Origin of the sequence: Nonlabens sp. Asnod2-A12 (assembly GCF_045063745.1) — a bacterium.
GTDB lineage: Bacteria > Bacteroidota > Bacteroidia > Flavobacteriales > Flavobacteriaceae > Nonlabens > Nonlabens xylanidelens.
On sequence record NZ_JBEFOB010000003.1, the window covers coordinates 1,038,089 to 1,268,774 of the forward strand.

General features: G+C 34.3%; 215 protein-coding genes, 1 other RNA gene and 1 pseudogene (2 of these 217 cut by a window edge). 90 read left to right on the forward strand and 127 right to left on the reverse strand.

The genetic code is table 11. The features are described from left to right. Positions 1 to 547, forward strand: partial view of a LytR/AlgR family response regulator transcription factor gene (locus ACJJVJ_RS04740; protein ID WP_405369343.1) — the 3' portion only. 191 nt of this gene lie to the left of the window's left edge; 547 of the gene's 738 nt are visible here — the last part of the coding sequence; its start codon lies beyond the left edge, outside the window; the stop codon is at positions 545 to 547. A gap of 102 nt (positions 548 to 649) precedes the next feature. Here the strand turns inward: ACJJVJ_RS04740 and ACJJVJ_RS04745 are convergent, their stop codons facing one another. From ACJJVJ_RS04745 to ACJJVJ_RS04760, 4 genes are all read right to left on the reverse strand, one after another. Further along, positions 650 to 1,600, reverse strand: a complete 951-nt coding sequence (locus ACJJVJ_RS04745; RefSeq protein ID WP_405369344.1) for a T9SS type A sorting domain-containing protein — start codon at positions 1,598 to 1,600, stop codon at positions 650 to 652. Between the two features lie 190 nt (positions 1,601 to 1,790). Further along, positions 1,791 to 2,471, reverse strand: coding sequence for a hypothetical protein (locus tag ACJJVJ_RS04750; RefSeq protein ID WP_405369345.1), 681 nt, complete (start codon positions 2,469 to 2,471; stop codon positions 1,791 to 1,793). Positions 2,472 to 2,686: 215 nt separating this feature from the next. Continuing rightward, positions 2,687 to 3,445, reverse strand: coding sequence for a LytR/AlgR family response regulator transcription factor (locus ACJJVJ_RS04755; RefSeq protein ID WP_405369346.1), 759 nt, complete (start codon positions 3,443 to 3,445; stop codon positions 2,687 to 2,689). Between the two features lie 3 nt (positions 3,446 to 3,448). After that, a complete protein-coding gene (locus ACJJVJ_RS04760; RefSeq protein WP_405369347.1) occupies positions 3,449 to 5,197 on the reverse strand; it encodes a histidine kinase in 1,749 nt (582 codons plus the stop codon). Positions 5,198 to 5,412: 215 nt separating this feature from the next. Between ACJJVJ_RS04760 and ACJJVJ_RS04765 the strand changes: the two genes are divergently transcribed. Together ACJJVJ_RS04765 and ACJJVJ_RS04770 are read left to right on the forward strand one after the other, a co-directional pair. Next, complete coding sequence (locus ACJJVJ_RS04765; RefSeq protein ID WP_405369348.1) at positions 5,413 to 6,813, forward strand: exonuclease domain-containing protein; 1,401 nt, start codon at positions 5,413 to 5,415, stop codon at positions 6,811 to 6,813. 142 nt (positions 6,814 to 6,955) lie between these two features. Further along, the gene (locus ACJJVJ_RS04770; protein WP_405369349.1) at positions 6,956 to 7,081 is read left to right on the forward strand and encodes a hypothetical protein; all 126 of its coding nucleotides are present in this window, start codon (positions 6,956 to 6,958) and stop codon (positions 7,079 to 7,081) included. A 48-nt stretch (positions 7,082 to 7,129) separates the two neighbouring features. On the opposite strand, the gene ACJJVJ_RS04775 is transcribed toward ACJJVJ_RS04770, so the two are convergent. The 5 genes from ACJJVJ_RS04775 to ACJJVJ_RS04795 all read right to left on the reverse strand — a co-directional run bounded on the left by ACJJVJ_RS04775 (position 7,130) and on the right by ACJJVJ_RS04795 (position 12,265). Next, a complete protein-coding gene (locus ACJJVJ_RS04775) occupies positions 7,130 to 7,564 on the reverse strand; it encodes a hemerythrin domain-containing protein (RefSeq protein WP_405369350.1) in 435 nt (144 codons plus the stop codon). A 3-nt stretch (positions 7,565 to 7,567) separates the two neighbouring features. Beyond that, complete coding sequence (locus tag ACJJVJ_RS04780; RefSeq protein ID WP_405369351.1) at positions 7,568 to 8,068, reverse strand: pyridoxamine 5'-phosphate oxidase family protein; 501 nt, start codon at positions 8,066 to 8,068, stop codon at positions 7,568 to 7,570. Between the two features lie 130 nt (positions 8,069 to 8,198). After that, entirely contained in the window at positions 8,199 to 9,197 is a 999-nt protein-coding gene (locus tag ACJJVJ_RS04785; protein ID WP_405369352.1) for a YihY/virulence factor BrkB family protein, read from the reverse strand. Positions 9,198 to 9,281: 84 nt separating this feature from the next. Next, positions 9,282 to 10,412: a DUF2891 domain-containing protein gene (locus ACJJVJ_RS04790; RefSeq protein ID WP_405369353.1), complete on the reverse strand. Its 1,131-nt coding sequence runs from the start codon at positions 10,410 to 10,412 to the stop codon at positions 9,282 to 9,284. A 188-nt stretch (positions 10,413 to 10,600) separates the two neighbouring features. Further along, positions 10,601 to 12,265 carry an alpha-amylase family glycosyl hydrolase gene (locus ACJJVJ_RS04795; RefSeq protein ID WP_405369354.1) on the reverse strand — a complete coding sequence of 555 codons (1,665 nt, stop codon included), beginning with the start codon at positions 12,263 to 12,265 and terminating at the stop codon, positions 10,601 to 10,603. A gap of 133 nt (positions 12,266 to 12,398) precedes the next feature. On the opposite strand from ACJJVJ_RS04795, the gene ACJJVJ_RS04800 reads away from it, so the two are divergent. Next, positions 12,399 to 13,274 carry a sterol desaturase family protein gene (locus tag ACJJVJ_RS04800; protein WP_405369355.1) on the forward strand — a complete coding sequence of 292 codons (876 nt, stop codon included), beginning with the start codon at positions 12,399 to 12,401 and terminating at the stop codon, positions 13,272 to 13,274. A 27-nt stretch (positions 13,275 to 13,301) separates the two neighbouring features. On the opposite strand, the gene ACJJVJ_RS04805 is transcribed toward ACJJVJ_RS04800, so the two are convergent. From ACJJVJ_RS04805 to ffs, 5 genes are all read right to left on the reverse strand, one after another. Then, positions 13,302 to 14,588 (reverse strand): hypothetical protein, encoded by a 1,287-nt coding sequence (locus tag ACJJVJ_RS04805; protein ID WP_405369356.1) that lies wholly within the window; start codon positions 14,586 to 14,588, stop codon positions 13,302 to 13,304. A 4-nt stretch (positions 14,589 to 14,592) separates the two neighbouring features. Next, complete coding sequence (locus ACJJVJ_RS04810; RefSeq protein ID WP_405369357.1) at positions 14,593 to 15,897, reverse strand: hypothetical protein; 1,305 nt, start codon at positions 15,895 to 15,897, stop codon at positions 14,593 to 14,595. 349 nt (positions 15,898 to 16,246) lie between these two features. Beyond that, positions 16,247 to 16,723 carry a hypothetical protein gene (locus tag ACJJVJ_RS04815; protein ID WP_405369358.1) on the reverse strand — a complete coding sequence of 159 codons (477 nt, stop codon included), beginning with the start codon at positions 16,721 to 16,723 and terminating at the stop codon, positions 16,247 to 16,249. Further along, positions 16,713 to 17,516, reverse strand: a complete 804-nt coding sequence (locus tag ACJJVJ_RS04820) for an SDR family oxidoreductase (protein ID WP_405369359.1) — start codon at positions 17,514 to 17,516, stop codon at positions 16,713 to 16,715. The genes ACJJVJ_RS04815 and ACJJVJ_RS04820 overlap by 11 nt, the downstream gene beginning before the upstream one ends. 50 nt (positions 17,517 to 17,566) lie before the next feature. After that, positions 17,567 to 17,666, reverse strand: an RNA gene (gene ffs, locus ACJJVJ_RS04825) — signal recognition particle sRNA small type. Positions 17,667 to 17,753: 87 nt separating this feature from the next. On the opposite strand from ffs, the gene ACJJVJ_RS04830 reads away from it, so the two are divergent. The 3 genes from ACJJVJ_RS04830 to ACJJVJ_RS04840 are packed head-to-tail and all read left to right on the forward strand — an operon-like array spanning position 17,754 to position 20,745. Then, positions 17,754 to 18,803 (forward strand): glutaminyl-peptide cyclotransferase, encoded by a 1,050-nt coding sequence (locus ACJJVJ_RS04830; RefSeq protein WP_405369360.1) that lies wholly within the window; start codon positions 17,754 to 17,756, stop codon positions 18,801 to 18,803. Further along, positions 18,803 to 19,210: a thioesterase family protein gene (locus ACJJVJ_RS04835; protein WP_104515263.1), complete on the forward strand. Its 408-nt coding sequence runs from the start codon at positions 18,803 to 18,805 to the stop codon at positions 19,208 to 19,210. Before ACJJVJ_RS04830 ends, ACJJVJ_RS04835 begins: the two co-directional genes overlap by 1 nt. Beyond that, a complete protein-coding gene (locus ACJJVJ_RS04840) occupies positions 19,207 to 20,745 on the forward strand; it encodes a hypothetical protein (RefSeq protein WP_405369361.1) in 1,539 nt (512 codons plus the stop codon). The genes ACJJVJ_RS04835 and ACJJVJ_RS04840 overlap by 4 nt, the downstream gene beginning before the upstream one ends. 490 nt (positions 20,746 to 21,235) lie before the next feature. On the opposite strand, the gene ACJJVJ_RS04845 is transcribed toward ACJJVJ_RS04840, so the two are convergent. The 8 genes from ACJJVJ_RS04845 to htpG form a co-directional block, all read right to left on the reverse strand. Then, on the reverse strand, positions 21,236 to 22,699 hold the full coding sequence (locus tag ACJJVJ_RS04845) for a hypothetical protein (RefSeq protein WP_146105211.1): 1,464 nt from the start codon (positions 22,697 to 22,699) through the stop codon (positions 21,236 to 21,238). Positions 22,700 to 22,702: 3 nt separating this feature from the next. Further along, positions 22,703 to 24,232 (reverse strand): CsgG/HfaB family protein, encoded by a 1,530-nt coding sequence (locus ACJJVJ_RS04850; RefSeq protein WP_405369362.1) that lies wholly within the window; start codon positions 24,230 to 24,232, stop codon positions 22,703 to 22,705. A 22-nt stretch (positions 24,233 to 24,254) separates the two neighbouring features. Beyond that, the gene (locus tag ACJJVJ_RS04855; protein ID WP_104515267.1) at positions 24,255 to 24,683 is read right to left on the reverse strand and encodes a curli production assembly/transport component CsgF; all 429 of its coding nucleotides are present in this window, start codon (positions 24,681 to 24,683) and stop codon (positions 24,255 to 24,257) included. A gap of 15 nt (positions 24,684 to 24,698) precedes the next feature. Next, positions 24,699 to 25,412: a CsgE family curli-type amyloid fiber assembly protein gene (locus ACJJVJ_RS04860; protein WP_104515268.1), complete on the reverse strand. Its 714-nt coding sequence runs from the start codon at positions 25,410 to 25,412 to the stop codon at positions 24,699 to 24,701. Positions 25,413 to 25,415: 3 nt separating this feature from the next. Further along, positions 25,416 to 25,910, reverse strand: coding sequence for a hypothetical protein (locus tag ACJJVJ_RS04865; protein WP_104515269.1), 495 nt, complete (start codon positions 25,908 to 25,910; stop codon positions 25,416 to 25,418). 68 nt (positions 25,911 to 25,978) lie between these two features. After that, complete coding sequence (locus ACJJVJ_RS04870; protein WP_405369363.1) at positions 25,979 to 27,259, reverse strand: hypothetical protein; 1,281 nt, start codon at positions 27,257 to 27,259, stop codon at positions 25,979 to 25,981. Between the two features lie 77 nt (positions 27,260 to 27,336). Beyond that, positions 27,337 to 28,620, reverse strand: a complete 1,284-nt coding sequence (locus ACJJVJ_RS04875; protein WP_405369364.1) for a hypothetical protein — start codon at positions 28,618 to 28,620, stop codon at positions 27,337 to 27,339. Between the two features lie 555 nt (positions 28,621 to 29,175). Then, positions 29,176 to 31,065: a molecular chaperone HtpG gene (htpG, locus tag ACJJVJ_RS04880; RefSeq protein WP_405369365.1), complete on the reverse strand. Its 1,890-nt coding sequence runs from the start codon at positions 31,063 to 31,065 to the stop codon at positions 29,176 to 29,178. A 532-nt stretch (positions 31,066 to 31,597) separates the two neighbouring features. On the opposite strand from htpG, the gene ACJJVJ_RS04885 reads away from it, so the two are divergent. The 7 genes from ACJJVJ_RS04885 to ACJJVJ_RS04915 all read left to right on the forward strand — a co-directional run bounded on the left by ACJJVJ_RS04885 (position 31,598) and on the right by ACJJVJ_RS04915 (position 36,767). Beyond that, positions 31,598 to 32,143 (forward strand): hypothetical protein, encoded by a 546-nt coding sequence (locus ACJJVJ_RS04885; protein ID WP_405369366.1) that lies wholly within the window; start codon positions 31,598 to 31,600, stop codon positions 32,141 to 32,143. A gap of 4 nt (positions 32,144 to 32,147) precedes the next feature. Continuing rightward, complete coding sequence (locus ACJJVJ_RS04890) at positions 32,148 to 32,792, forward strand: hypothetical protein (RefSeq protein ID WP_405369367.1); 645 nt, start codon at positions 32,148 to 32,150, stop codon at positions 32,790 to 32,792. Further along, positions 32,785 to 33,582 carry a sensor histidine kinase gene (locus tag ACJJVJ_RS04895; protein WP_405369368.1) on the forward strand — a complete coding sequence of 266 codons (798 nt, stop codon included), beginning with the start codon at positions 32,785 to 32,787 and terminating at the stop codon, positions 33,580 to 33,582. The genes ACJJVJ_RS04890 and ACJJVJ_RS04895 overlap by 8 nt, the downstream gene beginning before the upstream one ends. Beyond that, a complete protein-coding gene (locus tag ACJJVJ_RS04900) occupies positions 33,579 to 34,322 on the forward strand; it encodes a LytR/AlgR family response regulator transcription factor (RefSeq protein WP_405369369.1) in 744 nt (247 codons plus the stop codon). The genes ACJJVJ_RS04895 and ACJJVJ_RS04900 overlap by 4 nt, the downstream gene beginning before the upstream one ends. A 74-nt stretch (positions 34,323 to 34,396) precedes the next feature. Next, positions 34,397 to 35,119, forward strand: coding sequence for a class I SAM-dependent methyltransferase (locus tag ACJJVJ_RS04905; protein WP_405369370.1), 723 nt, complete (start codon positions 34,397 to 34,399; stop codon positions 35,117 to 35,119). A gap of 87 nt (positions 35,120 to 35,206) precedes the next feature. Next, on the forward strand, positions 35,207 to 35,986 hold the full coding sequence (locus ACJJVJ_RS04910) for an SDR family NAD(P)-dependent oxidoreductase (protein WP_405369371.1): 780 nt from the start codon (positions 35,207 to 35,209) through the stop codon (positions 35,984 to 35,986). A gap of 70 nt (positions 35,987 to 36,056) precedes the next feature. Beyond that, positions 36,057 to 36,767, forward strand: coding sequence for a flavodoxin family protein (locus tag ACJJVJ_RS04915; RefSeq protein ID WP_104515282.1), 711 nt, complete (start codon positions 36,057 to 36,059; stop codon positions 36,765 to 36,767). Between the two features lies 1 nt (position 36,768). Here ACJJVJ_RS04915 and ACJJVJ_RS04920 read toward each other — a convergent pair whose 3' ends face one another. Further along, the gene (locus tag ACJJVJ_RS04920) at positions 36,769 to 37,797 is read right to left on the reverse strand and encodes a hypothetical protein (protein WP_405369372.1); all 1,029 of its coding nucleotides are present in this window, start codon (positions 37,795 to 37,797) and stop codon (positions 36,769 to 36,771) included. 9 nt (positions 37,798 to 37,806) lie between these two features. Beyond that, the gene (locus tag ACJJVJ_RS04925; protein WP_405369373.1) at positions 37,807 to 38,424 is read right to left on the reverse strand and encodes a DNA-3-methyladenine glycosylase; all 618 of its coding nucleotides are present in this window, start codon (positions 38,422 to 38,424) and stop codon (positions 37,807 to 37,809) included. A gap of 32 nt (positions 38,425 to 38,456) precedes the next feature. Between ACJJVJ_RS04925 and ACJJVJ_RS04930 the strand changes: the two genes are divergently transcribed. Together ACJJVJ_RS04930 and ACJJVJ_RS04935 are read left to right on the forward strand one after the other, a co-directional pair. After that, on the forward strand, positions 38,457 to 39,371 hold the full coding sequence (locus tag ACJJVJ_RS04930; protein ID WP_405369374.1) for an OmpA family protein: 915 nt from the start codon (positions 38,457 to 38,459) through the stop codon (positions 39,369 to 39,371). A gap of 47 nt (positions 39,372 to 39,418) precedes the next feature. Continuing rightward, complete coding sequence (locus ACJJVJ_RS04935; protein WP_104515286.1) at positions 39,419 to 40,558, forward strand: DEAD/DEAH box helicase; 1,140 nt, start codon at positions 39,419 to 39,421, stop codon at positions 40,556 to 40,558. 81 nt (positions 40,559 to 40,639) lie between these two features. On the opposite strand, the gene ACJJVJ_RS04940 is transcribed toward ACJJVJ_RS04935, so the two are convergent. Continuing rightward, positions 40,640 to 41,350: a DM13 domain-containing protein gene (locus ACJJVJ_RS04940; protein ID WP_405369375.1), complete on the reverse strand. Its 711-nt coding sequence runs from the start codon at positions 41,348 to 41,350 to the stop codon at positions 40,640 to 40,642. Positions 41,351 to 41,553: 203 nt separating this feature from the next. Between ACJJVJ_RS04940 and ACJJVJ_RS04945 the strand changes: the two genes are divergently transcribed. Both ACJJVJ_RS04945 and ACJJVJ_RS04950 read left to right on the forward strand, forming a co-directional pair. Beyond that, positions 41,554 to 42,192 carry a hypothetical protein gene (locus tag ACJJVJ_RS04945; RefSeq protein WP_405369376.1) on the forward strand — a complete coding sequence of 213 codons (639 nt, stop codon included), beginning with the start codon at positions 41,554 to 41,556 and terminating at the stop codon, positions 42,190 to 42,192. After that, entirely contained in the window at positions 42,192 to 42,875 is a 684-nt protein-coding gene (locus tag ACJJVJ_RS04950; protein WP_405369377.1) for a hypothetical protein, read from the forward strand. Before ACJJVJ_RS04945 ends, ACJJVJ_RS04950 begins: the two co-directional genes overlap by 1 nt. A gap of 127 nt (positions 42,876 to 43,002) precedes the next feature. On the opposite strand, the gene msrB (ACJJVJ_RS04955) is transcribed toward ACJJVJ_RS04950, so the two are convergent. Both msrB (ACJJVJ_RS04955) and msrB (ACJJVJ_RS04960) read right to left on the reverse strand, forming a co-directional pair. Then, positions 43,003 to 43,377, reverse strand: a complete 375-nt coding sequence (gene msrB / locus ACJJVJ_RS04955; RefSeq protein WP_104515290.1) for a peptide-methionine (R)-S-oxide reductase MsrB — start codon at positions 43,375 to 43,377, stop codon at positions 43,003 to 43,005. A gap of 105 nt (positions 43,378 to 43,482) precedes the next feature. After that, positions 43,483 to 44,016: a peptide-methionine (R)-S-oxide reductase MsrB gene (gene msrB / locus ACJJVJ_RS04960; protein WP_405369378.1), complete on the reverse strand. Its 534-nt coding sequence runs from the start codon at positions 44,014 to 44,016 to the stop codon at positions 43,483 to 43,485. Positions 44,017 to 44,148: 132 nt separating this feature from the next. On the opposite strand from msrB (ACJJVJ_RS04960), the gene purE reads away from it, so the two are divergent. The 5 genes from purE (at position 44,149) to ACJJVJ_RS04985 (ending at position 47,850) form a co-directional block, all read left to right on the forward strand. Then, positions 44,149 to 44,643 carry a 5-(carboxyamino)imidazole ribonucleotide mutase gene (gene purE / locus ACJJVJ_RS04965; RefSeq protein ID WP_405369379.1) on the forward strand — a complete coding sequence of 165 codons (495 nt, stop codon included), beginning with the start codon at positions 44,149 to 44,151 and terminating at the stop codon, positions 44,641 to 44,643. After that, positions 44,636 to 44,875 carry a hypothetical protein gene (locus ACJJVJ_RS04970; protein ID WP_146080391.1) on the forward strand — a complete coding sequence of 80 codons (240 nt, stop codon included), beginning with the start codon at positions 44,636 to 44,638 and terminating at the stop codon, positions 44,873 to 44,875. Before purE ends, ACJJVJ_RS04970 begins: the two co-directional genes overlap by 8 nt. A gap of 82 nt (positions 44,876 to 44,957) precedes the next feature. Further along, positions 44,958 to 47,021 carry a M3 family metallopeptidase gene (locus ACJJVJ_RS04975; RefSeq protein ID WP_405369380.1) on the forward strand — a complete coding sequence of 688 codons (2,064 nt, stop codon included), beginning with the start codon at positions 44,958 to 44,960 and terminating at the stop codon, positions 47,019 to 47,021. 15 nt (positions 47,022 to 47,036) lie between these two features. Beyond that, entirely contained in the window at positions 47,037 to 47,600 is a 564-nt protein-coding gene (locus tag ACJJVJ_RS04980) for a sigma-70 family RNA polymerase sigma factor (protein ID WP_104515294.1), read from the forward strand. A gap of 4 nt (positions 47,601 to 47,604) precedes the next feature. Continuing rightward, a complete protein-coding gene (locus tag ACJJVJ_RS04985) occupies positions 47,605 to 47,850 on the forward strand; it encodes a hypothetical protein (RefSeq protein ID WP_405369381.1) in 246 nt (81 codons plus the stop codon). 46 nt (positions 47,851 to 47,896) lie between these two features. Here the strand turns inward: ACJJVJ_RS04985 and ACJJVJ_RS04990 are convergent, their stop codons facing one another. Next, positions 47,897 to 48,748, reverse strand: coding sequence for a hypothetical protein (locus ACJJVJ_RS04990; protein WP_405369382.1), 852 nt, complete (start codon positions 48,746 to 48,748; stop codon positions 47,897 to 47,899). A gap of 137 nt (positions 48,749 to 48,885) precedes the next feature. Between ACJJVJ_RS04990 and gcvP the strand changes: the two genes are divergently transcribed. The 3 genes from gcvP to ACJJVJ_RS05005 all read left to right on the forward strand — a co-directional run bounded on the left by gcvP (position 48,886) and on the right by ACJJVJ_RS05005 (position 53,019). Beyond that, a complete protein-coding gene (gene gcvP, locus ACJJVJ_RS04995) occupies positions 48,886 to 51,729 on the forward strand; it encodes an aminomethyl-transferring glycine dehydrogenase (protein WP_405369383.1) in 2,844 nt (947 codons plus the stop codon). 317 nt (positions 51,730 to 52,046) lie between these two features. Next, complete coding sequence (locus tag ACJJVJ_RS05000) at positions 52,047 to 52,469, forward strand: hypothetical protein (RefSeq protein ID WP_405369384.1); 423 nt, start codon at positions 52,047 to 52,049, stop codon at positions 52,467 to 52,469. Positions 52,470 to 52,644: 175 nt separating this feature from the next. Continuing rightward, positions 52,645 to 53,019: an ester cyclase gene (locus ACJJVJ_RS05005; protein WP_405371231.1), complete on the forward strand. Its 375-nt coding sequence runs from the start codon at positions 52,645 to 52,647 to the stop codon at positions 53,017 to 53,019. Between the two features lie 131 nt (positions 53,020 to 53,150). Here the strand turns inward: ACJJVJ_RS05005 and ACJJVJ_RS05010 are convergent, their stop codons facing one another. The 4 genes from ACJJVJ_RS05010 to ACJJVJ_RS05025 form a co-directional block, all read right to left on the reverse strand. Continuing rightward, on the reverse strand, positions 53,151 to 54,128 hold the full coding sequence (locus ACJJVJ_RS05010) for a hypothetical protein (protein ID WP_405369385.1): 978 nt from the start codon (positions 54,126 to 54,128) through the stop codon (positions 53,151 to 53,153). Beyond that, complete coding sequence (locus ACJJVJ_RS05015; protein WP_405369386.1) at positions 54,103 to 55,143, reverse strand: cytochrome-c peroxidase; 1,041 nt, start codon at positions 55,141 to 55,143, stop codon at positions 54,103 to 54,105. Before ACJJVJ_RS05015 ends, ACJJVJ_RS05010 begins: the two co-directional genes overlap by 26 nt. A gap of 72 nt (positions 55,144 to 55,215) precedes the next feature. Next, positions 55,216 to 56,010 carry an MbnP family protein gene (locus ACJJVJ_RS05020; RefSeq protein WP_405369387.1) on the reverse strand — a complete coding sequence of 265 codons (795 nt, stop codon included), beginning with the start codon at positions 56,008 to 56,010 and terminating at the stop codon, positions 55,216 to 55,218. Positions 56,011 to 56,081: 71 nt separating this feature from the next. Beyond that, complete coding sequence (locus ACJJVJ_RS05025) at positions 56,082 to 56,432, reverse strand: hypothetical protein (RefSeq protein WP_405369388.1); 351 nt, start codon at positions 56,430 to 56,432, stop codon at positions 56,082 to 56,084. A 357-nt stretch (positions 56,433 to 56,789) separates the two neighbouring features. Between ACJJVJ_RS05025 and ACJJVJ_RS05030 the strand changes: the two genes are divergently transcribed. Further along, a complete protein-coding gene (locus ACJJVJ_RS05030; protein ID WP_405369389.1) occupies positions 56,790 to 57,848 on the forward strand; it encodes a 3-oxoacyl-ACP synthase III family protein in 1,059 nt (352 codons plus the stop codon). Between the two features lie 85 nt (positions 57,849 to 57,933). On the opposite strand, the gene ACJJVJ_RS05035 is transcribed toward ACJJVJ_RS05030, so the two are convergent. Beyond that, positions 57,934 to 58,659: a peptidylprolyl isomerase gene (locus ACJJVJ_RS05035; protein ID WP_104515305.1), complete on the reverse strand. Its 726-nt coding sequence runs from the start codon at positions 58,657 to 58,659 to the stop codon at positions 57,934 to 57,936. Between ACJJVJ_RS05035 and ACJJVJ_RS05040 the strand changes: the two genes are divergently transcribed. Together ACJJVJ_RS05040 and ACJJVJ_RS05045 are read left to right on the forward strand one after the other, a co-directional pair. Then, the gene (locus ACJJVJ_RS05040) at positions 58,650 to 59,297 is read left to right on the forward strand and encodes an NUDIX hydrolase (RefSeq protein WP_405369390.1); all 648 of its coding nucleotides are present in this window, start codon (positions 58,650 to 58,652) and stop codon (positions 59,295 to 59,297) included. The two genes, ACJJVJ_RS05035 and ACJJVJ_RS05040, sit on opposite strands and share 10 nt — an antisense overlap. 61 nt (positions 59,298 to 59,358) lie before the next feature. Continuing rightward, positions 59,359 to 60,162 carry a 1-acyl-sn-glycerol-3-phosphate acyltransferase gene (locus tag ACJJVJ_RS05045; protein WP_104515307.1) on the forward strand — a complete coding sequence of 268 codons (804 nt, stop codon included), beginning with the start codon at positions 59,359 to 59,361 and terminating at the stop codon, positions 60,160 to 60,162. Between the two features lie 341 nt (positions 60,163 to 60,503). On the opposite strand, the pseudogene ACJJVJ_RS05050 reads toward ACJJVJ_RS05045, so the two are convergent. The 4 genes and pseudogenes from ACJJVJ_RS05050 to ACJJVJ_RS05065 all read right to left on the reverse strand — a co-directional run. After that, positions 60,504 to 61,862, reverse strand: a pseudogene (locus ACJJVJ_RS05050) (ABC-F family ATP-binding cassette domain-containing protein); the annotation flags it as partial. A gap of 425 nt (positions 61,863 to 62,287) precedes the next feature. Beyond that, entirely contained in the window at positions 62,288 to 63,460 is a 1,173-nt protein-coding gene (locus tag ACJJVJ_RS05055; protein WP_405369391.1) for a THUMP-like domain-containing protein, read from the reverse strand. Next, positions 63,461 to 64,561, reverse strand: coding sequence for an AI-2E family transporter (locus ACJJVJ_RS05060; protein WP_405369392.1), 1,101 nt, complete (start codon positions 64,559 to 64,561; stop codon positions 63,461 to 63,463). A 3-nt stretch (positions 64,562 to 64,564) separates the two neighbouring features. Further along, positions 64,565 to 65,206 carry a DUF4159 domain-containing protein gene (locus ACJJVJ_RS05065; protein WP_405369393.1) on the reverse strand — a complete coding sequence of 214 codons (642 nt, stop codon included), beginning with the start codon at positions 65,204 to 65,206 and terminating at the stop codon, positions 64,565 to 64,567. Between the two features lie 130 nt (positions 65,207 to 65,336). Here ACJJVJ_RS05065 and ACJJVJ_RS05070 point away from each other — a divergent pair, with 130 nt between their 5' ends. Then, positions 65,337 to 66,098 carry a DUF1223 domain-containing protein gene (locus ACJJVJ_RS05070; protein ID WP_405369394.1) on the forward strand — a complete coding sequence of 254 codons (762 nt, stop codon included), beginning with the start codon at positions 65,337 to 65,339 and terminating at the stop codon, positions 66,096 to 66,098. Here ACJJVJ_RS05070 and ACJJVJ_RS05075 read toward each other — a convergent pair. Next, a complete protein-coding gene (locus ACJJVJ_RS05075) occupies positions 66,085 to 66,792 on the reverse strand; it encodes a 16S rRNA (uracil(1498)-N(3))-methyltransferase (protein WP_405369395.1) in 708 nt (235 codons plus the stop codon). The genes ACJJVJ_RS05070 and ACJJVJ_RS05075 overlap by 14 nt on opposite strands. After that, positions 66,792 to 67,808 (reverse strand): tRNA (adenosine(37)-N6)-threonylcarbamoyltransferase complex transferase subunit TsaD, encoded by a 1,017-nt coding sequence (gene tsaD, locus ACJJVJ_RS05080; protein ID WP_405369396.1) that lies wholly within the window; start codon positions 67,806 to 67,808, stop codon positions 66,792 to 66,794. The genes ACJJVJ_RS05075 and tsaD overlap by 1 nt, the downstream gene beginning before the upstream one ends. Positions 67,809 to 67,951: 143 nt before the next feature. Between tsaD and ACJJVJ_RS05085 the strand changes: the two genes are divergently transcribed. Continuing rightward, positions 67,952 to 72,310, forward strand: coding sequence for a translocation/assembly module TamB domain-containing protein (locus ACJJVJ_RS05085; protein ID WP_405369397.1), 4,359 nt, complete (start codon positions 67,952 to 67,954; stop codon positions 72,308 to 72,310). 7 nt (positions 72,311 to 72,317) lie between these two features. Here the strand turns inward: ACJJVJ_RS05085 and ACJJVJ_RS05090 are convergent, their stop codons facing one another. From ACJJVJ_RS05090 to recF, 3 genes are read right to left on the reverse strand one after another with little or no spacing between them, the layout of a single operon-like run. Next, the gene (locus ACJJVJ_RS05090; protein ID WP_104515316.1) at positions 72,318 to 72,617 is read right to left on the reverse strand and encodes a DUF721 domain-containing protein; all 300 of its coding nucleotides are present in this window, start codon (positions 72,615 to 72,617) and stop codon (positions 72,318 to 72,320) included. Next, positions 72,604 to 73,014: a lipocalin family protein gene (locus ACJJVJ_RS05095; RefSeq protein ID WP_405369398.1), complete on the reverse strand. Its 411-nt coding sequence runs from the start codon at positions 73,012 to 73,014 to the stop codon at positions 72,604 to 72,606. Before ACJJVJ_RS05095 ends, ACJJVJ_RS05090 begins: the two co-directional genes overlap by 14 nt. Further along, entirely contained in the window at positions 73,011 to 74,090 is a 1,080-nt protein-coding gene (gene recF / locus ACJJVJ_RS05100) for a DNA replication/repair protein RecF (protein ID WP_405369399.1), read from the reverse strand. Before recF ends, ACJJVJ_RS05095 begins: the two co-directional genes overlap by 4 nt. A 162-nt stretch (positions 74,091 to 74,252) precedes the next feature. On the opposite strand from recF, the gene ACJJVJ_RS05105 reads away from it, so the two are divergent. Both ACJJVJ_RS05105 and ribH read left to right on the forward strand, forming a co-directional pair. Beyond that, positions 74,253 to 75,068 carry a tol-pal system YbgF family protein gene (locus ACJJVJ_RS05105; protein WP_245890656.1) on the forward strand — a complete coding sequence of 272 codons (816 nt, stop codon included), beginning with the start codon at positions 74,253 to 74,255 and terminating at the stop codon, positions 75,066 to 75,068. Positions 75,069 to 75,074: 6 nt separating this feature from the next. Continuing rightward, the gene (gene ribH / locus ACJJVJ_RS05110; RefSeq protein WP_104515319.1) at positions 75,075 to 75,596 is read left to right on the forward strand and encodes a 6,7-dimethyl-8-ribityllumazine synthase; all 522 of its coding nucleotides are present in this window, start codon (positions 75,075 to 75,077) and stop codon (positions 75,594 to 75,596) included. Positions 75,597 to 75,684: 88 nt separating this feature from the next. Here ribH and ACJJVJ_RS05115 read toward each other — a convergent pair whose 3' ends face one another. The 6 genes from ACJJVJ_RS05115 to pheT all read right to left on the reverse strand — a co-directional run bounded on the left by ACJJVJ_RS05115 (position 75,685) and on the right by pheT (position 80,413). Then, a complete protein-coding gene (locus tag ACJJVJ_RS05115) occupies positions 75,685 to 75,873 on the reverse strand; it encodes a hypothetical protein (RefSeq protein WP_405369400.1) in 189 nt (62 codons plus the stop codon). Beyond that, positions 75,866 to 76,060, reverse strand: coding sequence for a hypothetical protein (locus ACJJVJ_RS05120; RefSeq protein ID WP_104515321.1), 195 nt, complete (start codon positions 76,058 to 76,060; stop codon positions 75,866 to 75,868). The genes ACJJVJ_RS05115 and ACJJVJ_RS05120 overlap by 8 nt, the downstream gene beginning before the upstream one ends. Before the next feature lie 111 nt (positions 76,061 to 76,171). Beyond that, a complete protein-coding gene (locus ACJJVJ_RS05125) occupies positions 76,172 to 76,891 on the reverse strand; it encodes a hypothetical protein (RefSeq protein ID WP_405369401.1) in 720 nt (239 codons plus the stop codon). A 151-nt stretch (positions 76,892 to 77,042) separates the two neighbouring features. Beyond that, complete coding sequence (locus ACJJVJ_RS05130; protein WP_405369402.1) at positions 77,043 to 77,510, reverse strand: hypothetical protein; 468 nt, start codon at positions 77,508 to 77,510, stop codon at positions 77,043 to 77,045. Further along, positions 77,507 to 77,977 (reverse strand): hypothetical protein, encoded by a 471-nt coding sequence (locus tag ACJJVJ_RS05135; protein ID WP_405369403.1) that lies wholly within the window; start codon positions 77,975 to 77,977, stop codon positions 77,507 to 77,509. The genes ACJJVJ_RS05130 and ACJJVJ_RS05135 overlap by 4 nt, the downstream gene beginning before the upstream one ends. 12 nt (positions 77,978 to 77,989) lie before the next feature. Further along, complete coding sequence (gene pheT / locus ACJJVJ_RS05140) at positions 77,990 to 80,413, reverse strand: phenylalanine--tRNA ligase subunit beta (protein ID WP_405369404.1); 2,424 nt, start codon at positions 80,411 to 80,413, stop codon at positions 77,990 to 77,992. A 239-nt stretch (positions 80,414 to 80,652) separates the two neighbouring features. On the opposite strand from pheT, the gene ACJJVJ_RS05145 reads away from it, so the two are divergent. From ACJJVJ_RS05145 to ACJJVJ_RS05170, 6 genes are all read left to right on the forward strand, one after another. Next, positions 80,653 to 81,336, forward strand: coding sequence for an SIR2 family NAD-dependent protein deacylase (locus ACJJVJ_RS05145; protein WP_405369405.1), 684 nt, complete (start codon positions 80,653 to 80,655; stop codon positions 81,334 to 81,336). Next, a complete protein-coding gene (locus ACJJVJ_RS05150; RefSeq protein ID WP_405369406.1) occupies positions 81,336 to 81,953 on the forward strand; it encodes a hypothetical protein in 618 nt (205 codons plus the stop codon). The genes ACJJVJ_RS05145 and ACJJVJ_RS05150 overlap by 1 nt, the downstream gene beginning before the upstream one ends. Positions 81,954 to 81,968: 15 nt before the next feature. Further along, entirely contained in the window at positions 81,969 to 82,532 is a 564-nt protein-coding gene (locus ACJJVJ_RS05155) for an adenylosuccinate lyase (RefSeq protein WP_405369407.1), read from the forward strand. A gap of 52 nt (positions 82,533 to 82,584) precedes the next feature. Continuing rightward, positions 82,585 to 83,925: an adenylosuccinate lyase gene (gene purB, locus ACJJVJ_RS05160; RefSeq protein WP_405369408.1), complete on the forward strand. Its 1,341-nt coding sequence runs from the start codon at positions 82,585 to 82,587 to the stop codon at positions 83,923 to 83,925. A 142-nt stretch (positions 83,926 to 84,067) separates the two neighbouring features. Beyond that, complete coding sequence (locus ACJJVJ_RS05165; RefSeq protein ID WP_405369409.1) at positions 84,068 to 84,226, forward strand: YqaE/Pmp3 family membrane protein; 159 nt, start codon at positions 84,068 to 84,070, stop codon at positions 84,224 to 84,226. A 93-nt stretch (positions 84,227 to 84,319) separates the two neighbouring features. Continuing rightward, positions 84,320 to 84,475, forward strand: coding sequence for a YqaE/Pmp3 family membrane protein (locus tag ACJJVJ_RS05170; RefSeq protein WP_104515330.1), 156 nt, complete (start codon positions 84,320 to 84,322; stop codon positions 84,473 to 84,475). Positions 84,476 to 84,569: 94 nt separating this feature from the next. Here ACJJVJ_RS05170 and ACJJVJ_RS05175 read toward each other — a convergent pair whose 3' ends face one another. Genes ACJJVJ_RS05175 through mazG form a run of 3 tightly spaced genes read right to left on the reverse strand, consistent with a single transcriptional unit; the run spans position 84,570 to position 86,835 of the window. Continuing rightward, complete coding sequence (locus ACJJVJ_RS05175) at positions 84,570 to 85,232, reverse strand: hypothetical protein (RefSeq protein WP_405369410.1); 663 nt, start codon at positions 85,230 to 85,232, stop codon at positions 84,570 to 84,572. A 1-nt stretch (position 85,233) separates the two neighbouring features. Beyond that, positions 85,234 to 86,010 (reverse strand): hypothetical protein, encoded by a 777-nt coding sequence (locus ACJJVJ_RS05180; RefSeq protein ID WP_405369411.1) that lies wholly within the window; start codon positions 86,008 to 86,010, stop codon positions 85,234 to 85,236. A gap of 51 nt (positions 86,011 to 86,061) precedes the next feature. After that, positions 86,062 to 86,835 carry a nucleoside triphosphate pyrophosphohydrolase gene (gene mazG / locus ACJJVJ_RS05185; RefSeq protein ID WP_104515334.1) on the reverse strand — a complete coding sequence of 258 codons (774 nt, stop codon included), beginning with the start codon at positions 86,833 to 86,835 and terminating at the stop codon, positions 86,062 to 86,064. A gap of 139 nt (positions 86,836 to 86,974) precedes the next feature. Here mazG and ACJJVJ_RS05190 point away from each other — a divergent pair, with 139 nt between their 5' ends. The 4 genes from ACJJVJ_RS05190 to ACJJVJ_RS05205 all read left to right on the forward strand — a co-directional run bounded on the left by ACJJVJ_RS05190 (position 86,975) and on the right by ACJJVJ_RS05205 (position 89,455). After that, positions 86,975 to 87,727, forward strand: coding sequence for a thioredoxin family protein (locus tag ACJJVJ_RS05190; RefSeq protein WP_405369412.1), 753 nt, complete (start codon positions 86,975 to 86,977; stop codon positions 87,725 to 87,727). A gap of 113 nt (positions 87,728 to 87,840) precedes the next feature. After that, positions 87,841 to 88,545: an O-methyltransferase gene (locus ACJJVJ_RS05195; protein ID WP_405369413.1), complete on the forward strand. Its 705-nt coding sequence runs from the start codon at positions 87,841 to 87,843 to the stop codon at positions 88,543 to 88,545. A gap of 56 nt (positions 88,546 to 88,601) precedes the next feature. Then, the gene (locus ACJJVJ_RS05200; RefSeq protein ID WP_104515337.1) at positions 88,602 to 89,303 is read left to right on the forward strand and encodes an ABC transporter ATP-binding protein; all 702 of its coding nucleotides are present in this window, start codon (positions 88,602 to 88,604) and stop codon (positions 89,301 to 89,303) included. After that, positions 89,291 to 89,455, forward strand: coding sequence for a hypothetical protein (locus ACJJVJ_RS05205; protein WP_170034568.1), 165 nt, complete (start codon positions 89,291 to 89,293; stop codon positions 89,453 to 89,455). Before ACJJVJ_RS05200 ends, ACJJVJ_RS05205 begins: the two co-directional genes overlap by 13 nt. Positions 89,456 to 89,468: 13 nt before the next feature. Here ACJJVJ_RS05205 and ACJJVJ_RS05210 read toward each other — a convergent pair whose 3' ends face one another. Continuing rightward, complete coding sequence (locus ACJJVJ_RS05210) at positions 89,469 to 90,146, reverse strand: TlpA family protein disulfide reductase (RefSeq protein ID WP_405369414.1); 678 nt, start codon at positions 90,144 to 90,146, stop codon at positions 89,469 to 89,471. Between the two features lie 117 nt (positions 90,147 to 90,263). Continuing rightward, positions 90,264 to 92,249 carry a DUF3352 domain-containing protein gene (locus ACJJVJ_RS05215; protein WP_405369415.1) on the reverse strand — a complete coding sequence of 662 codons (1,986 nt, stop codon included), beginning with the start codon at positions 92,247 to 92,249 and terminating at the stop codon, positions 90,264 to 90,266. Between the two features lie 80 nt (positions 92,250 to 92,329). On the opposite strand from ACJJVJ_RS05215, the gene ACJJVJ_RS05220 reads away from it, so the two are divergent. Continuing rightward, positions 92,330 to 93,100 (forward strand): alpha/beta fold hydrolase, encoded by a 771-nt coding sequence (locus tag ACJJVJ_RS05220; protein WP_405369416.1) that lies wholly within the window; start codon positions 92,330 to 92,332, stop codon positions 93,098 to 93,100. A gap of 4 nt (positions 93,101 to 93,104) precedes the next feature. Continuing rightward, positions 93,105 to 93,797, forward strand: a complete 693-nt coding sequence (locus tag ACJJVJ_RS05225) for a response regulator transcription factor (protein ID WP_405369417.1) — start codon at positions 93,105 to 93,107, stop codon at positions 93,795 to 93,797. Between the two features lie 6 nt (positions 93,798 to 93,803). On the opposite strand, the gene ACJJVJ_RS05230 is transcribed toward ACJJVJ_RS05225, so the two are convergent. The 4 genes from ACJJVJ_RS05230 to ACJJVJ_RS05245 are packed head-to-tail and all read right to left on the reverse strand — an operon-like array spanning position 93,804 to position 96,482. Then, positions 93,804 to 94,469, reverse strand: coding sequence for a response regulator (locus ACJJVJ_RS05230; protein WP_405369418.1), 666 nt, complete (start codon positions 94,467 to 94,469; stop codon positions 93,804 to 93,806). Between the two features lie 9 nt (positions 94,470 to 94,478). Continuing rightward, the gene (locus ACJJVJ_RS05235; protein WP_405369419.1) at positions 94,479 to 95,195 is read right to left on the reverse strand and encodes a sensor histidine kinase; all 717 of its coding nucleotides are present in this window, start codon (positions 95,193 to 95,195) and stop codon (positions 94,479 to 94,481) included. Positions 95,196 to 95,235: 40 nt separating this feature from the next. Then, positions 95,236 to 95,880: a hypothetical protein gene (locus ACJJVJ_RS05240; RefSeq protein ID WP_405369420.1), complete on the reverse strand. Its 645-nt coding sequence runs from the start codon at positions 95,878 to 95,880 to the stop codon at positions 95,236 to 95,238. Continuing rightward, positions 95,880 to 96,482, reverse strand: coding sequence for a hypothetical protein (locus ACJJVJ_RS05245; RefSeq protein WP_405369421.1), 603 nt, complete (start codon positions 96,480 to 96,482; stop codon positions 95,880 to 95,882). The genes ACJJVJ_RS05240 and ACJJVJ_RS05245 overlap by 1 nt, the downstream gene beginning before the upstream one ends. Before the next feature lie 169 nt (positions 96,483 to 96,651). Between ACJJVJ_RS05245 and ACJJVJ_RS05250 the strand changes: the two genes are divergently transcribed. From ACJJVJ_RS05250 to ACJJVJ_RS05260, 3 genes are all read left to right on the forward strand, one after another. After that, entirely contained in the window at positions 96,652 to 98,340 is a 1,689-nt protein-coding gene (locus tag ACJJVJ_RS05250; RefSeq protein WP_405369422.1) for a hypothetical protein, read from the forward strand. Between the two features lie 185 nt (positions 98,341 to 98,525). Then, entirely contained in the window at positions 98,526 to 99,092 is a 567-nt protein-coding gene (locus ACJJVJ_RS05255) for a hypothetical protein (protein WP_104515345.1), read from the forward strand. 10 nt (positions 99,093 to 99,102) lie between these two features. Next, complete coding sequence (locus tag ACJJVJ_RS05260) at positions 99,103 to 100,929, forward strand: hypothetical protein (RefSeq protein WP_405369423.1); 1,827 nt, start codon at positions 99,103 to 99,105, stop codon at positions 100,927 to 100,929. 214 nt (positions 100,930 to 101,143) lie between these two features. Here ACJJVJ_RS05260 and ACJJVJ_RS05265 read toward each other — a convergent pair whose 3' ends face one another. The 3 genes from ACJJVJ_RS05265 to ACJJVJ_RS05275 all read right to left on the reverse strand — a co-directional run bounded on the left by ACJJVJ_RS05265 (position 101,144) and on the right by ACJJVJ_RS05275 (position 104,525). Beyond that, complete coding sequence (locus tag ACJJVJ_RS05265; protein ID WP_405369424.1) at positions 101,144 to 101,944, reverse strand: alpha/beta hydrolase; 801 nt, start codon at positions 101,942 to 101,944, stop codon at positions 101,144 to 101,146. A 9-nt stretch (positions 101,945 to 101,953) separates the two neighbouring features. After that, positions 101,954 to 102,745, reverse strand: coding sequence for a hypothetical protein (locus ACJJVJ_RS05270; protein WP_104515347.1), 792 nt, complete (start codon positions 102,743 to 102,745; stop codon positions 101,954 to 101,956). Between the two features lie 151 nt (positions 102,746 to 102,896). Then, positions 102,897 to 104,525 (reverse strand): acyl-CoA carboxylase subunit beta, encoded by a 1,629-nt coding sequence (locus ACJJVJ_RS05275; protein ID WP_104515348.1) that lies wholly within the window; start codon positions 104,523 to 104,525, stop codon positions 102,897 to 102,899. A 12-nt stretch (positions 104,526 to 104,537) separates the two neighbouring features. Between ACJJVJ_RS05275 and ACJJVJ_RS05280 the strand changes: the two genes are divergently transcribed. Together ACJJVJ_RS05280 and ACJJVJ_RS05285 are read left to right on the forward strand one after the other, a co-directional pair. Beyond that, on the forward strand, positions 104,538 to 105,806 hold the full coding sequence (locus ACJJVJ_RS05280) for an aspartyl protease family protein (RefSeq protein WP_405369425.1): 1,269 nt from the start codon (positions 104,538 to 104,540) through the stop codon (positions 105,804 to 105,806). Positions 105,807 to 105,946: 140 nt separating this feature from the next. Next, positions 105,947 to 106,453: a hypothetical protein gene (locus ACJJVJ_RS05285; RefSeq protein WP_405369426.1), complete on the forward strand. Its 507-nt coding sequence runs from the start codon at positions 105,947 to 105,949 to the stop codon at positions 106,451 to 106,453. 88 nt (positions 106,454 to 106,541) lie between these two features. On the opposite strand, the gene ACJJVJ_RS05290 is transcribed toward ACJJVJ_RS05285, so the two are convergent. Further along, entirely contained in the window at positions 106,542 to 108,185 is a 1,644-nt protein-coding gene (locus ACJJVJ_RS05290) for a SulP family inorganic anion transporter (RefSeq protein WP_405369427.1), read from the reverse strand. A gap of 199 nt (positions 108,186 to 108,384) precedes the next feature. Between ACJJVJ_RS05290 and ACJJVJ_RS05295 the strand changes: the two genes are divergently transcribed. After that, positions 108,385 to 109,581, forward strand: a complete 1,197-nt coding sequence (locus tag ACJJVJ_RS05295) for a hypothetical protein (protein WP_405369428.1) — start codon at positions 108,385 to 108,387, stop codon at positions 109,579 to 109,581. A 156-nt stretch (positions 109,582 to 109,737) separates the two neighbouring features. Beyond that, entirely contained in the window at positions 109,738 to 110,712 is a 975-nt protein-coding gene (locus tag ACJJVJ_RS05300) for a YitT family protein (protein ID WP_405369429.1), read from the forward strand. 102 nt (positions 110,713 to 110,814) lie between these two features. Here ACJJVJ_RS05300 and ACJJVJ_RS05305 read toward each other — a convergent pair whose 3' ends face one another. From ACJJVJ_RS05305 to ACJJVJ_RS05330, 6 genes are all read right to left on the reverse strand, one after another. After that, positions 110,815 to 111,915 carry a slipin family protein gene (locus tag ACJJVJ_RS05305; RefSeq protein ID WP_405369430.1) on the reverse strand — a complete coding sequence of 367 codons (1,101 nt, stop codon included), beginning with the start codon at positions 111,913 to 111,915 and terminating at the stop codon, positions 110,815 to 110,817. Between the two features lie 656 nt (positions 111,916 to 112,571). Further along, on the reverse strand, positions 112,572 to 113,111 hold the full coding sequence (locus ACJJVJ_RS05310) for a hypothetical protein (RefSeq protein WP_405369431.1): 540 nt from the start codon (positions 113,109 to 113,111) through the stop codon (positions 112,572 to 112,574). A gap of 741 nt (positions 113,112 to 113,852) precedes the next feature. Then, complete coding sequence (locus ACJJVJ_RS05315; protein WP_170034572.1) at positions 113,853 to 114,002, reverse strand: hypothetical protein; 150 nt, start codon at positions 114,000 to 114,002, stop codon at positions 113,853 to 113,855. A gap of 279 nt (positions 114,003 to 114,281) precedes the next feature. Next, complete coding sequence (locus ACJJVJ_RS05320; protein ID WP_405369432.1) at positions 114,282 to 115,565, reverse strand: DEAD/DEAH box helicase; 1,284 nt, start codon at positions 115,563 to 115,565, stop codon at positions 114,282 to 114,284. A 153-nt stretch (positions 115,566 to 115,718) separates the two neighbouring features. After that, positions 115,719 to 116,135, reverse strand: a complete 417-nt coding sequence (locus tag ACJJVJ_RS05325; RefSeq protein WP_104515356.1) for a hypothetical protein — start codon at positions 116,133 to 116,135, stop codon at positions 115,719 to 115,721. Between the two features lie 47 nt (positions 116,136 to 116,182). Continuing rightward, complete coding sequence (locus tag ACJJVJ_RS05330; protein WP_405369433.1) at positions 116,183 to 118,027, reverse strand: hypothetical protein; 1,845 nt, start codon at positions 118,025 to 118,027, stop codon at positions 116,183 to 116,185. Positions 118,028 to 118,181: 154 nt separating this feature from the next. On the opposite strand from ACJJVJ_RS05330, the gene thrS reads away from it, so the two are divergent. From thrS to rplT, 4 genes are all read left to right on the forward strand, one after another. Further along, positions 118,182 to 120,128 (forward strand): threonine--tRNA ligase, encoded by a 1,947-nt coding sequence (gene thrS, locus ACJJVJ_RS05335; protein WP_405369434.1) that lies wholly within the window; start codon positions 118,182 to 118,184, stop codon positions 120,126 to 120,128. 55 nt (positions 120,129 to 120,183) lie between these two features. Next, positions 120,184 to 120,696 (forward strand): translation initiation factor IF-3, encoded by a 513-nt coding sequence (gene infC / locus ACJJVJ_RS05340; RefSeq protein WP_262497515.1) that lies wholly within the window; start codon positions 120,184 to 120,186, stop codon positions 120,694 to 120,696. A 477-nt stretch (positions 120,697 to 121,173) separates the two neighbouring features. Beyond that, complete coding sequence (gene rpmI / locus ACJJVJ_RS05345) at positions 121,174 to 121,371, forward strand: 50S ribosomal protein L35 (protein WP_104515360.1); 198 nt, start codon at positions 121,174 to 121,176, stop codon at positions 121,369 to 121,371. Positions 121,372 to 121,477: 106 nt separating this feature from the next. After that, positions 121,478 to 121,822: a 50S ribosomal protein L20 gene (gene rplT, locus ACJJVJ_RS05350; protein ID WP_104515361.1), complete on the forward strand. Its 345-nt coding sequence runs from the start codon at positions 121,478 to 121,480 to the stop codon at positions 121,820 to 121,822. Between the two features lie 335 nt (positions 121,823 to 122,157). Here rplT and ACJJVJ_RS05355 read toward each other — a convergent pair whose 3' ends face one another. The 12 genes from ACJJVJ_RS05355 to ACJJVJ_RS05410 form a co-directional block, all read right to left on the reverse strand. Continuing rightward, entirely contained in the window at positions 122,158 to 122,775 is a 618-nt protein-coding gene (locus ACJJVJ_RS05355; protein WP_104515362.1) for a hypothetical protein, read from the reverse strand. A 280-nt stretch (positions 122,776 to 123,055) separates the two neighbouring features. Next, entirely contained in the window at positions 123,056 to 124,051 is a 996-nt protein-coding gene (locus tag ACJJVJ_RS05360) for a DUF6588 family protein (protein ID WP_405369435.1), read from the reverse strand. Positions 124,052 to 124,218: 167 nt separating this feature from the next. Then, positions 124,219 to 124,713: a TlpA family protein disulfide reductase gene (locus ACJJVJ_RS05365; RefSeq protein WP_405369436.1), complete on the reverse strand. Its 495-nt coding sequence runs from the start codon at positions 124,711 to 124,713 to the stop codon at positions 124,219 to 124,221. 51 nt (positions 124,714 to 124,764) lie between these two features. Continuing rightward, complete coding sequence (locus tag ACJJVJ_RS05370) at positions 124,765 to 125,229, reverse strand: hypothetical protein (RefSeq protein ID WP_405369437.1); 465 nt, start codon at positions 125,227 to 125,229, stop codon at positions 124,765 to 124,767. A 126-nt stretch (positions 125,230 to 125,355) separates the two neighbouring features. Then, positions 125,356 to 126,021 carry a hypothetical protein gene (locus tag ACJJVJ_RS05375; RefSeq protein ID WP_405369438.1) on the reverse strand — a complete coding sequence of 222 codons (666 nt, stop codon included), beginning with the start codon at positions 126,019 to 126,021 and terminating at the stop codon, positions 125,356 to 125,358. A 218-nt stretch (positions 126,022 to 126,239) separates the two neighbouring features. Then, positions 126,240 to 127,028 (reverse strand): hypothetical protein, encoded by a 789-nt coding sequence (locus ACJJVJ_RS05380; protein ID WP_405369439.1) that lies wholly within the window; start codon positions 127,026 to 127,028, stop codon positions 126,240 to 126,242. A 341-nt stretch (positions 127,029 to 127,369) separates the two neighbouring features. Further along, complete coding sequence (locus ACJJVJ_RS05385; protein WP_405369440.1) at positions 127,370 to 127,795, reverse strand: hypothetical protein; 426 nt, start codon at positions 127,793 to 127,795, stop codon at positions 127,370 to 127,372. A gap of 198 nt (positions 127,796 to 127,993) precedes the next feature. Continuing rightward, complete coding sequence (locus ACJJVJ_RS05390; protein WP_405369441.1) at positions 127,994 to 128,551, reverse strand: hypothetical protein; 558 nt, start codon at positions 128,549 to 128,551, stop codon at positions 127,994 to 127,996. Positions 128,552 to 128,809: 258 nt separating this feature from the next. Further along, on the reverse strand, positions 128,810 to 129,112 hold the full coding sequence (locus ACJJVJ_RS05395; protein ID WP_104515373.1) for a type II toxin-antitoxin system RelE/ParE family toxin: 303 nt from the start codon (positions 129,110 to 129,112) through the stop codon (positions 128,810 to 128,812). Next, entirely contained in the window at positions 129,109 to 129,351 is a 243-nt protein-coding gene (locus ACJJVJ_RS05400) for a type II toxin-antitoxin system ParD family antitoxin (RefSeq protein ID WP_104515374.1), read from the reverse strand. Before ACJJVJ_RS05400 ends, ACJJVJ_RS05395 begins: the two co-directional genes overlap by 4 nt. Before the next feature lie 306 nt (positions 129,352 to 129,657). After that, a complete protein-coding gene (locus tag ACJJVJ_RS05405) occupies positions 129,658 to 130,866 on the reverse strand; it encodes a WG repeat-containing protein (RefSeq protein WP_405369442.1) in 1,209 nt (402 codons plus the stop codon). Positions 130,867 to 131,063: 197 nt separating this feature from the next. Beyond that, a complete protein-coding gene (locus tag ACJJVJ_RS05410; RefSeq protein WP_405369443.1) occupies positions 131,064 to 132,158 on the reverse strand; it encodes a DUF2971 domain-containing protein in 1,095 nt (364 codons plus the stop codon). 279 nt (positions 132,159 to 132,437) lie between these two features. Here ACJJVJ_RS05410 and ACJJVJ_RS05415 point away from each other — a divergent pair, with 279 nt between their 5' ends. Continuing rightward, positions 132,438 to 132,776 carry a single-stranded DNA-binding protein gene (locus tag ACJJVJ_RS05415; RefSeq protein WP_104515378.1) on the forward strand — a complete coding sequence of 113 codons (339 nt, stop codon included), beginning with the start codon at positions 132,438 to 132,440 and terminating at the stop codon, positions 132,774 to 132,776. Between the two features lie 110 nt (positions 132,777 to 132,886). On the opposite strand, the gene ACJJVJ_RS05420 is transcribed toward ACJJVJ_RS05415, so the two are convergent. The 6 genes from ACJJVJ_RS05420 to ACJJVJ_RS05445 form a co-directional block, all read right to left on the reverse strand. Continuing rightward, the gene (locus ACJJVJ_RS05420; protein WP_405369444.1) at positions 132,887 to 133,693 is read right to left on the reverse strand and encodes a hypothetical protein; all 807 of its coding nucleotides are present in this window, start codon (positions 133,691 to 133,693) and stop codon (positions 132,887 to 132,889) included. Positions 133,694 to 133,804: 111 nt separating this feature from the next. Then, positions 133,805 to 135,268 (reverse strand): magnesium chelatase, encoded by a 1,464-nt coding sequence (locus ACJJVJ_RS05425; RefSeq protein ID WP_405369445.1) that lies wholly within the window; start codon positions 135,266 to 135,268, stop codon positions 133,805 to 133,807. A 1,371-nt stretch (positions 135,269 to 136,639) separates the two neighbouring features. Further along, positions 136,640 to 138,745 (reverse strand): ATP-dependent DNA helicase RecG, encoded by a 2,106-nt coding sequence (recG, locus tag ACJJVJ_RS05430; RefSeq protein ID WP_405369446.1) that lies wholly within the window; start codon positions 138,743 to 138,745, stop codon positions 136,640 to 136,642. A 277-nt stretch (positions 138,746 to 139,022) separates the two neighbouring features. Then, the gene (locus tag ACJJVJ_RS05435) at positions 139,023 to 139,241 is read right to left on the reverse strand and encodes a GIY-YIG nuclease family protein (protein ID WP_405369447.1); all 219 of its coding nucleotides are present in this window, start codon (positions 139,239 to 139,241) and stop codon (positions 139,023 to 139,025) included. A 314-nt stretch (positions 139,242 to 139,555) separates the two neighbouring features. Continuing rightward, the gene (locus ACJJVJ_RS05440) at positions 139,556 to 140,152 is read right to left on the reverse strand and encodes a hypothetical protein (protein ID WP_405369448.1); all 597 of its coding nucleotides are present in this window, start codon (positions 140,150 to 140,152) and stop codon (positions 139,556 to 139,558) included. Positions 140,153 to 140,237: 85 nt separating this feature from the next. Then, the gene (locus ACJJVJ_RS05445) at positions 140,238 to 142,568 is read right to left on the reverse strand and encodes an ATP-dependent helicase (RefSeq protein WP_104515384.1); all 2,331 of its coding nucleotides are present in this window, start codon (positions 142,566 to 142,568) and stop codon (positions 140,238 to 140,240) included. Between the two features lie 174 nt (positions 142,569 to 142,742). Between ACJJVJ_RS05445 and ACJJVJ_RS05450 the strand changes: the two genes are divergently transcribed. Next, positions 142,743 to 144,293, forward strand: coding sequence for an FMN-binding glutamate synthase family protein (locus ACJJVJ_RS05450; RefSeq protein ID WP_405369449.1), 1,551 nt, complete (start codon positions 142,743 to 142,745; stop codon positions 144,291 to 144,293). A 295-nt stretch (positions 144,294 to 144,588) separates the two neighbouring features. Next, positions 144,589 to 145,107, forward strand: coding sequence for a hypothetical protein (locus tag ACJJVJ_RS05455; RefSeq protein WP_104515386.1), 519 nt, complete (start codon positions 144,589 to 144,591; stop codon positions 145,105 to 145,107). A 108-nt stretch (positions 145,108 to 145,215) separates the two neighbouring features. On the opposite strand, the gene ACJJVJ_RS05460 is transcribed toward ACJJVJ_RS05455, so the two are convergent. Continuing rightward, complete coding sequence (locus ACJJVJ_RS05460; RefSeq protein WP_405369450.1) at positions 145,216 to 147,312, reverse strand: M1 family metallopeptidase; 2,097 nt, start codon at positions 147,310 to 147,312, stop codon at positions 145,216 to 145,218. Positions 147,313 to 147,470: 158 nt separating this feature from the next. On the opposite strand from ACJJVJ_RS05460, the gene ACJJVJ_RS05465 reads away from it, so the two are divergent. Both ACJJVJ_RS05465 and ACJJVJ_RS05470 read left to right on the forward strand, forming a co-directional pair. Continuing rightward, a complete protein-coding gene (locus ACJJVJ_RS05465) occupies positions 147,471 to 148,001 on the forward strand; it encodes a methyltransferase (RefSeq protein ID WP_104515388.1) in 531 nt (176 codons plus the stop codon). Between the two features lie 3 nt (positions 148,002 to 148,004). Continuing rightward, positions 148,005 to 148,856: a glycosyltransferase gene (locus ACJJVJ_RS05470; protein ID WP_405369451.1), complete on the forward strand. Its 852-nt coding sequence runs from the start codon at positions 148,005 to 148,007 to the stop codon at positions 148,854 to 148,856. Here ACJJVJ_RS05470 and ACJJVJ_RS05475 read toward each other — a convergent pair. Together ACJJVJ_RS05475 and pafA are read right to left on the reverse strand one after the other, a co-directional pair. After that, entirely contained in the window at positions 148,853 to 149,344 is a 492-nt protein-coding gene (locus tag ACJJVJ_RS05475) for a DUF6646 family protein (RefSeq protein ID WP_104515390.1), read from the reverse strand. The genes ACJJVJ_RS05470 and ACJJVJ_RS05475 overlap by 4 nt on opposite strands. Positions 149,345 to 149,400: 56 nt before the next feature. Then, complete coding sequence (gene pafA, locus ACJJVJ_RS05480) at positions 149,401 to 151,083, reverse strand: alkaline phosphatase PafA (protein WP_405369452.1); 1,683 nt, start codon at positions 151,081 to 151,083, stop codon at positions 149,401 to 149,403. A 96-nt stretch (positions 151,084 to 151,179) separates the two neighbouring features. Between pafA and ACJJVJ_RS05485 the strand changes: the two genes are divergently transcribed. Together ACJJVJ_RS05485 and ACJJVJ_RS05490 are read left to right on the forward strand one after the other, a co-directional pair. Continuing rightward, complete coding sequence (locus tag ACJJVJ_RS05485) at positions 151,180 to 151,917, forward strand: ABC transporter permease (protein WP_104515605.1); 738 nt, start codon at positions 151,180 to 151,182, stop codon at positions 151,915 to 151,917. Next, on the forward strand, positions 151,917 to 152,681 hold the full coding sequence (locus ACJJVJ_RS05490; protein ID WP_405369453.1) for an ABC transporter ATP-binding protein: 765 nt from the start codon (positions 151,917 to 151,919) through the stop codon (positions 152,679 to 152,681). The genes ACJJVJ_RS05485 and ACJJVJ_RS05490 overlap by 1 nt, the downstream gene beginning before the upstream one ends. Positions 152,682 to 152,959: 278 nt before the next feature. Here ACJJVJ_RS05490 and ACJJVJ_RS05495 read toward each other — a convergent pair whose 3' ends face one another. From ACJJVJ_RS05495 to ACJJVJ_RS05510, 4 genes are all read right to left on the reverse strand, one after another. Further along, on the reverse strand, positions 152,960 to 156,100 hold the full coding sequence (locus tag ACJJVJ_RS05495; protein ID WP_405369454.1) for a DUF3427 domain-containing protein: 3,141 nt from the start codon (positions 156,098 to 156,100) through the stop codon (positions 152,960 to 152,962). A 121-nt stretch (positions 156,101 to 156,221) separates the two neighbouring features. Continuing rightward, positions 156,222 to 157,667: a DUF389 domain-containing protein gene (locus ACJJVJ_RS05500; protein WP_104515394.1), complete on the reverse strand. Its 1,446-nt coding sequence runs from the start codon at positions 157,665 to 157,667 to the stop codon at positions 156,222 to 156,224. Then, positions 157,667 to 158,746 carry a mannose-1-phosphate guanylyltransferase gene (locus ACJJVJ_RS05505; protein WP_405369455.1) on the reverse strand — a complete coding sequence of 360 codons (1,080 nt, stop codon included), beginning with the start codon at positions 158,744 to 158,746 and terminating at the stop codon, positions 157,667 to 157,669. Before ACJJVJ_RS05505 ends, ACJJVJ_RS05500 begins: the two co-directional genes overlap by 1 nt. Further along, a complete protein-coding gene (locus tag ACJJVJ_RS05510; protein ID WP_104515396.1) occupies positions 158,743 to 159,342 on the reverse strand; it encodes a SprT-like domain-containing protein in 600 nt (199 codons plus the stop codon). The genes ACJJVJ_RS05505 and ACJJVJ_RS05510 overlap by 4 nt, the downstream gene beginning before the upstream one ends. A 188-nt stretch (positions 159,343 to 159,530) precedes the next feature. Between ACJJVJ_RS05510 and ACJJVJ_RS05515 the strand changes: the two genes are divergently transcribed. The 5 genes from ACJJVJ_RS05515 to miaA all read left to right on the forward strand — a co-directional run bounded on the left by ACJJVJ_RS05515 (position 159,531) and on the right by miaA (position 167,429). Then, positions 159,531 to 160,220, forward strand: coding sequence for a TIGR00730 family Rossman fold protein (locus ACJJVJ_RS05515; protein WP_104515397.1), 690 nt, complete (start codon positions 159,531 to 159,533; stop codon positions 160,218 to 160,220). 127 nt (positions 160,221 to 160,347) lie between these two features. Beyond that, complete coding sequence (locus tag ACJJVJ_RS05520) at positions 160,348 to 163,173, forward strand: aminopeptidase (RefSeq protein ID WP_405369456.1); 2,826 nt, start codon at positions 160,348 to 160,350, stop codon at positions 163,171 to 163,173. Between the two features lie 55 nt (positions 163,174 to 163,228). After that, positions 163,229 to 165,643, forward strand: a complete 2,415-nt coding sequence (locus ACJJVJ_RS05525; RefSeq protein ID WP_405369457.1) for a thiamine pyrophosphate-dependent enzyme — start codon at positions 163,229 to 163,231, stop codon at positions 165,641 to 165,643. A gap of 3 nt (positions 165,644 to 165,646) precedes the next feature. After that, positions 165,647 to 166,513: an ion transporter gene (locus ACJJVJ_RS05530; protein WP_405369458.1), complete on the forward strand. Its 867-nt coding sequence runs from the start codon at positions 165,647 to 165,649 to the stop codon at positions 166,511 to 166,513. Continuing rightward, positions 166,506 to 167,429, forward strand: a complete 924-nt coding sequence (gene miaA / locus ACJJVJ_RS05535; RefSeq protein ID WP_405369459.1) for a tRNA (adenosine(37)-N6)-dimethylallyltransferase MiaA — start codon at positions 166,506 to 166,508, stop codon at positions 167,427 to 167,429. The genes ACJJVJ_RS05530 and miaA overlap by 8 nt, the downstream gene beginning before the upstream one ends. Here the strand turns inward: miaA and ACJJVJ_RS05540 are convergent. From ACJJVJ_RS05540 to ACJJVJ_RS05610, 15 genes are all read right to left on the reverse strand, one after another. Beyond that, positions 167,426 to 168,142, reverse strand: a complete 717-nt coding sequence (locus tag ACJJVJ_RS05540) for a response regulator transcription factor (RefSeq protein WP_104515401.1) — start codon at positions 168,140 to 168,142, stop codon at positions 167,426 to 167,428. The genes miaA and ACJJVJ_RS05540 overlap by 4 nt on opposite strands. A gap of 16 nt (positions 168,143 to 168,158) precedes the next feature. Then, positions 168,159 to 169,682 carry a sensor histidine kinase gene (locus ACJJVJ_RS05545; protein ID WP_405369460.1) on the reverse strand — a complete coding sequence of 508 codons (1,524 nt, stop codon included), beginning with the start codon at positions 169,680 to 169,682 and terminating at the stop codon, positions 168,159 to 168,161. A 113-nt stretch (positions 169,683 to 169,795) separates the two neighbouring features. Further along, positions 169,796 to 170,392: a dephospho-CoA kinase gene (gene coaE, locus ACJJVJ_RS05550; protein ID WP_405369461.1), complete on the reverse strand. Its 597-nt coding sequence runs from the start codon at positions 170,390 to 170,392 to the stop codon at positions 169,796 to 169,798. Continuing rightward, positions 170,393 to 171,319, reverse strand: a complete 927-nt coding sequence (locus tag ACJJVJ_RS05555; RefSeq protein ID WP_405369462.1) for a hypothetical protein — start codon at positions 171,317 to 171,319, stop codon at positions 170,393 to 170,395. 6 nt (positions 171,320 to 171,325) lie between these two features. Next, positions 171,326 to 172,327, reverse strand: coding sequence for a glycosyltransferase (locus ACJJVJ_RS05560; RefSeq protein WP_405369463.1), 1,002 nt, complete (start codon positions 172,325 to 172,327; stop codon positions 171,326 to 171,328). Positions 172,328 to 172,399: 72 nt separating this feature from the next. Beyond that, positions 172,400 to 179,983: a fibronectin type III domain-containing protein gene (locus ACJJVJ_RS05565; protein ID WP_405369464.1), complete on the reverse strand. Its 7,584-nt coding sequence runs from the start codon at positions 179,981 to 179,983 to the stop codon at positions 172,400 to 172,402. Positions 179,984 to 180,142: 159 nt separating this feature from the next. Further along, positions 180,143 to 184,957 carry a fibronectin type III domain-containing protein gene (locus tag ACJJVJ_RS05570; protein ID WP_405369465.1) on the reverse strand — a complete coding sequence of 1,605 codons (4,815 nt, stop codon included), beginning with the start codon at positions 184,955 to 184,957 and terminating at the stop codon, positions 180,143 to 180,145. A 184-nt stretch (positions 184,958 to 185,141) separates the two neighbouring features. Beyond that, positions 185,142 to 185,948: an enoyl-ACP reductase gene (locus tag ACJJVJ_RS05575; protein ID WP_104515407.1), complete on the reverse strand. Its 807-nt coding sequence runs from the start codon at positions 185,946 to 185,948 to the stop codon at positions 185,142 to 185,144. Between the two features lie 30 nt (positions 185,949 to 185,978). After that, complete coding sequence (gene recN / locus ACJJVJ_RS05580) at positions 185,979 to 187,658, reverse strand: DNA repair protein RecN (RefSeq protein WP_405369466.1); 1,680 nt, start codon at positions 187,656 to 187,658, stop codon at positions 185,979 to 185,981. A gap of 84 nt (positions 187,659 to 187,742) precedes the next feature. Next, a complete protein-coding gene (locus ACJJVJ_RS05585; RefSeq protein ID WP_104515409.1) occupies positions 187,743 to 188,645 on the reverse strand; it encodes a DUF4835 family protein in 903 nt (300 codons plus the stop codon). Beyond that, positions 188,620 to 189,828, reverse strand: a complete 1,209-nt coding sequence (coaBC, locus tag ACJJVJ_RS05590) for a bifunctional phosphopantothenoylcysteine decarboxylase/phosphopantothenate--cysteine ligase CoaBC (RefSeq protein WP_104515410.1) — start codon at positions 189,826 to 189,828, stop codon at positions 188,620 to 188,622. The genes ACJJVJ_RS05585 and coaBC overlap by 26 nt, the downstream gene beginning before the upstream one ends. A gap of 12 nt (positions 189,829 to 189,840) precedes the next feature. Beyond that, positions 189,841 to 190,167 carry a DNA-directed RNA polymerase subunit omega gene (locus ACJJVJ_RS05595; RefSeq protein WP_104515411.1) on the reverse strand — a complete coding sequence of 109 codons (327 nt, stop codon included), beginning with the start codon at positions 190,165 to 190,167 and terminating at the stop codon, positions 189,841 to 189,843. A gap of 2 nt (positions 190,168 to 190,169) precedes the next feature. After that, the gene (locus ACJJVJ_RS05600; protein WP_104515412.1) at positions 190,170 to 190,982 is read right to left on the reverse strand and encodes an outer membrane protein assembly factor BamD; all 813 of its coding nucleotides are present in this window, start codon (positions 190,980 to 190,982) and stop codon (positions 190,170 to 190,172) included. Positions 190,983 to 191,060: 78 nt separating this feature from the next. Next, complete coding sequence (dapA, locus tag ACJJVJ_RS05605; RefSeq protein WP_405369467.1) at positions 191,061 to 191,939, reverse strand: 4-hydroxy-tetrahydrodipicolinate synthase; 879 nt, start codon at positions 191,937 to 191,939, stop codon at positions 191,061 to 191,063. Between the two features lies 1 nt (position 191,940). Continuing rightward, positions 191,941 to 192,453 (reverse strand): DUF6913 domain-containing protein, encoded by a 513-nt coding sequence (locus ACJJVJ_RS05610; protein WP_405369468.1) that lies wholly within the window; start codon positions 192,451 to 192,453, stop codon positions 191,941 to 191,943. A 54-nt stretch (positions 192,454 to 192,507) separates the two neighbouring features. Between ACJJVJ_RS05610 and ACJJVJ_RS05615 the strand changes: the two genes are divergently transcribed. From ACJJVJ_RS05615 to ACJJVJ_RS05625, 3 genes are all read left to right on the forward strand, one after another. Then, complete coding sequence (locus ACJJVJ_RS05615) at positions 192,508 to 193,305, forward strand: 5'-nucleotidase C-terminal domain-containing protein (RefSeq protein ID WP_405369469.1); 798 nt, start codon at positions 192,508 to 192,510, stop codon at positions 193,303 to 193,305. A 21-nt stretch (positions 193,306 to 193,326) separates the two neighbouring features. Next, positions 193,327 to 194,253 (forward strand): bifunctional metallophosphatase/5'-nucleotidase, encoded by a 927-nt coding sequence (locus ACJJVJ_RS05620; protein ID WP_405369470.1) that lies wholly within the window; start codon positions 193,327 to 193,329, stop codon positions 194,251 to 194,253. Between the two features lie 226 nt (positions 194,254 to 194,479). Beyond that, the gene (locus tag ACJJVJ_RS05625; RefSeq protein ID WP_104515417.1) at positions 194,480 to 195,763 is read left to right on the forward strand and encodes an ammonium transporter; all 1,284 of its coding nucleotides are present in this window, start codon (positions 194,480 to 194,482) and stop codon (positions 195,761 to 195,763) included. A gap of 82 nt (positions 195,764 to 195,845) precedes the next feature. On the opposite strand, the gene ligA is transcribed toward ACJJVJ_RS05625, so the two are convergent. The 4 genes from ligA to ACJJVJ_RS05645 all read right to left on the reverse strand — a co-directional run bounded on the left by ligA (position 195,846) and on the right by ACJJVJ_RS05645 (position 199,612). Beyond that, positions 195,846 to 197,903: an NAD-dependent DNA ligase LigA gene (gene ligA, locus ACJJVJ_RS05630; RefSeq protein WP_405369471.1), complete on the reverse strand. Its 2,058-nt coding sequence runs from the start codon at positions 197,901 to 197,903 to the stop codon at positions 195,846 to 195,848. Between the two features lie 104 nt (positions 197,904 to 198,007). Beyond that, the gene (prmC, locus tag ACJJVJ_RS05635; protein WP_405369472.1) at positions 198,008 to 198,859 is read right to left on the reverse strand and encodes a peptide chain release factor N(5)-glutamine methyltransferase; all 852 of its coding nucleotides are present in this window, start codon (positions 198,857 to 198,859) and stop codon (positions 198,008 to 198,010) included. Positions 198,860 to 198,975: 116 nt separating this feature from the next. Further along, a complete protein-coding gene (locus ACJJVJ_RS05640; protein WP_405369473.1) occupies positions 198,976 to 199,125 on the reverse strand; it encodes a hypothetical protein in 150 nt (49 codons plus the stop codon). Positions 199,126 to 199,135: 10 nt separating this feature from the next. Beyond that, the gene (locus ACJJVJ_RS05645; RefSeq protein ID WP_405369474.1) at positions 199,136 to 199,612 is read right to left on the reverse strand and encodes a GNAT family N-acetyltransferase; all 477 of its coding nucleotides are present in this window, start codon (positions 199,610 to 199,612) and stop codon (positions 199,136 to 199,138) included. A 155-nt stretch (positions 199,613 to 199,767) separates the two neighbouring features. Here ACJJVJ_RS05645 and ribD point away from each other — a divergent pair, with 155 nt between their 5' ends. Beyond that, positions 199,768 to 200,775 carry a bifunctional diaminohydroxyphosphoribosylaminopyrimidine deaminase/5-amino-6-(5-phosphoribosylamino)uracil reductase RibD gene (gene ribD, locus ACJJVJ_RS05650; RefSeq protein WP_405369475.1) on the forward strand — a complete coding sequence of 336 codons (1,008 nt, stop codon included), beginning with the start codon at positions 199,768 to 199,770 and terminating at the stop codon, positions 200,773 to 200,775. Further along, positions 200,772 to 201,638 carry an EamA family transporter gene (locus tag ACJJVJ_RS05655; RefSeq protein ID WP_405369476.1) on the forward strand — a complete coding sequence of 289 codons (867 nt, stop codon included), beginning with the start codon at positions 200,772 to 200,774 and terminating at the stop codon, positions 201,636 to 201,638. The genes ribD and ACJJVJ_RS05655 overlap by 4 nt, the downstream gene beginning before the upstream one ends. Before the next feature lie 56 nt (positions 201,639 to 201,694). On the opposite strand, the gene ACJJVJ_RS05660 is transcribed toward ACJJVJ_RS05655, so the two are convergent. After that, complete coding sequence (locus ACJJVJ_RS05660; protein ID WP_405369477.1) at positions 201,695 to 202,261, reverse strand: hypothetical protein; 567 nt, start codon at positions 202,259 to 202,261, stop codon at positions 201,695 to 201,697. A gap of 86 nt (positions 202,262 to 202,347) precedes the next feature. On the opposite strand from ACJJVJ_RS05660, the gene ACJJVJ_RS05665 reads away from it, so the two are divergent. After that, on the forward strand, positions 202,348 to 202,953 hold the full coding sequence (locus tag ACJJVJ_RS05665; RefSeq protein WP_405369478.1) for an IMPACT family protein: 606 nt from the start codon (positions 202,348 to 202,350) through the stop codon (positions 202,951 to 202,953). An 88-nt stretch (positions 202,954 to 203,041) separates the two neighbouring features. Here ACJJVJ_RS05665 and ACJJVJ_RS05670 read toward each other — a convergent pair whose 3' ends face one another. Continuing rightward, entirely contained in the window at positions 203,042 to 203,446 is a 405-nt protein-coding gene (locus ACJJVJ_RS05670) for an acyl-CoA thioesterase (RefSeq protein WP_405369479.1), read from the reverse strand. A gap of 192 nt (positions 203,447 to 203,638) precedes the next feature. On the opposite strand from ACJJVJ_RS05670, the gene dnaA reads away from it, so the two are divergent. The 3 genes from dnaA to ACJJVJ_RS05685 are packed head-to-tail and all read left to right on the forward strand — an operon-like array spanning position 203,639 to position 206,247. Further along, entirely contained in the window at positions 203,639 to 205,066 is a 1,428-nt protein-coding gene (gene dnaA, locus ACJJVJ_RS05675) for a chromosomal replication initiator protein DnaA (RefSeq protein WP_104515608.1), read from the forward strand. A gap of 8 nt (positions 205,067 to 205,074) precedes the next feature. Then, a complete protein-coding gene (locus tag ACJJVJ_RS05680) occupies positions 205,075 to 205,536 on the forward strand; it encodes a low molecular weight protein-tyrosine-phosphatase (RefSeq protein WP_405369480.1) in 462 nt (153 codons plus the stop codon). Positions 205,537 to 205,557: 21 nt separating this feature from the next. After that, positions 205,558 to 206,247 carry a tetratricopeptide repeat protein gene (locus ACJJVJ_RS05685; protein WP_405369481.1) on the forward strand — a complete coding sequence of 230 codons (690 nt, stop codon included), beginning with the start codon at positions 205,558 to 205,560 and terminating at the stop codon, positions 206,245 to 206,247. Here the strand turns inward: ACJJVJ_RS05685 and ACJJVJ_RS05690 are convergent. From ACJJVJ_RS05690 to ACJJVJ_RS05705, 4 genes are all read right to left on the reverse strand, one after another. After that, positions 206,244 to 207,296, reverse strand: coding sequence for an AMP-binding protein (locus ACJJVJ_RS05690; RefSeq protein ID WP_405369482.1), 1,053 nt, complete (start codon positions 207,294 to 207,296; stop codon positions 206,244 to 206,246). The genes ACJJVJ_RS05685 and ACJJVJ_RS05690 overlap by 4 nt on opposite strands. Beyond that, entirely contained in the window at positions 207,268 to 208,242 is a 975-nt protein-coding gene (locus tag ACJJVJ_RS05695) for a CPBP family intramembrane glutamic endopeptidase (protein WP_405369483.1), read from the reverse strand. The genes ACJJVJ_RS05690 and ACJJVJ_RS05695 overlap by 29 nt, the downstream gene beginning before the upstream one ends. A 2-nt stretch (positions 208,243 to 208,244) precedes the next feature. After that, positions 208,245 to 209,288: an o-succinylbenzoate synthase gene (locus ACJJVJ_RS05700; protein WP_405369484.1), complete on the reverse strand. Its 1,044-nt coding sequence runs from the start codon at positions 209,286 to 209,288 to the stop codon at positions 208,245 to 208,247. 214 nt (positions 209,289 to 209,502) lie between these two features. After that, positions 209,503 to 209,952 (reverse strand): DUF4442 domain-containing protein, encoded by a 450-nt coding sequence (locus ACJJVJ_RS05705; protein WP_104515429.1) that lies wholly within the window; start codon positions 209,950 to 209,952, stop codon positions 209,503 to 209,505. A 310-nt stretch (positions 209,953 to 210,262) separates the two neighbouring features. Between ACJJVJ_RS05705 and ACJJVJ_RS05710 the strand changes: the two genes are divergently transcribed. The 4 genes from ACJJVJ_RS05710 (at position 210,263) to ACJJVJ_RS05725 (ending at position 213,815) form a co-directional block, all read left to right on the forward strand. Continuing rightward, positions 210,263 to 210,763 carry a DUF4870 domain-containing protein gene (locus ACJJVJ_RS05710; protein ID WP_405369485.1) on the forward strand — a complete coding sequence of 167 codons (501 nt, stop codon included), beginning with the start codon at positions 210,263 to 210,265 and terminating at the stop codon, positions 210,761 to 210,763. Between the two features lies 1 nt (position 210,764). Next, positions 210,765 to 211,106, forward strand: coding sequence for a PadR family transcriptional regulator (locus ACJJVJ_RS05715; protein WP_104515431.1), 342 nt, complete (start codon positions 210,765 to 210,767; stop codon positions 211,104 to 211,106). Beyond that, positions 211,103 to 212,878: a PspC domain-containing protein gene (locus tag ACJJVJ_RS05720; protein WP_104515432.1), complete on the forward strand. Its 1,776-nt coding sequence runs from the start codon at positions 211,103 to 211,105 to the stop codon at positions 212,876 to 212,878. Before ACJJVJ_RS05715 ends, ACJJVJ_RS05720 begins: the two co-directional genes overlap by 4 nt. A gap of 112 nt (positions 212,879 to 212,990) precedes the next feature. Next, the gene (locus tag ACJJVJ_RS05725; protein ID WP_405369486.1) at positions 212,991 to 213,815 is read left to right on the forward strand and encodes a GIN domain-containing protein; all 825 of its coding nucleotides are present in this window, start codon (positions 212,991 to 212,993) and stop codon (positions 213,813 to 213,815) included. Positions 213,816 to 213,894: 79 nt separating this feature from the next. Here ACJJVJ_RS05725 and trxB read toward each other — a convergent pair whose 3' ends face one another. Continuing rightward, positions 213,895 to 214,881: a thioredoxin-disulfide reductase gene (trxB, locus tag ACJJVJ_RS05730; RefSeq protein ID WP_104515434.1), complete on the reverse strand. Its 987-nt coding sequence runs from the start codon at positions 214,879 to 214,881 to the stop codon at positions 213,895 to 213,897. A 154-nt stretch (positions 214,882 to 215,035) separates the two neighbouring features. Here trxB and ACJJVJ_RS05735 point away from each other — a divergent pair, with 154 nt between their 5' ends. The 4 genes from ACJJVJ_RS05735 to ACJJVJ_RS05750 are packed head-to-tail and all read left to right on the forward strand — an operon-like array spanning position 215,036 to position 219,026. Further along, positions 215,036 to 215,584 carry a cupin domain-containing protein gene (locus tag ACJJVJ_RS05735; RefSeq protein WP_405369487.1) on the forward strand — a complete coding sequence of 183 codons (549 nt, stop codon included), beginning with the start codon at positions 215,036 to 215,038 and terminating at the stop codon, positions 215,582 to 215,584. 58 nt (positions 215,585 to 215,642) lie between these two features. Next, positions 215,643 to 217,175 carry a Na+/H+ antiporter NhaC family protein gene (locus tag ACJJVJ_RS05740; protein ID WP_405369488.1) on the forward strand — a complete coding sequence of 511 codons (1,533 nt, stop codon included), beginning with the start codon at positions 215,643 to 215,645 and terminating at the stop codon, positions 217,173 to 217,175. A 54-nt stretch (positions 217,176 to 217,229) separates the two neighbouring features. Then, entirely contained in the window at positions 217,230 to 218,105 is an 876-nt protein-coding gene (locus tag ACJJVJ_RS05745) for an MBL fold metallo-hydrolase (protein ID WP_405369489.1), read from the forward strand. A 9-nt stretch (positions 218,106 to 218,114) separates the two neighbouring features. After that, complete coding sequence (locus ACJJVJ_RS05750) at positions 218,115 to 219,026, forward strand: patatin family protein (protein ID WP_405369490.1); 912 nt, start codon at positions 218,115 to 218,117, stop codon at positions 219,024 to 219,026. Positions 219,027 to 219,077: 51 nt separating this feature from the next. Here the strand turns inward: ACJJVJ_RS05750 and ACJJVJ_RS05755 are convergent, their stop codons facing one another. Then, complete coding sequence (locus ACJJVJ_RS05755; RefSeq protein ID WP_405369491.1) at positions 219,078 to 219,968, reverse strand: hypothetical protein; 891 nt, start codon at positions 219,966 to 219,968, stop codon at positions 219,078 to 219,080. Then, positions 219,961 to 220,815 (reverse strand): hypothetical protein, encoded by an 855-nt coding sequence (locus ACJJVJ_RS05760; RefSeq protein WP_405369492.1) that lies wholly within the window; start codon positions 220,813 to 220,815, stop codon positions 219,961 to 219,963. The genes ACJJVJ_RS05755 and ACJJVJ_RS05760 overlap by 8 nt, the downstream gene beginning before the upstream one ends. 233 nt (positions 220,816 to 221,048) lie before the next feature. On the opposite strand from ACJJVJ_RS05760, the gene ACJJVJ_RS05765 reads away from it, so the two are divergent. The 3 genes from ACJJVJ_RS05765 (at position 221,049) to ACJJVJ_RS05775 (ending at position 222,294) form a co-directional block, all read left to right on the forward strand. Next, positions 221,049 to 221,684 (forward strand): peroxiredoxin, encoded by a 636-nt coding sequence (locus ACJJVJ_RS05765; RefSeq protein ID WP_104515440.1) that lies wholly within the window; start codon positions 221,049 to 221,051, stop codon positions 221,682 to 221,684. Between the two features lie 69 nt (positions 221,685 to 221,753). Next, positions 221,754 to 222,065 (forward strand): co-chaperone YbbN, encoded by a 312-nt coding sequence (locus ACJJVJ_RS05770; RefSeq protein WP_394340830.1) that lies wholly within the window; start codon positions 221,754 to 221,756, stop codon positions 222,063 to 222,065. Continuing rightward, positions 222,046 to 222,294 (forward strand): DUF6952 family protein, encoded by a 249-nt coding sequence (locus tag ACJJVJ_RS05775; protein ID WP_104515441.1) that lies wholly within the window; start codon positions 222,046 to 222,048, stop codon positions 222,292 to 222,294. The genes ACJJVJ_RS05770 and ACJJVJ_RS05775 overlap by 20 nt, the downstream gene beginning before the upstream one ends. A 71-nt stretch (positions 222,295 to 222,365) precedes the next feature. Here ACJJVJ_RS05775 and ACJJVJ_RS05780 read toward each other — a convergent pair whose 3' ends face one another. Next, positions 222,366 to 222,923 (reverse strand): hypothetical protein, encoded by a 558-nt coding sequence (locus ACJJVJ_RS05780; protein ID WP_405369493.1) that lies wholly within the window; start codon positions 222,921 to 222,923, stop codon positions 222,366 to 222,368. A gap of 105 nt (positions 222,924 to 223,028) precedes the next feature. Between ACJJVJ_RS05780 and ACJJVJ_RS05785 the strand changes: the two genes are divergently transcribed. Both ACJJVJ_RS05785 and ACJJVJ_RS05790 read left to right on the forward strand, forming a co-directional pair. Next, positions 223,029 to 223,739: a DUF4197 domain-containing protein gene (locus ACJJVJ_RS05785; RefSeq protein WP_104515442.1), complete on the forward strand. Its 711-nt coding sequence runs from the start codon at positions 223,029 to 223,031 to the stop codon at positions 223,737 to 223,739. A gap of 275 nt (positions 223,740 to 224,014) precedes the next feature. Then, complete coding sequence (locus ACJJVJ_RS05790; protein ID WP_104515443.1) at positions 224,015 to 224,209, forward strand: Lacal_2735 family protein; 195 nt, start codon at positions 224,015 to 224,017, stop codon at positions 224,207 to 224,209. Positions 224,210 to 224,364: 155 nt separating this feature from the next. Here the strand turns inward: ACJJVJ_RS05790 and ACJJVJ_RS05795 are convergent, their stop codons facing one another. The 6 genes in view from ACJJVJ_RS05795 to ACJJVJ_RS05820 are tightly spaced (at most 26 nt apart) and all read right to left on the reverse strand, a layout consistent with a single transcriptional unit that may run on beyond the window. Beyond that, entirely contained in the window at positions 224,365 to 225,672 is a 1,308-nt protein-coding gene (locus ACJJVJ_RS05795; RefSeq protein WP_405369494.1) for a DUF58 domain-containing protein, read from the reverse strand. 26 nt (positions 225,673 to 225,698) lie between these two features. After that, a complete protein-coding gene (locus ACJJVJ_RS05800) occupies positions 225,699 to 226,859 on the reverse strand; it encodes an AAA family ATPase (RefSeq protein WP_405369495.1) in 1,161 nt (386 codons plus the stop codon). A 3-nt stretch (positions 226,860 to 226,862) separates the two neighbouring features. After that, the gene (locus tag ACJJVJ_RS05805) at positions 226,863 to 228,152 is read right to left on the reverse strand and encodes a DUF4350 domain-containing protein (protein ID WP_405369496.1); all 1,290 of its coding nucleotides are present in this window, start codon (positions 228,150 to 228,152) and stop codon (positions 226,863 to 226,865) included. Further along, positions 228,152 to 228,922: a DUF4129 domain-containing protein gene (locus ACJJVJ_RS05810; RefSeq protein WP_405369497.1), complete on the reverse strand. Its 771-nt coding sequence runs from the start codon at positions 228,920 to 228,922 to the stop codon at positions 228,152 to 228,154. Before ACJJVJ_RS05810 ends, ACJJVJ_RS05805 begins: the two co-directional genes overlap by 1 nt. Then, positions 228,912 to 229,841 (reverse strand): hypothetical protein, encoded by a 930-nt coding sequence (locus ACJJVJ_RS05815; protein WP_405369498.1) that lies wholly within the window; start codon positions 229,839 to 229,841, stop codon positions 228,912 to 228,914. The genes ACJJVJ_RS05810 and ACJJVJ_RS05815 overlap by 11 nt, the downstream gene beginning before the upstream one ends. Beyond that, positions 229,819 to 230,686, reverse strand: partial view of a stage II sporulation protein M gene (locus ACJJVJ_RS05820; protein ID WP_104515448.1) — the 3' portion only. It continues 104 nt past the right edge of the window; only the last 868 of its 972 coding nucleotides appear in the window; the start codon falls outside the window, past its right edge; its stop codon occupies positions 229,819 to 229,821. The genes ACJJVJ_RS05815 and ACJJVJ_RS05820 overlap by 23 nt, the downstream gene beginning before the upstream one ends.

Below are 230,686 nucleotides of genomic sequence, written 5' to 3' on the forward strand. Positions count from 1 at the left end.
TGGCTTTGAACTACTACAACAGCTCCCTACTTTATCTTCACAAGTTATATTCTCTACCGCTTATAATGAATATGCACTAGAGGCATTGAAACAAAATGCTGTAGATTATGTTCTCAAACCTGTGGATAATCAGGAGCTCAAAGAAGCAATTAACAAAGCTATTTTTAATATAGAAAAACTAAATGCAGACCAAAATGCAAATCTAGTACAGTTACTTAATAAGATCATAGATCGCGATCATAAACTTAAAGTCCCCACACAAAAAGGTATTTCATTCATCCCACAAGAAGAAGTCATGCACCTAGAAGGTTATGAGGGTTATACAAAAATACACCTCGTAGACGGCAAGGTATTGACCAGTTCCTACAGCTTAGGAAAATTCAGCAGTTATCTGGATGATTACTTTTTTAAATGTCATAAATCCCATATTGTGAACATAAAAGCAGTGCGCGCCTTTGAAAATGAAGGATATGTAGTCCTAGGAGATGACTACCGCGTTCCTATTACAAAAACGTATAAGCAAGCGTTTCTAGAATTGTTTAGTTAATTGAAATTTTACTTCTGAGAAAGATAAAAAAATCTCAAAATATAAAGCCTCGCAAATAGCGAGGCTTTGTACTTGAACTAAAGCAATCAAATATAACAACTGTTATTTAATCAATTTACCTTTTATAACTTCGCCATTTTCGGTTGTTAAATTATAAAGATAAATCCCTTCTTTAAGTTTCGATATCTCTATTCCATCGTTAACAGAATCAGAAGACAACATTAAGTTTCCAGTTAGGTTATATAATTTAAAATTATATGAACTATCGTTATCTATATTTACAAATTGAATCAATTGTTCTTTTTTGTTTAGAATAATTTCAACACTCCTCAGTGCTAAACTTCCTTGTAATAAAGAGTTACATGATTCAAAAAATGAAGTCACACACGCACTGTCATGTGCTTCTGAAAACTCCGATATAAGATAAGGTGATGGTGTTGGGCTTTCACTATCAAGAGGAGCGTTGTATAACTTTATAGAATCTACTCCGTTTGACACTATTAATCCAAAACTCATTACTGGATTTTGTGGACAAAGTTCTCTGAAAGTAGGGTTTTGAACATAGAACATTTTTAAATCACCATTTTTAAATTTAAAATACCACGTAAATGTTAGCCCTGCATCAGGAATAGGAGCAGAATAAGGATAATTTACAAACGCTCTATTTAATTTCCCCTCAGAATTTACATTAATTGGAGTTATTGGATCATAACCAAAACACCTAAGTTCAGGTAAAGGAGTAATGTTATTATTACAAGTAAAAACCTCACAAGCTTCAATGCATTCACCATTTATAAACCTGGTTAATTTAACTCTAAAAAAAGAATTATTACCAGTACAGTTAACCTCTATCGTTTTAGTAGTATTGGGTCCAACTATTAATGCATCTCCCTGAATAATTTCCCAATAGTAAGCTTGAGCATTAGCTGCAGTAAATGTATTATCGTTATTGATTATAGCATTCAAACTGTCATCACATTTCTCTTTTTGAGCAAATGAATTTAACCCTAAAAACAGGGTAAGTAATAGAGTAAAATAAATTTTAGTTTTCATAATGAAGGTTTTAAGATTCCTACTCGTTCGCTTTTCGGTTACCGCGGTATTCAAAGAGTTAGTTTTACAAATACATTGGTAAAAATAGAGAGCTATTCAAATCAAAACACTTTGTATGTATGAGTTGAAGTAGGTTTTTCATATATGATCATTCTACTTTCAAATTTGAAAAAAAAGAATAAAAGAATCATTAAAAAAGAGTTCCATCATCTGAAGAAACGTGTTTTTTCATGTAATCAGTTAATTCAAAATCCTCAAAAGTACAATTAGAAGGTCTACTCAACACAACAAATTTTTCTTGATATGTCATAACATTATTAATATTCATTGAGCTAGAATACAAATAATTAATCTGATTAGAATAACGATTATAATTTTCTATAGCTGTTTTAAAAATCACGTGCCCCTGACTATATTGATTCTCATTTAAAGGGTGTCCTACACTGTAAAAATCGCCATTTGTATACTTATTGGGTATATATAATTCCACATCATTACTTAAAAGTAAATTAATGTGAGATTGAACGCTAACCCCATACGCTATTCCCTGATTTCCAGAACTATTAGTAGATGGATTACTAGAAATGGGATATTGTATTCTTGGTGGCCATTTGGAGCTTCCATCCGGATATGTTACTAGGTCAGTAAACAAAGAATTAGTATAATAAAACTTATATGTACTAGATAATAAATTATCACTACTCAAGTCTATAATATCTGATATACGAACTACTCTATTAGATTGATTTAAATTACTTAAAACACTCGATCTAAAAACAGGGTTATCCCTCATCATTTCACAAATAACATATGAATTTTTCCTCAAAGCATCAAAATAATTGTAGTCATCACTACAATTTGTAATAATCATTCTTTTGGATATAGCAGATGGTTTTTTCTTTTGAATCTCAAACCTTTCTTCTTCTATATTGTCTGATGAACAACTGATTATTGTAGCTATAACAAATAATAACAAGGATATTTTTCTCATAATAATAATAATATTTTAATCAATAATAATATCTGTTGTCATTAAATATGTTTAAACTTTAGATTTGACTACTATGATTTCAAATTTGTGTGGTTCTATTTCATTTTTGACATCACTAATTTCAAAATACTTTCTTTATTTCTACCAGAAACTGGAATTTCAATTTTGTCCTGAAGTATGATAGTTCCTGATTTTAAAAATCTAGTAACGTATTTTGTATTGATAATATAAGATTGTTGGCAACGAACAAAATTTAGTTCTGGTAATAATTCTACTGCATATTTCAAAGGTCTAGAAATAAGAATAGATGACTGACCATCTAAATAAAATGTGGTGTAATTCCCTTCTGACTTGCAATACATTAATCTATTTAATTTGACTAAATGAACTGTATCTGAAGTTTTTAATACGATATGCTCTTTTTTTTCACTCTTATAAAATTGAGAAGCGACATCTGTCATTATATCTGAAGAATTTTTTATTGGTGCTTGTCTATTTGATACGGCTTTATTTAAAGCTTTTTCCAATTCTTCTTCATCAATAGGTTTTAATAAATAATCTAAGGCACCTAACTTAATTGCCTGAATTGCTTTATTATCAAAACCAGTTACAAATATAATTTCAAAATCAATTTTTTCTAATCGTTTTAAAATATCAAAACTAACTCCATCTTCTAATTCTATATCCAATAAAACTATGTCTGGTTTTATCCTTTTAATTAACTCTAAGCCGTCTTTTATAGAAGCTGCTTGTCCACAAACATCTATTACATTCTGAAAATTTTTATTTACTTCTTCTATTAAAAAATCACGAACGTATTTCTCATCATCTATGGTAATTAATTTTAATGACATAATTTATTTACTTGGTATGTTAAATTCAATGATAGTTCCTGAGTTTTTAAATTTATCTAAAAAAGATATTTTAATCTCTTTACCTGTTGATTTATTTATAAAATCAGAAATCAATTTAATAGACATTGATTTTTTTATCTTATTATTTTTTTCCAAATATCCTACTCCATTATCAGAAATAACACATTGTAGAAAGTCTTTTTTGCTCGATTTTTTTAATTTAAGATCCATAATTATTACCCCTTGATAATCTATACCTTTAAAACCATGTTCCACAGCATTTTCTATAAAAGGTTGAATTAACATAGGTGGAATATGTATCATGTCATTTCTCAACTCTTGATCTATATTTAATTCATACCTAAAAAGCTCTGGAAATCTTAGTTTCTGAAGATCTAAATAATTTTCTATAACTTCAACTTCATCCATAATTGAGACATAATTTTGACTAGAGTTTTCTAAAACTCTCCTTAATAGCCTTGAGAATTTAGTAATGAATTTAGGAGCTAAATCAGGATTAATTCTAATCAGGTTTTGTACGCTGCTCAGAACATTGAAAATAAAATGAGGGTTCATTTGTGATCTTAAGAGACGTTGTTGAAACTTAAGATTCTTAATCTCATGATCCCTTTTTTGTTTAAATATCAAAAAAAGAGCAATCAAAATAATTAAGATTAAGGCTGACGCTGATATGATAAAAATATTCCTGAACTCCAATTTATCTAATTCTGCTTGTTGGTTAGCTTTTAGTAATTCTTCTGATATTTCTTTTTCATCAGTAAGTAACTCCAACTCTTTATTAAATTTAATGCGATATGACTCTTGTTGGTCCTTATTAATTTTATCTATTAATTTTTCAACCCTTTCATTAGAAACATTTAAACCTTCGGCAAGCCTTAGCTCATATTTAAATACACTTATTCGTAAGTCATTTTCAACTTTTTGTTGGTTTAGATTTCTGAAAGAATCTAAATATTTTTTTGCTATATCAAACTCCTTTAATTCTATATATGATTCTGCAATATTTGCATATTGAGTTGCTATTTCTGAATATTTACCATCAAGTTTGGATTCTTTAGCTAATAACAATGATTTATTGTAATAGCTTATAGCTTTTTTAAAATCATTATTATAAAAATTTTGAATGCCAAGTTCTGTGTAAACATATCTTTGCTCTAATGAATCTAAACCATCATAAAACTCTAACTCTTTTATCAAATCATTGGCTTTTTGCTTAAGCCCCAAACCGTTAAGAATGTCTTTTTTAAAAATTAAAGCTGTAACCATGGCATTATTATCACCACTTTTATAAGCTAGTTTGAGATAATTTTCATTGGCTTTTAAAGCATATTCTAACTGACCAGAAGCAAGATATAAATGCTGTTCAGTATTAACTACCATTTCGTTAAATCTATCCTTTGGCAATAAATCCTGCTCCTTAAATTTTTTTAAAATAGATATTGCATTTCCATATTCATTCTTAAATTTATATAATCCCATTAAGTTAGTATAGTATCTAAATTGGGTATCTACATCATTTGTTTTACAACTATCAATAGCTAACTTGTAAAATTCTTTAGCTTTTTCTAAGTCACCATTATCATAATATTCAAGTCCTTCCTTATAATACTTCTCAGAAATAGAAATACTATCATTATCCAAAGCATCAAGATTTTGATTTGAAGAGGTTGAATTTTTTTTATCACAACTAGATAAACAAATAATTAAAAAAAATATAGAAAAAAATCTCAAATGATAATGGTTGATTTGTTGTAGTAAATTTAAGAACAACAAAATTGATGCCCATAGTTTAATTATAGTTTTTGATAACAAAGTCTAAAGAGTATTTGTTTTCACCTCGCTTTCGCGAAAGCGAGATAAAAACAATCTATGTTAAAACCATTTTATAGATCTATTTATTTGGAATTATTCCATAAATTTGGAACATTTCCAATTTATAAGCCCGAGTGAATTTTAAAGAACAAGTTTATAGTATAGTAGATATTGAAACTACTGGTAACAAAATGAGTGGTAATCGCATTACAGAAATCTGTATTGTGCGACTGCTAGGTGATCAAGTACTCGAGAAATACACGACTCTGGTAGATCCAGAAACATTGATTCCGGATTTTATAACTGGCCTTACTGGCATTGATAACGAGATGGTTGCAGCTGCGCCTCTATTTGCTGAGGTTGCCGAAGAGATAGAACGCATGACACGCGACAGTATTTTTGTGGCACATAATGTCAACTTTGATTACAACATTATACGCAACGAGTTTAAAAGATTGGGTTATGATTTTAAACGTAAAAAGCTTTGTACCGTACGTCTATCGAGAGAGTTAATTCCTGGAATGAATTCTTATAGTCTAGGTAAATTGTGCAACTCTTTGGGCATTTCCTTAAATAACAGACACCGTGCAGAAGGTGATACTGACGCAACGGTAATTCTATTTAAAAAACTACTAGAGATAGATCTAGATGGTACTGCTTTTACTAATTTTTTAAAAGGCAGTAATAAAGAAGGTACATTCCCACCGCACCTAGATCGTGCTCAATTTCATGATTTACCAGAAGTGCCTGGTGTGTATCTTTTTAAAAATCAAGCGCGCAAGGTAATTTATGTGGGTAAAGCCATCAACCTGCGCAAGCGTGTACTTTCTCATTTTTATTCTAAAACGAGTAAGTCTTATTTAATGTGTCAGGAGATTCATTATATAGAACACATACCTACTGGTAATGAGCTGGTTGCTTTATTACAAGAAGCAGATTTAATCAAAGAATACTATCCTAAATTTAATAGTGCACAAAAGAAACCACGCAAGGCTTATCAAATTTTACATTATAAAAATCAGCTAGGGGTTGTTCAATTTGCTGTAGGACTGGTTAAATCTTATGACTACTCTGTCGTTACACATTATGATCGTGCTCATGCTGTAGAACAATTAGAACAACTGTGTGCCGATTTTAACTTATGCCCTAGATACTGTAGTTTTAAAACACCTGAAGATTGTACTCAGCACTATAAATTACAAAAATGTAAAGGAGTGTGTAAAAAGAAAGAATTAGTATCTCTGTATAACATAAGGGCAAACCAAGCTATCAAAGCATTACACAACCAGAATCCTAATTATATTATTAAACAAAAAGGAAGAACTACTGAAGAATCTTGCTTTGTCATGGTTAAAGATGGTGAGTATCAAGGGTATGGTTTTGTAGATCAATATACCTCCATTTCTTCTATAGAAGACTGTGAAGATTTTATAGATCGTAAGGCGGCAAATTATCATACCAACCAGATTATACGCTCCTATCTCAAAAAATATGGAGAGCAAAATGTCGTTTATGAAATTGCAGAAATAGCGTAGTTAGGAATTTACTATTTCTATTACATTATGTCACAGTTAACGCATTGTTAAATGATAAAATACTCATAAATCTAGTTAAATTTTAAGAATTATTTAAAAAATACTATGCGCGCATCGTATTATATTTAGCAAAAAAAAGGGAATGGATTTAATTACATCAAAAAACGGATACAGCGACTATAAACGAAAGACAATCGAAGAACAAGATGATGCTCATGAAGAGTCTCCTAAGCAAAGTTCTAACGCACGTTTTCAAAGTTATTTATAAGTAAAAAATCCGATCTAACGATCGGATTTTTTACTTTCTAGAACATATCTATCTGTTCTCTTTCATATATTCTTGATAGTCTGTAGCAAGACTCTTTTTTTCAGTTTCATTTAGAGCTTTACCAGCTAGTTGAAAGACTTCTTGCTCCTCTTCATCTAGGTGATGCTCTACTTGGTGCGCTAGTTCTTTCATGTAGACCAGCCATGCGCTACTACTTCTATCTGTTTCTTCTATTTTTTCTACTAGCTCATCCATTTCATGATGCTCTGCGATGCTATGTCTCGCTTTTTCTTGAGTCATATCTACTTCTAATAATGGTACGTAGAAGTGTCTTTCTTCGGCATCTTCATGCAGGGCTAGTTCTTTTTTTAGTTGATCAAAAAGTTCTTTTCTCTTATCGCTATCTCCACTAGTTTTTACTAGTTGATCAATAAGGTCTCGTTGTATCTCGTGGTCTTTTCTTAATGCTTCAAAAATATTCATACCCTACAGTTTTAAATTTCCAGATACACCTATTTCCGTTTCGTCGCCAGTAATTTTTGTGTACGTTAATTTGGCAAGTGTAATTAATGCATTAGTCTTACTGTCCCAGTAATGACCTTTTTCTGGTGTGAAAATTAGAACCGTTAATTCTGGATCGTTTTTACTTTCAAACCAGTTATTATCTAGGTTATCGTAGTATTTATCAATCAGCTCTCTATTCTTAGAAATCATCGTTGATCCATAAACACTTAAAAATTCTTTTGTATTAGGATCGCCAAAGATTAATTGAGTCTTATCAGATGCAGTAATATTAGCATTGTGTTCACTGCTTGCTTTACTGAAAAAGATAATATCACCACTATCAAGTATATCTTTAGTTCCCATAGGAATCGCTGGCACTGGCTTTGATCCTAAATCAGTAAGCATCATAGCTGTTTTTATATCTCTAGCTAATTCTAAATATTTCTCTCTCGCTTGTCTTTGGGTAAGGTTTTCTATGCTCATTTTTTATTTTAAATATAGAACTACTTTTGTAATCCTTTTCCTAATAAAAACTGAATTAACGATACTTTTAGATTCTAACTGGCTCATAAACATGAAGTATTTATGAGTATTCCGCTTTCGCGAAAGCGGTCTAACCACCAACTATATTATTATCATCTGCTTCTAGAATTTCTATAATATCGTCATCGCTCACCTCTTCACCTTTATCGGTAATAACTAATTCTTCTTTATACTTCAATGCTTTAGAATTAGGGAGAATCCCATCGCCATAACGGTTTACATAGACTAGAATAAACTCTGCTCCATAAAACAGAATTAGACAAGAGTAAGAAACCCATAGCAGTAACAATACTATAAGACCTGCAGCACCATAAGCACTAGCTGGCGAGGATTGTGTAAAATAAATTTCCAATAAAAATTTACCTGTTTCAAACAAAATACCGGTTAATAAAGCACCTGGCCATACCATTTTCCATTTTAATCTAGCGTCTGGTAAATATCTAAACATAAGACCAAAAAGTACTGAAATGATTCCTAGAGAGACCAGATAATTAACTATTAAGGCCAGCTTACCTAAGTACGACGCAATGTGATCTTGTATCCAGTCTTGTAAAATTCCTATAACGGCAGATAGAATAAAACTGATTAGGATCAAAAAACCTAGAACTAAAATGAATCCAAAACTCTTTACACGATCGGTTATTAGCTTCCACCAGGGCGTTTTAGGATTGATCTTGAGTTTCCATATTTTATTAAGAGCCAGTTGTAATTGATAAAAGACTCCAGTTGCAGCAAATATTAAAGTGGCTATACCTATAATTTTGGCAATCCAGCTGTCTTGATCGGCACTAGCTGCTTGTAACATACCGTTAATATCCTCTGCAGCGTCATAACCTATCAGTGAGGTAAGACCAGATGTTAATCTACCTGTTGCTATCTCTGTATCCCATACTGAGCCTACTAGATTAATGAGTATGACTATAAGACCAGGCAGTGCAAGAATGGTATAATAGGCAACGCTGGCGCTTAATTGCCACACGTCTTCGTCATTCCATTTTTTTGCACTACTCCACAATAAAGATGGTAAATGTTTCCATTTAAAAGTTTCGGTAGCTGGTTGTGTGTTCATAATAACGAATTAACCAACTATTTCTTAATTTACCACAAGGATTAATTATAGTTTAACGATCTTATCAAAGATCATGTAGTGTCTCTATTTCTTTTTTGCATTCTGTAATGCATAAATAGCAAAACTACCTAACCAGTGACCACCAGCATAATCATCAGCTACTAGATTAGGTAGCGTGTTAGTTATGTGAGCATCTGCCGTTTCTGTGAGATTATCGTATTGTGGGTATTGAGCTGCTAGTCCATAAAGTACCCAAGCACGACTCAGGTTCAATCCATCTATGTGGACTAACTTCCCATCTGTACGGTCAGATACCTGACCTATTTCTATGTCTAAAACTCCACTTTCTATTCCAGGTAAGAATTCTTTTATCCAATTATGAAAAGCCGTTTCTGGTAATATTCTTCTCATAATATCCACCTCTTCTAGACACGGAGATAAAAAATCATAACCACTAGGCTCCCAAGAGATAGGACAGTCACTATCATTTAAATAAAAATCTCTTGCCCTAGTTTCTATACTATTTTTAAAGGCATCGTTTTGAGAATGTACGGCATAGTCATGGGCAAATGCCATCCCAAAAGCGGTATTAGAATGCTCACCTACACGTATCGCATAATTCAATTTAGGCAAGTATTCCATGTACCTGCTCACTATCACATCTGTCAATGGTTGTAAAATCGCCGATAACTTTTTGCCTTCTACACTATCCCATGTATCGAGTTCTTGTTGTAATTTGAGCAACCATGCCCATCCATAAGTACGCTCAAAACTAGTATTGTTTGCGGTATTAAAATAAGCAATCTCTACCTCAATATTTTGGGCAGTAAGATTATGATTTATTTTTTGCAGTAATTCTTCTTTAGCTTCTAATTCTGGAAAGTTTTTTAATAAAGTCACAGCACTCCAGTAGCCATGTACAGCGCTATGCCAGTCAAAACAACCGTAAAAAACAGGATGTTGTACAGCCGGCCTTTTTTGATCTGTAGGGCTAGCCGTTACATGTCCCATTTTATTAGGGTACTCGGTTTCTATACAGTGCAGTGGTAATTGCGCCAGATTATTAGCCTGTTCTAAGGTTAATTGTGGTGTAGGAATCTTATCTACTATTACTACGTTCTCTGTTTTAGCAGTTTTTTCAGGAGTTGTAGACGTTTCAGAATTTTTACAACTTATCACCGTAATTGCTACTAGAGCATATATTAAATATTTCATCTTTATTTTCTATTCAGTTTTTAAAGATAAAACATTCTTTATGTATGTTGTTCTATATCGCTTTCGCGAAAGCGGAACTTAAACCAACTTTTTTGAATCACTTATCACTTAACAAATTCCTATTTTCTTACAGATGTGAAATTATAGGAACATATCATAAGACATAGTAGCGCTTACAGTATCATATTTTACCATTGCTCTAGAAGAACCACTCCATTTTCTACCATTACGGTTACTTTTCCATTAACTACAGGCAGTTTTTTTGTGGTGTAGGCGTTGCGCAATCTAGTTGCTTTAGGAAATACTTTTTTTACATCTATTTCTAACTTACCGTTATCTAATCCTGCACCTATCAACACGATATCTTGATGGTTATTTTTATCATAGAATCTAGCTGCAAGTGTGCCATTTCCATCGTGTTCTAGAGAGAAATGTTCTCCAGCACCTACTGCCACATGATTCTTGCGGTACTTTCCTAATAGCTGCCAGTGTTTGAGAACTTCTGGATTATTGTGTTTCCATTCCATTTGAGATCTTAGGGTAGCGTCTCCTTGTGTGCCTTCTATAATTAAAGGTCTAGCGATCTCGTCTCCATAATATATTTGGGTCATTCCTGGTGTAAGCAACAATTTTGTTGCAGCCTCTATTGCTTTAACACGCGACACATCAAAGGGCTGCCCGTCATCATGAGAACTTATGTAATTCATAAAATAAGCCTCACTATCTGGGTTTTCTTTTAAAAGTTTTCTTCTAAAACCATCATACCTTTTGAAGAGTTCTTTATAATTTGCGATGGCATGGTTTTTAAATCCAAAATTGATAAGTGCATCATAACCAGCATCAAAGTAATCTACCTCTACATCAGAAAATGGATAAACTCTACCACCACTAGCCTCATAACCATAGAGCTCGCCTAGTATAAAAAAATCGTCGTTATGAATGATTTCTTCAGGATGATTTTTCTTCCAGTCGTTATAAGCAAGTCTCGCCTGTTCATTAAAAGTAGCCCATACGGACTCTTCTACATGCTTTACAGTATCTATTCTAAAACCATCTACACCAGTTTCTCTAGCATAGTCTGTCACCCATTTAATCAAATAATTAGCTGGTGTTTTCTTAAGACCTGTTGTGGTAAAAAATTGATCTAGTTCTTTTATTTCTTGATCATACCTACCTTCTTTTTTCCATTTTTCTTTAAGAATAGCCGGTAATTCTACCTCTTCTTTACTATCTGTTCTTATATCCGGGAGATTATTAGTGAGTGTGCAGGTAACTGCTGTTTCTTGATCTTTATAGGTGCAGCTAGGTCCTGTGCGTACCCATTCTTCTGGCCATAATGGGTCTTTTTTTGTTACCGGCCCTGTGTGATTAATTACTACGTCTAGTAAAATTCTTATGTCGTTATCATGTGCTTTTTTAACTAGTGTTTTAAACTCTTCTAGTGTACCGTAAGAAGGTTCTACGGCAGTCCAGTCCTTTGCCCAATAGCCATGAAAAGCATAAGAATACCCTGTACCTTCATCTACACCGCCATGAATTTGCTCCCATATAGGTGTTAACCAGATGGCATTAATTCCTAAATCGGTAAAATATCCATCGTCTATTTTTTCAATAATACCTGCAAAATCACCTCCATTAAAACCTCTCAACTTTGCTGTTTTTTCATTTCTCTCTACAATACTATCGTTAGATGTATCGCCGTTATTGAATCTATCTGTTAATAGGAAATAAACATTTGCAGCGCTCCAGTCAAAGTATGCTGGTTCTTTTACCAAGGCTATTTCTTTGTCTGCAATCTCTTTACAGGAGATAACTAAGAGACTTAAAGTGAATAGGTATAAAAGCTTTTTCATGGATCCATATTTATATCGTAAAAATAAAAGAAGATGATGATATTATACCATTATAGATTTCTAATATAATACAACGTTATCGTAATCCTTTTTATATACTAATTTTACACTTGATAAAACAGCCTAGAATATCATGAATAAATATATAGACATCTTTACAGACTCCTTTAAAGGATATGCATCTTACCTATGGGGTGAGATTATGAACCCTTCTTGGACCAATTATTTTTACTGGTTACTCGTTATTTCATTACTTGTTTTTGCATTAGAAATATGGTTGCCATGGCGCAAAAATCAAAAGATATTGCGTAGAGATTTTTGGCTGGATTTATTTTATCTATTCTTTAATTTCTTTTTATTCTCATTAATAGGTTACAACGCTGTGTCAGATGTTTTTGTAGAGCTTTTTAAAGATGGCCTGGCACAAATAGGTATTACTAACCTAGTTGCGATAGAGGTAAATACTCTACCTATATGGGCGCAGCTTTTAATCATGTTTATTATCGCCGATTTCGCCCAGTGGAATATTCACCGACTATTACATCGTGTTCCTTTTTTATGGGAATTTCACAAAGTACATCACAGTATAAAAGAAATGGGATTTGCTGCTCAATTTAGGTTTCATTTTATGGAAACTATTTTATATAAATCCTTACAGTACTTGCCGCTAGCGATGATAGGATTTGGTATTGATCAATTTATTATTATCCACATGATTGCAGTTTTTATAGGTCACTTGAATCATGCTAATCTGAATTGGGATTACGGACCTTTAAAATATGTATTGAATAATCCAAAAATGCACCTATGGCATCATGCTAAAGAACTTCCTGAAGGTGTCACTTATGGAGTTAATTATGGGCTATCCTTGAGTGTATGGGATTATATTTTTGGGACGGCACACATTCCTTATCACGATGGAGAATTAGAATTAGGTTTTCCGGGAGATGAGGAGTTTCCCGATGCTTTTCATGAGCAATTAATAGAGCCTTTTAAGAAGGACCATTGATGTAGGTTCCGCTTTCGCGAAAGCGGACTAATAATGAACTATAACCTCAAAAAAGTCATTTGAAGAAGAGCCATAGTTAATTTGAGTATCATTACCACCGCCGTCTACAAAGGCTTCTACCTCTATCGTATACATTGTGCCAGATGCGTCACCTGTTAATGGAACGTAGCCTTTACCATTAAGATACATAAACCCAGATGCTATACTACCGATATTAGTACCGCTGGTATACATCTTTGCGGTCTGTCCTACCACACGACCATTTACTTTTATTCTTACACCATACTTTCTAGGTAAACCATCAACAATAGCAAATCCATTACTTCTATTTACAGAGATGGAATTTTGATACACGACCTCTAGTAAACCGTCCTCAAATAATTGTTGGGTTGTGGTATAAATCACTCTGGATTCTTCTCCTAAGGTGACATTACTAAATCTTATAGCAGTTGATAAATAAGTAGACTCAAATTCAAATTGTGGCAGTTGAGTAATATTAGGAGTAGGTTCTAATTTAAACTCTCCATTACTATCTACATAAAGAACCGATTTATCTAAACCATTATTATAAGGATGAGAGCTGTCTAGACTTTCTATTCTCACATTACTAGTTGTTCCCTGAATATGTAACGATGCCTCTAGTGGAGCGGTACTTGCAATTCCTATTCTATCTATAGAACTATCTATTTCTAAGATATTATTTGATGTACTATTGATTTTTAAATTAACATCACTTTGATTAGGATTAAAAGTAATCCCTGTAGCATTTGAACTGGATAAAAAATCTATGTTGTTTGCACTAAGTACTAGATTATCACCAGTAGTGTACGCTCCTATTAGTGTATTTCTTAATGCCCAACTAGGCCTGTTTACAATACCTAAATCATAAGATAAAAATCTACTATCTGTGGTAAATTCAAGTCTTGGCAAGCCTGATGTTCCAAGAATAAATGATCTAGAATCTGTAGTTCCTAAGAAGTTAGAAACCGGTATTATGTCTTTATCTCCATAAGTGGACCAGAAGAAATCATTATTTATATGATTCCATCTAGAACCTGTCCATGAAGTAAAACCTTTTCCAGAAGTCTCGTTAGTATTATAGAGCAATACTGATTCTGTTTGCGATCCTACTGGTAAGTTATACGTTTCAAAATCATCAACTGAAATACGAGGTATTAAAAAACCTTTGTTTCCTGAAGATATATCAAGAAGAGTTTCTGGTTGTGGATCGATAGTACCTATTCCTACTTGTGCTGTTACCGTTATGATATTACTGAATAATAACGCTGTAACGATTATATTTTTAAAGCTCATATTCTTAATATCTAACTAGAACTTGAAATAAATCATCTCCGTTACCACCATAAGTACATCTGGTGGAAGCGGTGTTACCATAAACCTCTCCATATACTTTTATATCGTGAGTGGTACCAGTAATGGAACCTGGTAATTTTACATATCCATTACCATTAAGAAAAAACGGACCATTAACTATAGCCGTGCCCATGTTACTCCTACTAGTATAAGCATCACCTTTATATGCGACTTTAACACCATCTATTAAAACATAAATACGGTATAATCTCGGTCTACCATCATATATAAGGTCGTCAGACATATCTGTTATAGTTACACCAGCCTGGTAAACCACTTCTACAAGTGCATCGCGCGTTAAAGTGACAGATGTACTGTAAAGTTCTACCTGAGTTCTACCTGTAGAATTATTGTCTATTACTACTGGTGTTGATAAGAAAGTGGTATTATCTTCTACCATTTGCGTTATAACATTAGACCCTTCTATACTCAACTCACCGTTAGAATCTACAAATACAGGTTTTGATACTGTTCCTTTATTATTTACATTATTAACAGCGTTAAAAGCATCTATTCTTACTGTACTACTGCTACCACCTATATGTAAAGTTGCCTGTGGATTATCTTGAGCTATTCCTATTCTATCGGTTACGGCATCTACATAAAGCATGTGAGTCTGTCCTTGTGATGCCACACGCGTATCGATATTTACTTGATTTTTGTTAAGAACAATTTCTTGATTTACTGTTCCATCTAACTCTATCATGTCATTTCCTGCAGCAGATATATTCAATTTATTTGCTGCACTAGAATAAATACCTGTATCATTATCTGAATGAAAAGAATAAATAGGCTGTGACGCAGTTCCATTACTAGAAGCCAGTATCTGACCAGAATCAGTCACTCTCATTTTCTCGACGCTGTTAGTAGCTATAATTAAATCTTGAGCATCTTTAGTACCTAGATAATTCTCACCTACAGCTGTTCCTGGATTAGTACCTGCATTTCCTTTCTTACCCCAAAAAGAACCTGTACCCACTGGAACCCATTCTACACCAGACCAAAAATAAAAACCTTTGCCTGTAGTTATATTAGTATTATAAACTAGAAGACTCTCTGTAGCGCCACCTGTTACTGGTGCAATAGTGGATAGATTATCTATATCCACACGTGGTACGAGAACACCCTTGTCTGTACCAGAAACATCCAGCGCAGCATCTGCAGCTGGCACTTGTATATTGATACCTACTTGAGAATAGGAATAAAAACAAGTGAAGAATAAGACAATAGAAATACCTAATCTAATCATTACTGTGGTTTAAGTTGAAATTTTGAGTGCGACAAAATTAACAGCTCTTTAACGCAGAGTAGCTTTATAGAAAACAAAAAAAGACACATTTGTTAAACGAATTAAAAAAATCGATTAACGGCATGAAAAATTACTATTATTCTTTAAACAGTAGTCTTCATTCATAGTTATAGATGATATTTTTGCTACACCATACTTACCTTCTCCTGATAAGAAATAAAAACTAAGTACTGTTATAGATAAAAGATTCTAAAGTGCTATTCGTCAGCAATTAATAGAACCTTTAAAGAAAGATCAATGATGCAAGTTCCGCTTTCGCGAAAGCGAATTTACAATTTAATATAATTTTCTAATAAGCTCCAGGGCTGTAAATCACCTTTTCAAAGCCTATTAAATCGGCAAGTTTCTCTGTTTCTTTGTGAGCTATATCCTTATCTTTTAATTGTTTGATCAACAATTTTTGATAATGATCTTTACTTAATAGCGTGATGCGATAAACCATTTCTCGAGAAGATGAGTTTACTAACGTAGTATGACTTCCTAAACTGGTTTTTTCGGTAATTTCAAGAACCGTAATATGAGGAAACTGGTCTAAAGATTGCCATTTTCCAAATTTTATAAAAAAGAAACTATTGTATTCTTTTAATTTTTTATGAGCCACGTCTATAGAAACTCCTTTTGTAGAAAACACAATTGCAAATCCTATTAATGGTATAAAAAATACTTGAATACCGTTAGTTACAATACCTATTATTCCAATAACAAAAATAAGAACACCTAAAAGCCTTGTTACTGGCGGAAAAAAATTACTTACTTTAAAGTCCATAATGTTTTTTAAGCATGTTTTCGTAGGTCTTTTCAGGAAGAATCTTTTTTAGAACAATAGAAAATTTCTGTAAAAAACTACCTACTTTATAATGAATACCTGGATTAGGGTTTTGTAGAATCTCATAGATTTTTGAGGCCACTTCTTTAGGGTCCTGACCATCATCTACGTGCTCATCGATTAACTTTAAGGTATGTGCGTAGCCAGATTCATAATCGCTTCCTGCTATAACTGGAGCATGAAATCTACCAGCTGCAATATTAGTTGCAAAATCACCAGGCGCTACATTACTAAAATGAATATTAAGGTGTGCGCATTCCATACGATATGCTTCAGTAGCTATTTCTAGCGCACCTTTACTAGCACTATAAATACCTCGATAAGGTAAACCCATGTAACCTGCGATGCTAGTTATATTAATAACTCGTCCAGATTTTTGTTTTCTCATTACCGGTAATACAGCTTGTAAAACTCTTAATGGACCATAAAAATTAGTATCCATAGCATTTTTAACTTCGTCTATCGGAGTCTCTTCCATAGGACCTGTAATACCTACTCCTGCATTATTAATAAGTACATCTAGCTGCCCTTCTTTTTCTATAAGAATATCAACTGCTTTATTAATAGAGTTTTGATCTTGTACGTCTAGAGCTAGTAACTCTATAGGACTGTCTGGATAACGATCTGGGTTTCTACTCGTACCGTAAACGGTATAATTTTTATCTTGAAGAAATAATGCAATGGCTTTGCCTATACCAGAAGAACCGCCGGTAACCAATACTACTCTTTTCATAAAATATTTTAAAAACTAATGTGAAGGAATCACTAAAAGGAGAAAGAAAAAAAAGGCAAGCTACCTACATCACACCGCTACGACCACTTACCTTTGCTGCGTTCCCGCCCTGGAGGAGTTCAGCAGGAGCTGGTTGTGTAGGACTTGCCCGCTGCAAATATACAGTCTAGTTTTACTTACACAAAGGTTTTTCTCATGCTTTTTTATAACTATCTTTCGACTTGATAAAAAAATATTATGAAATTGAAAAATTCGGTTTTACTAATCGTAGCAGTGATCTCATTATCAAGCTGTAAAACAGACATAGAAACTTTTAAAGAAAATTATAAATTAGAGGTTTCTAATTCAAAATTAAAGTGGAATGAGGACGATACGGTCCAATTATCGCTGATTGATGACGCATCTGTCGGTGCAGATAGTATTATATGGAGTCAAAATGATGCCATTATCGATGGTGCTGGTGGAAACTCGCTTTCGCGAAAGCTGAAAAATCAACCTTATGGTAATCTTACTTTTAAAGCTACCATATATAAGGACGGTATGAATACTACTGTAGCTACCAAAATAAAAAGAATACCTGCAACAAAAGCAAAAATCTACAAGTACAATATTCTTAATACTTATGTGCATCAAACCGATGCCTATACTCAAGGACTAGAGTTTTATGGAAACGCCCTTTATGAAAGTACAGGTCAATTTAAAGAAAGTGATATAAGAATCACAAATGTAGAAACTGGTGAGGTTACAAAAAAAGTAGACTTACCTGCTAGTCAGTTTGCAGAAGGAATGACTATACTTAATAATAAGGTGTATCAACTAACATGGCAAAGTAAAATAGGTTATGTTTATGATATGGACTTAAATAAAGTCGATGAGTTTAAATACAACCGCAGTATGGAAGGCTGGGGACTTACTAATGATGGTACATACCTTTATAAAAGTGATGGTACTTCAAAAATATGGAAGATAGATCCTAATACTTATGAAGAACTAGGCTACATAGAAGTAGTAAGTGCCGATGGTGTAGTTTCTAAAATCAATGAATTAGAATGGATAGATGGTAAAATCTATGCAAACGTTTATACTACTAATTTAATCATGATTATCAACCCTAAGAACGGTGTGGTAGAAAGTGCGATTAACCTAAATAGTATTACTAAAGAAATCCCTAACTACTCTGAATCTGATAATGTGCTTAACGGTATCGCATATGATAAAGTTAATGACAAGCTTTTCATTACCGGTAAAAGATGGCCTAAAATGTTTGAAATCGAAATAGTAAAGTAATGATTCAAGCTGACCTTCCTGTTTTTGAGAAAAGACGTATTGCTACTGAAGAAGAAATAGATGACCTAGACCATGTAAATAATGTGGTTTACGTACAGTGGGCAAACGACATCGCTACGGAGCACTGGACTACAGTTGCTACACCAGAGATGCTGGACACTTTTGGTTGGGTAATGTTAAAACACTGTATAGAGTATAAAAAAGCCGCGGTTCTAGGTGATAAAATACTAATTAAAACCCAAGTCGGTAGAGCAACAAACGTACGTTATGAGCGTTACATTGAAATATATAACGAGACCACAATGGACTTGCTAGTTAAAACAACATCTGACTGGTGCGCGATTGATAAAAACGGTAGACCTATTAAAATCTCTCAGGAAATGAGAGACCTATTTGAAACAACATGAAATATATAATTACTGTCCTTATTAGTATCATAACTCTAGTTAGCATTTCTTCTTGTAGAAATGATTTTGAATTTACTGCCAGTACAGGAAATTTAGAATTCTCTCAAGACACCATATATTTAGATACTGTTTTTTCTAATATAGGTTCTAGCACGAGAACTTTTAAAGTATACAATCGCAGTAGTGATGACATTGTCATCCCTAGAGTTGCTCTTAACCAAGGTACTAACTCTAATTACAGACTGTCTGTAGATGGAGTACCTGGACAGGTATTTGAAAATGTAGAATTACTTGCAAAAGATTCTATGTTCGTTTTTGTAGAAACCACAGTAGACATCATGGACTTTACATCTGACACTGAATTTCTTTATGAAGATACTATAGAATTTGATGCTGGTGGTAATCTTCAAAAAGTAGAATTAGTGACTTTAATAAAAGATGCTGTTTTTCTTTTTCCAGAGCGCGATGCGCAAGGTGTAGAAGAGACTTTATTGTTAGATACAGACACTGATGGTAACGAAACACGCATTTCTGGATTTTTTCTAGATGATGATCAACTTAATTTCACCAATGAAAAACCGTACGTTATATATGGTTTTGCAGCCGTGCCATCTAACAAGACACTCACCATAGATCCTGGAGCTAGACTTCACTTTCATTCACAAAGTGGAATTATTGTGTATAATGAAGCTACTTTAAAAGTAAATGGAGCTTTATCCACGACAGAAGATCTCGAAAACGAAGTGATTTTTGAAGGAGATAGATTAGAACCTCTTTATGAAGATATAGCTGGACAATGGACCGCTATATGGCTTACTGCTGGTAGTAAAGATCATGAAATTAATTATGCCACCATTAAAAATGCCAGCGTAGGTATTATTATGGATAGCTCTAACACTACTTCTAACGGTGCTACTTTAAAAATAAATAATTCTAAAATATTAAATAGTTCTAATACAGCATTGTTAGCTACCACAGCATCGATAGAGGCTAGTAATTCTATATTTCACAATTCAGGACAGTCTACAGTAATTGCTAGACTAGGTGGAGCGTATAATTTTAATAATTGTACGATTTCTAATTACTGGAATAACAGTTTCCGTCAAGACCCTACTCTATTCCTAACTAACATTTTCCCAAACTCAGATCTATCAGCAGACCTGCTAGAAGCTAATTTTACCAACTGTATTATTTATGGAGATCGCAATATTGAGTATGCATTACTAGATGATCAACTCTCTACATTCAACTTTAAGTTTGAAAATTCTTTAATGAGATTTAATGATTTCTCAAACAGTTTTGATGGTTTTCCTTCTTATGACATCACTAATTCAAGTCTTTATGAGAACTGTGTATTCAATGAAGACCCTTTGTTTGAGGATGAAGATGCGTTTAAACTACGCATCGATAATACTGGTGGCGCAAATGGTATTGCAAATCCTACCACTACCACTACTCTAGATATAGAAGGTAACACAAGGGCAGCGTCTCCAGATGCTGGTGCTTTTGAGAGTGTGGATTTATCTACTAATTGATCTTATCTAAATAATAAATAGACAGATAATGCATTAAGAAAATAAAGCCTTGTTTTTTATAAGCAAACACATTATTTATAGAAATTACCCCATACTAATTTCTATTAATAATTACTAATCGGTAATTTTAACAAAATAAGGATCTTTAATTTTAGGTTCTTTATCGATGAAATACTGTTATTCAAAGAAAAAACACTTCTTTTTAACATATTTATGCTCATCCCACATACATATATTACATTTGTCCTGTCTAAAAAAAACATACGTTTTTAATAGATATTTAGAATTGAAAGATGCCTGGAACGAAGTCCCTATACTTTTTCCAGGCATTGTTTTTATAACATTCTTTCAATTGAATACCATAAAGGAATAGCCGCAGTACATTGAAGCTGCGTAAGTATCAATCTCATCTATCCATGAAATGGAATATTGCTCAGATACTCCTTTCATAAATCACATTTACGCAAACATGATGATAAATAGATGTCGACTATTCCCAATCTGGCATTAATCCATTAGTAAAAATATCTTCTCTAGTATCTATAGTATCTATCTCTAAGACTTGCAACGTCCCTTGTGTAATACCATCATTATCTTGATTATAAACTATTATTTTAGACTCGGTAGGTGAGAATCTAGCGTCCAAATCATTAGTTCCAGGATCTTTATTAAAACTAACGCTCAACTCTAACATGGAATTTAGGTTATATATAAATGCCTGTGTATTCAGCTGTCTATAACCGATATTCTCAAAACCAGTAATATCTCTAGTATAAAGTAACTTAGAATTATCTGCACTTAAATCTAGTCCACCTACAGCTCCATTCACACCAGTAAGTACTGTACTTACTAATGCTCCTGCGGTGTCTATCAATAATATCTCGCAATTATAACCACCCAAATCATTAGTTTTTACAGCTATTAAAGATCCGTTTACGTCTACCTCTGTTACTAGATTACCAGTACTTTGATATACCATAGTAGTACCTGTACCGTCTAGATTCACACTATATAATTTGTCTTGTGAAGGGTAATAAATTTTTGCACCGTCAGACGACCATGAAATATCTATCTCTTCTAGATTAAATCCTGCCACAGGTACTTGAGTAGATACCTGTCTTACATTATTACCATCTGGGTCCATGACAAAAACTTGAACTAACGCTCCTACACTACGTAAGAATGCTATTTTATTAGCTACACGACTTACTCTAGGTCTCCAACTATTAGAATTAACCGATGTAATTGCGACCTCAGCACTATCTTCGTCACCACTATAAATCACATTATTACCGTTTATTTTCTTTACAAATAGAAATCTATTTACAGGAAAATTTGCTGTAGAAAACGTGAACAATTCGCTATTTACATCTTCGTTGATACCATCATTTGCTGTTACCTGCCAGAAATAAGTTGTACCATAATCTACAGTAACATCAAGACTGGCGTCCGTAATATCTTCAAAAACCTCAACCGTATTATCGCCTGTATTTCTAAGAGTTACCTTATAAGTAAGCTCATCATCATCAACATCTGTACCTGTCCATTCTAGAGTTAAATTGAACGATAGATCCACCGCATTATCTACAGGAACTTCTAATACCGGCGCGTTAGGTGCGCGATTATTTGCAGTTTGTGTTCTCAATTCATAAACCAGTTCTACCTCTCCATCTACCTCAACTGTTGCCGACTCAAATGCTGTGATATATTCATCTTTTTCTGCTTGGACCGCATATTGACCTGCCTCTACTTCTATCTCAAAATCTCCATTAACATCAGTGAAGACTGAGCTGGTGTTAGGATTTGTAGATATTTTTACATTTTCAAGAGGTAAAAAAGTAGTTTCTTCTACCACTTTTCCACGTATCACACCGGTACCGTTTATGTCTATTAAATCTTCACTACAACCAGTTATAAGTAGTAGAGACACTAGCAATATTAAAAATCCTTTCATCATCTAATTATTTTCTTGATTAATTAAAGGAGTTTGTTGTGTGTTTCGCTTTCGCGAAAGCGAATCTCCCTCAACATCTTGTTTTAAACTTTCTTTGAGAGCCTTTTTTTCCTTGCGTTTTTGTACTCTTCTTGCTTTACGTTTTTGACGTTCTATGTTGCTTTCTTTGGCTTTGTTATTACCTAAGTACACGTTTAAACCCAATCCAAAGCGATAGTATTGATCATCTAATTTACCGGAGACTAGGTTATCAAGATCGTCAGCAAAAACGTTATTGTATTCACCAAAAACTGTCAATCCAAAGCTGGGCGAGAACGCATATTCAAAACCTATACCTGCCTGTACCTTAAGATCTGTCTTATCAAAATTGTTAGCAAAATTGAGACCGCTACCTATATAGGCATATGGAGAGAACTCTTGATAAGGTAAAACGGTTAACTCGAGGTTTAAATCTGAAGATGCAAACTCTCTATTTAATAAGTCGGTATTTTTTAATCTGTATTTACTCAATACACCACGTACACCTATATTAGGTGTGAGGTTATATTTAAGACCTCCAGAAATGGAGTATTCATAACTAGCGTCTGGCAAGTCTCCTTTTATGTAAGTACTTCCTGCGCTTAGGTCTGCACGCCATTTACTTCTTCTTTCTAAAAATTCACGTTGGTAGACATCAGTTCTTTCGGCTATTTCTTTTTCTTTATAATAATCCGACACCATTTTTTGAGCAACAGGCATACCACCTTTAGGAAACCACAATTGTACCGTAATACCCTCTATTATAAGAGATTCTACCGCTTTTTCTATAGCTTCTTTAATCGCTAGTTGTCCTGGTTCATTTCTAGTAAAACCGGTTTCTGCCTCTAGTAATCTTTGAAAACTTACATATCTAAAAAGGTTAGCATCTACTGCTTGCGAGTATATAGATTTTGACACATAAACGGTTTTCATAATCTCGCCAGACTGTGTAGAGACAGCACGTAAATAAATAGTTACTCTATCCTGACGGTACTCTGTAGAACCTCCTGCACCAAAATATCTAGCACCTACACCACCGGTTAATACATTTGTGTCATAAGAAACAATTCCACCTTCTATCAATATACCTGCATAAAGCAATGGAGGCAAATCTTCTATAGGGGTTTTAGTTTTTGCAGCATAATCTTTGCGTGTGTTTAAAATTATACCACGTTCATTTATTAAATTACCTATATTTTCTCTCTCTATGGTTCTAAACCATTTAGAATCTTCGAGCGCTTTTATTAAAATAGTAGTTCCTCCTTGTGTAACTGCATTGCTAAAACTACTTCCTACTTCACTGAGTTTATACTGTCCTGTTTGATCTTCAAATTTATACACACCTACCACAGCCTTAGCAGCAGGTTCTGGCAATTCTTTTAATCTAGTAGTAGCTTCAGTTATCTCACCTATACGAGCTTCTTGAGTATCAAATGGCTGGTTGAAATAAGCACCGCAACTAGTAAATAATGCGACACACAACAACAGCCCGATTTGTTTTAATCGGATTTTCATAAATAAAATATTTGAGTAAACCCTACTGGTTAGGTACTATTACCTGGGTTTGATCTCCTGTCGTAGTATCGAGTATATTTACTACAAGTCCTTCTAAGGATTCAAGAATTTCTACCTCTAGACTACCAAAAGAAAATACTCCTGGTGATAATCCTGTCGATGTATCAAATTGTAAATCTAACAGCGATCTAGAAAGCTGACTAAGTATCTGACTATTTATACCTGCGGCAAAACTATCTAATGTAGATGTATCGTTTGCAGATTGAGCTTCTGCTGGATCCGTAAATTTATTTTGTAATTCAGCACTTTGTACAAGCCACTGATAATTGAATGTATCTCCACCAAAAGCTGGATTAATAGGTTTATAGACAAATTGTTGAGCATTAAGATCATTTGCCATAAAACAAATTGAAAATAACAAAACGAGCGATGTTGTTAATTTTTTGAGCATGATTTAAGTTTTAGTTTATTGTTGAGCACTTTTTAATTTCTGTAATTCTTGATACACAATACTGATCGCTTGATCTCCCATTGCTTTTATATATTCTTTTTTAGGATTTAAAAAGAATTGAAAAACCAATTTATATCCTAAGTAAATCTCTATTCTAGAGCTTCTGCCCTGTCCAAAGACTTCTTTTATTTTCACTGTTTGATTACCTTTTAACTGGTAATAATTATACCTACCATAGAAATAGTCATAAAATTTACGTCCCGGACTGGTACGTGTTTTATTTTCAACTATTCCCAAAAAAACTATACCGTCATAGGTATCTACTACTGGTTTATTTAACTGACGTGTGTAAGGCGCTATTCTCTCTATAGATTTCCCTATCAACTTATTATCATAATTATAAATAAGTAGCATTATGGTTAAGGTTTCTGGTATGTTTAAATTAACACTGGTAGTTGCTAGAACTACTTTGTTTTTTGCATTTAGGACACCACTTCCTTCTTGTTTATTTTTTGATATATTATTTAAAGAATCTTTTTTAATAACTGATAACTCATACCTCAACCCTGTGTCGAGTCCTGTTAAATTTTCAGCCACTCCTTTAATGGTTAAAAACTCTGATTTTTCTTCCATTTGAATATCTGCCTTTACTTCACGATTGTATAAGGATTGTTGCGCATAGCAAGTGCTTGCAACTAGTAATATGACTATTGTGAAAAACCCTTTCATGTTTTAGTAATGAAGTACATAAACAGCAGCTCCTGTACCGGTTTGATTAATCTTTAATCTCTCAGATATACCGTTGGTACCTACACTTATAGCTGTATTATAGTTTCCATTTTGATTTAATTGTACTTCATGGTTTTGAGCACCGTGTAAACTATAGTCTAAAAACAAATTGCTATTTCCTATTTGTTGCACCTGCTCTCTAACCCTTAAAGCATTTATTTTAAGATTAGAAATATTAAAGTTTCCATCTTGTACTATAGTAACCTCTGCATTATCAGAGGCTATTTGAGAAATTGCAGTATTATTAAGTCCCACTTGCGCAATAAAAACGGAGTTTTTTAAAACGGGAGTTTGTTGTATTTGCTGGTTTGCAGCATAATTTAATTGTGAGTTATTAGTCTTAAATGAAACGTCAGATATTACCTCTTTATCGTCTACATAATTTTGAGCAAAGCCACAAAAAGAAACCAATACAAATAATAAAACTACATTTTTCATATTATCAGATTTAAAAAACAAGAATAACCGCGAGTAAGTAACTCGCGATTATCTTGTTAAAAATTATTTTAGAAACTGTGTGCTGCAGTAGCAGCCGCTCTTTTCATTTGAGCAGTTAATGCTACGTTTGCATTTCTTTGAATTACTACAGCGCTATTGCTACCTGAAGTTGCTGCTGGTGATCCACTTAAAGGGTTGTTTTGGTTCACAACACTTACTTGTCCATTTCCTGTTTGGTCTACAACAGCCATGTTTCCATTAGCTCTTTGATTGATTACAGAAGAGTTATCAAAACCATTCTGGATAGAAGTTGCTATGTTACCTGCAACCTGTCCATTTGCTTGAAAAATACTAGAGTAGTTATCATCTTGATACTGCTCTTGAAAAGCTTGGTTGTCATTTCCAGCTTGTGTAGATCTAGCTTCGTTATTATTACCAGCTTGATACTGCTCTAGAGAGTTATTTCCTCCAGTTGTAAGACCTATAAGGTTTTGCTCATTTACAGCAATGTTTCCAGTTCCTACTTGCTCTTGAAAAGCAGAATCACCTACTAATCTTTGAGAAGAGTACGCTTCGTTTAAGTCACCTTCTTGAACTTGTTGTGTAAATGCGTCAGTAGCTTGAACAGATGCATCACCTTGATCAGATTCTGCATAGTTTCCTAAACCTAGACTACCTGAACCACCATCTTGAATCTGTATCAATTCATTGTTATCACCATATTGCTCACCTATAGCAACATGTCCTGCACTTTGATTAGGATTTGCTCCTTGAGACTGGTAAGATCTGTTACCTACACCAGCTGCTTGGTCATTTCTTTGAAGTATAGAAGCTTCATTATTATCCCAACGTTGTTGTACCTCAGCATAGTTTTCCTTACCATCTTGATCTACAAGAGCAAGGTTACTTTCTGCTTGTTGTGGTGTGTCTGCACCTTGTTGAACTAACGCTGTGTTATCCAACCCTACTTGGATACCAAAGTTTTCGTTCAAATCACCCTGTTGAGTTACTGTGTAAGCATTTCCTTCACCTGACTGAGCAATCTCAGAATAATTAAGGTGCCCACTTATACTAGGCTGTACATTACCCCATTGTAATACGGTAGCCGTGTTACGGTTAGTTGCGTTTGTACCGGTTTGTGAGATAAAAGAACCGTTTGCAGTACCTTGTTGAGATACAAGAGCATCACTACCAGTTCCTTTTTGATCTACATTAGAATAGTTACCACCTACAGTCGCTGCTGCAGTAGGAACTGTTTGTTGTGCAGGACTCGCTATTGTTTGTGGAGTCTGTGCTATTGCTACAGTACCAGCAAGAAGTGCTGCTACACTTAAGATAATTCGTTTCATAATAAATATTTAGATTGAGTTGATATGTAAAAAATCCAACATCTAAATAATTAGATGTTGGATAAAGTTGCTTCTGTTTAGAAGTTATGAACTTTAGTTGCTGCTGCTTTTTGAAGCTGAGCATTTAAAGAAACATTTGCATTTCTTTGAATAATAGTAGCTGTGTTACTTCCAGAAGTTGCTGCTGGAGAACCACTTAATGGAGTATTTTGATTCACAACACTTACTTGACCATTACCTGTTTGATCTACCATAGACATGTTTCCATTTGCTCTTTGGTTGATTAAAGAAGAGTTGTCAAAACCGTTTTGAATAGATGTAGCTATGTTACCTACAACCTGTCCATTTCCTTGAGTTATTTTAGAGTAGTTATCATCTTGATACTGCTCTTGAAATGCTTGGTTATCATTACCGTTTTGTAATGATCTAGCCTCATTCCCATTACCAGCTTGGTATTGATCTACATAGTTATCACCACCGTTTAAAGAACCACCTAAGTTTTGCTCATTAACAGCCATGTTTCCATTTCCTAGTTGCTCTTGAAAAGCAGTATCACCTACTAGTTTTTGAGAAGAATAAGCTTCGTTTAATTCACCTTCTTGAATTTGTTGAGCAAAAGCACCTGTTGCTCCTGTAACAGCATCTCCTTGGTTAGACTGTGCATAGTTACCTAATCCAGTAGGACCACTAGAAGCACCATCTTGAATTTGTACCAACTCATTGTCATCACCATATTGCTCACCTATAGCAACATGTCCTGCACTTTGGTTAGGATTTGCCCCTTGAGACTGGTAAGATCTGTTACCTACGCCAGCCACTTGGTCATTTCTTTGAAGTATAGAAGCTTCATTATTATCCCAACGTTGTTGTACCTCAGCATAGTTATCCTTACCGTCTTGATCTACAAGTGCTAGGTTACTTTCTGCCTGTTGTGGTGTATCTGCACCTTGTTGAACTAACGCTGTGTTGTCCAACCCTACTTGGACACCATAGTTTTCATTCAAATCACCTTGTTGAGTTACTGTATAAGCGTTTCCTTCACCAGACTGTGCAATATCAGAATAGTTAAGATGACCACTTATACTAGGTTGTACATTACCCCATTGTAATACGGTAGCCGTGTTACGGTTAATTGCATTTGTACCTGTCTGTGAGATGTAAGAACCATTTGCTGTACCTTGTTGAGATACTAAAGCATCACTACCAGTTCCTTTCTGGTCTACATTAGAGTAGTTACCTCCTACAGTCGCTGCAGATGTTGGTACTGCTTGCTGTCCTGGATTAGTAATTGTTTGCGGCGTCTGTGCTATCGCTACAGTTCCTGCAAGAAGTGCCGCAACACTTAAGATTAATCGTTTCATAATAAAATATTTAGAATTAATAAATACACATTCATTGAGCATGAAACAAGAAAACCTTACGCGTTTAATCGTTCATTGAACATACGTTCTTTTAATCTATAGGGACTTTATTATTACTCGGCTGTAGGGATAACCTTGTAATTGTCATAAACATTTGCAGGGATGCTGTTTACTTCTGACATGGTAAATATAGGCGATGATTTTAATGCTATGCAAACACCTTTTTTGACTTATGATGGGTATTTTCTGTTATCTGAGGCTTGAAAATCGAGCAATGACAATACTTAAGCTTAATATGTTAAAAAACAATGTTTTAGACATACTACACAAATACTCTTTGTAATACGTAAAACAGAATGTGAAAAACTCGATTATTTTAGTTTAAATTTAACAAATTGTAAGTATTAGACTACAACGTAATGCCGATTTATGATTATTAAAACCGATTTTTATCAATTCCTCATCAAATTATCCTTAGTTACGATGTATAATTAAAAAAAAAGAGCATGCCTTACAGCATGCTCTTTCATAAAATAAATTATTAGTTCTACAGTCTTATTTAATTAGACCATAGCTGCGATTCACAAACTCAGTCAATTTCTCACCTTTAAGTAATCCTTGAGATAATTTTGCAAGATCAACTGCTTGTTGAATAAGTCCAGTTTTTTTAGCTTCATCTTTCTCATTAAAGATAGTTTGTACTAAATCGTGATTACCGTTAACCACTAGGTTGTGCATGTCAGGCATGTTACCAAAGCCCATCATACCTCCACCACCAGACGCTTGCATTTCTTTCATACGTCTCATAAATTCTGGCTGTGTGATAATAAACGGTGCTGCATCACTACTCATAGCTTCTACTTGTACCGTATATTCTGCATCCTTTATAGTATCAGTAATTACTTTTTGAAGAGATTCTTTCTCCTCATCAGATAATTTAGAGATTTGCTCTTCATCTTTCTTGATAAGGTTATCAACATGATCAGCATCTACTCTTACAAAAGAAACATTCTCTTTAGATCCTTCTAATTTCTGCATAAGGTGCGAGATAATAGGAGAGTCTAATAACAGTACTTCATAACCTCTTTCTGTCGCTGCTGCTACGTAAGAATGTTGAGTCTCTTTATTTGAAGTATAAAGAATTACTGTCTTACCATCTTTATCGGTCTGTGCATCTTTAATTTTTTCTACCAGTTCATCCCATAAGTAATAAGAACCATCTACAGTAGGGTATAAAGCAAACTTATCTGCTTTATCAAAGAATTTCTCCTCGCTTAACATACCGTATTCGATAACGATTTTGATATCGTTCCACTTTTCTTCAAAACCTTTACGGTCATCGTTGAAAAGACTCTTTAATTTATCGGCTACCTTACGAGTAATGTAGCTAGAAATTTTCTTTACAGCACCATCTGCCTGTAAGTAAGAACGAGATACATTTAATGGAATATCTGGAGAATCTATAACACCACGCAACATGGTTAAAAATTCTGGTACAATTCCTTCTACGTTATCTGTAACATACACTTGGTTTTGATACAATTGTATACGATCCTTCTGTACATTAAGATCCTGAGTCATCTTAGGGAAATATAAAATCCCTGTAAGATTAAAAGGATAATCTACATTAAGGTGAATGTTAAAAAGAGGCTCTTCAAATTGCGTAGGGTACAACTCACGATAGAAACCTTTATAATCTGCTTCTTCTAACTCGCTAGGCTGTTTAGTCCATGCTGGAGAAGGGTTGTTGATGATATTATCTACTTCTTCAGTAGGTGCAGCATCTTCTTCTGCAGCTCCTTCTGGTTTTTCTAGAGTTTCTGTTCTCATACCAAATTTGATAGGCACTGGCATGAACTTGTTGTACTTATTAAGAAGCTCTGTAATACGGCTTTCTTCTAAGAATTCCGTCTCGTCGTCAGATATATGAAGAATAATCTCGGTACCAAAATCTTCTTTAGTCGCAGGCTCTAGCGTATAATTAGGAGATCCATCACAAGTCCAGTGCACAGCTGCATCACCTCTAAATGACTTTGTAATAATTTCTACCTGGTCTGCTACCATAAAGGCAGAATAGAATCCTAGACCGAAATGACCTATGATACCACTATCCTTTGCAGTGTCTTTATATTTTTCTAGAAACTCTTCAGCTCCAGAAAACGCTACTTCATTAATATATTTCTGTACCTCATCTTCAGACATACCTAGACCTTGATCTATAATATGAAGCGTTTTTGCTTCTTTATCGATCTTAATCTCAATTTTTTGATCACCTAATTCTACACTCGCCTCACCTATTCTAGCAAGGTGTTGTAATTTTAATGTAGCATCAGTTGCGTTAGAGACCAATTCTCTTAAGAATATCTCGTGATCGCTGTATAAAAACTTTTTAATAAGCGGGAAAATATTTTCCACCGCTACGTTAATGGTTCCTTTTTGTGACATATTATTTTATTGTTCTATTAAGTTTATATCTGTTCCGCTTTCGCGAAAGCGGAATTATTAATTACCTCTTGCCTATTTCAAGCCTTGTACCATTTAAAAGAATACGACAACCTGACAGTTTAATTATAGTTTTAAAACTACTGATTATCGACCCAAAGCCACCGTTGCTGTACTGACCATTTCATAAACTTTAATATAAGCACATATTTGTATCGCCCATTGTAAGGAAGTGTATAGATTTTAGGGGAAGAGTCGTGGCGAGCAATCCTGCGGCTTTTCTCTTTTTTAATCGAGTTTTTAATGCACAAACACATATGGCTTTTTAAAGACTATACTTTATTAATAATGAAGAGAAATAAAGCTAACACCCATTTAAGCTCTTATAGAAATTACAGGAATATATGTCAGTTCACGCATGTACCTAATGTAAAAATGAGAAGTTTTAACTCATAACAAATAATGAAAAAATAAGAAAATTAACTTAAAGAGTTTTAAAACGTTAATTTTAACCACTAACCAACCTATCTCTACCATGAAAAATAACATCCTTAAATCTTTTCTTTTATTAACCATCGCTATAAGTTTAACTTCTTGCGAGTGGAATAAAGATACTCCTAAACATAACGATCCATCACCAGAAGAAATAGCTAAGAAATGGAACAATACAAAGGGGAAAATCTCTAATAAAGAAGCTAACCAATTAGAAGAGAATTATAAGAAATTGCTTTATAATGGATCCAGAGATTCTCTAATCGATGCAAATGGTGAGGTATATAAAGATACTAGAGAAGTCTGGTTTGACATAGAAGAGTTGAAAAACTACATTGCTTATATCGAGCAACATGGTAAGGATAACAATTATGATCAATTAGGTATAAGAGTCTATTTAGGTACTAAAGAACCGATTAAAGATGGCAAGGCCGTTACTACGCTATTCTTTTATGGAACTGGACATGCTAATGGTCTTACTTCACAAAGAAGTACGACACAGTCAGCTCTAGATACTAATATCCCGGGAATAGATGGTCTTAATAAAGGAACGTCTGGAATGCCTCCTAAGGATTTAATATACCCATAGTTTTATGCAGCATGACTATACATATTATTATATTTCTACAGCCATAATTTATGCGTTGATCCTTATTACTACATGGGTCACTGTTAAAAACTGGAGTTATTTGAGTAAAACAAAGGAATGGATATTTCTCCCTTTTCTTTGTTTTACCATTGTTATAGAACTTATAAGTAATTATTATGTATGGATTCTTGTTAGGAATGCATCTATAGTTCTAGATTTTTATACGTTGATTGCGATGCTATTTACTATTTACTGGTTTTACTCTTATTTGAGAATAAAATGGCTAGCAATTATAAGCTCTATTTTAATGATAGCTAGTTACTTAATAAGCGTTTATTATGTAGAATCTTATGTAGACGAGTTGCCTGCTATTGTTATAGCTGCCGCATTAATCATAACGCTTAATGTTTTTATCTTTTTTAATAAAATGCTGCTTAACAATAAGGTGAAAAAATACACAAATCACAGACCATTCTGGATTACCATAGGCTTATTTGTCTTTCATATAAATGCGATGCCACTAGTGCTATTTTTACCTAACCTTAAAAGATTAACCTGGCAAGTTAGCGGTGTACTAGTATTTATTAACCTGATTATGTATGGCTGTTTCATATACGCTTTAAGTTTGAAATCTGCTCGAGATGAATAATTATGACTACTTTATAGGCGCTTTTATATTTGTACTGGTCATTACCATCGGTATTATCTCTTTATTTATCACCTTTAATAATAGAAAGAATCAATTACTTAATGAAAAACTTGAAGAACAACTAGCCGCTCAAAAAAGACAACATAATAGCGAATTAAATGCGCTGCGTAGTCAACTCAATCCACATTTTGTACATAATAGTTTAAACGCAATTCAGTACTATATACAACGTAATGAAGTAGAAATCTCTGAAGATTATCTTACTAAGTTCTCTAAACTCATGCGTCTTTTCTTTGATTATTCTAGAAAGAAATTAATCACTCTAGAAGAAGAAATATCGTTTCTAACTAAGTATTTACAAATCGAGAAATTGAGGTTTGAAGAGAAAATAAGTTATAGCATAGAGGTAGACAGTCACTTAGATAAAGAAAACACCTTTATCCCAACCATGATTTTACAACCCATGTTAGAGAATGCTGTTAATCATGGTATTTTTCATAAACTAGGTGCTGGACATATTATTATGAGCTTTGATCTATTACCAGAAAAAAACGGTTACAAAGTAAGTATCATAGACGATGGTATAGGTTGTGAAAAATCTAGAGAAATTCAAAAAAACCAAAAAGCTAATACCAAAGCACACAGTAGTGAAGTCATAAAAGAACGACTAGACATTTTAAACGAAAGCCAAGAATGGTCCATAGATTATGAAATCATAGACCGCTCCATACATAAAGGAGAATCAGGCACAGCGGTTTACATCACTTTTAAACACATCGAGGAAGAATGAATATCAAGACTATTATTATAGATGACGAGCCTAAGGCTATTGCTATTTTAAAGAATAAGATAGCACGCTTTTGTCCAGAATTAGACATAGTGGCTACTATAGAAAAACCTCAAGATGCTTTTGACACGATAAACGAGTTGAAACCAGATCTTGTTTTTATAGATATAGCTATGCCTGGTATGAGTGGCTTTGAAGTATTAAAGCAATTTTCAAATCCTAATTTTGAAATTATTTTTGCTACGGCCTTTGATCAATATGCTCTCGATGCGATTAAACATTGTGCGATAGGTTATCTAGTGAAACCTATCGATAATGAAGATCTAGTAGAGGCAGTCGATAATGCAACACGTAATATTACCGATAAGAATGCACTAGAAAAGAATAAAATTCTAATCGAAAATCTAGGTATTCAAAAATTCCAAAAAAAGAAAATTGTTATTCCATCTACTGAAGGTCTAGAATTTGTAAAAGTTAAAACCATTACCCATTGTGAAGGTGTAGACGGTTATACTAAAATTCATTTTATAGATAGTAAACCTATTCTCAGCTCTCACAGTATAGGACATTTTAAAAAACTGTTAGATCATAAAGATTTCTATCATGTGCATAAATCTTACATCATTAATATGATTTTTGTAGAGCGTTATTTAAACGATGGCTACGTAGTTTTAGAAGGCAACACCAGCATACCTGTATCTAGAGCAAAACGTACCGACTTTTTAAATCAGCTCAAAGGTTAATTAATTCATACTTCAAGTATACTAAGAAAGGCTATTCATTTCTTAAAGCTTAATTTTGTTTTAAAGATATTAAAGTGGATATAGAATCAGACCTTTATGGTAATGCATTAGTAGATTTTCATCAAGGAAACTACAGTGAAGATATTACAGTTTTAAGTACCACTATGGAAGATGACGTTATGCCACTTCCCTATCTTTTTAGATCTTATGATCAAATGCCGGCTCTAGAAAAGAAAGCATTGCTACTTTCCACAGGTACTGTTCTAGATGTAGGTGCTGGCGCAGGTTCTCACTCCTTATACCTAGAGAGTAATGGGCTTACCATTACCGCATTAGATCAAAGTCCTGGAGCTATAACTGTTTTAAAAGAACGATTAAAATCGCCTGATTCTAAAATAGTTCTAGAAAGCATATGGGAACATAAAGAAAAGTACGACACTATTCTTCTACTTATGAATGGTACTGGCATTTTTGAAAAATTATCTCGTGCTACTTCCAGTCTAGAGAATTTAAAAAACCTACTGAATGAAAACGGACAGATTCTAATAGACAGTTCTGACCTGAGATTTCTCTATGAAGACGAAGAAGATGGTGGCCTGTGGGTAGACCCTAGCAAAGAATATTATGGAGAAGTCACCTTCTCTTTACAATATAAAGGAATAGAATCTGCATCATTTGATTGGTTATACATGGATTTTGAACTTCTTAAAACACATGCTCAAAAAGCTGGTTTAAAAGCAGATCTCGTTCAAAAAGGAGAACATTATGACTATCTCGCACGTCTTACTAAAATTTAACATACTTCTCACACGCTGTTAAACTTGAAATAAACGCAGTTACCCACCTCTATTAGTTCATTATCTTTATGTTTTAACATAAATAAAATGAAAACTGCATTAATAACCGGTGCCAGCAGCGGTATAGGTAAAGAACTCGCAAAAATACATGCTTCACAAGGTGGTCATCTGGTTATCATAGCCAGGAGCGGTGATCAATTGCGATTACTTAAAGAAGAATTAGAAAACCAGTATAACGTTTCTGTTCATGTTATTGAAAAAGATCTTACCAATTATAACGCTACACAAGAGATCTACAACGAAGTAAAATCGGCTGGTATTCAAGTAGATTATTTGATTAACAATGCAGGTTTTGGTGGTATAGGTAAGTTTCATGAAAGAGACTGGGCACAAGATCAAAATATGATTCTGCTCAACATTACTGCATTAACACATCTATGTCGTTTATTTATACCAGACTTTGTAGAGCGCAATGAAGGGAAAATACTCAACGTTTCTTCTACCGCGAGTCTTATGCCAGGACCTATGCAGGCCGTTTACTTTGCGACTAAGGCCTTTGTAACCTCACTGAGCAACGCACTTTCTCAAGAATTATCACCTACTAATATTACGGTGACTAATTTAATGCCTGGCGCTACAGATACTGGTTTTGGTAAAACATCGGGAATGGATAAAACATCTCTGTTTGACAACACCGCTACACCACTAGATGTTGCCACTACGGCATATAACGCAATGATTGAAGGTAAAATGGATATCAAAGCCGGTCTGACATTTACGCAAAAAGCCATGCTCCATACTCTACCCATCACGCCTAAAAAAGTGATTCTAAAAATGGTAGAAAAAATGCAACAGCCTAAAAATTAACTAAAAAATTAAAATAATAGTTCCGCTTTCGCGAAAGCGAGATCAAAATAATCCTCAAAAACAATACAAGATGAATAAACCAGATTTCTCAAAATTAAAAGCACTTTATATAAACTGTACTCTTAAAAGATCACCAGAAAAAAGTCATACTAAAGTTCTTATGGATGTAAGCGCAAACATTATGAAAAAAGAAGGTGTAGACGTTGAGCACATACGTTTTATAGATCATGATGTAGCAACTGGTGTACAACCTGACATGACAGAACATGGCTGGGATACCGACGCGTGGAATGATATTTATAAAAAAGTGGACGCTGCAGATATTTTAATTATCGGTACTCCTATATGGTTAGGTGAAAAGTCGTCACAAGCACAATTATTAATTGAACGTTTATATTCCATGAGTGGGCTTACTAACGATAAAGGACAGTATAAATTCTATGGAAAAGTAGGTGGTACTATTATCACAGGTAATGAAGATGGTATTAAACACTGCGCTATGGGAATTTTATATTCCATGCAACATGTAGGTTATTCCATACCACCACAAGCAGATGCTGGATGGATAGGAGAAGCTGGTCCTGGACCTAGTTATGGAGATGATGGTAAAGTCGGTCTGGATAATGACTTTACTAAACGTAATACCACATTTATGACCTATAATTTAATGCACCTTGCAAAAATGCTTAAAGAAAATGGCGGCTATTCTACCTATGGTAATTCAAAAGAAGAATGGAATAATGGTAATAAATGGGCTTTTAATAACCCAGAATATAGATAGACTATTCTTTTAAAGTAGCTATGTAGGTTACTGGATGGTCATACATATCACCTTTTACATCTATCAGGTACACGTTTGTGCCTGGTAGATTTCTAGAGGTAACTCTATGAGAACCTACTACATTACCATAATTTTTAAATGTGGTTACCTCACCTTCTATTTCTAGTTCATAATATTCAAAACCCTTTGTGTAAAAGGATCCAAAAACAAAATGATTACCACCAGAACTGCCGTTACCTGTAACTGCCTGGTCGGTTATTTTTATATGATCTCTATAGTGAGTTATGTACTTTTTTGCCCGATCACATTCTAAGTATTCTGATAACATGGTATTACATGTTTTTCTATCCCCATAAGCACTGTCCCATAGAGCTCGTGGCAGGTTATTTATTCGATATTCTTGATTTGCATAAGTTAGAATGGTGATTCCTAGGGTGTATTTAAAGCATAGCAAGCCCGGTAATACTTGTTTTTCAAACGCATCTACAGCGCGATGATAGCTTATAGAGTCATTCTTCATTGCAATTTCATAACTTAGACTATCTGGGAATTTATGTGTAGCAAACGGTCCGTTTTTTGCCAACTCTTTCTCTAGATCTTCTTTAAATTTCACTCCATTAAAAGGGTGTTCTGGTATTAAAACAGGTGTCGCACTTATGTTATCAAATCGTTCTAACTCACCTTCTCTATTGTACCGATAAAACTGTCCGTTTTTATTTATGAAAGTATTTCTTGAGACAGAAACAGAGTCTATTATATTTAAATTCTTATCAAATTTTGCTATAACTTTTTTACTATAACTATCACCATCAGCATCTAGTATTTCAACATATGCCATCAACTCATTCTTACTGGTAGTATAAATGGTATCTATTCTCATACCAGCAGATTTAATCGAGATCATATCATTAGAATGGTCTGGAAAAGCTGCCATTTCAGGAAACTTATCATCTTCTGTCCTGGTGTAGCCACAACTAGTAAGTTGTACTATAACTAAGGAAATGATTATAATTTTGATTAAGTTTTTCATTTTACAAACTTAACGTTTACTAATAAACTTAGACGTGTTTAAATAAAAACGCCAGGGCAAATCTTTATCTTCTTGTGCATAATTTATACCTATTCTGGTGGTGGTTGTGATCTCGCTTTCGCGAAAGCGGAACTGATCATTCTCTTCTACCCACACTAGATCTCCCGTAAGAAAAGCACCGTAATGTGATTTATCTAAGGCAAAAGCTTTACTGAAATTACCTGGTCCAGAAGTGAGTGTTTTATCTAGTTTTAATTTATTGCGACGTTCTAACATCACTTCTACTCCATCTACAGGCTCTACAGCGCGTATAAGAATCGCGTCTGCCTGGTCTTTAGAATTAGTTATGATATTAAACAGGTTATGAATACCATAGCATAAGTAAACATAAGCAACGCCACCGTCCTCATACATCACCTTAGTACGGTCTGTAAACTTACCTAAATGTGCATGACAGGCCTTATCATCATAACCACGATAAGCTTCGGTCTCTGTTATAATACCAGATGTCAATTGATCGTTTATATTAGATACTATTTTCTTACCTATTAAATCCTTTGCGATAGCTACTACATCTTCTTGTTGATAATAAGATGCAGGTATTTTTTTGGAAAGGTTTTTGTTCATACCTAAATATAATTCAGTTCACGCCATTCATTATGATGCTTAAGATTTTTTTAATAGTAGGGTTGCTTTTAACGACTAATTTTTGTCTGTCCCAAGACACTGGAAAAAATGAAAAAATTATTTCTGTAATGTCTACCGTTTATTTTGAAACTGATAGCGATCAATTTTATCATGATTCTCGTAAGACAATTGAGGATTTGTTTCTTTTTAAAAATGGATCCGTTGTTAAACAAATAATACTAACTGGTTTTTGTGATGAACATGGATCGAATTCAAATAATAAAGATTTAGCTTTAAGAAGAGTAAAAAATGTTCAAGATTTTTTCAATTCTAAAGGCAATTTTGATCCATCGATATTTGAAATTCATGTTCGAGGAGAGTTAAATCCAAGCGACTTGGAATATTTTGAAGGGGATTATCAATTAAATAGACGTGTACAAATAAATGTTAGCTATGAATATCCAGATTCAACTTTACTAAATAGAAATAGAGACAGCGAAGTCATAGCTGTTGAATCACAAGAAAAAAGTTTACAAAAGATCTCATCCAAAATTACAGACAGTCTTAAATTAAATGACAAATTGGTTTTTAACAATGTCATCTTCTACCCTGGCACACACCGATTAAGAGAAATTTCTCATCCTGTAATGGACTCAATTATCAACTCTTTAATGATTCATAAAAAGTACGAAATAGAAATACAAGGTCACATATGTTGCAACGGTTTAAATGAACCTGGACTCGATAAAGACACAGGACAGTGGAATCTCTCTACTGCCAGAGCAGAGCAAATTAAGAGGTTCTTTGTAAAATATGGCTTAGACCCTACTCGATTTACTACTATAGGAAAAATGGCCAATTTTAAAACTGGCAAGAGTGATTTTTATGACCGTCGCGTAGAATTGCACATCACGGCGATAAGGGAAAACGAGACAGAAAAGGAATAACAAAAGCATTGAAAATCGTTTACCTTTGTAGCTTGTAAAAAACCTATATGTCATTTGAAAAATTAGGACTCGATCCTGCACTTATAAAATCCCTTAACGATCAGAATTTAACACAGCCTACTCCTATACAAGAACAGGCTATTCCTGTAATTCTAGAAGGAAAAGATGTGCTGGGTATTGCAAAAACTGGTTCTGGTAAAACAGCTAGTTATGCGTTGCCACTTCTTCAAAATTTAAAAGGTATTAAATCTAAAAACAGATTCATAAGTGGTCTTGTAATGGTACCTACTCGAGAACTTGCCGTACAAGTGAGTGAGGTGATTAAAACTTTTTCTAAGGCACTGGACCAACCTCTTATTACAATGCCTGTTTATGGTGGTGTGAGTATTAATCCTCAAATGATGAAGATGAATACAGTAGACGTGTTGGTGGCTACACCAGGACGACTTATTGAGCTGGTAGAGGCTAACGCTGTGGTTCTTAAAGAATGTAAGGTTCTTGTGCTGGATGAGGCAGATAAAATGCTCTCTCTAGGCTTTAAAGAAGAGATGGATGCTGTTCTTTATCATTTACCTAAAAAGAAACAAAACTTATTATTTTCGGCTACTTTAAGTCGTGAAGTTAAAGATATTCAAGAAGGATTATTAACTGATCCAGTAGTCATAGAAATTGAAGAAGAAGAGCAAGATTATTCTCTTATCAAACAATTAGGTTACCGTGTTACTCAAGAAAAAAGAGGCGTTCTTTTAAGACATCTTATTGAAGAGCATGACATGCAACAAGTGTTGATCTTTTGTTCTTCCACCTATCAAGTAGATCATGTAAATGATAAGCTTAACGTTAATGGAATAAAATCCAAAGCGATACACGGTAAAAAAACTCAAGGCGTGCGTAATGCAAATCTAGAAGCTTTTAAAAATCATGCAGAAACTGGCGTGCGATGTCTCGTTACTACAGATTTGCTTTCTCGAGGTATAGATATTGAGTTCTTACCTTATGTAATTAATTATGAGTTGCCTCGCTCTCCTAAAGATTACATACATCGTATAGGTAGAACTGGTCGTGCAGAAAACGCTGGTACAGCGATCTCTTTAGTTTCTAAAGAAGAGTCAAATCACATGAGAACTATTCAAAAGAAAACAAAATTAAAAGTCTGGATGGAAGATTTACCAGAGTGGAATTCTTAACAGCTTCAACTAATTAAATACAAAAAGCGATACTTACACAAGTATCGCTTTTTTTCGTTTTAGTATAATCTACACTATTTATTAACTCTTTTTGAGCAATTTAATAGTAGACATAGAATTCTCTTCGTCTGTTATTCTGACAAAGTAAGCACCGTCCTGTAAATCCTGAATGGAGATTCTTTCTTCCACATTTCCTTTTCTAGAATACACTTCTTTACCAAGTATATTATAAATAGAAACCGAATGAATAGCCGTTGCAGAATTGCTTTGTATAGTAAGATCATTTACCGCAGGGTTAGGTGCGATAGAAAATTCTGTTTTTTCAATTAATTCATTAGATAAAGTACAGTTAGAGCTATCTATGGTTGTAAATGATCCAAAATCCCAAAATTGATTGAATTGTAAACAATAGAAAAACACCGTTTGATAATCTGCTATACTGACATTATTAGGTAAAGCTGCTGTATAGCTAGAAGCACCAGAAAAACTAGAAACAAGACCTATTTCTATTCGAGGGCTGTTTAAGAAGTTATTAGGTACCGTTAACTGGCTATCTGTTAATGTACCACGATCTACTAAGAATATTCTAACATCTGGTCCAGCCGCTGTAGAGAAATTATTTCCTAGATTTACTGATACCGTATTGTTTGCATTAAGAACAACATCTATATCTCCAGACACATCATAATTAGGAACGGTATTGTTACCAAAATTGCTCGCAGGTTGCGAACATTGTGCTTGCACAAGCCCTATGGTGAATAAATAAGTAATTAATAAAGTAATTTTTTTCATGTGAATCCACTTTTAAGTTTGACCAAATCTCATAAAATGATATAACAATAATATCACAGAAAGGTTCTTTTAGTATTTAATTACTGGCACATATCTAGTAATAGATAGCATTGAAAATTCATTTTATTTACTTGACAAACAATTGTATAGCTATTTCAAAAAAGAATTTAATAAAAGGCACAAAGATTGATAACCAATCATTCATGAAAAACCTACCAACCTTATTACTCTTATGTGTACTGATTTTAACATCTTGTAAAACAGACACAAAAACTTCTATTGAGGAGTCAAAACAATTTGATTACCGTGCTTATTTACTCAAAGACCAAAATGCACCTACGATCAAGGTTACATCTAATTTTGAGGTAAATCAAATTCTTAAAAGTGTACATTCAATCTTTGCTGATAGTTTACCTGTTTCTCATTTTAATTCTCAATATCATGATATAGTAATTGCCTCAGAATCTTGGGATCATTCATTAAGTAGAAGAGCACCTATAGCACATGGGTTTATTAATACCGAATTAATCATTACTGATTCTCTAATATTTTTTAATTATAAAACTTTGAAATTAGATCAACTTGAAGCAGAAAGTTATGACTGGTTCATAGAAAATATTGAAGAGAAGAGAAATTTTTATATACAGATTTTGATTGACGTTAAAACAAATGAATCTGATATCTATAGTGCATTAAAAACACTTTCTAATGGTTACATAAAATCAATGGAACGACTCGCTCAAGAGTTTTTTGAAAAACCATTAAATCAGTTAATAGTAGAAGAACTAGAATATTTAAAAGACAAAAGACAATTCACTTTAAAATTTGTAAAATTTAATTAATGAAAAACCTACCAGCCCTTTTATTTTTATGTGTACTGATTTTAACATCCTGTAAAACAGATACAAAAACTTCTACAATAGAAAAAGCGCCATTTGATTACACCAGTTATTTGTTGAGTCATAACGATAGTGTACCTACTTTAGAAATAGAATTTGATCAACCAGATTCATTATTCTTTGAAGAATTAAATAAAAAAATACTACCTAATGGTTGTGAGACTTTTAAAGATTTCAATTTAAAAATTGACAGTTTAACTATTGGAGCAAGATTAAATCAACCATGTGGAATACCAATGTTTTGTGGTGTAAGAATGAATGTTCAAATTCTAATTAATCAAGAAAATAGAATATTTATAGATTCAGAAAACCTTGAAGATTTTTCTAATATTGAATTAAAAACGAACGAAATAATTAGGGATAACACCAATTTATATTCTTACAAAAACAAAACCGGAATTATGATTATAAGAGATAAAAAAGCAAATAAAAAATTAAGCAAAGTCGTTCTCAACGCTTTTGTTAGTTCATACACTAGATATATGGATAGTCTGTCTGTAAATAACTACAGTAAACATCTTGAAGAATTAAACTTAAAAGAACTAGATAACCTTAAAAAAGAAAGAATTTTGGTACTCGATTATTGGAATTATCCTGAACCGAGTTTACCAAAGTTAAAATATTAACTTCAAGAAGAGAAGATTAATAAGTAATAAAGTTCATAGCATTTACACATATGGAAAGGAGTCACTTTATAAATTGGGAAATGTAAAAGCAGATTCCGCATCAAGTGCGGAATGACAAGATTAAAACCTACTCTGCTTTAAAATCTAGACTTAAACTATTCACACAATGTCTTATTCCTGTTGCTGTCGGGCCATCGTTAAAAACATGACCTAAGTGGCTGCCACAATTAGAACACATAATCTCTGTACGTATCATACCGTGAGTGGTATCACGTTTACGCTCAATTGCTCCTTCTACTTCATCATCAAAGGAAGGCCACCCACAGCCTGAATCAAATTTTTGATCTGATTTATATAATTCATTACCACAAGCCGCACAACTGTAAACACCGCTGTCATAGTTTGTATTATGCTCTCCTGTAAATGGTCTTTCTGTTCCTTTCTCTCTTAACACATGGTATTGCTCTGGAGTAAGTTTATCTTTATATTCTTGTTCTGTCATGATCTAAAGTTCTTGAATTAATCTCGTTTTCGCAATAGCGATACAAAAAAAAGCTCTCGACTAGTTAGTCCAGAGCTCTCTTCAAATCTTACGCAACTTGTAATTTTATTTTCTTAAAGGAGGTAATTCCTGACCTTGTGGTATAAAATCTAAAGCTACACCATTTATACAGTGGCGTTTACCAGTAGTTTTTCTAGGACCATCGCTAAATTCATGACCTAGGTGAGAACCGCAAGTGTTACATTTCAATTCTGTACGTGCATATCCTATTTTATAATCGGTATCGCGCTCTACCTGTCCTTCTATCGCTCTATCATAACTAGGCCATCCTGTACCAGAATCAAATTTATGTGCGTTATCATAAACTGGTGCATAACATGCACCACATACTAGTGTACCTGGAGCATATTGTTTATTTAAAGGACTCGTGTGTGGACGTTCTGTTCCAGCTTCTCTCAACACATTGTATTGAGATGCTGTTAGAACTTCTTTCCACTCTGCATTAGACTTCTTCACCTCATACACTTTTTCTTGTTGCATGTGATCATGAGAAGAATTCATTGCGATCTCTTTTGAGGTATTATTACCACAAGAGACAAAACCTATTGCCATAATGGCTATTAAAATATTTTTAATCATCTGTCTTATTTTTAGATATGGTAAAATTACGTACTAAAAGCGCATACAGTTGTTGCAATACTGTTAAGTATTGTGTCAATAATATCACAATTTCGTTTTAAAAAACTGACCTCATATTTGTAAATTTACCTCATGAATAAAAAAATAGCTATTATCATGGGGTCTACGAGCGACCTTCCAGTGATGCAAGACGCAATAGATGTTCTCAAAGAACTAGAAATAGAAATTCAGGTAGATGTGGTAAGCGCCCATCGCACACCAGAGAAAATGTTTGAATTCGGTAAAACAGCGCACGAAAACGGTATCGCTGTAATTATCGCAGGTGCTGGTGGTGCTGCACACTTACCAGGCATGGTAGCCAGTTTATCTCCATTACCTATAATAGGAGTGCCGGTTAAATCTAGTAATTCTATAGATGGCTGGGATAGTGTTCTTTCTATTTTACAAATGCCAGGCGGTGTACCAGTAGCAACTGTTGCTCTTAATGGTGCAAAAAACGCTGGTATTCTTGCTGCACAAATACTAGGTGCCACACAAGAAGATGTACGTGAGCGCATTATAAATTATAAACAAGGACTTAAAGAAAAAGTGACTAAGGCGGCTGCACAAATGCGTGAAAATGTCTAGAGCTTTTCAAATAGCCTCTATTTTTATTATTGCTTTAACCGCATTATGGTTCGGTTATGAAATGATGTTGAGACACTCTGTCCAGTGGCATTTCTTAACCGCAGGTGGTATTAATTTCTTGATGGCTGTTATTATTAATAGACAGTACACACAAAAAGATCACAACTATCTGGGCATCATTCATGGTGTTCTAATGGTGAGTCTTTTTGGATATGGTTATTTTTTCGTTTAACTACTTTGTTTAACCTTCAGAAGATAAAGTTTAACAAAATAGTAATGACTTTCTTCTTTCTGACCATTACTTTTACACTTATATGAGCACAGATAACAATCCTTTATTACAAGAGTTTCATACTTTTCATAACACAGCGCCTTTTTCATTGATCAAGGAGTCTGATTATGAGTCCGCTTTCGCGAAAGCGATACAAATAGCAAAAAAGGAAATAAATTCTATCACAGAGAATACAGAAGCACCTTCTTTTGAGAACACAATAGAAGCGCTAGATTCTTCTGGAGAGACACTAGGACGTATATCCAGCATCTTTTTTAACCTAAACAGTGCAGAAACTAATGACGAAATCCAGCGTATCGCTCGTGAGGTGAGTCCGCAGTTATCTGAATTCGGGAATGATGTAACTTTAAACTTAGAACTCTTTAAGCGTGTAAAAGCAGTTTATGATCAAAAAAATGATCTAGATTTAACTGAAGAACAAAAAACACTTTTAGATAAACAATACAAGCGTTTTTCTCGTAATGGTGCAAACCTAACCGACGATAAGAAAGTACGTTTAAGAGAAATAGATAGTGAGCTTTCAAAGTTGACTCTTGCATTTGGAGAGAACGTACTAGCAGCAACTAACGATTTTGAAATGCACCTAGAAGACGATTCTAGGCTTGCAGGTTTACCAGAAAGTGCAAAAGAAGCAGCTGCAGAAACTGCAAAAGCTAAAGATAAAACTGGATATGTTTTCACGCTGGATTACCCTAGCTACATTCCATTCATGACTTATGTAGATGATAGAAAATTGCGTGAGGAGATGTCAAAGGCTTTTGGTAAAAAAGCATATAAAGATGACCATGATAATCAAGAAAATGTACTGAACATAGTACGTTTAAGATATGAGCGTGCGCAGTTATTAGGTTATGAAACGCATGCACACTTTGTACTAGAAGAGCGCATGGCAAAAACTCCTGAAACCGTTATCCAGTTCTCGCAAGAGATTCTTGAAAAAGCAAAACCTGCCGCACAGCACGATTTTGATGAATTGACTAATTTTGCGATCTCGATTTCTAATCAGTCAGAGATTTCTGAATCAATAACAAAATTAGAAAAATGGGATGCGGCTTATTATTCAGAAAAATTAAAACAACGTCTATTTAGTCTGGACGACGAGTTGTTAAAACCCTACTTTAAATTAGAAAATGTAATTAATGGAGTTTTTGAAATCGCTAGCCGTCTATACGGTTTAAGCTTTGAAGAAACTCAAGAAATAGAAAAGTACCATCCCGATGTACTTACTTATGTAGTAAAAAATGAGGATGATAGTTTAAACTCTATTTTCTATGCAGACTTTTTTCCACGTAAAGGAAAACGTAATGGAGCCTGGATGACTTCTTTTAAAGGACAGTGGCATGATGCAAATGGAAACAACGTGAGACCACATGTTTCTAACGTGTGCAACTTTACAAAACCTACTGCTACAAAACCTTCTTTACTTACTTTTAATGAAGTAACGACTTTGTTTCATGAATTTGGTCACGCACTACACGGCATGCTAGCAGATACCAAGTATCAAAGCCTATCAGGTACTTCTGTATTTTGGGATTTTGTGGAGTTACCTAGTCAGGTATTAGAAAACTGGTGTTATGAAAAAGAAGCATTAGAGATATTTGCGAGACATTATGAAACTGACGAGGTAATACCTCTTGAGTATATAGAAAAAATAAAAGCAGCGGCTAATTTTCAAGAAGGATTGCAAACTTTAAGACAGCTTTCTTTTGGAATGTTAGATATGAACTGGCATGGTATAGACCCAACTGGTATTACAGATGTAAAAGCTCATGAGAGAAAAACATTTGACCAGACAGATCTTTATCCAGATGTAGCAAGTAGTTGTATGAGTACTTCTTTTGGACACATTTTCCAGGGTGGTTACAGCGCAGGATACTACAGTTATAAATGGGCAGAAGTTCTAGATGCAGATGCTTTTGAAATGTTTAAAGAAAACGGAATCTTTGATCGCACGACGGCTAAGAAATTTAGAGATCATGTTCTTTCTAGAGGTGGTACAGAAGATCCTATGTTATTATATACTCGTTTCCGCGGAAGCGAGCCTAAAATCGATGCTCTTCTAAAGAGAGCTGGTTTAATAAGTTAAAACAGTTTATTAAATATGCCAGAAGTTAAATTAATACCAGAAAAATGGGTGGACCGTTATGGTGACTACCTCTTTAATTTTACCATAAGTAGGGTTAACGATCCTATTATGGCGCAAGATCTGGTATCTGAAACTTTTCTGGCAGGTTTAAAAAGCGCGCATAGATTTAAAGGAAACTCTACAGAGAGAACCTGGTTGATTTCTATTCTTAAACGTAAGATTATAGACTATTATCGCAAGATAAACTCTAATAAAGGAAAGGCGGAAGTACGTATGAGCTATCTTTCTAATAGTGACCAAGAAGGCGACTGGATGGAAGAAAAGGCTCAAGACCTGCGCAATCCTAATGTAGAAGATACTATAGAACAAGAAGAATTAGGAAAAGCACTTGAAGAATGTATCGCCTGTCTACCAGAGAGATATGCCACTATATTTGTTCAAAAGACCATCGATAATCTAGAAACTGAAACGATATGTAAGGAACACGATATCACAGCGTCTAATTTATGGGTAATTATTCATAGAGCTCGAGTACAGCTTATGGAATGTATGAACAAGAAATGGCACAAAGACAACTAATCTGATGGGTAGATTTTTTATAAACTGCGACGAGGCAAGTATTTTAAGTACAAGAGAACAATATGGAGATCTTAATCCTAAGGAGGCTTTCCGTCATAAATTGCACCAAGGTCACTGCATACGATGCAGGTCTTTTCATAAAAATAACGAACGTTTCCAGCGCGAACTTAGAGGGCTCAAATGGGTTACACTGTCTGACTCACAAAAAGATTCTATTAAAAAAAGGATTGCAGCGTCTTTGAAAAAGTAGTACATCTTAAAACACATATTTAAAAAGAGCCATACGGCTCTTTTTTTTATGTCATCCAGTATAAAGCTAACCAAAAAACTGGTATGGCTTCTACAAAGAAACTGACACAATAATCTGCTTTAAATTTATCTGAAAACCATATTGCAATGGCTGTTATCACATAAATTAATAAGGGAATAAAGTAATACGGGAATTCATACTGCATGAAATAAAAGTGATGTAATAAGAAAGCACACAGCAATAATACTATACCGAGGTATTTAGTTTTTCTTGTTCCTACTAGTTGTGGTATTGTTTTTAAACTAGGGTCATCATATTTTAAATCTCGTATCTCAAAAGGAATCAATAAACTAAATACAAAGAGAAACAATTCTACAGATTTTATAATATAGGGCGTCCAGTTTATTTGCTCGATGGAGTTCAAACCATCTACATTCAAATTTACAATCTCTGAGTACACTGAATAAACTGGTAACACCATTATTACTAGCCACCATACCACCACCACAGTAATAACCTTAATAATGGACATTAACCTTAAACTTTTTTTATGGTAAAATGGTATCACATAAAATAAAGATAACAGACCTGATATAAGCAATACTATATAGGCTTGAGGACTTTCAAACAGTAATAAATAAGCACCTACTAGTGCGCTAATGACAGTGATTATAAAAATCCCTATTTTATATTTAAAATCTCTATTTTCATATACGAGTGTCGCATACTTTATAAAGTTATATCCTATAACCACAAAGCAAAAACCTAACAATGCAAAGTCTTCACTCAGTTTCACAAAACTATAGCAATGAAACACGTACAGTAAGGCTACAAAGCAAATTGCAACGTGCAAACTACTCTTTATATAGAAATCTAAAACGGTTTTTAATAACCTCATGGTTCAAATTTACAGCGCATAGTTAATAACTAGGTTAAAAAGGTTGAAAAATACCTATAAATCTAGACTAACCCTTGTTAGTTTAGATATCTTAAACGACTACTTTTGCACTATCTTAAATAGACCATACAAGTACTATGAATACAGATCGTTTTGCCCTAAGACATATCGGACCACGCAAGGCAGACCTTGCACCCATGCTAGAAACAATAGGAGTTGATTCTATAGACCAACTAGTTTATGAAACTGTCCCAGATAACATACGCCTTCAACAAGATTTACAGTTAGATCCTGCGATGAGTGAATATGAGTTTTTATCTCATATTAAAAAACTAGGTGATAAGAATAAGCAATTTAGATCTTACATAGGTCTAGGTTACAATGCACCTATAACGCCGGCAGTTATCCAACGTAACATTCTTGAAAATCCAGGTTGGTATACCGCTTACACTCCTTACCAGGCAGAAATTGCTCAAGGACGTCTAGAAGCGTTATTAAATTTCCAGACCATGATTACCGATTTAACTGGTATGGAACTGGCAAATGCTTCTTTATTAGATGAGTCTACTGCAGCTGCAGAGGCTATGACTTTACTTTACTCAGTTCGTGAGAGAGCTCAGAAAAAAGAAAATGTTATAAAATTCTTTGTAGATCAAGATGCTTTACCACAAACTAAAGAGCTATTAAAAACTCGTGCTATTCCACTAGGTATAGAATTAGTAGAAGGCAACCCACAAGAGATGGATGTAAATGCAGGGTATTACGGTATTCTTTTACAATATCCTGGTGCTAGTGGTAATGTGGTAGACTATACTGCTTTTGCAAAAAAATGCCAAGAAAACAATATACGTATAGCTGTTGCTGCAGACATTATGTCGCTAGTATTACTAGAAGCTCCAGGACATTGGGGTGCAGACGTTGTTGTGGGAACTACACAACGTTTTGGAATACCACTAGGATACGGTGGACCACACGCAGCATACTTTGCAACTCGTGAAGAATTTAAAAGACAAATTCCTGGTCGTATTATAGGTGTTACTAAAGATACAGATGGAAAACGTGCGCTGCGCATGGCGTTACAAACGCGTGAGCAACACATTAAAAGAGATAAAGCGACTTCAAATATTTGTACTGCACAGGTTTTACTAGCTGTTATGGCCGGTATGTATGGTGTATATCACGGACCACGTGGTTTAAAGTTTATTGCAAATAAATTACACGCACAAACAGCAACTCTTGCAGACGCTGTAGAGAAACTAGGTATTTACCAGACTAACGCAAACTTCTTTGACACTTTAAGTTTTAAAGTAAATGCCGAAGCTGTAAAAAAACAAGCTCTTGATTTAGAGATTAACTTCTATTATCCAGATGCAGACACGGTACAGGTTTCTTTAAATGAAACTACTTCTCTTGCAGACTTGAATGATGTTGTTTCCGCTTTCGCGAAAGCGGTTTCTAAAGACTTCTCTCCTATCACAGAATTATTAGAAAAAACTCACTTAGGTGCAGGACGTCAGACAGACTTCTTAACCTATGAGGTATTTAACTCTTACCATTCTGAGACAGAGTTGATGCGTTATATCAAGAAATTAGAGCGTAAAGATTTGGCTTTAAATCACTCGATGATTGCTTTAGGATCTTGTACAATGAAATTGAACGCTGCGGCAGAGATGTTGCCACTTTCAAATCCGCAATGGGGAAATATTCACCCATTTGTACCTGTAGATCAGGCAGCTGGTTATCAAGAAATGTTGAAGAAATTAGAGCTTCAATTAAATGAAGCGACTGGTTTTGCAGGTACTTCTTTACAACCTAACTCTGGTGCTCAAGGAGAATTTGCAGGTTTAATGGCTATACGTGCTTATCATCACAGTCGTGGAGATCAACATAGAAATATATGCCTTATTCCATCTAGTGCACACGGTACTAACCCTGCTAGTGCAGTAATGGCTGGTATGAAGGTAGTCGTAACTAAAGCGCTAGAAAACGGAAATATCGATGTAGATGATTTACGTGAAAAAGCAGAAAAGCATAAAGATAATTTAAGTGCTTTAATGGTTACTTATCCATCTACTCATGGAGTTTATGAAAGTGCGATTAAAGAAATTACAGGACTTATCCATGAAAATGGTGGTCAGGTTTATATGGATGGAGCTAACATGAATGCACAAGTTGGTCTTACTAATCCTGGTAACATCGGTGCAGATGTATGTCACCTTAATCTACACAAAACGTTTGCTATACCACATGGTGGTGGTGGACCAGGTGTAGGACCTATATGTGTGGCACCACAACTCGTTCCTTTCTTACCTACTAACCCTATCGTACCTACAGGTGGTGATCAGGCTATTTCACCTATTAGTGCAGCGCCATATGGTAGTGCATCGGTTTGTTTAATATCTTATGGTTACATATGTATGTTAGGTGCCGAAGGTTTAAAACGCTCTACAGAGTATGCTATTATTAACGCAAACTATATTAAAGAACGTCTTAAAGGTAGTTATGAATGTCTTTTTACAGGAGAGAAAGGTCGTGCTGCTCATGAAATGATTATAGACTGTCGTCCATTTAAAGAAAATGGTATAGAGGTAACAGATATCGCAAAACGATTGATGGATTATGGTTTCCACGCTCCTACTGTTTCTTTCCCAGTGGCAGGTACTATGATGATAGAGCCTACAGAGTCTGAATCTAAAGAAGAAATGGATCGTTTTTGTGACGCGATGATTTCTATAAGAGCAGAAATTGCAGAGTCTTCTAAAGACCAGCCTAATAATGTTCTTAAGAACAGTCCACATACCTTGCAAATGATAACTAGTGATGAGTGGGATTTACCATATACTAGAAAGCAAGCTGCATATCCACTAGATTACATTGCTGACAATAAATTCTGGCCTACCGTACGTCGTGCAGACGATGCTTATGGAGACCGTAATTTAATGTGTACTTGTGCTCCTATGGAGGAGTATTTGGAGGATTAATCAGACTTTAGGTTATTAGGCATTAAGTAGTCTAGTAATTTGAGATACATATATATAAAACCGAATCAGCATTTTGTTGATTCGGTTTTTTTTGATTGTTTCATGTAACAAAAATCAATTTATTTGCACCTATAAAATAAGCCAACCACATTAAATTCATTGATAAAACGTTTTGAAAAATACAGACCTGAATATTCAGTAAAAAACATAGTATAAAAAGATATATCTTAGGAATAGTATATGGTATAAGTTCCAGTATTGTTCTATTTATTTTATTTATTTTATTTAGTCTCTTTACTCAATTAAGTCATGTAAGCATGAGATACCATGACGATTTTTCTATCACCATTATCAATGATCAATTCACAAATTATTATTTTGTTTTAATGGGACTTACGGTCTCAAGCATGGGGTTTTTATTTTGTAATCAAATATGGTTAGGTTTCACAAATAATATAAGAACCGTAAAACGCCGTCAAAGACATGCTCAAAATTTAGTGTTTTATGTGGTATTCTTAGTACTCATGTTTCTTGCTCGTATGACTACTATATTTGCAGGACTTGATATAAAACTTTATGAAGATTTTCAAATAAGCTCTTATTTATTACCATTATTCTTATTTTTATATAGTTGGATTATAGTTTCAAGTGTTTTTAAAATCAATAAACAATTTTTCTTTAGTTTACTAGGTTTTGTAATTCTAGGATTTATACTAAGCATCGTAAAACTTCAAATCTAATTCAACTAATAAGCACTCTAATTAAGAGAAAAGACTTTACCAAAAGAACAATGCTTATTAAGATATTTAGATCTATAAAATAAAAAAAGTGACGTCAGTTGAGATTGTTAAAGACGATGTAATCAACTCAAAATTTTTAAATCTATCTTTAAATTTGAGCTTTAAAGCAACACCTATGAATTCATTAAATAAACAAAATGCCATACATTTCTATAGAACAGCTTATGAAGGCAATCCTCGTAAAGCGATAGAGCTTTATGTAGGTAAAGATTACATACAACACAACCCAGATGTAGCAAATGGAAAGCAAGGTTTTATAGATTATTTTGAAAGGATGCAATTAGAATATCCAGATAAATCTATCGAATTTGTAAGAGCGATAACAGAAGATGATTTAGTCGCTTTACACACACATCAAATATGGCCTGGAAACGATCAATACGTGACTATGGACTTTTTTAGGTTTAATAGTGATGGTAAAATTGTAGAGCATTGGGATTCCATACAGCAAATACCAGAAAAATCGGCAAACCCCAACACGATGTACTAAACATCTAGTACATAGATTATGGGTTAAAATGTTGTTACTTATTCTGCTTTCGCGAAAGCGAGATTAAAAATAAAAACTTAATCATAGAACAGATCCTTAGATCTATGATTAAGTTTTTATGTGTTCTATAATTAGTTCAACACAAAATTAGCATACAATAAAAATTTATTTTGGGATTCTACATCGCCGCCAAAAAGGTCTTGAACTATAGGCAATGTGTAACTAGCTCCTAAAACAAATTGATCAAATTTATATTCGGTACCGATACTGCCGTTAAAAATATAACCATCTGTATCCACAAGTTGCTCATTAAATTGCTCGATAGAGTCATAAACATCTGCTGATAGGCCTAGAAATGGACTCAAAGCAGATTTAGTAAACGGTATGTTATAATACGCATTTGAAGAAACACTGAATTGGTTACCAAATCGGTATTCGTTTTTATTCTCTGTTTTAAAATAATAGGTAGCTAGTGTATTGATACCTAACTTATTTTTAGAATAAGTGTGAGAAACTGATGCTAGTACATCTACACTACCAGTACCTACTTGAAAACCAGGATTGATACGATCTGTAAGTTCTTCTTCAAATTCTCCTGTTGGTAATTTTACACCTAAACCAAAGTTAAGTTGGTGTCCGGTAGGGACTTTGTTTTCAAAAATCACTTTATAACCTTCTGGTTTTTCATAAAAAACATGTTGGTACCAACCTATCACAGTTACATCTCCTAGTCCACTTATATGCTCTGAACCGGCATTACGTTTTCTTGATAAATCTTGAAAAGGTACCATCGCATTTATGGAGAACTTTTTAGATAGCGGCACTTTACTCCATATTTGATAGGTATTAAAAGCCTCCTTACTAGTAGGTGAATTTACAAAAATACCATCTCGTGATTCATAGGACTGGTGGATATAGCGCAGTCCTATAAAACTCACATTATTAAGTGTTCCAAAACCAGAACTACCACTAGATGTAGTACAGCCACAAAGGTCACAAAATATTTTTTCTAGATGCGGTGGGCAAGCCGCATAACTAGAGATACTGAATAATAGTCCTATGGATAGGGTGATAAAAGTTTTATTAAAATTCTGCAAAGCGCTCGTCATTTAAAAATTCTTGATCAGTTAATGTTTCTAAAAAAGCAATGATGCTCTCTTTTTCATAAGCTGTTAAATCGATACCTAGACTACCGTCTGCTTTTACTAGTGATGGATCTATAGTGCCAGTATCTACCATTCCTGAGGCATAGTGATCCAGAACAGATTCTAAGTCTGACAGACGTCCATCATGCATATAAGGAAAGGTAACTGCTACATTTCTTAAACTAGGCACTTTAAATTTATATAGGTCTTCTGGTATTTCTAATAAATTATACCTTCCTAAGTCATTTAACCTAGGGTTTACTGCTAGACCGTTATTGCGGTAGCTCTGGTCCGTTTGTAAAGAGCCAGCATGGCAGCTTGTACATTTTTGATTAAAAGATGCAAAACCATCAGCTTCTATAGTAGTGTAGACCGTTCCTTCATTACGTTCTACTTTATCATACTTTGAATTTGAAGAAACCATAGTCACCATAAATTGAGACAAGGCTTGTAATAGATGGCTAGAAGTAATCTCTCCATCTTCAAATGCCTTACTAAACATGTTTCTATAACCTTCGTCTGCCTGTAATTTACCTATAACGTTAGATAAAGTCTCGTTCATTTCTAGCTCACTAGTAATAGGAATAATAGGCTGTAAATCGAGATGCGATGCAGCTCCATCCCATGTAAATGCTTCTTGAAAACCTAAATTCTGAATAGGTTGTGCGTTTCTAAATCCTATGTTTCCATTTACTCCATGACTTAAAGTATGTCCATGATGCGTAAAAGCTGATGCCTGCTCGTGACAAAAAGCACAAGCTATTGCTCCATTAGAAGATAAATCTCCTTCGTAAAAAAGAGCTTTACCTAAGGCTATACCGTCTTCAGTTAAAGGATTTGCATCTAGATTATAAACAAGATCAGGAAAATTACTTGGTTTTTCAAAAGATACAGGAATAGGTTCGTATCCGTTTTCTATATCATTTTTTGTGCAAGAAATCATGAGGATTCCTAATGCAAATAATATATACTTTTTCATATCAGATAAAATCATAGTAATAACTAGAAGGGTTTTGTTTAAACCCTTCTAGCAGTATTACTATATAGATTATTAGTTATGTACGTGATCTACACTGAAACTACCCATAAAGTTATTTGCTATGATAGGAGTTTCTATTTCATTAGTATGTACCTGGTCATACCCATCTGAAAAATTCAATGAAGATGCGCCATCTAGAATTTTAAGGATATCTGTTACTAGGTGAATCTCTGCATGAGAATCCTCTCTTACTCTTGAAGTATTAGGTAAGTCTAAAGTGATTTCTCTATAATTATCTAGAGATGTTCCTACACTACCCATGTGTATATTTACCGGTTGATCTGTTACGGTAGCGTCAGAATAAGTTCCATCTAAACGCATAAATTTATAACCAGAAGCCCATGACCAGAACATACCTGCATCTTGTGCGGTAGTCAAGAAATCTCCCTGACCTGCTGCACCTTGAGCAAATCTAGTCTGATCTACACCGATTCCAAAGGAGATCTTTGTATAGTTAGCAGCAGGTACATTATCTAATTCTACATATATTTCACCTGCATTATTTGCATTTGCCTCATCAATAATAAAAATATTATCACTAGTTGGGTATTCAAATTCCACTCCATTCTCGTCTGTTAACTTGATGTTACTAACGATGTATTTAAGTGTTTCTAATTTAAAAGATTCTCCATTAGATTTAGAAAAAGAAGAATCAAATATAAAATCTTGATTACCAACAGCATTATCAAACTTAACAGTAAGTTCTCCTGTCTGGTTAGACAGGTTTTCCATTGCGTCATCGTCAGATGAACATGATATAATAGCGATACTTAGAGCTAGTGCTCCTATAGTTTTTGAAAAATTCATTTTTTAAGTTTATTGTAGACGCGATCGAAGACTCACGTCAAAAGTCTTTGTAATAAAAACGGAAAATAAACTTATGAAATGGGTGGCTTTAGAGGAGCCTCGTACCAGTTATAACTGTATAATAATTGATAAGAGAAATTAATAGAGTGATCTTTATAAATGACATCACCATCTATTTGTAACGTTTGTGGAGTTTCTAAAAACACAGGGAAAAAAGCATGTGCTTCTACGCTTTTTGAATCATCTGTTTCAGAGTCGTTAGCTGCGATAAGTTTTTTAGCAAGAAAACATTTACCATCACATTTTAATTGTGGTCGTTCTTTGTTGACACAGTAATTCTCTATAATATAATCCATGTTAGTTCCATAATACACAAACTGACCCACGTAGTACATAGGTCGCAATGCAAATGAAATAAGCATCAATATGATTATAAAATTTTTCAGGTTTCTTGAATTATTTTGCAAATATAATGTTAGCATCTAAAAAAAGACTCATATTTTTTAGATTAAAAAACTATTACTTTTCTAGATATATAAACCATTCTTAACTCTAATAATTCATCATTCAATAGACTCTAGTTGATCTATAGAATAAAAGAAAAATCAGCAAAATAAGCTAGTTTACTATTCGTTGCATTATATATAATGCAAGAAAAACACCTATTCTTTGATTGATTCTCAACAAAGTAAAAAATACCACATATTCCGTTGTTAATAATTAGGAATGAACATCATAAATCACTTTTTTTGTTATCCCTAAGTTTGAAAAGCAGGTTAATGAGAGCAAAAATCACTGGTGTAGGAAGTCATATTCCCGATGTAGTTAGAAAAAATGAAGAGTTCATGAATCATGAATTCTTAAATAATGATGGTAGTTCTTTCGGTAGCGATAACTCTACTATTATTAAAAAATTTGTTGCGATAACTGGAATTGAAGAGCGCAGGTACATGAGTGATGAACTTGTTACTAGCGATATAGCAACACTTGCTGCTATAAAAGCAATAGAAGATGCAAATTGTGATCCAGAGACGTTAGACTTTATAATTGTAGCGCACAACTATGGTGACATACAGTCTGATGGTGGTTCTAGTGATATGGTACCTAGTCTTGCGAGTCGAGTAAAAAATAAACTAGGTATTAAAAACCCTACTTGTATAGCATACGATGTATTATTCGGTTGTCCGGGATGGATTCTAGGTGTTACTCAAGCAGATTCTTTTATAAAATCAGGACTTGCTAAGAAAGTACTTGTTATAGGTGCAGAAGCTTTGTCTAGAGTTGTAGATCCACATGATAGAGATTCTATGATATATTCTGACGGTGCTGGTGCAGCAGTTTTAGAAGCTAGTAATGATGAGCATGGTATTATAGGACAGGCTACAGCAACCTATACAGAAGAAGAAGCGTTTTTCATATTTAATGAAACTTCTTATAATAAAGAATTACAAGATAAGACCAAGTACATAAAGATGTATGGTCGTCGCATATATAATTTTGCTTTATCCAAAGTACCAGAAGGCATGAAGAGTGCTATGGAGCAAGCAGGTGTAGATATCAAAGATCTTAAAAAAATATTCATCCATCAGGCCAATGAAAAAATGGACGAAGCTATTGTTGATAGGTTCTATAAGCTGTATGACATGGAGGTTCCTAAGGATATCATGCCTATGATTATCCATAAATATGGAAACAGCTCTGTAGCAACTGTTCCTACTGTTATGGATCTAGTTATTCATGGTAAAATGCCACAACACAAAGTAGAAAAAGGCGATGTAGTTATGTTTGCTAGTGTAGGTGCAGGAATGAATATAAATGCCATAGTTTACAGATACTAGTATTTATCTAAGAAAAAAAAACACCCCTTGAAATCAAAGATTTCAAGGGGTGTTTTTTTTTTTTAAACCTAGACATTACAATAACCTAATCTATAATTTCCATATCTATAAAAATATCATTTTTAGGCCAGTCACTGTCATCTTTTTCAACTTTAGAAATAGCGTCTGCGACCTCCATACCTTTTACTACCCTACCGAATATAGTATGCTCATTATCTAAATGTGGGGATTTACTCAAAGTGATAAAAAAATCAAATGGATCATGCCAGTTTTCTGGATTATTAACCCATTGTTTTGCACTACTTAAAGAACCTCTTTCATGACGCACGTTAGGTAAAAAATGTGGTTCTAGTTTATAATTCCCTGCACTAGCTCTTTTTAAAGAAGGCAGCGTTTCATCACTATTACCAGCCTGTATGACAAAACCTTCTACCACTCTATGCACAAAAGTGCCATTAAAATATTTATTCTTTACTAGGTAGATAAAACTGGCTCTATAAATAGGTGTTTCTGTAAACAGCTCCATTTCTATATTTCCATAGGTAGTCAATAATCGCACCTTAGTTTCTGGATTTTCTTTTCCGTAACGTGTAAAGAATACTTGAACACTATCTTGAGGTATATAAGAAAGTAAGGTATCACCATTTGCCGATATTTGTTTCTTATACGTCTTTTCTAAAATACGTTCTGCTCTAGTTAACCTCTTAACCGTATCTTGTTTTTTTTCATTTTTGATATCTACCACATGTGGACTATCTTTACAAGAGATACTTAATAGTATAACTGCTAAAATCAATACTAGTGACTTCATTTGAGGATTTTTTAAATCAGATTTCAAAACTAAAGAAATTACCACTTCCAGGGCCACAATCTCAGCTTAAAATGGCTGCTGTGGAACGTCTAGAAGAAATGCAGCAAATTGCGTTAGAAAAAAAAGAACATAAAGAAGCCTCTGTCATGATGTTGATTTACCCTAAAAAAGACATCCCTTATTTTGTACTGATAGAACGCACCCAATCTACAGGTAAACACAGTGGTCAGATCGCTTTTCCTGGCGGTAGAAAAGAACCTACAGATGCAGATAATAGCGTCACGGCATTGCGAGAAACAGAAGAGGAAATAGGTATATTAACAACGCAACAACATTTAATAAGACCCTTAACATCTATCTATATTCCACCTAGTAACTACATGGTTTTTCCTTATCTCGCTTTCGCGAAAGCGGAACTATCATTCACACCTCAATTAAGTGAAGTAAAATCTGTGATAGAAATCCCTCTAGAGAGTTTAATGGATCCTAAAAACAACTCTACTACCACACTGTCTACCAGTTATATGGAAAACGCAACGGTACCTTGTTTTTATTTTAACGAAGTTATGGTATGGGGAGCAACGGCTATGATGCTACAAGAAATCAAAGATCTTTTTATTACTGCAGGTTTTAAATAGAATGCGATAGTTTAAAAAGCTATTACTATCTTTGTAATTCGCCTAAAATTAAAAAAACTACATGGGATTATTTAAAAAAAATCCTTTCGGTCATATATTATTTCTCAAAAAATGGCTCATACGTATTGCTGGTGCATTATCGCACAGACGCTATCGTGGCTTTAATGAGATGGATATAGAGGGAAGTGATATTTTAAGAAATCTACCTGAAACAGGTGTGCTATTTGTTTCTAATCATCAAACCTACTTTGCTGATGTGGTAAGCATGTTTCACGTATTTAATGCCGCATTAAAAGGTCGTGATGACAGCATTAAAAACATAGGTTACTTATGGAATCCTAAGCTAAATGTATATTATGTAGCTGCCAAGGAAACTATGCAAAGTGGCTTACTGCCTAAAATACTTTCTTATGCTGGCGCCATTACGGTAGAAAGAACCTGGAGAGCAAAAGGAGAAGAAATTAATAGAGCCGTAAACCCTAACGACACAAAAAATATAGGTGTTGCTCTAGATGATGGATGGGTAATCACCTTCCCACAAGGAACTACAAAGCCTTTTAAGCCTATTAGAAAAGGAACTGCTCATATTATAAAGCAATACAAGCCTATAGTCGTACCTGTTGTTATCGACGGTTTCCGTAGGAGTTTTGATAAAAAAGGATTGCGCATTAAAAAGCGTAATATTTTACAATCTATGGTTATTAAAGAACCGCTAGAAATAGATTATGAAAATGACTCTGTAGAAAAGATCGTGGAGCAGTTAGAGTTTGCTATTGAGCAACATCAATCTTTCTTAAAAGTAATTCCTGTAGAAGAAATAGAAGCTCAAGAAGAGCTGAATAAACTACGTCAGTGGGAATATTAGAAAAATAAAAATGTCCTGAGATTAAAATTAAATCTCAGGACATTTTTTTATAGGTTGATTTTAAATCTCTACAAATTAATATCTGCTATACTTTTAATTCTATTGCGTTCTAAGAATGCATCTATGGTTTCAAAGTGCTCGATAACGCGTTGTTCTTTAAACTCAAATACTTTCTCAGATAGTCCTTGAAGGAAATCACGATCGTGAGAAACGAGAATAAGCGTACCGTCATAAGTAGAAAGTGCCTCTTTTAAAACATCCTTAGACTTAAGATCTAGGTGATTTGTAGGCTCATCGAGAATTAATAGATTAACTGGTTCTAGGAGTAATTTTACCATAGCAAGTCTGGTTTTTTCTCCACCAGAAAGTACACTTACTTTTTTCTCTAAATCGTCACCACTAAACATGAAACGACCTAATATGTTTTTAATTTGCGTTCTTACATCGCCTTGTGCAACGTCGTCTACCGTTTGAAAAATAGTCAAATCTTGATCTAATAACGCTGCCTGATTTTGTGCAAAGTATCCCACTTTTACATTATGACCTAATTCACAAGTCCCTTCTACTTCTATTTCTTTAAGAATAGCCTTAATCATAGTAGACTTACCTTCTCCATTACGACCTACGAAGGATACCTTCTCACCTCTAGCGATAGACATATTTGCATCTTTAAAGACTACGTGATCACCATAGGATTTTGACACATCGTTTACTGTAACCGGATAATCACCAGAACGAGGCGATGGTGGAAAACTAAGTTTCAATGCGCTATTATCCACTTCGTCTATCTCGATTATTTGAAGTTTTTCTAGCATGCGTTCTCTAGAAGTAACTTGATTAGTCTTAGAATATGTTCCTTTAAAACGTTCTATAAAAGCCATGTTATCGGCTATAAATTTTTGCTGCTCTTGGTACGCTTTTACTTGGTGCGCTCTACGTTCTTCACGTAGTACTAAGTAATGAGAGTAGGTAGCTTTATAATCAAAAATGCGTCCCATAGTTACTTCTATAGTACGGTTTGTTATGTTATCAATAAATGCTCTATCGTGAGAAATCACCATAACAGCGTCTGCTTTATTCACTAAAAAGTCTTCTAACCATATCACCGATTCTATATCGATGTGGTTAGTAGGCTCATCTAGAAGTATTAAATCTGGTTTTTGAAGTAAGATCTTAGCTAGCTCAATACGCATACGCCATCCACCACTAAACTCTGTAGTCTGTCTGGTAAAATCTTCTTGTTTAAAACCTAAACCTTTGAGAGCTTTTTCTACTTCGGCATCATAGTTAACGTCTTCTAGAGCATAAAACTTCTCTCCTAACTCTGTTACCTTTTCTATGATTTTCATGTACTCATCACTCTCATAGTCAGTTCTAACAGTAAGCTCGTTATTAAGATGATCCATCTCTGCCTTCATCTCAAAAACGTGCTTAAAAGCTTTGGCCGTTTCTTCAAAAACAGTACAATCATCTTCAGTAAGTAAATGTTGTGGCAAGTATGCAATTACAACATCCTTAGGTGCTCTTACATGACCACGTGTTGCACTTTGAGCACCTGCAACTATCTTCATCATCGTAGATTTTCCTGCACCATTTTTACCCATTAAAGCTATTTTATCTGTAGGGTTTATTACAAATGAGACATCGCTAAATAAGGTGGTACCACTAAATTCTACGGCAAGATTATCGACTGTGATCATGATTATATTTTAAGAATGCAAAAGTAATTGAAAAGTATGTGAGTGTTGAGCTTTTGAGTCTTTGAGTAGTCGAGTATTTATTAACTAAAAATCTAATTATCTATATTTAAAGAATTAAAAATTTATGAAGCTAATCATTGATATTTTGAAAAAGACTCCATTTTGGTCCACATTTTTCGTAATTACTTTAATTCCTTCTATTTGGTTATTGAGAGGAATAGGAACCTGGGACACAATGGTTTTTATGTTTGTAAGCTTTCCCATTAATGTCATTGCTCTTACCATTATTATAGTTACCTATACAATTAAACGTAAGGAAGATATTTGATGAATTATATATAAAATAATGATTATCAAGTTTTTAAAACAAAATTATATAATCTAAATAATGTTCATATAAGCTGACATTTAACCACAAAAAAGAACTATAATTTAATCGCTTCGATCACAATACTACCCAACTCTTCAGAACTAGTAAAAAACAAGTAATCGGTTTCATGCTCTGAAAACTGATATTTCTTACGCAATTGTGCAACAGACTCTTTGTGATTGCGCGTCACCACTCCTCTAGCACTTTTACCGTAAAGCCTTTTAATCTTTTTAGGCTTGTTATCAATTACGTTTTTGATTTCAAATACACGACCTGGGAAATCTATTAAATGCTCTGAAGTAAATAGATGAGCATCTTGGTCTAATTTGGCTAACGGATATTGTTCTAAAATCGCGTCAAATTCTTGCGATTTCATTACCGCAGCATTAGGTTCATATAAATATTTCAAAGGGCTAGAATAACGCCCTATCAATTTATACTTTATTACAGATTCAAATACAGGCTGGACTGTTAAAAGATTTACACATTTAACTACCGGTGTATCTACCTGATCTTTGTTGAGAATCCATAACAATTCTTTTACCTCATTCTTAACCGCAACTATATGTAGGCTACTTACATATTTTAACTGCTGTAATCCAGCTGTTATGTCCAGCATGGGTGAGGTTTTAATCATGATTTGCTTACCTTTTTCTAATAAAAGCTCAAGGTTTTCTATCACATTAGGCTCATAATCTTTTAAAAGCACTGCCTTTGAATGGCTTGCTGTTTTGCGACTAGGGTCTATGTATATTAAATCATACAGGGAATTATTTTCTTTTAAAAATTGCATTCCGTCTGCACAATATGATTCCGTTTGAAGACCTTGTACTTTAAAAGAGTGCTGTGCATACTCTTGCAACTGGCTAGATAATTCTATGTGTGTTGTTGTTGTTGGGCACGCTTTCGCGAAAGCGGAAACGTCAACACCAAAACCACCAGTAAGATCTATCATACTATCGATCTTAAATATTTGAGATTTATAAACCGCGGTAGCTTGTGAGCTGGTCTGCTCAAGATTTACCTTAGGAGGATAAATAATCTGGTCGTTCTCAAAAAATGATGGGAATTTACTGCGTGCTTTCTGTAAACCTATCAATTGTTGGGTCAACTCAAGATTAGTCACCTCATTAAAAGGATGTTTCTTGAGCATAAAAGCAGCAGCGTTTTCATGCAAACACGATCTTAAATATGCCGTTACTTCTGGCAGAATTACCTTAAGATTCATTTATAAATTTTGAGTCAGTTTCTTAACGATTTTATATTCACTCAAGAATTCTTTTGAGATCACCTTTATCGCTGTGTAAGTAGGCACAGCAAGTACTAGACCTAATATACCGAATACAATACCTGCTATTAAAATAACAATGAATATTTCTAAAGGATGTGATTTTACACTTTTTCCAAAAATTAATGGCTGGTTCAAGAAATTATCAATGGTTTGCACAATTCCATACCCTACAAATACGATGATTAATTGCGGTAAAATAACGTCAGAAAAATTAGATCCTAAATTATCACTTATTACAAATGCAGACATAAGTACATAACCTATGGCGGGCCCTAAATATGGAACTAAATTCAATAATGCACAGAAAAAAGCGATGATAATAGCGTTTTCTACTCCTACTATAAATAAGATAACACTATAAAGAACAAATAGAATCAATACCTGAAATACTAAACCTATAAAGTAACGTGACAGGAGTTGTTTAATCTTTGTAAAAGCTCTTAAAAACTGACCTTCATTACCTTTTTTAGAAAACACTAAAACCCCTTCTAAAAGAAGACGGCTGTCTTTAAGCAAGAAAAACGATATAAAAAGTATAGAAAATAGACCTATTGCAAAGCTACCTAACGTACCGAAAAAACCATTAACGAACTGAGGAATAAGGTCCATATTAAAGTCTTGGTAATAATCGGTTTTTTGTAATCTCTCTAATAAATTTACTCTTTTAATTCCAAAATAATTACTTATTTGCTCATTAAGCACCTCTATATTAACCTGTAACTCTTCTAGGTCTATCTGGCTTAAATTTTCACTTTGCTCTGTAATAACAGGTATAACCATCATGACAACACCTATGATGATCATAAATAATATGAGTAATGTTATAATCACTGCAATGGTGTTATTAAACTTTAATTTATCTCTCAATAAAAGTACAATAGGTCGACCTATAAGAGAAAAAACTGCTGCTATACCTATATAAGCAAGTACCGACTGGATTTCCCACAAGAACCAAAGTAAAACAAGGATACCAAAGATGATACCTAGCGCTCTTAGTATACCAAAAGCAATGGATTTAGAATGTACTGCTTTGCTCATATTCTAATTGGTAAAAACGTATTTTATAATATTTGCGCCCATGTCTAGTGCTTTTTTACGCACCGCCGGTGGATCGTTATGTACCTCTGGACTTTCCCATCCATCGCCTAGATCACTCTCAAAGGTAAAAAGAAGGACTAATCTACCTTCATGAAAAAGACCTTTGGCCTGTGGTCGCTGACCTTCATGTTCATGAATCTTAGGGAGACCTTTTGGAAAATCTACATAACTATGAAAAATAGGATGTGTAGATGGTAATTCTATCAATTCCTGTTGTGGAAAAAGTTTAACGAGTTCTTTATTAAGATAAGGCTCCATACCATAATTATCATCTATATGTAAAAAACCACCACTTAATAAATAGTTTCTAAGGTTTTGAATATCGGCTTCATTTAAGACAACATTTCCATGTCCTGTCATGTGAATAAATGGGTATTGAAAAATATCAATACTGCTTACTTCTACCGTGGCAACCTCTTTATCTAGTTGTGTTTTTAAATTCTCATTACAGTATTGAACAAGATTAGGCATAGCAGTGGGATTAGAATACCAGTCACCACCACCATTATATTTTAAAACAGCAACTTGTTGAGCGTTAACAAAAATGGAGCTTAGTAGAACTAAGAATACAGTAAATATTTTCATAAGAAAGCAAATTACAAACTTATATGACAATAGTTATTAAATGTTATTAATTTTTGTGTAAAAAAAATAAAATAAAATCGTTACGATAACGTTAATTTTTTATATTTGAAGATATCATAATCCCCCCGTTATGAACATAACAACCTCTCAAAAAATACTGTTACCTATACTCAGTTTATCGGTAGCATTCTGTATGCTCGCATTTCAACATATTGAAAACAGCTCGCAACCCATTCAATTTTCACCTCAAAAAAACCCTGTAGTTATTGAACTATTCACGTCTCAAAGTTGCTATACTTGTAACAATGCAGATGCGGTAGCTAATGCAATAAAGGATTATGAAAATGTCATAGTTCTCTCCTATCATGTAGACTACTGGAACAGTTTAGGATGGAAAGACACCTTCTCTGACGCTAGACATACAGACTATCAACGTAGCTACGAGAACAAGTTGCACCAACCTTCTTTTACTCCACAAATGATAGTAAACGGTACTACAGAATTTGATGGTACTAACATAAGGATGCTCAACAACTCCTTAAAAAAGACAAGTACAACAGAAAAATTAATGAGTCCTACCGCTTCTAGAAATGGTAGAACTATTGATGTGTCATATAACCTTGAAAGTAATCAAGATTTTACTGATGCTTATGCACTGCTATTAATGGACTCTTTTGAAATAGACATAAATAAAAGTCCTAATACTAATATGACATTAGTAAATCCTAATGTAGTTTTAAAGAAAGTACCTTTAAAGACCAGCGTAGAAAAAGGTATCCAAACTTTTGAATTACCGAGTATGATTAATGAGAACAATAAATTTAAAGTTGCTCTTTTATTACAAGATGAAAATATGACTGTAGTAGCTGCGTCTATGGCTACTGTTCTATAAAACTATTAAAAACTGCAGCGGCATAAACTCCTGCAGTTTCTGTGCGCAATCTTTTAGTTCCTAACGACACAGGTGAAAAGCCTGTGTTGATTGCTGCCTCTATTTCTCTACTTGATAAATCACCTTCTGGACCTATAATAATCGTTAGGTCTTGCTCACGATTGATTATGTGAGTCAATAATTTTTTATCCGTTTCTTCACAGTGTGCGATGCATTTTACACCCATTACTGGATTTTCTAAAAACTGATTAAAGACTGTTAATTCTTTTATTTGAGGCAAGTAAAACTGATTGCTTTGCTGCATTGCACTCACAATTATCTTTTTAAACCTTTCTAGATTTATTTTCTTTCTCTCGCTGTGGTCACACAATAATGGTGTAATGGAAGCTATTCCCATTTCTGTAGCTTTTTCTAGAAACCACTCCATACGGTCATTCATCTTAGTAGGGGCTATTGCTACATGTAGTCTCGGAGATTGTTGAGGGTACGCTTTCGCGAAAGCGAGATCTATATTGCATTTACTACTAGTAACCAGACTTATGGTTCCATTAAAGAGGTTTCCTGCCCCATCTGTTATATGGACAGTATCTCCTACATTTTTACGTAAAGCCTTAGTCATGTGACGCGCTTGTTCTTTATCTAAGTGAAGAACAGTAGTATCAAGGGTAATATTTTCAAAATAAAATAATTGCATTACATTTCTATTCTAGGTGAAGCAGTTACTTCCATGCCTGCAAAGTTTCCTTCTAAATATTTAAAATATCCTGATATACCTATCATCGCAGCATTATCTGTAGTATATTGAAATGGAGGTATAAACACATTCCATCCTTTATTTTTATATGATAAAAGCTGGGTTCTAATACCTGAATTTGCACTAACACCACCACCTATCGCAACAGATTTAATTCCGGTTTGTTTTACTGCTTTTTCTACTTTTTGAAAAAGAATTTTAATAAGCGTGTACTGTATACTAGCGCATATATCTTTTAGATTTTTCTCAACAAAATCAGGATCTTTTTTTACCTCTCTCTGTATAAAATACAATACGGCAGTTTTAAAACCACTAAAACTATAATTAAGGTCTGGCGCTTTAGGTACAGGAAATGGGAATTTCTTAGGATCTCCTTCTTGAGCTAATTTATCTATTTGAGGACCTGCTGGATAACCTAACCCTAACATCTTACCACTTTTATCAAAAGCCTCTCCTATCGCATCATCTTGAGTGGTACCTATGACTTCCATTTCATGATAATCTGTAACTTTTACGATTTGAGTATGCCCACCGCTTATGGTAACCCCTAAAAATGGAAAATCTGGAGTTTTTTGATCTTCATTAATAAAATGTGCCAGTATATGACCATGCATATGATGAACATCTATAAGTGGTATATTTAATGCTAGAGATAATGATTTTGCAAAACTAGAACCTACTAAAAGACTCCCCATAAGTCCTGGACCTCTAGTAAAAGCAATAGCAGTTAAATTTTCTTTTGATATACCAGCCTGTTTTAATGCCTGATCTACTACAGGAACAATATTAGACTGATGTGCTCTAGAAGCTAGTTCTGGAACGACACCACCATATTTTGTATGTATCTCCTGACCAGCTACTACATTAGATAATACGCGATCATTTTTAAGAACGGCACAAGAGGTATCATCACATGATGATTCAATTGCAAGAATGTATGAAATTTGTGTATCCATTAAGGCAGAAAGGCATAAAAATTGGTAATCTTTGCAAAAGTAAATGATATATCATTAAGAAGCTTCTTAAAATACTAGCGAAAGCCGCTCTTGTACTTCTAATACTATTTATTTTATTAGTAGTAATTTTTTCTTTTCCAGCTGTGCAAACCGCAGCTGCAGATCGTGCGACGACCTATCTTAACGAAGAATATGATACAGATCTCAAAATAGAATCTATAGACATCTCATTTTCAGGAGACGTAATACTCAGAGAATCAAGAGCTCTAGATTCTAGAAAGGATACGATCTTTTATTTTAAAGAACTTAAATCTTCTATATTAGGTTTTGGAGATTTGTTGGGTGGACAGCCTGATTTAGGTGACACTTCTATAGATGGGCTTTATTTTCACATGAAAAGGTATAAAGGTGATAGTGACGATAATTTAACAGAATTCATCAATAAATTTGGAGAAAGTGAAGGGACATCTACAACACCATTTATACTTACCACTGACGATTTAAACATTACTAATTCTAGAATAAGTATAGTCGATGAAAATTTAAAGTATCCTGAAACTTTTATGGCAACAAATTTCAATCTACAATCTGATGGGTTAAAGATTGAGGGGTCTAACATTTCGGCCGTAATAGAAGATGCTAATTTTGACATGTACACTGGTGTAATGAAACCAGATGTAAATGGTAATAAAATTTTAAAGGTTAAAAATCTCAAAACTGATTTTTCCTATACCCCATCACAAATACTCGCAACCGACTTAGTTATTAATACCGCTGGGTCTATTCTTGAAGGTGACTTAAAAATGTCTTATAATAGAGAAGATTTTATCGATTTTGTAAATAAGGTCGATTGGGATTTTCATATTAAAAAAGCTGATTTATCTACTAACGAGTTGAGAAAATTCTATGATGAAATAATCGAGAATGAAACAGTACAATTAACCGGTGTACTCATAGGTCCATTAAATGACTTTACTGTAAATAACATGCTCGCTACAACATTGAGCGATATCACTATAGATGGTAATATGCGATTTAAGAATCTTATAGAAAATGAAGATGACTTTTTTATAGAAGGTGATTTTGATAATCTACAAATAAGTAACACAGACTTAAAACGATTTTTACCCAATATTCTAGGTAATACAATGCCTACCGAATTGAACCAATTAGGAACCATTAAAGCTGCTGGTTATGCAAGTGTCAATGCCAACAGAGTGGTAACTAAATTATCCGGATCTACACGTAAGGGTAATTTTAATTCTGATTTAGTTTTAAACGATATTCAAAGTGGCAATATCGCTTATAATGGAAATATTAAATTAAATCAAGTTCAATTAGGCTCTATACTAGGTCTAGAAGAATTTGGTGTAGTGACCTTAGATCTAGATGTTGATGGACGTGGTTTTGATCCTGAAAAAGTAAACACTACGCTAAGAGGTGAAGTAGCTCAACTAGATTTTAATGGCTATTCTTATAAGAACATAGTCGTTAATGGGAAATTCAAGAAACCTATTTTTAGAGGGAAAGTTTCTCTCAATGATCCTAATCTTAGAATGAACTTTAATGGACTAGCCGACCTTACCGCTGCTGTTAACACCTATGACTTTAAAGCTAGAATAGAACATGCAAATTTAAAAGCTATCAATGTGTTTACTCGTGACTCTCTAGCTATTCTAAAAGGAAATATAGTCATGAACATGAAAGGGACCACACTGGACGATGCTGTAGGTTCTATAAAAATTAATAATGCTAGTTACAAAAACCATAATGACGATTATGTCTTTGAAGATTTTGCAATAGAATCATCTTTTATAAACGACGAGAGACTCATCACTATTAATAGTCCCGACATTATAGAAGGTGAACTATCTGGAGTATTTAAACTTGCTGAAATCCCTGAACTATTTAAAAATAGTATAGGTAACGTTTACACCAACTATAGGTCAGAAAATATTACTAAAGATCAATATCTTGATTATGAGTTTAAAATTTATGATAAAATAGTAGATCTTGTATTCCCTGAAATTGACTTAGGTGAAAATACTATTTTAAAAGGTCAAGTAGCTAGTAACGAGGCGCAGTTTAGAATGACATTTAGATCTCCAGATATTAAGGTTTATGATATTGAACTGGATCAGGTTAATGTTCAAATAAACAATCAAAACCCATTATTTAATACATTCATTAAAGTAGACCAGGTAAAAAATGGTGTTTATGATATTGAAGACTTTCAGTTGATAAACGTTACTAATAAGGACACTTTACTTTTCCGTACTAAGTTCAATAGTACTGCACGTGAGACTGATAAATTCAATTTGAGTTTCTATCACACTATTAATGATAATAATGAGTCTGTTGTAGGAATAAGAAAAAGTGATGTCGTTTTTCAAGGTCAAAAATGGTTTTTAAATAAACAAGATCAAGAAGTGAAATTAAAATTTGACCATGATTTTAAAACTTTTAAATTAGACAGCCTCGTTGCAAAACACCAAGAAGAATTAATTACTATAGTAGGTGATGTTGCTGGAAAAGACACCAAAGATCTTCACTTAGACTTTAAAGATGTACGCCTCTCTAGTCTTACATCTCCTATAGACAGCTTAAAACTAAAAGGACACATAGATGGAGACCTATCGTTAAAACAAATTAACGGTAAGTATGCGCCTACTAGTGATTTTACGGTAAAAGGATTTGAGGTAAATGAAACACCATTAGGTGATTTTGAGCTATCTGTTACTGGAAATGATGACCTAAGTAGATACAATGTCAACGCGCAGCTTAAAGATGATGTTCAAAAAACATTTACAGCATCTGGTAATATTGATGCGAGTGGAGCCACCAGTAAGATAGATGTTAACGCAGTTTTTAAAGATTTTAATCTCGTCGCCTTAAGTCCCTTAGGTGGTGAAGTTCTCGATAATATAAGAGGTTTTACATCTGGACAAGCAAGATTAACAGGAGACCTACAAGCACCTGATATAGTGGGCTCTCTCAAAACGAGAGATGCAGGTCTAAGAGTTCCTTACTTAAACACCGATTTTGATATTGAGAATAATTCACAGATTTCAATTACATCAACCTCTTTTGATTTCAATAGTTTACAACTCAAGGATACAAAATACAATACCAGAGGTGTTCTATCTGGTACTATAAATCATAAAAACTTTGGTTTCTGGGATTTAGATCTTAAAATAGAATCAGAAAAATTACTTGCTCTAGACACGGAGTTGACACCAGATGCTCTTTATTATGGAACTGCATTTATCGATGGACAGGCCACTATTACAGGCCCTACTAATGAGCTTTTCATTAACGTAATCGCTACTACTGGTGAGGGAACCGTTTTTAAAGTCCCTATAGATGACGGTGAATCTCTAGGTGACACATCTGCCATTTACTTTTTAAGTCCTGAAGAAAAGAAAGCACGTATTTCTGGCGAGCAAGTTATTACAGATAAAATAAGTGGTCTAGAACTAAGGTTTGAACTGCAAGTCACACCTGATGCCGAAGTCGAAATAACAGTAGACCCAACTAACGGAAGTTATATACGCGGTAGAGGTGTCGGTAATTTACTATTAGAGATTAATACCAACGGTAAATTTATAATGAACGGTGATTTTATTGTTACCGAGGGTATATACAATTTTAAATATGCTGGTATCGTAAATAAAAACTTTACTATAGAACCAGGTGGTACCATGGACTGGAATGGAGATCCTACTAATGCAAATATAGATGTAGAAGCCGTATACAATACTAGAGCAAACCCTTCTATATTACTAGATAACCCTAACCTTAACGCACAAGTTCCTGTAGAGGTTCTTACTAAATTACAAGGTGACTTAAGTTTCTTTGATCCTGAGTTTGTTATTAGATTTCCTAATACCAATTCTGTTGTAAGCTCAGAATTACAGTACAGACTAGATGACAAATCTCAAAGACAGTTGCAAGCACTATCACTAGTAGCTACAGGCTCATTCTACAACCCAAATAGCATAGGCCAAAATGCTGTTACTGGTAACGTGGTAGAAAGTGTTACAGGAATTGTAAATGATCTAGTGAGTCGTGAGGATAGTAAATTTAACTTTGGAGTAAGCTATGAAGCGTCAGAACGTAACCCTAATTCTGACCTGGAACGTGCAGACCGTTTTGGTATAACACTAAGTACACAAATAACAGACCGTGTTTTAATTAATGGTAAACTAGGTGTTCCTGTGGGCTCTACCAGTTCTAGTGAAAGAGCTGTAATAGGTAATGTAGAAATTGAATTCTTAATAAATGAAGATGGAACTCTACGTTTAAAACTATTTAATAGAGAAAATACCTTACAACAACTAGGACAACAAGAAGACTATACTCAAGGTTTAGGACTACAATACCGTATAAACTTTGACAGTCTTAAAGAGCTGTATGAACGCATCTTCAAGAAGAAAATGGTTAAAGCTAGAGAGGTAAAAGCAAGTGAAGAAGTAGACAGCGCACCAGTACAGTTTAAATAATAGTTTACTACCTCAACACTATTTTTTCTATCATATCTTTACCTAAATGCTCATTAAGGTTTTTAATGATCATGGTACGACCATACATAAGTTCTTGTCTTAATACAGAAGATGATAAATTAACAAATAAAGTTCCTGCTGTAAACTTTAATTGCGTGGTGTAGTTAGTAACACCTGGTCCCATGATGGTATTCCATGCTCCTTCTACATCTACTTTTTCAAAACCTTTTTGCAACTTACTTTGTGATTTAAAATCACTTAATAAATCACTCATGCTTACAAAATCGTTCTTCTTATTGTTTCTCATCTGGCGTATATGCTTTGTAGGTGTATCTTGTACCGTTCTCATGAATTAAAACCAAAGTCTCTTCAGTTGCTTTTTCAACTTTCTGAGTATAGGCTTGTTCTCCTTGTTTAAAAGAAAGCCATAAATCGCCTTCTTTTTCTTCCCAAACAAAACTCACAGGATCACCATAGGATACAAAGCTACCATCATAAGTTGGACTTACACGGTTTTTTACACCTTTAAATCCATCTATTTCAAAATGGTCCATATGATTTGAAAAAGGGAACTCACGTTCACTTCCATTAGGTAAAACCACTTGATCTATATTCCAGTAACCTTCTATGGCTTGTATTTTGTCTTCATTACTACTGCATGAAATGAATAAAACAGCTAGTACTATGTAAAATAGATTTTTCATAATTTAAATATCTTATAAGATTGTTCTGTTTGTTTAATCACAGCCTCTGTTCGTTCTGGGTGTGTGTCACTTATAAATAGCTGTCCAAATTGATCGTCGTTAACCATGTCGATAATTTGTGCTACCCTAGATTCATCTAATTTATCAAAAATATCATCCAATAGTAAGATAGGTACGGTACCACTTTCTTGTTTTATGAACTCAAACTGCGCCAATTTTAATGCCGTTAGAAAGCTTTTTTGTTGCCCCTGACTACCAAATTTTTTAACGGCATGATTATCCAGCAAGAATAACAAATCGTCCTTATGCGTTCCCACACTAGTATACTGCAATTGCATATCTTTTTGTTGAGCACTTTTTAAAACTTGTGCAGCATCTGCGTTATTGAAATCGGCTTTGTAATATATATCCACTACCTCTTCTGATCGAGAAATTTGATGATAATATTTCTTAAAAATAGGAGTAAAAGATTCTAAAAACTCGGTTCTAGTTTTATGAATAAAACCACCTATAACAACTAGTTGTTCATCATAAACAGCAAGAGCATCACTATCAAAAGTACGATTGATAAAGAAGTACTTAAGCAATGCGTTACGCTGCTGTACCAGTTTATTGTAATTAATTAACTTATTTAAATACAACGAGTTGCTTAGTGATATCACTCCATCTAAAAACTTGCGTCTGGTATCACTACCTTCTATTATTAAATCTCTATCTGCTGGAGAAATTATAACCAGAGGTATTAACCCTATGTGATCACTAATCTTGTCATATATTTTACCATTGCGTTTTACCACACGCTTCACTCCTTTTTTTGCGCTGACTACTATTTTTTCATCTTGATCTTTTTTAGAAAAATTACCATTAACCACAAAAAACTCTTCATTATGCTTAATATTCTGAATAGTAATGGGATTAAAGTAACTTTTGGCAAAAGCAAGGTGATAAATCGCGTCTAAAACGTTGGTTTTTCCTACACCATTGTTCCCTACAAAGCAATTTATCTTCTTATCGAAGTCAAATTCTGCCGAAGAAAAGCTTTTATAGTTAATAAGACTAATAGAATTAAGATGCATAGAAGAATACGGTAACTAATTGTGGATTAATGATTTAAAAGTATTCCGCTTTCGCGAAAGCGGAATAATAACCATCTGTATAAGACATTTGCAAATTTAACCTAAGAAAAGGTAGAGAATAAAGCTTTCACACATTTTTATATATGGATAAAAATTATATTTTTGCGCGTTCAATTAATGACTACTATGGCTACTTATAACAAAAGAGGATACAAACCGAAAACAAAACCAGAAAAAATAGAGAAAGAAGAAATCTTTGATGACTCTGAATCTACTACAGCTGAAGTATTTAGTACCCTAGATGAAGGTGCTAACAAAACAGAAGAATGGTTAGAAAAAAACCAAAAAACTCTTATAATAGTAGTTGCTGTTATAGCTATAGGTGCATTATGCGCTTGGGCTTATAGTCAGTTTGTTCTAGAACCTAAACAAGAAGAGGCTGTTTCAGAAACTACTGAAGCAAACAAATATTATGATCTTGCTCTTAACTCTACTGGTAAAGAAAAAGACTCACTTTATACACTAGCACTAGAAGGTGTTAATGGAAAATTCGGTTTAATAAAAATATCTGAAGAGTACAGTGGTACTGATGTAGGTAACATTGCTACTTACCAGGCTGGTATGGCATACTTAAACATAGGTGGTGATAAGCTACAAAAAGCTATCGATTACCTTAAGGCATATGATGGTGGTGATTCTGTATTACAGTCTATCGCACAAGCTGGAATAGGTGATGCACTTGTACAAGCTGGTCAGGCTGGAGATGCTGTTTCTTATTACATGAATGCTGCAGAGACTAATGAAAATGAATTTACAACTCCTAAGTATTTACTTAAAGCTGCTCAAGTAGCTTTAACAACTGGAGATAACAGCACTGCTGTAAAAGCTCTAGAAAGAATTGAAGAGAACTATCCTAATGCAGAAGAATTTAAGACTGCACAGGTACTTCTAGGACAGGCTCAAGCAGCTTCTAACTAAGACACTATGGCAACCGTAGGAAAAGATCTATCACATTACGATAAAGAAAGCATGCCAGACGCTACTGACATGCGTATAGGTATAGTTGTATCTGAGTGGAATGACGATATTACTGAAAACCTTTTTAAAGGTGCTCAAGAAACGTTACTAGATTGTGGTATTGATCCAGAACGTATTTTCCGTATGGATGTACCTGGTTCTTTTGAGCTTATTTACGGATGTAAAAACATGCAATATGCTACTTATCCTATAAAAGATAGCAAACTACGTAAACCTCTAGATGCTGTCATTGCCATAGGTAGTGTTATACGAGGAGAAACGGCACATTTTGACTTTGTATGTAACGGCGTTACTAGCGGTATTAAAGATTTAAATTTAAATAAATCTAGAGTGCCAGTTATCTTTTGTGTTTTAACAGATAATACTCATGAACAGTCTGTTGCACGCAGCGGTGGTATTCATGGAAATAAAGGTAGTGAAGCAGCTGTAGCAGCGATTAAAATGGCTGCAATAAAACAAGGCCTTTAAATATAGTTCCTTACTAAAATAAAAAACGGCTATCAAATTAAATTTGATAGCCGTTTTTCTATTTTATAAAAGTAAACTTTTTGTAGAACTACTTTTTTCTTAACCCTATCAATTGATAGATTCCTAAAATTATAAGTCCTGCAGCTAGAATCCATTGATAACTCTCTACTTCAGATTTTTGTACAAACTTATCGTACAGTTTCCATGCGCCTATACCTATAAAAGCTATAGATAATAACAAGGTGTATTTACGTTTGTTAGAATCTTGATTAGACATCTTTCTTAGGTAATAATGTATAGGCAATATATAGTCCATAAGCTATAAAACCAGCTGATAATACAAGTCTCCATGAAGCCATCTCTTCACCTAATCCAAAATGAGCATATAATCTATAAGCACCAAAACCTATAAAGGCTACTGCCATAATACTTCCTAAAATCGGATTTCTTTTTCTAACTGCCATAATAATGTTTTATCCGGCAAAGATAAATAAAAAGTACTCCTTAAGAGGCAAATATGAATGCTTGATATAATGCAATTGCTTTGAAAAACTAGTTATATAGTATGTCAAAAATTAAGCGTTGAAATACTTTGAATTCCATATGGCCGTATTAAAATTCTTTCCTGCTGCAAACGAGTAGTACAATACTATCGCTGCAATAGATTTAAAAGTAAAAAAGAAAATTAATAAAAATTGAACATTTGTAGTATCCTTTGAAAAGACTCCATTAGGAATTAAATAGGCCAATAAAAGACTCACGATTACAGTAGAGAAAATAAGGTTTTCAAAACTCTTAAAATTCCATGCCCAAATTTTTCTAAAAGGGTTTAAATCATTTCCCCATTTATGTATAAGATAGAAATAGCCATTTCCTATAGGTGCAAATAGTAACGGATCATCTGCATCTTCTAATTTGAACATCTTAGAAGGAGCAACTATTTTAAAACCACGCATTTCTATATCGTGATCCTTTTCCATCTCTTTAATCTTCATTAAAGCTTCATATGGAATCTCGTTCTTAAAATACTTAGTATCCAGAAATCGCAATCTATAGGTTATACAAATATCTTGTATTTGATCTATGTGATAAATGCGATCTTTATTTAATAAATCGATATTAAAATGATTGCGAGGCGTGGGTTTTTGCGGGCTTTTCATACGCGCCATAATCGCATCTTCTCTCCTACCATCTTCTTTAAGAATAGCTGCCACCTGATCAATAATATCAGTTTCTTTAAAGTTTTTTGCTTTAGATTTCTTGAGCTTTTCTTCAATATTAGTACGATTCCACATAACAACTTCCTGATTAAACGAGTGAGTATTAAACAAGTCTTGTTGCAAAAACAACAAACTCCTTCACTGTATAGGTCGTAAAGGAGCCTCTATAATTTCAAAATGAGAATGTTAATTTTTCCGCTTTCGCGAAAGCGGAAAATACAATCTATTAATATCTATTAGGGTTTCTAGGGCTTTTAGAATGCTCGTACTCCTTCTTATAATAACGTTCTAAAAAAAGATGAACATCATCCTTTAATAAAATTCTAGACACCCTAGATATAATCCAAAATATTAAAAACAAAAAAGGTGCTAAGTAAAAAATACCATTCAAAATTGGGATTAAGCTGAATAATAAACAAATTAAAAACGCTAAACCAAAACCGTATCGCATAGGAACATGAATATGATCATTGGAAACGATATAAAAATCATCCTTAGAAGTTGACAAGCAAATTTTCAAATTGTTAGGAAACTTCTTTTTAGGAACAAAATACCCCTCATACAAACTTACTTCACCATCATAATAATCACTTTTAGCAAGCGCTTCCATAATTTTTCTAGAAGTGGCATCTCTTTTAATAGAAGTTTTCTCTTTATAAGCACCGTCAAAAAAATCTAGAAATATAGAAATCATTGATATCTATTATGGTTTCTAGGGCTTTTAGAATACCCTCGTTTATTTTTAAAATAATTCATCAGAAAATAGTCCACGTACTTTTGTCGAGACCAACTTATTAAATTATTTACGATAAGAATTACAAACGTGGATATACCTATAATTGTCCAAAACTGGTATGAGAATACATAACTAAAAATTCCTACTGTAATAAGAAGAAATACGTAATAGGCAAAAGGAAATAAAAAATCTGCAACAATGGTATAAGTACCATCATCAGATTCATTTACAGATATTTCTATATTGTTAGGAAATCTTCTAGCTCTAAACTCAAAGCCGTTAGACTTAACACCACCTGCATATTGATCCTTATTGATCAAAGATTTCAATGTATGAAAAGAGTCATCGTTGATCTTGATAACAGTTTGTTCAGTACACGCAGCACTGAACAAACTTATTACCGTTTTAATGATCTTTTTAAACATAGAAAGATCTATCTACCTCAATACTGCACCAGCCTGATTCTCTAGTTGCTGCTGTATCTTATTCATAGCTTTATCTATTTGCTTATCTGTAAGTGTTTTATTAGCATCTTGTAGTGTAAAGTTTAAGGCATAAGATTTTTTACCTTTAGGTAACTTACTACCCTCATAAACATCAAAAAGCTGCACCGACTTTAAAATCTTCTTTTCAGAATTTAAAGCAATTTCTCTAAGTTGTTTGAAATTCACAGCATCATCTACTAACAATGCAAAATCTCTACTCACTTCAGGGAATTTAGGTATATCAGTAACAGGAGTATATTCCTTAGAAACTATTTTTAACACCTCATCCCAATAAATATTTGCAAAATGTACGGTTACCTCTATACCGAAGTTCTTTGCAACCTTCTTTTTTACCACACCTAGATCGGCAATTTTTGCACCACTACTTAATGCAATACCTTCACTTAAGAAATCTAATTTAGTAGGTTTTTCATTTATAGTATTAATTCCTAAACGCTTTAAAACAGCAATCACAGCACCTTTAAGATAAAAGAAATCTGCTGGTTGTGATGGACCATTCCATGTAGGACTAGAAGTATTACCAGCCGTTAAAATACTCAAATGCTTATTTTCTGTAAACTGACGTTCTTGATACTGGTGGTAACTACTACCGAATTCAAATAACCTCAGGTTCTCTTGTTTTCTATTTAAGTTATAAGCGATCGCTTCTAGACCTCCATAAATTAAACTCTGTCTCATTACAGCAAGATCACTACTTAGAGGATTTAACATACTCACCTGGTTTTTAGGTGAAATTTGCTCTGTAAGTGTGTGGTTCTTTTCAGATGTTAAGCTGTTTGCCATCATCTCAATAAAGCCTTGTCCTACCAGCTGTTGTGCTACTATATTTTGTACTCTATTGTTTTCTAGTTTTGAAGACTTTGCAATAGTTGCATTAATCTTTGAAGAGCTTTCTATACGGTCATAACCATAAACTCTTAATATCTCCTCAATAACATCTGCTGGGCGAGTTACATCATTTCTATAAGCAGGAATAGTAAGTCCTATACCAGTTTCTGTTACGTTATTTACATTTATATCTAGAGTTCTTAAAATACTTTTAATCTCTTCTTTAGGTATTTCTTGACCTATTAAAGAGTTTACCTTTTGATAAGTTAAGAACACTTGTTGATCTTCTATTTTCTGAGAATACAAGTCTGTAATATCACTAGATATCTCACCACCTCCAGTTTCCTGAATTAACAATGCGGCTCTTTTAAGAGCATATTCTGTAATATTAGGATCTATACCACGCTCAAATCTAAAAGAGGCATCGGTATTAAAGTTGTGTCTTTTTGCAGTTTTACGCACGCTTACTGGATTAAAGTACGCACTTTCTAAGAAAATAGAAGTCGTCCCTTCTGTAACACCACTATTCTCACCACCATAAACACCTGCGATACACAAAGGCTTTTCTGTATCACATATCATTAAATCATCTTCATGAAGCTTGTGCTCTACACCATCTAAGGTTGTGAACGGCGTGTCTTTCTCAAGAGTTTTTACTATAATTTTATTACCAGCAATTTTTGATAAATCAAAGGCATGAAGCGGCTGTCCTAACTCGTGCATTACATAATTAGTAACGTCTACCACATTATTCTTAGGCGCAATACCTATGGCGCTTAATCTATTTTTAATCCATTCTGGAGATTCCTTAACCTTAATTCCTGTAAGGGTCACACCGCAATAACGCGGTGCTAGATCTGTATTTTCTACTTCTATATCTACTCTAGAAGAGCGACTATCTACATGAAAACCACTCACAGATGGTGTAATAAACTCTACCGCGTCTGCATTAACGGCTAGACCAGCTCTTAAATCACGTGCCACACCCATGTGCGACATCGCGTCAGACCTGTTAGGCGTTAAACCTATTTCTATAACATGATCCAGTTCTATATCTACTACATCTTTAAGCGGTGTACCTACCTCTAGATTCTCATCTAGAACCATGATACCGTCATGTGACTTACCTAGACCTAACTCATCTTCGGCACATATCATTCCATGACTTTCTTCACCTCTTATTTTGCCTTTTTTGATTTTCCAGGCTTCACCTTTATCATCATATAAAGTAGTACCTATGGTAGCAACAGGCACTTTCTGACCTGCGGCAACATTAGGCGCGCCACAAACTATTTGAACCGTTTCTGTACCTAGGTTTACCTTTGTTACCTTAAGCTTATCTGCATTAGAATGCTGCTCGCAAGACTCTACATATCCTACGACTATGCCTTCCAGCCCACCTTTAACGCTTTCAAATTTTTCTAAACCTTCTACTTCTAACCCTAGAGAGGTTAATAAGGCAGTATGTTCTTCCAGCGCTTCTGGCACGTTGATAAATTGCTTGATCCAGTTATAGGAAACTCTCATAAATCCATTGCTTTTTAAGGTCGGTAAAGATAGTTATATGTCCGCTTTCGCGAAAGCGGAACCTACATAAACATTATACATAAATTCACAGTTCTTTATAACGATAAAACGGCTTAAATTCTCAAATTCTAAAGGTTGTAAACACCATTGTTCTAAATTATATTTAATGGCTCACACCACGATTAAAATGTTAGAAATCTTTTAAATAATGTCTACTTTTAAACCGAAAATAAAATTCTATGAAAAATCTAGTCGTACTCTCTGGCGCAGGTGTTAGTGCAGAAAGTGGTATCGCAACCTTTAGAGATGCCGGTGGTTTATGGGAAGGTCACGACATTATGGAAGTCGCCTCGCCAGACGGTTATGCTGCAAACCCTGCATTAGTTTTAGATTTTTACAACAAGCGTCGTGCACAATTAAAAGAAGTTGTACCTAATGATGCTCATTTTTGTATCGCTGGATTAGAACGTAATTATAATGTGCAGGTAATTACACAAAATGTGGACGATCTGCACGAGCGTGCCGGTTCTTCTACTGTAATTCACCTTCACGGCGAGTTAAAAAAAGCACGCAGTTCTAAGAATAGACATGAAATTCAAGATTGCGATGGAGATATCTTAATGGGTGATTTAAGTGCCGATGGTTCTCAATTGCGACCACACATAGTATGGTTCGGTGAAGAAGTGCCTGCAATGGAACAAGCTATAGAACTGGTCTCAAAAGCAGATGTACTCCTTATAATAGGAACATCGCTACAAGTCTACCCTGCTGCTGGACTCAAAGATTTTGCACCTAGCACTACACCTATTTATTTTGTAGACCCTGCACCTTCTATAGAGTCTCATGGAAAACTTACTGTAATCAAAGAAAAAGCAAGCAAAGGCGTACAAATGGTAGCCGATTTATTAAATATAGAAAAATAATGAAAACACTTTTAAGCTTTTTATCGATCTTGTTTCTAGTTAGTTGTAATCACGACAATAAAAAAGACGCAGAACGTGAAATGGTAGAAGATGTGATCGTTCCTACCACAGAATCTAGGCCAATAAAAGAGTCTGTTACTGACAGCACAAGTTCAAATGTTACCTCTTACCTATCAGCATACAAATCAAAATTAGAAGCATCTAAATATAAATATGTCATAAGCAACCACAACGGATTACTATCACCTCCTGGTTTTTATGATGTAGATGAGACGTATTCTAAAGGAATTGAGAACATAGAACGTGCTTTAAAAGACATAGGAAAAACGGTCGTTAAAAAGAACAGTTTTCAATACAAAGCCCAGGTAAAGAGAAATGGTGACGTTTTTCCTCAAGGAACTATGATCGAATATATCTTTAAAAATGATTCCATAGCTACAGCTAGTTATACCAGACTCATGGAGTTAAAATCTGGTAGTGAAGCTGTATGGAAAGACGGTATAGACTGGAATTCACCAGCACTTATGGTACGTAAAGAAAATCGTATTTACCACATTATTACTGGTGGTGATCACATGGCAGGAACAGAAAATGAGATTGCAGATATCATATTTTAAGTAAAAATACCCACAATGACCGCTGCAGATTTAAAACAGAATTTAAAAAAACTAAAAGCCTATAAGGCAGAACGTGTGCGGCTAGGAACCGCTGCTGTAGAATTTAATCTGTTACCAGAACTTATAGAATGGTGTCGTCCAGAAAGTGGCGTTTCTCACCAGGCCTGCTGGAGTCTGGAGCAATCTTTCTTAATTCATGAATATGCTTGCTATCCATTTTTAAAGGAAATAGGTGAATTATACGAGTTAGAAATCAACTCTTCTGGCATGCGTGCTTTGTGTAAAATATCTGGAATTTTAACCAAACAATTCTATAGCAAAAAAGATAACAAAGTAAAAAAACTACTTCTTAAACCCATAAGAGAAAGCATGGTAGAAGGTTGTTTTCAAGAATTAATAACTACCGATAAGACAGCAAACATGGCTTATTCTGTTTACAGTCTCTTTGAATTAGGCAAAGAGTTTGAGTGGATATATCCAGAATTAGCGCCAGTTTTACAACAAAAATTACAAGAAGATTATGGTAACGGCTTTAAGTCTAGTGCCAGAATAATCTTAGCCAAAATAGACTCTCAATAGATCTATAATCAATTATTAAAACCGTAATTTAGCACGCTTTAAAGACACAATTATGCCTACTGCTTTACAAGCTATTTCTCCTATCGATGGACGTTACCGTTCTAAAGTCGAGCCACTTGCAAATTACTTTTCTGAGTCTGCACTGATACGTTACCGCGTTCTTGTAGAAGTAGAGTATTTTATCGCTTTAAGCGAAAGCGGAATCAAACAACTACAACCACTACCTGAGCAAACTCAAGAACAATTAAGAGACTTGTACCGCAAGTTTAATGATGAGCATGCACAAGCTATTAAAGACATAGAAAAGGTTACTAACCACGATGTCAAAGCTGTAGAATATTTCTTGAAAGAACAATTTGATACGTTAGGGTTATCTGACCATAAAGAGTTCATACACTTTGGGCTTACCTCTCAAGATATAAATAACACAGCTATACCTCTATCTATTAAAGATGCTATAGAAAATGTGTATTTACCAGAATTAGAAGCTGTACGTGACGATATTCACAGACTAGCAAATGAGTGGAAAGACATCCCATTACTAGCTCGTACTCATGGACAGCCAGCATCTCCTACTCGTTTAGGTAAGGAGTTTTATGTATTTGTCGTGCGTATAGAAGAGCAAATGAATATGCTGGAGCAAGTACAGCACGCAGCAAAATTCGGTGGTGCAACAGGTAATTATAACGCACATCACGTGGCGTTTCCAGAAGTGAACTGGCAGCGTTTTGGAGAAGATTTTGTTGAGAGTCGTTTAGGTTTAAAACACAGTTTCCCAACAACACAAATTGAGCATTATGACCACATGGCTGCTCTTTTTGACAATTTAAAAAGAATCAACACCATATTTATAGATCTAGATCGTGATATCTGGACGTACATATCTATGGATTACTTTAAGCAAAAGATCAAAGCTGGTGAGATAGGTTCTAGTGCCATGCCGCACAAAGTAAACCCTATCGACTTTGAAAATTCTGAAGGTAACTTAGGAATTGCAAATGCTCTTTTTGAACACCTAGCAGCAAAATTACCTATATCTAGATTACAACGTGACCTTACAGATTCTACCGTATTGAGAAATGTAGGTGTACCACTTGCACATACTATAATAGCGTTTAAAGCTACTTTAAAAGGACTTAATAAACTTTTATTAAACGAGGCAAAAATCGCTCAAGATCTAGAAAACAACTGGGCTGTTGTAGCAGAGGCTATTCAGACTATTTTACGTCGTGAGGCGTATCCTAATCCTTATGAAGCTTTAAAAGAACTAACTCGTACTAATGAAAAAATCACTGGTAAGAGTATTGCAAACTTCATTGAAACCTTAGACGTAAGTGAAGATATTAAAGCAGAGATGAGAGTCATTACTCCTAGTACTTTTACAGGGATTTAATTCTTATTCTTTACCTTTTATACCAAAGCCTTGACTAAAAGTCAGGGCTTTTTTTATGACTAGTTATAAGTAACTTTTGCCCTAGTATAAATCTGGACATTCACTTTTATTGAAACTTATTATTAAATCAAACTTATCAACTATGAGCATTCTTGCCATTTTATTAAACATTTTCTTACCGCCTATAAGCGTTGCGCTTAAAAAAGGTGCTGGTAAAGATCTTACTATAAATATAATCCTCACCTTCTTAGGTTATTTACCAGGTATAGTTCACGCATTTTACATAACATCTAAAAAGTAGCCGTTTAAGTTAATAGAATAACAATTCGTAATATTTTAAGAAAGTAACCGAATATCAATCAGTAAATTTGGATATATCAAAAAACAACTAACTATGAGCATTCTTACTATTATATTAAACATTTTCTTACCGCCTTTAAGTGTAGCGATGAACAAAGGATTAGGTAAAGACTTTATAATTAATGTTATTCTAACCTTATTAGGTGGAATACCAGGAATGATTCACGCATTTTACGTGACATCAAAATAAATTTTAGAATTAAAATTGCTTTGAAAAAGATGAAAACCGATGCCTTACAGCATCGGTTTTTTTTGTGTTTAAAAATGAATGTTGCTTTCCATCATCAATCTTTAGTATCTTCAAATAAGACATCTAGTTCAACATTAGGCGTGTTTTCTTTCAGGAATGCGACTAGATTAAGAATAGCACCATCTGTCATCGTATAGCCACCTAGTCTATCTTTTCTACCGTCTTTTGCTATTGCGCTTATTTTATTATAACTGATTCTTATTTTATCAAAATCTGCTATCGGTGCGTAGTAGGTTGATTCTGCTTCCTCAAAATACAAATTACCTTCTTCTACTTTAATAATTCTCTCTACTACTTCTTTATTGGTATAGAATTTATATACTAGCAATAAAATAAATCCTAACATTAAATAAGGCCAGTGCTGTAAAATGATCCAGGAGTCTTCTGTGGCATGAGTACCAAAATAATAAATACCAATAAATGGAAAAATATCACTAAACACATTATTCATATCATACCACTTATCATGTGCATTAATTTTTATCACCTTACCTATTGGTTTACCTATATTTATATAATTAGATAATAAAACAAGACTCCAAAACAATAGTATACCATAATAAAAAGTCCATTCTGTAAAATACTCCGTTAGATCTTTGAAAATTACAAGAGCATAAATGCCCCATATAAAAATATGAAACAATACGCTTTTCCAGGACGGTCTTTTTTTCTTTAAAAATTGATCTTTGTTCCACATATTATTTCATTGCTGCGTCTTCAAACAGCTCTTCTCTATTTTCATAAAGAGAAACCTCTATATCTGTTAGATTTGTTTCTAAAAAACTCTTCAGTTGCTCTTTTTCTTCTTCATTTAATTCTAGATCATTAAGCATCTCAATTTTTCCTTCTTTTGGAAAAAATGATAAATGAGTAAATGCTATTTTTATTTTTTGGATATCATCTAATAAAATATTCTTTTCACCTAAACCAAAGGATATTCTAAGTCGACTGTTATCTATTTTAAATATTTTAGTTTCTGTACGTTGCTTTTCATAAGCATTTATACCTAGAATTAAACTGAATTTCAACACAATCAAACCAAACACAATATGGAACCATTCAAATACATAATTATCATCTGTAATTAAAAATACCGCTGCTCCTATCAAAGCTATAAAACCTAAAAAACTAAGTATTCTAGAGTATAGCAAACTTTTCTCAACTACAGAAAGATCCAAATAATCACCACTATTCATTAACGTTAACTCTTCTTGATCTTCAAACAAAAGAAACTTTCTAATTAAAAACCACAACGTAATGATAATTAAATAAGTAATAGCAACTAAGTCCAAATAATTATATGGAAAGAAATCAAAACCTAGAAATAATACAGGAATAATAAATGCTGTAACAAATAGCAAATTAGGCACATAATCCAGATAGCTTTCTGGCCTTACACTTTTTATAAAACCTTCTTTCTTCCTGAAAAATGCCAGTACTTTCTCTCTAAACCCTATTTCTTTATTATGAGTCATTTAATGAATATACTTAATTACTACAGTCCGTTATATACCATCTATTCAACCCTACAACCTCTTAGCCTCTTCCCAGAAAACATCCATTTCTGCTAGAGTCATATCTCTCAGTTCTTTGCCTAATTCTTTAGCTTTGGATTCTAGGTATTGAAAACGTTTTATAAACTTCTTGTTGGTGCGCTCTAGAGCATCTTCTGGATTTACTCCTAAGTGCTTACCATAATTAACTAGTGAGAATAGCACATCGCCAAATTCGGCCTCGATCTTATCCTTATCTCCTGCATCTATTTCTACCTGCAGCTCTGCCAGTTCTTCTTCTAGCTTTTCTTTTACTTGTTCTGGCTTTTCCCAATCAAAACCTACTCCAGCTACTTTATCTTGTATGCGCTGGCTTTTTACCAGTGCTGGCAGTGATTTGGGCACACCTTCTAGCACGCTAGATTTCCCTTCTTTTAATTTCAGCGCTTCCCAGTTTGCTTTTACCTCTTCTTCATCCTTTACTTTTACATCTCCATAAATATGTGGATGTCTAGATATCAATTTATCACAAATACCGTTTGCCACACTAGCGATATCAAAGTCGTTAGTCTCCGACCCTATTTTTGCATAGAACACAATATGCAGTAATAAATCGCCCAATTCCTTAGGAATCTCTTCCATATCCTTATCTAGAATCGCATCGCCCAGCTCATACGTTTCCTCTATAGTCAGGTGTCTCAACGACTCTAGCGTTTGCTTTTTATCCCATGGACACTGCTCTCGCAACTCATCCATAATGGTTAATAATCTATCTATGGCTTTGAGTTGATCCTTTCTGTTGTTCATTTTAGTCTATTATTTTGAGCGATTGAGAGCCTTTTGTGAGTTTGTTAGATTATTTTTATCTCGCTTTCGCGAAAGCGGAACTTTTATCCAACAATAATACTGGCATAAAATTAGTTACTTAAACTATAAAATCGACACGATGAGAATTCTATTTATAATTACTTTTTCACTTTTACTTTCTAACCTATCCGTAGCACAACAATATGTTACCGATGAAGATATGGAAGAAACGGTGATGGCAAACGACGACCAGATCAAAGTACTCTATTTTACTGCGCCCTGGTGTGGACCGTGTCAGTATATGAAACCGGTTATTAAATCCATAGCAGATGATGAGTCTGTTAACGTAACTATTTATAAAATGAATACCGATGATAACATAGCCGATGATATTCTAGGAGTTCACAGCATACCTACTTATTTCTTTATTAAAAATGGTCGCAAAATAGGACAAAGCGGTAGTGTCATGCGTCGCGACGAAATGGTAAAGATGATAGAAAGACACGACCGTTTGACCGTAAAAGGTGATCTATTACCTTATAAAGGAAAACCGTCTAAATATGAAATAGTAGAAGGTGCTCATGAAAAGCTGACTAAAAAAAACTTAGAACAACTCTGGTACAGTACTCACCAATTAAATGAACTGAGTTGGAAAATATATCAAAATCTTAATGACAAACAAGATTTAAACTGTGCTATAGTTTTAATAAACCGATCTATAGAACTAGAAGAAAATGTTTCTAATCTAGAGACTAAAGCGCATTTACTGCATAAAACAGGAGAAAACAAAAAGGCTTTAAAAACAGCAAAAAGAGCAAAAAAACTAGCCAATCGTAATAACGAGTCTGCTGCTATTGTTGAGCAGTTAATTGAAAAAATAGAAGCCGAATAGTATTTTTAAAGCATCTTTGTTCCTTTAAAAACTAAGCATTGTTTCATTTCATATTTTCATACTTCGCACATCTTCTTAAGTCGTTTCATTTACATGGTATACACTCACCATTTGTGTTTCAACTAGAGAAAAAATGTCTTAAAGATTCTACTACCTATACAGATTACTTAAAACTGTCTCAATATCGCAATAGTGTTAACGCGTCTGACAAAACTCTTCATATAGAAGATCATGGTGCGGGCAGCAGGGTTTTTAAAACTAACGACCGCAAGGTAAAAGACATTTTAAGACACAATTGCAGTACTCAAAAAGATGCGCAAATGCTTTATCGCATTTGCAATTATCTTAAAGTAAATACAGTACTTGAATTAGGCACATCACTAGGTATAGCGACTCATGCTATGGCTATAGCGAGACCAGATGCTATAATTACCACCGTAGAAGGTAGTCCAGAGGTTTATGAATATGCCGCAACTGCATTAGTTCATAACGGTATTGAAAATGTAAACTGCATCGCTTCTACTTTTAAAAAATTCTTTGATGAATATGATTTTAATGAAATTACTTATGATCTTATTTATATAGATGGGCATCATGATGGTACAGCAACATTAAATTATTTTGAAGCTATACTGGATAAAGTGCACAATGACAGTGTAGTGATTTTTGATGATATCTACTGGTCTACAGACATGACCGCTGCATGGAATAAAATATGCGCACATTCTAAGGTAACCGCTAGCGTAGATTGCTTTGATATAGGTATGGTGTTTTTTAGAAAAGAACAATTGCCCGAACGTTTTTATATAAAATTGTAACTAAAAAACAATTGCTGCGTCATACTCGTACAAACTATAATTCATAACTTAGTTCCATGAGTGAAAATGTAATCGAAATAAAGAATATTATACGTGATTTTAAATTAGGTCAGGAAGTAGTTCATGTACTTAAAGGAATCGATCTAGAAATCAAAAAAGGAGATTACATCGCTTTTATGGGACCATCTGGATCTGGTAAATCTACTTTAATGAATTTATTAGGCTGTCTGGACACTCCTACTGCTGGTAGTTATAAGCTTAATGGTACAGATGTGTCTATGCTCACAGACGACCAGCTGGCAGACATAAGAAACACCGAGATAGGTTTTGTATTCCAAACATTTAACTTACTACCTAGAACGACTGCACTAGATAACGTGGCTTTACCTATGATATATGCAGGTAAATCAAAGAAAGACCGTGTTGCAAGAGCTACAGAGGTACTTACTAGTGTAGGTCTAGAAGACCGCATGGATCACCAGCCTAATCAATTATCTGGTGGACAGCGACAGCGTGTAGCTGTAGGAAGAGCGCTGGTTAATAATCCTTCTATCATTCTAGCAGATGAACCTACTGGAAACCTAGATTCTAAAACTGGAGTAGAGATCATGGCACTTTTTGATAAAATCCATGCAGACGGGAATACGGTAATATTAGTAACTCACGAAGAAGACATTGCAGAGCATGCACATCGCGTTATAAGACTGCGTGATGGCGTTATAGAAAGTGATACAAGAAATAGACCATGGAAATCTTAAGCGAGAATAAAGACTGGATTTATATAGGTGCCGTTTTACTGGCATTTGTCATATTTATGTTTTGGAATAAAAGTAAACAAGGCAGTATAAAAGACCGCAAACGTCGCAATTTTAAGCAACGTTTAAATGAAAAAAGAAAAGATCGAGAGTAAGATTCAATCTACTCTATTGCATTACTTTTCTTAAATCAGATTTTAAATCATTCATTTGATAGGTAAGATCTCCGTAAACATTTTTTATAAAGCCATTCTTATCTAATAAAATGGTCATAGGAAATGCCTGTATTCTTAAAGAATCTATTTGTTTGCGAGCATCTGTAATATGATCAAAGTCGAATTTAGTCGTTTTTAAAAACTCATCTACTCTAGACTTCTCATTAAAAGTAATCGCGATAAAATTAACATCGCCTCTCATTTGTTTTTTAAGGCTATTTAATTTGGGCATCTCACTTATACAAGGCGCACAACTCGTAAACCAAAAATTAAGTACTGTAGATTTACCACCTAGATCTTGAAGCGTAAGCACAGAGCCATCTGCTTTTTTAAAGTCTTCTAGAACAAACTTTTCTCCTATTTTCTCCCTATGAATAGCAAACGGATCAAAGGGTTTTCTATCAGATTTCTCAGTAATAACTAACTTAGTACGTTTTATAACCGAGTCATTGCGACGTATGGTAGAGATAAAATCTGCTTTTACATCTCCCATATCCTTTAAACTTGCTTTGAGTTTATCAAAACTAGCCTCGTTCATAATCTCACCGTTAGGTAAGAGATAAAAGATTTCTTCTTGAGCGACAGCTGTCAAACTTAAAAATATCGTGAAAAGAATAAGAAGTTTTTTCATAGAATAAATGTAATAAAATGAATGTAATAAGTATCGAAACACAACCAGCAGGTCTCCTATAAATAAGAAACTGGCCTTGTTCTTATGTTATCATATTTCGAGCCAAATTTCATAAAATTAGAATCGCTTTTTGTGGAATAACTTTCCATCTCTTAAATAAGCTCTCCAGGTACCGTCTTGTTTACCGTCGTCATAACGTCCAGAAATCTTTAACTGTCCATCAAAATAATATTCTTTATAACGACCGTCTGGCATTCCATCCTTGAGATAAACCTTCATTTTAAGTTGACCATTATTAAATTTTTGCTCGTAAAAATTTGCCGTGAAATCATCAGGGAAAATAGGTGCAATATTAAAGATGGTTTCCTTATTTATTTCTTCTTTTTTAATAGTCACTAGATCAAGTGGTACGTCTTTATTGCGTTCTTCTAGTTGTATAGCCTCATAGTCATAATCACGGTCATAATGTATAACCGCCTTTGACTCAAAGAAGTTTTCTTGTGCCTCTAACTCCAGTCCTATTTGTGTAAACTGAGAGAAAAAAGCCTCGTTTTGTTTCAGTTCTTTACGAGAGTTTTTATTGAGATATTTTCCAGACGCATTACTTAACTTATTAGTATCTACATATAAAAACACATTACTCTCAGAGTTGAATTCATCAATAAAATCACGATAATACTCGTCAGACATTAAGGTAGTTTCTTCTTCAAAACTGTCTATGAATAACTTTAAAGTCTTGGGCGAGTTACTAAAAATCACATATTCATCTATGATGGTATAATATGGTTTTTCAATATTCTCAAACAGTGAGCCTATGATCAATTTAAAAAAGCCTTTAATCTCTAAATAGTTGATTTTATAACCTCTGTAATCTACTTCTTTAAATTTTACAGGTGTTTTCTTTCTTATTTGTTCTTCAATAAATTTTAACCTTTCCAGAGCATCATCGGTATCTTTTGCTTTTATGGCAAGTGCTAGACCTTCTTTTTCAGATAAATTTGGGGCATCCGCTTTCGCGAAAGCGAGCTCATCATCCATCCAATCGTAAAAATCACGCTGTAAGTCTATATCTAGCAATTCTTCTATTTTTTTCCTGCCCGTTTCATATTCTGCCACCATTTCTGGCTGCTGCTCACCTAATAAGTTGTAAAAATTATGGTGTAGAGTAGAAAAATCGTCAAAACCAAAACTTAAATACAATGCCGTTTCTTGAGGTAAAATCGTAGTGGCGTCTATAGAACCAGTTCCAGACTCATGCAGTGCGTTTATAAAACTCTGTGCTGTCTGGTCTCCGTTAGTATATCCTTTTGCTACTAATAATCGATCGTTATCGACATCTATTTGAAAACCAGAAAAACTAAAATGATCTTCTAGTAATTTTACAAATGGGCTCTCTTCGTTAGAAAATGCTTTGTAATAATCGGTTAAGAATTTATGATTTAAGTAAAAACGGAATAAATCGTTCTGTCTTACTTCTCTTTGAATTTCTAGAAACTGAAGGTCGCGACCTATTTCTGGAGAGGCAAATTCGTCTATACTTTTTTCTACCAGTGAGTGCGTATAGCTGGCTATCATCTGGTTTTTCACAAAGGCAATAGACAGAATCTCATAGGTAGTTTTATCAGTTACCTCAGTAATTTCTATCTCTTTATAAAGACGTTTTGTAACTGTAAAATCACCGGTAAGCAACTGGTTAATATTGTTTTTAAGTAAATTGAGCTGCGATAATTTTTGCATATCTACGATGTATAGAAAAGCATAATCATCACGCTTAATCATGTGAGCGCTCAAAATAATATCACGATCTCCTATCATTTCAAAAAGATCACTCTCTGATTGAAAAAGAGAGTCCACGGCATTCAATTTGGCACTCATTTTATGAATGTCATCATTAGTTTGTAAATGATCCCAGATCTCACTCTCAGCAAGTGTATTCATGTTGCGCAACGGCTCGTCCATCTCCATAAAAAACACCGCATCTCTAGGTACTAGGTATACCGCATTAATTTTATCTTCTTCTAGAGCAAAAATGGAAAGCGCCTGATATCCTAGATAGCCTAGAATAGCTATAACCAATAACCAAATGATTTTTTTACGAGTCAAAATATTGATTTTTATTATTTTACAATAAATCACTTGTTAAAAACTAGTGTTTTATTTACTTTGGTTAAACATTATAATTTATGAAAAGTACATTTATCAGCTCAAATAAAGAAGGTTTAATAGTTTTACTTCATGGAAGCTCTTCTTCTAGTAAAGTTTTTAAAAAATTACAGCTAACAAATTCAGTACTAGCTCCTACCTTATCTGGTCACGAAATTAACGAGAATACAGATGAGAATGATGATTTTAGTTTTAAATTTTATAAAAGTGAACTGATCCAATTAATTAATAGCTATTCAAGACCTGTCTTTTTAATAGGTAATAGTATAGGCGGGCACCTTGCTATTGAGATTGCAAACGATATCAAAAGCTTAAAAGGTTTAATGATTTTTGGGACGCCACCGGTTAAAAAACCTGTCAACTTTGAAGAGGCGTTTTTACCTGTTGCTGCATTACAAACTTTTTTAACCGAACATCCTACTCAAAAGGAAATTGAAGAAGCTGCAGCAATTACCGTTTATGATGATAAATACAGCACCATGGTTGTAGCAGATTTTAATAATTCTAACCCTAAGGTAAGAACCACCACTGCAGAAGATATTTCTAGTGGTAACTGGTTAGATCAACATAAGATTTTTACAGAATTAAAATGTCCTAAATTTATAGTGAGTGGTGTGCAAGACCCATCTGTAAACCCTAGCTATTTAAAAGAAGTGGTAGAACAAAGTAAAGGAGATGCACAGCTTATTTTTATTGAAAATTGCGGCCACTACCCTACATTAGAAAAGCCAGAAGAAATGTCTGAAATTATAAATCAAATTGCTATAGATATTTTTAAGCCTTTAAAATAGAGAAATGAATCTATTTACTGATAAAGAATACCATCAACAGAGCCAGCATTTTGTATTTAGGCTTAGAAAGCTATACTTAAATGATAAAAAAGCTTTTTATCAACTTCAGGATTTTTTACCTAGCCCTACCTATATCAATTGCAGAGATAGCCATGAGTATGAGTTTTTCAGTAAATCTTTTTTCAGCTATGGGAGAGAAATAGAAAAATTATACGAATTAGGAAAATCGTATTTACCAGAAATTTCCAACATTAGCCTAATGAAAAAGGCTATTTATAAGGCCGATGCTCTTCATAAAGATAACGATTATGAGTCTGTTTGTAGTTACATGCAAATCATATCTATGAATCATAACATGACTCCCTATTTTACAAATAAGATATTAATCGATGAAAAACTTACCTTAAACACGTCTTTATTTCCTAATGAATACGAGGCTGTGGAAAAAATTTTTAGAGAAATAATCCCTTGGGGCAAGGAAAGTTTTAACCGATGGAATAAATTTCAAACGCTGACCAAACGCGAAAAAGAAATCCTCAAACTTTTTGCCGAAGGGAGATCAAATAAAGAGGTTAGTGAAATACTAATTTTATCAGTTCACTCTGTACACACCCACAAAAAAAATATATTCAAAAAATTAGATGTAACTAAAGTTTCAGAATTAGTAAAGATTTCCCTAGCTCTTGAATTGATATAATTCTAATTAAACAAAAGGTTTAGTAAGCTTATGAGCAAAAGAATACAGTACTAAACCGACTTTGGATTTCACATCTAGTTTCTGAAAAAGCTGTGACCTACAAGCGTCTACTGATTTTATCGAGAGATTCATCTGGTCTGCTATTTCTTGATAGGTGTATTCTTTCTCATCACAAACGAGTTCTAGTAGTTGTAATTCACGAGCAGTTAAATTTGCTTTTTCTTCTTTGGTAAGTTGTTCTATCGTGTTTCTATTACGCAACAATCGTAAAATTTCTTCAAAATTATCGTAGCCAGTAGTGACTACGTTAGTGATCGATTGACCTAATTCTGGAGCCTGGCAAGTTTTAGAAAGAAAACCTCTTGCACCTTTGTCATAGGCCTCTACTTTGATTTTATCTTCAATATTTTGAGTAAGCATGAGAAATTTTAGGTTGGGATTAATTTCTTTAGCTTCTTGTAGGACTTCAAGACCATTCATCATAGGCATAGAATAATCTAGAAGATAGACATCGGGCAATTCTTTATTATCAGGTAAATTATTGATAAATGAAACACCACTAGAATGTTCTTCTGTAACTACATAATCTCCCATGTTTTGGAGCAACTGACTCAATCCTTTACGTACGATGTCATGGTCATCAATAATCCCTATGTTAATTTTCTTTGCCATGCTTTAAAATTAAGCTATTTCTTTAACTAGCTGGATGTGTGTCCCTTTTTGCTCTTGAGACTTTACTTGAAGTTCATAACCTATCAATTCGCTACGCAATTTCATATTCGTAAAACCATTAGTAAGCGACTCATTATTTATTTCAAATCCTTTCCCATTATCTATGAAAGAAAAAGAAGGTTGCTCAGGATTTGATACATTTATAGTAAACTCACTAGCTCTAGAATGTTTAAGCATATTATTGAGCACCTCTTGAAAAATACGGTACAAGATGATCTTCTCATCTAGAGAAAAATAGAAATCTTCTCTGTTAGAAATGTCTATACTGCAAACCACTACTCCTAGCCTATTTACTCGTGCTATTTCTTTTTCTATAACCTTGAATAACGCCGTTTTTATTAAAGAATTTGAAGTCATGGAATGACTTAAGTCACGTAAATTAATAGCAAGATCATTAACCGTTGTACTAACAGGTTGTATGATTGCTGTTAATTCTGGTTGCTGTAATTTGATTTGCTCCAGTTGCAAGTTCAAATAGGTAAGACGCTGTCCAGTATCATCATGCAAGTCTAGAGCGATGTTATTAAGCGTTTCTTCTTGAGTTTCTAGCACAGCTTTACTGACGGCTTTTTGTTGTTCCAGTTGTTTGTCAAAAAGGATTTGGTTGTATTTTTTGATTTTGGCAACATAAACTTTTATCAGTATGGCGCAGAATAGTAGCGCCATACAGACGAAGAGAAAGGATAGTATTATTCCTACAGCAGTATCATACATGATTGAGTATTTTCTTTTCTTTACGTAACTTAAAAATATACACGATTATTAATATGTAAAATATAAAACTACCTGTTCTACTTAAAATTTCTTCAAAATAAAACCCAAAGAACTCTACTTCTCTTATTTCGCTTTCGCGAAAGCCAAAAATAAATGCCAATGAGAAAAAATAAATTAATGGTGCACTAAGCAATATAAAAGTTGAGTTAGAAAAGTATGATAGATTCTCAGAGCTTAACTTCTTATAGTGTTTATACAAGTAATAACCCAAATAAATAACGAAACTAACTAAAAAGCAATAGACATGTAAATCTGAAGGCAGTGTGATATATACAAATAGTAATTGCAAAAGAGCAAAAGCTATTGGTATTAAAAATTCCTTTTTATTAATATATAACAATGTTACTATTAGCAAGAGCCAAAGCAATTGATGAATAATCACATATTGATTGTATAAATAAAATATTAAATCATTAGCCTCACCAACAGTAGCTATAAGTAAAGAAATTTCAGTTACAACGTTAATAAATAATATCCCTAAAACATATATATAAGCTTTGCGTTTTGAATAGAAAACCACTGCAAGGATTAAACTTACAATGGCTAAAATAGTTATGGGACTTAATTCTTCTAACATCAGATTAAAGCAATTCCTTTATATGGTTTTTTGTACGATAGATTGTAGTATCCTGTTTTACCGTTGCCTTCAACTTTCATAGCTAATATTTTAGTGTTTTCATACGGCTCAATAATGACGAATTGAATATTCACGTCTCCATAAACCTGCTTTAAAGCATGGACGAAAGTTTGTGAAAAAAAGTTGTACACAGGAACTAACTCTTTATAGTTAGGCAAAGTATCAGCACTTCTAAGTCCAATAGATAAAGATAAAGGTAAATCGTCGTGAATCCATTGAGAAAAAACGCTATATGTTGGCTGCGGAGTTTCTAAAAGTGATTGAATACCTCTGATAAAGCCCTTTTGCTCGTTAAAATCCTTAGAGTTAATTGCTTTTTCGATAAGACTAAAATATTCAGATTTATTATGAACAATTAAAGAATGTTCCATTTGACGTTCTTCGTTCATATCTGAGTGAGAATGGAGAAAATTAATTTTAGTTCCGAGTTCAAAAAGATTTGAAAAATCACATCTGTACAAACCATATTTTCTCTCTACAATTACACTTTTAAAAATTGCATCGAACGGTCGTGGATCATTATTTAAATAAAGAAATTCCATAAGTAAAGTTTTAAAGTTAGACCATAAATCTACACATTAACATTTTAACATAAATAGGTAAAACCCTATTTCTTAAAAGAATAGTCTTAAATCAATTAGGGAAAGTCCTTGAATAAGAGGCGTATGGAGTAATTAGGTTTGTGGTGTTGAAAATTTAAACATCCTAATTATGAGATCAATTCTATTCACATTATTCTTATTAGTGAGTATCAGTACAACCGCGCAAACTATTAAAGACTTAAAAGAAAAGGCTAAAAAAGAATTTGCAGACTATCAAGAAAAATATGACTCTCAGATTAAAATATTAGAAGAAAATAAGAACCAAATCATAAAAGCATCAAAAAAAAATCCAGATGCATTTGTTTCTGAACTTAAAAAGATTCTAAAAGCAGAATTAGACCTACAGTATCTTACTAATAAAGTGAGTCTTCAAATGGAAATGTATCATACAGCTGGTATATCATATAATGCTCTAGACAGTTACTTTAGCCTTGATCAATTGCTTTCAGATAAAAATAAAGTTGACATTGATGATTTATTTAAACATGTTGAATCTCCAGAAATTAAGCCAAATGAATACTTATTATTAACTCCAGATCAGGCGATTGAAATAAATAATTCTAATGAAAGTAACGCCTATATAAAAGCAATTACTGATGGCATATCGAAGGATTCTGAAACTCATTTCGGTACCTTTATTATACCGAAAAAAAATAAAGAAGTTAACATTCTTCTTTTCCCTGGTAAAAAAAAGGAAGACACTATACCACTTAACTTTAAAAAAGTAGACTTAGAATTAAAAGAAGGTAGTATTGTTGACATACGTGTAATTTTAATTGATAAAAAAGGGAATAGTCACCTATTCACAAATAGAACACCTATATCCTTTCTTCATTTTGACAAAACCGCTAGTCTTAACTATTTATCTTATGCAAATGAACAAACAAACTATTCAGAAAAATTTGAAGATCATGTATTAAGAGTATCTGATGTTATTACTTATCAATACGACATAGGTGGTAATTACGTGCCAGATGATATGACATTTAGTTTTCCATTAAATGATGTAAATGATAAATCAACTAATTCTAATGCCCCAGCGGCTTATAGAGTGAAGCAATCTACAGCTCTTAATAACGTGATAGAATTTAGAGCATATACAGACGCACTAGCATTAGCAGATTCTCAAGAAAATGGTTTAGCATCTTTTGAAGCACAAGCTATATTTTTTCTTCAGACCGCAAACGTTAGGAACACAAATTTATTCATATTAAAGAAAGTAAGACCTTTTGCTATCATATCAAGATTTGAAGGGGAAGACAAACTTGTAAAAACTGAAAGCGAAGGAATAGGTTTGAATAGATCTTTAATTCAAGATATCGATCTATTACAAAAATCAACATTTAGAACTGGTATAGACATTGATCTTGTTACTTACAAAGTTAAAAAGGAAGCATTATCCGATATTTCCTTATTCTTTAGCTCTTGGTATCAATCTGCTCTTTTACAAACAGATGAAGAAAATTCAGAACGATATTCTTCATTAGGATTGGGTGGCGGCTTAAGAATAGAATTAAAGCGATTTGAAAATCTGTCACTTACCTATACATTGGATCTCATGGATTACCATATAGATAGTCAGAATGATCTTGAAAACATTAGTGATCCAAAAAACTTTTTAGTTCTTGGTAATCAATTTGAATTAGAGTGGTATCCTGTAAAGAGCAAGAAAAACTCTCTTTTTGCACGTTTTAGGACAAATGATGATCTAAGTATAAATTCTGATGGACACTTCTTTCAAGCAGAGCTAGGCTATCGATTTTCTTTGGGAGCTGGAAAAATCAAAGGGAGCAATTAACTAAAAATATACCCTAAACAGGGTATTTCTTCACGACTCTTAATTAATTAATCTTACCGAAAATTAAAAACTACAACCTTGATAAATAACTCACTCTCTTTTATCAGCTCTAATCTTCTTTTTACCACAAAACTTTTGAGTAAGAGTATACATCATCATTATATCATATCATTTAAAAAATAACGATGCCAAGAATAATAATCATAATTGCCTTTTTCATTTCTACAGTTAGCTGGTCTCAAACAGAAAAAATAATAAGTACACGTATCATTTCTCAAACCGTTGACACAAAGTACAACGGTAGTTTTACCTTCAAAGCTAATCTAGTTCTCAACACGGATTTATTTCAAGGAATAAACATTATGGCAGGGTTAAAAGATTTTCAACTGATTGAGTACTCTTTCAAGAATAAATTAGCTACAAACCTACCTCATCAAAACTTCCCTATTCCCATTCAAACACCTCAAGTTGATTTAATAACAACATTAAGATTTACAAATGGTCAGGAGTCAGTAGACATTAGAAAGATCTTTAAATCGGTTGACAATCGGTCTTGGGGAGGACTTGACAGGAACTGGTTAGATACTGAAGATCGTGATAAAATATATAAAACTTTCAGCATCCATCAAGATAACCAAGAACTATTTTACAAGCTGAAAATTGAAATTATCAACCCTGAAATTAAAATATCCTTTTATAGTGGACGTATTTCTGAAACCCTAGAACCTATCAAAAAACGATTAACCAACTAACAAATTAATTATGAATTTAAAAAAACTGTTACTTTTAACAATTCTTATTACTAGTTTACAAATATATGGTCAAACTAGTACTAATGTAAAAGTTACTCATTTTCCAGGAAACACCTTGGTGGATGGAGTTTCTACTTTTGTAGCACCCAAATATATCAGACTTTCTACAAATGGACAAAATTGTTTCAACTTCTTAGATGTACAGGTTTATGTCAGAGCTTCTAGTGACAAACAAAAACCATATAAATTCAAAGTAGAGGTTACCAATAACAGCAATTATGATGTTAATGTAGCTACCTCTATGTGGGGATTAGGTAATGGCGGTTCTCATACCATTAGGTCTGGCGCTACATATGATGGTCTTGGTGGAAATAATTATACTGAAAAATATCCTACTATTAGAGTTTATCAAATTCAGGTTGAATATAACCAAAGTGATCAAGAACGATATGGAGTACCTAGTATTACTAATGATTTAAGCTGTGGGCAAACTCCAGAGTCTTATAAAAATCAAAAATTAGTAGAAAAAGAAAAAGAAGATGAAATAGCCATTTTAAGAAATGAATTAAATGCTCTAGGTAATTCTGAAGAAGATTTAAATGAGAAATTAAGTATCTTAAAAAAGCTTGAAAATAAAGATCTTAATCGTAATTATCAAAATCAAATCTCAAATACAGAACAAGCCTTGAAACGTTTAAATGAGGAAAAAGAAAAGAAACGTAAAGAAGAGGAAGAAAAAAAGAAGGTTGAAAAAGCCAAAAAGGAAAAAGAGAAAAAGGAAAAAGATGAGGCTACAAAAGTTGCGGTAGAAAAAGATGAAGTAGAAAAAAAGCAAGCTACGATAAATGAAGAACGAGAAGCGCAAGAGCGCAAAGCCCAACAAGAAAAAGCAGCTGAAGAAGAGAAACAAAGAAAAGCTGCCGAAAGAAAACAAGCAAGACGAGAATATGAAGATAGAGTAGCGTCTCAGAACAAACAAAACATGGCTGTAGCAAGCAGCGCTGCGGCATCTTCGGCAACTGTACTTTATATGCTAGCAGGAGTCGTTTATCAGGGTTCTGGCCGAGCTAATCCTGATAGAATTTTTAAAGGAGAAGGACTGTATTTTGGTTTAGATTTTGGTTACAGTAGTACTATAACTAGTATAGGATTTAATTCTAGCACCACTACTTTTGATAGCAGTGATAATGCTAGAACTAAAGAAGAGTTTACAGATTACGGAATTGTTAATATTAATTTTGATGTTAATCCTAAATTCGGTTATGAAACAGGACACTACGGTGGCTATGGTTACGGTACATTAAGAGCTGGATTCTCACCATTCTTTGACTCTTTTGGACTTTCCTATGACCTAGGTGCGAGAGCTTATGGAGGTTTAAAATGGGTAAAAGGATACGTCGACTACCAGATAGGAAATAGATCATATAGTGCAAATGCGTGGCTAGATTCTGAAGAACTGGGATCTGGTAAAGCAAATTATAATTTCAATCGATTAAGTTTAGGTACGCAATTCAGCTGGTACGGTAACTCTAGAACTGCAGCAAGAAATCACATTACTATTGGTGTCATGTTTGATAAAATAACTAGTGATGATGATAATTTATTTGTACAACAATTAGAAGATGATAATATAAGCGGAGATACTCCTAGTTATACAGGCTATAGTTTTGAATGGAAACATGATCATCACGGAATTTTATCAATTGAATACTTCCCTACATACCCTATTGTTGGTAATATAGATGGTACATCAAGAAATGACTTCGGGAACGATGGGTCTACTTTTATTCAATTGGGGTATACCAGAACAGTAGACAGTTGGTTTACTAAAAAATAAGCAGAAACTGATTTGTTATAAATCTATAAATATTTGATGAAATCAATTTTTTTACTTCATATCAAAATCTTAAAAAAATTAAGATTTTAATTTACATTACGATTAATAACAATTAGGGAACGTTATTAATTCTAAAACCTCCATTTATAATTAATGGAGGTTTTTACTTTTTGTATCAAGAAACATCTGTTTCTCCTATTCAAATAACTATTTTTTAATTATTTAAAATTTCATTGAGCTTTTGTAATGCTTCTATATTACCTCCCATACCGTTATGGCCTTGATTTTCTAATTTATATAATGGAATATCAAATTCTTTGCTCAGCATTACAGAAGATTCTATGGGTATTACTTTATCCTCTACACCGTGAAATAAATATATAGGCATATCACATTCTTTTAAATACTCATTTGTAGCAAGATCATATCTTAAAATAAGCGTCGGTATTAAGGAATACTTACGTTTCATCATATCGGTCATGCTGTAGTATGGTGATTGTAATATTAGTTTTGCTGGTTTATTTTTAGATGCAAGATGTGCTGCAATACCTGTACCTATAGAATATCCTAAAACATGAATCTTATCTTCTGTATAGGTCTTTTTAAGGTCATCATAAACATCTTGTGCATCTTCAAAAAGTTCTTCTTGATTTGTGATCTGGTCAGAGCTTTTCCCGTACCCAGAATAATCCATCATTAAAACATCATATCCTAATGGTAAAAAATTCTCTGACTCATTACCTACAGATTTTAAACTACCAGCGTTACCATGTAAATAAAGAATGACACCTTTTGAGTTTTCATTTTTAAATAATAAGGTGTTGATACGGTGTCCAGATCTGGCGACAATATCTCTTTCTATAAAATCATTCTTAAATTCAAATTTATGCTCTTGCGTTAATTGCTCTGGAAAAAAGAGTATACTTTCTTGATAGAAATAAAGCAAACTACAAACTAACACATAGCCTGCAATAGCAACGATAACAAGACCCTTAAATAATTTCTTTAAAAACATATTTAGTTATTAATCATCTGATTTATGATTCAATCGCTCCACAAATTTTTCTACATTGAACTTTATATCGTCTTCTCCTATTTGATCAAAAGGATTTTCTAGGTGCTCTTGAATATTTTCTAAACTTACAAGAATCATCGTTAGTAAGATAGGAATCACAAATTCCAGTCCCCAAGACATCTCTTCTGCTTTAAACGCAAAATAAGGTCCATAAAGTATGGGCAACACCTTAATAAATAAAGAACTAAAAGCTCTAAGAGTTCTAGGTGTGCGGTACTGGTAAATGTGTTTAATAGATTCAAAAGATACCATCATCTTTTGTAAATATTGATTGGTACGTGAGCACTCACCTGCAGACAGCCCTTCACCTCTCAACTCATGTTTTATGTATAATGAAAAATCAGAAAAACTATCATAAACTAGCTTCTCGTTTTCAATAAGTTGCTCTTTAGGACTGGTAAACATGGTCCTTAGATTATTGAAAAAATCAAATATGATCGTGTTCATCTTAGTCACATTTTCAGGCTTTGGATGGTCCAACCAATCTCTAGAAACAAAGAATATAGCTCTTAAATATCCTTTTATCGCAGCATATTCTTTTAATGCAGCCTCTCTACGTTTATAAGCTCCACCTATAGAAAACACGATAGGAAAAATGATGGATGTCGCTACTAGAGTTAATGGAAACTCGGCCTCGTACTTATAATGGATACATATCGCTGTAGAGATAACGGCCAGTAAAGAGATTATTACCGTTTGTAAATTTACTATGAGTAAGAACCTGTTGAAAAATTGTTTCATGAAATACTATTAAAAAAAACTTCTTGAGAAAAAGTCAATAAAAAAATGTCATACTGAACTTATAGAAATGGACCTGAATATCTATTCGCAGATCATCTTCGACAAGTTCAGACTGACATCTAAAACTCTGTTATATAAAAGTTACTGTACGCTATGTCTGTATAACTCCTAGGTTAAAATCCTTTGTAATAGGTGCATGATTTGCTGCCTCTATTCCCATAGAAATCCATTTTCTAGTATCACGTGGATCTATAATCGCATCTGTCCATATTCTAGACGCTGCGTAGTATGGAGACACTTGTTTATCATAACGGTCTTTCGTTTTTGCAAACAGTGCTTTCTCTTCTTCTTCAGATAGTTTTTTACCTGATTTTTCTAGAGATGCTTTTTCTATTTGCATCAATACTTTTGCGGCACTATTACCTGACATTACTGCAAGCTCAGCAGTAGGCCATGCAAAAATTAATCTAGGATCATAGGCTTTACCACACATCGCATAATTTCCTGCACCATAACTATTTCCTATAACCACCGTAAATTTAGGAACGACAGAATTAGAAACAGCGTTTACCATTTTTGCTCCATCTTTTATAATACCACCATGCTCAGATTTTGATCCTACCATAAAACCAGTAACATCTTGAAGGAATACTAGAGGTATTTTCTTTTGATTACAGTTTGCAATAAAACGAGTCGCCTTGTCAGCACTATCGCTATAAATCACACCACCGAATTGCATCTCGCCTTTCTTAGTTTTTACAATCTTGCGCTGGTTTGCAACTATACCTACAGCCCAACCATCCATACGAGCATAACCTGTAATTAATGTCTGTCCATAACCGTCTTTATACGCTTCAAAAGAACCTGCATCTACCATACGATTAATAAGCTCCATCATATCATATTGAGCATTACGTTCTCTAGGTAACGCGCCGAATAGACCTTCAGGATCTAATTCTGGTTTCTTTGCTTCTACTCTATTGAAACCGGCTTTATCGCTATCGCCTATTTTATCAAATATTTTCTTGATTTTATCTAGAGCATCCTTATCGTCTTTTGCCTTATAATCTGTCACACCACTAATCTCGCAATGCGTCGTTGCTCCACCTAGTGTTTCATTATCTATAGATTCTCCTATAGCAGCTTTTACTAGATAAGAACCAGCAAGAAATATACTTCCTGTTTTATCTACTATCAACGCCTCGTCACTCATAATAGGTAGATAAGCACCACCTGCAACACAACTACCCATTACGGCAGCTATCTGAGTGATTCCCATACTACTCATGACCGCATTGTTTCTAAATATGCGACCGAAGTGTTCCTTATCAGGAAAAATCTCATCTTGCATAGGTAAATAAACACCTGCACTATCTACTAGATAAATTATAGGTAATCTATTCTCAATAGAGATTTCTTGAGCGCGTAAGTTTTTCTTTCCTGTAATAGGGAACCACGCTCCAGCTTTTACCGTTGCGTCATTTGCCACAACTATAACCTGTCTACCTTGCACATAACCTATTTTCACCACCACACCACCACTAGGGCAGCCGCCATGCTCCTCATACATACCATCACCAGCAAATGCACCTATCTCTATAGCATCTTCTGCATTATCAAGTAAGTAATCGATACGCTCTCGAGCGGTCATCTTACCTTTGGCATGAAGTTTTTCAATACGCTTTTTACCACCACCTAGGGCTACTTGAGCAAACTTTCTTCTCAAGTCAGAAAGCAGCATTTTATTATGATCTTCGTTTTTATTGAAGTCTAAATCCATGTAAATAAGTCTTTGCTCAAAAATAAGGATTTTGTTACTATAACGATGGTAAATGTTCCGCTTTCGCGAAAGCGAGACCCATATAATTTCTATATTTATAACCTACAACCATATAGAATGAAAAAATACCTCTACCTAGCCTTTGTTTTCTTAATAATAAGCTGTGGCAGTTTATCAAAAACATACAATTCTGGAAGCCTACTTACTGAGTATTATAAAGAAGTATTGCCTTTTAATTACGATAATAATCTGGCAATAATTGAGGTTGTTATCAATTCAAAAAAGTACAATTTTTTAGTAGATACAGGAGCACCTACTGTTATTTCTAGCAGTATTTATAAAGATATAAATGTAAAACCTGCTCATCAAATATCTGTTTCAGATTCTCAAGGACAGAAGGATAAAAAGGAGGTCGTTATTGTGCCAGAGATCAAATTAGGTAATCTAACATACAATAATATAGGTGCTGTAGTAGCTAGTCTAGATGATGTTTTTGAGTTTAAATGCATGAAAATAGATGGTATTATAGGGGCAAACCAAATGGCAAAATCATTCTGGAAATTTGACTATCAAAATCACGAGATCACCATTACAGAACAGTTATCTAATTACGATTTATCTTCTTATAAGGACACGCTTTCTTTTACAACTTCTATGCAAAAAACGCCTTATGTAAAAGGAACTATCAATGGTTTAACCACCTCTTTTACTTATGACACAGGTTTTACTGGTCATATAGATGTAAGTAAAAAACTAGCCGATTTTCCAGATGCTGTAGGAATTACAAGATTGGGAAATTCTAGTGTGGGACTTTATGATGCAATAGACTCTGTTAGTACGAGAACGGTAAAAATGGACAGTGTAAAAATAGGTGCTATAGATATGAAAACTCAAATTATTGATCTAGATCATGGTAGTTTAATAGGGAATAAATTCATGAATAAACATGAGATCATTATGGACTGGTCATCTCAAAAAATCTACTTAAAGAAAGTAAAGGAATATCAAGATACTCAAGAAACTTCATTTGGTTTTAATTTTAGAATAAAAGACAATAAAGCTATAGTAACAGGGCTTATCAAAGAATTACCTATTGAATTAGAGCTAGGAGATCAACTGTTATCTATTAACGATTTTGACTTTAGAGATATTAATAAAGATAATGCCTGTGAGAAATGGAACAACTATAATATCACTGAATTAGATACGGTAAACATAACATACCAGCGTGATTCTCTAGAATATAAAATTACGTTACTACGTAAAGAATTGTTTAAATAGAAGGAATATTAAACAGTTGTTTTAAAGAATGGGTTATTTATAAAACCAGAATTAAGGTTTTGAAATATTTTTGTGAGACCATTTACATATACTTGCTGCGTGGGTTATGGAGTAAGGCTCATACATCTAAATTCTTTATTATGAAATACACCTTCTTATTAGCAGCGCTATTTATTACAAATTTATCTTTCTCACAGAACATGAGTAATGATAAACTGGATACTATTTTTAAAACTGTCAGTGATACCATTCAAGGTGAGAATGGTAGGTGGCAATTTGTAATCAATGACATACCTATTATTTGTGTAACTGATGTCAACCATAATAGAATGCGCATTATTTCTCCTATAATAGAATATTCTAAACTAGATGAAGAGATGAAAACCAATGCTCTAGTAGCAAATTTTCATACCGCTCTAGACGTTAAGTATGCCATTTCAGAAAATCTATTGTGGTCTGTTTTTATACATCCATTAAAAGAATTGACAGAAAAACAAGTGGCAGATGCTGTGAAACAAGTCTATCTGGCTCATGTGAATTTTGGTACTACTTACAGCAGCACTCCGTTAATTTTTCCTGGAAGCAATAAGAATATAGAAGAAAAAGATGAGCCTAAAAAAACGACTTTTAAAACGCATAAAGCGTAGTATTACATCATCTTATTTATAAAAATAAAACCTCTATAAAGTGATGTATTACTTTATAGAGGTTTTGTTTTTTTTAAGAAGTTATTTACTATACCTCAGCATCCATTAAGTCTGTTGCTATATGGTAACGTGGGTCTTCAATACTACTTTCTATAATCGTATCAAATTCTGGATTGTTGCGCATTAATAACTCCTTACACTCAGGGCTAAGATGCGTTAACTTTATTTCTTTACCTAGATCTAGATATTTATTTGCAATACCTCTTAATGCCTCTATACCAGAATGATCTTGCACACGAGCTTCTATAAAGTCTATTTCTACTTTATCAGGGTCGTTTTTAGGATCAAATTTCATATTAAAATCTGTTACAGAACCAAAGAATAATGGGCCCCAGATCTCATATACTTTAGTACCATCTGCTTTAAGGCTTTTACGAGCTCTAATACGTTTTGCACTTTCCCATGCAAATACTAATGCAGAGATAATTACACCTACAAATACTGCGATGGCAAGATCAAAAACCACTGTTACTACAGATACGGTAATTAATACTAATGCGTCTGACTTAGGGATTTTACGTAATATTCTAAAACTAGACCATGCAAATGTCTCGATAACCATCATAAACATAACACCTACTAACGCTGCAATAGGTACTTGCTCAATATATTCATCTGTAAAAAGTAAGAAGACTAATAAGGTTAAAGACATCATGACACCAGACAGACGTCCACGTCCACCTGCATTGATATTAATAACCGTCTGTCCTATCATACCACAACCACCTGTACCACCGAATAAACCGCTGATTATATTACCAGCTCCTTGTGCTACAGACTCTCTATTACCACTACCACGAGTCTCTGTAAGTTCATCCACAAGATTCATGGTCATTAAAGACTCTATTAATCCTACCGCAGCAGCTAGAAAAGCATAAGGAAGTATAAATTTAAAAGTCTCTAAATTTATAGGTAATTTATCCCATAACTCTGTATTAAAAGTAGGTAACTCTCCTTTAAGACCAGTACCACCACCATCTCTTATATAAGAACCTACCGTACTCACACCTTCCATATCACCTAATATAACAATAGCGGTTACTACGATAATAGCCGTAAGCGCTGCTGGTATTTTCTTAGTTAACTTAGGTAAAAAGAATACGATAGCCATAGTAAGCGCTACCAGTGCGATCATAATGTATAATTGAGATCCTTGCATATAAGTAGCTATATATTCTGTAACACCATTTTCATCTACAACTGCGTTTCTATTTCTAAACATTTTTACTTGAGCCCAGAAAATTACAATAGCAAGACCGTTTACAAACCCCATCATTACTGGATGTGGTATCAATCTAACAAATTTACCTACCTTAAATACACCAGCTAGCACCTGAATAATTCCCATTAAAATTACCGCTGCAAATAGATAAATGTATTGCATGTTATCTACTGGCACATCCATAGCAAGACCTTTATCATGTCCTTCTATAATCAAATCTGCAAAAATCACGGCTACTGCTCCAGCTGCTCCAGATATTAATCCAGGACGTCCACCGAATAATGCCGTAATTAGTCCTATCATAAAAGCACCAGAAAGAGCTACTAAAGGATCAATACCTATAACAAAAGCAAATGCTACCACTTCTGGTATCATCGCTAGAGAAACGGTTATTCCAGAGAGAATATCATCCTTAGGATTACTGGTAAAATTATTGAATATCTTGCGCATAATGCTTGATTTTTAAGCGTGCAAAAGTACATCTTTTTAGGAGAATGATAAGTGTTCCGCTTTCGCGAAAGCGGAATAGAAATCCATCTCATAGAACCTAAAATTATTATTTACTTATTCTATCTTGCAAAAAGAATCCATTCACTAAACGATGCTATATCAAAACCCTAATAACAGTTATTTATCTAGGTTTTGTATCGTGCTTTTTATTTTCCTTAAAAGCACCATAGCGCTAGGACAATCTGATAGTTTAAATATAAAGATCAATGGACTGATAAAACCTCATCTAGCATCTACGCACCATTTAGGGTTGTTCTCTTCTCGCATGACGCAAAATTTTAAGACTAGTGTAAGTAAGAGCTATGAACTGCATCTAGAAATACAATCTGGAAATAATTTTCACGCACCTGTCCAGGCCTTTTTACCAGAGGATCGTGAAATAAGAAACCAGTTTAGAAATATAACATGGTTTTACAGGCCTTTTAATTATGTAGATCAAGAAACAACACCAGCGCAAATATTAAGTATGGAAATCGATGCGGTGTATAAAGTGTATAGACCAGCGTTAACCATACCTATAAGTAAAAGTAATGAGATAAAGATAGGCTTGCGGGCTTTTCAAACGGTTAAGGGTAATTTCTTTAATTCGCCTTTTACAAATGACGATTCTATAGAGTGGTTTCATAGTAATATTGCTGGTGGAGAAGATCCTTTTGGTAGGAAATTTTATGGCGTTAATCAAGTGGCTGTAAACTATACCGACCGCAATGGAAAAACACTCACCATGGAGGCTGGTGATATTATCTTAGCCGGTCTAGAATTATCACACAGCTATTACCCCAAATTACAAAGGTGGAATGATCGCAATTTATTCTTTAACATACAGTCACAAATAGGATGGAATACGAGTGCTTATAATAATTCTCTAGATCTAGGAATAGGATTAAATGCCATTAAAAAGTACATTCTTAATCCTAAAAGCAATTTATGGCTAGGTATAGGTTACAGTGTGTTATATAAAAATGCAATAGACGGCACAGATAATCTGGACTTAGGAAACAATCGTTTTTTAGGTTCAGGAGAGGTTATGATGCAATGGTCACATAGAACAGTACACGGTAATCAAAATATTTTGGGCCTTAATTATCAAAATCAGACCTCGTATTTTAAAAAAGAAGAAGCCGATTATTTTCATCTCAAAGGTGATTATGCTGCTATTAATCAAGGCTGGCATTATGGTTACACCACGCTAATAAAAAACCTGAGCAGCTGGTCGTTTTTATATACACATGCTAGACCTAAGATTTCTTACACCATTTATTTAAAAGAAGATCTTACCGTTAATAATGCACCAGATCTAGAAACAGGAATATCTTTACAAATACCTTTTCATTAAATTTATTTCTGCTATCTACTTATAAAGAAATTAAGTAACTATTAACTAGTTAAAAGTAGTAAAAAAACGTATTTTCAAGATTGTGATTTGAAACTTATTTCACAAATAAATGCCCGAACAATTCAACGGAAACAATTATAAAATCAAACCTCATAAATGAATCAACTTTTAACTAATATTATTATTCAAACTACTCTTAAGTTTAAGGATAAGAAAAAATACCCTAAAGGAAAACCTTCTGAATATAGGCTTGCCAAAAAATACAAGGAACTGGTAGTTTCTATAAAGCGTAATATCAAAAACTTTATTCTTATAGTTATTGGTATATTCTCTGCTTCATTTGGTTTTAAAGGTTTCTTACTGACTAATGATTTTATAGATGGTGGTGCCACTGGTATTTCTCTACTCCTTGCCGCTATTACAGATGTACCTCTTTATGCTTTAATTATAGGAGTAAATCTACCCTTTGTTATTATGGGTTATAAAATCATGGGAAAGCATTTTGCCTTAAAAACAACACTTGCCATTATCGGACTCGCATTATGTGTTGCAGTAGTTCCTTTTCCTAATGTCACTGATGACGATTTACTAGTTGCGATTTTTGGAGGTTTCTTTCTAGGTGCAGGAATAGGTCTTGCTATAAGAGGTGGCGCGGTTATAGATGGTACAGAAATACTTGCCATTTTCTTAAGTCGCAAATTTTCTACGACCATAGGTGATGTGATTATTTTAATAAACGTGATTATATTTTCATTTGCAGCTTATTTACTATCTATAGAAATAGCGCTATACTCCATGATTACTTATATCGCGGCCTCTAAAACTCTAGATTTTATTATAGAAGGTATAGAAGAATATATAGGTGTTACCATCATTTCTTCTCAAAGCAATCGTATAAGAGAGATGCTTATCAATAAATTAGGTCGTGGTGTGACTATTTATAAAGGTGAAGGCGGTTATGCAAAAGATGGTATTTCAAAAGATATGGATATCATTTATACCGTAATAACCAGACTAGAATTAAATAAATTAAATACTGAGATCGAAAAAATAGAACCCAATGCCTTTGTAATAATGAATAGCATTAAGGACATAAAAGGTGGTATGATTAAGAAGAGACCTTTGCATTAGAGTTAAGTAATTAACTAGATTGAAATTAAAGATTCTGATTCTGTTCACATAAACATCATGCAAACAAAAAAGATTCTTTCCCTTTTACAGGAAAGAATCTTTTTATTTACCCAAAGCAAAAATCTCCTTTAATTGCTTTACCATACCACCGTTACCAGTAATACTTATTTCACCTACTTTGTCAGCTATTCTCTCTACATATTCCATTTCTTTAAGCTTAAACAAAGTTTCATTTTCTTCCATCAATTTTGCTGCGTTTAACATCGTTCTTGTTTCGGCAGTTTGCTCACGCCTTAGAATGATATTTGCTTGCGCTTCTTTTTCTGCTACAATAACTTTGTTCATAATCGCCCTCATCTCTCCAGTTAGAATAATATCCTTTATACCGCAATTGCTTACCTCTACTCCTAATCTACCAGCTATTACTGCGACCTCTGTCTCAACAGCTGTTGCGATTTCTTGTTTATTTTCTAACAATTCGTCTAGAGTATAATTACCCACATAAGAACGCAATGCCATTTGTAAGGCAGCATATAACTGCTTCTCAAAGTCTTTATTTTCTATCAATGCCTTGCGTACATCGATTACTTTAAAGCTGGTGTTTAAAGTCATTCTTATGGTTGCCTTATCTTTAGATAACAATTCCTGACCGCTCAATTCCATTTGTTTCCATCTCATGTCGGTAGCGATGGTTTCTATTTTTGTAGCATTTTTCCAGAAATAATAACTTCCTGCTTCTAGCAATTCTACGCACTTACCTTCTACCATTAAAAGACCTTTACTACCACTGGCTATTTCTACATTGCGCAATAGGTATAAATTTCTCAATTGTTCATAAAAGGCAACTGGCACATTGTTATCTATATAGATGGATGCGGTATCCGCTTTCGCGAAAGCGAAGTCTATCAACCCTTTCCAGAACACATATCTACCAGTGGTAAGTACTTCTGACAGGACACCGTTTATAGTTACCATGACTATCTCTGTACTACCTACATTAATAACGTTTACCATATTTGCAAACTCTTTGTTAGCCAACATTAAATCCATGGAAACTGGTCCCACTTGCTTTACAGACATATCGTATACTACGAGTCTTTCATTAAAACCTAACCAGTAGGTACCTGCTATCAATACTCTATTAAAATTGCCGTTTTTTAAGACGATACCTCTAGTACCTTCTCTTATTCTTACTCTTTTCATTTTACTCTATTTGTGCTTTTAAAAGCTGGTTATTTACTATTAAATAAAACAGTAAAACATGGTTTCTAGATCTTTAAGGAAGTTGTGACCGCATAATGATTTAAGTCTATAGCGTTTTATTCTTTGATCAACAAAGAGCTAACTACTATATCATTTTATCATAACGAGATGGCATCTCACTTATAAATAAAGGTGCTTTTCTTTACCTACTTAACTTAATATGGTGGTATATACTAAACACAAAAAACAGATGTCCTACTGTTTTGGGGACCTTTTAAAGCCGTGGTCATGGCTACATCAATTTTAAAGATTGATACAAGTCATTTTGAGAAGTGACTTAACTTCATACAAGCTACAACCGTATTGTAGTGCCTTTACCAGTTTGGCCACAAATCGATGAGGATTTGGTAGGACTCGAACCCACAATTGTACTGCTGCTATAACCGGACTTAGCTAACCTGCTCTCGCAGGTGCTGGATTTGAACCAGCGATCTTCAGTGTGAGATAGTATTAAGGTTACTATCAACCTATCGATTCAAATAGGATATCAAAATTCCTATACGCAACTGCGCAGGACATGATACTACCGTGCTATACAGAAACACAGGTTCTAAATTTGAATGATGCTTTAAAAGAAAAGATTCTTTTATCTAGTGCTACTTCTTTTTCTTTTTGGCTTTTTTCTTGCCTTTAGTTTTCTTAGAAGTTTCTCTAGTTCTTTTAATCTTTTCTTTAATACGTTTTAATTGATGATCTATATGTTCATTAAGTTCATCATTTGCTATTAAATAAGCCTGTTTCATTATCTTAACTGCAAGTCTATATTTTCCTAAATGTTCTAGAACTAGACCTAACTGCATGTATAAATAGGCTTTATTAGTTCCTTTAATTTTTAAAGCAAAATCTATTAATCGCATCGCTTCATGATACTCTTCATTTAAGATCAATACACTTACGTATTTAGGATAGGCGGTTACTAGATCTAGGTTTTTAGACAATGCCTGTGCATAGTAATCCTTTGCCGCAGGATAATTAGAAAAACGCTCTGCCTGTAATCGCGCCATGGTAAATAAAGTGTAAGCGTTTTCTGGATCATAAGAGAGTGCATAGTTTAATGACTCTACGGTTTCTTCTAGATCCCACTCAAAATTATTTAAGGCTTTTATTAAGTAAGTATTATGTGTAATAGTGTCCATAACTGTTTTATTAAGAGGTTTAAATGACCTCTAGTGTGCGTTACGGATTTCTTTATGTGGTATTTTTATTTGAGTTTATCGCATAAAAAAATCCGAAACATGATTTTTTAAATTTTTCATTGCCTTCGGATTTTTCCATTATTGATATCTAGTTAGTCAATAAAAAGAATACCGAAGTCGTGTAAGCCCTATGGCTCTAGGCAGCTGGTCTTCTAAAGACGAGAAACCCATATGTGTTTGTGTGTATAACATCAACTTCTTGTTTAAATTAATTGTTTTGCATTGTTCTTAAATGCGGTGCAAATATAAAGTCGTTATTTTTTAATTACCAAACAAAAAATGAATTTAATTTATTGATGATCAGACTCATAACTTTAAAAATAGACACTAGAAGACCTGTCCGCAAGTTGCAGATAATTGCCATTTTACTATCGCGTTGATAGTTATGGTTTTAGGATATGGACTCATTTATCTTTTCGCATTCATTTTCTTTGAAAAAATTTTGAAAGACCCACAAAAAAAAACGCTTGATCTATCGATCAAGCGTTTTTCTTTATGTTTTACCTGTGTAATTATATCTTACATAGGGTCAAAAACAAATAGATAACCACTCGATCTCAAAGGAAAATCTCCTCCTAGATCTGTCCAAGAAGGTACTTCCTGAAGTAAGTTGTTATGTATTGTATTGTTTTTCATAATGCTGCAAATATATAGAAAATATTGAGATGTGTATTTACCTCATCAAATTCCTATGTGTTCTTGATCACAGTAGTAATCTTGCACGCTATTAGTTTTACAGTATAATTCTGGTTGTATAGCTTGTTTTACTTTTCTTTTTCCTGTTCTAAATATTTCAATAAGGTTGAATATAGATTTTATTTGAGTTTTCATAATAATTGTTTTTAAGTGATGGTACAAAGTTGCGACATTTTAAAGCTTTCTTGATCGCACAAGATTCCTCATTTATGTTCTATTATTCCTCGATTACAAAACAATTAACATTTATGTATTTTGAATAAAGAATCATATTCCCATACTAAAACACGTTTTTATAAACTCTTTATCACAAAAACCTAAGTTATTCGCACAAAAAAAGCCTTTCATCAAATGACAAAAGGCCTTTATAAAATATTGATTTTTCCTTATTCTATTTAAGAACTAAGACAACTGTTATCTGCGATTGCGACTGCTATTGCGACCAGAGCCACCACTTTTAGAAGAACCTTTACCACCACTCTTAGATCTATTATTATTTCTTCCTTGAGAGCGACCACGTCCACCACCTTGTTTTTTAAGGCTAGGCTCTGCAGCATCTTCCATTTTAAATTCAAAATCGTGATCCTCCACAACTGGAATACTCGTTTTAATCAATTTCTCGATATCCTTTAAGAAAGGACGTTCTTCAAGCATACAGAAAGAAACGGCTAGACCGCTTGCTCCTGCCCTACCAGTTCTACCTATTCTATGCACATAAGATTCTGGTACGTTAGGTAAATCATAATTCACTACATAACTCAACTCATCGATATCTATACCACGAGCGGCTATATCAGTTGCTATAAGTGCTGTAAGCTCTCCATCTTTAAATTGCTTTAAAGCTCTTTGTCTAGCTGCCTGAGATTTATTACCATGTATAGCGGCACTTTTAATACCAGCTTTATCCAGATCTTTTACTATCTTATTTGCTCCATGTTTTGTTCTAGAAAAAACTAACGTTGGGCCATTTAATTCACCACCTAATAAATCGACTAAGAGTTTTGTCTTGTTCTTTTTATTAACGTGATAGATTCTTTGCTCTACTTTCTCTGCAGTAGTCTTTTCTGGTGCGATAGTTACTCTAGCAGGGTTACCTAATATTTCATTAGATAATTTTACTATGCTGCTAGGCATAGTCGCACTAAAAAATAGAGACTGTCTTTTTGTAGGTAGAATTTTCAACAACTTTTTAATGTCGTGAATAAAACCCATATCCAGCATCTGGTCTGCCTCATCCAGGACAAAATGCTCTATGTGATCTAACGAGATATAACGCTGGTTTATTAAATCCAGTAATCTACCTGGAGTAGCAACTAGCACGTCTACTCCTTGATGTAATTTGTATACTTGAGAGGTTTGTTTTACACCACCAAAGATGACTGTATTTTTAATATCAGTATACTTTGTGTAAGCTGTAAAGTTCTCACCTATCTGTATAGCTAGCTCTCTTGTAGGTGTTACTACTAGTGTTTTAATACGCCTTTTACCTTTAGGTGGCGCACGGTTATATAAATCTTGAACGATGGGAATGGAAAACGCGGCAGTTTTACCGGTTCCAGTCTGCGCACAGCCTAATAAATCTTTTCCTTCTAATAAAACTGGAATGGCTTGTGCTTGTATAGGTGTAGGACGTTCATATCCTTGGTCTTGCAAAGCTCGCAAGATGGGTTCTACTAACCCTAATTCTTTAAATGTCATGTATAATATTGAACTGCAAAGGTAAGCTATTGCAACTATTACCGTATCAAAGAGTTGTTTTCTTAACGATACTTTATTTATAAGAGATGATATAAGTAGCTATTGCGCTTTCGCGAAAGCGGAATCTCATCTAATTATCTCTATAAAATCGGCTTATTGAATTCTTAAATTATACTGCCTACTGGTACTATCTTTACACAAATCATCTCCGTCTTCAAAGAGGCCATCATCCTCATCATAATAACTATCTGGAGCCTCTACGTTTAAATAAACATCTAGAGTAAAACGTCCTGAAACCCTAGGTGTACCATAGATAACTAACTCACGACCATAAGATTCATAATCCATACCGGCAGGCAATCCATCTACTGAAAAATAGTAATAATAAGCATTATCTGCAGGGTCGTTATTTATCTCTGCATTGAGACTGTCTTCATAATAAAAATCTCTAAAACCATTAGACAACACCTTATCATTAAGTTGTGGTCGATTATCGATAATGCAGTCTAAGAATGGATCACAACTAGTTATTAATAAACTAACGCCGATGAGAATTAACAGCTTTTTCATAGGTTGGGTTTGATAAAAGCTCATCAAACCTCAGGCCATTTTATTATTTAAGAGGCTTTTCTTATAAAAACCTTTCCTTCTTTCACATTATCAATAAGCTCAATATCTGTTATACCTTGCGATTCTTCAAAAGAATAATTTTGATCATCAATCTTAAAAGACAGTTTGTAAATACTGTTATTACCTACTAGAGTTTTGTATTCTAAATTAGAAAAATCATGTCCAGATTCTACAAGGTTTTTCACTAAATTCTCAAATTGTTGTGCCGTATATTGAGATGTAATAATATAAGTTTTATTAGTTCTAAAAGATAGTTGCTTTGCAGCACCTTCTATATTTTCTATAATTAACACATTACCATTAAATTTATAATTGCGACTTTTCTTTTTATAAAAAACCTTACCCATTATCAATTCTTCTTCATAAGGTAAGTCTAGTGTTAAGAGCTCTCTACCCATGGTGTTATAAATTACGGTTCTATCGCTGTATACGGTATAGAAACATTGCTCTGCTTTAAAAATAAGAGTTCCTTCGGCTATTGGTTTTTCTGTGCTATCTTCTTCTATGATAAGTTCTGTATTTTCTTTCATGAGAGTCTCTAAATTCTGGAGACCTGCAAGACGATCTTTATAATTCTCGTTGATCACATTAAGCGTCTTTTCTGCTAGATCTCGTTCTCTCTGTATGCGATCTAATTCTTTTACCATTTCTTGTTCTTTGAGTTTTTTAGAGATTTCTAAAGCCTTAGTTTTTTCATATTCTAACTTCTCTAACTCTTCTTCCTGGTTTCTTCTTACTGCGTCTAGCTCTTCATTTGCTAATTTTATCTCTTGCTTTTTGAGCTCTTCGGCAGTGAGGCGTTGTTTTTCAAGAGCCTTAGATGTCGCTCGTTCTTCTCGATAATCTAATTTTCTAGCTTGTTTCATTTGAGCAAGACTCTCTTTAGATTCTTTTAAATTTTCATTCTTAAGATCTGACAGTCGTTGTGCCGCCTCTCTATCTTCTTTTATTTTTAAAAGTCGTTCTTGCTCTATTAAGTTTGTACGCCTTAATGCTTCTGTTTCCTTAATTATACGCAAGCGTTCTTCTTCTAATTTAACTATTCTAGCAGCCTCTTTCTCGCGTTTTTGTTGCATTTGTTGCGCTTGCAACTCTTCTTGTTTTCTTTTACGCAATTCTAGTGCCGCTGCGGCAGCCTGGGCCTTGCGTTCCCTTACTTTAATCACTGTAGCGGCGAGGCGTTCTTTTTGTTGTAAAAGTGCGAGTCGTTTTTCTTCTTTTAATTTTTCAGCTCTAGCTTTGGTTATTTGAGATTTTAGAGCTTGTTTTTCTTTTTTTGCTTTATTTATTTGATCCTTTAAAAGCACTGATTCTCGCCCATTTATTTCTGTTGGATTTTCTTGTGCTGACTTTAAATTTGCATTGGTATTTTTAAATTTTTCATCACCTATTTGCTGTCGGTTGATAACGGTAGTATGTGTGGCTATGCTAGAATCCTTTTCTACATCACAGTGGTCAAAATAGATAACTTCTTTAGTTACCTTATCTATTTCTAGGCAAATGTCTTTTATACCTTTATGATCCTCTTCAAAGACGTGATAAACCACGCCAGTACTGCTTACTAATTCTATACCTAATTTACTAGTAACTCCAGATTTACGTCTATAAGCGTTTATAGAACAAGAAATTCCATAGTGCGCTTTTAGATCTTTAAATAATGAGAATATTTGGTCGCGATCTACCGTTAGATCTAGCGTATACGTTTGTGTGTTTGTGATAGAAAAGTTGTTGCATAGCATGGTTGCTAGATACGTTTCTGCTTTCGCGAAAGCGGAACTACCCAATACAAATAGCAATAAGCACAACTTCCATTTCCCTAATAATGAAGTCATGTAATATAGAATTGAAGATTAAAAATACATAAATATCTTTATAACAGCCTATTCCATAGGCACTAAAAACGATTAAAGAACTTAAAAAACTGTTGAATTAAATAATTGCAAATTTCTCCAAAGAGTTTACCTTTACAGCACATATTTTGTAGTTATGATTAACATTACATTGCCAGACGGCAGTATTAAAGAAATGGAAAGCGGCTCCACTCCTATGGACGTCGCAATGAGTATATCACAAGGACTTGCTCGTAACGTAATAAGCGCAAGCTTTAATGGTACTAAGGTAGAGACTAAAACACCTCTTACAGAAGATGGTAGCTTGGTTTTATTTACTTTTAGTAATCCTGAAGGAAAAGAGGCTTTCTGGCACTCTACTTCTCACATTATGGCACAAGCTGTTGAAGAATTATTCCCTGGAGTAAGTCTAACAATAGGACCTGCGATAGATAACGGTTTTTATTATGATATCGATTTTAAAGAACACTCGATCTCAGAATCTGACATACCTAAAATAGAAGCTCGCATGCTAGAAATAGCTCGCGGTAAACATGAGTTTACTATGCGTAGTGTTTCTAAAGCAGATGCTATTCAATTCTATAAGGATCAAGACAATGCTTTTAAAGTAGAGTTAATTGAAAACCTTACTGATGGAGATATTACTTTTTGTGATCACGATACTTTTACAGATTTATGTCGCGGTGGACATGTTCCTAACACAGGAATAATCAAAGCGGTAAAAATAATGAGTATAGCTGGTGCATACTGGCGTGGTGATGAGAACAACCAGCAACTGACACGTTTATACGGAACTTCTTTTCCTAAACAAAAAGACTTAAAAGAATATCTAGCACTTCTAGAAGAAGCTAAAAAACGCGACCATAGAAAACTAGGTAAAGAATTACAATTATTTACTTTTTCCCAGCGTGTAGGTCAAGGGTTACCATTATGGTTACCTAAAGGTGCTGCACTACGTGAGAGACTGGAAGACTTCTTGAAAAAAGCACAGAAAAAAGCAGGTTATGAGATGGTGGTAACACCTCACATAGGTGCCAAAGAGCTTTATGAAACATCTGGTCATTATGAAAAGTATGGCGCAGATTCTTTCCAACCTATTACAACACCTAATGAAGGTGAAGAGTTTTTATTAAAACCAATGAACTGCCCTCACCACTGTGAGATCTATAAAAGTGCACAATGGTCTTATAGAGATTTACCTAAACGTTTTGCAGAATTCGGTACGGTATATAGATATGAGCAAAGTGGTGAATTACATGGTTTAACTCGTGTACGTGGTTTTACTCAAGATGATGCACACATATTCTGTATGCCAGAGCAATTGGACAAAGAATTTAAAGCAGTAATAGACTTAGTTCTTTATGTATTCGGTTCTTTAGGATTTGAAAACTTTACGGCACAGGTAAGTATACGCGATCCTAAGAAGCCAGAAAAATATATAGGTGATACTAAAAACTGGGAAATTGCAGAAAATGCAATTATCAGTGCTGCAAAAGATAAAGGTCTTGATTATGTGATAGAAGAAGGTGAAGCTGCCTTTTATGGTCCTAAATTAGACTTTATGGTGAAGGATGCACTAGGCAGAAGCTGGCAATTAGGTACTATACAAGTAGATTACAATTTACCAGAACGCTTTGATCTATCATACAAAGGGGCTGATAACGAATCACATAGACCAGTTATGATACACAGAGCACCTTTTGGTAGTATGGAGCGCTTTATAGCTATTTTATTAGAGCATACTGGCGGTAATTTCCCACTATGGCTGATGCCAGAGCAGTGTACTATTCTGTCACTCAGTGAGAAATATGAAAATTATGCTAAACAAGTGGCAAATTCCCTAGAAATTAACGAAATTCGCACAGCAGTTGATAACCGTGCAGAAACCATGGGTAAAAAAATCCGTGAGGCAGAAATGAATAAATTACCATATATGCTTATCGTAGGTGAGCAGGAAGAAAAAGATGGTACAGTTTCTGTAAGAAAACATGGTGGAGACGACTTAGGAACGATGAGTGTTGCAGATTTTACAACACTAGTTCAAAAGGAAATCTCTGAAACGATAAAAACATTTGAAGTTTAATTAAAATTATATAGTCATAGCAATACGTAGACGCAGAAGCCGTGGTCCGGCTCGAATTATCAAAGAAGACAAGCACGCAATCAATGAAAAGATACGTGCGAGAAAAGTACGCCTAGTAGGCGATGGAGAACCTCGTGTTATGGACACACGTGACGCACTTAAGGAAGCACAGGAAAAAGAACTTGACCTAGTTGAGATCTCTCCTAATGCTGACCCACCAGTTGCAAAGATCATGGACTACAAGAAATTTGTCTATGAACAAAAAAAGCGTGAGAAAGTAATAAAGCAAAACGCTAGTAAAGTGGTTATTAAAGAGATCCGTTTTGGACCTAACACTGATGATCATGATTACGAGTTTAAAAGAAAACATGGTGAGAAGTTCCTTAAAGAAGGTGCTAAATTAAAAGCTTATGTATTCTTTAAAGGTCGTTCTATTATCTATAAAGATCAAGGAGAAATCTTACTTCTAAGACTTGCTCAAGATCTTGAAGAACTAGGTAAAGTAGAACAAATGCCTAAAATGGAAGGTAAACGTATGAATATGTTTATCGCACCTAAGAAAAAATAATCTTACTCGTTACTGTTATTAAAAGGTAGTAGCAACGTAGAAAGTATATATTTAAAAGACTGTCTCTAAAAACGAGACAGTCTTTTCTTGTTTCAATAATTGAGATTTTAAGAGTTAGTTTTTATCATATTTCATAGAATAACAATACATTCAAATACGGTACAACAGCTACTTAAATAAACAGCAACATCTAGAACTGGTTAAACCACTAGTGCTCCATCAAAGCCTGCTATCTTATTTAAACAGTTAACGACTAGGTACCGCACAAGAAAAATAGAAGATAAATTTCAATGAATGAGTAGGAATAAATTGATGTTTTATAATGCCATTTCTAAATAAAAACCTATTTTTGCAATCCTTAATTGAGGACCGTGTATTTGTGTCTTAATTATCCCTAATAACTCATTGATTTAATAGGTTTTAAGAAACAAAAAGCAGTTTAAGAGAAAGGAATACGAGAATTTAAAAAAGGAAATTATGCCTAAGATGAAAACAAAATCTAGTACTAAGAAGCGTTTTAAGCTTACTGGTTCTGGAAAAATTAAAAGAAAACACGCTTTTAAAAGTCACATCCTGACTAAAAAGAGTAAGAAACGTAAGTTAGCTTTAACGCACTCTACACTTGTGCACAAAGCAGACGAACCAAATATCAAGTTACAGTTACGTCTTAAGTAAGACATTTTTGTAAACCTTGATGGTTTATTAATTCACACAATAACCCAATAGTAGCGCACAATAAAAGAATCTAGAAATGGATCGCCTGCTGTTAAAAAATTAAATTATGCCAAGATCAGTAAATGCAGTAGCTCGTAGAGCACGTAGAAAAAAAGTCCTTAAACAGGCAAAAGGTTACTTCGGACGTCGTAAAAACGTATGGACAGTAGCAAAGAATGCAGTAGATAAAGCTATGGCTTATTCTTACCGCGATAGAAGAAACAAGAAAAGAACTTTCCGTAGACTATGGATCACGCGTATCAACGCTGGTGCTCGTATGCACGGAATGAGCTACTCAGCATTCATGGGAGCTGTAAAAAAGAACAACATCGAGTTAAATCGTAAAGTTCTTGCAGACCTTGCTATGAATCACCCAGAAGCTTTTGAAGCAGTAGTAAACAAAGTAAAATAATTAGGTTTAACAACCATCTCTCGTAATAAAAATCCTCATCAGCAATGATGGGGATTTTTTTATGCCCTAATTTATTGTTTTTGTTGTCTAGATGTACTCCTTCACACCTGGTCTTATCAGTTTCTCATATATTCTAATAATGGTTAACTGACACCACAAATCCAGCGCTTAAGAACTCTTTTTCTACACTTTATTTGTACACCCTAAAGAACGAGCTTCTTCCATAAGAATTATTCCTCTTATAGAACCTAGTTCAATGAAAGCAGAAAAACTCTGACATAAAAAAACCGATGCTTTAACATCGGTCTTTTCAATTATCACTTATGGGGTGATTACTACTTCTTCATTTCTAAATCAGTAATTTTATTTAAGCCTTTAATCTCTTCTTCATATTCTTCTGAGGCGTCTTGCATGTTTTTACGATACGATCTATCGTTCTCGATTTCTTCCATGTATTCTTCCATAGCATCTGCTTGTACATTATTATATTCTTGTACAGTCTCTCCTACTTCTTCTCTTAAATCCTCATATTGCTCAATGACTTCTTCTAGATTTTCTTCAAATTCATGACTGGTCATTTTTGTACCATTCATTAACTCTACATAATCTTTTTGCACATCCATTACGTCTTCCATGATCTCTTCGGTCATTAACCATTCTGGCATCGTATCATCTAGCATCATGATATTAGAACTCATTAATGGTATGATCTCTCGTGTCGTGGTAAAATCTTTACCTTCTAGCATATATACGTGATTTGATAAAGTATTAAAACTACTCCATCCACTCACTCCTACTATTCCTTCGTCTTTTAAATCGTCGGCAGTACCATTAATATCTTTGGTCACTCCGGTGTTTACACCTTCGGCAGGTTGATATGTTTCTTGTGCATTTACATTTGAGATAGTAAATAATCCTGCGATTGCTAGTGTTGTTATGATTGTCTTTTTCATTTGTCTGTATTTTTAAATTAGTTATTTATTACAGTACAAAGTTACAGGCTATAAGAAGTCAGGCCCACATAGAAATTCACAATGGTTCTCTAAAAAAGCATCGTTTTTTAACAGAATTAAAGAAAATAGTAGTTAAAACGATCTAATTACTTATAAAAATGCCAAATTAGACGCGTTTCTCAAATTATGAACTAGCATAAATCTTTAAATTATTTGGGTAGATAGATGGTTGTTTCGCTTTCGCGAAAGCGGAATTATAAATAGCCTTTATAAAAATAAATTAATTGATATTATAAACACCACTTATATTAAGGTTAGCAAACTGACCGACGCTTAATTGAGTATTTAAATTCCATTTAGGGGCGATTTGATAAGCAACGCCAGCATCTACCTTAAGTGAATGCTTGGTCTCGCTAAGAGTGGTAAGCACGTTATTAAAAAGGTTGAAAAATATACCATCTTCTCCTGTTAAACTGTAATCTACCCAACTGGTATTATAATTAACTGCTGTAGAAAATGTCCATTTATTGACATCTTTACTAGCTACAAGACCTGCGTTTATTGAATGAAAATCAATAAGCGATCCATCTATAATTGCTAATGGCGCACCACCATCTTGTGGTTCTAAATCCAGTGGCTCATCATAACCTAGGTTAAGATCGGTAAGACTGTAGTTAGTATAAAAAGCCAAATCAAAACTGCGATTTTCTTTATAAAAGTATTGAGATAGATTGTGTTTAAGGCCTACTCCATAAACGGCATAACTAGAACGCTCGATAGTGATTTGAGGCGCATATCTTAAAGTAACCTCTGTCTCTTTCCATAACCCTACCTGTCCTTGTATATAAGGAAAGGCAAAGAAATCGGTATTTAAACCAGAAAAGGCCTGAAATTCATAGCTCTCACCTTCTATCATAAAATCAAAAAACACGCGTTTCTGTCCACCTAATGATGTAGGTATAGATGCCTGGTCTGCTTCTCTTATATCTAGATTAATAAAATCAGATTGTTGTACTGTAAAACTCTTTTTATTAGAAGGAAAAGGAAGACCACTTATACCAGCAGAGACGTTAATTTTAAATTTATCAAGAGATTTTGCAGTATGGAACCATCCTGCACCTGTTTGCATAACGCTAGCCTCTGCAGCAGGATCGTTATAACCGTCGAGAATAAAAAGTATATCTGTAAGGACGTTCTCTACGTCTGTCTGAGCTGTACTATTCTTGAAACTAACTAATGAAATTAAAAAAACGGTAAGGAAGTAATAATTTTTCATGGATGGGCTTATGAGTCAAATGTACAAATGTTAATTGAGATTATCATGAGGTAGATTTTTAGTTGATTCTCAAATATGGTCTCACTGTATAATCATTTTTTCATTGATTAATCATTAGTAATTAACACGTTGAATATTTTATATACTATTGATTCTACTTAAAATCACTACTTTTCATAGTTCTCAATAACCTTTGCAATCACATCTGATGTGAGTTCATAACCGGTTAATAATGGATAGCCTTCCCACCTAACGATACCATCAGGATCTATTAAAATGCAGTGAGGTATACCTCTTACTTCTAGCGTATTGTTTAATCTACTTTGAGTATCTATGGCACTGTAATATTCTATTTTAGGTCTTTTATGCTTTTTAACCTTTGCTTCTGGCTCATCACTTAACCCTATTACAACAAGTTTATCTTCAAACTCTTTTTGGTAAGAATTCAATTCAGGTATTGCTTTAATACAAGGTCCACACCAGGTAGCCCAAAAGTCTATTAGAACAAATTTCCCTTCGGTATCTGGAATATCTGACAGCCATTTCTCTACTACTAGTTCAGGTGCTTTTTCATTAAGAATGGATTTTGCCCACAACTCTTTTTCTTGTGCATAGGTCGAAATGGTGAATAAGGCAATGATTAAAAAAATGAAGTTTTTCATGTGGTGGTTGGTTTTGATTGGTTCAATTTACTATAAAAATACAACTTCCATTTAATCAGAAATTATATCGTCACTAGTGCCATGTTTACCATCTGCTCCAGCAGATGAGATAACGAAACCTTTCCCATCATCAGACAAAGTAAATTGACACTCTCTTCTCCAAGCGTCTGTTTTCCATTCTTTACGCACCGGATTACTACCTATCAACTCTTCTAAATCGACAGGGTATCTACCATTTATATCGTACCAGTTCTCCACCCTATTTGCTATGACCGTTATTTCTCGTTGGGTATCTTTAGGATAGCTGATTGTTCTTTTATAAGTTATAAAAAGTATCATTAATACTAATGCAAGAAATAGAACGATCGAGTATATAACAACACTGGGCTGTATCATATATTTTTGAAATGGTCGTTTAACTCCATCTTCTTTTTCTAACTTTTCTATATTTTTTCTATGCTTATAATCTTTGCGCAACAAAGCAAAATCTACTAGAATAGAAACTAAATCATGCATTGTTGTATAGATTTTAAGAGCCCGTAAAGGTTTTGTGTATGATTATGGATATAGCAGTGTGCTTGTAGGAAATTTAAGTGGAATTTGCTTGGTTTTATTAGTACGGTTCTTTGTTTTAAGCAGTTTTTAATACTGGTTCAAATAGGCAATAACTTTAGATTCAGGCTCATAAAATATATAAAGATAGCCGTGGCAAAAGTTCAGATATGGGTCAAAATCTTCATCAATAATTTCCTGTCCAACTAATGTTTCACAATCATCAATTTCTGCTAATTGAAATAAAAATTTCATTTTGTTTCCTGTAATTGGACAAATAGGCCAGTTTTCGTCACGAATCCAATTAGGTTTTCCACAATGACCAATTTCGCCAGGTATCATATCAATATTATGAACTCCAATTTTGACTTTAGTTGGTAATGGATTGTCAAAAATAAAATTCAATTTCTTGTACTCTACATAAGCCGTATTAGGTATTTCATCATATAATGGCTGAAAGTCAGTAGGTACATTTTCTCTAATTAATTCAGGCTTTTTTGAATTAGAATAATCAAAAAACACAGGTTCTCGAAGGTCAATAAAAAATGGGCAAATCAAATGCAAATCGAAATCGATTTGTTTTAAATGTTGTTCTTTTTTAGAAATACATCCAAAATAAACAATCGCACTCGTTTCTAATTTAGGTATCTCAAATTCAGAATTTGCTTTTCCTCCAATACAATTATTCCCTTTAGGATTAAGAATCAAAGTTACTTTATCAGATTTCTTTTTAAATATGTTCGATAGTATGTTCATTTCTCAAATTGCTTACAACGTTCAGTATAATAAATCGTAGGGCAGTTAATAAGCACTATCGTTTCGATTTATGACTTAGCTAAATATAGAATTTTGCTTTTATCTTTTTTTACTATAAACGCCAAATTTTATATTTGGTGACTTTGCAAAAATGCTCAAGCCATTGAATTGAGCAACTAACTGTCCTATTATTTTTTATACACTGTTATGCACTGGCTTTATTCCCACCATTCTTTCATTTTCTTATCCGATTTCTCTCGGACAATCGCTCCATTTCGCGCTTGGTTTTTCAATGCAATATCTAACCAACCTTTTTTCCAATATTTTTCTGAAACGTTGAATTCTCCAGCTCCAATATCAAAGTCTTGATTAGAATTTGGAACTCGCCAATCTGCCCAATTGCAAACTTTTTCTTTGTCGGTTGAGTAGCTTTTCCAAATTCCGATGAAGGCATTATTAGTATAACTATCAGAAATGGATTGAATATCGTCATATTCCATTTTGTCATTTTTATTCAAATACCATTTGGAATACAAATTTCCATTAAAAACTCCACTGTGCTTTTGTTGAGCGTTTTCGTCAAACGAATATTCCGCAATCAAAATCCCTTGTTTCTTAATTCCTTTGTTTTTGTATTCATTATCAACTCCAAAGTGTAACCGTTTAACCTCTTTTATTTTCTTGATTGTAATTATTCCAAAAAAATCACAAACAGTCTCTTTAACCATCGATTTTCCGTAAACGTTATATTCATTAGGTTTTTCTGGATTCTTATTTATCGACAGTAATTTTATTCTAATACGTTGATGGTCTTCGCCAATAATTCCGAAAATGACTTCGTTAGATGTTTTTTTCCAAACATTTGAGAAATCATACTGTTCATAGTCACTCAATAGATTTCCAGATGTTAATTCATCTTCAAGTAAAAAATCAGACACGAATGGTTTGTCCGATTGCGCAACCGATATGTATGTAAAAAGTAAAAATATCCAAATTAAAAATTTCATTTTCTTGATTTGTTCAACTTGTGCCTAACAGCCAAAGGAATATTGCGAGTGAGGCATTAGATTGGTATGCTGTTATTTTGATTATGGTTCTAGATGTGAAAGTACAAAACAAATTTAGAACTCATGAGCCTTACAGGTGTTCAAAAAGAGCAAGGTAAAATAGGAAAATACTTAATTAAAAAAGCAAAATCAGGATTTATATATGACGACGGTTATAGAAGTGTACTTGTTAGAACTTAAGTAAAATTCACTTGTTTTTTTAGTACGGTTCTTTGTTGGCAGTTCGTTTTTTTTAGTTCGTATAACTTCTTATTAGTTTGTCGTTTGATTTTATCCATTTATTATATTGTTGAGGAAATGGATTGATAATGCGTTTCTATAAAGTCTTTTTCATATTCAAAGTCATAGAAATTGTTCAGCGATTTATGTTTTTTTATTAATTCAGTTTTGTCAGTCAAGTATAATTCAAGCATAAAGTCAAAACGAATCATTTCCTCAATAATGGTATTTTTTCCGAAATAAACTTCAGGAAAATCATAACCTTGATTTACGATTGAAATATAAATCCCAAAATCATTTTTAAAGGTTTCAATTCCACGTTTTTGATTAGAAATCGAATATCCATCTTCGGACAAATAGATGTTCGCTTTTTCTTTCATTTGAATAAACAAAGGATGAAGAACAGGTCTCCATTGATTTTCATCAGTTTCAAGTTTCTCCTTTGAGTTACTTTTAAAAAAGCTGGAAATAAATTTTTTAATTTTCAATGTGTTTTCTCGGTTTCTTAAATGACTGCCAAAGGATTTGTATAAGAATAGTAGGGCTGAAAATAAACAGTCACTATTCAGTAGAACACAAGCCGAATTTTTAAAATTTACTTATTATTTTTTCTCAATAAGCCCAATTAAAAAATTTGGCGACTTCTCAAAGCTGTGATTGTGTTCTAAAATATATTCAAATTTATATTATTCAATTCCTTCGTGGTCAAAATTTAGTTGTCCAATATTGTCTATAATATTCGGTTCAATGTCAAAAGTTACTGGAATGTTATGTGGCTTTCCCAATAAATTAGTTCCGTTTAAAAAATTATTTTTTTTAGCTGTGAATTCATTCTCATACCAACAATCAAAGAAATTTACAAAGCCATAAAATTCATTATTTGATATTAAAACAGAGTTTCCAAATTTATTATGTCCGCCAGCTTGAAAATCTAAATAGCTATCAAAAATGCAATTGTCAATTTCTAAACCACCCAAAAAATATGTGAACACGAATTGACATTTTTTAAATCGACTATTAGTTATACTAACAGCTTTCTCAAATTGGGTTACGCTACCAGAAAAATATTCGATTATACAATTTTCAATAACAATTTCTTTATTCCAACCGTCAACCGTTTCAATTTTCAGTTCGCCTTCCACATAATAATCTTTTAGTGTTATTCCGTTATTTAATAAAGCGGTAGCTTTTTCTTGAGAAATATTATGTTTCGGTGTTTTTGTCATATTGTGGTCAATAGCCAAAAGTATAATGCGAGTGAGGCATTCCATTGGTATGCTGATGTTATGGCTATAGTTGTAGATGTGAAAGTACAAAACAAATTTAAAATTCATGAGCCTTACAGGTGTTCAAAAAGAGCAAGTTATAATAGGTGAATACTTCATTAAAAAAGCAAAATCAGGATTAATATATGATGACGGTAATAAAAGTGTACTTGTTAGAAATTAAGTGAAATTCACTTGTTTTTTTAGTACAGTTGTTTGTTGTACACCGTTTTTTTTTTATTTCAGATGTTTTTTAATATCCATTCTCTGATGTAAAATTCTAACGATTTCTACCATCTCATTATCTACTTTTCTGTAAAACAATAGATGAGATTTAACTTTCGAAACTCTATAATTTTTTCGAGTTTGTTCTGCAGATTTTCCTGCCAGATAATTTTCCGCAATAAATTCAATTTCTGCAATTATTAAATCGTAATATCTGTCTGCTTGTTCTTTAGACCATTTGTTAAGAGTATAAATCCAAATTTTATTTAAATCCTCAATCGCTTGTTGACTTATACGATATTTGTTATTACTCATAAGTGTTTACGATGTAATTCTTTCAGGTGTTGTTTTGGGTCAAATTCTTCAACAAATCCACTATTTTCTCCAACTTCTAGAGCTTTAATCAATTCTCTTTCTTTTTTTTCATCACGTTCTAACAAACGTAAAGCAGAACGAATTACTTCGCTAACCGAACCATATCTTCCAGAATTCACTTCTTCTCTAATAAACTCCTCAAAATGATTTCCGAGTGATATTGATGTGTTTTTTCCCATTTCGAATATAATTTTACTCAAATATACCAAATATTGGTAACGCAACCAAAATGCACACAATAGCCAAAGGTATAATGCGAGTGAGGCATTACATTGTTATGTAGTATTTTTAATTATGATTATAGATAAACAAATTTAGAATTTATGCGCCTCAAAGGTGTTCAAAAAGAGCAAGTTATAATAGGTGAATACTTCATTAAAAAAGTAAATCAGTATTATATATGATGACGGATATAGAAGTGTACTTGTAAGAAATGAAGTGAAATTTGCTTGTGTTTTAGTGCGGTTCTTTGTTACCACACGTTTTTATTCCGTTGGTGTGATTTTTTCTCCATTTTTATTTAGATAATAAATTCCGCCTCCAAAATGAGGTGCGCCATAATATTCTATTAATTCTCCTTGAAATCCTAAAAAGCAATGCATTTCTGTTTCTATTAATATTTTGCCTTTAACATCAATTAAGGCATCAATAAAATAATCATTAGCAAATTCAAATTCTTGTTCATTAATTACAACACCACATACTCCGTTTTCAAAGCTGTCAACTTTAAAATAATTAGGCTCAATTACAAAAACTCCTGTTTGGTCTATGAAACCCCATTTTGTTCCATCAATCGACACACCTGCAAAGCCTTCAGAAAAATGGTTGACTTTTTTGAACTGAGGTTTAATTACAACTTTATTTTCTTTATTAATAAATCCATACAAGTCATTGTCCTGATAACTTGCAAGACCTTCATAAAACAATGATACATTTCTTAAATGAGCTTTTGGTAAAGCGTCAAATGAATCTGTATTTAATCTACGTATTTCATCGAATTCTCGTCTTCTATCCTTTTCGTAAATAAAATCAATTACTAAATTTCCATTCACATCAACAAAACCCCATTTTCCTCCATTTTTAACTCTAAAAAGACCTTCACGGTAACCATCAATAAGATTGAATTTCTCACCGATTTGTCTGCCTAAACTATCAATAATAAAGAATCCATCTTTATAATATGTTGAAAAACCATCATTAAAGGGTCTTATGTTTCCTTTTGGAAAATTTTCGACTGCTTCTCCTTTATCATTAATGAAATAAAATTCCTTAAACTGTTTGTCGCTAACGACTGCGTAGCGATTTTGAAAATCACCACGGCCATCAATCCACGTTTTTCCAAATTCATTTATTCCCTTGCTATTTATAAACCAATGTTCTTCAAAGCTTGAGATTCGGGCAAATCCATTGCTAAATTTAGTTTCTGGAAAGTTGTCTATAATATCAAATGCTTTATTTCCTAAAGTGTCTATAAAAATCCATTTATAACCTTTTTTTATAACTTCTTTAGAAACGTAACAAAGACCTTCACTAAAGTCACCTACGTTTAGGTATTCTGCTTTTATTTTAATTTCTCCAGTTTCGTCCATAAATCCGTACATACCATTTTCAGCACGAAATTTATAAAGTCCATTTCCTTGTCCATACGAAAGGCACGAAACTAAAATCAGAATTATTGTTATTGTTTTTCTCAAATGTGTGGTAACGTCTCGTATAAGAAACGTAGGGCAGGTGATAAGCACTTTCGTTTCGGTTTATTACTTAGCTAAATATAAATATTTTGCTTTTATCTTTTTTACTATAAACGCCAAATTTTATATTTAGAGGACTTTGTAAATAGTCACAGACCTTTGGGTTATGTACAAATGCCCTATGTTTTTTATACATTGTTCTAAGCTGGCTTTTCTATCAGCTTGATTATATTCTCAGTTCTTGTTAATTGATAAAACCCACCGTCTAATTTTTCAATCAGCATTTTCTCCTTCGTTCTAATTAAATAAGGTTTTTCCTGTTCGTCCAATTCATATTTAACACCAGAATAGTAAAACTTATCATTCAAATCTGTACATAAATAATCAAGAAGTTTTTGCTGACTTTTAAATTCCCAGTTCGACTCTATTTCTTTAGGTTTTACATTTATAATTTTGTCGTTAACTCTGTCAATTTCAAAATCTCGTCCATTAAAGAAGTTCATTCCTAAAGTAATTTCCTTTACAATAGATTTATCATAATATGTATATCGGTTTTCTTTTTTTACCAAGTAATCTTCTCTCGGGCTGAATCCGGATTTACTATATGGAACTCCCATTTGCTGTTTGCCAATCAAAAACCTCCATTCGTCTTCATATTCCCACGTGTCAATTTTAACAGTCGCACCATAATAAAATGGAATAAACATTGCTCCAAATTGATTTATGTCTATTGGATGTAATGTAGAAGTATAATTTACAGGATATAATCCTAAAAATTCTTCATCCGCAGTTAGTTTTTCTGGAATTGACTTTTCAAGTTCATCTGTCTTAAATTTAATTTGAAAGCCTTTTTCTTGCGTATAGTGAGGCCACATTAAAGGATTGTTTTCTTTTCCAGTAGTGGAAATTATTCCAAAAATATTGGTCATTGTTTCCCATAATTGGAATATATAACCTTTACAAAGATTAGGTTCTCTCGAATCCTCTTCATAGTACTTAATTAGTTCTTCCTCTTTGCCTTCGTAAAGAAATCCTAAGAACTTATTATAGTATTCAAAATCCAAAGGTTTAGAAGTGTAAAATAAGAATGGACTGCTATCAAGAATATCATTCAATTCTATTGGATGAGAAGTATAAAAGTATCCTTTTGTTAAAGCATCTACACTAAATCTTGATAAACCATAAAATTTAAAAATATTTTCTGGTTTCTTTTTTCCGTGTTCGATAATTATAGGAACTTCGGTATTTTGATAGTCCTTTATGTATTTAAATCCGTTGTATTTATATTCTTCCAATCGTGGTTTTTTTAGCTTGCTTAGAACTAGTATATATGAGAACTATCTCTCAATCCATAAATTTAAATATAAATCAACCCCATCTCTAACATAATTTTTAAAACTTATTCTTTTTAAGAATAACCGTCGGTTAATAAGATATAACCACTTACAAACGTAAATAAACGTAAACAAACGTTTAAAATACAATTGAAACTTTGATACCGTCACATCTTTGCACCGTCATCAATTACAAACGATGGCGTTAACTAATATATAATCCATACAAACAAATTTATTATGAGTAATCTAAGCAACAAAGTACAATTGATCGGTAACCTAGGACAAGACCCAGAAACAGTAAATCTTAATGACGGCAAAACGCTAGTTAAGTTTTCTCTTGCTACTACAGACCGTTATACTAACAAATTAGGTGAGCAGGTAACTGACACACAATGGCACCGTATTGTAGCCTTTAATGGTACGGCAAACATTATATCTCAATACGTAAAAAAAGGAAATAAAATAGGTGTAGAAGGAAAACTAGTCACTAGACAGTGGGAAGATAAATCTGGAGAAAAACGCTATACTACAGAGGTAGTTTGCGACCAGGTATTAATGCTAGGTGGTAAAGCATAATCTTACTTATTCCATTTAAAAAAGAACAAATTAATTCTTAAGCAAAGAGTCCATTATCTCGCGATAATGGACTCTTTTCTATTTTAAAATAAAACTCGTTAAAAGCTTTTTTACTTCTCTTCTATGGCATTAAGAAATGGCTCTAGTTCTAATAAATGAATGTCATCTCTTTTACGTAATTCTCTTAAGAACCATCCTTTATGACCAGCTCCATAAGTAATTAAAATTCGCTTACCTTCATAACGGTGTTTTTCTAGAGCCTTTTCAATATTCCAATAATGGGCAATATTTATATTTTCCCAACCACCTAGGCCTAGCTCTTCATTAAATAGTTTGTTATACGTCTGTAATCCTATATCTTGTATGCTATCATATGCATTGGTATGAATAAAATAGGGATCATTTACCTTTCCTGTAGCTTTATAAATAGAATCTGATAATCTATTTGCATTGCGATAGGCAGCCCAGTCTTCTGTTCTAGAAGTATCCTGACTTATAGCTCTTAGCTTTTTACTACGTTCTCTCGCCATGGATAAAGACCATCCTGCTGTTGGTATTATTTCAAAATTCATTTCTTTAGACAAAGGAAAAACAACGTCTGTATATTCTGGAAAACGCGAGACCCTAGATTCAGATATGGAATCGTTTTTCTTAAATCCATCCATCGCTTCTTTAAAACTACTAGGTGGTATTTCAGTTAAGATATAATCAGGTTGAATCTCTTTAATTAACCTCTCCAGATAGTCTGTATTATAAACACTATCTGTTAAGTGGCCACCATGAATAGTTCCCAAAACTAGAACTTCATTTTTAGGCTTTTCTATCGTCTCTTTACGGTCGGTAGAAGTATGATCATTACAACTACTAATGAATAGTATTAAAAGTAATAATGGCAGGAATTTAAAGCTCTTTTGCATGTTTTTATAGGGGTTTATTATTATGTAATTCTTTTAAACTTTTTAAAATGCAAATAGTAGGTCGTTTAAGAAAACAACCTACTATTTATAAATTCTAATATCTTTTATTATCTAGATTCCTCTTACAAAGTCACTATATAAATCATTAAATTGATACCCTTCTGTAAATCTCTTTTTACTCAGTTTATCAAATTCCACTAGTGACCAAAGAATAAACTCCTTCATGAAATTACGGTCTTCCTTAGTTGTCTGTGGCTGGTATTTTTGCACAAGATCTTCTAGCGGTGTCACCTGATCGATCAATACTTGATAATCACTATCATTTAATTCGTCCAGTAATTCTAGCCCTTCATTATTAAAGAACCACTCCACTAATTTGTCATAAGGCGTTACCTCATCACTTTTAACTAATTTCTTGATTTCTGGAAAATATTGAGGGAACAACGTCTTAGTCGCCGCACCTATCAATTCATTTGCAACAAAGGCTGCACCTTCTTGTTCTCCTTCATAAACCAGTTCTACCTTACCTGTGATTGCAGGTATAATACCGGTAAAGTCAGAAAAACGAATAGTAGTCTTATCGTCACCATTCATTAAAGAACGACGCTCAGCAGTACTCAGTAGATTTTCAAAAGCAGTAATACTCATACGAGCACTTACCCCACTTTTTTCATCTACATACTCACTATCTCTAGCGCTGAAGCTTATTTGCTCCAATAAATCCTTAGCCAATTCAGGCACATAAACAGTCTCCGTAGTTCGTGAATCGTTCTTTGCCTCTTGTTGAGTAATTGTTTTCGCAATAGCGATACTCTCAGGATAATGAGTCAGAATTTGAGATCCTATTCTATCTTTAAGAGGTGTAACGATGCTACCACGGTTGGTATAATCTTCAGGGTTTGCCGTAAATACAAACTGCATGTCTAGTGCCAGTCTCAATTTAAAACCACGTATTTGTATATCACCTTCTTGCAAAATATTAAAAAGAGCTACCTGTATACGCGCCTGTAAATCTGGAAGTTCATTTATTACAAAAATACATCGGTTTGCACGAGGTATCATACCATAATGTATCACGCGATCATCTGCATAGCTTAGTTTTAAGTTGGCCGCTTTTATAGGATCTATGTCACCTATTAAATCGGCAACAGTAACATCTGGAGTCGCTAGTTTTTCATAAAAACGATCGTCTCTATGCAACCAGGATATAGGTGTTTTATCACCATGCTTTTCAATCAATTCTTTGGCCGTTCTAGAGAGCGGCTGTAATGGATCGTCATGAATCTCACTATCGGTCACATAAGGTATGTATTCATCTAGCAAGCCAGTCATGAGTCTCGCAAGTCTGGTTTTTGCCTGACCTCTTAAACCTAATAAATTGATATTGTGACGTGATAAAATAGCACGTTCTAGTTCTGGAATTACAGTGTTTTCATAACCATGTATTCCTGTAAAAGAATTCACATCATTTTTAATGTTTTCAATAAGGTTATCCCTTAATTCTTCCTTAATTGACTTTGATTTCCAGCCGGCTTCCTTCAGCTGTCCTAACGTACTTATTTTATTGTAATCCATAATTTTTCCTTCGTAATCGTGTACAAATTACAACCCAAGCCCTACTCTAGCAATCATTAAAGAGATATTTAACGTTCCTGTTTAAGAACCGTAACATTCTAGTCGTTTAAATTCCACATAAAATGGTTGTAGATCTCGCTTTCGCGAAAGCGGAATAAAAAAAAGAATATTAAATATCGATCAAGGATTAAGGTAGTTTGAAGCTGATTAAATACAACCTCATCGATTAGATCGAGCACCTTTCAACCACTCCGAGGTTTTTGCAAAACCCCACCTCTCCTAGTCTTAGGCGAGGAGCTTTTAAAAAGTCTCTTTTAAATTAAAATAACTTTATTACACAAAAAATTCCTTTCCTTAATTAAGGAAAGGTGGGCATAAAAAGCGGTAGCGGTTTATGGTCGGAAAGGTTTTTCTATGTTGGTTTGGAGAATAAATTATAACCTCATTGACCAGGTCAAACATCTTTCAACCACTCCGAGGTTTTTGCAAAACCACACCTCGCCTATTCTTAGGCGAGGTGCTTTTAAAAACTCTCATCTCAAAATTAAAATAACTTTATTACACAAAAAGTTCCTTTCCTTAATTAAGGAAAGGTGGGCATAAAAAGCGGTAGCTGTTTATGGTCGGAAAGGTTTTTCTATGTTGGTTTGGAGAATAAATTACAACCTTATCGATTAGATCGAGCACCTTTCAACCACTCCGAGATTTCTAGCGAAATCACACCTCGCCTATTCTTAGGCGAGGTGTTTTTAAAAACTCTCATCTCAAAATTAAAATAACTTTATTACACAAAAAGTTCCTTTCCTTAATTAAGGAAAGGTGGGCATAAAAAGCGGTAGCGGTTTATGGTCGGAAAGGTTTTATTGTGTTGGTATGGAGATTAAATTATAACCTCATTGACCAGATCAAACATCTTTCAACCACTCCGAGGTTTTTGCAAAACCCCACCTCGCCTAGTCTTAGGCGAGGTGCTTTTAAAAACTCTCATCTCAAAATTAAAATAACTTTATTACATAAAAAGCTCCTTACCTTAATTAAGGAAAGGTGGCATAAAAAGCGGTAGCGGTTTATGGTCGGAAAGGTTTTGCAGTACTAGTCTAGAGAATAAATTATAACCTCATCAATTTGATCAAGCTTCTTTCAACCACTCCGAGGTTTTTGCAAAACCACACCTCGCCTAGTCTTAGGTGAGGAGCTTTTAAAAACTCTCTTTTAAATTAAAATAACTTTATTACACAAAAAGCTCCTTTCCTTAATTAAGGAAACGTGGGCATAAAAAGCGGTAGCGGTTTATGGTCGGAAAGGTTTTGCAGTGCTGGAATGGAGAATAAATTATAAGCTCATCGACTTGATCAAGCATCTTTTAAAGACTTAACTTATATACTTCCAAAGTCCTTTTTTGTTTTGTAAAAAAGACATGACGCGTTTTACACCAGCATGTTCAGGTTTTTCTATTTTCACATCTTTGGCGAGTAATTTTTGCGCTGCTTCTCTTGCAATAGCAAGTATATGATTGTCCTTTACAATATCTGCAAGTCTTAAATCCATAACACCACTTTGCTGCGTTCCCATAAGATCTCCTGGGCCGCGTAATTTAAGATCTACCTCAGCGATTTTAAAACCATCGGTAGTAGCAACCATGGTGTCTAATCTTGTTTTTGAATTGGCACTTAATTTATGACCTGTCATTAAAATACAGTAGCTCTGGTCTCCACCACGACCTACTCTACCGCGCAATTGGTGCAATTGAGATAGTCCAAAACGCTCGGCACTTTCTATAATCATGACGCTGGCATTAGGCACATTTACACCTACTTCTATCACTGTGGTTGCGACCATGATCTGAGTCTCGCCGTTTACAAAGCGATTCATTTCATAATCTTTGTCCTCTGGCTTCATACGGCCATGGACTATACTTACATTGTATTTAGGTAAAGGGAATTCTCTAACGATACTTTCATATCCATCTTGCAGGTCTTTATAATCTAGCTTTTCTGACTCTTCTATTAATGGATATACCATATAAATTTGTCGTCCTAGCGCTATCTCGTCACGTATAAATCCAAAAACAGCCAATCTATTTTTATCATAGCGATGTACGGTTTTAATCTCTTTACGACCTGGCGGCAACTCATCTATTACAGAGATGTCTAGATCTCCATATAGACTCATGGCAAGTGTTCTAGGTATAGGTGTTGCGGTCATCACGAGCACGTGCGGTGGCAATTCATTTTTCTTCCAGAGTTTTGCTCTTTGTGCAACGCCAAAACGGTGCTGCTCATCTACTATAGCAACGCCCAAGTTTTTAAACTTTACTTTATCCTCAATAAGTGCATGTGTACCTATTAAAATATCTAAAGTTCCATCTTCTAACTCTTCATGAATGGTGCGACGTGCTTTAGTCTTTACAGATCCTGTAAGTAAGGAAACCGTAATTCCTGTACCTTCTAGCAATTCTGAAACGCCACTGTAATGCTGTTGTGCAAGAATCTCTGTAGGTGCCATAATACAAGCCTGGAAACCGTTATCTAATGCAAGTAAGGCTGTGAGAACGGCAACTATCGTTTTTCCAGAACCTACATCACCTTGAAGCAAACGATTCATGTGTGCGCCAGTACCCATGTCTGCACGTATTTCTTTTACCACACGTTTTTGAGCGCCAGTAAGTTCAAAGGGTAAATGATTTTTATAGAAGTCGGTAAACTTATCTCCTACATTATCAAAAACATAACCTCTTATCTTCGTTTTTCTAATTCTATTTTGCAGCAATAATTCCATTTGAATAAAGAAAAGCTCTTCAAACTTTAATCTATAAATAGAATGCTTTAACATCTCTGGTGTGGTAGGAAAATGAACATTAAGCATGGCTTCATTTTTACCTATCAACTTATAATGCTCGCGCATATCGTCTGGCAATGTTTCTACAAAGGCGCCATTGATCTCGCTAAATAACTTGCGCATACATTTAACAATGTAGGTGTTGGTTATCTTACGTTTGGCCAGCATTTCTGTACTGGGATAGACTGGTGTCATCGCACTTTGTTTGCGTGACTTGTGATCTACTAATAATTCTAGATCTGGATGTGCAATATTATATTGAGATCCATAACGAGCCACTTTACCAAAGGCTACATAGGGCTCATTTACTTTAAGACTATCTCTAAAATGTTTCTGACTGCGGAACCATACCAACTCCATGCGTCCCGTCTCGTCTGCAAACGTGGCAACTAGCCGCTCTGACTTACCAGATCCTGCCGTTTTTATATTTATTATTTTTCCTAGAATCTGCACTTGCGCACTGTCTGGCACAAGCTGATTGATCTTATAATATTTAGTTTTATCTATATATCGATTAGGAAAAAGGTTTGCCAGATCTCCATAAGTATGGATATGCAATTCACTACGCAACAGTTTTGCTCTTTCTGGGCCTATGCCAGTAAGGTAATCTATAGGTGTAGAAAGAAAGTTAAGTGGCAATGGAAAGTTGTTTCTAGTGTGTATTCAAAGATAAATGGACTTGATGAAATTGTCAAATTAATAATCATGTGAATATATGATATACCAAAATTTAAACTTTTAAAATAATGCTAGTCTGAGCGATAGTCGAAGACGCTTACTTATGGAAAGAGTTTTATCTTTCTCTTTTAGGTACATCATCTGAAGATGCAAATGCGCTTGATGAATCATTCGGACAATTAGATAATATTTTCAATCTATCAAAATCACCAGATGCTAATGCTCGTTTCTTTTTAACTTACCATTTCTTAATTCTTGCTTCAAAATGATAAGCTTGAAATACATCGTTAAATTGTTCATGAAATAACAACTCTACTGGTCGTCTTTTGAAAGTAAATGATCGCGGATTCAATCCTTTTTGATGTTCGTTAAATCTTCTTTGGATATTGTTCGTCATTCCTGTGTAGAGCAATCTGTCATTAGATTCTAATAGGTATATATAAAACTGATAATTCATACCAAATAATATTAATAAAGATCGTGCGAGAGAAAAAGGTTTCGACTATCGCTCAACCAAGCATTTAAAATGAATTTATTATTTCCTGACACATTCAGACTGCTTTCTTGAAGGTTTAATGCTTCTTGTATTTTATACCTTAAAGCTGCATCATAGACATTTAACAAGTTTTCAGTAATCTGATATTCTATTTTTTTGAAGGCGCATTAAAAAAACCTTAAATGAAGTTAATTCATTTTAGTTTTCGAATCAAAAAAAACCGAAACTCAACATTGTTAAGTTTCGGTTTTCAAGTATTTATTTAATAGTCTGTATTATCCACGACGTCTTTCTAGAAGAATCATCATCATAAGACCTAACATTACTCTTTCTTTATCATCTTCGTCTATATCTGCCACTTTTTCAAGTTCAAATTCTTTACCGAAGAAAGAAGGCATTTTCTTTAATTTAACTACTATCTGACCTGCTTTGTTAGTCACATTATAAGTAGGGTTAAATAAATAACCTGTAAAAGCACCTAGTACAGGTATCTCTCCTATCATGGAGTCTGCAACACGTACCCATGCGTTTGCTTCTTGCACTTTATACTGCGGCTGGTTATTTTGATCTACGATATCATACTCTGCCTTCCACATAGAGCGCCATCCTTTACGAGCAATTTTACCTATTTCATTACCGTTAGCGTCTGTCATAGAATATGCGGCACTAAAGTCTAGCCATTTATTTGCCGCGATGGTAAATAAAACTTGCGATTTACTCTCGTCACTGTAAACTGAAATGGCTTCTTTGAGCTTAAACATTTTTTGCTTTACGTAAGCAATAGTTTGTCCTGACGCATTTTTTGCTGTAAAATCATTACTTAGCGTAGTGATCTTAAATGAGAATTTAATAGGGTATTGTAAGTTGTTCATTCTGGTTTAATTAGTGGTTAAATGTAATGTTATAATTCCGCTTTCGCGAAAGCGGAGCCAAAGATTAACATCTATAGATTTATTTCTATCCTACCACATCTAATTTAGCAAATCTTAATAATAATTTCTTAAGACCACCGACATTAAAGTTGATTTCGGCTTTTTTCTCACCACCAGCGCCTTCTAGATTAACTACTGTACCACGACCAAAGCGCGCATGTTCTACTATCATACCTGGTTGTAAATCGCCTTCAAAACCAGAAGGAGCACTAGAATTACTAGTTGTACGACTTACCGGTCGCATTTTTCTTAGTTTTCTAATTTGCTCTTCATTAGGCTGGTTTACACTGGGTGGTGTTCCATTCTTAGGTTTAGACTGTCGCAGTTTTGACTTATCTGGCTCATCCCACAGGTCATTATTCATCAGTGGTTTATATCGATAATTATCTATAGGAGTCGTGTATTCTATATAATCTTGATTAATTTCTGTAATAAAACGACTAGGCTCTGCATCTACTAGTTTACCCCAGCGATAGCGGCTCAAAGTGTAGGTTAAATAAGCTTGATGCTCTGCTCTGGTTAATGCCACGTAAAATAATCTTCTCTCTTCTTCTAGGTCCTCGCGAGTATTCATACTCATACCACTAGGGAAAAGATCTTCTTCCATACCTACTATATATAAGTAAGGAAACTCCAGCCCTTTGGACAGGTGGATGGTCATTAAAGAAACGCGGTCATCGTCTCCTGTATCTTTATCGAGATCTGTTGCTAATGCAACATCTTCTAGAAATTCTGACAGGGCACCTCTCGCGTCTGCTACTTCTTTTTGTCCTTCTACAAAGTCTCGCATACCGTTAAGAAGCTCTTCCATGTTTTCTATACGAGAGATTCCTTCTTGTGTGCCGTCTTTCTTGAGCTCAGTTAACAAAGCGGTTTTCTTTAAGACATATTCTGTCAGTTCAAAAACGTTTTGAGTTAGATCTAGCGCTTGAAAACTCTTAATCATGGTAACAAAATTCTTCAACTTTGTTTTTGTAGAACTGTTTATTCCAGCATCTACTCGATCTATATTTTCCATGACCTCAAAAATGGTACGGTCATAATGTTTTGTAGCAGCTATTAAACGGTCCATGGTCGTAGCACCTATACCTCGAGCAGGGTAATTGATAACTCGTTTTATAGCCTCTTCGTCTTTTGGGTTTACCACCAGACGTAGATATGCAAGTACATCTTTCACCTCTTTGCGCTGGTAAAAGCTAAGACCTCCATAAATACGATATGGAATATCACGTTTACGCAACGCGTCTTCCATCGCACGAGACTGTGCGTTTGTTCTATAGAGAATGGCAAATTTTCCATTATCTAACTGGTGTTGCATTTTGTTTTCAAAAATAGAACCGGCTACATAACGACCTTCTTCGGCATCGCTCATGAGTCGGTGGACTATAATTTTAGGCCCATCATTATTTGCTGTCCATACTACTTTATCAAGTTTAGTCTTATTGTGCTCGATGATTGAGTTTGCCGCTTCTACAATATTTTTTGTAGAACGGTAATTTTGTTCTAGACGGTATGCTTTTACATTATCATAATCCTTCTGAAAGTTCAAGATGTTATTAATATTTGCACCACGGAAAGCATAAATGGATTGCGCATCGTCACCTACCACGCATATATTTTGGAATTTATCTGACAGTGCTTTTACTATCAAATACTGTGAGTGGTTCGTATCCTGGTACTCATCTACCAGTATGTATTGGAAACGATTTTGATATTTTGCTAGAACTTCTGGAAAGCGGTTGATCAACTCGTTAGTCTTTAATAATAAATCATCAAAGTCCATCGCGCCTGCTTTAAAACAGCGCTCTACATATTCTTTATAAATCTCACCAAAACGTGGACGTCGTGCCATCGCGTCTGCCTCTTGTAAATCGGCATCATTGTAATAGGCACGTACGGTAATAAGACCGTTTTTAAGAGAAGAGATGCGAGATTGTATTTGCTTGTATTTATAGACATCTTTATCCAGTCCCATTTCTTTTATAATGGCACTCGTAAGACGTTGTGAATCTTGAGAATCGTAAATAGTAAAGTTAGATGGATAGCCTAGTTTATCTGCCTCCATACGCAATAGCTTTGCAAAGACAGAGTGAAAAGTCCCCATCCACAAATTTTTAGCCTGTCCGGCACCCACGATATCACCGATACGTTTTTTCATCTCTTTAGCCGCCTTATTAGTAAACGTAAGAGATAAAATATTAAATGGATCTACACCTTGTTGCATCAAATAAGCAATACGTATGGTAAGCACACGAGTCTTCCCAGAACCTGCACCAGCAATGATGATCATAGGACCTTCCTTTTGTAAAACTGGTTCTCTTTGGGCGTCGTTAAGCTGGGAAATATAATCTTGCACAGGTCTTCATTTTATAGAGTATAAAGATAAGGCTTGTGCTGTTCTCGCTTCTGCGAAAGCGGAATAAAAATCCAGCGTTTTTTCAACATTAAGAGATGGAATAGTATAATTTCATTGCAGTTATCACAGATCTTATATAACAACTATTGTATTTTTAGCTCTTAATTATTTTTCATGGAACAAATTTGGGATTTTATTGCAAACATAGCTTGGTACTGGTACCTCATCGCTTTTATAATTATCGTTGCACTTTATGATATTTTCAATAAGAAACATATCATTCTCAGGAATTTTCCTGTAGTCGGACATATTAGATACTGGCTAGAAAGTATAGGTCCAGAATTGCGTCAATACATTGTGGCAAATAATCGTGAAGAACTTCCTTTCAATAGAATTGAGCGTGGCTGGATATATGCCAGTGCAAAGAATGAAAATAACTATGAAGGTTTTGGTACCGATCGCGATATCTATGCGCATCAATATATATTTATTAATAATTCAATGATGCCTTTTAAACTTGATGAAAATCATGTTACTGCTAAAGACCCTGGATTCTTGCCTTGTGCAAAGGTTATGGGAGCTGCAAAAAATAGAAAAAGACCTTTTAGACCTAGAAGTGTAATTAATGTGAGCGCGATGAGTTATGGTAGTTTAAGTGCCAAGGCTATTGAGGCTTTAAACACAGGCTGTAAGGAAGTACATGCTTACCACAATACTGGTGAAGGTGGACTATCTCCTTATCATAAAACTGGTGCTGATGTAGTTTTTCATTTCGGTACTGGATACTTTGGTGTACGTGATGACGAGGGTAATTTTTCTATGGAAAAATTAAAACAACTGGTTAAAGATCATCCACAAGTAAGAGCTATAGAGGTGAAACTATCTCAAGGTGCAAAACCTGGAAAAGGTGGTGTACTACCAGGTTCTAAAATTACTAAAGAGATAAGTGAAATACGTAATGTCCCTATGGGGAAAGACGTTCTCTCTCCTCCTACTCACAGTGCTTTTGAAGGAATACAAGGCCTTGTAGATTTTGTTGAAAAAATAGCTCAGGAAACTGGATTACCTACTGGTATAAAAGCTGCGATAGGTAAACTAGAACAATGGGAAGAACTGGCAGATATTATGAAAGCTACAGGAAAAGGTCCAGACTTTATCACTGTAGATGGTGGTGAAGGTGGTACTGGTGCTGCACCACCTAGTTTTGCAGATCATGTTTCTCTTCCATGGGTATATGGTTTTAAAGATCTTTATCAGGTTTTCCAGAATAGACAAATGACTGAAGATTTAGTCTTTATCGCATCTGGTAAACTAGGTTTTCCTGCTAAGGCTGCGATGGCATTTTCTATGGGAGCAGATGTTATTAATGTAGCTCGTGAAGCTATGATATCTATAGGTTGCATACAGGCGCAAGCATGCCACAACAACACCTGTCCTACTGGTATTGCTACTCAAAATAAATGGTTGCAACGTGGTATCGTTGTTCCAGAAAAAGCTGGTAGACTGGCTAGCTATTTTAAAAAATTCAATAAAGAAGTGCTAGAGATTACTCACGCAGCTGGTTATGAGCACCCATGTCAGTTTGATATGAGAGATGTAGATGTGAATATAGGAGATAGTAACATGACACAAACTCTAGAACATACTTATAAATATCAAAAAACGGTCGTCCCATTTAATGGCATGCAAGAATTAAAAGACTGCATTCACCTAGGTGGTAAATAAAATAAGCTGCTCAATCAAAAGAGCAGCTTACTGTAAAAACTAACCAAATAACCTTATAATCTCGACACTTAAAAAACTCTGTACTGCAATTTGCTAACTCGATGTCTTTTTAAGGAAGTATTATTCTATAAACATAAAGTATATAAATATGTCGATAAAGAGGTAACAGATAAAACCACGGCTTCATACTATAAAACACTTATATCGCTAGATGAATAGAAATAGCCCTATAAAATTACTTGTTAAATAAAATATCCTATTATTTTTGAACGTTCCAAAACTTTAAAACCCAAATATGCAAGAAGCGATTTTACCTTTACTCCAAACCTTATTACCTGCATTTATTATTGCAGTAATTTCTTATTATTTCTTTTCGTCATTTATGAAGAATGAAGAAAAAAGAAGACGTTTTATCACAGTAAGAGAGTCTCAAGCAAAAACACTTCCTACTCGCATGGCTGCCTATGAGAGATTAGTTCTTTTTCTTGAACGTATTAAACCTGCTAGTCTAGTCGTTAGAACTAAGCCTGGTAACTTATCAAAATCTGAGTATGAACAAGGACTTATTGCAGCTATAGAACATGAGTTTGAACACAACATAGCGCAACAAGTTTACGTGAGTGAAGAATGCTGGAATATCATACGTGCCGCAAAAAACACTACCATACAAAAACTACGTCAAGTATCTATGACTGATAAAGTCACCACTGCAGACGGACTACGTCAGGCTATTCTTAATGACCTTATGGATAAACGTGCACCTAGCGCCACTGCGATAAGCTTCTTAAAAACTGAAGTAAATGATTTGTTTTAAATAAAAAACATAGCTTATATAAAAAATCCAGATCTGTAATAGATCTGGATTTTTTTATATGATTAAACTTTATAAGAGTTATAAATCACTATTTATAAAATCATTAGATTATTTTATATCTATAATCTTCTTTAAACGTTTTTGATTTTCTGTATTAAAATGATCAAAAGACTGGTCTATAAGAAATTTACCATTCTCTCTTTTATATTGCGCTTTTAAGATATCACGCGCATTTTCATAAAATCGCCATACATGATGTAAACTAGCTTGCATGAGATCAATGTAATTTTGCTGACTCATCGCATCTAGATTTATTAAATAATCAAATGCTGCCGTTCTAGTCTCTGTACCATAAACAGGTCCTGTATAAGACTGTAATCTAGTTAACAAAGGCAATAACTCTTCATTGCTGTAACCACTAGAGTTGAGCGCAAGAACTATCCATGCCATGTCTAGACTAGAATTCATGTCGTTCCATTGCTGTTTTGTTTCTTCTAAAAAGGTTCTTTTATCACTCACATCATTCCATAAAAGAAATAATGCCGACTCTCTAGTCACGTAAGAATTATCGTTGAGCATGCTTTTTATCAATTCTCTATTCTCTACATTTATACTAGGCGTACTTAAAACTATTAATTGATTCACCTCTACATTATCAAGTGTGGCAGCCGCTCTTAATAACTCGTATTTCTTATTCGTATTATGAATACTTAATTGTGCCACCATTTCTTTAACCAGTTCTAACTCTACCGGTTTTTCTAGCGTTTCTTTATAAGAATAATAAGACTCGTCAAAGCTAGATATACGTCTTGCCGCCAGCTGTAAAAAGTCCTCCATAATAGGTTCTTTTCTCAAGATTTGTAAAGCATCGGCAGTAGGAAATGTAGTAGATGTTAACCATGTTGCTTTAAACTCGTCTAGATTTTGATTGCTTACTTCTTCTACTATATCTAGAAAATCATTTGTCGTGACATTACTGTATTTATTCTTTATAAGGTATTGTGTTACGCTTTCGCGAAAGCTGAACTCTCCAACCTTATCCTTTAACGCATGTAAAGCCCATGCCCCATGTTGATAGAATGTAAGCGAGTTTGCTTTGGGATCTAACAAAACAGTACTTTTTCCTCTAGCAGTCTGCTCGTTCAAAGCCTCGGCATACTCATATAATTGATGTTGAAAATAAGAATTACCGTATAAATCCTTTTCGGCTAGCAATGCATAATAACTAGCAAACCCTTCATGCAACCAGTGGTGCTTTGCATCTGTCTCGGTAACTAAATCACCAAACCATTGATGTGCTAACTCGTGCGCATTTACGTTTACATAACTACGGTCATTTGCTCCTAGCGCATCGGTAAAAAACACATCGCTAAAAACGGTTAAACCTGTATTTTCCATCCCAGAATATAAAAAGTCTTTTACAGGAATTTGCTTATAATCTTGCCATGGAAATGCTACTCCTATCTCTCCTTCTAAGAAATCAAAAATCTCTTTAGAATGTTGATAGGTAGTCGCTACTTTATCTCCTTGATTTTTATAATAGTAATATTCTAGAGGTATCCCAGAAGAACTACTCTCTTTTTTAACCTCATAATCTCCTACAACCACGGCCAGCAAATAACTAGACATAGGTTTTTGCATGGTGTATTTCCATGTTTTCACATCTGCACCATTTGTCACGTTTTTAAGAACACCATTTGCTACAGCAAGCTTAGAAGAAGGAGCGGTAATAGACGTATTCCAGATGATCTTATCATTCATATCATCAATACTAGGCAACCAGTTGCTGGTGTATTTACCTTGTCCTTGCGTCCATACTTGATCCCACAAACGATCATCGTCTATATCTATATGGTACATAGCCTTTGATGGGTAACTGGTAAAAGAGATATGCAGCACGTGCTCCTCTCCTGCCTTAAACGGAGCTTGTACGACAAGTTTCTTCCCATCATAAATCATTTTCACTTCCTTATTATCTAATAAGGCGCTGTAAGAAACTAGGTTTTTTGCATCTAGAAAAATAGATGGCGCATCATTTAAGATTTCAAGATTATAATCTATAGTACCTGTTATCTCATTAGAATTTGCATCTAGGTTTATAGACACATCAGCCTGTTTAAAATCTACCGTTGTTAACTGGCTAGGCGTGTTTTGTGATTGAGAAAAATAAGCTCCAAAAAGAGCAACTAGTGTGATCCATTTCATAAGGGCGAAAAATACAAAAGATGTACCGCAATTAACTCCTAACGAGTCATGCTTAACTTTTATTAACGATAAGACTATCACTACCGCATAAAGTTTTAAGAAACTGATCTTACTCTACGAGTATAAATCTCTATTTTCGTAACTTAAATTAAGCACCATTGTACGAGAACAGTTTCCCTCATAAAAGATTTGGATTAACCCTAGAATTTCTAGAAAAACACATCCCTAAAACAGATACCATTCTAGATTTAGGTGTTGAAAATCCGTTTTCTGTGATTATGAAAAATGCTGGTTATAAAGTACAAAACACTACTGGACTAGACCTAGATGACGACGTGAGTGAAATTGAGAAATTTAATGGCGATGTCGTTACTGCTTTTGAAATTTTTGAGCACCTAGTAAGTCCATACACTTCTTTAAAAGCTATTAAAAGTAATAAAGCCGTGATAAGCGTCCCTTTAAAACTATGGTTTTCTAGTGCTTACCGTAATAAGAACGATATAAGAGACCAACACTATCATGAATTTGAGCCTTGGCAACTGGATTACGTTCTAGAAAAAGCAGGCTGGAAAGTGGTAGATCGCATGAAATTTACAAATCCTATTAAAAAAATAGGCCTACGTCCCTTACTGAGAAAATTTACAGATCGCTATTACCTAGTTTATTGTGAAAAAGTGAATCCTTCATAGCCGTTGAAAATAGCCATTATCATACCTGCTCATAATGAAGAACAATTCATTAAACTAACCTTAGACAGTCTAGTGCAACAGACTTATAAGGCAGCACAAATAGTGGTGGTAGATGATAACTCTACAGACGCTACTTATGACATAGCTTGCTCCTATTCTACTGTGCTACCTATTCAAGTGGTAAAAACCTCTTCTAGTGCGCAAAACATACCAGGTTCTAAGGTGATCAATGCCTTTAATTATGGATTATCTCAAATAGATCTCGAGGATTATGATATCGTCTGTAAATACGATTCGGACTTAATTTTTCCAGATCATTATTTAAAAGATGTGGTGACTCGCTTTCGCGAAAGCGAAACAACAGGAATGGCAGCAGGACATTGTACCATTGATAAAGATGGTACATGGCAAGTAGAAAACCAAAACAATCCTGATCATATAAGAGGTGCCTTAAAAGCGTACAGAACAGAGTGCTTTAAACAAATAGGTGGTCTCAAAGCAAGTATAGGTTGGGATACGATTGATGAGATGCTGGCGCGTTTTTATGGCTGGAAAGTCATTACTATTGCTGGTTTACATGTAAAACATTTAAAACCTACAGGAGCCGCTTATAATTCTAGATCAAAATACCTGCAAGGAGAGGCTTTTTATAAAATGCGATATGGGAGGATGCTCACCTTTATTACCGCTGCAAAAATGGCTTGGAATAAAAAACAATTCCAACTTATTACCGATTATTTAAAAGGTTACCATCTGGTACAAAAAAAGAACCTTGCACCACTGGTAACAGAAGAGCAAGGTCGTTTTATAAGAAATTACCGCTGGAACGGTATAAAATCTAAATTAGGTTTCTAGAAATTAAAAGCTAGACCTACACTTACATTAAACTGGTTATACAATTCTTCTTGTACTGTTAGATCTCCAGATTTATATTGTGCTAGTGGAAAAGCAGCCTCTGTATAAACACCAAAACCGTCTGTAAAGAAATATCTAGCACCTACGTGACCACCAAAGTTTTTTGTACTGAAAGCAAGACCTGGATAAAAATCAAACATAGGATCTATGTTGATAACGTTACCTATGTTTGCGTTAAAACGTAATTTTATAGTCGCTCTTTCATCAAAGTCTGCATCTATATCATCATCTAGACCTAATGCATAGTTGACACCTAGACCCATAGAAAAATTCTCTGCAAGACCATAATCATATGTCCCTTGAATACCAGTAGCACCTGACTGAAAGTCTGCACCTATTTGTACTTTTTGATCTCCTTTACCTGCAAATATTTGAGCATTTACAGTTACACCAGCTATAAGAGCTGCGATAAGTAATATTTTTTTCATGTTGTTAAGTTTTAATTTTGCGGTTGCAAATATAAGATTATCAAGTTAAAAGAAACTTATTGTTTTAACACATCGCTTATAGGGTTACCAGTAGCTCCATTAGGAAATCCTATTTTTAAAAGACTCGATATAGTAGGTGCGATATCTATAATTTCTGTACGCATACTACTAGAACCTTTATTGATTCCATTACCATAAAATAATAATGGTACGTGTGTATCATAACTTTGAGAACTACCGTGTGTAGAACCAGTTTTAGAGTAAGAAATAACAGCAGGTTCTAGAACATAAATCACATCACCACTACGCTTGTGATGAAAACCATTTTGAATCAACTTTCCTGTGCCATCTTGCATAGTACCAGATACTAACGCATTTCTAGTAAATACCTTATCAATGTGTTTATAATCTACTATAGTCATTGCTATAAAGTTCTCTAGATCGATAGGATTGATATTATTTTTAATCAGGTTTGCTTTATCAAAGAATATCTGGTCGTTAGAAATGTTAGAAATCAAATCGTTTACACCATACTTAGATTGTATCGCTGTATTGAGATTATCTTTAAAGTCAGATCTATTAAAGTAACCTGCGTTTATTCTTCTAGTTTGAAGATAGGCAGGGTTGTTAATCGCACCATGATCTGCAGTAAGGAAAATGGTATAATTACCTTTACCTACTTCTTGATCTAGAGCTATAAAAAGACGCTCTAAATCTTTATCCAGTCTTAAATAAGTATCTTCTACCTCTACAGAATTAACTCCATATTGATGTCCTATATAATCGGTACTAGAAAAACTAACCGCTAGAAAATCAGTAACCTCATCCTTACCCATATTTTCTGCTTTTATAGCTTCTATGGCAAAATCTGCGACGATGCTATTACCATAAGGAGTTGCTTTTATAAGACTGTAGTTGTCATTTTTCTCTCTCAGGCTATTTAAGTCATAAGGAAATACAGCGTTAGTCTTACCTCTAGGTGCTTTTTCAAATTTGTTAAGATCAGTACCGCTAGCCGTATACGTTTCTATTGGGTAAAGCGTGTTCCATGTTTTAAGATAATCGTCTGCTTTTCTAGAGGCATTAAAATCTGCCGCCCATTTAGGCAGTTGTTCTAGATAAAATGTACTAGAAATAAAACTTCCTTTATCACCACCTTCAAACCAGTAAGCAGCATCTGCCGCGTGTCCTGCTGGTAAAATGGCGCCTCTATCTTTTACAGAAATCCCTATCACCTTTGCTTTACCTTGAGTGTGCAATTCTAGTTGATCTGTCACTGTAGTCGTTAACATTCTGCGTGGTGACATTTTACCGTCGTCACTTAAAGAACCTACACCACTCACCTGGTCGTCACTTGCATTATAAATCACTTTACCTTCAAATTTATCGTACCAGTTATTGCCTATAATTCCATGATTCATAGGTGAAGTACCTGTATAAATAGACGCATGTCCAGGCGCTGTATACGTAGGTACATAATTGTAATGATTGTTAGTAAGATTAAAACCATCATTCATCAATCTCTTAAAACCACCGTCAGAATAACGGTTATAAAATCTAGATAAATAATCATACCTCATTTGATCGACAACGATACCTACTACCAGTTTAGGTGCATTTTGAGAAGCATCCATTTCTGTTATAGAAGATGTAGAAGGTTGTTGGTCTCGCTTTCGCGAAAGCGTGCTACAAGAAGTCAAAAAGACAAAAAGAAGTATCAGAGAAAGTAAATTCTTCATGGAAAAATATTTTTCACAAAAGTAAACTATGAAAAAATGAACAAGTTTAATAAAGCATTAAATTATGTAGGATTATTTTTATCTATTTTTACCACGATGAGATTTTTAAGACACATAGGACGTTATATGATCATGTTGTACGGCGTTTTTAAACGACCGACTAAAGCAATAGTTCTTAAGGAGTTGATCCTTAAAGAAATAGACGACCTTATTATAGGTTCTCTAGGTATAACCGCATTTATATCTTTGTTTATGGGTGCCGTTGTAGCGTTACAGACGGCGCTTAATCTAGATAATCCATTGATTCCTAAATCATTGATAGGTTTTGCTACCAAGCAGTCTATAATTCTAGAATTTGCCCCTACATTTATATCGGTTATTATGGCTGGTAAAGTAGGTTCTTATGTTACCTCTAGTATAGGTTCTATGCGTGTTACTGAGCAAATAGATGCTCTAGAAGTAATGGGTATCAATCCTTTAAATTATTTGATTTTCCCTAAAATTATTGCCCTACTTTTCTACCCATTCTTGATTGCTATCATCATGTTCGTAGGAATAGCTGGTGGTTATCTAGCGGCTGTTTATGGTGGCCTTTCTAGTTCAGAAGATTTTATAGTAGGATTACAAGATAGTTTTATCCCTTGGCATGTTGCTTATGCTTTTATAAAAACAATGGTCTTTGGATTAATGCTTGCGACTATACCTAGTTACCATGGTTATTATATGGAAGGTGGAGCGCTAGAAGTAGGTAAAGCGAGTACGACCAGCTTTGTCTGGACTTGTGTCGCTATCATTATAGCAAATTATATTCTAACTCAATTACTTTTAAGCTAATGATACAGGTAAACGATTTGCGCAAGAGTTTTGGCGATGAAGAAATTCTAAAAGGAATTACTGCAACATTTGAAAAAGGAAAAACCAACATGATTATAGGTGCCAGTGGATCTGGTAAATCTGTTTTTCTTAAAAACATGTTGGGTCTTTTTGTTCCTGATAGTGGTGAGATTATTTATGACGGAGAGCCTCTTAATGAAATGGAAATAGATCGCAAGAGTAACTTGCGTAAAGAAATGGGAATGCTTTTCCAGCACAGTGCCTTATTCGACTCATTAACTGTAGAAGAAAACGTTATGTTCCCTTTACGTATGTTTACAAAAATGCGTTTAAAAGAACGACAGGAAAACGCAAACGAGATATTAGAACGTGTAAATCTAGTAGGTCTTAATAAAAAAATGCCTAGTGAGATATCTGGTGGACAGCAAAAACGTGTGGCACTAGCAAGAGCGGTAGTAAACAATCCAAGATTTTTATTTTGTGATGAACCCAATTCTGGACTCGACCCTAAAACGGCAACGGTAATCGATAACTTAATTCAAGAAATCACACACGAGCGCGATATCACTACAGTAATCATATCGCACGATATGAACTCTGTAATGGAAATAGGTGAAACCATAGTCTTCTTAAAAGATGGTAAACTGGCCTGGAAAGGCACCAACCAAGAGATCTTTAAAACCGATAATGAAACCGTAACTGACTTTGTATATAGTTCTAACCTGTTTAAGAAGGTTCGTATTGCGCAGAATAAGGGGCTTTAATCAATACTTTAATAAGAGCTTTTCTATTTATTGCTTCAATCAAATTAGTTTTCTCATTAATTTCTGAAGAGTTAAACTCTTGATAGGATTCACCTACTTCATGAATTAAAGAAAACTCATCAATTTTATTTTCATAAAGAATTCTCTTGCTACTCCTAACAATACCATTAGCGGTTGAAATATAAAAATCTTGAAAATCACCATATTCATTAACAGCAAGTTCTTTAAGGTGTTCTAGACTCTTTACCAGTATTTTTTATAGAATTTAGAAATAAAAATTATCCTATCGAAAGCTTAGCAGCATCTTGCCATAGATAATGAGGCATTGGTTCCTCTAAAACCCAGTTAATACTCATAGGCTTTGAACCATAATGATCTTTTAATTTACCTTCACCAATAAAGACATAGCCTATACTTTTTCCAAATTCATTTTTTTGTTTCTCGCGTACAAAAAGTAAAATCTTTTTTGAGTTTTTTTCATGCTGAATATATGACATTCCTTTGCCTGTATTTGGTCCTGCTTCATTTTGTGTTTGCCAGTGAAACAATGATTCTGTAACTGCATAATCATCGTACATAGTGGTAGGCGAAAAATTCTCTTCTGACTTAACAAGGTTGATAAAAAGCACTTCTGTTTTTAATATTTTATTCTCTGCTGCTCCTTCTCTATTAGATGATTTTTTTTCAAATGTGCTTAAACCAAAAGCTACAAGTATTTGATCTCTAGTATAACGACCATGAAGTTGTAACGGTTGTTCATAAGGTAATTCTAACGGTTTTTCTCTAAAGTTAATTCTTTCGATAAGCAACTCTAAAACTTCTTGTATTTCTAGAACAAGCACAGTGTTTAAACCTATAGCTTGTATACTTTTTTCAATTGTGTCAAACCCTCCTGCTTGTTGCCATACATCGTAATGTAGCATCAAAAGCATTAATTTTTCTTTTTCATTAAATGTTGAAATTTCAATTTGAAAATTTTGCTTTGCAATTTTCAAAATGAAGCTAAAATAACTCAAAGAATTAGTGGATAACCATTTGTTTGAAATTGCAGAAACAATTACTTTCTCATTTACTGATTCAAAATCATCCATTTTACCTGCAATCTGACAAAGCCTTTTCCAACTACCTCTCTTATAAAGAGTTTCAACCGGAATATTATAAAATTGAGTGAAATTTCTAATATTTAATTGAAGGTTTGTTTCGTTTTGAAATTGCTGGATTTTTTTAATTATCCGTTTTTTATTAAAAGAAGTGGTTGAAGCTATATTACTTAAAATAGATTCTTTAGCTTTTTTCTCTAATATGATAGAACAGCCTAATGGTAGATGAGGGAAATTATCTTCTAATTCTTTAATAACTGTTGTATTTGTCTTCCCGATTAAAGCTCTGAATTTACTTTCAAAATTGTACTCTGAATGTGCATTACCAACGAAGTCTAAAACTGTCAAACAATCTTTTTCTTCAAAAAGTCGCAAACCTCTACCTAATTGCTGTAAGAATATAGTTAAACTTTCTGTAGGTCTTAAAAACAATATGGTATCAATTTGAGGAATATCAATTCCTTCATTAAAAATATCAACGACAAATAAATAGTTAATCTCCTTTTTCTCTAACTTTTGACGGATAATTTCTCGATCGTTACTATTACTACTTGCTAAATAATCTGATTTTAAACCGGCAAGAGTAAACTTTTTAGACATATACTTCGCATGTTCTATAGAAACACAATACCCTAAAGCTCTAACTTCATTAATATCCTTTGTGTACTTTTCTAATGCATCTATAATTTCTCTAACTCTTCTATCGTTTTCTGTATAGATATCAGTTAATTCACTTACAATATATCTTCCTCGAGTCCAGCTTAAACCGGATAAATCAACGCTATCTGTTATACCAAAATATTGAAAAGGACAAAGCAACTTTCTATTCATTGCTTCTGGCAATCGAATTTCTGCAGCTATCTTATTGTCAAAATCCAATAAGATATCACCACCATCCATTCTTTCTGGCGTAGCTGTGAGACCTAAGAGAATCTTTGGCTTGAAATAATTGATTATTGAGCGATAAGACTTAGCCGTTTGGTGATGACATTCATCCATAATGATATAATCGTAGTAATCTGGAGATAAATTACTATATTCAAGCTGATTATGGACAGTTTGAACTGATGCAAATACAATTTGAAAATCATTAGGAATTTTACCATCAACCCATAATTCACCAATATTATTATTCCGTAAAACACCTTGGAAAGTTGAAAGTGATTTTTGTAAGATCTCTTTCCTATGAGCTAAAAAAAGTAATTTTGACGAATCATTCTTCTGCTTAAAACGCTTATAATCAAATGCAGAGATTACCGTTTTACCAGTCCCTGTTGCAGCAACAACCAGATTTCTATATCTATTATGAACAACTCTCTCAACATCTAATTTTTCTAAAACCTCCTTTTGATAAGGAAATGGATTGATGTCAAAAAAAACTGTATTATTTTCAAAAGGCTTACTAAACTTACTTTGTTTTAAAGCACCTATCAACTTTTCTTTGTGAATAGATTCATCAAATAACTCAAAATCATCACTTAACCAGTAAGTATCAAATGTCTTCTGAAATTTACTTATAATGTGAGACACTTCTTTAGTGGTAATTTTCAAATTCCATTCTAAACCATCAGTTAATGCAGATCTAGAAAAATTAGAAGAACCTATATAAGCAGTATGAAATCCTGTATTTCTATAAAACAAATATGCTTTTGCGTGTAATCGCTCATTCTTTGTATTATATGAAATCTTAACTTCGGTATTTGGTAATCGAGCCAGTAGTTGAATAGCTTTATAGTCCGTTGCACCTATATATGTAGTTGTAATTATATTGAGTTTCCCGCCACGTTCTGTAAACTCCCTTAATTCCTTTTCAAGAATTATTATTCCTTTAAACTTAATAAAAGATACCAATAAATTTATCTTGTTCGAAGAAAGAATCTCTTTTTTGAGCTCACTTTCCAATGACAAACCTCCATTTCCACCTGTGAACAACTCACTTTGAGTTAATCTAGTATAAGGTGTTATTTCTTTAAGATGTAAATCTAAATTTGAGAAATGCGCATCTGCTTTGGAAAAAACAGCTTTTAAAACTTCCCCTTCTATATTTACAATGTCATTATCAAAATTTTGACTTTGAAGTTCTTCTTTAAGTAGTCTAATTATTTTATTAGCAATTTCAATTTGAAGCTCTATTTTATTACTCCCTTTTATAACCTTAAATGCTTTTTTAAGTGTTTTCGAGATATGATTAGATAAAATAGATGAAGCTTCCTCCTTATCTATCGCAACTTTCTTTAAATAAAAATTCTGCTTATCAAGTTCATTTAGTTTTTGAGACACCAGTTGAGTAACTAATTCTTCATATATCCCTTGATTCATAATTTTTCTAATTTTCTAAAACAAATGACTTAATTCATTAATAAAAATCATTTTTATTAATTGAAAAAGCTCTCTAGAATAAAGTTCTTGAGAGCTTTTTTTTACTTCTATCAACTACCTACTACTTCGTTGTTTTTTCAATTACAGGAAAAGACTCGTTGACTTTTATTTTATTGGGCTTCATGCGGTAAGAAAGCCAGTTTGCCATGTTTTTTCTCATGGTCTGTGTATCGTTTCCAGTAAGTGTAGAGTCTTTATAACTTACCGTAAACACGTCTGTGGTGTCATAGGTTTGCGTTAATAGATCTTTCTTAATCTCATGTGCATGTGCTATACTAGATAATTGCGGATAGATCAATGCTGCCTCTTCACTTATCATCTCTATTTTTTGAGTTTTACTATTTAAAATATTCAACTCATTTTGTAAAGCGATAATGCGCTGGTCTTTATTTTGTAATTGCTTTATATCGTTGATACGCTCTTCTTGCAATTTTTCAAAATTCTCATTTCCAGAATTTAAAATCGTACGGCTACCTTGATAAATTTCTATTTTACTTTCTTCAAAACCGTCTATTTTGGCAAATCTTGCTTTCCAGTCATTGATTAACGATTCTGGCACTTCTTTACCTAAAAGAGTTACATCTAGTTGTTTCTTTTCTTGATCCCATTCTGGTGTTGCTCTAGTACCTTCATAAATCATGTTTTCTTGAACAAATTTCTTTGAATCGATTATGAATTTTTGCTTCTCATACAATTGTATAAAAAACCAAATAGAAGGAGCTAAAACTATGAAACCTACTAGTGCCGCTATACGAGACGTACGTTTTCTTTTTGCCTCATTTGCATATTTCACCATAGGAAACTGCAATAATTTACAGACTAAATAAGTAGTAAGTGCTATAAACACAGCGTTGATACAAAATAAGTACATCGCCCCACCAAAGAATCCCCATTCTCCATTTGCTATACCAAAACCTGCCGTACACAGCGGCGGCATTAAGGCTGTAGCAATAGCTACACCTGCAATGGCATTAGAAATAGTTCCTTTTTTAGCTTTGGCAACTATAAGCGCTAGACCACCAAATATAGCGACCAATACATCTAGAATGTTAGGCGCAGTTCTCGCGAGTATCTCACTTTCTGCCTCTTTAATAGGAGAGATAAAAAAGTACAAGGTCGCTGTAAGAAGAGACAGTACTACCATTACACCTAGGTTTGTTAGAGAACGACGCAACATTTTACTGTCATTAATAGCCGTACCTAATCCCATACCTACTATAGGACCCATAAGTGGAGAGATAAGCATGGCACCTATCACTACCGCAGTAGAATTTGCATTAAGACCTATAGATGCCACCATGATAGAAAATATCAAAATCCAGGCATTGTGTCCTTGAAAAGAGATATCCTTTCTTACAGAGTCTATGGTTTCATGACGGTCAGAGTCCTCACGTATATCTAGAAGATTGTGTAAAAACTCCATAATATTCTCCCAGATTCCAGATATTTTTTGCTGATTATCCTCGAGAACATTCTCCTCTACTTTATTAATATTCTGTTCTTCCATTAACCTATATTCTTACCATATTTTTCCATGGCTTTATTGCGTATTTCTTTGATCTCCTGCTCTGCAGTCATAGGAATAATCATCAATACATCGTCTTGATCTACTACTATAAAATTTTCTAGTCCTTGAACGATTACTTTTTTACCAGCTGCCGTTCTTATCATATTTTTACTAGAATCTATCTCTGTTACAGACGCATTTACTACAGCGCTGTCCTTTTCATTTTTATCTAGCTTTTCATAGAGCGAGCCCCATGTCCCTAGATCATTCCAGGAGAATCGTGCAGGTAATACATAGACGTCTTTACTTTTTTCCATGATCGCATAATCGACAGAAATGTTATCGGCTTTTGGATAATTTTCTTCCAGCCATTCCGTTTCCTCGTTGGTATTAAAAACAGATAATCCATTTTTAAATAAAGAGGTTAATTGTGGTTGCGCTTTCGCGAAAGCGGAAACAACACTATGTACATTCCAGATAAAAATCCCTGCATTCCATAAAAAATTACCTGCAGCGATAAATTCTTGAGCCGTTTTAAGATCTGGTTTCTCTCTAAATTGAGATACCTTTTTCACCTCACTTGCCTCCTTATTAAATTCAATATATCCATAACCAGTATTAGGAAATGTAGGCTGAATACCTAAGGTCATTAACGCATCTGGATGTTCTTTACAGAAATCAAATGCCGTATTAAGGTCTTCGTTAAAAATATCTTCTTCGGCAATGTAATGATCGCTAGGTGCGACTATCATACTCGCCTGCGGATTCATTTTTTGAATCTTTAAAGCAGCCAGTAAAATACATGGAGCGGTATTGCGCATAGCAGGCTCTGCAACGATGTTGTCAAAGTTCATGTCGGGCAATTGCTCCTTTACAAGATCTACATAGGCCTCGTTTGTTAATACTAATATGTGTTGTGCTGGGATTTGATGCTTTAATCGATCAAAGGTCATCTGTAAGAGTGACTTACCCATTCCTAACATATCGTGAAATTGTTTAGGAAAAGATTGCTTACTTACTGGCCAGAATCGAGAACCAACACCGCCAGCCATAATTACTGCGTAGTTGTTGTTATTCATAATGTCTTTAATACTTCTACTTGCGCGTTAGGTTGGAAAAGATACACTTTTCCACTGCTTATTTCTACACAACGGTAGCGTTTACGCAATTTACTTCCTTTTTGGAATTTTCTACCGCTAGGTCCTAAAAAGATAGTCCCTTCTTGTATTTCAAAGATATAGCTTTTATCACTTTGTGGGTCGTAAGATTTTAGGGCGACACTCATCATTGCATCTGTATCGCTACTCGCTTTAGGATTTTTAAAATGTCGCGCTAGTACAGGCAGTAAATCTTTGGGAAAAATGTCTGGCCTTAAAAAGGGCAACATGAGTTTTTGAAAGGTATGTTTCCACTCTACTCCATGGGGTTTTATCTGTCTACCATATTTTTGAAACGCCACTAGGTGTGCTATTTCATGTACGAGAGTAATTAAAAACCGGTACTTATTAAGATTTGCATTTATAGTTATCGCATGAGAACCGTCAGGGTTTTTGCGATAATCTCCATGTCTGGTCTTGCGCTCATTCACAATTTTAAGATGCACCTCATTTTGCTCCAGTAATGCAGTTAATGGGGCTGCGGCAAGCTTAGGAAGATACTTTTCTAAAACTGACATTTTAAAAGATACTATTCTTGAACTGCGATATTAAAAATAATTAGAAGGAAATCATCGATTTTACACCATTAATAATTACTAAAATTTACAGTAAACTGATTATTTATAAAAGCATAGTCGTTATGTTTGTAAGTCTGTCTACGAAGTTATAGATTTAGAAAATTACATTAAATATTTAAAGTACAACAATGAGAAAAGAAACAAGAGAAAAAGGTTGGAATGATTTAAAGACTAACGATAGCTGGGCAACCTTTAAAATATTATCTGAATTTGTAATGGGATTTGAACGCATGAGTCGTATCGGACCATGTGTATCTATTTTCGGTAGTGCTAGATTAAAACCAGATAATGAATACTATCAACTAGCGACAGAGATAGCTGGTAAAATAGTAGATAATGGTTATGGAGTTATTACAGGTGGTGGACCTGGTATTATGGAGGCTGGTAATAAAGGTGCTCACCTAGCTGGTGGTACATCTGTAGGTCTTAATATCGCATTGCCATTTGAGCAACATGATAACCCTTATATTGATCATGACAAGAGTCTTGATTTTGATTATTTCTTTGCTCGTAAAGTAATGTTTGTAAAATACTCTCAAGGTTTTGTTGTGATGCCAGGTGGTTTTGGTACCCTAGATGAGTTGTTTGAAGCAATTACATTAATTCAAACTAATAAAATAGGTAAATTCCCTATCATACTGGTAGGTACAGATTTCTGGAGTGGTTTACTAGACTGGATCAAATCTACTCTTGATAAAAAGTTCTTTACCATATCGCCACAAGATATTGATTTACTACATGTAGTAGATACTAGTGACGAGGCTATTGAAATTATCAATGAGTTCTATTCTAAATACAGCTTGAGTCCTAATTTCTAGGGTTATTGCAATTTAAAGTTCAAGTCTTTGTTATATAAACAGGAAACTCCTGTGATATTTTATAACTAGACTTGAACTTCATTTTAAATTATTTTTTATTCTACCAAAAGCAAATCTTATACAGATTATGACTAAAAAGCTAGTTCTTATTTTGCTTTTGTTTACTTGTGTCCTACACGCACAGCACAAAACAAATATTATCGCACATCTAGATAGCGATAAAGACTTGCTGTCCATAAATCAAGATCTAGAGATTCATAACGATAGCGATGTAGCATGGGATTACATTGTACTTCTAGACTGGGCAAATGCATTTTCTTCTACACAAACACCGCTTGCAACACGCTTTGCCGAAGATTTTAAGAACAAATTTCAGTTTGCAAATGATGAAGAGCGTGGTAGAACAACTATTACCACAGACTCTAATTTTGATCAACACTATCGCATCGAGCGACTAGAAGGTCAACAAGATATTATAAAACTTTATTTTAACGAGCCATTGCTACCAGGCGCTACTCGTAACATAGATTTAAATTATACCGTTAAAATCCCTGAAGACGATTTTACCGGATATGGAAAAAACTCTAAAGGAGAATACTCTCTAAAACACTGGTACCTGCACCCTGCACCGTTTAAAAATGGAGATTGGGATTATTATTCTCATAAAGATCTAGATGATTTCTATGGCGCACCCATGGATTTTTCGATCTCTCTACACATACCTGCAACACATCGAGCGATAAGTAATATTACCACTGAACAAGAGGCGTTACCAGACACGCGTCATAGTTATTTATTTACGGCAAACCATAATCGCGGTGTTATTCTTCATGTGCTCAACGACATCGATATTTTTAAAACCTACAGTGTACCAGGCATCAACATCATCACAGATATAGATGACAGCGATGTGCCTCTAGAAATGAAAGTGATTTTTAACGATAGAATCGCTAGCTTTCTTCAGACTAGACTAGGTGCTTATCCAGAAAAAGATGTCTCTGTATCCGACCGTTATTATCGAGAGAATCCAGTTTATGGATTGAGTTCGCTACCTAGTTTTATAAATCCCTTTCCTGCTGGATTTACTTATGAAATTAAAATGCTCAAAACACTAACTCGCAAATGGGTAGACACTGGCATACACGTAAACCCAAGAGACGAAGCCTGGATACAACAATCTATCATGGTGTATTTAATGATGCAATACCAGCAACTTTATTATCCAGATCTTAAAATAAGTGGTAAGCTTAGTAATGTATGGGGTTTAAGAGGTTTTAATGTCACGCAACTCAAATTTAGCGAGAGTTATCCACTACTCTATCTTAACAGTGCAAGACGTAATCTGGATGAGGCTGTTAATACTCCTGCAGACCAGCTGGTAAAGTACAACCAGCAATTAGGAATACCTTTTAAAGCTGCCATAGGTCTAAATTTCTTAAACGATTACCTAGAAGATAGCAGTCTAGAACAATCTATAAGAGATTATTACACCGCAAATCATAACGCTTACACAGACGTTTCTGATCTTAGAAAAATAGTGCAACAAGACGCTTCTAAAGATGTCAACTGGTTTTTTGACGACTATATCACGACCCATAAACAACTGGACTGGACGATAAGAAACGTTCATAAAACCAAAGATTCCGTTTCATTCAGAATCAAGAATAAATCGCAACTTAACATTCCTGTTCCTGTCTATTTACTAGATAACGACAGCATTATAGATAAGAGATGGATAGAAGGTGTGAGAGGTGATAGTGTGATCTCGCTTTCGCGAAAGCGTGCCAACAGAATAGCCATAAACTATGAAAAGCTCATAACCGAGTTTAATCAACGAGATAATTACAAGACATTAAAGGGCTTCCCTTCATTGAACCGCCCGCTAGAATTCCGTTTATTTAAAGATGTGGAAGATCCAGAACGTTCTCAAATATTTTTAATGCCAGATATAGAGTTTAATATCTATGACGGTCTTACTCTAGGAACACGATTTTACAATGGAAACTTATTACCGAAACCATTGCGCTACAGCATAAAACCAGGGTACGGAACAAATTCTAATAAGATTGTGGGGTCTGTTAGTTTGAGCTATTCACATCCTGTTCAAAATCGAGAAGAAAGACTGTATCAAGTGAGGTATGGAGTGAGTGCAAATACATTTTCTTATGCTGATGATTTATTGTACAGACGTGCGAGCGGTTTTTTACAATTTAGTTACCGTCCAAAAGATTTACGTAGTAATAAAAGACAGTCATTAAGCTTTAGAAATATTTATGTAGATCGTGATCGTGACCCATCGAGTCCAGTAGACGAACCAGATTATAATGTATTCAGCATGAATTTTTCTCATTCTGATAATAATTTGAAACGTGTCTTTAATTATAACATAGGGACCGAGGTCTCTAGTAAATTTACTAAAGCTACTTACAGAATGCGATGGCGCAAGTTGTTTAAAAATAACAGACAGCTAGATTTTAGAGTTTTTGCTGGTGCTTTTCTATCCAATAATTCTCAGTCTAACGGCGATTTTTTCTCCTTTGCACTAGATAGACCTACAGATTATTTATTTGATTACAACTACTACGGTAGATCTGAAGATAGCGGTTTATTCTCTCAACAGTTGATCGTGGCCGAAGGTGGTTTTAAATCTCAATTAGAACCAGCATTTGCAAATCAATGGATTACCACCGTAAATGGATCGTACAGTTTATGGAATTACATTCATGCTTATGGAGATGTAGGTTTTGTAAAAAATAGAGATCGTGATGCAAAATTTGTCTACGATTCTGGAATACGTTTAAATTTATTGCAAGATTATTTTGAGCTGTATTTCCCTGTTTACAGTAATAATGGCTGGGAAATGGGACAAGATAATTACGACCAAAAAATACGTTTTATAGTCACTCTAGACATTAACACTTTTGTAAAACTTTTTACCAGAAGGTGGTATTAGCTTTGTATTGTAACTCGCAGGTTAAAATTGTACCTTTGCGGTAATGGAAAAAACGATGCAAAACTCAGTTAACGGACAACAACAACTAGCTAGAGAAGACTTTAAAGAAGAACTACTTAGTGATTATAAAGTAGCGGTAACCAGTAGAGAATGTAGTCTCTTAGGTCGCCGAGAAGTTCTTACAGGTAAGGCTAAGTTTGGAATATTTGGTGATGGTAAGGAATTACCACAGCTAGCATGGGCAAGATCTTTTGAAAATGGAGATTTTAGAAGTGGTTATTATCGTGATCAAACATTTATGATGGCGATAGGAGAACTTACTATCGAGCAATTTTTTGCAGGCCTTTATGCAAATACCGATATTAATGATGAGCCTATGAGTGCCGGCCGTCAGATGGGTGGCCATTTTGCAACGCACAGTTTAAATGAAGATGGAAGCTGGAAAAGACTGATAGACCAGAAAAATTCTAGTGCAGACATCTCTCCTACAGCTGGACAAATGCCTAGATTATTAGGTCTAGCACAAGCATCTAAAGTTTATAGAAATAATGACCTTATTGCTGCAGACAACGGTTTTTCTAATAAAGGAAACGAGGTTGCTTGGGGTACAATAGGAAATGCAAGTACGAGTGAAGGCCATTTCTGGGAGACTTTTAATGCTGCAGGAGTTCTTCAAGTACCTATGGTAATAAGTGTATGGGATGACGATTACGGAATCTCTGTACATGCAAAACACCAGACAACTAAAGAGAGTATAAGTAAAATACAAGCTGGTTTTCAAAGAGATGAAAAACATGATGGTTTTGAAATCATGGTGGTTAAAGGTTGGGATTATGTCGCTCTAGTAGAGACTTATGAAAAAGCTAGCAAAATTTCAAGAGAACAACACGTACCTGTGTTAATACACGTGGACGAACTTACACAGCCACAAGGTCACAGTACCAGTGGATCTCACGAGCGTTATAAAGATGAAGACCGTCTTAAATGGGAACGTGAGTATGACTGTAACGTTCAATTTAGAAAATGGTTGATCGATAATGATTTTGCGACAGAAGAAGAACTTTCTGAACTAGAAAAATCCATTAAAAAACAAGTAAGAGAAGGTAAGAAAGCTGCATGGAATGCTTACTTAAACCCTATTACTAGCGAGCGTGATGAGGCTGTAACCCTTATTAACGCTGTAGCAGATATTTCTTCAAATGGTGTTTTTATTAAACCACTAGCTGAAAAGCTTAAAGGAGAAAAAGAACCATACCGCAAGGATACATTTGAAGCGGTAAGAAAAACTTTAAGATTTACACTTCAAGAAAAACACGATGCTATTACAGCATTAAACAACTGGCTTACAGAAAATAAGGAAAGAGTACAAGAAAAATACAGCAGCAATTTATATAGTGAGTCTGTAGAAAGCGCTGTTCAAGTAGAAGCTGTCGCCCCTATTTATGATGAGACTAGTGAAGATGTAGACGCACGACTTATCATGCGTGATAACTTTGACGCTTTATTTGCAACGCATCCAGAAATCATGGTTTTCGGTGAAGATGCAGGTCGCATAGGTGATGTGAACCAAGGTCTAGAAGGAATGCAAGAAAAGTATGGCGAGTTAAGAGTTGCTGATACTGGAATAAGAGAAGCAACTATACTAGGTCAAGGTATAGGACTAGCTATGCGTGGACTAAGACCTATCGCAGAGATTCAGTACCTAGATTACCTACTTTACTGTTTACAATTAATGAGTGATGACCTAGCTACCGTACAATATCGTACAGCAGGTAAACAAAAATCTCCAGTAATTATAAGAACTAGAGGTCATAGACTAGAAGGTATATGGCATAGTGGTTCTCAAATGGGTGGTATTATTAATCTAGTGCGTGGTATACATGTTCTCGTACCTAGAAACATGACCCAAGCGGCAGGTTTTTATAATACACTTATGGCAAGCGATGAGCCTGCACTAGTTGTAGAATGTCTTAACGGTTACCGATTAAAAGAAAAATTACCGGTTAATCTTGGAGAATTTAGAACACCTATAGGTAAAGTAGAAACATTAAGAGAAGGAAAAGACATTACTCTAGTATCCTACGGTTCTACTTTGAGAATAGTAGATGAAGCTGCAACAGAATTAGAAAGAGCTGGTATAGATGTAGAGATTATCGATGCGCAATCACTTTTACCGTTTGATTTAAATCATGAAATTCTAGAAAGTGTTAAGAAAACTAATAGATTATTAGTTATCGATGAAGATGTACCTGGCGGAGCTAGTTCTTACATATTACAACAAATAGTAGATGTACAAAATGCATGGCCATACCTAGATAGCAAGCCACAATGTATTGCTGCAAAACCACACAGACCAGCTTATGGTACTGATGGAGATTACTTCTCAAAACCTAGTGTAGACGATGTTTTTGACAAAGTTTATGACATCATGAATGAAGTAAACCCTACTAAATTCCCTAAGCATAGTTAATCTATGGCCATAAACGATAGACATATTTCTAGTAAATGGCGTCGTAAGATTCATGAAGTCATTTATGAAGCAGACACGCCTGCCGGTAAGTTTTTTGACATTATACTACTCGTAGTCATTATAATTAGCCTTATACTGGTTATGGTGGAAAGTGTCCCTGCCTACGGAACAAAATATGCTGATGAATTTATCATTGCTGAGTGGATTATTACCATATTCTTTACTATAGAATATATATTAAGGGTTATTTCTATAAATAAACCGACTAAGTATATTTTTAGTTTTTATGGTATGATAGATTTACTATCCACCATACCGCTATATTTAACCTTTTTCTTCGGTGGACTTAACGCTTTACTAGCCGTAAGATCTTTAAGGCTACTTAGAGTATTTAGAATATTAAAAGTTACTAGATATATAGGTGAAGCCGACAAGCTAAGTAAAGCCATACGATCTAGCGGTCCTAAAATTGCCGTTTTTCTTTTTGCTGTGCTTGTGGTTTCCATCATTATGGGGACACTCATGTATCTAGTAGAAGGTCCAGAAAGTGGCTTTGTGAGTATCCCTGTATCCATCTATTGGTGCATAGTTACGTTAACGACGGTAGGTTTTGGCGATATAGCACCTGTGACACCTTTAGGCCAGTTTCTTGCCACTCTTATTATGATTATGGGTTATGGAATTATAGCTGTCCCTACAGGAATAGTAAGTGCCGAATATTCCCAAAGTAATAAGGAAAATAACGCTGCACCACAAAACGATCCAGAATACCGACATGTAAACACTCAAAATTGTCAGAATTGTCACTCTCAAAAACATCAAGACGGTGCTGCCTTCTGTCATCAATGTGGATATTCTTTAGATGAATAACAAGACCCTTTTATGTATAGTAGGCCCTACTGGTATAGGTAAGACTGCTTTAAGTATCGCTTTCGCGAAAGCGTACAACACATCCATCATCTCGTCCGACTCTAGACAATTTTACAAAGAGATGACTATAGGAACTGCTGTACCAGAACCAGATGAACTAGCAGCTGCAGCGCACTACTTTATACAAGACAGAAGCATTCTTAAAGATTACTCTGTAGGAGATTTTGAAAGAGATGTTGTAGATATATTACCGACTCTTTTTGAGAAAAATGATGTCGTTATTATGGTAGGTGGAAGTGCTCTTTATGAAAAAGCAGTTACTCATGGATTGGATCAATTTCCTGATGTTTCCATAGAGATTCAAGATTCCTTGAGAGAAGAATTTGAAAATAAAGGAATAGCTTGGTTACAAAACAAATTGCAACAAATTGATCCAGAATATTACAACACGGTAGATATTCACAATGCTCATAGATTGTTAAGAGCTGTAGGAATTTATCGTGCTAGTGGTGAAAAAATGAGTGATTTAAGATCTGGAACTGCTCAACAACGAGATTTTAAGGTTGTTAAAATAGGTTTAGAGGCCAGTCGTGAAGATCTTTATGATCGCATAAATCGTCGAGTGGACATTATGTTAGAAAAAGGACTTGAAGAAGAAGCTCGTAAACTTCTAACCCACCAAGAACTTAATGCTTTACAAACTGTAGGTTATAAAGAATTTTTTGGATTCTTTAATAACGAGTATAGTTATGACGAAGCGGTGCGATTAATAAAGCGCAATACTCGTAGGTTTGCAAAACGCCAGTTAACCTGGTATCGCAAAGACACCTCTGTAAAATGGTTTCACTATGAAACTCGCCATACAGATATTGTACAGCGAGTTAGTGATTTACTTATGGGGGATAATCTTAATTAATAATCTACTTGATCTTTAACTAATAAACGGAAACCTTCTCCGTGAATGTTAACGATCTCTACATTATCATCTTCTTTAAGATACTTACGTAATTTTGCGATATACACATCCATAGATCTAGATGTGAAGTAGTTATCATCTCTCCATATTTTAGTTAACGCTAGTTCTCTAGGCATTAAATCATTAAGGTGAAGAGCAAGTAAACGTAGTAATTCATTCTCTTTAGGAGATAATTTTACTGGTTCCTTTTCACCTACAGATAAGAATCTCAGCTTAGAATTCAAATGAAAACTACCTATTTGAAATTCAAATTCTTTTGAATCTGCAAGACTATCCTGACCTTTACGTTGCATGATAGCTCTTATTTTCATAAGTAGCACCTCACTGTCAAATGGTTTATTTAGGTAATCATCTGCACCTACTTTATAACCTCTTAACACATCTTCTTTCATCGCTTTTGCAGTTAAGAAAATGATAGGCACTTCTTCATTTTTTTCTCTAATCTCCTTTGCAAGTGTAAATCCGTCTTTATAAGGCATCATTACATCAAGAATACAAAGGTCATAATTGTCTTTTTTGAATTTCTCAAATCCTTCCATACCGTTTTTAGCATGTGTTACATCAAAGTCATTCATTAAAAGGTAATCCTTTAATACAGTTCCAAAATTTGGATCATCTTCTACAAGAAGTATTTTTTTGTTCTCAGTTTCCATAAGTAATTAATTTAAATTATGTTATTATCGGCAAGTGAATACTAAATGTACTACCCTTACCTTTTGTACTTTCTACATGGATTTCTCCATTGCAGTCGTCTAGAATTCTTTTTGAATAAGCTAGACCTAGACCATGCCCTTTTACATTGTGAATGTCTCCAGTATGTTCTCTAAAGAACTTTTGAAACACTTTACGCTGTGCTTGCTTACTCATTCCTATACCTTGATCTCTAACTTTGATCACAAGTTTATCTTTTACATTTTCAGTGAACACATCTATAACTGGGCTACCCTCTGTATATTTTATAGCATTCTCTAAAACGTTTACTATCACATTAGTAATATGACTCTCATTAACTAAGACCTCTGTTCTCAAAGCTCCAAAATGAGTTTTTACCACTCCACCTCTTTCTTCTAGTATCAATTGAATATGAGAGATACTATCTATCATGATATCATCCATATCATGACGTTCTTTTTCTATATTTAAATCGTCTTTCTCAAGTTTAGAAATACGCAATACATTCTCTACCTGACTGTGCATACGTTTATTTTCTTCACGTATCATTCTATGGTAGTTTGCCACTTTTTCTGGATCTGATGATATTTTAGGATGCTTTAAAGAATCTAAAGCTAAGTTTATAGTAGCTATAGGTGTCTTAAACTCATGCGTCATGTTATTTATAAAGTCTGTTTTTATTTGAGAGATTTGTCTTTGCTTAAAAATTTGCTTTATAGCATTAGAATAAGCTACGACAATTACAGTAGTAAATATAAGGGATAACAAAGCCATTCCTGTTATGGAAGAAAGAATGTAAATCTTTCTATCAGGCATACTTATGTACAACTCATAAGGCTCTGTGTCTAAATTACCGTTCTTGTAAATAGAATAAGCCCATGTACCACTAGGTATAAAATCAAAGTCATCTGATTGTATACGTGTAGCAAATCCATCTTGATAGATAGCAAACTCAAATTCAGTCTCTATAGATCGATTAACTAACTCTTCCTTAATTATAGCCTGTAACTCTTCTTTACCTATACGTTGAGAAATAGGCAGTAAACTGTTATAATTACTTATAATCTCAGCATCTAGTTCTTTTTTGTATTTATCTAATTGAGATAACTCTTTGAAGGTTTTCCTTTTCTTTACAGAATCAGAACCTTTGACTAAAGAACTCTTTTTATTAAGTAACTTATTAAATGTAAGGCTATCTAAGTCTAGATCTAATAACTGAGGATTCAGTTTATAGTTTTCATTAATTAAACTATTACTATAGGCTGACGTTTCATCAAGATTTTGATTACGTTGTATAAGCATTAACTCACTTATAGTTCTAGAATCTGGTTGTACTCCCAGACTATCTCTAATATGATCTAGAACATTGTAAACTTTTTCTACCTCGCGATTATCTAATTCTGAAGATACAGATACTAGCGTCTGACTAACCGCAAATGAAAATTGATCTTCCTTATCATTAACACTATTGATGATCCAGTATATCTGGACCACAACAATACCTGCTAGGGATAAGCTCATCAAAGCTATTAAAGAATATAAAACTCGTTTCTGCACAGTGCAAATTTAACATATAGCTAAAGTGTTAAAAACTCTTTAACCATATATTAACTTTGTGAAATTAATAATAGTCTCTAATTTTTTAACAAAACATCGTGAATACTTCTCACAAAACCGCCTAATTCTTGAAGATCTTCATTTATGATAACAAAATCACTCAACATTATTCTTTGAGAATCAGACCATTGTTTACTCATTCTCAATCTTACCTCTTCTTCTGTAACTTTGTCGCGGGCCATAACCCTTCTATATCTTTCTTTTAAAGATGCAGTTACTAAAATAATTTGGTCACAAATTTCATTTCCTTTAGTCTCAAATAAAATTGCTGCTTCATAAATTACATAAGGCGCATTTTGTTCTTTTATCCAGTTATCAAAATACTGTCTCACAGCAGGATGAAGAATCTTATTTAAAGAACTCAATAATTCCTGATCACTAAATACCTTTGAGGCTATAAACTTTTTATTAGGCACTAATTTGCCCGCATTATCCCCTATATAAGATTGCTCACCTAATAAAGTTTTAACAGCATCTATTACAGTTTCATCAGTAGCTAATAGCTTCTTAGAGATATTATCTGCAATAAAAAGAGGAATGTTTAGTTTTTCAAATTCCTTTGCTACTGTAGTCTTACCACTACCTATACCTCCTGTTAACCCTATTATTTTCATTTACTTAATAGTTAGAACTTGAATTTGTTTAGGCAATATACGAGAAGAAACCATATTAGAATTAATTAATCTTACTTCTGGTATTATTGCCGTATTGAGATCATTAACCTTATTATAATCAACTATAACCCTAACATCACTATTATCTATTTTATCAAACTGAGCTATTGGTGTAGAATAAACGACAGTCACTTTTTCTGGTATAAGCTTCACCTCTACATTACTAGGCGCATTAATTAATTGCACATAAGATTCTATACTGCCCTCTGTCATTTGAGTGGCGGCAATAGTAAGAGAAATATTAGGATTCTCAAATCTCAAGTCTGGATATTTTTCATTAAGATTTATATTAATAGAAGTTATAGAATCACTTACAATTATTGGTTTACCAGTAACCCTTATCTCTTTAAGTTCAGCTACGGCAGTATCATTTCCTGTTACTGTCACACTATCCAGTGTAAAAGCAGGTTCTTTCAAAGGAACAAAATTTGAACTATACTCAATTTTAAATTCATTAACGAGAGGTACCCTTTTAGAGTCAAATCGTTTAACATCGATAGAAACCTCTTGATCTTCTACATTGAGAATCTCGTAAGAAATCTCCTTAGAGCGTTTCATGTTTTTTAGACTCTTAGATGGATTAAAAAATAATGAATCATTTCTACTGTATGTATTTTTCTTAAAGTCTAGATTCAACTTATTACCAAAAGTTTTTTCCCATATAAGAGTAAAACCACTTGAACTTATCTCAACAGGAATTTTTAATTGATTTACGGTAGAATTAACAACAACGTCTTCTGGTACATTAATAAAGTTAACATTAAACTCAATTTCTTCCTTATATACATCTTTATACTTTGAGATAAACCACAAACTAGCCACTACAATTACAACTAATGGAAAACCGACATATTTTTTATACCTCATTCTAATCTATTTAAAAAAAAGTTTTGGGAATGCTTTTTTCTCATCTTGACCTAAAAGTTTAATTTTTAACCAAGAATGTAAAAAACCTGTTCCATAACCCAATAACTGAATCATAGCTGCTACAGTAGCACCTAGACCTACTTTTAATCCATTTTTGATACCTGCATGTATAAAAATAGCGAGTACATATATGAGGTACAACAATATAGGGAACCCATATCCTAATGTACTTAAAATTAAAGAAACTATAAAAAACAGGCTAAATAAGGTAGGGAACCAATATGTTATTTTTCTAGTCTCTGGATGCCATTTATTTAATATCACCCTGACTTTACCAAATTTATTGACTTGCTTGTAAAACAATTTCCATGAGATGCGTCTTTCATGATAGACATAAGCATCTTTAATCAATACAGTTTTAAAACCCTTATTCCATAATCTAATACTTAAGTCTGGGTCTTCACCTGGGTGGATTTTACCAAAACCTCCAGTAGCAATAAATGCCTTTTTACTTATTCCCATGTTAAAGCTGCGAGGCTGGAATTTACCTAACTGCTCACCTCCACCTCTTATACCTCCAGTAGTAAGAAAAGAGGTCATTGAATAATTAATAGATTTTTGTAAATCAGTAAATGTAGCATGTGCAGCATCAGGACCGCCAAAACAGTCTACATAATTTTGCCTTAAATACCGATCAACATTTTGTAAATAATCTTCTGGAAGTATGCAATCACTATCTAGAACTAAAAAATAATTGCCTATTGCATGATGCATACCATAATTTCTAGAATCACCTGGGCCAGAATTAGGTTTAAATAGATAGTTAATGTTTACGCTTTCGCGAAAGCGAGAACAAACAGACTCACTACTTAAAGTAGAGCCATCTTCTACAATAACAACCTCAAATTCATTGTCAAAATTTAAAACAGAAATACTATCGAGAAGTTTTTCAATCTCGTCAGGCCTGTTAAAAACAGGAATTATAATAGAGTAATTAATCACATTCACAATGTCAAAAATAGTCAATAAAAAAAGGCCATTCTGTAAAGAATGGCCTTTTTATTATTTAAGTATAAGAATCTAATTTCTCAACACTTTCACCGTTTTGTTTTGCTCTCCAGAGATTACCTCTATAAGATACATTCCAGAAGGGAAAGTAGATAAATCTATTCTAGTAGAAGTCGCATTAGGGTTTACAACTAATAGTTGTTGTCCTAACAGGTTTCTTACTACTAAACTATCAATAACTTGTTGACCATTAAAGTCAACTATATTATCTGTAGGGTTAGGATAATAAGTGAAATCAAAAGTATCCACATCATTAACACCAGCAGTACCATCTACAGTAAAGTTATCTACAAAGAACTGAATATCTTCATTATCTGCAACAGTACCGTTAGTAGCACGGAAACCAAATCTCACAACACCAGAATAAGCGTTAAGAGGGAAAGTCTCTAATTGACCAGTTGCAGATACATTATCAGAAGCTTCAAAAGTTTCAATAATGCTCCAAGTAACACCACCATCTGTAGTAATCAAGAATTGAACCTGATCATCACTACCAAAGTTACTAGCAAATGTATCGTCAAACTCAGTTAACGCAACATCAAAACTAGCAGTAAATGAACCACCAGCAGCTCCTAAATCAATTTCTGGAGATACTAACCAGTCACCATCACCACCGTTGTTCCAAATATTAATACTTGCAGCTTGACCAAACACATTAGTTGGATCGTTTGCAAAATCAACAGTAGTCCAATCACTATCTAAACCATTAGGACCGGTAGCGACATCTGTATTATCACCTTCTCCCCAACATACTCCAGGGAAAGTTGCAAAATCATTACCTGGTGCACCAGCAGTTGTTCCATATGGTGCTACAAAAGCAACACAATCTGTAGAGAAGCTTTCTACTACTGACCAATCACTAAATAATCCACCACCACAGTCTGCACGAACATATACATCATACACTGTACTAGGAGATAGCGCGGTTACTGAATAAGGATTAGTAGTTACACTTGTACCACTACCTGTAGGCACTCCACTTCCTGAAGCTACAACAGCAACTTCCCAAGTTGTTGCATTACCATTTTCTGTCCAATCAACTATCGCAGAATCACCAGTAATAGCAGAAACAGAAACACCATCAGGAGCTAAACAGAAACTACCACAAGTTTGAATTCTCATTAAATCAACTGCAAAATCACCTACAAAACCACCTTCTTCACCTGGCTCTTCAGTACCAGTAATTTGGATATAGATAGTTTGTCCTATTAACGTGGATGGTAACATTGCTCCTACCTCAGCATAATTATCTGAGATATCAGACTGTAACTGACCAACATATGAAAATACACTTGTAAATGGACCAGTAGCACTAGTACCATAAGCTACATCAAAAATAGTTTGATCTCCACCGAATGAATGAATGAAGAATGAAAGCTCTAATTCAGCATTTGCACCTGTTGTTAAATCAATAGGAGGAGAAACAATAGACGCTGGCCCTACATTAGTACCAGTTGTTTCAAAGAATAAGTAACCAGCACCATCGTGTGGACCACTAGGACCTGTACCTGTTGATCCTGTAGGGGTAGTTCTACCAAAATTCCAATCACCACCAGTAGTACCTGTACCTACATCACCTGTCCATGAAGTAGCAATTGTATCAAAACTATCTTCCCAAACATAACCAGGAGCTCCAGTAGTACAAGATACACCTTGAGGTGAAGCCGGGAAAGTTCTAACTGGTAAAGGACTAGTAGTAAGACTAATATCCATAGGATTACACACAGCAGACACTCTTATTTCATAAGGAGTATTCGGAGTTAAACCATTTAAAACATAGTTAGTATTTGTCATAACACCTGTTACAGCGGTTGCTGTACCAGTGCTAAAATCTGGAGTCGCATATTCTACTATCCATTCTGTTTCTGACAAACCAGCTGACCATGATAAATCTAGACTATCACCACCGATCGTATTTACTACAACTCCTGTAGGCTTAGGACACGATGGAATTAATTCATAATTGATATCATCAAGATACATTGCATCAAACCCAGCTACTTGAACAAATCTAAAAGCAATATGACCACCAGTTGTTGTCAACGATGTGAAATTCACTGTTTGTTCTGCATAAGTATCATCTGGTAAATCAGCATCAACAAATGTTTCTACAACAGTAAATGTTGAAACATCATTAGGATCAGACATAACACCTACTTCAAGACCACCGTTATCTCTATCGTATGCAAAGAATCTTACTCTCTTTGTAGCATCTAGATCAGAAAATTCTGGCATTACATAATAAATCCCTGCAGAGGTATCGCTACCACTGTATAGATAAATATGTTGATTACCGCTATTAGCGATAAAATCTTCTACTTCTACTAAAGGAGCTGTTGTTCCTGTAGCATTAGTAAGTATTCCATTATCACATACAAATAAATCATCTAAAGCATCATTTTCATAATCTGTAAAATAAGGAGCTGTAAATGGCACACAAGTAGTTGTGAATTGATAAGGTCCAATCCAATCACTAGAAGCTGTAGCGTTACAAATAGTTCTATAATAGATTTCATAAGAAGTCGCCGCCATTAATGTATTATCTGTAAAAGATGTTGTCGCTATAGCCGTACCTGCTGCGGTAGGTGCTCCAGTTCCATCTGGCTGAATAACATATTCATAAGCACCTGCTGGTGTTCCTGCCGTATCAACAAAACTAAAGTCACCACCTGTTGTAGTCAAGTTAGTTACACTCATTGAATTTGGATTAGAACAGAAATTACCACATGTTTCAATTCTCATTAAATCAATAGCAATATCTCCCACAAAACCTGCTTCATTACCTACCTCTTCTGTAGCACTTACTTGAATATAAACTGTGCTTGAGCCTAAAACAGATGCTGGTAAGAATCCACCGACTAAAGTAAAAGCATCCGTTTGCGTTGCTTGTAAAGGACCTATATATGTAAATACATTAGTAAAAGGACCAGTCGCACTAGTTGACACACCTACTTCAAGTGTTGTTAGATCACCACCAAAAGAATGAAGGTAGAAACTCAATTCAGCTTCATCAGTTGCTGCAGTTAAGTCAATAGCTGGAGAGACCATAGTGTTAGCTCCTACATTAGTACCGGAAGACTCAAAGAAAACGTAACCTGTACCTTCTTGAGGTCCTAAAGGTCCCGTTCCTGTAGAACCAGTTCCAGCAGTTCCTGAGAAATCCCAATCACCATTTGATGTACTCACATCACCTGTCCAACCATTATTAGCATCAAAATTATCTTCCCATGCAAAAGCACTATCATTATTAGGACAAGAAACACCTACAGGTCCAGTAGGAAAAGTTCTAATTACAATCGGATTCGTTGAAGGACTAACATCCCCAGGAGCACAAACTGCAAATACTCTTAATTCAATAGAAGTATTTGAAGGTAACATATCAAGCAAATAATTTGCATTCGTCATCACACCAGTTTCAACGCCTAATGAACCAGCACCACCAGGAGTAAATCCAGGAGTACCATATTCTACGATCCATTCAGTTTCTGAACCACCAGCTGTCCAAGATAATTCAACAGAGTCAGTTGTAAGATTACTAGTTACAACCGCACTAGGTTGGTTACAACTAGGAATAACCTCATAATTAACATCATCTAAATACATAGAGTCGAAAGTCCCATTAGGAATAAACCTAAATGCAACCCAACCTCCTGTAGTAGTCAGTGATGTGAAGTCAACTGTTTGCTCAGCATATACATCGTCTGGTAAATCAGCATCTAAGAAAGTCTGATGAACTGTAAACGTAGTAGCATCAGTAGGATCAGTCATTGTACCAACTTCTAATCCTCCTAAATCTCTATCATAAGCAAAGAATCTTACTCTTTTATTAGAATCAAGATCTGAGAATTCAGGAAGTATATAATATAATTCTGCAGTAGCTCCAGTAGACCCACTATACATATAGATATGATTAGAGCCTGAGTTAGCAATAATATCTTCTACCTCAACAGTAGGAACTGTACCTGACCCGCTACCTACAACTATATTACGATCGCAATTATTTAAACCATCTACCGGATCTGAATCATAATCTGTAAAGTAAGGAGCAGTAAAAGGAGCACATGAAGTTCTAAAACTTAAAGGTCCTATATAAATACTCTCATCTCCTGGTGCACAAACTGCACGAACCCAATATTCATATTCTGTATCAGGTGTTAATCCAGTAACAGTAGTTAGAGGAGAAGTAACAACATCGATTACAGCACCAGTTTGAGCACCTGTATTTGGAACAAAACCTGGAACACCAACTTCAATATCCCATTCAGTTTCCATAGCACCTGCAGTCCAAGAAAGGTCAGCCGTTGTAGAAGAAAAAGCATCTACAGCTAATGCATCTGGAGAAGGACAAGTAGGAGCCGGAGCACAAGTTACTGACGCTGTCCAACCATCTCTTTGACCAGAACCATCAGTAGACCAAACTAAAGTAATACAACCAGAAGTACTTGTACCTATTAAAAGTTCTTGAGTTAAATCACCTGTACCGCTTGTACCATCCCAACACCATTCAGTATCTCCACCTGGAGTATTAATGGTAGGGAAAGTTGTATCAGGTCCATCATAAATTGTTAACCCATCAAAACAACCTGCACCACTATCTTCCATCTCATTAGTAAGGAAGTTTATATAGACTACATCACCAGCATTATCAGGACAAATATTATACACTATATTTTCATTACCTTGATATTGTCCAGAGGCACCTCCTGAATCAACGAATAAATCACCTGCACAATAATCTGGAGTAGTAGAAACATTAACGCAAGATTGAGTAGAAACATCATTAGATGCACTATCACATATTGCAGTTACACAAACCTCATAATCAGCATCACTCGCAAGACCGGAAACCACAACATTTGAAACTGTTGGGTTAGGAGTAACTGCTGTAAATACTGTTGTACCCACCTCTCTATACTCTACTAAAAATTCAGACGCAGTAGAATTATTAGTCCAAGATAAATCAAAAGATGAACTTCCTACAGAACTTGTAGTTAATTGAGTAGGTTCAGGACAGCTAGGTGACAGTTCATAAGTAATATCATCAAGATACAAAGCATCAAATATACCTGCAGGATTAAATTTAAAGGCAATATAACCGCCGGTAGTTGTCAATGAGTTAAAATAAACAGTCTTTTCTTCATAATCATCGTCGACAAGATCAGTATCTGTGTATGAAACAAGAGACGTAAATGTTGTAAGATCAGCTGGATCAGACATTACTCCAACTTCTAGCCCGCCAGTATCTCTATCATATACGTTAAATTTAATACGCTTATCTGAAGATAGATCAGAAAATTCAGGAAGTATATAAAAGATATCTGCAGCAGCATCACTACCACTATACATGTAAATATGGTTAGAACCAGATAAAGCAACAAAATCTTCAACTTCAACTAATAAATTTGTACTACCACTCACTATTAAAGAGCTATCACAATTATTTAAAGAATCAATAGTATCAGATTCATAATCTGTAAAATAAGGAGCTGTTAACGCAGCACAACGAGTTCTAAATTCAAAGGGACCTACCCAATTACTAGTACCATCAACACCACAATTAGATCTTACATAAAATTCATAGAGAGTATCTGGTGATAATCCAGACGCACTATAAGGATTAGTAGTTGAAGAAGCTGCGATAGTTGCAACTCCAGAATCTACTACAAAACCAGCAGCACCTATTTCTAAATCCCAGTTCGTCGTTGATCCTAATTCTGTCCAACCTAAATCTACAGAACTACTAGTTAATGCAGTAATATTTAAGTCATAAGGATCTACGCAAGGTGGAGATTCTAAAACTAATAAATTATCTATCGCCATATCACTAGTAAATGATGTACCACGTGTACTTCTAAATATTACCTGAATATTTTGTGATGAAAATGCTGCAATAGGAATAACTACAGTTGTAAAAGCATCGTCTTCATCAGTTTGCTGTTGTCCAGATAAAGTAAATACAGTAGTATCAACCCCACCAGATCTTACAACAACTTCCAACGTACCCATATCTGCACCATACATATGGTAATCAAAACTAATTGCAGGAGTCGTAAGAGAAGTTAAATCTATAACCGGTGAAATTAGATCTGTAATATCACCTGTCGTTCCTCTAGAAGCTTCAGTTATGAAATAATTACCACTAGAAACACCAGGACCAGTAGAACCAGAACCTGTTACTGCTGTAGCAACAGCTACCCAACTGTACGCAGAAGGACTATCTGCAGACCAACAATTTTCTTCTTCAAAATTATCAGTAGTAGCTGGTGAACCTGTAGCGCGTACTGTAAAACCAGTTTCAAAATCTTCATTAAATGGCGATGTAAAAGGTAAACATAAAGTAGAAAAAGATTCTTGAACCCAACTACTGTAATCTGGTTGTAAAGGATCACAAACCGCACGAATAAATACATCGTAATTTGAAGAATCTGCTAAAGCGTCAATTAAATGAGACGGGCTTGTAGGATTAGGAGAAACAGTCGTTCCTTGACCTGTACCAGGAGCAGTTATTGTACCTGCCAGAGCATATTCTACTTCCCATTCAGTTTCTGTACCACCTGCTGACCAAGAGATATCTAAAGACGAATCAGTAATAGTATTAGCTTGAATACCTGAAATAGCTGGACATGAAATTAAGGTTGTTGCTGTATAAGGACCTTGCCAAAGACTAAAATCTCCCATTCCACAGTCATATCTTACATAAAACGCATACTCTGTATCAGACATTAAGTTATCTACAAAAGCGAAAGTCCCAAAATTACCTGCTACAGTTGTACCAGAAGGATCACCTTGATTAAATGGAGTTGGACCATAATTAACTTCATAATTAGGACTAGGATTCCCATTTGAATCCCAAGCAAACTGAACATTATTTGCCGTTTGAGTAATTGGTGAAAAATTAGAAGGAGAAGGACAAGATTCTGTAGTAGTAAAAGTCACAGGACCTACTGGATTACTAACATCTGAACCAGGTACACATACCGCTCTAATATAAACATCATAAGTGCTTATACTACTTAAGCCAGTAATAGTAAATGGGTTTGTAGAAGCAGGAACAACCTGACCTCCTGATCCAGGAGTATAAGGGCTGATTCCATATTCTATTTCCCATTGAGTTTCTGAACCACCATTAGTCCAATCTATGATTGCCTCATTTGCGGTAACTCCTGAAAATCCAGGATTAACGATAACTGGACATGTAGGACAAGAAGCAGATCCAACAAAAATATCCATCATAGATACTTGTGCAATAGGAGTTTGATAAACCAATAAATCCTCAGAATCTATTAATTTAAATTCACCATCTCCAGAAAGATCTGGAGCACGGTAATCTATATCTATAGTAGACATATTGTTAACCGAAATAACATAAGTTTCGGTCACAGGATTACCTGTAGCACTGGCATTTAATACTCGATAGGTAGTTAAAACACCATCAATGGTGACATCAACTCCTGCGTTAGCGGTGGCATTATTCCCACTAACCCAATCATTACCAAAAAAATCTGTAACCTCTAACGTATAATTACACTGTGCTTGTGCATTAAATGAAAAGGTTAACAGAAATAAGGTAATTACAGTAACATAAATTTGTTTCATAATTATTATTTAAGGTTTTTTTAAGAAGGCCCTTAAACTAAATAAATAAATACAATAATCCACTACAATTGTTAATTTATCGTTAACCTGACTTTAATTTAGGTTAAAAAAAAAAGGATCACCGTTAAGTGACCCTTTTAAAATAAAGTTTAATTAGTACTACTCCTTAATAAATCTAAAAGTTTCAGTGGCTGTATCACCATTAATTTCAATTAGATATACACCAGAAGGTAGTTCCTGAACATTAATTTCTGCTCTATTATTTATTTCTCTAGACTTAACTAATTGTCCCATGAGATTGTAAATAGTCAGTTTTTTAACAGAAACATCAGCTTGCACATATAGTACTGTAGAAACTGGATTAGGATAGATTACAAATTCCGCTTTCGCGAAAGCGTCATTACTAGCAGTACCATCAATTTCAAAAACACCAACGTGGAAATCATAATCTTCGGCGTCATCTATATCTCCATCACTAGCCAAGAATGCAAATTGAACTATACCTGTATAAGACGACAGATCAATAGTTAAGTTAGTCCCAGTAACAGCAGGTTGATTAGCAAGATCCCATGTCATTAATGAAGTCCATGTAACTCCATTATCAGTAGTTATTAATAAATCTACCTGATCATCAGAACCCATTACATCCGTATCAGCAGCTGTGGAGTCACCAAAACCAAAATTCGTAACAGCTACTTCTACCATTAACACATCATTACTTGACCCTGACATATCAAATTGCTCTGATATCAACCACTCTCTATCCACATTTTGCCAAAGATTGATAGCGTTAGAAGGCACAACTACACCTGCAGAATTTTCGTAAGACCTACCTTCTCTCCAATCAGAAACACCTAAACCAATAGGACCATCTACAATCTCACCATCAATAGCCTCGTCCCAACATTGATTAGGTACATTAGTTGTAAAGTCAGTAACGTATGGATACTGAGTAACAACATCACATAAAGTAGTAAAAGTTACTGGACCAGTCCAGTTTGAAAAATCACCAGCTCCACAATCAGCTCTTACGTAAAGATCATAAGTCGTTTGTGCCGATAAGCCAGAAATTGCTTGTGGATTTGTAGAAGTAAGATTTTCATAAACCGCACCAGCTGTACCTTGAGCTACAGTAGTAGGCTGCACTTCAACTTGCCAAACTGTAGCAACACTTAAGGAAGTCCATGATGCATTTGCTGATGTAGAAGCTATTGCATTAACTACCAAACTTGTAGGCTCTAAACAAGAAGGAGGTGCAGAACATGTATATAATGCCTCCCAACCTGCATTAGCTACAGAACCATCAGAAGTAAATCTAATAGTTATTGCGCCATCTGCATTATTAGCTCTAAAAGTAGCAGGACTTTCTAAATCGTTAGTAAACGGAGTAGCTGTAACATCTATTCCATCAAAAACTTCTAAAGTATCACAACAAGTTTCTAAATCTACTAATGTAAAATCTAACGTTACTAAATCTCCTGCATTATCAGGAAGATAAGTAATTGTGTAACTCTCGCTATTTTGATAATTACCAGTTGAACCACCGGTATCATAAATAATATCACCACAAGCAGCAGTAGTTGTAAAACTTAAAGGCCCTGTAAACACACTTGTTCCATTACCACAGTCAGCTCGTACATAAAAGTCATAAGCTGTAGCAGTAGATAACCCTGTCGCAAGATATGCAGTACTGGTAACTACATCAGTAGGAACACCTGTTGGAACAGTTCCTGCAGGAACAATCTCTACATCCCAAGAAGCCTCTCCACTTCCACCAGAAATCCATGAAAAGTCTGCAGAATCAGATGTTATATTTGCCGCAGTTAAACCAGAAGGCTCTACACAATCAGGAGTTATTTCAAAACGCACATTATCAATATACATTCTCCATCCATCAGTCGTTGTAGGAGGAATTCTCCATGCTACATATACATCTCCTGTATAAGCTGAAAGATCAATAACCTCTTCAGCATACGCTTCGTTAGAATACAATGTAAGTGGCACTAACGTTGTGGTAAAATCTGCAGCAGCATTACCTGTAGTAGAAATTAAAACTTCCATTTCGTTAGGCTCTCCATTTGATTGTACTCTATATTCATATCTAAGTCTATCAACACCAGTTAATGTAATAGCAGGTGAGATTAAATAATCATCATCTGCACCTCCATTGAAATCTGTATTCATTGCAGCCACCTGATCTCCTTCACTAGTATTAAATGCATAATTTAGATCCCATTGATCACCATCACCATTTTCATCCAATACCGTCCAACAATCTTGAGTTGAGCTAGTAGAATTAAAACCTTCAGTAAAAGGTACTGTGAATGCAACACAAGTAGTTCTTCCAGTAACCGGACCCAACCATATACTCTCATCACCGACTGCACAAACTGCTCTCAAATAGAAATCGTAAGGTGTATTTGCAACTAAACCAGTTACAGTTGCTGGGTTAGTTGTTACAGGAACTAAAGTACCTGAACCCTGAGCCGCTCCTGCATCTACATATTCTATCTCCCAAGCAGTTTCAGAACCACCATTAGTCCAAGACAAGCTCACACTATCAACAGTAGAAGAATCTACAGCAAGTCCTAAAGCTGCAGGACAAGATGGAACTTCATCAATTGCAACGTTATCAATTGCTATGTCCGATTCAAAACTAGTTCCTCTTGTTGCTCTAAAAACAATTTGAAAAGTCTGACCTGAAAATGCATTTAACGCAACATTGAAATTAATATAAGGATCTGTATCTGCAAGTTGTTGCTCACCAGTTATTGTAGCAACTAGAGTCTCACTAGCTCCTGACTTTACCAAAATTTCTAAAGACCCTATATCAGATCCTGTCATATGATAATCAAAACTTAAAGCCGGAACAGTCAACGCACTAGTATCAAAAGTTGCTGTAGCCAATTCTGCAATATCGCCAGTGACTCCATTAGAACCCTCTGCATAAAAATAATTCCCTGTTGTAATAGATGGGGAAGGACCTGTATTTCCAGAAGCCGTAAGTGTTCCTGGTGCCGCAACCCATGCGTATCCGGAATTTATGGCAGAGTAACAATTTTCAGAATCAAAAGCTTCTCCTGCGCCAGGAAAAGTACTTGTTGTAGTTGTAAAACCTGTTTCAAAATCTTCAGAATAAGGAGCTACAAAAGGATCACATTGCGTATTCCCTGTAACAGGACCTACCTGTAAACTCTCATCACCAACACCACAATAACCTGTAACATAAAAGTCGTATATAGAGTTTTGAGTTAAACCAGTTATCGTTGCAGGATTAGTAGTAGAATTTACAACCGTTCCCATTCCTGGTGTAAAACCAACAGTACCATACTCTATATTCCACTCAGTCTCAGAACCACCTGCAATCCAAGAAAGATCCACAGTAGTATTAGTTGAACCATCAAATGAAAGACTCGTAGGCTCTAAACATGTAGGAGGGGCTGCACAAATATATTCTGCTACCCAACCTGTCCTCACAACAGAACCATCAGAACTAAATCTTATAGTTATAGCACCATCAGGATTAGTTGCTCTAAACATAGCTGGACCTTCTAAATCAGTAGTAAAAGGTGTTGCAGTGACATCAAGTCCATTAAAAACTTCTAAAGTATCACAACAAGACTCAACATCTACTGAAGTGAAATTTAAAGTTACCACATCGCCTACATTATCAGGTGTATAAGTTATCGTATAACTTTCGTTATTTTGGTAATCTCCAGTCATACCACCTGTATCAAAAATATCATCTCCACAATTTGCTGGAGTAATTAATGTATCACAAACTGGTGTAGACCTATCTGTAGGAGCACAAACTGCTATTACACAAATATCATATGATGTCCCAGAGGAAAGACCTGTTAACGTAAAAGGATTAGAAGTAGCAGTAACTAAAGTACTAATACCTGCATCTGTAGTGTATTCTATTTCCCATTCTGTTTCTGTACCACCATTAGACCATGCAATATCAACACTAGTTTGATCTACATTACTAAAAACTATTCCAGAAATATCTGGACATGATTGCAATGTAGAAGCAGTATAAGGACCTGCCCAATCGCTAAAGTCACCCATTCCACAATCTATTCTTACATAAAAATCGTAAGATGTATTTGAAGTCAAACCAGTTACTGATGCAAATGGAGCTGAAAAACCAAGAACAGTTGTCCCACCTGCTCCTTGCACATAAGGTGAAGGTGCGTACTCAATTTCATAATTGGCAGAAACGTTACCATTTGTATCCCAAGTAAACTGAACAGCATCTGCTGTCTGAGTTATAGGATTGAAAGCACTAGGTACTGGACAAGAGTCTGTAGTTGTAAAATTTAAAGGACCCTGATTGCTACTTATATCGCCCATTCCACAATCAGCTCTTACATATACATCATAAGATGTGCTCGCAGATAATCCATCGATAGTCCAAGGATTTGTAGTTGCGTTATCAATAGTACCTGAACCTGGTGTAAAACCTACCGGTCCATATTCTACTTCCCAAGCTGTTTCTGTACCAGTCGCTGTCCATCCTATCTCTGCTCCTGTAGCAGTAAGATTATTAGAAGTTAACAAGGTCACAGCAAAACATGTAGGACATGTAGCAGTTCCAACATAGATATCCATCATGGATGCTTGATTTATAGGAGAAGCATAAACCTCTATTCCTTCTGAATCAATAAATCTAAAACTACCATCTCCAGAAAAAGCTGTTGCTCTGTAATCTATATCGATTGCATCACCATCATTAACTGTTATGGTATAATTCTCTACAGCTGGGGCACCACTAACTGCTGCTGGATCCATAACTAAATAAGTTGTAGTAATTCCTGCGATGGTTACATCAACTCCAGTATTTGCAGTTAAGTTTGCACCGGAGTCCCATTCGCTACCGAAATTATCGGTAAGTTCTAGTGTATAATCACATTGCGCCGTAGACACTGTTGTAATTAAAAACACTAATATTAATAGTAGTTTTTTTGTCATTTCGTTTTGGGTTAAATTATTGAGCTTCTAATGTAATGATTTTAGCATAATTAACATTAACTTAATAGTATATTTTAATGACTATATAATATTTTAACATTTACGCTTTCGCGAAAGCGTAAAAAACAAAAAAAAGCCTTATCATATGATAAGGCTTTTAATTATTTAAAATGAACTATTCTACTTAGAACTTTTCAATCACTTCTTGACTTACTCCAGTATTAGAAAAACCTCCATCATGGAAAAGATTTTGCATAGTAACTTTTTTAGTATAGTCAGAAAATAAAGTCATCGTATACTCAGCACAATCCTGTGCTGTAGCATTACCTAACGGACTCATTTTTTCTGCATAATTTATAAAACCATCAAATCCTTTTACACCACTACCGGCTGTCGTAGGTGTAGGAGATTGAGAGATAGTATTCACTCTTACCTTTTTATCTTTACCAAAGAAGTAACCAAAACTACGTGCAATAGATTCTAGATATGCCTTATTATCTGCCATATCATTATAATCAGGAAAAGTACGTTGCGCAGCCATGTAAGTCAGGGCTACAATACTACCCCACTCATTCATCGCGTCATTCTTATGTAACGTTTGCATAACCTTGTGAAAAGAAACAGCACTCACGTCCCATCCTTTTTCAGTGTATTTATAATTTTGATCTGTGTAAAGATTCCCTTTACGCACATTTACACTCATACCTATAGAGTGAAGGACAAAGTCTAATTTACCTCCTAATATCTCTACAGACTTATTTACTAAGTTTTCAAGATCTTCAATACTTGTCGCATCTGCAGGAATTATTTCACTTCCAGTTTTTTCAGCAAGTTCTTTAATTTGCCCCATACGCATAGCAACCGGCGCATTAGTAAGTACAAATGTAGCTCCTTCGTCATGAGCTAATTGTGCTGTTTTCCATGCTATAGAATTTTCATCTAAGGCACCGAATATGATTCCTCTTTTTCCTTTTAATAAATTGTAAGCCATAATTCTTGATTAGGTCGCAAATATATAAAACTAATTGAGTAGCGCACGAGCATTTTCTCTCGCAGCATCAGAAATTGTTCCACCACTTAACATCTGGGCTATCTCTTCTAATCTCGCCTCTTCATTAAGTCGTTGAATAGTACTCACGGTCTTATTATTTTCTGTTATTTTTTTTACGATTAAATGATCATTTCCTGATGCAGCTATTTGTGGTAAATGTGTAATTGCCATCACTTGCATTCCCTCACTCATAGATTTCATAATAACCGCCATCATAGTAGCTATAGAGCCACTGACACCGGTATCAATCTCATCAAATATTATAGTAGGTAATTTTTTGCATCTCGCAAGTATAGATTTAATAGCTAGCATTAACCTAGACAACTCTCCTCCAGACGCTGCTTTATCTAGCGACAATAACTGAGAACCTTTATTTGCAGTAAAAAGGAATTGTATTTGATCTATCCCTGTTTCTCCAAAAGTACCTAACGGCGTTATATCTACTTTAAATTGAGCATCTGGCATACCTAACGCCTTTACAACACTCAAAACTTCTTTTTCTAGAGCTGTTTTGTACTGACTTCTTTCCTTAGAAATTTTAGCCCCTAATTTTGTCAGATTTAATTCAGCATCATTTAATTTTTTTTCTTGCTGTTTGATTTTTTTATCAAGACCTTGTGAAACAAAGACTTTATCTGCAAGCTCATCTCTAAGGTCTTTTAAAGAATCTACCGTATCTACTTGGTGTTTTCTATACAGGTCTTCTAATAATCGTATAGAATTATTAATTTGAATTAAACGTTCTGGATCTGCCTCTATCATATCGGCCTCTACAGAAGATTCTTGATATATATCTTCTAGCTCTAAAAGAACTGAAGAAAGACGCTCCTTTAAAGAAGAATACACTGTAGAGTATTCACTTATTTTTGAAAAATTATTTTGCAAATGCCTTAATTGATCTAACATTCCTAGATCATCTTCAGAAATCGTGTTGTTGAATTCTGTAAAAACCTCAGTAATACTCTCTACATTACTCAACTGCTCATTCTCTTCTTCTAGAGCTTTTTGATCTAATTGATCTAAGCCAGCCTCTTCTAATTCTGATAATAAGAAATTATTATAATCTAACTCTTTAGAAAACTGAGCTTCCTGACCCTGTAATTTCTTGAGTTCTTTTTTTGCGTTATTATAAACAAGTAATTCCTCCTTATAACTACTGAATAATTGGGATGCAGGCTTTTTTGAGTCCTTAGTGTTTTCAATAAGAAAAGCGTTCAACACCTCTATTTGAAAAGTATCCTTAGAAAGCTGTAATGTCTGGTGCTGAGAATGAATATCTATAAGACGCTTACCTATATTATTCATAACAGAAAGAGTCACAGGAGTATCGTTAATAAACGCTCTACTTTTACCAGAAGGTAAAATCTCTCTACGCAAAAAACTTAAATTTTCATAATCCAGATCTGCTTCTTCAAACAAATGCTTTAATTGTAAATCAGAAATATCAAACTGAGCCTCTACCACACATTTACGTGAGGTATCTCTTATCGCACTTAAATCTGCACGGTTACCTAATATCAATCCTAATGCACCTAACAAAATTGATTTACCTGCACCAGTTTCTCCAGTAATCATGGTAAGACCATTTTGAAGATCTAATTCTAGTGAGTCGATCAGTGCAAAATTCTCTATTTGAATATGTTTAAGCAATTTGTATACAGCTATTTAAGCAGTTAAAGAACTACTAGTTTATAAAACATAAATCTAGGTAAAAAGAAGGAAGTAAAAAAGAGGTTACACCTTAATATTGCGCCATTTTGAAGACTGGTTAGGCGCTAGTTTTTGTAGTGAGGTTTTTATATCTCTTATATCTACCGCCGGCCCTGAAGAATAAATACTCATTATCTCGTCTGCCTTTGCGTCAAAAAACGTGCGTTGCAATAAACTATTAGGCCTACGACTGTGCAATTCCTCAAATTGCATGATGTATTTCTTTAATAAGATCTTACCACTTTTAGAGTCTTTTGAAAAAGCATCTAACCCTTTAATATGATAATCATACATTACATCTCTATACTCCTTATAGGTATCTGAAAGCATATCATCATTAAGCCTAAACCTACTAAGAAGTCCATCACTAGCTTTCCAACCAGCTACTCCTTGTGAGCCTTGGGCTAGATTTACTATAGTCTGCGCTTGCTCGTGAAATTCTTGCCCACCTCTTTTTTCAAAAGTATCAGCATCTATACCTAAAGTAGTATAAGCATAAAAAGAAATAAGCGATATTAAATTATTCTCAAATTGATTTGCGTTGTAAAAAAACGGAGCATATTCTACATACTCAAAGGCGATATCATTATCCTTAAAATTGAATATAGGGGTCGTATAAGAAGAATTATAAACTGGTCTAGAGACAGATATTTGAAAATTACCACTGAATCTATCGTTATCATAATTAGTAACAACAAAAACTAGAGAAGCATTAATTTTTTCAATCTCCTTAAATTTTTGATCTGTCCACTTTGTATTATTTAAAAACTCTTGCATTGAAGTTTCTAAAGTCGTAAAAATAGTTTGATTAGGCTGTGCCACATTCTGCGCATTTACCTGTACAGTAAAATTAAGTTCTTGAGCATTTACAGTTGACACTGCACAAAATAAAACAAGAAAACTATAAAATCTTTTTAATAATTTCATCTACGATATCTTTTGCTACTTCGGTTTTCGGTTTAGTCTCAAATCTTGAAACATTTTTATTCTTATCTATAATCGCAATTTTATTAGTGTCTACACCAAATCCAGCACCTTTATCTCTCATAGAGTTTAATACTAGTAAATCGGTTTGCTTCTTTTCCGCTTTCGCGAAAGCGTGCTCTAATTCATTCTCTGTTTCTAAAGCAAAACCTACTAAAAATGGTTTTTGAGTCATAGCTCCAACACTAGCTAAAATATCTGGATTCTTGACTAACTCAATAGTTAACGTATTAGACTTCTTTTTTATTTTTTGATCAACAGGATTTGCTGGTCTATAATCTGCTACAGCCGCACTAAATATAGCAACATCTGTAGTAGCGACCATGGAGTGTACTGCATCATACATTTGCTGCGCACTTTTAACGTCTACTCTATCTATGAGTTCATGATCTGTCTTAACATGACTAGGCCCCATAATTAATTTAACCGACGCACCTCGATTTGCTAATTCTAACGCAATTGCAGCGCCCATTTTACCACTACTATGATTACCTATAAAACGTACAGGATCGATAGGCTCATATGTTGGACCAGCTGTAATTAGGCAAACTTTATCTTTTAATGGTAATTTACTAGAAATCTCTTTTTCAACAAAACTAACGATCTCTTCTGGCTCTGCCATACGGCCTTTACCAGATAAACCACTAGCTAGCTCTCCATCACCTGCAGGAATCATAAGATTACCGTAAGCGTTGAGTTGATCAAAATTATTTTGTGTAGAAGGATGTTTATACATGTCCAGATCCATTGCTGGAGCATAATAAACAGGACATTTTGCACTACAGTAAACTGCTAGCAACAAATTATCTATAGTGCCATTTACCATTTTACTCATGGTATTTGCGGTAGCAGGCGCTATAATCATTAAGTCAGCCCAGAGACCTAATTCTACATGATTATTCCACGTATCATTATCATCTTCTTGATTTGTAAAATGACTTAAGACAGGGTTTTTAGAGAGAGTAGATAAAGTAAGTGGTGTCACAAACTCTCTGGCAGCTGGTGTCATAACCACCTTAACAGCAGCGCCCGCTTTAACAAGCAGGCGCACTAGATAAGTAGTTTTATAAGCAGCTATACCACCGGTTACACCTAGCAATACATTCTTACCACTTAATACAGACATAATTTTATTAAATTAACTTTCAGTAGAACTTGTATCTCTAAAATAGATTTTACCTTCTAACCATTCTTCAACTGCGATAGCAGCAGGTTTAGGTAAACGCTCATAAAATTTAGAAACTTCTATTTGTTCTTTATTTTCAAAAACCTCTTCTAGAGAGTCGTTGTAAGTAGCAAATTCTTCTAGTTTTTCAACAAGTTCTTCTCTTACATCAGTATTGATCTGTTCCGCACGTTTTGCGATAATAGAAATCGCCTCATACATATTACCTGTTGGAGCAGTTAATGCATCACGGTTATAAGTAATAGTCGTGTTAGGAGCTGTTAGGTTTTTAGTATCCATTGTTATATTTTACTTGTATTCTTAGAATTATAATCCTCTATTTTAGCGTGTATATTGTCGGCATCTTCTTTATACTCACTATCAGGATAGCGTTTTGCAAAGGTATCATAATATTTCTTAGCAAGAGCTAGTCTTTCAGGAACTAAGTTAGAAAAACTATTCATAGCATATTCATATTGAGATTCTAGCAGATAATACTGAGCATCATCTTGATATTCTGAACCTGGATGATCTACTATAAAATTCTCAAACGCACTTATTGCTGAAATATAACCACCTCTAAAGTTACCAAAATGATGGTACTGTTTTGCCGTCTCGTATGCTTTTTTATCTAGCTTAGACCTTAATTCATCTACCAGTAGGTTAGTCTCGTCAGCAAACTGACCAGAAGGATAAAGATTAATATATTCCTGCAGTTTAGCAAGCGCTATATTCGTATCATTTTGATCTTTTGAATATATAGGAGACATTTGATAATGACTCTTTGCAGCCATAAACAAAGCAAGCTCTGCATTAGGGTTTGCTGGGTGAGATTGTATAAAACGCTCATATTGATAAGCACTATTTACATAACTTTTATCTTCATAAAGAGCCTTAGCATATTTAATAGCCATTGGCGCAGCACTATCTGTACCACGATAAACCGGTATAATTTGCTCAAAAAGCATTAAACTTTTTCCATACTTCCCTTTTGCAAACAATGTATCTATCATAGCTACTTTGACAGCGTTATCTTCTGACTTAAGAGCTTTTTGATAAGAACTACAACTAGCAAGGGTTATGGCTACAATTAATACTACGACAAGGTTTTTCATACTTAACTTTAATGGGCTGCAAATGTAACTTTTTCTATGGAAAAAGAAAGCCCGTTCACACTGCTTAACGTAATGATTTTAATTCTCGTATTGGTCTAAAAAAGATTTTAATCTTGAACTTAGGTCTTCATCTACTTTAACTAACGGTAATCTTACACTGTCGTCACATAAACCTAGATGATGCAATAATGCTTTTATCCCACAAGGATTACCTTGTTCAAAAATCATATCTATACTCGCCGCTATTTTATAATGCAACTCATAAGATTCTCCTACATCTCCATTTAAAGAATAACGTATCATGTCAGAAAAATCCTGTGCCATAGCCTGACCTATTACAGATATAACACCTGCTCCACCTGCTAGTGTCATTGCGTTTGCAATCATATCATCTCCAGATATCACAAGAAAATCTTTGGGAGTATATTGAATCATATTCATAGCTTGTACCAGATCTCCTGCAGCCTCTTTTATAGCAACTACGTTGTCAAATTGAGACAATCTAACTACTGTTTCTACTGCCATATTAGAACCTGTTCTTCCTGGAACATTATACAAAATCACCGGTAAAGGACTAGCCTCAGACACAGCTTTAAAATGTTGGAAAATTCCTTCTTGAGTAGGCTTATTATATGCCGGCGACACAGATAACACTGCTACAAAACCTTCTAAATTTGCCATTTTTAACTCATTAACTACTACAGCAGTATCATTGCCACCTACTCCTATAACTAGGGGTAAACGACCATCATTTGCCTTTTTAATAGTTTTAATTACTTCTTGCTTCTCTTCTTTAGAAAGCGTCACACTTTCTCCTGTAGTACCTAGCACTACTAAATAATCTACACCATTATCTACTTGATGGTTAACAATACGAGACAACGCCTCGTGATCTATCGCTCCTTGAGCGTTAAAAGGCGTTACAAGCGCAACACCGGTACCTATTAAATCTTGCATGTTAATTATTAAGAATTTTTAAATATTTCGCAATTTCGGAGATAAATAGCTCTTGATTAGTTAATGGAACGTTAACTGCAAGATCATAAGAACACTCTTCATGAGAAGGATAACCTACTTTAAAACCACTATTTAACTTTAAAGACACATACCTGGTCATTATACTAGGAGTTTCAAAATAGTTGATTTGTAAATCATAAGACGCACTCAAGATCTTTTTAAAATCTACTGATGAGATACCTCCACTCCATTTAACAAGGTTTTTATCAAACAAAACAGCTCCTTCTACACTATCATTCTTTGCGTCCTTAGTAAAACCTAGAAGTGTTAAATTTTCTATAGGAATATGTAAAGTTTGAGCCCACTTTTTAAAAAGCTTTATATCAGACACTTGATTCACATCAAAAACTATTACTAGCGTTTTAGGCCAGTGTTGCCTGCGCTCCCTCAAACTATTTTCTAATTTACGGAACTCTTTACGTAACCATCGCTTTTTTAAAACGTCAAAAATCATGTACTTTTACTACTTATTCTACTTCACAAAAGTAGCACAATAGCACGAAGCTTTATGAAAAAAAATAAGTTAGTAAACAGTAAGGTAATATTTAATTATTCCGCTTTCGCGAAAGCGGTATTATTATCCACCATCTTTCTAGTTTCCTGCAGTCAGAAAGGATACCAACTTAACAAAGTCTCAGGAAATCAAACAGCCGTAGACTCAAATTTAAAAAGCACTGAAGAAATCGAGGCTTTTATTGCCCCTTTCAAAAAGTCTCTAGACGGACAAATGAACGAGCAGATAAGCTACAACACTACTTCAATGCATAAGAATGACTATAAACTGAATACTCCTATAGGGAATATGATGGCAGCTATAGTCAGAACACAAGGAGAACCTGTATATAATTCTAGAACCGGCAAAAACATAGATATAGTATTACTTAATCATGGCGGTATACGTGCAGGGTTAAACGCAGGACCAGTTACCATGCGCAATGCTTATGAAATCATGCCCTTTGATAACGAAATAGTTGTTGCAGAATTGAGCGGTAAACAGGTTAATGAAATGATTAATTACCTAATAGAACGTAAAAGCGCACATCCTATAGACGGTTTGCAAATTTTACTAAATACAGACGACTCCATCCATACGGTACTTATTAATAAAAAACCTCTAGACATTAATAAAACATACACCGTTGCTACTAACGATTATCTATATAGCGGTGGTGATAACATGAGCTTCTTTAAAGGAGCACCTATTACTAAAATAGATTATAAAATAAGAAATGCCGTAATTGATTATTTTAAAAAGGTAGACACGTTAACATTTGAGAGAGATAACAGGTTTGACATCTTAAAGTAATTTTACCCCAAAGCAAATAAAATGAAAAGAAGGAAATTTATACGCAATACAAGCGCAGGAATTGTAGCAGGAACAGCTTTATGGTCTAATTATGCTCTTGCAAATGGCATTATTACAGGTCCAGAACTAGAAATAGGCACTAAAAAAATAACCATACTACATACTAACGATACTCACTCTCATATAGAACCTATCTCTGGCGGCCGTAACGATGGTCGCGGCGGTGTAGCCCGTAGAGCAGCTTTAATCAATACAGTAAGAGAAGAAAACCCTAACACACTACTTCTAGACTGTGGCGATATATTTCAAGGCACACCTTATTTTAATTTTTATGGTGGAGAATTAGAGATAAAATTAATGACCATGATGGGGTATGATGCCGCTACCATAGGTAACCACGATTTTGACAACAGTATAGACGGACTATACAAACAACTGCCTAACGCTTCTTTTGACTTTGTGATTTCTAACTATGATTTTTCTAACACCATAATGGACGGTCATATTAAATCGAGAAAGGTAATTGTAAAGGATGGCGTACGTATCGGATTATTCGGCGTGGGAATACAATTACAAGGTCTAGTGGATCCTAAAATGTATAAAGAAACGATCTATAACGACCCTATAGAAATCGCAAAAGATCAAGCCAGGTTATTAAGAGAAGAAGATAACTGTGATTTAGTAATTTGCATGTCGCATTTAGGTTACTCTTATCGCGGTGATAAAGTATCTGACCTTGCTCTTGCTGCAGCTACATCTGGTATAGATTTAATTATAGGTGGTCATACACACACATTTTTAGACGCACCTGAAATTGTAAAAAATGCAATAGGAAAAGACGTAATGGTAAATCAAGTCGGATGTTACGGTATCAACTTAGGACGTATTGATTTCTATTTAACAGAAGGAAAAATAGATAAAGGTGTAGATGTGGTTTATGAGGTATAACGATACCTTTTTTTTATCAATATCAAATCAGAAAACTAGAACACAATTACCCCTAAATAACCTAAAATAAGATATTCACAATTCCACCCCTATAAAATTATCATATCACTACCTAAAAATACACCTAAACAACCCTTCACCCTATTTTAAATAGGGTTGTCAGCAATAAAACTGAATATTTAAGACTGATGTTCTATATTTGAAAAAATAATCAACCGATTTCAAAATGGGCAGAAAAGTCAATTTCATTATTCTTGCAGTATTAGTATTAATCAGTTTATTCTTCAGTAGTCCTTATACTGAAAACGGAGACATGAGCGCTATAGATAGCGGTGATACTGCGTGGATGTTAATCGCATCTGCATTTGTCTTATTAATGACACCAGGTCTAGCCTTTTTCTACGGTGGTATGGTGAATAAAAAATCGATGATTTCCACCATGTTGCAAAGTTTTGTAGCATTAGGTGTAGTGAGTATTCTATGGGTACTTGTAGGTTTCTCACTTGCTTTTGGAGAAAGCTGGCACGGAATCATAGGAAACCCTATGACTTTTTTCAACTTCAGAAACGTAGGGCTCGCGCCTAACCCAGACTTTGCGGGCACGGTTCCGTTTTTAGTTTTTGCTCTATTCCAACTCAAATTTGCTATCATAACACCAGCACTTATTACTGGTAGCTTTGCAGAACGTGTGCGTTTTAGAAGCTACATATTATTCATGGTTCTATTCACCCTTTTCATATACACACCACTAGCTCATATGACATGGCATCCAGACGGTTTACTACGCAACTTAGGCGTTTTAGATTTTGCAGGTGGTACTGTTGTTCACATGAGCGCAGGGTTTGCTGCCCTGGCAGGTGCTGTTTATTTAGGTAAACGTAAAAAAATAACACACGACCCAGCAAACGTTCCGTACATTATATTAGGAACTGGCTTGCTATGGTTTGGTTGGTTTGGCTTTAATGCAGGTAGTGCGCTAGCTGCAAATGCAGATGCCGTTATCGCGTTTGCAAACACTAATATCGCCAGCGCAACAGCTATGATTACATGGATGTTTTACGAGAGGTTCAGTAACCGTAAGATGAGCGCCTTAGGAGCCTGTATTGGTGCCATAGTTGGACTAGTCGCTATCACTCCTGCTGCAGGATTTGTAACTATATCCCAAAGTATTTTCATAGGTTTCTTTGCAGCTATAACTAGTAATCTAGCTATTTCATGGTTTTCAAAAACAGGAATAGATGACACACTAGATGTTTTTCCTAGTCACGGTGTTGGAGGAATAGTAGGGATGATTCTTACCGCAGTATTTGCAAAAGAAGTAGGACTTACAAGCGGTGAAACAGACACTTTTATGTGGCACATCATTGCTTTAATAGGAGTTTCTATATTTACCTTTTTCGGCAGCCTTGCACTTTATAAAATTGTGGATCTATTAATTCCTATAAGAGTAAGAGACGATCAAGAAGAGCGTGGTCTGGACGCAAGTCAGCATGGAGAAGAAGTAAGTTAATTGATTATAAAAATATTTTAATTCCGCTTTCGCGAAAGCGGAATTAAAACAATAAGATTTCTTTAAATCATTAAACAGAAACCTATTTAACCATATCAAGAAATTCTTGTTCACTTATCATAGTAATCTCTAATTTCTCTGCTTTCTCGAGCTTAGAAGGTCCCATTTTATCACCACGTATAAGATAATCTGTTTTACTAGATATAGAACTAGAGTTTTTACCTCCATTATCTTCTACCAACTTTTTAAGATCATTTCTAGACATTTCAAATACTCCAGAAATAACAAAGCTTTTACCAGTTAATTTCTCTGTTTGCCCTTCTAGTTGCTCTTCACTTAATGCTAGCTGTAATCCAGCTATCTTTAATCGATCAATAAGTGCAATATGATAATCGTCCTGTATAAACTCTACGAGTGATCTAGCTATGCTCTCACCTATTTCTGGTACTGCAGTCAGTTCTTCTATTTTCTTATCTGCCGCACTAGTAACATCTGCAAAAAGGTCTAAACCATTCTTTTCTGGCTCTGCAGGCATTTTTAAAAGTGCGTCTATATTTTTATACTGTTTAGCTAGTTTTTTAGCAACCGTTTCCCCAACATACCTTATTCCCAAACCGAATAACAATCTCTCAAACGGAACCTGTTTACTTGCAGCTATCCCATTAATCATATTCTCGGCACTTTTTTGAGCCATACGATCTAATGGCAAAACCTGCTCTACAGTTAGATCGTACAAATCTGCATAGTTATGAATCATTCCAGCCTCTACTAATTGATCTACCGTTTCAGCACCTATCCCATCTATATCCATCGCTTTACGAGATATAAAATGTTGTATACGTCCTTTTACCTGCGGTGGGCACGCCATCTCATTAGGGCAGTAATGCTTTGCATCTCCTTCACTACGCACCAACTCTGTATGGCATTCTGGGCAGTGTGTCGCATAAGCTGTAGGAACAGAGTTTTCTGGTCTTTTAGACAGATCTACTGCAACTATTTTAGGTATGATTTCACCACCTTTTTCTACATAAACTTCATCACCTACTCTTATGTCTAATTTTTCAATCTGGTCTGCATTGTGAAGACTTGCTCTGCGTACGGTAGTTCCAGAAATCTCAACAGCTTCTAGATTTGCGACTGGTGTTATTGATCCTGTACGACCTACTTGATAAGTAATCTCTTCTAACCTCGTAGAAACTTGCTCTGCAGCAAACTTATATGCCATGGCCCATTTAGGCGCTTTGGCAGTAAAACCTAGCTCATCTTGCTGGTCTAATGAATTCACTTTAATCACTACACCATCTGTTTCATAAGGCAACTCCTTTCTTGCCACATCCCAATGATTGATAAATTCAAAAACTTCTTCTATAGAATCAACTAATTTACTTTCCTTAGGAGCTTTAAAACCCCATTTTCTAGCATATTCTAAAGAGTCATATTGTGTCTTTACTGGTAAATTATTTCCTGCAAGTGAGTATAATAAACAGTCGAGCGGTCTTTTTGCAACCTCTGCACTATCCTGTAATTTTAAACTACCACTCGCCGTGTTGCGAGGATTGCGATATAAATCTAAACCTTGTGCTTCACGCTCTTCATTCATCTTATGAAATCCATCCCATGGCAATACAATCTCTCCTCGTATTTCAAATTTCTCAGGAATATCATCTCCCTTTAATTGTAATGGCACCGATTTAATAGTACGCACGTTTGCCGTTACTTCATCACCTTGATTTCCATCTCCACGAGTTACCGCTTGTATAAATTTGCCATTTTCATAATGCAAACTAATGCTCGCGCCATCATACTTTAGCTCACAAGTATATCGAATATCACCATCAACAATCTTCTTAATACGCGTTTCCCAATCACGCAAATCATCAATGGAATATGAATTATCCAGCGAGTACATACGGTTGATATGCTTTACGGTATGAAAGTTTTTTGTTACCTCTCCACCTACACGTACTGATGGACTAGTCGCGTCATAGAACTCAGGATGTGCAGCTTCTAGCGTTTTTAATTGCTCCAATTTTTTATCAAATTCAAAATCTGATATAGTAGGATTATCGTTTACGTAGTAATTAAAATTATGTTCACGCAATTCATCGCGCAAGGATTGTATTTGTTCTTTTGGACTCATAGAAAACGTGCTATCTATTGCTCTAATTATAAGATTGTAAAATACAAAAAGGGCTGCTTATTTATTAATTCTTTACGGTTTGATATCAACAATTTATTTAATTCTTAAAGCTCATTTTTATGAGCCTTCATCATTCTATAATTACCGTTTAAATCTTTATAAATTTGAGATTCAAAGCCTAATTCTGTTGCTAGATTTTTCATCTCTTCTGGTAGGTATTGATTAATTTCAAAATAAAGGTCACCATCTTTTTTCAAGGCTTTTTGAGCCAATTCCAATATTTTACGGTAAAAAATTAAAGCATCATGATCTTCTACAAACAAAGCCAGATGCGGCTCGTTTTCTAGGACATTATCATGAATTTCTTGCTTTTCTAAATTCCTAACATATGGTGGATTACTCACTATAACATCATACTGTTCTGGTAATTCTTCTAAAGTTAGTACATCTTCTAGAATAGTTTTTACAGGTGTCTTAAGTCGAGCAGCATTTGCTTGTGCAGTTTCTAGTGCCTCACTAGAAACATCCATCAAAGTCACACTACAACTAGACATAGCAGCCTTAAGAGATAAACCTATACAACCGGTTCCTGTACCTATATCAATCATATTGAGATAGGTATCTTTTTTATGATTCTCGATAATCATATGTACCAGCTCTTCCGTTTCCTGACGCGGTATTAAAGTAGCCGAATTCACCATAAACTCATGCCCGTAAAAATGAGCTTTACCAGTTATGTACTGTACCGGCTTTGACGTATTCAATTCTTTCAAAGCATTTTGAAGCACCTCTTCTTGAATGTGACTCATCTCTTCTCTATCATTAATTAAAAAGTCAGATCGAGACCAATTCAACAAATCTTCACAGACTATTTGTAAAATACTATGAATTTCATTTTCTGGATATAATGGCGCAAGCTGTTCTTGATAAAGAAGTTTAAATTGATTTAAAGTCATCCGACAAAGGTAAAAGCATTTTTAAACCTTTTTTACCATATTTAAGTAAACTCTCACGTAATATGAACTATAATCGTTTTAATGTACAAATATTATCAATCAATACTTGTAAATCATTAATTCATAGGTTGCCCATCCTTACCATGAGGCTCGTTATTTTTATCAATACCTTCCTTAACAGACACGCTTATATCTAACAAATCCCATAACAATGAAAATATCTTAATCAATGGCCAGAAGAGAATTCTTAACAAAATTTCTAACATTTAATGCTCTTTAAAACCTCTTCAACATTTGCACTGGACATGAAAAATGCCCTGTATCACCTAGTGGCGCTTTTAATAACTCAAAACCTACATGCTTATATAAACCTTGTGCCTTATACATATTATCCATAGTCTCTAGATAAATACTTTCAAATTTCAAGCTAGCTGCATACTCTAGACAGGTCATCATCATTTTTTTACCATAGCCTTTTCCACGAGCTTCTGGTTTAAAATACATTTTTTGCAACTCACACACATTCCCTTTGTAGTTATCTAAAGGAGCAACACCAGCGCCACCCAACACAACACCATCTACCTCTAACACATAATATGCACTACGCGGTTGTTGGTACTGCTTATACATAGCTTGTGTAGCAGCATCACTGTAGGCAGTCCCTACTTTAGGCGCCCCATGTTCAAGGATGGATTCTTGAATTATATCTTTTATAGCCTGATTATCTTCTGGCAGTATTTTGCGAATTTTCATAATGCGAATTTAAAGTTCCCTTTCCAAATAATATCTAGAGTTAGGAATATATTAGAATCTCTTCATTCACTCTTCATCACACTGCTCGTTAAATTATTTTCTAATTTTAAAAGGATTTCTCTTTTTGATTTTAATTCAGCCTTACTTTTGTGCTAATGACTGTAGATGAGAAATACATACAACGCTGCATACAACTAGCACAAAATGGATTAGGTACCACGTATCCTAATCCGCTAGTGGGAAGTGTAATCGTTTCTGAAAATGACGAGATTCTTGGAGAAGGATGGCATAAAAAATCTGGTGAACCGCATGCTGAAGTTAACGCAGTGCGTGATGCTGAGAGAAATGGTTATGGTAGTGACGCTTTCGCGAAAGCGGTATTATACGTAAACCTAGAGCCCTGTTCTCACACCGGAAAAACTCCACCTTGCGCATCTATGATCGTGAAAAAAGGCTTTAAAAAAGTAGTCATAGGCTCTCTAGACCCACATGAAAAAGTAGCCGGCAAAGGTGTTGCTATATTAAAAGAAGTAGGCGTAGACGTCACCGTAGGCGTTCTTGAAAAAGAATGCAATTTTCTTAACAAACGCTTTTTTACTTTTCATAGAAAAAAACGCCCTTATATTATTTTAAAATGGGCCGAAACTGCCGATGGTTTTATAGCGCCCGCAGAAAAAGACGAGCAAAAACCAGTATGGATTACTAACTCCTATTCTAGACAATTATCTCACCGATTAAGAGCTGAAGAAAATGCAATCCTTATAGGAGCACAAACCGTAATAGATGATAATCCATCATTAACTTGCAGGGACTGGCATGGAATAAACCCTACACGCATCGTTTTAGATTCTAGAAATACTCTAAATAAAAACTACGTTGTGTTCGATAATCAAGCACCTACTATTACTATAGACTCTAACAATCCTGAAAACATAATTAAAGAACTCTATAACAACCAGATACAATCGGTTATTATAGAAGGTGGCTCGCGCACTATTCAACAATTTATCGATGCTAATTTATGGGATGAAGCGATGCAATTTATGGGAACCGAAATTTTATTTCATAACGGACTGCCAGCGCCAAAAATAAATGGCAACTACACAATTCTAGATAGAGTAACTATAAAGCAAGATGTTTTAAAAACATATCTTAACGCATGATCTGGTTATTCCTGAGTGTTATCACATCTAGTTTACTTTATGTGATTTTCAAATACTTTGAAATTTTTAAGGTAAACACCTTACACGCTATCATCATTAATTACATTATCGCGTGCATCACAGGTTTAATATCCTATGGACAAGTACCTAATGTGGAGAACATTTTACAAGCAGACTGGCTCTACTACTCCTTTTTTATAGGAGCACTTTTTATTTTCATCTTTAATATTATGGCGCTTACTAGTCAGAAAAACGGACTTACTGTAGCCGCTGTATCTGGAAAAATGTCACTTGTTATTCCTGTTGTCGCAGGAATATGGTTATATCAAGAATCTATAGGATGGATGAAAATAGCAGGCATATTACTCGCTCTTATTTCTGTATACCTTACTTCGGTTAAAAGTAAGGATGGACTTCAACTGGATAAAAAAACACTTATTCTTCCTGTTATTTTATTTTTAGGAAGCGGTATCATAGACACCACTCTTAAATATGCCGAAATAAACTATGTCCCTATAGGAGAAGAATCCCTATTCAGCGCCATGTGTTTTGCCACCGCTTTTATAATAGGTATCATCATTCTTTTGTACGAGGCGACACAAAAGCGTTTTATCAATTTAAGGTCTATAATTGCTGGTATCGCATTAGGTATTCCTAACTATTTTTCAATTTACTTTATAATCAAATCTTTAAAAAACGGCATGGAAAGCAGTGTGGTTTACCCTATTAATAATGTGGCTACCGTTCTTTTTGCTTCTATTCTAGGCATTCTTATATTTAAAGAAAAACTTATCCCTAAGAATTACATAGGTATTATAGTGGCTATAGTTGCTATTCTTATGATCGCTTTCGCGAAAGCGTAACACAAAAAAAAGCCTCTCTATTAAGAAAGGCTTTGATTAATTTATAGGAATGCGTTTTATCTAGTAAAAGAAGCAAAACCTTCTATTTCTGTGCGCTGGCTAACACCACTTATTACCTGTGTCACATCTGAAGCCACAGTAATTTCTAAATCTGTAGCAGTTAATTCTACGATGGTATAAACCGCATTTGCATCAAAAACGGTTCCAGCTCCATTAGCTGCAAAGGTGATATTTGAACCATTAATAGTATAGGTACCAGACTCAGCTAGAGTACTAGTGCTTTGTCCTTGAGAAGCTCCTGCAAGAAAAGTCTCTATAGTTAAATCACCATCAACCGTATAAGTTCCATCTGTATTAAAAACTAAAACTGCATCAGAACTCACGAACTCAATATCTACAGTAAGCGATATCGTATTACCCATCACAACAGATGTCGTTGTAGATTCTGTTTCTGTGTCTGCATAATCCCAAGAGCCTACTATCAAAGTAGTATCTACACTACCAGAGCCACTACCGCTACCACTACCTCCTGTAGCACCAGAATTTAAACTAGGGTCTAAAGGTTCGGTCTCACAACTAATTATTGCGGCTGATAAAAATAATAAGGCTAAGATCTTTTTCATTGGTTAAGTTTAATAGTTATTTTGCTAAAATATTCTAACTAATCGCTTTCACAAGTTCTTAAGATTGCTTTAACATAATTTTATAATTGGCAGATTCCTACAAAACAATAACAAAACCTACCACAGAGACCTTATATAAGGACAGAGGTAGTAAATTTTACGGCTATGCTTTTCCTATTACTAGTGATGAAGAGGTGAATGATTTAATAGCTCCATTGCGTAATAGACATCCTAAAGCTGGACACCATTGCTATGCATGGAAACTGGGCGCAGACGATAATAACTATAGAGCAAATGATGATGGAGAACCCAGCCACAGTGCAGGTGACCCAATATTAGGGCAAATTAATTCTTATGAATTGAGCGATGTTCTAGTTGTAGTTTCAAGAATATTCGGCGGTACTAAACTAGGTGTAGGTGGCTTAATAAGCGCTTATCGTGAGGCTGCAAAAATAAGTTTAGAAACCGCTCAAATAAAAGTACGCACCATCACCGCATCTATTGAGATCAAATTTGAATACCCACAAATGAGTCAGGTAATGAGATTTATAGATGAAAATAATTTTAAAATAGGAAAACAAGAATTAACTGCTAGCTGTATTATCAACATTGATGTTCCAGCATCACGACAAGAAGCCGTCATCGCTCAAATCAATAAAATGTACCCTATAAAAGCAAAAGCAATAGAATAAATGATTGTATGATTATCATCATTGATTTTATAAAAAAAAGGAAAATACAGCGTTATTAACTAACAGAAATTGTTAAGAACCTACATAATTAGAATAATTGCTCACAAGCTTTAAGGAATTCTGGAATAGGTTTTCTAGGCCTAAAGGTTTTTGCATCAGTAAATACTAATGTTAGATCACATATTGCACAGAGAACACCACTGTTGTTAACTATTTCATACTCAAAAACAACCCTTGTGGTAGGCAGTGATTTCAGTCTGATTTTGACAGAAATTTCCTCCCCAAATTTGATCGGATTTTTGTACTTAATATCGATATTATATACAGGTAACAACACACCATTTTCTTCCATTTTAACATAGGAAAAACCTAATTGATTCAACCACTCTAACCTTGCTTGTTCTAAGTAAATCAAATAGTTAGCATGATGAATAATTCCCATTTGATCTGTTTCTGAATATCTAGGCTTTATGTTAATTGTGATAGTATCCATAATAATTTATAGTTATTAATTAGGTTTTAAAAAAAGAAATATCCTTGCGACTTTTTTTTCAGAAATCAAACCTGAAATAAATTTTTTTTAAGGTTTTTTATACACATATTTGTCATCGATTTTAACAACAGGATTTCTTTGTGATTTTTAGTTCTTAATCGACCCAACTCTAACTTGAAAAAAGTAATATATATGACACTGACTGCAGAATCGGTATGGGACAATTGTCTAGCTTTTATAAAGGATAATATTGCACCCCAAGCTTACAAAACTTGGTTTGCACCTATTAAGCCGGTAAAGCTAACAGATACTGCCTTAAGTATTCAAGTACCTAGTCGTTTTTTTTATGAATGGCTAGAAGAACATTATATAAAATTATTAAAAACTGCCTTAACACGTGAACTAGGCGAGGGAGCAAAATTGATCTATGCGATCAAGATGGAGAACCCTACAAAAGGTATGGAAGCCTTTACTGAAAAAATACCTAGTAGTAACCGCTCTATTAATAACTCGCAGTCTGTAGATGCGCCAGTTAGAAGTAAAAGTCCAGAGCTTAAGAATCCATTTATTATTCCTGGAATAAGAAATGTAAAGATCGAGTCTCAACTTAATCCTTCTTATAACTTTGAAACTTTCTTAGAAGGTGATTCTAACAGACTAGCACGTAGTGCTGGTATGGCTGTTTCTAACAAACCTGGTGGAACTAGTTTTAATCCTCTATTAATATTCGGTGGTGTAGGTTTAGGAAAAACACATCTTGCACATGCGATAGGTGTAGGTATCAAAGAAAACTACCCTGACAAAACAGTACTTTATATAAGTGCTGAAAAATTCACACAACAGTATATTGAATCTGTACGTAAGAATAATAGAAATGATTTTATTCACTTCTATCAAATCGTAGACGTTCTTATCGTTGATGACATTCAGTTCTTTGCTGGTAAAGCAAGTACACAAGATGTTTTCTTCCACATATTTAATCACTTGCACCAAAATGGTAAACAAGTGATTCTTACAAGTGATAAGAAACCTGTAGACATGCAGGATATTGAACAACGCTTACTTTCTCGTTTTAAATGGGGACTTAGTGCAGAGTTAAATCATCCAGATTATGAAACTCGTGTTTCTATAATCAAGAACAAACTATATCGTGATGGTGTAGAAATGGATGATGATGTAATTCATTATCTAGCAGACAACATTAAGACCAACATTAGAGAATTAGAAGGAGCTATCATTTCTTTAATCGCACACTCTTCTTTCAACCGAAAGGATATCACTATAGATCTTGCTCGCAAGATTGTAGAGAACTATGTAAAGAACACAAAACGTGAGATTTCTATAGATCAAATACAACAAGTAGTAAGTGACTATTTCTCAATGGATGTAGAAACACTACAGTCTAAGACACGTAAACGTCATATCGTACAAGCGAGACAACTAGCTATGTATTTTTCTAAGAAACTTACTAAGGCATCTCTAGCAAGTATAGGTACTCAAATAGGTAAGCGTGATCATGCTACTGTTTTACATGCTTGTAAGACTGTTGATAATCTTGCTTCTACTGATAAGCAATTCAGTAAATATGTTGAAGATTTACATAAAAAACTTTCTAACTAGAAGCTATTATGACTAACATATTAATGATATGTTTAGGTAATATTTGTAGATCTCCTCTTGCTGAAGGCTTGATGAGATCTAAATTAAATTTTACAAAATTTAAAGTAGACAGTGCCGGTACAAGCGGAGGTCATAAAGGACAAGCTCCTGATAAAAGATCCATTGCTATAGCAAAGAAAAACGGACTGGATATAACAAATCAAAAAAGTCGCAAACTCTTAAAAGAGGACTTTCAGAAATTTGATTATATCTATGTAATGGACCAGTCTAATTATGATGATGTCATCTCACTTACCTCTACAGAAGAAGAAAAGAAAAAGGTTATCAAAATATTAGACGAAGCTTTTCCAGATGAAAATCTAGATGTACCAGACCCTTATTATGGCGGCACACAAGGTTTTGAAAGCGTATATCGCATGCTCGATAGAGCTACAGATGTCATTGCTAAGAAGCTAGACAAAACCTATTAAACCCATAGTAATACGTTATTTATGAAGAGTTTATCTATAGTTGGTCTTTATTTTATACTTATATTTTTCTTATGCTCTTGTAATACTTATAATCCAAGAAACGACTGGAATGATGCAAATGTTTTTAGTTCTAGAGGTGAATATATAAGAGCAAATAAACTTTATGATAAAATCATTAAAGAGCAACCGGATAATATTCCTGCTTTGATTAATAGAGGTGTAAATAAATCAATGCTTAATGACTACACTGGAGCCATTAAAGATTATCTAGCAATATTAGAATATGATTCAACAAATACTCTTTCTTTAGTAAATTTAGGTAACAATTATAAACGACTTGAAAATTACAATAAAGCTATTGATTGCTATACCAAAGCTTTAAAAACTAAAGGTTCAATCAAATCTGACAGTTTATATATAGAATTTCTTGAAACTCCTTTCTCTAAAGGTAGCTCTCCCTATAACGTGCGTCAATATGAAATTGAATTTGAACGAGGTATATCATACTTAAAATCTGATAAATACAAACTTGCAATAGCAGATTTAGAACAACCTCTTAAATACAATTTTGAACCTGTTACAAGTATTTGCTATATAGGAGAAGCTTATTATAATTTAAATGATACGATTAATGCAAGACTATACCTAGAAGAAGCTAGTAAATATAGGGATGCTGATTCTATTGACATGCTCAAGAAATTAAATAATTAATTTTTATTAAACAATTTTTCTAAAATCACTCTCTTATCTATTTTACCTGTGTGCGTTAAAGCAAACTCTTTTACAAAGTAAATTTCCTTAGGTACTTCAAATTTATCTAGCTTTTTAAAAGCTTTTTGTAGATCTCTTTCTTCACCTTGAATTACAAGAACAACTTTTTCACCTAATTCTTCATCTTCCCTAGCAGATAAAAAGAAAGGTTCTAGAATATGTACTGACAACTTCTGTTCTACTTGTGCTGGATGCACTTTTACAGATCCAGTATTAATAACATCATCTACCCTACCCAGTATTTTAAACTGATTCTCGTTTATTAAATCTACAAGATCGTTTGTAACTAAAGATGTTCTCGCCAGTTCTGGAGCATGAATAACTAGTTTACCTTCCTCATCTTTCTCTATAGTTACATTTTCCACAACAGAGTAATTCTCTTCATAAGAAGGATATAGTTGCCTTACCGCAATATGAGAAGCTGTCTCTGTCATTCCATAGGTATGAAATGCTTGCGTGTGTTTTCCACTTAATCGATCGATTAAACCTTGAGAAACAGCACCACCACCTATGATCACTTTACGTACCTTATGAATATCGTCCAAAGATTTAGAAACTTGCAACGGTGACATGGCTGTAAAGTCATATCGCTTTTCTACCTTTTTTAAAGGCATAGTACTAGGTTGTACTAGATCTATGTGCCAGCCTAAAGTCATGGCACGCACAAGCATCATTTTACCAGCTATATAACTTAAAGGCAAACAACATAGCACATCTTTTTCTATTCCTATATCAAAGCGTTTACCTGTCATAACAGCACTATTAATCATATGCTGTTTTTTTAGTTTATACTCTTTGGGAATACCAGTAGAACCACTAGTTTTAACCGTAACTACATCAAAGTCATCTAACCAACTCAGTAAAAAATCACCTACTTGCTTTTCCCATTCTTCACCTTCTTTTACATAACTATATGCAACAGTCATCACTCCTTCATAATCTAGAGAGTGACCATTTAATTTAAACGTGGGATGTATGGTTGGGATCATAATTAGTTTTTAAGGCAGGTACTTCTATTTTACCGAACAATTTATCTTTCCAATTGTTCCATTTATATTTCTTAGCAAACAATAAAATTAAAGCAGGATAATAAATAAACATAGGTATAAAAGTCTCCCATGTTGCAGTGGGATCTGATGTATCTATCAATAGAGAATCTGTTTGAAATGCTGTCCAGTCTGCTGTTACTAATAACGCAATGAATAAATTATTTGCAGCATGAAAACCTATGGCAAGCTCTGTACCTTCATCCATTAAAGTAAAAGTCCCTAAAAGAAAACCAGTACCTACATACCATATCATGACGATATACCCCATAGTAGCAATTTCTGGATTAAAAATATGCATCATCCCAAAAACAACTGAAGTAAGAATATAAGGAACTGCTCTATTACCAGATATAATTCCTAATCCCTGCATAGCATAGCTTCTAAAAAACAGCTCTTCCCATGTAGTTTGTATAGGTACTAAAGCGATTGCAATAACTGCAAGTATCGCAAAGTTAGTCGCGTCATAATTCCATATATAAACCTCTGGCGCACTGTAATACCCTATTAAAGTAGTTGCTATAGATACAAGTCCTACCACACCAAAGGCAAAGAAAGCTCTATTCCAATCAAATTTATCTCGTGAGGTCGTAGATGCTGTCCAGCTTAACTTATGAATATATTTAATCCACAACCACCACACTAGCGTACCTACCACAAAACTGAACATCAATAAAAAGAAAGTAACATTTTTTGAAAAGGTATTCATTAATGTAGACTCATCTAGATTGTTTAATGCATCTACCCCATGAAGCGTAAATTGTTCATAAATTACAGCAATAGTGAATGGCATAGCACCAAAAAACTGACAACCCAAAAATATTACCACGGCACCTATCAGCCACTTCCACGTATCATGAAAACCGTTTGCACCTCTTTTAATAAACATATTTAAAACTTTATTTTATTAGTATCCCAATTGCCCGATGTGTTACACCACAACTGTCCATTTTTAATCTCTAGTGGCGCCTCGATATTATTAGTATATAGAGAACCTGTACCTAGACCTTGTGGCATTTTATTACCTAGCGTGTACGTAAATTGTGCAATTGCATTAAGACCTATATTAGATTCTAGTGCACTAGTAATCCACCAGTCTATATTTCTTTCTGTAGCGAGATTTATCCATTCTCTACTACTTTGAAAACCACCTACTAGAGCAGGTTTTAAGATAATGTATTGCGGTTTAATAACATCTAGACAGGCTATCTTTTCTTCTATATTATAAAGACCTATTAATTCTTCATCTAGCGCAATATCTAGCGGTGTTTGCTCACACAGTTTTGCCATATCATCCCATTGGCCTTGTTTAATAGGCTGCTCGATGCTGTGTACATCGTACTTTGCAATTTCTTCTAGTTTACCCAATGCATTTTGAGGTGTAAAAGCTCCATTTGCATCAACTCTTATAGTGATCTCGCTTTCGCGAAAGCGAGAACGTATCAATTTTAATAGACTCATTTCTGCTTCAAAATCGATAGCACCTATCTTCATTTTAATGCAATCAAATCCAGCTGTTAGTTTTTCTTCTAGCTGTTGCATCATAAAATCTTGATTTCCCATCCACACGAGCCCGTTGATAGAAATAGCATCTTGTCCTTCTGTAAACATAGACGGAAACAATGTAAAGGGATCGCTGGATTGCAAGGACCTCATCGCCATTTCATAACCGAATAAAATAGAAGGCCATTTTTTTAAAGCCTCCATCATCTCTACCGGTGATAAATTAATATGATCACAAGTCCATTGCAGTTGTTTTTCAAATTCTGGTCTGTCGTCTATAGAAAGACCAGAAAACATATTCACCTCTCCTACACCTTGTTTATCACCATTATCGATAATAAGAAACCAAGTGTTTTTGGTTTTTAAAATACCACGAGATGTTCCTGCCGGTTGTTTAAATTCTAAAACGTATTTCTGGAAATGTGCTTTCATGAAGTAAAAATAGAGAATAGAACCATTAAGGTAGGTATAAGTATGAAAACTTTACTAACTCCGAGAAATTTCCAGCAGATCCCAGATAAATTTGGAACTAACTATTTCTTTAAATCAACTAGGCTCAAGCCAAATTTTCTGGGATGGTCAGAGTGAATAAACTACATGAGACAGCGCACAAATCAACCTGTCTACTGCTCACTGAGACTATAAACTACTTTCTCTTAACTGTCCACTCAAATTGGAATTCACTCACTTGTACACCGTCTTCATTTACACCTTGAGACGTCATCCATACCGTCTGTCCCTCGCCAGTTGCGACAGTTTTTTCTATCGCCTCTTTAATAGCAAGTCCATCGTGACATTTAAAGGTAATGCGGCCGGTAGCTTTTTTAGTAAAAGTCGCTTTATTATTTGCTACTAGCATAGAGACACGAGCATCGCTTTTTTGAATATAAGACATAACCAGCGCACCTGTGGAAAGTTCGGCAGCCATGGCTTGTACAGCAAAATACATACTTTTAAATGGATTCTGATTGAACCATTTATGCTTTACGGTTACCGTACAGTTCTCTGCATCTATTTCTTTACACCTCACACCACTCCACCAGCAACTAGGTAATTTTAAAAATGTAAAGGCATTAATTTTCTTGGGCGTGATCATAAGATGGTGTTTAAATCGTGTTTGGGAATTTAATAATTAAATCGCTTTTTCAAGTTAAAAACCGAATTCTATTTACATTTTTTTGTATGCAATGAATAAGAAATCACTTCAAACCAACTAAATATTTAAAAAACAAAAACGAATTTTAAAAAATAAATTAAGATTATAAAAACTCTGAAAAGCCTTGTAATCATTACGCTTTCGCGAAAGCGGAACTTTAAAAATCAATAGGTTACAAAAAAATATATGGTACTTTGTATTGCATAATACTATCTTTTAACCATATATTTGCATAAGAAAATAATAGGCTATGGAATCAACGAACCAAAACAACCACAATAATATTGCTACCGGAATTCATTTATTGACATTCGGTAAATGGCTTTTCCCCTTAGGTAATTTTATTCTACCCATTCTTTTATGGATGATAAATTCTAAGAAATCTGATTTTATCGATAGACATGGTAAACAGGCCATCAACTTTCAAATGAGTATCACACTTTATACTATCGTACTGGCTTTTATAGGTGGCGGTATTATAATAGGATCTATGATTTCTGGCGGCCCTAGTTTATGGGAAGCAATGAATCATGGTCATGATTTTCCATTTTGGGATGATATGGGAATTTTTAGCACCGTAATAGCTAGTGGATTTATATGCGGTACTTTAATATTAATACTGGCAGTAATAGATCTAGTATGTACGATTAAAGCTGCTATAAAAGCGCATGATGGTCATGATTACAATTATCCTTTAACGATTAACTTCATACCTCATCATACTGAGGTAGAAGTACCTAATAATAACTAATATGAAGATAGAAAACACAAAAGCGCAAATGCGTAAAGGCGTACTGGAGTACTGCATTCTATCCATCTTAAAAGAAGATGACGCCTACGTGGCTGAGATTCTAGGAACTTTAAAAGATGCTAAAATGCTGGTGGTAGAAGGAACTATTTATCCATTACTCACGAGACTTAAAAATGCTGGATTGCTTAATTATCGCTGGGAAGAAAGCACCAGTGGACCACCACGTAAGTATTACGGACTTACTGAAACTGGTAAAATTTTCCTTACAGAACTGACCACAACCTGGGACGATCTTAAAAATGCAGTTAACCTAGTGACCATACCTAAAACTAAAAAATCATGAACAAGACCATCAATATAAACCTAGCTGGGCTGTTCTTCCATATAGACGAAGATGCCTATCAAAGACTGCAACGTTATGTGGCAGCGGTACGTAAATCATTTGCCGGTACTAGCGGCGCAGACGAGATAATGAGCGATATAGAATCGCGCATTGCCGAGCTTTTTCTAGAAAAAAGGGCTAATGAACAACAAGTAATCTCTATTCAACACGTCGAAGAAGTGATTAACATCATGGGACAACCTGAAGACTATGAGGTTGATGAAGAAATATTTGAAGAGCAAACTTCCAGAAGTAAATTCAGAACTCCTGGTAGAAACAAACAACTTTTTAGAGATACACAAAACGGTTATGTAGGTGGTGTTTCTGGAGGTATGGGATATTATCTCGGTATAGATGCTGTATGGATAAGAGTTGCTTGGGTTTTACTTGTATTCTTTAGTGTAGGATGGGCGATACCTATCTATATATTGCTATGGATTCTTGTACCTGATGCGGTAACTACTAACCAGCGTCTAACCATGATGGGAAAGGAAGTAAACATCTCTAATATAGAAGAGAATTTTAAGCAGGGTTTTGAGCCCGTGGTCGATGGGCAGACTGACGCCGACCACCATATTGTAGGTCAAAAAGGTAAACGTGGTTCTATTAAATTCTTCGGTTTTTTGGGGAAATTAATCAAAGGCTTTTTTAAAGCTCTAGTTAAAATTATAGGGCTTATAGTTTTCTTAAGTGCTACTACTGCTCTTATAGGTCTTGTTGTTTCTTTAATTACGGCTAGCTTTATTGATGTAGATGGACAGAATTTAATTCACTTCTTTGATGTCGTGATACCCAACCATCAGGCTTCATGGATTTTATTAACGGCTATTATTTTTGCTGTCGGTATTCCTTTACTAGTACTCGCTATTTTAGGTCTTAAATTATTAGTAAATAATTTGAAATCTATCGGTATGCCAGCAAAAATCATTCTTGTGGTACTGTGGATCATTTCTGTAATTGTACTTAGTGTTTCTGTTGCAAGAATAGCTGCGACACAAGCTTATGACGGTAATGTTATAGAGGTTCAAGAATTTTCTATCGATAAAGAAAAGGTGTTTGAATTGCAGTTATTGAAAGACGGTAATCTAGGAGACCAGACTTATGTAACTAGCAATGGTTTAAAAGTTGTTGATTATAATGGAGAAAAAGCCGTTCGAAAAAATAACGTTTATATAGCATTTGCTACGAGTAGAGATAGTCTAGCACGAGTGAGTGTTAATTTTAAGGCCAAAGGAGACTCTTTTGACACCGCAAAATTAAATGCAGAATCACTGGTCTATGATTATGAGATTACAGACTCTTCCTTTACTGCTCCTAGTTACTTGATTGTTCCTAAAGGTTCGGGCGTGTTCGGTCAACGAGTGAATGTAACCATCTATTTACCTAAAGGAACTAAAGTTAAGTTTAATAATAGCTTTAAAGACCGTTATGATTCCTGGATGACTGACGAAGCTTTAAGAATAGAAAAACGCTATGACGGTTCTTATGAGTATGAGATAAGTGATGGAAAAACAATATGTCTAGAATGTCCTAAAGATGGTAGTTTTAGATCTAGACACAATAATTCAAATGAAAACGACGCTCTAGATACTAATAGAATTATCGATTCTACAACTACAACAGATGGAAAATGGAAATATGAAGATGACGATGTAGAAAACGATGACAAAATTACAGTGACAACCAAACTAGATCTAGGCGGTATAACTATGGAGACCACAGATACTTATTAGATTGTAATTTTCAGTTGACGTTCTACCCTTGTGATTGAGATGTAGAACTCTTAGCCGCTCCAATTCATGTTGGAGCGGTTTTTGTTTTACCTTTACCAAATAAAATAATACAATGAAAAAATTACTACTATTTGTGTTTGCATTAAGCACTACTATAATGAGTGCTCAAGATCTTATTAAGGTAAAAGGAAACCGTGAGGTTACTACCGAGATAAGTCCTATCGATCCCTTTGAGACCTTAGAGATTAATGGTGATTATGAAATAGAAATTATTCCTGGAGCTTCTCCTCAAGTAGAGATCACGACAGATTCTAATCTACACCAGTATCTTGCTGCAAGAGTTATAGATGGTAAACTTGTGGTTACTACTACGGCTAAAATACGCTCTAAGAAAGAGATGAAATTCAGAATTATTTACGGTCCAGAATTAAATAAAATCACTGTAACTGATGACGCACAACTATCGTCTGTAACTAGTCTTCTTTTTGAAGATCTAGAATTGAACATAGAAAAAGATGCCGAAGTTTATTTAACCGCAACTGTAGAAAGATTAACTCTTAATGCAGAGCGTAGTACAGAGGCTGAATTGAACCTTACTGGTAAAAGAGCTGTTGTAAATCTAGACAACAACACGACTGTAAAAGCACTAATTAAATATGACGACCTAGAGTTAAACATGAAAGATCGTGCAGATGCAACCATAGAAGGTGATATTAAAACTGGTTATATACAGTTAAAGAGTAAAAGTAACTTTAAAGGAGAAAATTTAATCTTTAATAAATTAGATCTAAATATCACTGATAACGCAGACGCTGTTATTAATGTAAAAAACCAATTGAATCTTGAGTCTAGTGGAGATGCTAAAGTAGAGTTGCACAACTCTCCTAAAATCGATTTAAATAAATTTGCTGGTAAGTCTGTTCTTAGTAGAGAATAAAGATTCTTATTAAAATTAAAAATCCCCATTGAAACTAAAGTTTCAATGGGGATTTTTTTTTGCTTTATTGCAAGTCGATTTACTCTACGTAGTAATCACCAGCTTTAACCTCATCTACTACACCTACTTCAGCAAGGTAACGCTCTGCATCTAGTGCAGCCATACATCCTGTACCAGCAGCTGTAATAGCCTGTCTGTATATTTTATCTTGTACATCTCCAGATGCAAATACACCTGGCATGTTAGTCTTTGTAGAACCTGGAATAGTTTTTAAATAACCATCTTCACCCATGTCTAGCTGCCCTTTAAAGATATCAGTATTAGGTTTGTGCCCTATCGCGATAAAAATACCAGTGATAGCTATCTCGTGCTTTTCTTGAGTTTGATTATTTACAATACGCAAACCTTCTACTACCGTATCACCTAGAACTTCATCCACTTCAGAATTATAAAGTACTGTAATATTCTCTAGACTGTTTACTCTATGTTGCATAGCTTTAGATGCACGCATGTGATCTTTACGCACTAGCATCGTTACACTCTTACAAATGTTTGCAAGGTAAGAAGCCTCTTCTGCAGCCGTATCACCAGCACCTACTATCGCAACATCTTGATTTCTATAAAAGAAACCATCACATACTGCACATGCACTTACACCACCACCACGTAATCTTTGCTCACTCTCTAAGCCTAAATATTTTGCCGTTGCACCGGTAGAAATAATTACCGTATTTGCTTCTATTTTAGTTTTACCATCTACAACAGCTGTGTGAATACCACCTTCTTCAGTAGCAAATTTCACCTCTGTAATCATCCCTATACGTACTTGTGTACCAAAACGCTCTGCTTGTTTCTGTAAATCTACCATCATTGACGGTCCATCTATTCCTTCTGGATAACCAGGGAAATTATCAACCTCAGTAGTTGTAGTAAGCTGTCCACCAGGTTCCATACCTGTATAAACTACAGGTTTCATATCTGCACGAGCAGCATATATAGCTGCAGTATATCCTGCAGGTCCTGAACCTATGATCAAACATTTTATTCTTTCTATCTTCTCTGACATAATTGTAAACTTTGAAATACAAATGTAATAGGATGATATCTCAATACCTTGATTTAATGATCACTATTTGTTATCTATTTATTAAAGTTATCCATTATAGCGACTTTTCTTAATCCATAAAATGAATAGAATTTTTAGGTAGTACCTTTGACCTATGCCACAAGTATATTTAAATCCTGTTACCAAAGAAAAAGCTACCATACTCAAAACTAGCGCACAAACTAACGGCGCTTACACGCTTATAGAGGTAGAACTACAACCTGGTGGCGGTAATCCTATTCATTTTCACGAGCAATTTACGGAGGATTTTTATCCAGTAAAAGGTACTTTATGCGTTCATTATTTAGGAAAAGAAATTTTATTAAAACCTAATGAAAATTTTAAAGTCCCTTTATTAGATGCACATCGATTTTACAACCCTACTGATGAAATTATTGTGTTTAGAGCTCGATTAGAACCAGGACAGCCCAATTTTGAAAATTTTATGGCAGTTCTTTTTGGACTAGTCAGCGATGGTAAAACCTTTGGAAAGAACCAGATGCCGTACAATCCTTTTCACGCTATATTATTACTCCACTGGGGTGATACTCAGGTAGATCATTTTCTATTTAGATGGATAAAACCACTGCTGTCTGTTATGGTTACGCTTTCGCGAAAGCTAGGATATGAAAAACATCTTCTCAAAAAATATAAAACGGTTTAAAATACAGTTTGCAACTCGTTTCACAAAATCGTAACATTACAGTTCATCAATTACCCTTATGGAAAGTCAAAATATCAACCAAGAAGACGAAAAAATCATTGAAAACAGAGAGCTAAGTATTTGGGAAGCCTTAATTCCTGTATTTGCTCTAGTTGCGATGCTAGCGATAAATGTATACATTTTTGGTGATGACTCTTTAAGTGGTTCTAACCAATTTGTACTTCTATTAGGAGCAACTGTTGCTGGTATAGTGGGCTATTTTAATAAAGTGACTTATAAATCTATGGTAGAAGAAGTGGCTCAAAACCTTAAATCTACTACAGGTGCTATCTTGATTTTATTAATGGTAGGTGCTCTAGCCGGTACCTGGTTATTAAGCGGTATTATCCCAACGATGATTTATTACGGTCTAGATATCTTAAACCCTTCTATATTTTTAGCTGCTTGTGTTATTATATGTGCTGTTATCTCTGTTGCTACAGGAAGTAGCTGGACCACTAGTGCTACAGTAGGTATTGCGTTAATAGGTATAGCTGGTGCTCTAGATATAAGCGCAGGCATGACTGCTGGTGCTGTTTTAAGTGGTGCTTACTTTGGTGATAAATTAAGCCCATTAAGTGACACGACTAACCTTGCTCCTGCTATGGCTGGTACTGATTTATTTACTCATATTAAATACATGACCATTACTACTGTGCCTACTATTGTAATTACCCTTTTGGTTTTTATAATTATAGGTTTTAGTCTAGACACTACAGGTATAGCAGATGTTTCTCAATATCAAACAGCCATAGACGCTACTTTTAATACCAGCCCTATTCTATTTATTGTACCAGTGGTAGTTATTGCTATGATTGTTAAAAAAGTATCTCCATTAATAGCATTATTGATAGGTACTTTATTAGCTGGTGGGTTTGCTTTAATATTTCAACCAGAATTAGTGCATGCTATATCTGGACTAGAAGAATACAATGCTAGTGCTATGTACAAAGGCGTTATGAATGCCATCACTGTAAAAACAGTTGTTGTACCAGTTACTGATAACCCAGAGATTGCAGAAAAACTCGCTGGACTTTTTGAAGGAAAAGGAATGGAATCTATGCTAGGGACTATATGGTTAATAATCTGTGCGATGGTCTTTGGTGGTATTATGGATGCAATAGGTGCTTTATCTCGTATAAGTCGTGCGTTACTTAACTTATTTGATTCTGTATTTGGGCTTTTTGCAAGTACGGTTGTGAGTTGTCTTGCTATTAATGTAACGGCAAGTGATCAATACCTAGCTCTAGTAGTACCTGGTAAAATGTATGCTAAGGCGTATAAAGAAAAAGGACTGGCTCCAGAAAATTTATCTAGAACGCTAGAAGATTCTGGTACAGTAACTAGCGCATTAATTCCATGGAATACTTGTGGTGCATATCAAAGTACTACACTAGGTGTAGATGTAAAAGATTACTTTATCTATGCGATCTTCAACTGGTTATCTCCTTTTATGACTTTAATTTTTGCTGCTTTTAGAATTAAGATAAAACAACTTGCAGCACCTAAACCCACCATGAGTACGCTAGGTGAAGAGCCATCAGAATTTTAAATGTTGATTCTTTTGTGATCTCTATAGTATAAATTCACTGCCAAATAAACAAAAATGAAAAGATTACTTTTTGCTATAAGCCTATTCACTGTATTAGGTACTAGCGCACAGAATAGATTTGACAAAGTAGAAATTAAAACACATGAAGTAACCGACAATGTGTATATGCTAGAAGGTGCTGGTGGTAACATCTTAATTCAAGTTCTTGAAAAAGAAGTGGTCATGATAGACTCTCAATTTGCACCATTAAGTGACAAATTAATGACTGCCATTAAAAAAATCACAGAAAAACCTATCTCTTTTCTTATCAATACCCACCACCATGGAGACCATACCGGTGGAAATGAAAATTTCAATTCAGATCAAGTAACTGTTATTGCACATGAAAATGTATTGAAGAGATTAGAAGCCAGTGATAAAAACGAAGGCTTTTTACCAGAAAAGACCATTGAAGAAGAATATGAATTAGTGCTAGATGATCACAATAACATGATTATTCACGTACATAACGCACACACAGACGGTGATAGCTTTGTCTATTTATTGAATAACAATGTTGTGCATATGGGTGATGTAATGTTTAACGGTGGTTATCCATTTATCGATCTTAAATCTGGCGGTTCTATTACCGGTTATATAGCTGCACAAAAGCAAGTATTAACAACTATCAATAAAGACACTAAAGTAGTACCTGGTCACGGACCATTAGGTGATTATCAAGATGTAGAAAGATCTATTGCTATGTTAGACGATTTAAGAACACAAATCAGTGAAGCCATAGCTTCTGGAAAATCTCGTGAAGAAGTAGAAAAAGATGCAACCATTACCGAGAAGTATGAAAAGGCAGGTTATGGAAATGGTTTTATCAATTCTGAGAAGATAAGAACTACCATCTACGATAGCTTATTACTAGAAGCAAACAAAGAATAACACCTATTTATGAGGGCATTAGTAATATCTGGTGGTGGTAGTAAAGGTGCCTTCGGTGGTGGCGTGGCTCAATACCTTAAAGAAGAATTAGGCTATGAGTATGATTTATACATAGGTACGTCTACTGGTAGTTTATTGATTTCACATCTTGCTCTCGATAAAATAGAGAAAATTAAAGAGATTTATACCAGTGTTAATCAATCTTCTATATTTAATAGACGCCCTTTTTTAGTCAAGAAAGATAAATTTGGTCAGGATCAAATAAGCATCAATCACTGGAATGTTTTAAAAAATTTCTATCGAGGTTCAAAAACATTTGGTGAGAGTAAAAACCTGAGAAAACTCATAAAGAAAACACTTTCTATAGATGAGTTCAACGAATTAAAACAAAGTGCCAAAGATGTAGTCGTTACGGTATCCAATATTTCTTTAAATGAAACCGAATATAAATCTATTAACGATTTTGACTACGAAGACTTTATAGACTGGATATGGATCTCTTGTAATTACATCCCTTTTATGAGTCTTGTTAGAAAAAACGGCTGCGAGTATGCCGACGGTGGTTTTGGTAGCATGGTGCCTATTAAAGAAGCTATAGATCGTGGTGCTACAGAGGTAGATGTGATCATACTAGAAACTGAAGTGGCTTATTACAACAACTTACCATCTAAGAACGTATTCTCCTTACTCTCCAACCTACACGGTTTTATGATGGACCGCATAGAAAAGCAAAACATAACCATAGGTAAATATGTAGCAAATAAAAATGATGCTATTATCAACTTATACTACACTCCTACAGTACTGACTACCAACTCACTCATCTTTAAAAAACAAAAAATGAAACAATGGTGGGAAAGCGGTTATCAATATGCCGCGAGTAAAAATGTGGAGTTGAATGAAATTAAACCTGAGGAATAACAGGATAAAAAAATCCAACTCTCATCAAATGAGAATTGGATTCACCTAGGATTAATCATTTATAGTAACACCTATTAAAGGTACTGATAACCACTTTCGTGATATTTCTTTTCCAAAAGAAATTCTGTAATCATGAATAGCCCAACGATTATAATCCAGCCAATACTCAGATGAATGGTTTACTTTATAATAATAAATATTTTCATCAGATCTTGTTGCAGCTAATCTTATACCAGACTTTTTTCCTTTTTTAGGAGTCTCATTAATAAAATCAACTCCTTCTAAAATAACAAACATTCCATTTTCAGGAAACTGTAATTTCTCTAAAAACAGTATTTCATATGGCTCCTTTGACTTTTTATCAACCTTTAATAAATAGTCATTGATATTTAAAACTTTTCCTGGATACAAACGATTTTCAAGGGTATCAACACTGTAAATTTTAACACGTACAACCATAGGGTCAAAAACCTTAGCAATTTTAAATTTTACAGAAGTTATATATTTGATTCCATCCAAATTATTTTCTAAATAGATTCCAGATTCCCTTGAATAACCAAAACCCAATGGTTTCCCATTATCTTTCTCATTAATTAAGCCAACATCCGTCGATTTTTTAACCGAAATTAAAACCTCATCTAATGATTCTTTTTTTGCAGTTAAATAAAAGGAATTATTTTTAATTAAATCCAATGCATTTACTGTCAAATTTTGATAACCAATATTAGAAATTTGGATAGAGTCTACTTTTAAATTTTCATAAGTAAATACTCCTTTAGAATCAGTATAAGAACCTTTTATTACTTTTGAATTTTTATAAAAGAGAACTGTAGCATATTCTAAAGGTTCTTTAGAGATAGAATCACAAACACTTTTTAATGATTGCCCAGTTACATTAAAACAGGTGGTTATGAATAGTAAAAAGATTAAAGTTTTATTCATAACTAAAAAGCTGTAATTTTATTCTAGGTATATATTCAGATTTGCTTGTACTAATAAATGGTTTTCGAAATTCATAAAACATAAGAAATGCTGAATTCAAATCTTTATTCTTATTTACTTTATTTTGGGAAATATTCAAAGATCCATTTACACATTGTAATCCATACATGATATATCCTTTTTCTGGAATTTTTATTTCTAATTCTGATAAATCCACATCTAGCCAGCCTCTACCTCTAAAATCAACTACATGACTTGTATTGTCATTGACTAGTTGAGTCATTTTCTCAAAATTAGAATCTAAAGAATGATATATGAGCACTTTAAACTGGGCTTCATAACTTTTTGTGGAGATAAAAAGACCTGCACCTCTAAAATGAAATTTTATTTGATCGACATTCATTCCCGAGCTCAAACTATCAATTTGGAAACTTAGAACACTAATCTGATCGTTACCTAAAGTATGAGGAATAGTCTTCCCCTTAGCTGGTCCGATTTCTTTGTAACGCTTTTTTGAGTTTAAAACGATCTCATCTAACTCTGATTCAGTTTTAAACGGCAATGGTTTTGAAAAATTAAAATCCTTATTTAAAATTTGCTTTTTAAACTTATGATGAACAATAATTGAATCCGCTTTGGAAAATAATTTTACTGGAATACATATTTCACCAGTGTCGTTATCATAAAGGACAATGGTTTTTGACTTATCATAAATTTTAATATAAAAATCCTTAATCATTTCACCTTCCTGAAAAGAAACCATTGAGAATTTATCACAAGCCTCTTGTGCATAACAAACACTTGAAAACATCACAACAAAAAACAATAAAACTGACTTAAACATCATACGCTTTACCTTGAAGAGGGAAGATACTTGATTAGAATAAATTTTTAAGTAATTTATAGAAGTTAAAATAACTTAGGATTACCAGCTATCATATTACCTTATTCAAATCTGTTATTTTAATAGTCAAAATCTATTATTATATTTATTAATGAGATGGAAATTATTCCGCTTTCGCGAAAGCGGACACTACATTTGCACCTTGAAAAAACAGACTAATTTTTAAATATTAAATCATGGCTATAGTAGGCAAACAATTTCCAAATCTAGATGTGGATGCAATGAATGAAATGGGAGATACATTCAAATTAAATGTATTTGAAGAGGCTAAAAATAAAGGTAAGAAAGTACTTTTATTTTGGTACCCAAAGGATTTCACATTTGTATGTCCAACAGAATTACACGCTTTTCAAGAAGCGCTAGGTGAATTTGAAAAAAGAAACACTATCGTAATAGGTGCTTCTTGTGATACTCCAGAGGTGCATTTTGCATGGTTAAACACTCCTAAGGATAATGGTGGTATAGAAGGTGTTACTTATGACATTCTTGCAGATTCTAACCGTAATCTTTCTGGTACTCTAGATATTCTAGATGTAGAGGTAGAATACAACGAAGAGATCGATGATAGCGTTCTTGTAGGTGATAATGTTACTTATAGAGCTACTTACCTTATCGATGAAGAAGGTACTGTATTTCATGAAGGTGTTAACCACATGCCTGTAGGTAGAAATGTAAACGAATTCTTAAGAATGATAGACGCATATACTCACGTACAGAAAAATGGTGAGGTATGTCCTGCAAACTGGGAAGAAGGTAAAGATGCTATGGGTGCAAACCGTAACGCTACTGCTGAGTACCTTTCTAAAAACTAATTAGAAGTCACTTATCAATGGAGAAAGTAGACTTTGATCTACTTTTTCCATTCTTTTAAAAAAATTATTATGCAAACATTAGATCAAGATAATTTACAGGAAATCGTTGCTGGAAATGATACTGTAGTAGTACAATATATGGCGTCATGGTGCGGTAACTGCCGTGTGATGAAACCGAAGTTTAAAAAACTAGCTGGTGAGAATGAAAATACTGTCTTCATTCTAGCTGATGCTGAAAAGTTTCCTGAATCTCGTAAAATGGCTACGGTAGATAACTTACCTACGTTTGCTACTTTTAAAAATGGGACTTTTGTAAACCAGGTACAGACTAATAAATTTGAGAACCTTAAAGACTTAGTAAATGAAGTTACCAGTAATTAGACACCTGCAAAAAAATACTACTCCAGAGGCGCTAGAAGCTACTCTAGAAGTATTAGAAAGTTTTTCTGAACACAGATCTGTTACTGAAGAAGAAATGGATGTGGTAGGAGAATTAATCACAAACATATGTGGTGCTCTTGAAGTACATAACAATGTTGCTCAAGGCATGAGTGGTGTGGAAGCTGCAAATGCTTTTGCACAAAAAGTAATGGGTTCTATAGATAAGTAAAACACTTTCTTAGAAATTAAAAAAGCAGGAATATCTCAGGTAGATGATTCCTGCTTTTTTAGTTTATAGTTTTATTGAAAAGAGGTTTTGGCAGGTCGCGTGTCGCCTAGCCTCATGTAGGTTGCGGTAACTGTACCATCTTTATCACCTATTTGATCTTCTAGCAACATGGTGTTACTGGAATATCCTTGAGCAAGAATTAAATCTGCATTGGCATCATTTCCTAATATAGTTTTCTTACTTACTTTATTAGTAATTAATAGAATGGTAAAAAAAGAACTACCTCTTCTTATAGTAAAATAATTGTCTTTGGGTGTGCCTTTTAAAGTCATCGTATCGATGAGTCTGCCGTATTGATAAAGCTCTGCCGTGATGGTTTTATCTTCTCTGTACTCTATATAGACTTGATTACCTTCTAGTACATCATGTGACTTTTTAGGAAAATGTAGGCAGAGGTCATTCCACAGACTATTTTCCTGATCATCTGGGATTTTATTTTCATATAATCCGGTTAGCATGGTTTTAGTAAGAACTACAGGTTCTGATTCTACTCTATTGGCTAGACTTTGTGTAGTGTAACAACTCGTTAAAAGAAACGAGGCGACTAGCAGCGTTAAAAAATGTTTCATAAGATTGGTTTAGTTCATTTAATTTATCAAATTATATACCATGATCAAACTATTGTTAATTCTTGCAGTCATAGTTTTAATATATCTTTGAACAAAATTAAACTCATGAAAAAAATTGCCTTTATTCTAGTTGCCATGATCACATTAAGTAGCTGTGGTAGCTTACAAGAAATCGTAAATAACTTACCACAAGGTACTGGTAGCGTACTGTCACAAGCTGACATAGGTAACGGACTAAGACAGGCTCTAGATCAAGGTATAGATAAAGAGGTATCAAAATTAATGGGTACTGATGGTTTTTATAAAAATGATCTAGTTAAGATTTTATTACCTGAAGAACTTCAAAAAGTAGATGATGGTCTTAGAAAAATAGGTCTAAGCAGTGTTGCAGACGAAGGTCTTAAATTATTAAACCGCGCTGCCGAAGATGCTACAAAAGAGGCTTTACCTATTTTTGTAAACGCTGTTAAGGACATTACTTTTAATGATGCAAAAGATATTCTTTTAGGTGACCAAAGAGCTGCCACTGCATATCTAGAAGGTAGAACACAAGAAGAACTTTATACTAAGTTCTCTCCAGTTATTCAAAATAGTCTAGGTAAAGTAGGTGCTACAGATTTATGGAGCAATGCTATTACTAAATATAACACGATTCCTTTTACTAATAGTGTTAACCCAGATCTAACAGATTATGTTACTCAAAAAGCACTAGAAGGTGTTTTTAAGGTAATTGCTCAGGAAGAAATACAAATACGTGAGAACGTAAGTTCAAGAAGCACAGACCTATTAGTAAAAGTTTTTGCTTTACAGGATTAATTAATCATTTTTTCACGCAACCTATTTGCGTTTTAAGAGTCTTATAAATGTCCATATGGACATATTTAAGGGGTAAAAGCTATGGATGTTTACATTCATAGCTTTTTGTTTTTAAAGACAACTACGTATCAATGCTCTTTAAAAACCAATCTGTGTTATAAAAAAGCAACTAACTTCTTTAATATTACTTTAACCTAAGTCATCTGAAACTTAACAATTTACTAGAATAAAATAATTGGAGACTCTCTTAATTTTGTACACTAGAAAATTATGAAATGGAAAAAGATATCAAATCTTATGAAAGCAAGATAAAGGAGCTGCGTAGGTTAGAAAAACGATACAGCTGTTTAATGAAGCAAGCTTTTGAGGCTGGTGTAAATGATAGAGCTTATAGTGATAAGTTAAATCAAATAGCCTTGAAGATAAAACAACAAATAATGTTACTGCGCTCTAATTTACAAACGCATTAATAAACTGTACTTTTAAAAAATATAAGAATGCTAAATCTAGTTATAAGATTTAAGCATTTTTTTATGCTCCAACATTTCTTGATCAATGCCAATAATACTTTAGACACATCTAAGAGATAATTAGTCGTTTTTATTAACTTACAGCTTACTAAATTTTATAAAAGTCCACGAGCTTTAATCTCTAGGTATTTATTTATGGTATTTACCGTCAGGTTTTGAGGTTCGGTAAGTATGGTTTGAATACCATATTTATTAAGCTCATTAACGATTAAACGCTTTTCATAGATAAACTTCTCGGCAATGGTTTGTTGATAAATCTCATGTGTGGTGGTAGCAGGCTTTTTAACCAACTCTTTTAATTCTGTATTATCAAAAAATATAACCACTAATAAATGATTCTTTGCGATAGCCTGCAAGTATGGAAGCTGCCTGTGCAACGCATCCATAGTTTCAAAATTAGTATATAAAAGCAATAAACTACGTTGCGTTATCGTACGTTTGATATCTATGTAGAGTCTACCAAAATCACTTTCCTTAAAATCGGTATCTAGATTGTACAGCGTCTCTAGAATTAGATTCATTTGAGAGGCTCTTTTTTGCGCCATTACCTGATTAGATAATTTATCTGAATAACTAAACATACCAGCCTTATCGCCTTTTTTTAAGGCAATATTTGAAATAACTAGCGTAGCATTAATTGCATAATCGACTAATTTTAATTCTTCAAAAGGCATTTTCATGACACGACCTTTATCTATAACAGAATAAACCGGCTGTGACTTTTCATCCTGAAATTGATTGATCATTAACTGGTTGCGTTTTGCACTAGCCTTCCAGTTGATATTGCGCACATCGTCTCCTTGAACATAATCTTTAATTTGTTCAAATTCCATGGTATGCCCTATTCTTCTTATTTTTTTAAGTCCAAAGTCTTTAAGCTTGTTAGTAAATGCCATTAATTCATACTTGCGCAACTGCAAGAATGATGGATAATTAGGCACCATAGCATCTTGATTAAAAGAAAATTTGCGCTGTGCTAGACCTAATGGACTACCTACAAATACCTGTAAACCACCATAATGATACTCACCTCTTTCTGTAGGACGCACGGTATAAGAAAACGTCTTAGACATGCCTGCATCTACCTCATCTATGATTCTAAAATCACGCTCTTGAAATTGAACAGGTAACTCGTCAATAATATTAAGAAATACCTTAGAGTTGTATTGATTTGTTATTAAAATCTCTACAGGATTCTTATCTCCATTAGATAACTTATCTGGTAAAACACGGCTTGCTTTTATAGCATCTTTGGTTCTATATAGTAATAAGATATCTATTAAAAGCAACCCTACTATTACAAATAAACCTATTTTAAGGTAATCTATCAATCGTTCAAAAAAGAACGCAAACACAAATAGCACCACTAGAATACCTAGTGCTATAAAGAAGCGTTTTTGCAAATAGAGGCTTTTAAAAAATTTCTTCACTATCTAGGGATCTCTATGTTTTCTAATATTTGTGCTACAGCTCTATCTGCTGTTAAGCCTTCCATTTCTCTCTCTGGGGTTAATATAATTCTATGACGCATTACCGCAGTAGCGATATACTTAATATCATCTGGCGTTACAAAATCACGTCCCATGATTGCTGCATATGCTTTAGAACCATTCATAATCGCAATAGATGCACGAGGTGATGCTCCTAGATATAAATTAGGGTTATTGCGCGTGTCTAAAATAATCTTTGCGATGTACTTTATAAGGTTATCTTCTATGACGATCTCCTTTACTGTTTTTTGATACTTTTCAATTTCGCTTGCAGACAGTATACCATTTACAGAAGATTCTGCATTTACATTTTTACGTGCGTGATGGTCAGTTAAAATCTGTATTTCTTCTTCTAGATTAGGATAACCTACATTAATCTTAAATAAGAAACGGTCTAATTGTGCTTCTGGCAGTCTATAAGTACCTTCTTGTTCTACAGGGTTTTGTGTTGCAAATACTAGAAACGGTGCGTTGAGCTGGTATTCTTTACCATCTATAGTCACCTGACGCTCTGCCATTGCTTCAAATAATGCCGCTTGTGTTTTTGCAGGTGCTCTGTTAATCTCATCAATTAATATAATGTTAGAAAAAATAGGACCAGGTTTAAATTCAAACTCATTGTTTTTCATAGAAAAAACTGAAGTTCCTAAAATATCTGATGGCATTAAATCTGGCGTAAATTGTATACGCGAGAATTCTACTTGCATGGTTTTTGCAAGCAACTTTGCTGTTACCGTTTTTGCAACACCAGGCACACCTTCTATTAAAGAATGACCGTTTGCAAGAATAGACACGATTAATAAATCGATCATTTCTTCTTGTCCCACGATTACTTTGCGCAATTCTGTTTTGATTTTATAAACCGCCGCACTTAGATGATTTAAGTCCAGTCTGTTTTTAAATTGTAATGACGTTGCTGGATCTTCTATTTGAGGCTCTTGTGGATCTGGAATAGATGGTGGTTGTTCCGCTTTCGCGAAAGCGTTACCATCATTAACTTCTTCACCCTTATGAACATATTGCTCTTGCGCAGGCTGCTGTGGTTGCTGGCTAGGGTTATTATCTTGAGGAATCTGTGAGTGGTTATTAGTATCTTCCATTTCTTAATCTTTAAAAAAGGCGTCTATCCTTTTATTGAGTTGTTTTAATTCATGCTCACTGTGCACTGGTTTACTGCGCAAGTGATTTATGTATTCTATAATTTCTTGAGTCTGGTCCTGTGAAACACCTGCTTTTACTGCTAGTCGTTTTATAAAAACATCATCCAGTTGTTGTGTGTTTACAAAGTATTTAGTTCTTAATTTTTCTAAGAAAAAATTGATTTTCTTGTTAATAATACCAGAAACATCACCACTTTGATAATATAAATTACCTATGGTTTTAGTAAATTCTACTGTACTGTTTGCAAGTGGTTTAACGACTGGTATAGCACGCTGTTCTCTTTTTGCTTTAAATATAAAATATAATAAAATAGTCCCTAGTGTAATATACCACGCCCATTTTAAAGCGCCATTAGTGAGTATAAATCGCATAGGAGATGCTACAACTCTCCTACCAGACTTTCCATAATCATCAAAGTAAACTGGTCCATCATTAAGGTAAGAAAACATCTCAGTAACATACTGCTTTTTACCTTCTTCTAGCATGTAATAATTAGTGAATGCTATAGGATTAAGGTGGTAATAGATAGCACCATCACCTACTTTAAGTTCTATAAAATTAGCCTGCGGTACCTGTCTAGATTTAGATTTTTCAATGGCTTTTTCGATAATAGTTTTAGTAGAATCTGCCTGATCACCAAAGTCTTCTCCCAGGATATTTTTAAGATATCCCTTTACCGGTTCAAAAGGTAAAACCTCTCCTAGAACCGTTGTTCTCGTGGTATCATAACTTGTAAAATGACGGTAACTGCTCCCTTTTTGATAAATATAGCTGCGGTTTTCAAATACGGGATTATTTAAACGCACCCTTACCGTATCCTGCTCATAATAGCTATAAAAACGATTAGAATCTACTTTAAGAGAGTCTCCTAATGCACCGGTAACACTTTCTGTAGAAATAAAAACTTTATTACCACGCTCTGCAAATTCCATTAAATATCTCAGCTCTGTTCTATCAAAACCTAAGTAATTATTGATAAAGATATAATTAGCATTTTCTACGTCTTCATGCTCTTTTAAAAAAGAGACAGGATCTATTTTAATGCTTTCTACATCATCTTCAAATAAATCGTCTAGTTGATCATAAAGTATGTAAGCACCAAAGGGTATTTTATCCCCACTGGTGTAACTCTCTTCCCAACTTAAGGGTTGCGGCGTTATTAATTCTAAGAATAATAAAATAGCTACAACACCGAATATGATATAGAGGTATATTTTTGATTTCTTATCCATTAGGCAGCTCTATTTTTGAGTGATTGGAACTCGGTTACTGCTTGTTTGTAGGTGTCTTCGTCAATAGGAAACTCTCCATACCACACGTGATCATACAGATAAGATACTTTTTTGAAGTTTTCTCTAGTTTCTGGATTTTTAAGTTCGTGTTGGTAATCAGAATTGGTTTTTTGAAAATCCCAATCGATTAACTTTTTTGCACTCAGGCTTTTTAAAAGTGATAGGTATTGATAACGTATCGCGTTTCTATAACTACCTTCTCGCTCGCTATTTTCTATTAGTGTAGCAAAATCTATTTCTTCAATATGAGTATCTGCTATTTCTACATTACTCGATTTCTTTGCTGTTTTACCAAATAATTTTGAAGCGCTCTCATTACCTACTAATCTTACTATCATAAAAATAACCGCAGCACCTATGATAAGATAAAATAGAAAGGTAAGGATTTTTATGGTTAATGGTGATAGTTGAAAACCAAAAACTCTTTGTAATCCATCCATCATCCAACTGAAGAATCTTGCAAATAAGTTCTGACTCGTTGTCGTGGTGCGTTCATAATTAAACTCGCCATCAGAATATTCTTCTTTAAGATCTTTATCGATCTTACGTACCGTTAATTCTCGAGTGTCGTATTTTCTATTTAATGTATCTACTATCTCTACAGGCTGTTCTTCAATATCTTGAATCACATTCTCTAGTATCTGGGCATTTCCTACATAAGAGAAAAGAATCCAAAAGCATATATGTAATAGATAGGTTTTACTCCTCATCTCTAACTCCTAATTTTGCAATACGGTTCTTTAAAAACACATTATACTTCGTCTCATGGAGGTTAAAATATAAATACCCCATGACTAACATGATAAGAAAAAAGGTTAACGAACCAAGAATACTATTTATAGCATAAAAGAAAAACTCTACCGCTTTGATAAAAATATTGCTTTCTAGTTCCACATTATCCTCGGCACTGTTATAACCATAAAAGGCAACTATTAAAACAGGTAACAATTGAAAAAGTGTAGATGCTAAATAAATAAGAATAGAAGTCACAAAAGAAACACCTACCGCTTTCCAGAATTTAGAAAAAAGCATTTCCCAACCTTTACCTAGTGCAGCAACGGCATCCATGTGCTCATCATAAGCAAATGCAAACATGCTCAATCCTACCCAAGTAGCATAAGCAATAAGAATAAGTGGTATTGCTATTATTCCGACAACCGTAATAGCACAAATAACAATAACAATCCATATTGGGATAAAAGCAATTCCACCTATTAAAACAATTAAGAACATACCTCCTAATTTCTTTTTGGCATAATGAAATACCTCTTTATAATTAGGATTTCCTTCTCTATCTCTTTCATAGAGTCTTAAATATACACCAGCTAGAGATGCGTTTAATAAGATAACTATAATATTAATTACTATACCTATACCGCTGGCTATATAACTGGTTTCTAAAGAGCCATCCATAGCCTGGTCCATATAGGTACCATTTGCAAGTGCAACAACACTAGATAGTCCTGAATCTGCGATATAATTAGTAACAAATAGAATAATTATAAAAATAAAATTATAGGTAAGAAACACCTTAAATAAATTTTTATGATCGCCTTTTAAAAAATCAAAATAGGCAGTTATAACACCACCAAAGTCCCTACGTAATCTAGGCTCTATATAATTGTTCATGTCTCTTCTTTACTATTCTAGGATAAATTCCATAATACCATATAATTAATGCAGCACTTCCTAGTACTATAATCCAGTTTAATAGCGCTGGCATAAATGCATACCTGGTAATAAATCCTTCTATAAAACCTGCAAGTATAAATAAAGGTATGGTACTCACCATAACTTTTAAACCTGCTTTGGCACTTTTTATAAAAGAATATTTACGTTGATACGTTCCAGGAAATAAAATACCGTTACCTAATATAATTCCTGCAGCACCACATACTACTATTATAGAAAGCTCTACCGTACCGTGTAACATGATAACACGCCATGCTTCTATGGTGACACCTTCTCTATAAAACATGGTAAAAAATGCTCCTACCATAATACCATTGTTAAATATAATATATAAAGAGCCTATAGAGGTAAGTAAGCCGAAGGCAAAACACATCATACCTACTCTTATATTATTTATGGTAATACCTAGAAACATACCACCTTGTCCACTATCCTGATATATAGCAGTAGGATTACCATTTGCTATATTTTCAAGTGTCATGTTTACATAATAATCACCTAGTATTAATCTAACAAAGCTGTCGTCATACAAAGTGCTTATGGTACCTATAAATATCGCTACAAAAAATGCAAGAATGGCATAAAGAAATTCTTTTTGATATCCCGAGAAAAATAATGGAAAGTCGGTTTTAAAGAATTCTACTATACTATTTTTACTTTCCTTTTTATTGACATAAATTTTTTGATGTGCCTGACTAGCAAGAGAGTTTAAATACTTTAATGTATTAGAATTCTCATAATAAGTCTGTGCATAAGACAGGTCATTAGTAAGATGAATATAT

Excerpts from the sequence above, each read along its gene's own strand:
- ACJJVJ_RS05490 (WP_405369453.1), top strand. The coding sequence starts at position 151,917 with ATGATACAGGTAAACGATTTGCGCAAGAGTTTTGGCGATGAAGAAATT.
- ACJJVJ_RS05165 (WP_405369409.1), top strand. The coding sequence starts at position 84,068 with ATGAGCATTCTTGCCATTTTATTAAACATTTTCTTACCGCCTATAAGC.
- ACJJVJ_RS05520 (WP_405369456.1), top strand. The coding sequence starts at position 160,348 with ATGACTAAAAAGCTAGTTCTTATTTTGCTTTTGTTTACTTGTGTCCTA.
- ACJJVJ_RS05205 (WP_170034568.1), top strand. The coding sequence starts at position 89,291 with ATGGAAATCTTAAGCGAGAATAAAGACTGGATTTATATAGGTGCCGTT.
- ACJJVJ_RS04790 (WP_405369353.1), bottom strand. The coding sequence starts at position 10,412 with ATGAAATATTTAATATATGCTCTAGTAGCAATTACGGTGATAAGTTGT.
- ACJJVJ_RS05555 (WP_405369462.1), bottom strand. The coding sequence starts at position 171,319 with ATGAGGTATAAAAAATATGTCGGTTTTCCATTAGTTGTAATTGTAGTG.
- ACJJVJ_RS05755 (WP_405369491.1), bottom strand. The coding sequence starts at position 219,968 with ATGAATAAAACTTTAATCTTTTTACTATTCATAACCACCTGTTTTAAT.
- ACJJVJ_RS05610 (WP_405369468.1), bottom strand. The coding sequence starts at position 192,453 with ATGATTTTTGACGTTTTAAAAAAGCGATGGTTACGTAAAGAGTTCCGT.
- ACJJVJ_RS05660 (WP_405369477.1), bottom strand. The coding sequence starts at position 202,261 with ATGAAAAAGATCTTAGCCTTATTATTTTTATCAGCCGCAATAATTAGT.
- ACJJVJ_RS05785 (WP_104515442.1), top strand. The coding sequence starts at position 223,029 with ATGAAAAAAATTGCCTTTATTCTAGTTGCCATGATCACATTAAGTAGC.
- ACJJVJ_RS05790 (WP_104515443.1), top strand. The coding sequence starts at position 224,015 with ATGGAAAAAGATATCAAATCTTATGAAAGCAAGATAAAGGAGCTGCGT.
- prmC (WP_405369472.1), bottom strand. The coding sequence starts at position 198,859 with ATGACTTTAAATCAATTTAAACTTCTTTATCAAGAACAGCTTGCGCCA.
- ACJJVJ_RS05015 (WP_405369386.1), bottom strand. The coding sequence starts at position 55,143 with ATGAAAAAGTATATATTATTTGCATTAGGAATCCTCATGATTTCTTGC.
- ACJJVJ_RS05355 (WP_104515362.1), bottom strand. The coding sequence starts at position 122,775 with ATGAAAAAGACAATCATAACAACACTAGCAATCGCAGGATTATTTACT.
- msrB (WP_405369378.1), bottom strand. The coding sequence starts at position 44,016 with ATGATTAAAAATATTTTAATAGCCATTATGGCAATAGGTTTTGTCTCT.
- ACJJVJ_RS05135 (WP_405369403.1), bottom strand. The coding sequence starts at position 77,977 with ATGTTTAAAAAGATCATTAAAACGGTAATAAGTTTGTTCAGTGCTGCG.
- ACJJVJ_RS05400 (WP_104515374.1), bottom strand. The coding sequence starts at position 129,351 with ATGGGAAAAAACACATCAATATCACTCGGAAATCATTTTGAGGAGTTT.
- rpmI (WP_104515360.1), top strand. The coding sequence starts at position 121,174 with ATGCCTAAGATGAAAACAAAATCTAGTACTAAGAAGCGTTTTAAGCTT.
- ACJJVJ_RS05290 (WP_405369427.1), bottom strand. The coding sequence starts at position 108,185 with ATGCGCAAGATATTCAATAATTTTACCAGTAATCCTAAGGATGATATT.
- ACJJVJ_RS05540 (WP_104515401.1), bottom strand. The coding sequence starts at position 168,142 with ATGGAAACTGAGAACAAAAAAATACTTCTTGTAGAAGATGATCCAAAT.
- ACJJVJ_RS05265 (WP_405369424.1), bottom strand. The coding sequence starts at position 101,944 with ATGTTTTTAAAGAAATTATTTAAGGGTCTTGTTATCGTTGCTATTGCA.
- ACJJVJ_RS05700 (WP_405369484.1), bottom strand. The coding sequence starts at position 209,288 with ATGAAAGCACATTTCCAGAAATACGTTTTAGAATTTAAACAACCGGCA.
- pafA (WP_405369452.1), bottom strand. The coding sequence starts at position 151,083 with ATGAAGAATTTACTTTCTCTGATACTTCTTTTTGTCTTTTTGACTTCT.
- ACJJVJ_RS05130 (WP_405369402.1), bottom strand. The coding sequence starts at position 77,510 with ATGATTTCTATATTTCTAGATTTTTTTGACGGTGCTTATAAAGAGAAA.
- ACJJVJ_RS05030 (WP_405369389.1), top strand. The coding sequence starts at position 56,790 with ATGAGAGCAAAAATCACTGGTGTAGGAAGTCATATTCCCGATGTAGTT.
- ACJJVJ_RS05710 (WP_405369485.1), top strand. The coding sequence starts at position 210,263 with ATGGAATCAACGAACCAAAACAACCACAATAATATTGCTACCGGAATT.
- ACJJVJ_RS05010 (WP_405369385.1), bottom strand. The coding sequence starts at position 54,128 with ATGACGAGCGCTTTGCAGAATTTTAATAAAACTTTTATCACCCTATCC.
- ACJJVJ_RS04845 (WP_146105211.1), bottom strand. The coding sequence starts at position 22,699 with ATGAAAGGATTTTTAATATTGCTAGTGTCTCTACTACTTATAACTGGT.
- ACJJVJ_RS04780 (WP_405369351.1), bottom strand. The coding sequence starts at position 8,068 with ATGAGCATAGAAAACCTTACCCAAAGACAAGCGAGAGAGAAATATTTA.
- ACJJVJ_RS04810 (WP_405369357.1), bottom strand. The coding sequence starts at position 15,897 with ATGATTAGATTAGGTATTTCTATTGTCTTATTCTTCACTTGTTTTTAT.
- ACJJVJ_RS05120 (WP_104515321.1), bottom strand. The coding sequence starts at position 76,060 with ATGGCAGTTAGAAAAAGAAATCCGATTTTAGGAAGTATTATGGCAGTA.
- ACJJVJ_RS04950 (WP_405369377.1), top strand. The coding sequence starts at position 42,192 with ATGAAAAACCTACCAGCCCTTTTATTTTTATGTGTACTGATTTTAACA.
- ACJJVJ_RS05575 (WP_104515407.1), bottom strand. The coding sequence starts at position 185,948 with ATGGCTTACAATTTATTAAAAGGAAAAAGAGGAATCATATTCGGTGCC.
- ACJJVJ_RS05245 (WP_405369421.1), bottom strand. The coding sequence starts at position 96,482 with ATGGAATTTCTTTATTTAAATAATGATCCACGACCGTTCGATGCAATT.
- ACJJVJ_RS05145 (WP_405369405.1), top strand. The coding sequence starts at position 80,653 with ATGAAAAATCTAGTCGTACTCTCTGGCGCAGGTGTTAGTGCAGAAAGT.
- ACJJVJ_RS04910 (WP_405369371.1), top strand. The coding sequence starts at position 35,207 with ATGAAAACTGCATTAATAACCGGTGCCAGCAGCGGTATAGGTAAAGAA.
- ACJJVJ_RS05740 (WP_405369488.1), top strand. The coding sequence starts at position 215,643 with ATGGAAAGTCAAAATATCAACCAAGAAGACGAAAAAATCATTGAAAAC.
- ACJJVJ_RS04940 (WP_405369375.1), bottom strand. The coding sequence starts at position 41,350 with ATGAAAAAAATTACTTTATTAATTACTTATTTATTCACCATAGGGCTT.
- ACJJVJ_RS05570 (WP_405369465.1), bottom strand. The coding sequence starts at position 184,957 with ATGACAAAAAAACTACTATTAATATTAGTGTTTTTAATTACAACAGTG.
- ACJJVJ_RS05765 (WP_104515440.1), top strand. The coding sequence starts at position 221,049 with ATGGCTATAGTAGGCAAACAATTTCCAAATCTAGATGTGGATGCAATG.
- ACJJVJ_RS05460 (WP_405369450.1), bottom strand. The coding sequence starts at position 147,312 with ATGAAATGGATCACACTAGTTGCTCTTTTTGGAGCTTATTTTTCTCAA.
- ACJJVJ_RS05720 (WP_104515432.1), top strand. The coding sequence starts at position 211,103 with ATGAACAAGACCATCAATATAAACCTAGCTGGGCTGTTCTTCCATATA.
- rplT (WP_104515361.1), top strand. The coding sequence starts at position 121,478 with ATGCCAAGATCAGTAAATGCAGTAGCTCGTAGAGCACGTAGAAAAAAA.
- ACJJVJ_RS05035 (WP_104515305.1), bottom strand. The coding sequence starts at position 58,659 with ATGAAGTCACTAGTATTGATTTTAGCAGTTATACTATTAAGTATCTCT.
- ACJJVJ_RS05745 (WP_405369489.1), top strand. The coding sequence starts at position 217,230 with ATGAAAAGATTACTTTTTGCTATAAGCCTATTCACTGTATTAGGTACT.
- ACJJVJ_RS05190 (WP_405369412.1), top strand. The coding sequence starts at position 86,975 with ATGAGAATTCTATTTATAATTACTTTTTCACTTTTACTTTCTAACCTA.
- ACJJVJ_RS05735 (WP_405369487.1), top strand. The coding sequence starts at position 215,036 with ATGCCACAAGTATATTTAAATCCTGTTACCAAAGAAAAAGCTACCATA.
- ACJJVJ_RS05505 (WP_405369455.1), bottom strand. The coding sequence starts at position 158,746 with ATGAATAACAACAACTACGCAGTAATTATGGCTGGCGGTGTTGGTTCT.
- ACJJVJ_RS05260 (WP_405369423.1), top strand. The coding sequence starts at position 99,103 with ATGAATTTAAAAAAACTGTTACTTTTAACAATTCTTATTACTAGTTTA.
- ACJJVJ_RS04745 (WP_405369344.1), bottom strand. The coding sequence starts at position 1,600 with ATGAAAACTAAAATTTATTTTACTCTATTACTTACCCTGTTTTTAGGG.
- ACJJVJ_RS05065 (WP_405369393.1), bottom strand. The coding sequence starts at position 65,206 with ATGAAAATATTTACTGTATTCTTAGTTCTACTAAGCTCCATTTTTGTT.
- ACJJVJ_RS05685 (WP_405369481.1), top strand. The coding sequence starts at position 205,558 with ATGAAGAGTTTATCTATAGTTGGTCTTTATTTTATACTTATATTTTTC.
- ACJJVJ_RS05530 (WP_405369458.1), top strand. The coding sequence starts at position 165,647 with ATGGCCATAAACGATAGACATATTTCTAGTAAATGGCGTCGTAAGATT.
- ACJJVJ_RS05075 (WP_405369395.1), bottom strand. The coding sequence starts at position 66,792 with ATGCAATTATTTTATTTTGAAAATATTACCCTTGATACTACTGTTCTT.
- ACJJVJ_RS05395 (WP_104515373.1), bottom strand. The coding sequence starts at position 129,112 with ATGAGTAATAACAAATATCGTATAAGTCAACAAGCGATTGAGGATTTA.
- ACJJVJ_RS04925 (WP_405369373.1), bottom strand. The coding sequence starts at position 38,424 with ATGAACAAAAACCTTTCCAAAAAAATACCTGCATCTTATTATCAACAA.
- ACJJVJ_RS05095 (WP_405369398.1), bottom strand. The coding sequence starts at position 73,014 with ATGAAAAATCTATTTTACATAGTACTAGCTGTTTTATTCATTTCATGC.
- ACJJVJ_RS05230 (WP_405369418.1), bottom strand. The coding sequence starts at position 94,469 with ATGGCAAAGAAAATTAACATAGGGATTATTGATGACCATGACATCGTA.
- ACJJVJ_RS04875 (WP_405369364.1), bottom strand. The coding sequence starts at position 28,620 with ATGAAACGATTAATCTTAAGTGTTGCGGCACTTCTTGCAGGAACTGTA.
- ACJJVJ_RS05425 (WP_405369445.1), bottom strand. The coding sequence starts at position 135,268 with ATGGATTACAATAAAATAAGTACGTTAGGACAGCTGAAGGAAGCCGGC.
- ACJJVJ_RS05525 (WP_405369457.1), top strand. The coding sequence starts at position 163,229 with ATGCAAAACTCAGTTAACGGACAACAACAACTAGCTAGAGAAGACTTT.
- ACJJVJ_RS04785 (WP_405369352.1), bottom strand. The coding sequence starts at position 9,197 with ATGAACACACAACCAGCTACCGAAACTTTTAAATGGAAACATTTACCA.
- ACJJVJ_RS05640 (WP_405369473.1), bottom strand. The coding sequence starts at position 199,125 with ATGTTAGAAATTTTGTTAAGAATTCTCTTCTGGCCATTGATTAAGATA.
- ACJJVJ_RS05360 (WP_405369435.1), bottom strand. The coding sequence starts at position 124,051 with ATGAAAAATTATTACTTCCTTACCGTTTTTTTAATTTCATTAGTTAGT.
- ACJJVJ_RS05800 (WP_405369495.1), bottom strand. The coding sequence starts at position 226,859 with ATGGAAGATACTAATAACCACTCACAGATTCCTCAAGATAATAACCCT.
- ACJJVJ_RS05695 (WP_405369483.1), bottom strand. The coding sequence starts at position 208,242 with ATGTTTATTAAAAGAGGTGCAAACGGTTTTCATGATACGTGGAAGTGG.
- ACJJVJ_RS05025 (WP_405369388.1), bottom strand. The coding sequence starts at position 56,432 with ATGCTTATTTCATTTGCATTGCGACCTATGTACTACGTGGGTCAGTTT.
- ACJJVJ_RS05620 (WP_405369470.1), top strand. The coding sequence starts at position 193,327 with ATGAAAAGAAGGAAATTTATACGCAATACAAGCGCAGGAATTGTAGCA.
- ACJJVJ_RS04815 (WP_405369358.1), bottom strand. The coding sequence starts at position 16,723 with ATGGACTTTAAAGTAAGTAATTTTTTTCCGCCAGTAACAAGGCTTTTA.
- ACJJVJ_RS05180 (WP_405369411.1), bottom strand. The coding sequence starts at position 86,010 with ATGACTCATAATAAAGAAATAGGGTTTAGAGAGAAAGTACTGGCATTT.
- ACJJVJ_RS04890 (WP_405369367.1), top strand. The coding sequence starts at position 32,148 with ATGCAGCATGACTATACATATTATTATATTTCTACAGCCATAATTTAT.
- ACJJVJ_RS04970 (WP_146080391.1), top strand. The coding sequence starts at position 44,636 with ATGTCTAGAGCTTTTCAAATAGCCTCTATTTTTATTATTGCTTTAACC.
- ACJJVJ_RS05495 (WP_405369454.1), bottom strand. The coding sequence starts at position 156,100 with ATGAATCAAGGGATATATGAAGAATTAGTTACTCAACTGGTGTCTCAA.
- purE (WP_405369379.1), top strand. The coding sequence starts at position 44,149 with ATGAATAAAAAAATAGCTATTATCATGGGGTCTACGAGCGACCTTCCA.
- ACJJVJ_RS05705 (WP_104515429.1), bottom strand. The coding sequence starts at position 209,952 with ATGATCACGCCCAAGAAAATTAATGCCTTTACATTTTTAAAATTACCT.
- ACJJVJ_RS04840 (WP_405369361.1), top strand. The coding sequence starts at position 19,207 with ATGAAATATATAATTACTGTCCTTATTAGTATCATAACTCTAGTTAGC.
- pheT (WP_405369404.1), bottom strand. The coding sequence starts at position 80,413 with ATGAGAGTTTCCTATAACTGGATCAAGCAATTTATCAACGTGCCAGAA.
- ACJJVJ_RS05200 (WP_104515337.1), top strand. The coding sequence starts at position 88,602 with ATGAGTGAAAATGTAATCGAAATAAAGAATATTATACGTGATTTTAAA.
- ACJJVJ_RS04775 (WP_405369350.1), bottom strand. The coding sequence starts at position 7,564 with ATGAATATTTTTGAAGCATTAAGAAAAGACCACGAGATACAACGAGAC.
- ACJJVJ_RS04980 (WP_104515294.1), top strand. The coding sequence starts at position 47,037 with ATGCCAGAAGTTAAATTAATACCAGAAAAATGGGTGGACCGTTATGGT.
- ACJJVJ_RS05210 (WP_405369414.1), bottom strand. The coding sequence starts at position 90,146 with ATGAAAAAACTTCTTATTCTTTTCACGATATTTTTAAGTTTGACAGCT.
- ACJJVJ_RS05750 (WP_405369490.1), top strand. The coding sequence starts at position 218,115 with ATGAGGGCATTAGTAATATCTGGTGGTGGTAGTAAAGGTGCCTTCGGT.
- ACJJVJ_RS05545 (WP_405369460.1), bottom strand. The coding sequence starts at position 169,682 with ATGAGCTTATCCCTAGCAGGTATTGTTGTGGTCCAGATATACTGGATC.
- ACJJVJ_RS05715 (WP_104515431.1), top strand. The coding sequence starts at position 210,765 with ATGAAGATAGAAAACACAAAAGCGCAAATGCGTAAAGGCGTACTGGAG.
- ACJJVJ_RS05420 (WP_405369444.1), bottom strand. The coding sequence starts at position 133,693 with ATGCAAAAGAGCTTTAAATTCCTGCCATTATTACTTTTAATACTATTC.
- ACJJVJ_RS05270 (WP_104515347.1), bottom strand. The coding sequence starts at position 102,745 with ATGAAACAATTTTTCAACAGGTTCTTACTCATAGTAAATTTACAAACG.
- purB (WP_405369408.1), top strand. The coding sequence starts at position 82,585 with ATGCCTACTGCTTTACAAGCTATTTCTCCTATCGATGGACGTTACCGT.
- ACJJVJ_RS05060 (WP_405369392.1), bottom strand. The coding sequence starts at position 64,561 with ATGAGCAAAGCAGTACATTCTAAATCCATTGCTTTTGGTATACTAAGA.
- htpG (WP_405369365.1), bottom strand. The coding sequence starts at position 31,065 with ATGTCACAAAAAGGAACCATTAACGTAGCGGTGGAAAATATTTTCCCG.
- ACJJVJ_RS05220 (WP_405369416.1), top strand. The coding sequence starts at position 92,330 with ATGAAAAGTACATTTATCAGCTCAAATAAAGAAGGTTTAATAGTTTTA.
- ACJJVJ_RS05680 (WP_405369480.1), top strand. The coding sequence starts at position 205,075 with ATGACTAACATATTAATGATATGTTTAGGTAATATTTGTAGATCTCCT.
- dapA (WP_405369467.1), bottom strand. The coding sequence starts at position 191,939 with ATGCAAGATTTAATAGGTACCGGTGTTGCGCTTGTAACGCCTTTTAAC.
- ACJJVJ_RS04860 (WP_104515268.1), bottom strand. The coding sequence starts at position 25,412 with ATGAAAGGGTTTTTCACAATAGTCATATTACTAGTTGCAAGCACTTGC.
- ACJJVJ_RS05655 (WP_405369476.1), top strand. The coding sequence starts at position 200,772 with ATGATCTGGTTATTCCTGAGTGTTATCACATCTAGTTTACTTTATGTG.
- ACJJVJ_RS05090 (WP_104515316.1), bottom strand. The coding sequence starts at position 72,617 with ATGAGAAACAATAAGAAGAACGATTTTGTAAGCATGAGTGATTTATTA.
- ACJJVJ_RS04830 (WP_405369360.1), top strand. The coding sequence starts at position 17,754 with ATGAAATTGAAAAATTCGGTTTTACTAATCGTAGCAGTGATCTCATTA.
- ACJJVJ_RS05500 (WP_104515394.1), bottom strand. The coding sequence starts at position 157,667 with ATGGAAGAACAGAATATTAATAAAGTAGAGGAGAATGTTCTCGAGGAT.
- ACJJVJ_RS05370 (WP_405369437.1), bottom strand. The coding sequence starts at position 125,229 with ATGCATGATTTAGTTTCTATTCTAGTAGATTTTGCTTTGTTGCGCAAA.
- ACJJVJ_RS04795 (WP_405369354.1), bottom strand. The coding sequence starts at position 12,265 with ATGAAAAAGCTTTTATACCTATTCACTTTAAGTCTCTTAGTTATCTCC.
- coaE (WP_405369461.1), bottom strand. The coding sequence starts at position 170,392 with ATGAAAATAATAGGGTTAACAGGAGGTATAGGTAGTGGTAAGACTACA.
- ACJJVJ_RS04865 (WP_104515269.1), bottom strand. The coding sequence starts at position 25,910 with ATGAAAAATGTAGTTTTATTATTTGTATTGGTTTCTTTTTGTGGCTTT.
- ACJJVJ_RS05515 (WP_104515397.1), top strand. The coding sequence starts at position 159,531 with ATGAGAAAAGAAACAAGAGAAAAAGGTTGGAATGATTTAAAGACTAAC.
- ACJJVJ_RS04855 (WP_104515267.1), bottom strand. The coding sequence starts at position 24,683 with ATGCTCAAAAAATTAACAACATCGCTCGTTTTGTTATTTTCAATTTGT.
- ACJJVJ_RS05775 (WP_104515441.1), top strand. The coding sequence starts at position 222,046 with ATGAAGTTACCAGTAATTAGACACCTGCAAAAAAATACTACTCCAGAG.
- ACJJVJ_RS05815 (WP_405369498.1), bottom strand. The coding sequence starts at position 229,841 with ATGAACAATTATATAGAGCCTAGATTACGTAGGGACTTTGGTGGTGTT.
- ACJJVJ_RS05760 (WP_405369492.1), bottom strand. The coding sequence starts at position 220,815 with ATGATGTTTAAGTCAGTTTTATTGTTTTTTGTTGTGATGTTTTCAAGT.
- ACJJVJ_RS04770 (WP_405369349.1), top strand. The coding sequence starts at position 6,956 with ATGGATTTAATTACATCAAAAAACGGATACAGCGACTATAAACGAAAG.
- ACJJVJ_RS05455 (WP_104515386.1), top strand. The coding sequence starts at position 144,589 with ATGCAAGAAGCGATTTTACCTTTACTCCAAACCTTATTACCTGCATTT.
- mazG (WP_104515334.1), bottom strand. The coding sequence starts at position 86,835 with ATGAACAACAGAAAGGATCAACTCAAAGCCATAGATAGATTATTAACC.
- ACJJVJ_RS05805 (WP_405369496.1), bottom strand. The coding sequence starts at position 228,152 with ATGGATAAGAAATCAAAAATATACCTCTATATCATATTCGGTGTTGTA.
- ACJJVJ_RS04885 (WP_405369366.1), top strand. The coding sequence starts at position 31,598 with ATGAAAAATAACATCCTTAAATCTTTTCTTTTATTAACCATCGCTATA.
- ACJJVJ_RS04915 (WP_104515282.1), top strand. The coding sequence starts at position 36,057 with ATGAATAAACCAGATTTCTCAAAATTAAAAGCACTTTATATAAACTGT.
- dnaA (WP_104515608.1), top strand. The coding sequence starts at position 203,639 with ATGACACTGACTGCAGAATCGGTATGGGACAATTGTCTAGCTTTTATA.
- ACJJVJ_RS05440 (WP_405369448.1), bottom strand. The coding sequence starts at position 140,152 with ATGAACAACTTACAATACCCTATTAAATTCTCATTTAAGATCACTACG.
- ACJJVJ_RS05375 (WP_405369438.1), bottom strand. The coding sequence starts at position 126,021 with ATGAACATACTATCGAACATATTTAAAAAGAAATCTGATAAAGTAACT.
- ribH (WP_104515319.1), top strand. The coding sequence starts at position 75,075 with ATGGCAACCGTAGGAAAAGATCTATCACATTACGATAAAGAAAGCATG.
- ACJJVJ_RS05330 (WP_405369433.1), bottom strand. The coding sequence starts at position 118,027 with ATGACTTCATTATTAGGGAAATGGAAGTTGTGCTTATTGCTATTTGTA.
- ACJJVJ_RS05625 (WP_104515417.1), top strand. The coding sequence starts at position 194,480 with ATGGGCAGAAAAGTCAATTTCATTATTCTTGCAGTATTAGTATTAATC.
- ACJJVJ_RS05325 (WP_104515356.1), bottom strand. The coding sequence starts at position 116,135 with ATGAAAAAGCTGTTAATTCTCATCGGCGTTAGTTTATTAATAACTAGT.
- ACJJVJ_RS05315 (WP_170034572.1), bottom strand. The coding sequence starts at position 114,002 with ATGAAAACTCAAATAAAATCTATATTCAACCTTATTGAAATATTTAGA.
- ACJJVJ_RS05565 (WP_405369464.1), bottom strand. The coding sequence starts at position 179,983 with ATGAAACAAATTTATGTTACTGTAATTACCTTATTTCTGTTAACCTTT.
- ACJJVJ_RS05645 (WP_405369474.1), bottom strand. The coding sequence starts at position 199,612 with ATGAAAATTCGCAAAATACTGCCAGAAGATAATCAGGCTATAAAAGAT.
- ACJJVJ_RS04805 (WP_405369356.1), bottom strand. The coding sequence starts at position 14,588 with ATGAGCTTTAAAAATATAATCGTTACAGCGTTATTATTCAGTAATATC.
- ACJJVJ_RS05300 (WP_405369429.1), top strand. The coding sequence starts at position 109,738 with ATGAATCAACTTTTAACTAATATTATTATTCAAACTACTCTTAAGTTT.
- ACJJVJ_RS05435 (WP_405369447.1), bottom strand. The coding sequence starts at position 139,241 with ATGAATTATCAGTTTTATATATACCTATTAGAATCTAATGACAGATTG.
- ACJJVJ_RS05115 (WP_405369400.1), bottom strand. The coding sequence starts at position 75,873 with ATGTCTAATCAAGATTCTAACAAACGTAAATACACCTTGTTATTATCT.
- ACJJVJ_RS04750 (WP_405369345.1), bottom strand. The coding sequence starts at position 2,471 with ATGATTATTACAAATTGTAGTGATGACTACAATTATTTTGATGCTTTG.
- ACJJVJ_RS05585 (WP_104515409.1), bottom strand. The coding sequence starts at position 188,645 with ATGAAATTATTAAAAAGATTTTATAGTTTTCTTGTTTTATTTTGTGCA.
- recF (WP_405369399.1), bottom strand. The coding sequence starts at position 74,090 with ATGCATCTTAATTCTATTAGTCTTATTAACTATAAAAGCTTTTCTTCG.
- msrB (WP_104515290.1), bottom strand. The coding sequence starts at position 43,377 with ATGACAGAACAAGAATATAAAGATAAACTTACTCCAGAGCAATACCAT.
- ACJJVJ_RS05450 (WP_405369449.1), top strand. The coding sequence starts at position 142,743 with ATGGAACAAATTTGGGATTTTATTGCAAACATAGCTTGGTACTGGTAC.
- tsaD (WP_405369396.1), bottom strand. The coding sequence starts at position 67,808 with ATGGATACACAAATTTCATACATTCTTGCAATTGAATCATCATGTGAT.
- ACJJVJ_RS04985 (WP_405369381.1), top strand. The coding sequence starts at position 47,605 with ATGGGTAGATTTTTTATAAACTGCGACGAGGCAAGTATTTTAAGTACA.
- ACJJVJ_RS05670 (WP_405369479.1), bottom strand. The coding sequence starts at position 203,446 with ATGGATACTATCACAATTAACATAAAGCCTAGATATTCAGAAACAGAT.
- ACJJVJ_RS05000 (WP_405369384.1), top strand. The coding sequence starts at position 52,047 with ATGAGATACCATGACGATTTTTCTATCACCATTATCAATGATCAATTC.
- ACJJVJ_RS04800 (WP_405369355.1), top strand. The coding sequence starts at position 12,399 with ATGAATAAATATATAGACATCTTTACAGACTCCTTTAAAGGATATGCA.
- ACJJVJ_RS04920 (WP_405369372.1), bottom strand. The coding sequence starts at position 37,797 with ATGAAAAACTTAATCAAAATTATAATCATTTCCTTAGTTATAGTACAA.
- ACJJVJ_RS05020 (WP_405369387.1), bottom strand. The coding sequence starts at position 56,010 with ATGAATTTTTCAAAAACTATAGGAGCACTAGCTCTAAGTATCGCTATT.
- ACJJVJ_RS05690 (WP_405369482.1), bottom strand. The coding sequence starts at position 207,296 with ATGATCCCAACCATACATCCCACGTTTAAATTAAATGGTCACTCTCTA.
- ACJJVJ_RS05235 (WP_405369419.1), bottom strand. The coding sequence starts at position 95,195 with ATGGCGCTACTATTCTGCGCCATACTGATAAAAGTTTATGTTGCCAAA.
- ACJJVJ_RS04755 (WP_405369346.1), bottom strand. The coding sequence starts at position 3,445 with ATGTCATTAAAATTAATTACCATAGATGATGAGAAATACGTTCGTGAT.
- ACJJVJ_RS05595 (WP_104515411.1), bottom strand. The coding sequence starts at position 190,167 with ATGGATACTAAAAACCTAACAGCTCCTAACACGACTATTACTTATAAC.
- miaA (WP_405369459.1), top strand. The coding sequence starts at position 166,506 with ATGAATAACAAGACCCTTTTATGTATAGTAGGCCCTACTGGTATAGGT.
- ligA (WP_405369471.1), bottom strand. The coding sequence starts at position 197,903 with ATGAGTCCAAAAGAACAAATACAATCCTTGCGCGATGAATTGCGTGAA.
- ACJJVJ_RS05600 (WP_104515412.1), bottom strand. The coding sequence starts at position 190,982 with ATGAAAAACCTTGTCGTAGTATTAATTGTAGCCATAACCCTTGCTAGT.
- ACJJVJ_RS05175 (WP_405369410.1), bottom strand. The coding sequence starts at position 85,232 with ATGTGGAACAAAGATCAATTTTTAAAGAAAAAAAGACCGTCCTGGAAA.
- ACJJVJ_RS05070 (WP_405369394.1), top strand. The coding sequence starts at position 65,337 with ATGAACATAACAACCTCTCAAAAAATACTGTTACCTATACTCAGTTTA.
- coaBC (WP_104515410.1), bottom strand. The coding sequence starts at position 189,828 with ATGTCTGTATTAAGTGGTAAGAATGTATTGCTAGGTGTAACCGGTGGT.
- ACJJVJ_RS04975 (WP_405369380.1), top strand. The coding sequence starts at position 44,958 with ATGAGCACAGATAACAATCCTTTATTACAAGAGTTTCATACTTTTCAT.
- ACJJVJ_RS05285 (WP_405369426.1), top strand. The coding sequence starts at position 105,947 with ATGAAATACACCTTCTTATTAGCAGCGCTATTTATTACAAATTTATCT.
- ACJJVJ_RS04945 (WP_405369376.1), top strand. The coding sequence starts at position 41,554 with ATGAAAAACCTACCAACCTTATTACTCTTATGTGTACTGATTTTAACA.
- ACJJVJ_RS05055 (WP_405369391.1), bottom strand. The coding sequence starts at position 63,460 with ATGAATCTTAAGGTAATTCTGCCAGAAGTAACGGCATATTTAAGATCG.
- gcvP (WP_405369383.1), top strand. The coding sequence starts at position 48,886 with ATGAATACAGATCGTTTTGCCCTAAGACATATCGGACCACGCAAGGCA.
- ACJJVJ_RS04900 (WP_405369369.1), top strand. The coding sequence starts at position 33,579 with ATGAATATCAAGACTATTATTATAGATGACGAGCCTAAGGCTATTGCT.
- ACJJVJ_RS05250 (WP_405369422.1), top strand. The coding sequence starts at position 96,652 with ATGAGATCAATTCTATTCACATTATTCTTATTAGTGAGTATCAGTACA.
- ACJJVJ_RS05810 (WP_405369497.1), bottom strand. The coding sequence starts at position 228,922 with ATGAGGAGTAAAACCTATCTATTACATATATGCTTTTGGATTCTTTTC.
- ACJJVJ_RS04895 (WP_405369368.1), top strand. The coding sequence starts at position 32,785 with ATGAATAATTATGACTACTTTATAGGCGCTTTTATATTTGTACTGGTC.
- ACJJVJ_RS05255 (WP_104515345.1), top strand. The coding sequence starts at position 98,526 with ATGCCAAGAATAATAATCATAATTGCCTTTTTCATTTCTACAGTTAGC.
- ACJJVJ_RS05275 (WP_104515348.1), bottom strand. The coding sequence starts at position 104,525 with ATGGATTTAGACTTCAATAAAAACGAAGATCATAATAAAATGCTGCTT.
- ACJJVJ_RS05170 (WP_104515330.1), top strand. The coding sequence starts at position 84,320 with ATGAGCATTCTTACTATTATATTAAACATTTTCTTACCGCCTTTAAGT.
- ACJJVJ_RS05125 (WP_405369401.1), bottom strand. The coding sequence starts at position 76,891 with ATGTGGAATCGTACTAATATTGAAGAAAAGCTCAAGAAATCTAAAGCA.
- ACJJVJ_RS05365 (WP_405369436.1), bottom strand. The coding sequence starts at position 124,713 with ATGAAAAACTTCATTTTTTTAATCATTGCCTTATTCACCATTTCGACC.
- ACJJVJ_RS05155 (WP_405369407.1), top strand. The coding sequence starts at position 81,969 with ATGACCGCTGCAGATTTAAAACAGAATTTAAAAAAACTAAAAGCCTAT.
- ACJJVJ_RS04850 (WP_405369362.1), bottom strand. The coding sequence starts at position 24,232 with ATGAAAATCCGATTAAAACAAATCGGGCTGTTGTTGTGTGTCGCATTA.
- ACJJVJ_RS05305 (WP_405369430.1), bottom strand. The coding sequence starts at position 111,915 with ATGAAAAGAGTAAGAATAAGAGAAGGTACTAGAGGTATCGTCTTAAAA.
- ACJJVJ_RS05510 (WP_104515396.1), bottom strand. The coding sequence starts at position 159,342 with ATGTCAGTTTTAGAAAAGTATCTTCCTAAGCTTGCCGCAGCCCCATTA.
- trxB (WP_104515434.1), bottom strand. The coding sequence starts at position 214,881 with ATGTCAGAGAAGATAGAAAGAATAAAATGTTTGATCATAGGTTCAGGA.
- ACJJVJ_RS04820 (WP_405369359.1), bottom strand. The coding sequence starts at position 17,516 with ATGAAAAGAGTAGTATTGGTTACCGGCGGTTCTTCTGGTATAGGCAAA.
- ACJJVJ_RS05770 (WP_394340830.1), top strand. The coding sequence starts at position 221,754 with ATGCAAACATTAGATCAAGATAATTTACAGGAAATCGTTGCTGGAAAT.
- ACJJVJ_RS05310 (WP_405369431.1), bottom strand. The coding sequence starts at position 113,111 with ATGGACACTATTACACATAATACTTACTTAATAAAAGCCTTAAATAAT.
- ACJJVJ_RS04935 (WP_104515286.1), top strand. The coding sequence starts at position 39,419 with ATGTCATTTGAAAAATTAGGACTCGATCCTGCACTTATAAAATCCCTT.
- ACJJVJ_RS05320 (WP_405369432.1), bottom strand. The coding sequence starts at position 115,565 with ATGACATTTAAAGAATTAGGGTTAGTAGAACCCATCTTGCGAGCTTTG.
- ACJJVJ_RS05380 (WP_405369439.1), bottom strand. The coding sequence starts at position 127,028 with ATGAAATTTTTAATTTGGATATTTTTACTTTTTACATACATATCGGTT.
- ACJJVJ_RS05475 (WP_104515390.1), bottom strand. The coding sequence starts at position 149,344 with ATGAAAAAAATATTACTTATCGCAGCTCTTATAGCTGGTGTAACTGTA.
- ACJJVJ_RS05045 (WP_104515307.1), top strand. The coding sequence starts at position 59,359 with ATGGGATTATTTAAAAAAAATCCTTTCGGTCATATATTATTTCTCAAA.
- ACJJVJ_RS04930 (WP_405369374.1), top strand. The coding sequence starts at position 38,457 with ATGATGCTTAAGATTTTTTTAATAGTAGGGTTGCTTTTAACGACTAAT.
- ACJJVJ_RS05005 (WP_405371231.1), top strand. The coding sequence starts at position 52,645 with ATGAATTCATTAAATAAACAAAATGCCATACATTTCTATAGAACAGCT.
- ACJJVJ_RS05485 (WP_104515605.1), top strand. The coding sequence starts at position 151,180 with ATGAGATTTTTAAGACACATAGGACGTTATATGATCATGTTGTACGGC.
- thrS (WP_405369434.1), top strand. The coding sequence starts at position 118,182 with ATGATTAACATTACATTGCCAGACGGCAGTATTAAAGAAATGGAAAGC.
- ACJJVJ_RS05725 (WP_405369486.1), top strand. The coding sequence starts at position 212,991 with ATGAAAAAATTACTACTATTTGTGTTTGCATTAAGCACTACTATAATG.
- ACJJVJ_RS04990 (WP_405369382.1), bottom strand. The coding sequence starts at position 48,748 with ATGAGGTTATTAAAAACCGTTTTAGATTTCTATATAAAGAGTAGTTTG.
- ACJJVJ_RS05415 (WP_104515378.1), top strand. The coding sequence starts at position 132,438 with ATGAGTAATCTAAGCAACAAAGTACAATTGATCGGTAACCTAGGACAA.
- ACJJVJ_RS05780 (WP_405369493.1), bottom strand. The coding sequence starts at position 222,923 with ATGAAACATTTTTTAACGCTGCTAGTCGCCTCGTTTCTTTTAACGAGT.
- ACJJVJ_RS05150 (WP_405369406.1), top strand. The coding sequence starts at position 81,336 with ATGAAAACACTTTTAAGCTTTTTATCGATCTTGTTTCTAGTTAGTTGT.
- ACJJVJ_RS05615 (WP_405369469.1), top strand. The coding sequence starts at position 192,508 with ATGAAAAAAAATAAGTTAGTAAACAGTAAGGTAATATTTAATTATTCC.
- ACJJVJ_RS04870 (WP_405369363.1), bottom strand. The coding sequence starts at position 27,259 with ATGAAACGAATTATCTTAAGTGTAGCAGCACTTCTTGCTGGTACTGTA.
- ACJJVJ_RS04835 (WP_104515263.1), top strand. The coding sequence starts at position 18,803 with ATGATTCAAGCTGACCTTCCTGTTTTTGAGAAAAGACGTATTGCTACT.
- ACJJVJ_RS05225 (WP_405369417.1), top strand. The coding sequence starts at position 93,105 with ATGAATCTATTTACTGATAAAGAATACCATCAACAGAGCCAGCATTTT.
- ACJJVJ_RS05240 (WP_405369420.1), bottom strand. The coding sequence starts at position 95,880 with ATGTTAGAAGAATTAAGTCCCATAACTATTTTAGCCATTGTAAGTTTA.
- ribD (WP_405369475.1), top strand. The coding sequence starts at position 199,768 with ATGACTGTAGATGAGAAATACATACAACGCTGCATACAACTAGCACAA.